Below are 230,686 nucleotides of genomic sequence, written 5' to 3' on the forward strand. Positions count from 1 at the left end.
CCCGGCCGCGCCGCGACCCACGTCACGCCACGGCCCGGGGAGGGTGGGCCGGGACCGGGGGACGGGGTCCGGCAGCGGACCGGGCCCGGGAACGCCGACGGCGGCGCCGGGGGCGACCGTCCCAGGTCACCTCCGGCGCCGCCGTCGGGCGCCACCGCACCGGCCCCGCGGGCCGGGCCGGCTCACACGCCGTAGTAGAGCTCGAACTCGTAGGGGTTCGGGCGGATGGACAGCGGGAGGATCTCGTTCTCGCGCTTGTACTCGATCCAGGTCTGGATGAGGTCCTCGGTGAAGACGTCCCCGGCGAGCAGGAACTCGTGGTCCTCCTCGAGGGCGCGCAGGGCCTCCTCGAGGGACGCCGGGGCCTTCTGGATGTTGGCGGCCTCCTCGGCGGGCAGCTCGTAGAGGTCCTTGTCGATCGGCTCGGCCGGCTCGATCCGGTTGCGGATGCCGTCCAGGCCGGCCATCAGCTGGGCGGCGAAGCCCAGGTACGGGTTGCCGGACGGGTCCGGGGCGCGGAACTCGAGGCGCTTGGCCTTCGGGTTGGACCCGGTGATCGGGATGCGGATGGCCGCGGAGCGGTTGCCCTGCGAGTACACCATGTTGATGGGGGCCTCGAAGTGCTTGACCAGGCGCTTGTAGGAGTTCACCGTCGGGTTGGTGAAGGCCAGGATCGCCGAGGCGTGCTTGAGCAGGCCGCCGATGTACCAGCGGGCGGTGTCGGAGAGGTTCGCGTAGCCCTTCTCGTCGTAGAACAGGGGCTCGCCGCCGTTCCACAGGGACTGGTGGCAGTGCATGCCCGAGCCGTTGTCGCCGAAGACCGGCTTCGGCATGAAGGTCGCGGTCTTGCCGAAGGCCTCGGCGGTGTTCTTCACCACGTACTTGAACTTCTGCAGGTCGTCCGCGGCGTGGGTCAGGGTGTTGAACCGGTAGTTGATCTCGGCCTGGCCGGGGGCGCCGACCTCGTGGTGGGAGCGCTCGACCACGAGGCCCACCTCGTCCAGGGCCACGCAGATCGCGTCGCGCAGGTCGGCCTGCTTGTCCACCGGGGAAACCGGGAAGTAGCCGCCCTTGACCCCCGTCTTGTGGCTGAGGTTGCCGCCCTCCTCCACGCGGTCGGTGTTCCACCAGGCCTCGTCGGAGTCCACGGAGTAGAAGCTGTGGTTGGGCGAGGACTTGAACCGGACGTCCTCGAAGATGAAGAACTCGGCCTCGGAGGCGAAGTTGGCGGTGTCCGCGATGCCGGTGGAGGCCAGGTAGGCCTCGGCGCGCTGGGCGACGCCGCGCGGGTCGCGGTGGTACGGCTCGCCGGTGCGCGGGTTGACGATGGAGAAGTTCATCACGAGGGTCTTCTCGACCCGGAAGGGGTCGATGAAGGCGGTCGCGACGTCCGGGATGAGCTGCATGTCCGACTCGGCGATGCCCTGGAACCCGCGGATGGAGGAACCGTCGAAGAGCTGGCCGTCCGTGAAGAAGTCCTCGTCCACGGCCTTGGCCGGGAGGTTGAAGTGCTGCTGGACACCGGGCAGGTCGGTGAAGCGGACATCGACGAAGACGACGTCCTCGTCCTGGATGAACTGCAGGACTTCCTGGGCGGTACTGAACATCAGGGTGCTCCTCGAGGGATCGTAGGTGGTGACCTCCACCCTATCGGGGTGCCGTGACCCCACCGTGTCGGTCGTGTTTCGGGCGTGTAACGCCGTCCGCCGGCTCCCGGGGGAACGGTGCGCCGGGCGGCCCGGCCGGCGGGCGCCCGGGGGTCGCCCCGCTGCCCTGCGGCGGCGGGCGGCTCGGTAGAGTGGAGCGGTGGCACGATCGCACCAGAAGAAGTCCTCCGCCCGGCGCCGGCACGCGCCGCAGGCGCCCTCCGGCCGGGCACCGTCCCCGGACGACGCCCCCGCCGCGCCGCGGCCCGAGGGAACCGGGGAGGGCGGCTCCCGGGGGTCCGCCCGGCCGGGCCCGGGGCCGCTGGTCACGCGGCGGGACATGGCCGGCTGGATCGGCGGCGCACCGCGCGGGGACCGTGCCGGGCGCTGGGACGGGGAGCGGCTGGGCCTGGCGCGCTCGGGTCCGGCCTCGATGGCCGGCTGGGGGCGTCGCGGGCTGGCCCTCGTCATCGACTGGTTCATCGCGGCGATCGTCTCGGCCGCGTGGTTCCAGGGGGACAGCCTGGTCACCCTGGGCCTGTTCGCGCTGATGCACGTGCTGCTCGTGGGCCTGCTCGGCACGACGATCGGCAAGCGCGTGGCCGGCATCCGCGTGGTGCGGGTCGGCGGCGCGGCCACGGGACTGCCCCGGGCGCTGCTGCGCACCGTGCTGCTGTGCCTCGTGGTGCCGCCGCTCATGCGGGACGCGGACGGCCGGGGGCTGCACGACCGAGCGGCCGGGACCGTCCAGATCCGGATGTGACCGGGCGGCCGCCGGCCCGCGGGGCGAGGGGCCTAGCGGCCGCGCATCGCCTTGCGGTCCGGGCGGGCGCGGTACGGGTCCACGCCCTTCGGGATCGGCATGCGGCTGGCTCCCAGCGAGGCCAGGCGCTTGTCCACGGCCTGGACCTCCTGCTTGGTGAGCGTCTTCTTCATCCGCCGCAGGGTCTTGGCGAGGTCGTGCAGCTCCACCTGGCCCTCGCCGTGGCCGGTCGCCACCACCTGGATGGGGACGTTCGGCAGGAAGCGCTGCATGTTGCGCCGCTCCTTGTCCACCAGCGGGCGGACCCGGTTCGTGGGGCCCTCGGTGATGAGCACGACGCCCGGCCGGCCGACGGCCCGGAAGACGGCGTCCTGCGTCTTGGGGCTCACGGCCACCGGCTGCTCGGGGACGATCCAGCCGCGGCGCAGCGTGGACAGCGCCGCGCCGGCGGCACCGGGGCGGCCGTCGATCCGCGCGAACGCGGCCCGCTCCGCCATCCGGTTCATGATCACCACGGCGGCCAGCACCCCGAACGGGATGGCGATGAGCAGCCAGGTGATCCAGTTGCCCACGAGCAGCCCGATCACCAGGCCGAGGACGAGCACGCCCACGAAGGCCAGCGCCATCCACAGCACGACCTTCGGGTCGTGGGCCCGCGTCATGGAGAAGACCTCGCGCAGCTGCTTGAAGATGCCCGGCTTCCGCGTCGCCTTCTTGCGGGTGCGGCTGCCGGCCTTGTCCTCGCGGGCGCGGAGCCGCTCCTGCTGGCGACGCTCGCGCTGGGCGGCCTTGACGGCCTTCAGGGCGTCGCGGGTGGACGGGGAGGACGCTGCGGAATCTGTGCTCTTGGCCATAGTGGCCCCAGTCTACCGGGACGCCAGTAGCGTGGCCGCCTCCTGGCGGGTCGTGCCGTTGTCCTCGATGTGGGCGAGGTGCTCGGGCATCTCGCGGCCGAGCTTGCGCATGGCCGAGGCGTACAGCCGGCCGGCGCGGTAGGACGAGCGCACGAGCGGCCCGGCCATGACGCCGGCGAAGCCGATCTCCTCGGCCCGGTCGGACCAGTGCACGAACTCCTCGGGCTTGACCCACCGGTCGATCGGGTGGTGCAGCTTCGAGGGGCGGACGTACTGCGTGATGGTGATGATGTCGCAGCCGGCCTCGTGCAGGTCCAGGAGCGCCTGGTCGATCTCGTGGTCCTGCTCGCCCATGCCCAGGATGAGGTTGGACTTGGTGACCAGGCCGTCGGCCTTGGCCATGGTGAGCACGCGCAGGGACTTCTCGTAGGTGAAGGCCGGCCGGATGCTCTTGAAGATCCGCGGCACGGTCTCCAGGTTGTGGGCGAAGACCTCCGGGCGGGCGTCGAAGACGACCTGCACGAGCTCCGGGTCGGCCCCGAAGTCCGGGGGCAGGATCTCCACGCCGGTGTTCGGGTTCAGCTCGTGGACCTTGCGGATGGTCTCGGCGTACAGCCAGGCCGCCCCGTCCTTCTGGTCGTCCCGGGCCACGCCGGTCACGGTGGTGTAGCGCAGGTTCATCTCGCGGATGTTCTCGGCCACGCGCCGGGGCTCGTCCAGGTCCAGGGGGTTGGGCTTGCCCGTGGCGATGTCGCAGAAGTCGCAGCGCCGCGTGCAGACGTCGCCGCCGATGAGGAAGGTCGCCTCGCGGTCCTCCCAGCACTCGTAGATGTTGGGGCAGCCGGCCTCCTCGCACACCGTGTGCAGCCCGGAGGACTTGACCTTGTTCTTGAGCTGGATGAACTCCGGCCCGATCTCGACCTTGGCCTTGATCCAGTCCGGCTTGCGTTCCACGGGGACCTCGGCGTTGCGGGCCTCGACGCGCAGCAGGCGGCGGCCGTCGGGGGATGCGCTCACTTGGCTGTTCCTTCCAGCAGGGGGGTACGGTCCGCCTCGCCGTCGACCCGGGCGACGTGTCCCGGGGCCAGGGCGGTGAAGTGCTCCTGGACGGCGGCCAGGACGTCGGCGGGGGAGACCGCCCGTCCCGTCTCGGCGGAGATGGTGGTGGAGCCGGCGTCGGTGATGCCGCAGGCGATGATGTGGTCGTAGGCCGACAGGTCGTTGTCGCAGTTCAGGGCGAAGCCGTGCATGGACACGCCGTGGTTCACGCGCAGGCCGATGGCCGCGATCTTGCGGTCCGGCACCGGGTGTCCCTGGGCGTCGGTGCCGCCGAGGATCCATACCCCGGAGCGGCCGTCCACGCGTTCGCCGCGCAGGCCGTAGCCGGCGAGGGTGCGGATGATGACCTCCTCGAGGAACCACACGTACTCGCGGACGGCGGACTTGTCCGCCAGGCGGATCACTGGGTAGCAGACCAGCTGGCCGGGGCCGTGCCAGGTCAGCTTGCCGCCGCGGTCCACGTGCACGACGGCGGAGCCGTCGTCCGGCAGGTCCTGCGGCTCGGTGCGCTTGCCCGCGGTGTACACCGACGTGTGCTCGAGGAGCAGGACGGCACCGGGGGAGCTGCCCTCCACGACCTGGGCGTGCAGCGACTGCTGCAGGTCCCACGCCTCCTGGTAGTCGACGGTGTCCGGGGACAGTCCCAGGACACGGAACGGCGGATAGGTCGGAAGGGACATGGGTCCACTCTATCGCCCCGGTGTGGACCTGTGGACAACGCCCGCGGGAACCGCGCCGCCACGGCACGATGGATGACGACAGATGACGGGCACCGCCGGCCGGGCCGGCGGGAGGGGGGTGGGGACCATGGACGCGTCGGACGACGTCCCGGAGGTGCCGGGGTGGCACGTGGTGCGGGAACTGGGCCGCGGCGGCGGCTCGGCGGTGTGGCTCGTGGCGGACGACGGCGGCCGGCGGGCGGCGCTGAAGGTGCCGGACCGGCGGGTGGTGGACCCGGCCGGGCTGCTCGAGGCCGAGGTGCGCGCGGTCGGCGAGCTCGTCCACGACCACGTGGTGCGGCCCCTGGGCGTGGTGGAGACCGACCGTGGCCCCGGCCTGCTCAGTGAGTACCACGCGGGCGGTTCCCTGGGCGCGCTCGTGCGGGCGGCCGGCCCGCTGCCCGTGGGCCAGGTGGTCACGGTGCTCGTCCCCCTCGCCCAGGCCCTGCAGGTGCTGCACGAGCGCGGCGTCGTCCACGGCGACGTGTCCCCGGGCAACGTGCTGTTCACCGTCGAGGGCCGGCCGGCCCTGGCCGACCTGGGATCCTCGCGGTTGCTGGGCGGACCCGCGGCGCGCACGGGCACGGCGGGCTTCACGGCGCCGGAGCTGGAGGCGCCGCGCGGGGGCCCGTCCGGCGCGGTTCCGGCGGACGGGCCGGACGGGCGGGACCGGGAGGACGGGGCCAACGCCGGACTGTGCCCGGCCGCCGACGTCTACTCGCTGGCCGCCGTCGGCTGGTACGCCCTGGCCGGCCGGGCCCCCGCGCGCACGGCCTCCCGGGCGCCGCTGCCGCTCATCGTGCCGGACATCCCGGCGGAGGCGGTGGCCCTGCTCGAGGCCGCCCTGGACGAAGACCCGGTGCGCCGGCCGCGGGCGGACCGGTTCGCGCAGGCCTGCTACCGGTGGGCGCGGGCGGAACCGGTGGACCTGCACCCCTCGGCCAGCGCGGAGGTCGCCCGGGAACTGCCCACCCGCCGCCGCGCCGGACCGGCCCGGCCGCCGCGGCGGCGGCCCGTCGTGCTGGCGGCCGGGGCCGCCGCCCTGCTCGCCCTGGTCGGCGGCGGGGCCGTCCTCGCGGGGGGCGGCCCCCGGCCCGGACCCGCCGCTCCCGCGCCGGTGGCCGCGTCGGCACCGGCACCCGCGGCGCCGAGGGGCCCCGTCGGGGCTGCGGAGCCCTCGCCCGGGGCCGGCACGGGAGTCTCCGCCCCGGCGCCGGGCGCCCCGGCCCGCTCCGTGGCCGGCGGGGCGCCAGGGCGGACGGAGGCTACGGGTGCGGCGGCGGGCCTGCGGGCGGCCGACCCCCGGGTGGCCGCCGTGGCCCTGGGCCGCGCGAGGACGAGGGCGCTGGCCTCGCTGGACCGCCGCGCCGTGGACGACTACACGCTCCCGGGGTCCCCGGCTCGGCGGGCGGACCTGGACCTCGTCGACGACCTGCGCGGCCGGGGCCTGCGCTACCGGGGGCTCTCGTTGGAGACCTCCGTCGTCGGGCCGGTGGAGCGGTCCGGCGCGCGGCGGGCGCGGGTGCCGCTCGAGCTGGCGATCGGGCCGTACCGGACCGTGACGGCGGCGGGGGAGCCGGTGGCGGAGACGCGGCGGACCTCCGCCGAGCGGTTCACGGCCGGGATGGTCCGGACCGCCGAGGGTTGGCGGGTCGAGCGCATCCTGCCGTCCGCTGGCCCTGCGGCTGACCCGTCCTCCGAGCCGGCCCCCGCCCCCGACGCCGAAGGGCGCCCGGCCGGTGGACCGGCCGGGCGCCCTTCGGGGACCGCGGGTGTGGGCTCAGGGCACGGGGGTCAGGAGTAGTCCTGCCACAGCACGGCCACCAGGATGTTGACGAGCCCGAGCCCGCCCACGGCGTGGGCGAGACCGGTGGGCACCGGCTCGCCCTTGTTCTCCCGGCGCCGCCCGAGCAGGGCGGCGACCAGGACGGCCAGGCCGATGACCAGCTTGACGGTGAGCTTGACCCGGTTGACCGGGCCGTCGCCCATCTCGGCGAGCCCGAACAGCAGCAGCCCCGAGACGATCATGCCCAGCGAGCCCCACCACTGGGACACGGTGACGGTCGGGTTCCGGAAGTGGGCCAGCCACCCGCCGACGATCGCCGCCGCGGAGATGATGTGGATGGCCACGAGGATGGCCTTGACGACCTCCATCCGCTACAGCCCCAGCTCGTGGGAGAACTCGCCCTCTTCGAGGCGGGCCTTGACGGTCTGGAGGAAGCGGCCGGCATCCGCCCCGTCGACCAGCCGGTGGTCGTAGGTCAGGGACAGGTACATCATGTGACGCACGGCGATCACGTCGTTGCCGTCCTGGTCGGTGATGACCATGGGCCGCTTGACGATGGTGCCGACGCCCAGGATGGCGACGTTCGGCTGGTTGATGATCGGGGTGTCGAACAGCGCGCCCACCGAACCGAAGTTGGTGATGGAGAACGTCCCGCCGGACAGCTCGTCCGGGGAGATCTTGTTGCTCCGCGTGCGCTCGGCCAGGTCGGCGATCTTGCCGGCGATCCCCGACAGGTTCAGCGAGCCGGCGTCGGAGATCACCGGGACGAACAGGCCCTTCTCGGTGTCCACGGCGATCGCGATGTCCTCGGAGTCGTGGTACGTGATCTCCGAGGTCTCGGCGTTGTACTCGGCGTTGAGCTTCGGGTGCTGCTTGAGCGCCTCGGCCACGGCCTGGGTGATGAACGGCAGGAAGGTGAGCTTCACGCCGTTCTTCTGCTGGAACCCGCCCTTGGCGCGGTTGCGCAGGGCCGCGATCCGGGTCATGTCCACCTCGTGCACCTGGGTGAGCTGGGCGGAGACGTCCAGGGACTCGCGCATGCGCTTGGCGATGGTCTGGCGGATGCGCGGGGCCTTCTCCGTGGTCCCCCGCTTGGCCGGGTCCACGCTGCTGGCCGCGGCGGCCGAGGGGGCGGGCGCGGCGGCCGGGGCGCCGGCGCCGGCCTGCGGACGGGAGCCCGCCTTGGCGGCCTCGGCCGCCACGAGCACGTCCTGCTTGCGGATGCGGCCGCCCACTCCGGTGCCCACGACCGCGGACAGGTCGACGCCGTTCTGCTGCGCCAGGCGGCGCACGAGCGGGGTCACGTAGCCGCCGCCCGGGGCGGAGGCCTGGCCGGCGGACGGGGCGGAGGTGCCGCCCTGCACCTCGGCCGGCTCGGCACCGGTCGGCTGCTCGGTCGGGGCCGGGGCGGGCTGCTCGGCGGGGGTCGGCGTCACCTCGGACTCCGGCGCGGCGGCCTCGGCCGGCTTCTCCGCGGGCTTCTCGGCAGCCTTCTCGGCGGGCTGGTCCTCGGCGGCCGGGGCCTGCTGCTCGCCGGAGTCCTTCGCCGCGGGGGCGGACCCGCCGGCGGCACCGGAGCCCACGAGGGCCAGGACGGCGCCGACCTCGACGGTCTCGTCCTCCTGGACCTTGATCTCCACCAGCGTGCCGGCCACGGGGGAGGGGATCTCGGTGTCGACCTTGTCGGTCGAGACCTCGAGCAGCGGCTCGTCCACCGCGACGTCGTCGCCGACCTCCTTGAGCCAGCGCGTGACGGTGCCCTCGGTCACGGACTCGCCGAGCGCGGGCAGCGTGACCTCGGTGGCCTCCCCGGAGCCGCTCTCCTCGGCGGCCTCGGCGGCGACCTGCTCGGAGGACAGCTCCTGGCCTCCGGTGTCGGCGTCGCCCGCCTCCTCGGCGTCCGGCCCGGCGGTGCCCGCAGCGGGCTCCTCGGCCTGCGGCTCGGCCGCCTCCCGGGCGCCGGAGCCGGAGTCGGCGGACCCGCCGCCGGAACCGTCACCGATGCGCGCGAGCGGGGCGTTGACCTCGACGGTCTCGTCCTCCTGGACGAGGATCTCCTCGAGCACGCCGGCCACGGGGGAGGGGATCTCGGTGTCGACCTTGTCGGTCGAGACCTCGACCAAGGGCTCGTCGACGGCCACCTCGTCGCCGACCTCCTTCAGCCAGCGGGTGACGGTGCCCTCGGTGACGGACTCACCCAGGGCCGGCAGGTTCACGGTTTCAGACATGTCGTCCCGTTTCTCCTCAAGTGCGTGCCGGCTGCCTGCCGGCCTGACGATGGTTGGCGGCCCGCCGTGCGGGGCGGGCCGGGGGTGGTTCTGGTGCCGGGTGCCTCAGCCGTGCAGCGGGTGGCCGTTGAGGGCCATCGCGGCCTCGCCGAGCGACTCGTTCTGGGTCGGGTGGGCGTGGACGAAGGCCGCCACGTCCTCCGGGTAGGCCTCCCAGTTCACGATGAGCTGGGCCTCGCCGATCTGCTCGCTGATGCGCTTGCCCACGCCGTGCACGCCCACCACGGGGCCGTTCTTCTGCCGGACCATCTTGATGACGCCGCCGGTGCCGAGGATGGAGGACTTGCCGTTGCCGGCCAGGTTGTACTCGACGGTCTCCACGTTGTCCTCGCCGAACTTCTCCTTGGCCTTGGGCTCGGAGTAGCCCACGGACATGATCTCCGGGTCGGTGAAGGTGACCTTCGGGATGTTGATGTCCTCGACGATCAGCGGGTTGTTGCCGGCGATCTCCTCGGCCACGAAGTGGCCCTGCTGGTAGCCGCGGTGGGCCAGCTGCAGGCCGGGGACGATGTCGCCGATCGCGTAGATGTTGCCCACCCCGGTGTGCAGCCGCTCGTTGGTGATGACGAAGCCGCGGTCCAGGGTGATGCCCTGCTCCTCGTAGCCCAGGCCGGCGGTGACCGGTCCGCGCCCGACCGCCACGAGGCACACCTCGGCGGTGAACTCCTTGCCGTCGGCCAGGGTGACCTTGACGCCGTCACCGGTGTCCTCGACCTTCTCGAAGAAGGTGCCCAGGCTCGTCTTGATCTTCTTCTTCTTGAACTCGCGCTCGACCACCTTGATGATCGCGGGGTCCTCGTTGGCGACCAGGTGGTCCAGGCCCTCGATGATGGTGACGTCCACGCCGAAGGAGTTCCACGCCGAGGCGAACTCGGAGCCGATCACGCCGCCGCCGAGGACGATGGCGGACTTCGGGGTGTAGTCCAGCTCGAGCGCCTCGGTGGAGGTCATGATCCGCCCGCCGATCGGCAGGCCGAAGGTCTTGGCCTCGGAGCCGGAGGCCAGGATGATGTTCTTGCCCGAGTAGCGGGTGCCGTCCACCTCGATCTCGTTCTGGGAGACCAGCTTGCCGGCGCCCTGGATGACGGTGATCTTCTTCTGCTTCAGCAGGCCGGTCAGGCCCTTGAACTTGCCGGCGACGATGCCGTCCTTGTAGCCGCGCACCGCGGCCATGTCGATCGACTCGAGCGTGGTGTTGATGCCGTACTTGGAGCTCGTGCGCGCCTCATCGGCCAGCTCGGCCGCGTGGAGGTAGGCCTTGGTGGGGATGCAGCCCCAGTGCAGGCAGGTGCCGCCGACCTTGTCCTTCTCGATCAGGCCCACGGTCATCCCGTACTGGACGGACCGCAGCGCCGCGGCATAGCCGGCGGAGCCACCGCCGAGGATGAGAACGTCGAATTCCTTGGCGGTTGCCTCTTCGGCCACGTGGAGCTCCTCACAATCGGACGGCGGGGTTTCCGGGCGTCCTTCGGGTTGGTCAGCGGTCCGGTCGGACCGTGGCGGGGTTGCCTCGGGTTCACCTTAGCCGGACGCGACCAGTCGTTCTACTCAACCGGCCGCGTCCGGCGGGGCTCAGGCGGAGCGGTCCTCGAGGAACCGGAGGAGGGTCCGGACCATGACGCCGGTCGCCTCCTTCGGGGTGTACCCGTACGCGCCGGACTCGTTGAACGAGGGGCCGGCGATGTCCAGGTGGGCCCACGGCGTGGGGGACCGCCGCGCCTCGGCCGGTTCCCGGCCGGCGTCGACGAAGTCCCGCAGGAACGCCGCGGCCGTGAGCATCCCGCCGAAGCGGTCGCCCACGTTGGAGATGTCCGCGACCGCGGAGTCCAGGGAGGCCCGCTGGTTCTCGGGGATGGGCATGGCCCAGGCGGCCTCGCCCGCGGCGCCGGCCGCGGCGACCACCTCGTCGCGCAGGGCCTCGGTGCCCATCACGCCCGTGGTCCGGGTGCCCAGGGCGATCATCTGGGCCCCCGTCAGGGTGGCGACGTCGATGACGGCGTCCGGCGTCTCGTTCGTGGCGGCGACCAGGCCGTCCGCCAGGACCAGGCGGCCCTCGGCGTCCGTGTTCATGACCTCCACCGTCCGCCCCCCGTGGATGGTGATGACGTCCGAGGGGCGCTGCGCCGTGGCGGAGGGCAGGTTCTCGGCCATGCACAGCCAGCCCGTGACGCGCACGGGAAGTCCCAGCTCGGCCGCGGCGGCGACCACGGAGGCCACGGTGGCGGCCCCGGCCATGTCCGACTTCATGGTCGTCATGGACGTCGGCGGCTTCAGGGACAGCCCCCCGGAGTCGAACGTGATGCCCTTGCCGACCAGCGCGACGTGCGTGGCGGCCCCGGCGGGGGCGTAGTCGAGGCGGACGAGCCGCGGCGGGCGCGCGGAGCCCTTGCCCACGTTGACGAGGCCGCCGAAGCCCTCCTCCTCCAGCCGGCGCTCGTCCCACACGGTGACCGTGACGGGCAGCCGCCGCACGGCCTCGGTGACCTCCTCGGCGAAGGACGCGGGGAACAGGTGGGACGGCGGGGTGTTGACGAGGTCCCGCGTGGCCCGCACGGCACGGGCGACGACGCCGGCCCGTTCCAGCACCCGCCCGGCCTCCCGCGGGTCCAGGGCGGTGACGACGGCGGCCTCGGCCACCGGGTCCTTCGCCTTCTCCCGTGCGGGGGCCGAGCGGAAGGCGGTGAAGGAGTAGGTGCCGAGGGCCGCGCCCTCGGCGACCGCCGCCAGCCGGCCGGGGGTGTCGGCCGGCAGGGCCAGGGCCACCGAGGCGGTGCCCGCCAGCTGCCGGACCGCCGCCCCGGCGGCGCGGCGCAGGGCCTCGTCGGGGACGCCGTCGGCGGCCGCGGATCCGTCCCCGGGGTCCTCCCCGGAGCCGCCCGCGGGACCCTCCGACACGGGGCCCACGCCGGTCAGCACGAGCAGCGGGAACGGCAGCGGGTCCAGCCCGGGGATGCGGACGACCTCGTCCGCGGCGCCCGTGACGCCCAGAGCCTCGAGCGAGTCGGCCAGGGCCCGGGCGCCGGCCTCGGGCAGGGGGTTCGGGAGGAGCACGGGGCCGTCGTCGGAGGAGGCGATCCCCAGCACGAGGGCGGAGGCGGTGCTCCCGGACAGGTCGGGTCCGATGGCGGTCAATACTGGGCTGAAGTCGTTGATCACGTGCACGCTTCCCGTTGTCGGCTCAGGTCGTCTGTACTGCGGGGCGGCCCGCTCCGGGCGGCCCGTCCCGATCCTATCCACGGAATACGCGGGGCCCGGCGGGCGTTGGACACGGCAGCACACCGTCCGTGCGCCGAGGCGCGCGGCAACCGCCCGGGACGACGGAAGGACCGACCATGCAGGACCCCACCACGCTGTTCACCCTGGAACCGGCCGGACGGGACCTGCTGTCCGGCGGCTTCGACGGTGCCTCCGCGCTGCGCGGGCTGGGCATGCTGGCCGTCTTCGGCGGTCACCTGGACGCGGGCCACCTGTCCGAGCAGGTCCGGCACACCCTCTTGGACTCGCTCGACCACAAGCTGCTGGCCAGCTTCGACGCGGACCAGCTGATCGACTACCGTGCCCGGCGCCCGCACATCAGCTTCGACGGGGACCGCTTCCTCGACTACCAGTCGCCGCGCCTCGAGCTCCACCTCGTCTCGGACGCCCTCGGCCGGCCGTTCCTGCTGCTGTCCGGGCCGGAGCCGGACTACCAGTGGGAGCGTTTCGTGGCCGCGGTCCTGTTCCTCGTGGACCGGCTGGACGTCAGGCTCGTGACCCTGGTGGACGCCGTGCCCATGCCCGTGCCGCACACCCGGCCGCTGGGCGTGACCACCCACGGCAACCGGGAGGAGGCCGTCGCCGGACTGTCCACGTGGAGTCCCCAGGCGCGGATGGTCTCGGGCGTGGCCCAGCTGCTGGAGCTGCGGCTGGACGAGCACCGCCGGGGGACCGCCGGCTACACGCTGCACGTCCCGCACTACCTCGCCGACGCGGCCTACCCCCAGGCGGCCGTCGCCGCCCTCGAGTACGTGGGCGCGGCCCTGGGGCTCATGCTGCCCACGGACGAGCTGCGGGAGCGCGGCCGGGAGGTGGACCGCGAGCTCGACCGCCAGACCGGCTCCTCGCGGGAGATCACGGCCATGGTGGAGGGTCTCGAGCGCAACTTCGACCAGCACTCCCCGGGCGCCGGGCGCTCCCTGCTCGTGGGGCCGGACGAGCAGGTCCCGGACGCCGAGGAGCTCGGCGCCGCCGTCGAGGAGTACCTGCAGAGCCAGCCGCGGCACGCCCTCGACGACGAGCCGCGCCCCGGCGCGGCCGCGGACGGCGGTCCGGAGGACACCGCCGGGCCGGGGGAGGCAGCGGGACCCGCGACCCAGCCGGACGCGGACTGACGAGCTCCTCCACAACCGCCGCGGCAGCGCCCGCCCCTCCCAGCGGAGCGGCGGGCGCTTCCGCGCCCGGGGCCGGCGCGGAAGCGTGGGGGCATGCAGACACCGCTCCCCGCTGACCGGCCGACCCCCGACCCCACCCCGCCCGGGGCCCGCGGCCTCCGGGCCGTGGATCCCGTCGACCTGCTGAGCTACGTCCAGCACGTGCTCGGGTACACCCCGCGCGACAGCCTCACCGCGATCGCGCTCGCGGGGCGGGACCTCGGTGCGGTCCTGCGCTGCGACTACGCGCCCGGGATCGCGGCCGACCTGCGCGTCCTGGACGACTACGTCCGCAGCGTGGCCGGTCACCTGGCGGCCGACGACCGGGCCGACGGCAGCCTCGTCTTCCTGTTCCGGGACACCCCCGACGTCGCCGACGCGGTGGCCTCCCAGCACGACCGGGCCCGGGACGGTTCCCGTGGCACCCGGGATGCCGGAGGCCGTCCCGCGGAGGACCGGGGGCCCGGAAAACCCGGCGTGGGGAGGGGCGACGCCCGGCTGGCGGCGGCCCTCGGGCGGGAACTGGCCGCGGCGGGCCTGCCGGTGGCGGAGACGTGGCTCGTGGCCGCCGGCCGCCTCTGGCACGTGGACTGCGCCGCCCCGTCCGCGTGCTCCTTCCACGGGGCGGACGTGCGCCGGACGCAGGCCAGCGCCGTCAACGCGGCGTTCATCGTCGCCGGCTCCGTGGTGCAGGACGAGCCGCGCGGCAGCGGCCTGCCCGCCGTGGCCCCCGCGGCCGGCCCCGAGCTCCTGCGGGCCCTGGAGGCCGTCCGTCCCGCGGCCGGGGTGGAGTGGACCGCCTATTGCGCGCGGTGGCTGGAGGACTGGGAGCGCGTGCTGGACGGGGCCGCGCTGCCGGTGGCGGCCGGGGACCGGGCCCGCCTGCTCGCCGGCCTGGCGAGCGAGACGCTGCGGGACGTGCTCGTGGCCGCCGCCAGCTTCTCGCTGGACCGGGCCCTGGGCGGGGCCGAATGGCTCGGCACCCTGCCGGAGGGCCTGGCCGGGACGCTCGGGGCCACGGCGCGCGAGGCGGACGCGGCGCTGTACTCCTCCGTCCTCATGGCGGCCTCGCTCCGCCGCCCGGACTGGGAACGCATCGCGCGGCTGCGCCGGGCCTGTGCCGGGTTGCTGCCGGAGGCGGCGGGAACGCCCGCCTCGGCGGCGCGCAGCCTGGTGGCGTGGGTGGACTGGGCCCGGGGCCGGGGGTCCTCCGCCGGGCGCATCCTGCAGGAGTGCCGGCGCGAGGACCCCGCGTACCCGCTCGCCCGGGTCCTCGAGGAGGTCGTCGACCGCGGCATGCTCGCCGGCTGGGCCGCCCGGCGGGAGACCTCGTGGTCGGCCAACGGCCGGGCCGGGCAGTGACCGGCTCGCGCCGCGGTCCGGGACACGGCCGCCGGCCCGGTCGCCGGGGATGCCTCCGGACCCGGGGCGCGTGGCATAATCGTCGGGCCGTCCCCGGCCCCTCCCGGGCCGCGCCCGCCGCCACCCCCTCACCACGACCGGTGGACGACTTCCGCGGAACCGGGAACAAATACGGGCCGGTGATCGTTGAGCATGTCCAGACCCTGCTTCTGCGCGGGTCCGGACCCCGTGGCCACGGCGCGCGGACGTTCCGGATGCCATCACCGCGGACTTGACAGGGTCATAGTGGTGTTGACCGTCAGGGGCCCTCCGGGACGCCCGTACGAAAGGTATTGAGTGACTACTTCTTCCCAGAAGACCGAGAGCCAGGGCGGCGCGGCCGCCGAGGACGCGGTGGCCCAGGGCCAGGGCGGCGCGGCCGCCGGCGCGTCCACTCGGAAGTCCACGTCCTCCTCGCGGGCCACGAAGACGGCTGCCGCCGGCACTCGCAAGACCACCAAGAAGTCCGCCGCCAAGTCGGCGGGCGCCAAGTCCGCCGCCGGCAAGTCCGGGGCCACGTCCGCGGACGACGCCGTGGAGCCGGACGAGGAGCCCACGGACGTCCCCGCGAACGCCGCCGAGGAGGAGCCCGAGGAGGAGACCTCCGCGGGCGGCTTCGTCGTGTCCGACGCGGACGACGACGCCCCCGTGCAGCAGGTCGTCTCCGCCGGTGCCACGGCCGACCCGGTCAAGGACTACCTCAAGCAGATCGGCAAGGTCGCGCTCCTGAACGCCGAGCAGGAGGTGGACCTGGCGCTGCGCATCGAGGCCGGCCTGTACGCCGAGCACAAGATGAAGGAGCAGCCCATCAAGGACGCCCGCCTGCGGCGGGACATGGAGCTGATCATCGCTGACGGCCGGCGGGCGAAGAACCACCTGCTGGAGGCCAACCTGCGCCTCGTCGTGTCGCTGGCCAAGCGCTACACGGGGCGCGGCATGCTCTTCCTGGACCTCATCCAGGAGGGCAACCTCGGCCTGATCCGCGCGGTGGAGAAGTTCGACTACACCAAGGGCTTCAAGTTCTCCACCTATGCCACCTGGTGGATCCGCCAGGCGATCACGCGGGCCATGGCCGACCAGGCCCGCACCATCCGCATCCCCGTGCACATGGTCGAGGTCATCAACAAGCTGGCCCGCGTCCAGCGCCAGATGCTCCAGGACCTGGGCCGCGAGCCCACCCCGGAGGAGCTGGCCAAGGAGCTCGACATGACCCCCGAGAAGGTCGTCGAGGTCCAGAAGTACGGCCGCGAGCCCATCTCCCTGCACACCCCGCTCGGCGAGGACGGCGACTCCGAGTTCGGCGACCTCATCGAGGACTCCGAGGCCGTCGTGCCCGCCGACGCCGTGAGCTTCACGCTGCTGCAGGAGCAGCTGCACTCCGTGCTGGACACCCTCGCCGAGCGCGAGGCCGGCGTGGTGGCCATGCGCTACGGGTTGACGGACGGGCAGCCGAAGACCCTGGACGAGATCGGCAAGGTCTACGGCGTCACGCGCGAGCGCATCCGCCAGATCGAGTCCAAGACCATGTCCAAGCTGCGCCACCCCTCCCGGTCCCAGGTGCTGCGCGACTACCTGGACTGATCCGCGCGCCGTCCGGGGACACCCCTCGTCCCCGGGCGGCCCGGCCGTCCCGGACCGCCCCGCCCCTGCCGGACGGCACGAAGGCCCGCCACCCTCGGGGTGGCGGGCCTTCGTCGTGTCCGGGCTCCGCGCGTCGGCGCGGGCGGGGCCTACTCGGCGCTCACCGGCTCCTTCTCGTGGAGCTTGCTGGTCTCGTCCTGCCAGACGGTGGTCTGGGGGCGGAGGGTCCCCTCGACGGCGCGGGCGTGGTGGCCGCAGAACAGCAGCTCGCCCCCGCTCGCCAGGACGGCCCGGACGTAGGCCTGGGCCCCGCAACGGTCACAGCGGTCCGCGCCCGTCAACACCGGCGGGTCCATCGTCGTGGCGGTCGTGGTGGTCATGATGGCCTCCTCATCTGGTGCCCCTGCACCCCGGGTGCGGTCCGTGCGGTCCGCGGGGATTCGGTACTGCGTACACCTATGGAACCACCTTCCGTTGACTTTTGTTCGTGCGCCGGTCGGTTCCGGGCCCCGTTTCGCTGATCGCGGACGCGCGGGCGTCCGGATCGCGCCCGCGGCCGGGTTCCGGCCGAACCACGGGCCGGGCCGATACCCTGAAGGATGTCCATCCGCCCGGAGGGCCCCCGCCGGGGCCGAGGAGGCACACCGACCCCGTGAGGCAGGCCCATGTCCCGCAGCAGTGAGTACAACGCCCGGCACCTGTCCGTGCTCGAGGGCCTCGAGGCCGTGCGCAAGCGGCCCGGCATGTACATCGGCTCCACCGACTCCCGGGGCCTGATGCACTGCCTGTGGGAGATCATCGACAACTCGGTGGACGAGGCGCTGGCCGGCTTCGGCCAGTCGATCGCCATCACGCTGCACGCCTCCGGGGCCGTGGAGGTCGAGGACAACGGGCGCGGCATCCCCGTGGACATCGAACCGCGCACGGGCCTGTCCGGCGTGGAGGTGGTGTTCACCAAGCTGCACGCCGGCGGCAAGTTCGGCGGCGGCTCCTACGGCGCCTCCGGCGGCCTGCACGGCGTGGGCGCCTCCGTGGTCAACGCCCTGTCCTCCCGGCTGGACGTCCAGGTCTTCCGCGGCGGGAAGGTCCACCAGCTGTCCTTCCGCCGCGGTGAGCCGGGCCAGTTCCGGGACACCGGCACCGTCCACCGCCCCGACGCCCCGTTCACGCCCTCGGCCGACCAGTCGCCCATGGAGGTCGTCGGCAAGGCCAAGCGGGGGCAGACCGGCACCCGCGTGCGGTACTGGGCCGACGAGCAGATCTTCACCCCCGACGCGAGGTTCTCCTACGAGGACCTGCAGCAACGGGCCCGGCAGACCGCCTACCTCGTCCCCGGCCTGAAGATCACCCTGCGCGACGAGCGGCGCCTGCCGGGCACGCCGGGGGAGACCGGCCCGGTCGAGGAGGTCTTCCACTACGACGGCGGCATCTCCGAGTTCGTGGACCACCTGTCCTCCGCGAGCCCCGTGACGGACGTGTGGCGCCTGCAGGGCTCCGGCACGTTCTCCGAGCGCGTCCCCGTCCTGGGCGAGGACGGCCGGTCGGCGATGCAGGACGTCGAGCGGCTGTGCGAGGTGGACCTCGCGCTGCGCTGGGACGTCGGCTACGACACGACCTTCCGCTCCTTCGTCAACATCATCGCCACCCCCAAGGGCGGCACGCACCAGTCGGGCTTCGAACAGGCCCTGCTGAAGACCTTCCGCAAGACCGTGGAGGCGAACGCCCGCAAGCTCAAGGCCGGCAACGACAAGCTCGAGAAGGACGACGTGCTCGCCGGCCTGACGGCCGTGCTGACGGTGCGGTTGGCCGAGCCGCAGTTCGAGGGCCAGACCAAGGAGGTCCTGGGGACCCCGGCCGTGCGCCAGATCGTCGCCAAGGTGGTGGAGCAGGAGCTCACGGCCATCCTGAGGTCCACGCGCAAGCACGAGAAGAACCAGGTCGCCGTGCTGCTCGAGAAGGTCGTCGCCGAGATGAAGTCGCGCATCTCGGCCCGCACCCACAAGGAGAACCAGCGGCGCAAGAACGCGCTGGAGACCTCCTCCATGCCGGCCAAGCTCGCGGACTGCCGCACCACGGACGTGCAGTCCTCCGAGCTGTTCATCGTCGAGGGCGACTCGGCCCTGGGCACCGCCAAGCTGGCGCGCTCCTCCGACTTCCAGGCCCTGTTCCCGATCCGCGGCAAGATCCTCAACGTGCAGAAGGCCTCGGTGGGGGACATGCTCTCCAACGCCGAGTGCGCGGCCCTGATCCAGGTCGTCGGCGGCGGGGCCGGGCGCAGCTTCGACCTGGCCGCCGCGCGCTACGGCAAGGTCATCCTCATGACGGACGCCGACGTGGACGGCGCCCACATCCGGACCCTGCTGCTCACGCTGTTCTTCCGCTACATGCGTCCCATGGTCGAGGAGGGCCGGGTGTACGCCGCCGTGCCCCCGCTGCACCGCGTGGAGGTCATCCACCCGGGAGCCAAGGCCAACGAGGTGGTCTACACCTACTCGGAGAACGAGCTGCACCGCCTGCTGGCCTCCCTCGAGAAGGACGGGCGGAACTACAAGGAGCCCATCCAGCGCTACAAGGGCCTGGGCGAGATGGACGCGGACCAGCTCGCGGACACCACCATGGACCCCCGCCAGCGCATGCTGCGCCGCGTCACCATCCCCGAGGCGGAGGAGGCCCTGCAGCGGGCCGAGCACGTCTTCGACCTGCTGATGGGCTCCAACGTGGCGCCCCGCAAGGACTTCATCATCTCTGGGGCGGACGAGCTGGACCGTGAGCGCATCGACGCCTGATCATGGGTCGATGGACGACCGGGGCCCGACAGCGCCGGACCCGGTGGAGCCGGCCCCCGGCGTGAGCGGCCCGACGGCGGCCGGGCCGGACCCCGCCTTCGCGGCGGCCCCGCCGGGCCAGCCGGGCTACGACGAGCTCGCGGAGCTCTACGACCGCACGTTCCCGGGCCCCTGGCAGCGCCCCCTCGACCGGCACTGCCTCGATGCCTTCGCCGACGCCCTGCCGCGCGGGGGGACCGTGCTGGACGTGGGGTGCGGGACGGGCCACGTCACGGTGGAGCTGGCGTTCCGCGGGTTCAACACGATCGGGGTGGACCCCTCGGCCAAGATGCTCGAGATCGCCCGCAAGCGCTACCCGAGCCAGCCGTGGATCGAGGGCGACGCCCGGTACCCGGCGGACTCGGAGGTGGTGCGCTCGGCCGCCCCGGTCGTGGGCATCCTCGCCCGCTTCAGCCTGATCCACGTGCCGCCCGCGGAGCTCCCCGCCGTCCTGGAGTCCTGGGCCCGCCACACCGGGACGGGCTGCCAGGTGCTCGTGGTGTTCCAGTGCCTGCTCGACTCCGAGCAGGACACCGAGGAGTTCGCCCACGCCGTGGCCCCGGCCTGGCGGTGGAACCCGTCGTCCCTGGCGCGGCTGCTCGAGGCCGCGGGCTTCTCCGAGCGCTGGCGCGTCATCGTGTGCCCGGACGAGGAGCACCCCTACCCGGAGTGCCACCTGGTGGCCGTCCGCCGCTGACCGGACCGGTGCGCCCTCAGCGCGCGCGGTAGTGGTCGGCCAGCAACCGCAGCCCCTCGTCGACCGAGACCGCCGGTTCCCAGTCCAGCACCTGCCGGGTGCGCCGCTGGTCGAACCAGTGCGCCGTGGAGAGCTGCTCGGCCAGGAACGCGGTCAGGGGCGGCTCCTCGCCGTCGCCGCCGAGCCCCGCGGCGTCCCAGACGCGCTCGATGACCGCCCCGGCCGCGCGGGCCAGGCCCGCCGGCACGCGCAGCCGGGGCTCGGCGGCGCCGCCGGCCACGGCCAGGGCCCGGACCAGCTCGCCGACCGGGCGCGGCTCGCCGTTGGTCACCACGAGGGCCTCGCCGTGCACGCGGTCCACCGCCGCCACGGCGGCGACCAGCGCGTCCACCGCGTTCGTGGTGTAGAGGGTGTCCACGAGGGCCGCGGCCGGTCCCAGCAGCGGCATCCGCCCGGCGCGGGCGCGCTGCACGACGCGCTCCGTCAGCTGCTCGTCGCCCGGCCCCCACATCAGGTGGGGGCGCAGCGCGAGCACCCGGAAGTCCGGGGCGTCCGCGGCCAGGGCGATGAGCTCGCCGGCGGCCTTGGTGCGGGCGTAGTGCCCGCGGGCCCGGACGGGGTCGGCCGGCCCGGCCCCCGCCCCCACGATCGAGGACCCGGCGTGGGCCACGGACGGGGAGGAGACGTGCACGAACCGGCGCACGCCGGCGGCCCGGGCCGCCCGCACCACGGTGCGGGTGCCGTGCACGTTGACGGCCTCGTACTGCGCGGCGGGCCCGGAGACCGAGACCTTGGCGGCCACGTGGACCACGGTGTCCCGGCCGGCCACGGCCCGGGCCACGGCGGCGGGATCCGTCACGGACCCGGCCACGTCGCGGGCGCCGGGCACCCCGGAGGGGCGGCGCTGCAGGGTCACCACGTCGTCGCCCGCCGCGGCGAGCCGGCGCGCCACCCCGGACCCCAGCAGCCCGGAGGCGCCGGTGACGAGGACGCGGCGGCTCACGGGCGGCCCACCCGGCCCCCGGCGAGCACGCCCGCGGCCCACCGGGCGAGCCGGGAGCGGTCGATCTTCGAGTTGTGCCGGATGTCCACGGGCACGCGGTCCGTCACCAGGACCGCGGCGACCGGGACGGGGGCGGCGGCGGAGCGCACGGCCGCGGCGAGGGCCGTGGGCGCCAGGCCCGGCCGGGCGCGCACGCCGGGGGCGGTCTCCACGACGGCGACGACGGCCTGGGTGCCCCGCGGGCCCACGCCGACGACGGCGGAGCGCGAGACCTGGCCGAGGGCGTCGATCCGGGCCTCGGGACCGCCGGGGGCCACGGGGCCGCGGTCGGTGACGACCACGTGCTGCAGCCGCCCCTCGATCCACAGCCGGCCGGCGTCGTCCAGGTGCCCGACGTCCTGGGTGCGGTGCCACTGCAGGCCGTCGAGGTGGTCGCGCCGGCTCGTCGCGTCGGTGAGCCACAACCGGTCGTAGGCAGCCTTCTGGTGGGGGGCGGAGACCACGACCTCGCCGAGGACGCCGGCGGCCTCCGGGCCCTCGAGCAGGGCCTCCGCCGCGGTGCCGTCCGCCCCGAGCGGGGCGATGGCGATCCGCACCGGGCCCACGGGCCGTCCCACGCAGACGCCGTCCTCGGCGCTGCCTGCGGTGGCCGCCCGCGTGAGCCCCTCGCGGTCGATGTCCGCCAGCAGCAGGGCCTCCGTCATGCCGTAGGGCGAGTGCAGGTCGGCGGCCGGGAAGACGCGGCCGACCTGCTCCACGAGCCGCGGGTGGACGGGCGCCCCGGCGGAGAGCACGAGGGTGATCCGTCCCAGCGCGGCACGCTGGGCGTGCGTGAGGGCGTCCGCCGTGGCCACCACGTTGCGCAGGGCGGCCGGGGAGGCGAAGAGCATGGTGGCGTGCCCGGCGGCGGCGGCCTCGGCGACGGCCGTGGCGGTGAGGGTGGCCGGGCGGGTGACGGACATGTCCGGGGTGATGGACGTGGCCCCGATGGCCGGGCCGAGCAGGGCGAACGGGGCGAAGCCGGCCAGCAGGGAGGACCCGGGGCGCACGTCGAACACGTCGCGCAGCAGCCCGGCCAGGGCCGCCAGCCGGCCGTGCGTGTAGAGCACGCCCTTGGCCGGGCCGGTCGAGCCGGACGTGTAGAGGATCGCGGCTGGGTCCCCGGGGCCGGGGCCGGGCTCCGGGCAGCGCTCCCCGGCGTGCCGGGCGGCCATCGCGTGCAGGCCGTCCTCGACGCCCAGGGCGGCGGCCAGGGGGCGGGGCAGGGTCTCCACGGAGAGCCGGCGGCCGGGCCACCGCTGGGTGCGTGCGACCGCCAGGCCCGCCGGCCGGCCGATGATCCAGTCGGGCCGGGCCGCGCGGACGGCGCGGGTCATCCCGGCGACGCCGAGGCCGGCGTCGGCCACCACCACCACGGCCCCGATGCGCAGGCTCGCGTAGAGCGCCGCCGTCAGGTCCAGGCCGGGGGTGACCAGCAGGGAGATCCGGTCGCCGGGCCGCACCCCGTGGCGGAGCAGGCCGACGGCCACGGCGTCCACGACGCCGGCCAGCCGGTCCCAGCCCACGGGCGGCCGGTCCGCCCCGGCCAGGTCGACGAGCGCGGTGTCCGGGCGGTCGCGCCACTCGTCGAGGAAGGCCCACAGCGGCCGGTGGTCCCCCGGCGCGGTGCCGGTGTCCCCGGTGGCGCCGGGGTTCCCCGGGGCCACGGCGTCCGGCGCCGGGAGCGACCCCGGACGGTCCGGGGCCGCCGGCGCACCGGCGGGCACCCGGGCGAGCAGCCGCCCGGCCCAGCGCAGCACGGGGGCGGCGAGGTCGATCTCCTCGGCCAGCAGGTGCCCGGCGGTCTCGGCGCGGTGCAGGTCCGCGTGCGGGAGGCGCTCCAGCAGGTCCGCCAGGTGGCGGTCCAGGAACACGGGGTCCCGCGGGCCCCACAGGAGGAGCACCGGCTTGCGGAAGGCGGCCACGTCGGCGGCGACCCGCCGCAGCTCGGCGTGCGAGGCGTGCCCGGGGCCGACCGGGATGTCCGCGACGAAGCCGCCGATGCCCCCGCGCCGCTCCGCCCGGCGGTAGGGGCCGTGGTAGGCCGCGCGCACCGCGGGGTCCAGCGACGGGCGGGCCAGGGAGGTGGTGACCCGCAGGAAGGCGTCGGTCAGGACGGTGGAGCCGGGCAGCAGGGGACCGGCCAGGGCCGCCCGCAGGGGCGCGGGCAGCGGCTCGTCCGCGTCCTGGTGGACGGCGGTGTTCAGGGTCATGGCCCCCGTGACGAGGTCCTGGTTCCGCCCGGCCCAGCCGAGCGAGACCACCCCGCCCCAGTCGTGGCCGAGGGTCAGCAGCGGGTGCCCCTCCCGGGCCGCGGTGTCCAGCCCCAGCGTGCGGACGAGGGCGTCGAGGTCCGCGATCCGCCCGGCCAGGGTGCGGTAGCCGGCGCCGTCGGAGGCGGGGGAGGGGCCGCCGCCGGGACCGGCCGCCGCGGGCCGCGGCAGCGCCGGGTGGGCCAGCCGCTCGGAGTAGCCCATGTCCAGCTGGTCGGGCGCGACGACGCGCCACGCCGGGCCCTCCCCGCGGCGGGCGGCCTCCACCGTGGCGGCGGCCAGGGACCGCCACAGGTAGGACCACGTGGGGTTGCCGTGGACGGCCAGGATGGTGCCCTCCGGCTCCCGGCCGGCTGCCGCCAGCACCGGGCCGGTGTCGAGCACGTGCAGCGACCGGTCGCCGTCGGGGGCCGGGACGGTGACGATCCGGCTCCAGGCCGGGTCCCAGCCCGGCAGGGCGGGCGCGGTCCCGGCGGCGGGCGCGCCGTGGGGGTTGACGGGCAGGACGGCGGGGGAGGCGGGGATCCTCACCAGGCGATCTCCAGCATGGCCGTGTTCAGGCCCGAGCCGACGCCCATGCACAGCACCCGGTCGCCGGCGGCCAGCGAGGCCGCCTCGCGGGCCAGGGTGATCGGCAGCGAGGCCGGTCCCACGTTGCCCAGCGCGGGGAAGGTCACCGGGAACCGCTCGGGGTCCAGCCCGGCGGCCTCGGTCATCGAGTCGGTGTGCAGGCGGGAGACCTGGTGCGTGACGTAGCGGTCCATCGAGGCCCAGCCCCAGTCCGCGGGGACCTCGTTCCAGGCGTCCATGACGAGCTCGAGCCCGTCCTTGAGCAGGGCGGTGGAGTCGGTGAACATGCCCTTGTGGTCGCCCACGCACAGGTCGTGGTGGTCGGTGCCGGCCCGCGTGATGCCGCGGACGATGCGGTGCCCCTCCGGGTGCAGGTCGGTGCGTCCCACGACGGCGGCCGCCGCCCCGGAGCCCAGCGTCAGGGACGCGAACTGCTCCATGAAGCTGGAGCGGTCCACCGCCTCGTCCTTGAGGTTCTGCAGGGTGGCCTGCTGGACCTTCCCGGAGTCCTCCCCGGCGACGACCACGGCGTAGTCCACCTGGCCGGCGTCGATGAGCGAGGCGGCCAGGGACAGCCCGTTGACGAAGCCCAGGCAGGCGTTGGTGATGTCGAAGTTCGTGGCCGAGGTGGGCAGGCCCAGCTCGTGGTGGATCCGCACGGCCACGGAGGGCTCGAGCGTCTCGCGGGTGACCGAGGTGTTGACCATGAGCCCCACCTGCCCGGGCCGCACGCCGGCCTGCTCGAGCGCGAGCCGGCCGGCCTGCGCGGCCCCGTCCTGGAAGTGCCCCGGCTGCAGCCAGTTGCGCCGCTCGTTGACGCCGGCGACGCGCTGCAGCAGCCCGCGCGGCAGCCGCAGCCGGCGCAGCACCGGGGCGAGCTCCTCGTCGATCTGCTCGCTCGTCACGGTCACGGGGGCCAGCACTTCCGTCACGGACAGGAGGGAAGCGTTGGAGTGACGGAAGATCGCGTTGCCTTGCACTATGGGCCTGGTCCGTTCGTGGTCTGGGTTCGGGGGCGGGGCGCCGCGGCACCACCGACGACCCAGCTTATCGAACGCCGGGCCGGGGCGTGCGTCGCCGCGGGCGGGCCCGCCGGCCGGCCCGCCGGCGGGCTCAGGTGAGCGCCAGCAGCACCACGGGCAGCGCGGCCAGCGCCAGGGCCAGCACCACCACGGCGGCGCGCGCGGCCAGCGGCAGCGGCGGCACGGGGTCCAGCAGCCGGTACAGGCGCAGGGTCAGCGGCACGGACCCGTCCCCCTGGACGTTGGGCAGGGGCCGGCCCCCGGCGGCCTCGCGGGGGTCCCGGGCGGCCGGGCGCGCGGGGACGGCCGGCTCGGCGGGGGTGCGGGCGGCGCCCTCGCCCTCGCCCGTCAGGACGATGGCCCGGACCAGGTCGGCCCGGTCGTGCGTGCGCAGGGCGGCGTCGTCGGCCAGCATCTCGGTCAGTCCCGCGACGGCCTGGCGGGCGGTCGCCGTGGTGGGCAGCCAGGCCACGGCGCGGTGCCACGCCTCGAAGGCGAGCCGGAGCAGGTCGTGCCGCTGGCGCAGGTGCGCCCGCTCGTGGGCGACGACGGCCCCCACCTCGCGCGCGGAGAGCTGGTCCAGCAGGCCCTGGGAGAGCACGGTGAGCGAGCCGGTGAGCCCGGGCAGGCAGTAGGCCAGCGGCACGTCGTGCGGCAGCACGCGCGTGCCGGGGGCGTCGGCACCGGGGCGGGTGCCGGGCGGGGAGGCCAGCAGCTCGACCATCTGCCGGTGCCGCCGCCGGTGCGCCACCGTGCGCCACGCGGTCACGGCCAGGGTGAGCACCAGGTGGCCGGTGAGCAGCAGGGAGCCGGTCACGGCGGCGATGCGGGCCGGCAGCAGCGGGTCGAGCACGAGCCGGTCGACCCACGAGCCGTCGGCCAGGCCGGTGGCGAAGGCGGCCAGGGACTGGCCGAGGTGACCGCCGAGGGGGGCCAGTCCCCACGCCAGGGGGGTGCCGACCAGGGCCAGGCCACCGGCGAGGGCGACGGCCTGCCACAGCACCATGGCGGCCGCGGGGGCGCGCCGCACCCAGCGGGCGCGGCCGAGCAGGACGGGCACCGGCCAGGCCAGCGCCACGGCCAGGGCGGCGAGCAGCAGGACGGACACTAGGGAAGTCTAGGCGCCCGCCGGCGTCCCCCGCGGCGGCGGACGCCGGCGGGGAACCCGGCCCCGGGAGCGGGGGCTCAGGACTCCAGGAGGCGGCGGACGGCGGCGGCCTCGTCGGGGCCGATCCCGCCGAGGAAGCGGGCCAGGACGGCCTGGCGGTCCGGCACGGAGCCGAGGACCTCGTTGAGCAGCCCGACGGTGTGGTCCTCGCGGGTGGAGGCCGCGGCGTAGCGGTGCGGGCGCCGGCCGCCGTCGCGGCGCACCAGCCCCTTCTTCTCCAGGCGGGAGAGCACGGTCAGCACGGTGGTGACCGCCAGCTCGCCGGCGAGGGCGTCGCGCACCTCGTTGGCCGTGTGCGCACCCGGCCGGTCCCACAGCAGGTCCATCACGGACCGTTCCAGATCGCCCAGTGCCACCGGTGCCTCCCTCTGTCTCGTCCTCGTGCCGGTGCCGGCCTCGTGCGGTCCGCCCGTGCGGTGACGTCCGCCACGGCCCGGGGCGGGCCACGCCACTATTCTACAGTACGTAGAAGTTCGGGCTAGACTCGTTTTCTACAGGCTGTAGAAGTCCCGGCCTGCCGACATCGTCGCCCCGACAGCAGGCGGCCCGGTGACCCCCCGCCGCGGCCGCCGGGAGAGGCCCGCCCATGGATCCGCTGGACATCGCCCGCTGGCAATTCGGCATCACCACCGTCTACCACTTCATGATGGTCCCGCTCACGATCGGGCTGGGGCTGGTCGTGGCCCTGCTGCAGACCCGCTGGCACCGCACGGGCCGCGAGGAGTACCTGCGGATGACCAAGTTCTGGGGCAAGCTCTTCCTGATCAACTTCATCATGGGCGTGGCCACCGGCATCGTCCAGGAGTTCCAGTTCGGCATGGCGTGGTCCGAGTACTCCCGCTTCGTCGGTGACGTCTTCGGCGCCCCGCTGGCCCTGGAGGCGCTCATCGCGTTCTTCCTGGAGTCCGTGTTCCTGGGCCTGTGGATCTTCGGCTGGAAGCGGCTGGACCCCCGGATCCACCTCGGCGCCATCTGGGCCGCGGTGATCGGCTCGGTGTTCTCCGCCTACTTCATCCTGGCCGCCAACGCCTGGATGCAGCACCCCGTGGGCGTGGAGATGGTGGACGGCCGGCCGGTGATGAACGACCTCTGGGCCGTGCTGACCAACAACACCCTGCTGGTGCACTTCCCGCACACGCTCTTCGGGGCGGTCTCCGTGGCCGGCGCCTTCCTGCTCGGGATCTCCTGGTACCACCTGTGGAAGCGCCGCCGCGACGGGATCGACACCGTCGCCGCGGACGGGTCCGTCGTCGTCGGGAGCACGGGCTCGCGCGGCCGGGACGAGACCGACCACCGGGTCTGGTTCTCCTCCCTGCGCTGGGGCGCCTGGATCGCCGTCGTCGGCTTCCTCGGCACCGCCTTCTCCGGCCACGCGCAGGCCCAGCTGATGATCGAGCAACAGCCGCTGAAGATGGCCGCCGCCGAGGCCGCCTGCCACGACGGCACCGGCTTCTCCGTGCTCTCCGTGGCGGACCTGCGCAACACCGACGGGGCCACGAACTGCGACGACATCGTCGGGGTGATCGAGATCCCCGGCCTGCTGTCCTTCCTCGCGCACAACGACTTCACCACGGACGTGGCCGGCGTCAACACGCTGATCCCGCAGTACCAGGAGCGGTACGGCACCCACCTGCCGGACGACCCGCTCTACGGCGAGCGCGCCGGCCAGGAGATCGACTACCTGCCGGTCATGGAGGTCACCTACTGGGGCTTCCGGATCATGATCACGTTCGGCGGGCTCGCCGCGCTCGCGGCCGCCGTGGCGCTGTGGGTGACCCGCCGGGGGACCGTGCCGCGGTCCACCGCGCTGATGCGCCTGGCGGTGGTGGGCATCCTCGCCCCCTTCGGGGCCAACGCGGCCGGCTGGATCTTCACGGAGATGGGCCGCCAGCCCTTCGTGGTGGTCCCCAACCCGGACCCCACCGGCATCGACCAGGTGTGGATGTACACGGCCGCCGCGGTCTCGCCCGGCGTCTCGGCCGGGGAGCTGCTGTTCTCGCTGGTCCTGCTGACGGTCGTCTACGCGGTGCTGATGGTGGTCGAGGTCGTCCTGCTCACCCGCTACGTCAAGGGCGGCGTGCCGGCAGGGATGCCCGAGCTCACCGCCGACGAGCACGAGGACGGCGACGGCGACGCGGGCCCCGGGGGCTCCCGTCCGGCGGACACCGACGTGCTCGCCTTCGCCTACTGAGCCTGCGGCGGCCCCGCGACAATCCCGCCCCGCCCTCCTTCCGCCCCCGCCCCCACCCCAGCCTCCGACCCCCCGAAAGGCAGGCCCCCATGGACGTCCTCCCCGTCCTCTGGTTCGCCCTCATCGCCGTGCTGTGGACCGGCTACCTCATCCTCGACGGCTTCGACCTGGGCGTGGGCATGCTCATGCGGGCCTGGGGGCGCAACGAGAGCCAGCGGCGCGTGCTGCTCAACACCATCGGCCCCGTCTGGGACGGCAACGAGGTGTGGCTGATCACCGCCGCCGGGGCCATGTTCGCGGCCTTCCCGCACTGGTACGCCTCGCTGTTCGCCGGCCTCTACCTGCCGTTGACCGTCACCCTGCTGGCGCTGATCCTGCGGGCCGTGTCCATCGAGTACCGGGGCAAGGCCCGCACCGCCGCGACGAGGGCGGCGTGGGACTGGTGCCTGGCCGGGGGGTCCGCCGTGGCGGCCTTCAGCATCGGGCTGCTGCTGGCCGTGACCACCACGGGCCTGCCGCTGGACGCCCACGGCGACCGGGTCGGCGGGCCGTTCGCGTGGCTGTCCTGGGAGGGCCTCGTGGGCGGCACGGCCGCCGTCGGCTTCGCCCTGGCCATGGGCTGGGCCTACCTGGGCCTGAAGACCGAGGGCAGCCCCCGCCGGGCCGCCCACCGGCACCTGTCCCGGTACCTGCCGCTGTACCTGCTGCCCTCCGCCGCCTGGGGCGTCATCGTGGTGGGCCGGGACCCCGGCGTGGTGCCGTGGGCCCTGCTGGCCGCCGCCGCGCTCGCCGCCGGCGCGGCCTGGACCGCAGCCCGGGCCCGCCGGGAGGGCTGGGCCTTCACCGCGCTCGCGGCGTCCATGGCCGCCGGCGCGGCCGGCGTGGTCCTCGCGGTGTACCCCGTGGTCCTGCCCTCCACCCTGGACCCCGCCCACGACCTGACCGTCTCCGGGGCGGCCTCCGCCGAGTACACCCTGACGGTGATGTCCTGGGCGGCCCTCGTCATGGTGCCGGTCGTGCTCGCCTACTCGGCGTACGTGTACTGGGTGTTCCGCCGCCGGCTGCACGAGACGCACATCCCCGAGTCGCACGTGGTGACGCCGGTCTGAGACCCGAACTCCCCACCTCCCGCTCCGGCCGCCGGGCGCTCGCCGGCCTGGCCGCCCTGGCCGTGCTCCGGGCGGCCGGCTGGATCCTGCTGGCCGTCGCCCTGGCCCGCGGCCTCGCCCAGCTCGCCGCGCTGCTGCCCGCCCCCGAGAGCGGGAACCTCCTCGGCCTGCTGCTGCGCCCGGACCCGGCCTCGTACGACCCCGCCGCCGTCGGACTCACGGACCTCACCGGCTCGGCGGCCTTCGCCGCCACGTGCGCGCTGGGGCTCGGCGGCGTGCTCGCCCGCGCCGCGGCCACGTGGGGCCAGCAGGTGCTCGCCCGCCGCGCCGCCCTCGGGGCGAAGGAGGAACTGCGCCACGCCCTCGTGCGCCACCGGCTCGCGGCCGCCGGCGCCGAGGCGGACCGCGCCGGCGAGGACGCCGTGCTCGCCGCCACGGGGTTGGACGGGCTCGACGCGTACTTCACCCAGTACCTGCCCGCGCTGCTCTCCGCGGCCGTGGTGCCCCTCGCCCTGGGGGCGTGGATCCTCGCGCACGACCTCGTCTCCGCGCTCGTGCTCGCGCTCACCCTGCCGCTGGTCCCGCTGTTCATGGTGCTCATCGGGCGGTACACCGAGGACCGGGTCCAGCAGGCCGCCGCGGGGCTGGACCGGCTCTCGCACCACCTGCTGGAGCTCGCCCGCGGCCTGCCCGTGCTCGTGGGCCTGCGGCGGGCCGGCACGCAGCGCCAGGCCCTCGCCGGGGTCTCGGAGCGGTACCGGTCCACCACCCTGACCACGCTGCGCACCGCGTTCCTGTCCGGGTTTGCCCTGGAGCTCATCAGCACGCTCTCCGTCGCGGTCGTCGCCGTGGTCATCGGGGTCCGGCTCGTCGACGGACAGGTGGACCTGTACACGGGGCTGCTGGTGCTGACGCTCGCCCCCGAGGTCTACCTGCCCTTCCGGGACATCGGGGCCGCGCACCACGCCTCCGAGGACGGGGTGGAGGCCCTGCGGCGGGCCCGCGCCGAGACCGCGCGGCCCGTGCCGGCGTCCCTCGCCGACCGCGAGGCGCTCGCGGACGGGCCCGACGGCAGCGCGGGGACCGAGACGGACGACGCCGACCGCGTGCGGGTCCGGGGCCTGTCCCTCGCCCACCGGGGCCCCGACGGCGCACCGGGCCCCGCCGTCGTCGAGGGACTGGACCTCGACCTCGAGCCCGGGCGCACCACGGTGCTCGCGGGCTCGAGCGGCACGGGCAAGACGACCGTGCTGTCCGCCCTGGCCGGCGTGCAGCGCGCCGGACGCCTGCACGCGCGCGGGACGACGAGAGGACTGGCCGGCCGGCCCGTCGCCTGGCTCGGCCAGCACCCGCAGGCCAGCGAGCCCACGGTGCGGGCCGAGCTCGCGCTGCACGCCGCGGCCGGGGCGACGGTCGACGGCACGGTCGACGACGCCCTGACGGGGGCCGCGCTGGCCGCGTGCGGGCTCGCGGGCACCGAGGACCGCGACCCGGCCGAGATGAGCCCGGGGGAGCGGCGGCGGCTGGGGATGGCCCGCGTCCTCGCCCGCCTCATGGCCGCCGCCGGCGCCACGGCCGGCGCCGGCGACGAACGGGCCTGGCTCGTCGTGCTCGACGAGCCCACCGCCCACCTCGACCCGGCCGGCGCCGAGCGGATCCGGTCGGTGATCGGCGAGCTCGCGGCCGGGCGGCTGCCCGGGGGCCGGCGGACGCGCGCGATCGTGCTCGTGGCCTCCCACGACCGCGCCCTGCACCGCCGGGCGGACGTCGTGCACGGCCCGGCGCCGGACCCCGGGGGCCCCGGCGCCGCGTCCCGGCCGGACTCGGTGGCGGTGGCGACGGGGACCACGGTGAGCGCCGACCGGCCGGTGGGCCTGACCGGGGCCGCGGGGGAGGCGGTGGGCCAGGACGCTGCCCCGGCCGACCCGGGGACCGCGGCCGGCCCGGTGTCCGCAGACGCCGCCGCGACCGGCGGGCTCCCCGCCGGGGCGCCCCGCGGCGACGGACCCGGGTGGCGCGCGTGGCTGCGGCTGCTGCCCCTCACCGAGCGTCGCTTCCTCGCCGGGGTGGCGTGGGCGGTGGCGGCCACCCTGGCGGCGGCCCTGCTCTCGGGACTGTCCGGCTGGCTCATCGTCCAGGCCGCCTACCAGCCGCCCGTGCTCTACCTGCTCTCCGTGATCGTCATGGTCCGGTTCCTCGGCATCGGCCGGGCCCTGGCCCGGTACCTCGAGCGCCTCCGCACCCACGACGCGGTCCTGGACTGGGCGGGCCGCCTGCGCCTGCGGCTGTGGGACCGGCTCGGCTCGCACGCCGGCCAGTGGGGCCGGCTCACCCGCTCCGGCGGGGCCCTGTCCGTCCTGGTGGCGGACGTGGACGAACTGCGCGATGCCGTCCCGCGCGTCATCGTGCCGATCCCCGCGGCGGTCCTCAGCTGGGCGGCGACCGTGCTGGTCGTCGCCCTGATGGCCCCGGCCGCGTGGTGGCCGCCCGTCGTGGCCGGCGCGGCGGGGCTGGTCCTCGTCCCGCTGGTCGTCGGCGCCGCCGACCGCCGCGCCACGCGCGCCCTCGCCGACCACCGGACGGGGCTGCTGCGCCGGACCACCGCCCTGTTCACCGCCGCGGCGGACCTGGGCGGCAACGGCGCCGCCGCCCTGGCGGCCGAGCGGTTCGCCGCGGCCGACCGCGCCGCGGACCGGCCGCTGCAGCGGGCCGCGGCCGCCGCCGGCCTGGGCCAGGCCCTCGCGGTGCTGCTCTCCGGCTGGGCGGCCGTGCAGGCCATGGTGCTGTGTCTGGCGCATGGGGTCACCGCCCCGGTCGCCGCGCTGGTCGTGTTCCTCCTGCTGGCCCTCGCCGAACCGCTGGGGCTGTACGCCACGGCGTGGCAGGAGGCGGCCGTCCTGCGGCGGCAGCTGGCCAAGACCGCCCCGCTGCTGGCGGGCCCCGCACCGGACGGCGCGGCGTCCGACGGGAGGGCATTCGACGGGACGGCCCCGGACGGGCCGGGCGCCCCGGTCGTCGAGGCCGGGCCCGTCGATCCTGCCGGTGCCGCCGGCCCGCACCGGCCCGGGACCGCCCGCGTCACCGGCCTGCGGCTCGAGGGCGTCGCCGCCCGCTATCCCGGGACGGGCCGCGACGTGCTCACGGGCGTGGACCTGGCCGCGTCCCGGGACGGCCTGGCGGTCATCACGGGGCCCTCGGGATCGGGCAAGTCGACGCTGCTGGCCGTGCTGCTGGGCTTCCTGCCCCCGCACGCCGGCCGCTACGTGCTGCAGTCCTCGGCGCCCGCGGCGCCCGCGCAGGCCCTGCGCCGCGTCGCCTGGTGCCCGCAGGACGCCCACCTCTTCGACTCCACGCTGCGCGCCAACCTGGCGCTGGCCCGGGATCCGGGCGACCGGCCCTCCGAGGCCGAGATGCGCGCCGCCCTGGCCCTCGTGGGGCTCGGGGGCTGGCTCGGCACGAGGCCCGCGGGCCTCGACACGCGGCTGGGCCCGGCCGGGCACCACCTCTCCGGGGGCCAGCGCCAGCGGGTGGCGGTGGCGCGCGCGCTGCTGGCCCGGGCCGACGTCGTGCTGCTGGACGAGCCGACCGCCCACCTGGGCGCGGACGAGGCGGCCGCCCTCGTCGCGGACCTGCGGCACGCGCTGCGCGGCCGGACGGCGGTCATGGTGACCCACGACGAGCGGTTCGCCGCGGCCGGCACCACGGGACTGCGCCTGGGCGCCGGCCGCCCGTGAGCCCCGCCGGGGCCCCGGGTCAGGGGCGCCGGGTCACGGGCCCCGGCCGGCTCAGTCGCCGGTGGTGACGCCCGAGTCGTCGTCGAAGGGCCGGGCGTCCTCGCGCGGCTGCACGGCCGGCCGGGCCGGGGCGGGGGCCGCGGCGACCGGTGCGGGCGAGGCCCCCGCGCCGATCGCCTCGATCGACTGGTCCATGGCCAGGCCCGAGCCGTCGCGCGCGCCGTCCTCGGCCGGCAGGGACCGGGCGACGCCCGTGGCCGAGGCCGCGAGGGCCGGTCCCGGCCCCACCCACGCCAGGGCCAGGGCCGTCTCGCCCTTGAGCAGCCGGTGGGCGCGCACGCCGCCCGTGCCGCGGCCCTTGGCCGGGTACTCGCGCAGCGGGGTCCGCTTGACCGAGCCGGACGCCGAGCCGGGCAGGGCCGGCTCCCCGCGCGTCACGGTCACGACGACGGCGCGGCCGGCCTCCGGGGCGTCCTCGCCCGCCGCGGCGGCCGGGACGGCGGCGAAGGACAGGACCTCGTCGTCGGCGCCGAGCTTGATGCCGGCCATGCCCCCGGCCGTGCGCCCCTGCGGGCGGACCAGCCCGGCGGCGAAGTGCAGCAGCTGCCCGGCCCGGGTGACGAACACCAGCTCGTCCGCGTCCTCCGGGGCCGGCCCGGCGCCGAGCACCTCGTCGCCGTCCTTGAGGGTGATGGCCTCGAAGTCGTCGCGGTTCAGCGGCCAGTCCGGGTTGACCCGCTTGACCACGCCGCGGCGCGTGCCGATGGCCAGCACCGTGTCCAGGGGCACGAGCGCCACGAGCGACTCGCCGCGCTGCAGGGTCAGGAAGTCCTTGACCTTCACCCCGGCCGCCAGGTTGGGCGTGGGGGAGGGGTCCGCCAGGGCGGGGATGTCCACCACCTGCACGCGCTGGACGCGGCCCGAGGAGGTCAGGGCGCCGATCTCCCCCCGCGCGGAGGTCGCCACCACGGAGCGGTAGGCGTCGTGGCGCTGCCGGCGGCCGGCGGGGGCCAGCGGCGTGTCGTCGGCGGTGCGGGCCAGCTGCCCCGAGGTGCTCAGCACCACGAGGCAGGGGGTGTCGGCGACCATGAGCGGGTCGCCGGCCGGCGTGCCGGGCAGGGCCGCCTGCGCCGCCGCGCCCCGCGTGGCCCCGGCCGTGGGGGAGGGGGCGGCGAGGTTCTCGGACTCCAGCAGCACGGTGCGGCGGTCGTCCCCGTACTCGTCGGCGACCTCCTGCAGCTCGGCCGAGACGAGCTCGCGCAGCCGCTGGTCCGAGCCCAGGATCGCCTCGAGCTCCTCGATCGCCCGGCGCAGCTCGTCCTGCTCGGCCTCGAGCTCGATGCGCGAGAACTTCGTCAGCTGGCGCAGGCGCAGCTCCAGGATGTGGTTGGCCTGGATCTCGGTGAGGTCGAAGACGCCCCTCAGCCGCGAGCGCGCGGCCGCCGTGTCGTCCGAGGTCCGGATGATCTGGATGACCTCGTCGATGTCCACGAGGGCCAGCAGCAGGCCCTCGACCAGGTGCAGGCGGTCCCTCCTGCGCCCCAGCCGGTGGGTGGTCCGCCGCCGCACCACGTCCAGGCGGTGGTCCACGTAGACCTGGAGCAGCTCGCGCAGCCCGAGCGTGCGCGGCTGGCCGTCCACCAGCGCCACGTTGTTGATCCCGAAGGACTCCTCCAGCGGGGTGGCCTTGTACAGCTGGGCGAGCACGCCCTGCGGGTTGAACCCGGACTTGACCTCGATGACGAGCCGCAGCCCGTTCTTCCGGTCGGTCAGGTCCAACACGTCCGCGATGCCCGTGAGCTTGCGGGCGTTGACGGCGTCCTTGATCTTCTCGATCACCTTCTCCGGGCCGACGCCGTAGGGCAGCTCGGTGACCACGAGCCCGGTCTTGCGGGCGGAGACCTGCTCGACCGCCACCTGGGCGCGCATCCGGAAGGAGCCGCGGCCGGTGGCGTAGGCGTCCCGGACGCCGTCGAGGCCCACGATGCGCCCGCCCGAGGGCAGGTCCGGCCCGGGCACGTGCCGCATGAGCTCCTCGAGCCCGGCCTCCGGGTGCGCGATGAGGTGCCGGGCGGCGGCCACGACCTCGCGCAGGTTGTGCGGGGCCATGTTGGTGGCCATGCCGACGGCGATGCCCGAGGCCCCGTTGACCAGCAGGTTCGGGAAGGCGGCCGGCAGCACGGCCGGCTGGGTGAACTGGTTGTCGTAGTTCGGGATGAAGTCCACGACGTCCTCGTCGAGCGACCCCGTCATGGCCAGGGCGGCCGGGGCCAGCCGGGCCTCGGTGTACCGGGGCGCGGCGGGGCCGTCGTCGAGCGAGCCGAAGTTGCCGTGGCCGTCCACGAGCGGCAGGCGCAGGGCGAACGGCTGGGCCAGGCGGACCATGGCGTCGTAGATGGCCGAGTCCCCGTGCGGGTGCAGCTTGCCCATCACCTCGCCCACCACGCGGGCGGACTTCACGTGCCCGCGGTCCGGGCGCAGGCCCATCTGGCTCATCATGAACAGGATCCGCCGCTGCACGGGCTTGAGCCCGTCGCGCGCGTCCGGCAGGGCCCGGGAGTAGATCACCGAGTACGCGTACTCGAGGAACGAGGTCTCCATCTCCGCGGAGACATCGATGTCCACGATGTTCTCCTGCTCCAGGGGGATGGCCGCGGAGGCCGGTGCGGAGGTCTTCTTGGGGTTTCGGGCCATGGGGTCTGGGGGTGTCCTCGTCGGGGGGAAGGGCCCGGACCGAGCGGGCCGGGCGGGAATTGTCTACTGTGATCCTATGGGCGAGACGCCGAGAACCCCCGAATATCCGGCCCACTGGGAAGCCGATGTCGTCCTGCGGGACGGCACGACGGCGCACCTGCGGCCCGTGGGACCCGAGGACGCCTCCGGCCTGGCGCGCATGCACGAGGCCCAGTCCCCGGACTCGATCTACCTGCGGTTCTTCACCTTCAAGTCCCGGCTCTCGCAGAAGGAGCTCGACCGGTTCACCCACGTGGACTACCGCGACCGGGTGGGGCTCGTGGTGCTGCGCGGCGGGGAGATCCTGGGCGTGGGGCGCTACGACCGCCTCGACGACCCGGAGGAGGCCGAGGTGGCCTTCAACATCTCGGACGCCAGCCAGGGCAAGGGCATCGGCTCGATCCTCATGGAGCACCTGGCCGTGGCCGCCCGGGAGAACGGGATCCGCCGGTTCACCGCGGAGGTGCTGCCGGAGAACCGCAAGATGCTCTCCGTCTTCCAGGACTCCGGGTTCGACATCTCCCGGCGGTTCGACGACGGCGTGGTCGCCGTCGAGTTCTCGATCGACCCGACCGCCAAGGTGCGGGCCGTCATGGAGTCGCGCGAGCACCGCGCCGAGGCCCGGTCGCTCGCCGAGCTGCTCGCCCCCGAGGCCGTGGCCGTCATCGGCGCCAGCCGGCACCCCGGTTCCGTGGGCTTCGCACTGCTGCGCAACATCATCGAGGGCGGCTACACGGGCCCGGTGTACGGCATCAACCCGGAGGCCCTCGAGCTGGCCGGGATGATCTCCCGCGCCACGCTGGCCGAGGTGCCCGGCCCGGTGGACCTCGCCGTGGTGGCCGTCCCGGTCCCCGAGGTGCCGGCCGTCGTGGAGGACTGCGCCCGCCACGGCGTCAAGGGCCTGCTCGTGGTCACCTCCGGCTACGCGGACACCGGTCAGGAGGGCCTGGCCCGCCAGCGGGAGCTGGTGCGGCAGGCCCGGGCCAACGGGATGCGCGTGATCGGCCCGGCCTCGGCGGGCATCATCAACACCGCCCCGGCCGTGTCCCTCAACGCCTCCGTGGCCCCCTTCCTGCCGGTGCGCGGCTCCGTGGGGCTGTTCTCCCAGTCCGCGGCCATCGGGGCCACCCTCTTCGCCGCCGCCCACCGCCGGGGCATCGGGCTGTCCTCCGTGGTCTCGGCCGGGAACCGGGCGGACGTCTCCGGCAACGACGCCATGCAGTACTTCGAGGACGACCCGGCCACGGCCGCCGTCGGGGCCTACCTCGAGTCCTTTGGCAACCCCCGCAAGTTCTCCCGCATCGTCCGGCGGCTGTCCCGGTCCAAGCCCGTGGTGGTGGCCCGCTCGGACGTCATGGGCCGCCGGCTGCCCCCGGGGCACGAGACGCGCACCACGCAGGCCCCGGCCGGGGCGGTGGACTCGATGCTCGAGCAGACGGGCGTCATCCCGGTGGACAACCACGACGACCTGATGGACCTGCTGCAGGCCATGGCGTGCCAGCCGCTGCCGGCCGGGCCCCGCGTGGGCGTGGTGGGCAACTCGCTGGCCCTGAACCGCGTGGTGACGGACGCCGTCGAGCGCCACGGGCTGACCGTGACCACCACCGTGGACGTGCCCGGGCTGGATGCCGAGCACCGCGTGGAGGACGCCGCCCGGACCATCGGGCGGGCCGTGCGCGGGGCCGCGGAGTCCGGCGCGGTGGACTCGCTGCTGGTGGTCACCCAGGCCGGCATGCACCAGGGCCCCGGCGACGCCGACGTGCTGGCCGCCGCGGTCGAGGAGGGCGCCCGCGGCTCCGGCGTCGCGGTGCTCGCCTCCTTCACCGGCGTGCTGGACCCCGACTACCAGGCGGCCACGGTGCGCAGCTCCGCCCCGGCCGCGGAGGACGGCGGGCTGCAGCGGGGCCTGCCCCTGTTCTCCTCCCCGGACCAGGCCGCGCGCGTGCTCTCGCGGCTCGTGCGCTACCGCGAGTGGCGCCGCGCCGAGGCGGGGGTGCCCGTGGAGCCCGCCGGCGTGGACCGCGAGCGGGCCGAGGACCTGCTCGAGGCCTGGACGGCCCGCGCCACGGGCACGGACCTCGTGCGGCTGTCCGCGGCGGAGGCGTGCGAGCTGCTGGACTGCTACGGGATCGCGGTCCTGCCCTCGGAGCGCTTCCGCACCGCGGACGAGGCCGTGGCCGCCGCGGAGCGGCTGGGGTGGCCGGTCGCCCTCAAGGCGGTGGACTCCTACCTGCGCCACCGCCTGGACCTGGGCGGGGTGCGGCTGAACATCGTGGACGCGGACTCGCTGCGGCGCAACGTGGCGCAGATGCGCAGCATCCTGGAGCCCTACGGCAGCCCCAGCCTCGAGGTGCAGTCCATGGCCCCGGCCGGCCAGGCCTGCACCATCTCCGCGCTCGAGGACCCCCTGATGGGTCCGGTGGTGTCCTTCGGGATCGCCGGGGACGCCGTCGACCTGCTCGACGACTGGGTCCACCTCGTGCCCCCGCTGACCGACCAGGACCTGGGCCGGATGGTCCGGGCGCCGCGGGCCGCGGCCAAGCTGTTCGGCCACGGCGGGCTGCCGCCCGTGGACACGGCCGCCCTCGAGGACCTGCTCGCGCGCACCGCCGCCCTGAAGGACGACCACCCGCAGGTGGCGCGCATCCGGTTCAACCCGGTCCTGGCCTCGGACCGCGGCATGACGGTCCTCTCGGCCGAGGTGGACGTGGCCAACGCGGCCCAGCGCACCGACTCGGCCCGCCGGGCGATGCGCGGCTGATCGCCGGGACGGCCGCGGGCCGGACGCGCGCGGGCCGATAGCATGGACGGCATGACCCCACTGCGCAGGAATCCCGGCTCCGGGCAGCATCCCTCCGGGCACCACTCCCCGGGACCGGCGGACGGCACCACCCCGCCGACCCCGCCGCCCGCCGCGGCCCACCGCGCGCCGGACGGGGACACCGGCGCCCCGAGCCTCGGGGCGGACCTCGAACGCGCCGGGTTCTACCCCGCGCTCGTGGCGGACGCGCTGGACTCCGTGCTCGACGGCCGGCCGGTCACGAGCCACCTCGTCCACGTGGACACGCACTTCGACTACGACGAGATCCACCGGCACATCACGGTGCTGGCCCTCGCCGGCGACGTCCTGGCCGCCCTGCACCTGGACGACCACGCCCTGGACGAGGCCGGCGAGCAGGTGATGGCCCAGGTGTCCACCGAGGTGGTGCCGCTGCGCCGCATCGACTCGGTGGTGGCGACCACCGTGCACCCCCAGCCGCAGGACTACCGGCGCGGCGATCCCGTCGCCGAGGTCACGCTGTCCGTGACGTGGGCCGGCGGCCAGCGCATCGACCTGGCGCCCGCCACGTGCGGGGACCCCGAGTGCGAGGTGGACCACGGGTACTCGGGAACGTCCGCGCGCGAGGACCTCGTGCTGCGGGTCGCCGCCGAGGCGGAGGGGCAGCGTGCCGTGGACTCGGCCCTGGCCTTCTCGCGCGCCCTGCGCCGCGCCACGCTCGAGGCGGAGCCGGCCGCGCGGTGACGTCCGCGCCTCCCGTCCCCGCCGGTCCGCCCTATGCCGGCCGCTCGCTGGCCACCGTCCTGACCTCCGCCGCCGCGGCCCTCGGCGCCCCCGGCTTCGCGAACGCGCTGCAGCTGCCGCGCACCCGCCGGGTGCTCGTCGTCATGGTGGACGGCCTCGGCAAGGCGGTCCTGAAGCGCCACGCCGGCCACGCGCCGTACCTGCGCTCCGTGCTGGACCGGGACGCCGTGACCCTGCAGTCGGCGTTCCCCACGACCACCGCCGCCTCGCTCTCCAGCCTCGGCACGGGGCTCGAGCCGGGACGGCACGGCCTCGTGGGCTACGACGTGCTCGACCCCGAGCGCGGCGTGGTCGTCAACCAGCTCGGCGGCTGGGACCCGGCCACGGACCCCGGGCGCTGGCAGCCGCACCCGACGGTCTTCGAGCGGCTGGAGGGCACCGGCGTGGACGCCGTGACGGTCTCGCTGCCGGCCTTCGCGGACTCGGCCCTGACCCGGGCCTCGCTGCGCGGCTCCCGGTTCGAGGGGGCCACCACGCTGCACGCCCGCTTCCAGCGGGCCCGCGAGGAACTGCACCGGGCCACGGGGCCCGTGCTCGTGTACCTCTACCTCAACGAGCTGGACAAGGCCGGGCACCAGCAGGGCACCGGGTCGGAGAAGTGGCTGCACGCCCTCGAGGAGATCGACGGCGCCGCCCGCCGGCTGGCCCAGGCCGTGCCGCCGGACACCGTGGTGGTGCTCACGGGCGACCACGGGATGGTCGACGTGCCGGAGTCGCGGCGGATCGACTACGCCACGATGCCGGCCCTGGTGGACGGCGTGGAGCACACCGCGGGGGAGCCGCGGCTCGTCCAGCTGTACTTCGCCGCGGATGCCGGCGACGCCGCGCGCCACGGGACGCTGTCCGCATGGCGGGCGGCCTTCGGCGACCACGCGTGGGTCCTCACGCGCGAGCAGGCCCTGGAGGCGGGCTGGTTCGGGGCCACGGACGAGCGGGTGCGCCCGCGCATCGGTGACCTGCTCGTCGCCGCCCACGGGCCGCTGGCGCTCTACGACGGCCGGCGCGTGCCCGGGTCCGCGTTCGAGATGGTGGGGCACCACGGCTCGCCCACCCGGGCCGAGCGCGAGGTGCCGCTGCTCGTGCTGCACCGGCCCCTGCGGTAGGGCGCCCGGCCCCGGGCGGTCCCGACGGCGGGGCGGGCCGGCCGCCGGGACGGCTCAGTCGTTCTTGCGGCCGAAGACGATCTCGTCCCAGCTCGGGACGGAGGGCCGGCGCGCCCGGCCCTGCTTGGCGGAGCGCGACGGCTTCGCGCCCTGGGCCGGGGCGGCCGGACCGCCGGTCGCCGCGGCTGCGCCCGGCTGGCGCTCGTCGGCCCGCCGCTCCTCGGGCTCCCGCTCCGCCGCCGCGGTGGCCTCCGGGGCTCCGTCCGCCCCCGCGTCCGCGTCCGCGTCCGGGCCCGTGGCCGGCTCCCCGCCCGTGGCGGTCGCGCCGTCGTCGTCGGCCTCCCCGGACGGGTCCGCCGAGCCCGGCCCGCCGTCCGCGCCGGGCTCGTCGTCCTCGTCCCAGTCCTCGATCCAGCCGTCGACGTCGGACGGGTCCGGCTCGCCGGGGCCGGCCGCCGGGCCGGAGGCGACCGTCAGGTGCGGCCGCGCCGCGGCGGGGCGCGGCTGCTCGTCGCGCGTGAGCATCAGGGCCAACTCGTCGTCGCCCTCCTCGTCCACGCCGAGGCGCTGGCCGCGCCGGGCGCGCAGGACGTCCAGCAGCTCGTCCTGGGACTCCTGGTCCACGGCCGGCCGGGGGCCGCGCGGGGTGGGGGCCTCGGGCTCGGCGGGGGCGTCCTCCTCGACGTTGAACGGCCGGTCCCCCACGGCGGCGAGCCGGCGCGAGCCGAACGGGCCGTCCAGGGGGTCCAGCTCGGAGAGCACCTGGGCCCACCGGTTCTGGTTGTCCACGTGGCGGCTGCCCGGCCGGAAGGTCCACAGGGCCGGCGGCCGGTCCCCGATGCCGGTGTCGGCGCCCTCGGCGGAGAAGTCCAGGCTCACGGTCCACGAGCCGTCCTCCTGCCGCCAGGCGTCCCACCGGGAGGTGGCGGGATCCACGCCCAGCACCGCGAGGCGGTGCCGGACCATGTCCCCGAGGGCGGCGGGCTCCTCGCCGAAGGTGCCGCGGTAGAGGTCGTGTCCCGGCGCGGGGGCGGCGACCTCGACCTGGCGGGCCTGCTGGGCGATCCAGTCGCGCTCCGCCAGGACGGGCCCCTCGTACTTGCGGACGCGCTCCAGGTCCACCCCGGACTCCGCGGAGACCTGCTCGGCCGTGGCGCCGGCGCGGATGCGCGCCTGGATGTCCCGCGGGGTGACCACGCCCTCGGCGGCGTCGGCCGCGCGGGCCGAGGGCCGGCCGATGGGCCGGGTGGCCGCCGAGCGCAGGGCCTCCGTCACGGGGAGCGAGAACTCCTCGCCGTCCTCGTTGCTCAGCAGCAGGTGCCCGCCGTCCTCCTGGACACCCACGAGACGGAGTTCCTGCATGTTCGTCCTCCACGGTCGGCTACGGTCGGTCGGACGCACGACGGCCCGGCCGGTCCTCCGGCGGGCGCTGGTCCTCCCCTGACTTTGCCACGATTCGGGTGCCCGTGCACCACGTCCGCCCCGGTGTGGCGCGGATCGGGCGGGAGCGCCCCGTCCTGTCCGCTCACAGCGATTTTGATTTCGGCCGGGGGTGGGGAACAATCTCCACGACGTGCGGACCGGACGGGGCCCCGGAAGGGCCCAGGAGCCCCGGTTCCACGTGGCCGGTTCCCCGGTCGTCCCTGCCGGTTCCCAGCGGACGCAGGCATGGTTTTCGGACATCCCACCCACGGCCGGTCCCCGCCGGCCACACCAGCGGAGCGTGAACACACCCCTTATGGCCACCGACTACGACGCGCCACGCAAGAACGACGACGAGCTCAGCGAGAGCTCGATCGAGGAACTGAAGAACCGCCGCACGGACACCCAGTCCGCCGTGGTGGACGAGGACGAGGCCGAGGCCGCCGAGGGCTTCGAGCTGCCCGGCGCCGACCTCTCCGGTGAGGAGCTCATGGTCCGGGTGCTGCCCGCCCAGGCCGACGAGTTCACCTGCGCCTCCTGCTTCCTGGTCCGCCACCGGTCCCAGGTCGCCAAGGAGAAGAACGGCATGCTCTACTGCACCGACTGCGAGGGCTGACCGAGGCCACCACGGGGCCCGGCGAGGGCCCCGCACGCGAGAGGCCGGCCAGGAGTGATCCTGGCCGGCCTCTCGCGTCCCCGGCGCCACCGGGCCGGTGGGGCCGGGGCCCTCAGCGGGCGTCGTCCCGCGCGCCCTCGGCGTCCCGGGCCATGGTCCCGCCGAGCGCCGCCACCAGCTGCTCGGGGTGGCGCGTGCTGGTGAGCCAGTAGGGGGTCCGGTCCCGCTCGTCGGTGATCTGGATGCGCACCACGGGGTCGATCCAGCCGCGCAGGCACATGTAGGCGAGGCCGTGCAGGGCCGGGCCGCGCTGGTACGTGGCGTCCTCGCCCCGGTAGCCGGTGACCGCGCCCACGTACCGGCGGTCGATGCCCGCCCGGCCCACCCGCAGCGTGCGGTCCGTGACCACGATGGCCGGGGTGGAGACCCGCAGCAGCACGGCGATCACGAGGAAGACGACGACGGCGGCGCCGAGGCCCACCTCCAGCCCGATCGGCACGAACACGAGGACGGACAGCCCGGCGATCATCAGGGCCACGACCCAGATCCACCAGCCCGGGCGCAGGCGCTCCTCGTAGCGCACGGCGTCCTCGGCCGTGGGGGAGGAGCTGGCGTGCTGGCCGGTGGGGTCGGAGGGGGATGCATGCATGCCTCCTAGAATCCCACGGCCCCGGCCCCCGGGCGGAATCGGCCGGTCCGGTACAGTATCGGCGTGCCCCAGCCAGCCGATACCCTCCCCGAGCCCGCCGTCGAGCGTCCCGTCGTCTCCCTGACCCTGCTGGACGACGGCATCGAGCCGCCCGCCTACGCCCTGCCCGGGGACGCGGGGGCCGACCTGCGCACCACGGTGGACGTGGAACTGGGCCCCGGAGAGCGGGCGCTCGTGCCCACGGGCGTGGCCCTGGCGCTGCCCGAGGGCTTCGTCGGCCTCGTCCACCCCCGGTCCGGCCTGGCCGTGCGCCACGGCCTCAGCGTGGTCAACGCCCCGGGGACCATCGACGCCGGCTACCGCGGCGAGGTGAAGGTGGCGCTGCTGAACACGGACCTGCGCGAGCCGATCGTCCTGCGGCGCGGGGACCGCATCGCCCAGCTGCTCGTCCAGCGCGTGGCGCAGGCCCGGTTCGTCGTGGTGGACGAGCTGCCCCCCTCCGATCGCGGGGCGGCCGGCTTCGGCTCCACCGGCGGCTTCGCCGGACCGGCGGCGTGAGCGTTCGGCGCGGCCACGCCGCTGGCCTAAGCTGGACGCGGCGCGCGCCCGGGGCCCCGGGCCACGCCGACCGACGACCGATGCGAGACGCGGAGAGGCAGGCTGGGCGATGATCTTCGGCCGGAACCGCAACGTCAAGACCGAGACGGTGATCCTCCCGGAGGAGCTCCGGGACCCCCGCGACCTCGAGGCCCCGGCTCCCGCCCCGGGCCCGGACGCCGCCGCGGGGGCCGAGCCGGCCGCCGTCGCCGAGGGGGGCGACGCCGGCGAGGCGACCGCGACCCGGGCCGGCGGCCCCTACGACGTCGCCGAGCGGCCCGGCCTGGACGGCTACCTCGACCTCGGCTCGCTGCGCGTGCCCCTGGTGCAGGACCTCAAGGTGCGCCTGGACGTCGAGGACTCCACGAAGCGCATCATCGGCGCGACCCTCACCCTCGGCCAGTCCTCCCTGCAGGCCCAGGCGTTCGCGGCCCCGCGCTCGGGCGGCATCTGGGACGAGATCCGTGCCGAGATCCGCGCGTCCGTGGCGGCCACCGAGGGCGCCCAGGTGGGCGAGCGGGAGGGGCCGTTCGGCACCGAGGTGGTGGCCCGCATCCCGGCCGCCATGCCGGACGGCAGCCCCGGCTGGCGGGTGGCCCGGTTCCTCGGCGTGGACGGGCCCCGCTGGTTCCTGCGCGGCGTGGTGGGGGGCGAGGCCGCCTTCCGTGAGGATGCCGCCGGTCCGCTGGACGAGGTGTTCTCCCGCATCGTGGTCGCCCGCGGCCAGGACCCCCACCCGCCGCGGGACCTGCTGCCGCTGACCCCGCCGGAGAACCTCCGCCCCGTGCGCCGCGGCGCGCGGACGGAGGGCGCCGAGGGCGCGGAGGGGACGGCCGGCCCCGAGCGCCCCGGCCAGCAGCCGCCCGAGCGCGGCCCGGAGATCACGGAGGTGCGCTGATCCCCGCCCCGTCCCCGTCCGGCACGCCCCACGGCGCCCCCGTGCGCCGCGAGGGCATGGTCGCCGCCGTGCGCTTCGCCGCGCCCGACGGCCCCGCCCGCTTCACCGCCGACCTCGTGACGGAGCCCGCGGGGCCCGGCGAGCTCGCCGCGGGCGGCGAGCGGCTGCGCCTGGTCTGGATCGGCCAGCGCGCCGTGCCCGGCATCGAGGCCGGCCGGTGGCTGCACGTCGAGGGGTTCCGGGCCGACCACGACGGCGTCCCCACCGTCTTCAACCCCCGGTACCGACTCCTGGCAGGTGCTCACCATGACTGATCCCGGCGCCCCCGCACCGGACCCGCTCGACGCCGCCCTGCGCCGCGTCGGCTCCGCGGCCGCGACCACCGAGGACGGCTCGCTGGACGTCCTGGCCACGGTGGGCGGCTGGCGCGGGCTGCTCGAGTCGGTGCTGCCCTCGGCCGTGTTCCTCGTCGCCTTCATCGCCACCGGCCACCTGTGGGGGGCGGGCATCGCCGCCGTCGCGGCCGCCGGCGTGTTCAGTGTCGTGCGCCTGGCCCAGCGCCAGAGCCCGCTGCAGGCCCTCGCCGGGCTGGCCGCCGTCGCGCTGTGCGTGGTGGTGGCCCTGAACACCGGTGAGGCCCGGGACTACTACCTGTGGGGGTTCCTCACCAACGCCGCGTACATCGCGGCGCTGTCCCTCTCGGTGCTCGTGCGCTGGCCCCTGCTCGGCCTGCTGTTCGGCATGGTCCGCAACGAGGGCCTCGACTGGAGGCGGGACCCCCGGCGCCGCCGCCGCTACGCCCTGGCCACGTGGTTCCTCGTCGCCGCGCTGGGCCTGCGCCTCGTGGTGCAGGTCCCGCTGTACCTCGCCGAGCTGCTGACGGCCCTCGGCACCGCCCGGCTGGTGATGGGGCTGCCGCTCTACGCCCTCGCGCTGTGGCTGGGCTGGCTCGTGTCCGCCCCGGCCGGCCGCTCGCCGGCGGACGAGGAGCGCCTGGAGCACCCCGTCCACCCGGTCCGCCCGCCGCGGGCGGGGGAGGGCGGCGGGACGGGGTCCCCGCGCCACCGCGAGCCGGATCAGCCGGCGGCCTCCTCCGACTGAGGCGCCGCCGGGGACTGTTCCGCCTGGTCCCGGACCGCGTCGCGCCGCGTCCGGCGGGCCGCCCGGGCCTGGCGTTCCTCCTCCGGCACGAGGATGTCCCGCAGCCTGGCCTCCGCCTCCTCCGAGGCCAGGAAGAACAGCTCGTCCCCGACCTCCATCACGTCGTCGTCGCTCGGCGTGATCGGCCGGGTGTCCCGGATGACCGCCACCACCGCCACGTCCACGGGCCAGGACACCGAGCCGAGCCGGCGCCCCTCCGTCCAGTGGCCGGCGGGCACGGTGAACTCGACCAGCGTGGTGCGGCCCGAGCGCAGGGTCAGCAAGCGCACGAGGTCACCCGTCTCCACCGCCTCCTCCACGAGCGCCGTCATGATCCGCGGCGTGGACACCGCCACGTCCACGCCCCACGACTCGTCGAAGAGCCAGTCGTTCTTCGGGTTGTTGACGCGCGCCACGGTCCGGCCCACCCCGAACTCGGACTTGGCCAGCAGGGACACCACGAGGTTCGCCTTGTCGTCGCCGGTGGCGGCCACGAGCACGTCCACCGACTCCAGGTGCGCCTCCTTCAGCACGGCGAGCTCGCACGCGTCGCCGATGAGCCACTTCACGCCGCGCAGCCCGGAGCGGGTGACCACCTCCGGCTTGGTGTCCACCAGCAGCACCTCGTGGCCGTTGGCCAGCAGCTCCCGGCCGATGGAGGACCCGACGGCGCCGGCCCCGGCGATGACGACCTTCATGAGCGCTCCCCGTTCCCCTCGACCGCCGTGTCCTGTTCCGCCAGCCCGGCCCCGGCCTCGCCGGGCAGCCCCCCGGCGCCCTCCGGGCCCCGGGCCAGCACCCGCTCCGCCTCGTCCTGCTCGCCGACGGCCATGACGGCGTGGACCACGTCGCCCTGCTGGTACAGCGTGCCGGCGTCCGGCACGACGCCCTCGCCGAAGCGGGTGACGAAGGCGACCCGCACGCCGGCCGCGGCCTCGAGGGCGGACAGCGGACGGCCAATCCACCCGGGGGAGACCCGCACCTCCGCCATGAGGATGCGCCCGGAGGCGTCACGGAACTCCCCGGCGAGGTCGGAGTCGGGCAGGATCCGGCGCAGCACCTGGTCCGTGGACCAGCGCACGGCCGCCACGGTGGGGATGCCGAGGCGCTGGTAGATCTCCGCGCGGCCGGGGTCGTAGATGCGGGCCACCACGTGCTCCACCCCGAAGGTCTCGCGGGCCACGCGCGCGGCGATGATGTTCGAGTTGTCCCCCGAGGAGACGGCGGCGAAGGCGTAGGCGTCCTGGATCCGGGCGCGGGACAGGGCGTCGCGGTCGAAGCCGACGCCGGTCACCCGCTGCCCGCCGAAGTGCCGGCCCAGGCGCCGGAAGGCGTGCTCGTCCTGGTCCACCACGGCCACCGAGTGCCCGCGGCGCTCGAGCGTCAGGGCGAGGGACGCCCCCACCCGGCCGCAGCCCATGATCACGTAGTGGGCCATCCGGATCCTTCCTCCCGCCCCTCCCCGCCGGCTGCCGGCGGGGCCGCCCCGTCGGCGGCGCGTGTCCAGTGTGCCACGGCCCCGGCGCCGGGTGTCCGTCCCGCCGGGGCCCGCCGCCGCCCCCATCCGGATGTACCGTGGACGCGTGACAAGGGTCCTGGACACGGTGCGCCGCGTGCTGGTCGGCCGGCCGTACGACACGGAGCGGCTCGGCAGCCGCCCGCTGCGCCGCGGCGTGGCGCTGCCGGTGTTCTCCGCGAGCGCGCTCTCCTCGGTGGCCTATGCCCCGGACGAGATCCTGCTGACGCTGGCCCTCGGCGGCACCGCCGCCCTGGCCCTCGGTCCGGGCATCGGCCTGGTGGTCGTGGCCGTCATGCTGCTGATCGTGCTGTCCTACCGCGTGTCCATCCGCGCCTACCCGCGCGGCGGGGACTACGCCATCACCCGCGCCAACCTGGGCCCCTGGGCCGGCGTGACGGCCGGTGCGGCGATGATGCTGGACCTCGTGTTCGCCGTGGCCGTCTCGGTCGCGGCCATGGCCCACTACCTCGCCGCGGTCTTCCCCGCCCTCGCCGGCCGCGAGCCGTGGGTGGCCGTGGGCGGCGTCGTGCTCCTGGCCCTCGCGAACGTGCGCGGCACCGGCCGCGGACGCACCGTCCCGGCGGTGCTCGTGTACTCCTTCCTGGCGCTGCTGTTCGGCATGGTCGCCACCGGCCTCCTGCAGGACCTGGGCGGCGCCCTCGAGCCGGCCCGCTCGGCGGCCATGGAGCCGGTGCCGGACGAGGCCTTCGCGCAAGGCCTGGGCGGGGCGGCCGTGGCGGTCCTGGCCGTGCGGGCCTTCTCCTCCGGCTCGGCGCTGGCCACGGGGGTGGAGGTCCCCGCCTCGAACGTGGACGCGATGGCCGCCCCGCGCATCCGCACCGCGCGGTTCGTCATGCTCGCCATGGGCCTGCTGGCCGCCGCCTCCACGGCCGGGGTGATGTACCTGGCCGAGCGCACCGGGGTGGTGTTCGTCCTGGACCCGGCCACGGGCCTGCGCACCGCGGCGGGGGAGCCGGTCCCCGCCGACTACGTCCAGAACCCGGTGCTGGCCCAGCTGGCCAACGCGGTCTTCGGCCACGGCGCGCCCCTGGCCGGCGCCCTCATGCTCGCCGTCGCCGTGCTGCTCGTGCTCGCCGGGCACTCCGCCTTCAAGTCCTTCCCGGAGCTGACCTCCCGCCTGGCCCGGGACGGCTACCTGCCGCGCCAGCTGCTCACCCGCGGGGACCGGCTCGGCTACACCAACGGCATCGCCCTGCTCACCCTCGCCGCCCTCGTGCTGGTGGCCGGGTTCCGCGCCCAGACCGCCCTGCTCGTGCAGCTGTACGTGATCGGCGTGTTCCTGTCCTTCACGGTGAGCCAGCTGGGGATGGTGCGGCACTGGACGCGGGTGCTCGTCCAGACCCCCGGCACGCGCGCGCGGCAGGCCGTGCGGACCCGCCGGGCCGTGAACCTCATCGGCTTCGTCGTGGCCGCCCTCGTGGCGGTCGTGGTGCTCATCACCCGGTTCTCCCAGGGCGCGTGGGTCGCGCTGCTGGCCATCGCGGCCATGGTGTTCGTCATGTCCCGCATCCGCGCCCACTACGAGGCCGTGGCCGCCGAGCTCGACCTGACGCCGGCCGAGGACGCCCGGGCCCTGCCCTCCCGCGTGCACGCGATCGTGCTCGTCATGGGGGTGCAGCGCCCCACCCTGCGCGCCCTGGCCTACGCCCGGGCCTCCCGGCCCTCCAGCATCGAGGCGGTCGTGGTGGACCTGGACAAGGAGGCCACCCGGTCCCTGCTGGCGGAGTGGGACCGGCTGGAGCTGCCGGTGCCCGTCACGGTGCTCGCCTCCCCGTACCGCGAGATGGCCGAGCCGCTGATCCGGCACCTGCGGGCGTTGCGCCGCACCTCCCCGCGCGACCTCGTGGTGGTCTACATCCCGGAGTACGTGGTGGCCCGCGGCTGGCAGTCCCTGCTGCACAACCGGACGGCCGCCCGCATCAAGGACCGCCTGCACCGCGAGCCCGGCGTGATGATCGCCTCGGTGCCGTGGCAGCTCTCCGGACGCGAGCCGTCCGGGGCGGCGGTCGAGGCCGGGGCGAAGGCCCAGTAGAGTCAGGGTCCAGGGGGCCGGGCCGCCCGCCGCGACGGCGCGGGCCCCCGGACCCGCGGCCCACGAGCCAGCAGCACGAGCCAGCAGGAGGACGCCGAGGATGACCAGCATCCATGACCACCGGACCGCCGAGGCGGCCCGGGACCCGCTGCGCGAGCCCACCGGCGCCTCCGTCCCCGAGGTGCTGACCCTGGAGACGGGCCCGATGGCCCACGGGGGCCACTGCGTGGCCCGGCACGACGGCCGGGTCGTCTTCGTCCGGCACGCCATCCCCGGGGAGGTGGTCCGGGCCGTGGTGACCGAGGCCGGTGACGGGGCGCGGTTCTGGCGGGCCGACGTCGTGGAGGTGCTGCAGCCCTCGGAGTTCCGCCGCACGCACCAGTGGAAGCTGGCGGACTCCCTGCGGGCCCACACCGCCGGACGGCTGCCGGTGGGCGGGGCCGAGTACGGCCACATCGTGCTGCCCCACCAGCGCCGGCTCAAGGCCCAGGTCTTCCGGGACACGGTGGCGCGGATCGCCGGGCTGCAGCTGGACGTGCACGTCACGGGCGCCCCGGGGGACGACCCCTCGGGGCTGCACTGGCGCACGCGCAACGCCTTCGCGGTGACCCCCACGGGCCGGCTGGCCATGCACGCCCACCGCTCCACCGTGCTCGTCCCGGTGCGGAACATGCCCCTGGGCGTGCCGGAACTGGACGCCCTGAAGCTGTGGGAACTGGACCTGGCCGGGATCGAGCGCGTGGACGTGGCCACCCCGGCCGGCGGCGACTCTGCCCTCGTCCTGTTCACCCCGGCCGAGGGCGTGGATCCCGGCCCGCTCGCCGGCCGCATGCACCGGCAGACCGCCCGGCTGCCCGAGGGCACCTCCGTGGCCCTGCTGCTGCCCCCCGAGCGGCCGGAGGACCGGCCCGGGCTGCAGCGGCTGCGGGGCCGGACCTGGACCCAGGAGGTCGTCACCACGCGCGAGCACGGCACCCGGTCGTTCCGGATCACCGGCGACGGGTTCTGGCAGGTGCACCGCGCGGCGCCGTCCATGCTGGTCGAGGCCGTGATGGCCGCCGCCGACCCGCGGCCGGGGCAGGTCGTCGCCGACCTGTACGCCGGGGCCGGGCTGTTCTCCGCGTTCCTGGCGGACGCCGTCGGGCCCGAGGGCCTCGTGCTCTCCGTGGAGGCCTCCCCGGGGGCCAGCCGCGACGCGCGGCGCAACCTGCACGGCGTGGCGCAGGCGGCCGTGCTCAACGGGCTGACGGACCGGGTCCTGGGCGGGTGGCTCAAGCAGCGCACCGCCCCCGTGGCCGAGTGCGGCCTAGACGGCCGGCGCGTGGACACCGTGGTCCTCGACCCGCCGCGCGCGGGGGCGGGGAAGACCGCCGTGGAGCGGATCCACCGGCTGGCCCCCGACCGGATCGTCTACGTCTCGTGCGATCCGGCCTCCTTCGCCCGCGACCTCGGCCTGCTGACCCAGGCCGGCTGGACCGCGGAGTCCGTGGACGTCTACGACCTGTACCCGGACACCCACCACATGGAGTCGGTCGCCCTCCTCGTCCGGCGCTGAGCGGGGCCGGCCGGGATTCCTTGACGGGCTGTCAAGAAACGGCGTCTCGGCCCGTGCCACGACGCCGATCCGCGCGGACGTGGGGATAGGATGGTCGGCGAGCCCCCCGCGAAGACGTCGTCGTCGTCGCGGGACCGGCACCTGGCCGTGACCACCGGTCCGGGACCGCCCGCACGCGGTGCCGGAGCGCACCGGTGAGCGGCAATGGCACTCAAGACCGGCCAATCGCCCTGACCGCAGGGCGGGAAGAGGAGTCCTCCGTGACTACTGTTGACAGCTTCGGCTCCAAGGGCGTCCTGGACGTCCAGGGCGCCGAGTACGAGATTTTCCGGCTCAGCAAGGTGGAGGGTGCCGAGAAGCTGCCCTACTCCCTGAAGGTCCTGCTGGAGAACCTGCTCCGCACCGAGGACGGCGCCAACATCACCGCCGACCACGTCCGCGCCCTCGCCTCCTGGGACCCGAGCGCCCAGCCCAACACCGAGATCCAGTTCACGCCCGCCCGCGTGATCATGCAGGACTTCACCGGCGTGCCGTGCGTCGTGGACCTCGCCACCATGCGCGAGGCCATCAAGGACCTCGGCGGCGACCCGACCCGCGTGAACCCGCTGGCCCCGGCCGAGCTCGTCATCGACCACTCCGTGCAGATCGACTCCTTCGGCAATGACCAGGCGATCGAGCGCAACATGGAGATCGAGTACCAGCGCAACGGGGAGCGCTACCAGTTCCTGCGCTGGGGCCAGACCGCGTTCGACGACTTCAAGGTCGTCCCCCCGGGCATGGGCATCGTCCACCAGGTCAACATCGAGCACCTGGCCCGCACCGTCATGACCCGCGAGGTGGACGGCGTGCTGCGCGCCTACCCGGACTCCTGCGTCGGCACCGACTCGCACACCACCATGGTCAACGGCCTGGGCGTGCTCGGCTGGGGCGTCGGCGGCATCGAGGCCGAGGCCGCGATGCTCGGCCAGCCGGTCTCCATGCTGATCCCGCGCGTCGTGGGCTTCAAGCTCACCGGCTCCATCCCCTCGGGCGCCACCGCCACCGACGTGGTGCTGACCATCACCGAGATGCTGCGCCAGCACGGCGTGGTCGGCAAGTTCGTGGAGTTCTACGGCGAGGGCGTCGGCTCGGTGCCGCTGGCCAACCGCGCCACCATCGGCAACATGTCCCCGGAGTTCGGCTCCACCGCCGCCATGTTCCCGATCGACGACGTCACCCTGGACTACCTGCGCCTGACCGGCCGCTCCGAGGAGAACATCGCCCTCGTCGAGGCCTACACCAAGGAGCAGGGCCTGTGGCACGACCCGTCCTCCGAGGTCCAGTACTCGGAGTACCTCGAGCTGGACCTGGGCACGGTCGTGCCGTCCATCTCCGGCCCGAAGCGCCCGCAGGACCGCATCGAGCTCACGGACGCCAAGGAGCAGTTCCGCAAGGACATCCACAACTACGCCTCCGCGGACGAGGCCGGCGAGGGCCGCCCGTCCAAGACGGTGCCGGTGTCCATGCAGGACGGCCGCCAGTTCGAGCTGGACCACGGCGCGGTGTCGATCGCCTCGATCACCTCCTGCACCAACACCTCCAACCCCTCCGTGATGATGGCCGCCGCCGTGCTGGCCCGCAACGCCGTGGAGAAGGGCCTGGCCTCCAAGCCGTGGGTCAAGACCTCCGTGGCCCCGGGCTCGAAGGTCGTCACCGACTACTACGAGAAGTCGGGCCTGATCCCGTCCCTGGAGGCCCTGGGCTTCCACATCGTCGGCTACGGCTGCACCACGTGCATCGGCAACTCCGGCCCGCTGGAGTCCGAGATCTCCCAGGCCATCCAGGACAACGACCTGTCCGTGACCTCGGTGCTGTCCGGCAACCGCAACTTCGAGGGCCGGATCAACCCGGACGTGAAGATGAACTACCTGGCCTCCCCGCCGCTGGTGGTCGCCTACGCCCTGGCCGGCACGATGGACTTCGACTTCGAGAACGACCCGCTGGGCCAGGACTCCGAGGGCAAGGACGTCTACCTCAAGGACATCTGGCCGGACCCGGCCGAGGTGCAGCAGATCATCGACGCGTCGATCGACACGGAGATGTTCACCAAGGAGTACGGCACCATCTTCGACGGCGACGAGCGCTGGCAGGCGCTGGAGACCCCGGAGGGCGACACCTTCGCCTGGGATCCCCAGTCCACCTACGTCCGCAAGCCCCCGTACTTCGAGGGCATGCAGGCCGCCCCGGCGCCGGTCCAGGACATCGAGGGCGCGCGCGTGCTGCTCAAGCTCGGCGACTCCGTGACCACGGACCACATCTCCCCGGCCGGCTCCTTCAAGTCGGACACCCCGGCGGGCCGCTACCTGCTGGAGAACGGCGTGGAGCGCAAGGACTTCAACTCCTACGGCTCCCGCCGCGGCAACCACGAGGTGATGATCCGCGGCACGTTCGCGAACATCCGCATCAAGAACCAGCTCCTGGACGGCGTCGAGGGCGGCTTCACCCGCGACTTCACCCAGGACGGCGCCCCGCAGGCCTATGTCTACGACGCCGCGCAGAACTACCAGGCCGCCGGCACCCCGCTGGTCGTCCTGGCCGGCAAGGAGTACGGCTCCGGCTCCTCCCGTGACTGGGCCGCCAAGGGCACCGCACTGCTGGGCGTCAAGGCCGTCATCACCGAGTCCTTCGAGCGCATCCACCGCTCGAACCTCATCGGCATGGGCGTGCTGCCGCTGCAGTTCCCCGAGGGCCAGTCCGCGGACAGCCTGGGCCTGACCGGCACGGAGACCTTCGCGATCTCCGGGATCACCGCCCTCAACGAGGGCACGACCCCGAAGACCGTCAAGGTCACCGCCACCGCCGAGGACGGCTCGGTCACCGAGTTCGACGCGGTCGTGCGCATCGACACCCCCGGCGAGGCGGACTACTTCCGCAACGGCGGCATCCTGCAGTACGTGCTGCGCCAGATCGCCGCGAAGTGATCACCCGCTGACCGGCCCCCGGGCCGCGTCGGCACCGGCCGGCGGGCCGGGACCCCACGGGGTCCCGGCCCGCCGCGCTATTCTGGGGGGACGCCGGCCGCACGCCGGCCGACCCGCCCCGACCCCTCCGCCGTCCGCCTCCGCCCGAAAGGACCGCCCGCCCGTGGGCCTTCTCGACACCATCCGCTCCCCGCAGGACCTCGGCCGGCTCACGCCCGCCCAGGTGCGCCGGCTGGCGGAGGAGATCCGGACCTTCCTCATCGCCAACGTCTCGCGCACCGGCGGCCACCTCGGCCCCAACCTGGGCGTGGTGGAGCTGACCCTGGCCATCCACCGCACGTTCGACTCGCCGCGGGACGCCGTCGTCTTCGACACCGGCCACCAGTCCTACGTGCACAAGCTCGTCACGGGCCGCCAGGACTTCTCCACGCTGCGCCAGCAGGGCGGCCTGTCCGGCTACGGGGACCGCGGCGAGTCGGTGCACGACGTCGTGGAGTCCTCCCACGCCTCCTCCTCGCTGTCCTGGGCGGACGGCATCTCCCGCGCGTGGACGCTGCGCGGGGAGGGCGACCGCTACGTCGTCGCGGTGATCGGCGACGGCGCGCTGACGGGCGGCATGGCCTGGGAGGCCATCAACAACATCGCCGCGGACCGGGACCGCCGGGTCGTGATCGTCGTCAACGACAACGGCCGGTCGTACGCGCCCACCGTCGGGGGCCTGGCCAACCAGCTCTCGGGGCTGCGCCGGGCGTTCCTGGACAAGCTGCGCACCCACCGCCGCTACGAGGACACCCTCGGCTTCTGGAAGGACCGGCTGCAGGAGTCGGGCCCGGCCGGGCGCTTCGTGTACCGCTCGCTGCACGCCACGAAGAAGGGCGTGAAGGACTGGTGGGCCCCGCAGGGGCTCTTCGAGGACCTGGGGATGAAGTACATCGGCCCGATCAACGGGCACGACCAGGCCGAGCTGGAGGAGGCCCTCGCGGACGCGCGGAACTACGCCGGTCCCGTCATCGTGCACGCCATGACCGAGAAGGGGCACGGCTACGCGCCCGCCGTGGCGCACCAGGACGACCAGTTCCACGCGATCGGGCGGATCGACCCGGAGACCGGCGAGCCGGTGGCCTCCAGCTCCGGCCCGTCCTGGACCTCGGTGTTCGGGGACGAGATGGTGCGCCTGGCCGACGAGCGCGAGGACATCGTGGCCATCACGGCGGCCATGAAGATCCCCGTCGGCCTCGGCGCCATGGCCGAGCGGCACCCCCGGCGCGTCTACGACGTCGGCATCGCCGAGCAGCACGCGGTCACCTCCGCGGCCGGCATGGCCTTCGGCGGTCTGCACCCCGTGGTGGCGGTCTACGCGACGTTCCTGAACCGGGCCTACGACCAGGTCCTCATGGACGTCGGACTGCACCGCGCCGGCGTCACCTTCGTGCTGGACCGCGCCGGGGTGACCGGGCCGGACGGGCCCAGCCACCACGGCATGTGGGACCTGGCCCTGCTGCAGTCCGTGCCGTCGCTGCGGATCGCCGCCCCGCGGGACGCCGAGCGCCTGCGCGAGGAGCTGCGCGAGGCCGTCGCCGTGGAGGACGCGCCCACCGTCGTCCGCTTCTCCAAGGGCTCGGTGGGCCCCGAGATCGCCGCGCTGGAGCGCCTCGAGGACGGGGTGGACGTCCTGCTGCGCCTGGGCGCGGCCTCCACCGAGCCCGGCGCCACGCGCGACGTGCTCATCGTGGCGGTCGGCTCGCTCGCCGAGCTCGGGCTGGACGTGGCGGCCCGCCTCGACGGCCAGGGCATCTCCGCCACCGTCATCGACCCCCGCTGGGTCCTGCCGGTGCACCCCTCGGTGATCCGCCTCGCCGCGCAGCACCGCATCGTCGTGTGCCTCGAGGACGGCGTGCGCGCCGGCGGCGTGGGCTCGCGCATCCGGCAGGAGATGCGCGCGGCCGGCGTGGACACCGCGCTCAACGAGGTGGGGCTGCCGGTCGAGTTCCTGGCGCACGGCACGCGCGAGCAGGTGCTCGAGCGCACCGGGCTGACCGCCCGCCAGGTCGCGCAGGACACGGTGGCCCAGGTGCTCGGCACCAAGGTCCCCTTCGCCCGCCCCCTGACCGGCCAGATCCGCACCGTGGCCGACCACGCCCGCCCCGGCGGCGGGGACGGCACCGGTTCCATCCCGACGACGGAGGCCCAGCAGTGAGCATCGTCCGCACCTACCGCCGCTCCGAGGCCGAGGGGCAGCAGCGCCTCGAGTACCGCGAGGCCTGGTTCGCCCCCGGCAGTGGGGAGGTGGTCGTCCACCACGGGCGCGTGGGCAGCACCGGCACGACGTCGGCCGAGGCGGTCGCGGACGACGCCGCGGGCGAGGAGCTGCTCGCCGGCTTCGCCGCGCAGTGCGCCGCGGACGGCTTCGCCGAGCTGCGGACCGAGCAGCTGGACCGGCTGGAGATCGCCTACCGGCTCAAGGGCCCCGAGCCCTCCGCGGTGGAGCGGACCCTCGCGGTGAGGCTGCGCGGGGAGATCACCAACCAGCTGGCCTGGCGCGGCCTCGGCGAGGTGGTGGGGGAGCGGGTCGAGTCCGGCCAGGTCGTCTTCGACGTCGCCACCCCGCACCGGCGCAAGGCCGCCGCGGAGGTCCCGGCCGCGGCCCGGCAGGCCGGGGTGCAGGCCTCCCGCGTGACCACCTCCGCCTGAACCGCCCGGACCACCCCTCGACCGCAGCCGGCCGCCCCGGCCGCCGCCCGCCGGAAGGACCCCCGCCCCATGGAACACCGCCGCCTCGGCCGCTCCGGCCTCGTCGTCTCGGTCGTCGGCCTGGGCTGCAACAACCTCGGCCGCCCGGGGACCGCGACCCTCGAGCAGGACGGCACGGACGCCGTCGTGCACGCCGCCCTGGACGCCGGGATCACCCTGTTCGACGTGGCGGACACCTACGGGGCCACGCCGGGGCTGAGCGAGGAGCGGCTCGGGGCCGCCCTCGGCGCGCGCCGCGACGAGGTGGTGCTGGCGACCAAGTTCGGGATGGACGCCGGCGGGGCGAACGGCCCGGACCGCGGGGCCCGCGGCTCGCGGTCGTACATCGTCCGCTCGGTCGAGGCCTCGCTGCGCCGGCTGGGCACGGACTGGATCGACCTCTACCAGTTCCACACCCCGGACGAGGGCACCCCCATCGAGGAGACGCTCTCCGCCCTGGACGACCTCGTGCGCTCCGGCAAGGTGCGCTACCTCGGGCACTCGAACCGCGCGGGCTGGCAGGTCGCCGAGGCCGAGTTCGTCGCCCGCGAGCTGGGCACCGAGCGGTTCGTCTCCGCGCAGAACCACTACAACCTGCTGGACCGCCGCGCCGAGCTCGAGGTGCTGCCGGCCGCGCGGGCCTACGGGCTGGGCGTGCTGCCGTACTTCCCGCTCGCCAACGGCATGCTCACCGGCAAGTACTCGGCGGGCACGGCGCCGGAGGGCTCCCGGCTGTCCCACACGCGCACGCACCTGGTCCGGGACGCGGACCTGGCGCAGCTGCGCGCCTTCGGCGAGTTCGCCCGCGCGCGGGGGCTCGGCGAGGTCGAGCTGGCCTTCTCCTGGCTCGCCGCCCAGGAGCCGGTCTCCTCGGTCATCGCGGGGGCCACCCGGCCCGAGCAGGTCCGGCAGAACGCCGCCGCGGTCCGCTGGGTCCCCACCGCGCAGGAGCGCGACGAGCTGGACGCGATCTTCCCGCCCGCGCCGAAGGTCGCCCTGTTCTGATGCCGGACGCCACCGCCGCCGTGCTCGACCCCGCCGTGCTCGACCCCGCCGCCCTCCCCGGGCCCGCCGTCCTGGCGGCCTCCGCCCCGGCGGGCCAGCCCGCCGTGGACGCGCTGATGTGGGCCGTGGCCCTCGTGGTGCTGGGCGTGCTGGTGGCCGCGCTCGTCTCCCTGTCCCGCTCGCCCCTGGAGCCGGCCCGCCGGATCCCCTGGGCGTTCGCCGTCTTCCTGCTCCCGGTGATCGGCCCCTCGGTCTGGCTGTGGTGGCGCTTCGCCTACTACCCGCGGCGCAAGGCGGAGCAGCCGCACTGGGACCCCAACAGCCGCGAGGTCATCGTCAACCCGCCGCGGCGCCCCGGCACCGGACGCCCCGGCGCCTGACGCCGGGGGACCCGGTGCCCCCGGGACCCGGCCCCGGGGCGGCCCGCGCCTACAGGGTGACGGTCACCCAGTCGCCGTCCACGGCGGCCGTGAACGCGGTCAGCGGCCGCCGGGCCGGGCCGCCGAACGGCACGCCGGTGTCCACGGCGAAGTGCGAGCCGTGGCAGGGGCAGGCGAACACGTCCCGGCCGGCCTCCGTGGCCGGGGCCACGGTGCAGCCCTGGTGGGTGCACACCGCGGAGAAGGCGTGCACCGTGCCGGCGGACTCCCGGCGCAACAGCAGCGTGCGGCCCTCCACCTCGACGGACGCCGAGGTGCCGGCCGGCAGGTCCGCCGCCGGCAGCACGCGGGTCGGGGTGCCGCCCACGTGCCGGGACGGCGCGCTCTGCTGGTTCCGCAGCTGGTCGGTGCAGCCGGCCAGGGCGACGGCAGCCAGGCCCGCGCCGCCCAGCACGGCGCCGCGCCCCAGGACGGCCCGGCGAGAGGGGCCACATCCTCCGCAGGGGGTGCCGCCGTCGGGACCGGCGTCCGGGGACGGGGAACGGTGGGCGGCGTCGCCGGGGACCGGCGGGGGAGTGGACGTCATCCGTCCATTATCCGCCCGAGGGCCCCGCGGGGTGGAAGCGCCGGCCGTTGACCCGCTCGGAGGCCCCGCAGTCATCGAGGTACGGGGTGATCCCGCCCAGGTGCAGCGGCCAGCCGGCGCCCAGGACCATGCACAGGTCCACGTCCTCCGGGCCGGCCACCACGCCCTCGGCGAGCAGCAGGCCGATCTCCTCGGCGAGGGCGTCCTGGACCCGCACGAGCAGCTCCCCGGCCGACTGCGGCGAGTCGCCCGTGCCCAGCAGGGCCGCGGTGTCCGGCGGGATCGTCTCCCCGGTGGCGCCGCCGGACTCGGCGGAGACCCGGTCCCCGGCGAGGTCCTTGGCCCAGATCGCGGTCCGCCCGGCGTCGACGAGCCGCTGCAGGGCGGCGGAGACCGGGAACCGCTCGTCCCCGAAGGCGGCGTTGAGGGACTCGGTGACGTGCTGGGCCACCGGCAGCCCGACCATGGCCAGCAGCGTGAACGGGGTCATCGGGAGGGCCAGCGGGTCCAGGGCGTGGTCGGCCACCGCGGCCGGGGTGCCGGCGTCGAGCGAGGCCTGGACCTCGCCCATGAGGCGGAGCAGCACGCGGTTGACCACGAAGGCGGGAGCGTCCCGGACGAGCACGGCGGTCTTGCCCAGGCCACGGGCGGTGGCGAAGGCGGTGGCGACCGCCTCGTCCGTGGTGTCGGGGGCGCGGACCACCTCCACGAGCGGCATGGCCGCGACCGGGTTGAAGACGTGGAAGCCGATGAGCCGCCCGGGGTGGCGCATGCCCTCGGCCATGCCGGCCACGGAGAGCGAGGAGGTATTGGTCGCCAGCACGCACCCCGGGGAGACGATGTCCTCGAGCTCGGCCAGCACGGCCCGCTTCACCCCCATCTCCTCGAACACGGCCTCGATCACCAGGTCCGCCCCCGCGTACACGTCCTTCGACACCGAGCCGGTGACGAGCCCGGCCAGCTCGGCCCCGCGTTCCGGGGTGAGCCGGCCCCGGGAGACGAGGACGTCCACCTGGCCGCGCACGGCGGCCAGCCCGCGGTCCACGCGGGCCTGGTCCACGTCGGTCATGACCACCGGCACGCGCAGCCGCCGGGCGAAGAGCAGGGCCAGCTGTCCGGCCATCAGCCCGGCGCCCACCACGCCGACGCGGCGGACGGGCCGGGCCAGCTCCGCCGGCGGCGCCCCGGCGGGGGCCTTGGAACGGCGCTGCACCACGTCCAGGAACGCGTAGACGGTGCGGCCGAACTCGGGGGTGCGCATCAGCTCGGCCAGCGCCCGGCACTCGGCGGCCGCCGACTCCCGGCGCGTGCGGTGCCGTCCCGCGGCGAACAGTTCCAGCACCCGCGCGGGGGCGGGCACGTGGCCGCGGGTCCTCGCGGCCACGATCCGCCGGCCCTCGGCCACGGCCTCCTCCCACGCGGCGTCGGAGCGGTCTCGCTCGCGCTGGGCCCCGAGCGCGGCGAGCGTGGCCGGCTCGCCGGCCACCACGCGCCCGGCCCACTCCAGGGACGCCGCGACGAAGGCGGCGCTCCCGGACGGGTCGTCGCCGGGCGCGATACCGCCGGACCCGGTGGCCGCGGCGCCGTCCGCCGGGTCGAGGAGCACGTCGGCCAGGCCCATCGCGTGGGCGGCCCGGCCGTCGAGGGTCCGGTTGCCGGCGAGCGGGTTCGCGATCATCAGACGCACGGCCTCCCGGGGCCCGGTGATGCGGGGGACCCGCCACACCCCGCCCCAGCCGGGGACCAGTCCCAGGTGCGCCTCGGGCAGGCCGATCGCGGCGGCGCGGGTGGACACGGTCCGGTACCGGGCGGCCAGCGCGATCTCCAGCCCGCCGCCCAGGGCCACGCCGTTGACGAAGGCGAACGACGGCACGGGGAACTCGGCCAGCACGTCGAAGGCGGCGTGCCCGAGCTCCGCGAGCAGCGCGCCGTCGGACTCGGCGCTGAGCCGCCTGACCGAGCCGAGGTCGGCGCCCGCCACGAGGAAGCCGGGCTTGCCGGTGAGGGCGACGGCGGCGATCGCCCCGGCCCGGGCCCGCTCGGCCTGGGCCTCGAGCGCGCGGCCGATCCCGATGAGCGAGGCGGGTCCCAGGGTGGTGGGGCGCCGCGGCCCCGCGTGGTTGTCCAGGGTGAGCAGGGCGAGCGTCCCGGCCCCGCCGGGCAGGGCGTGGTCGCTCACGGCGGCGTGCGTGACGACCTCGTCCGGGAACCGCTCGGCGAGGCCGGCGAAGCGGGCGAAGCGGTCCCCGGGGCGGGGGCCGGGCGGCGGTGCGTCGGTGCGGGACATGCTGCTCCTGGGGTCGGCGGACGCTCGACCTCAGGTTACCGACCGGTAACTTTCGCGGCAAGGGCCGCGGGCGCTCAGTCCGCCGGGTCCGGGTCCAGCAGGGCCACGGTGAGGATCGGCGCGGTGAGGCGCACCTGCCACGGCCGCGCGCCCAGGTCCGCGAGGGCGGCCGCCACGGAGTCCGGGTCGATCGGCTCCGGCGGGCTCCAGCACACCCGGCGCAGCGTGTCCGGGGTGAGCAGGTTCTCCGTGGGCAGCTCGAGCTCCTCGGCCTTGGCGGCCACCCACGACTTGGCGGTCTTCAGCCGCCGGTCCGCCAGCGGGTTGCGGTCCCGCCAGGCCCGCGGCGGGGGCGGGCCGTCGTTCGGCAGGTGCAGCGGCGGCAGGCCGCCGGGGGTCCGGGCCGCCTCCTGGCCGGCCTGGATGGCCCGGAGCCAGCGCGGGGCCTCCCGGGCGGCGGCGCGGCCGTGGAACCCGGGCGTCTTCAGCAGCGCGGGGACCGTGCCCGGCTGGGCCGCGGCGGCCGAGACGATGGCCGAGTCCGGGATGAGCCGGCCGGGGGCGACGTCGCGGTTCCGCGCCAGGGCCTCGCGGGCCTCCCACAGCTCCCGCGCGACGGCGAGCTGCTGGGGCTTGCGCAGCTTGTGCACCCCGGAGGTCCGGCGCCACGGGTCGGTGCGCGGGCCCGGGGGCGGGGTGGACCGGATGGCCTCGAACTCCTCCTGCGCCCACTCGAGCTTGCCGGACTCCTCCAGCAGGGCCACCATGGCCTCGCGCAGCTCCACGAGCAGCTCGACGTCCAGGGCGGCGTACCGCAGCCAGTCCTCGGGCAGGGGGCGCCTGGACCAGTCGGCGGCGGAGTGCTCCTTGGCCAGGGTGACCCCCAGGAGCCGTTCGAGCACCGAGGCGAGCCCGACGCGCGGCAGGCCCAGCAGCCGGCCGGCCAGCTCGGTGTCGAACAGCCGGTCCGGCCACAGGCCGAGCTCCGAGAGGCACGGGAGGTCCTGCGTGGCCGCGTGCAGGATCCACTCGACCCCGGACAGGGCCTCCTGGATGATGCCGAGGTCCTCGAAGGCCTCGGGGTCGATCAGCCAGGTGCCCGCGCCCTCGCGCTTGAGCTGGACCAGGAAGGCCCGCTGGCCGTAGCGGAAGCCCGAGGCGCGCTCGGCGTCGATGGCGACCGGTCCCGTGCCCTCGGCCAGCAGGCGCGCGCAGCGCTCGAGTTCCTGGCGCGAGATGGTGACGAACGGGATGCCGCCGGCGGGCTCGGTGATGAGCCGCGGCGCCGGGGCGTCCTCGGCTCCGGGTTCCGGGGAGGCCCCGCCCGGGTGGCTGGTGTCTGCGGTGATGTCAGTTCCTCCTGATGCGCGGCAGGGGCGTGACCCCGTCCGGGACCGGCGGCAGGCCGGCGAAGGCGCAGACCATGTCGGCCCAGGCCTCGAGGTGCTCGGTGGTGTCGGGTCCCTCGGGCGTCCAGGACGCGCGCAGTTCGATGTCGATGGTGTCGGGGCGGGTGGCCAGCCCCCCGAAGCTCTCGGAGAGCACGCGGGTGGCGGTCCCGCCGGCCTCGGTGTAGCGGGCGCGGTGGACCTCCAGGGCCTCCACGAGCCACGTCCAGGCCACGGCCCCGACCATGGGGTCGTTGCCCACGTCCGCCTCGAGCGAGGCGCGGATGTAGGTCACCACGCGGAAGGTGCCGTTCCACACCGGGGACCCGGCGGGGTCGTGGAGCAGGACGAAGCGCCCGGTGGCCAGTTCCGCGGGCCGTCCCGCGGCGTCGCGGTCGGCCGGGTCGTGGACCTCGGCGGCGAGGGCCACCGCGAAGGGGGCCAGTCTCCCGGGGGCCGGGATCTCGTCCAGCGTCACCTCGTGGCGGTGCCGCGCGCGGCGCAGTCCGGCCAGTGCCTCGCGGAACTGGGCGGGCAGTCGTCGCGCCGCTGCGGGATGATGGCCAAGGGCAGTCACGGGGTCAACGTTAAAGCCCTGCCTGAAGGATCGCCCGGCGGCGCGCCGTGCGTCCCGTGCGCCCGGTCACCGGTCGGCGCCCGCCGGCGACCGGTCCCGGGCGGCCAGCTCCGCGCGCAGGGCGGCCAGGAAGCCGTCCACGTCCTCCTCGGTCGTGTCCCACGAGGTCATCCACCGCACCTCGTGGCGGGCCGCGTCCCAGTCGTAGAACGCGTACCGGGCCCGCACGGCGTCGGCGACCGCCGGGTCCAGCACCGCCAGGACCTGGTTGGCCGCGGGCTCCTGGGTGAGCGTGACCCCCTCCAGGTCCCGGACCCCGTCCGCCAGGCGGGCGGCCATCGCGTTCGCGTGCGCCGCCGAGCGCAGCCACAGCCCGTCCGTGAGCAGGGCGACCAGCTGGGCGGAGACGAACCGCATCTTGGACGCCAGCTGCATCGAGGACTTGCGCAGGTACTCGACGGCCTTGCCGGGGCCCTCCGCGCCGGACCGGACCGCGTCCGGGTCCAACACCACCACGGCCTCCGCGCCCAGCGCCCCGTTCTTGGTGCCGCCGAGGGAGACGACGTCCACGCCGGCGTCGGTGGTGAAGGACCGCAGCGGCACGCCCAGGGCGGCGGCGGCGTTCGCGAGCCGGGCGCCGTCCATGTAGACGGCCATCCCGAGGGCGTGCGCGTGGTCCGCGAGCTCGCGGACCTGGGCGGGGGTGTACACGGTGCCCAGCTCGGTGACCTGGGCGATCTCGACGACGGCCGGCTGGGCCCGGTGCACGAAGCCGAGGCCGTGGGCCTGCCGGTCCACGAGCTCGGGCGTGAGCCGGCCGTCGGGGGTCGGCACCGGGTACAGCTTGGTGTGCGCGACCCGCTCGGGGGCCCCGCCCTCGTCGTGGTGGATGTGGGCGCTCTCGGCGCAGACCACGGCACCCCACGGCGGCAGCAGGGCCTGCAGGGCGACCACGTTCGCGCCGGTGCCGTTGAACACGGGGAACGCCTGCGCCCGGTCGCCGAACTCGGCCCGCACCAGCCCCTGGAGCCGGGCGGTCCACTCGTCGTCCCCGTAGGCGGGCTGGTGGCCGGTGTTCGCGGCGGCGAGCGCGGCGAGCACCTCGGGGTGGGCGCCGGCGTAGTTGTCCGAGGCGAAGCCGCGCCGGGCGGCCGCGGGGACCTCCCGGTCGCCGGGCCCGCTCACGCGCCGGCCCGGGGCTGCAGGCTCAGGGACACGGAGTTCATGCAGTACCGCAGGTCCGTGGGGGTGCCGAAGCCCTCGCCCTGGAACACGTGGCCCAGGTGGGAGCCGCAGTTCGCGCAGCGGACCTCGATCCGCTCCATGCCCAGGGACCCGTCACGCAGGTACTCCACGCGGTCCTCGGCCAGCGGGGCGAAGAACGAGGGCCAGCCGCAGTGGGCGTCGAACTTCGCCTCGGAGCGGAACAGCTCGGCGCCGCAGGCGCGGCAGGCGTAGACGCCCTCGGTCTCGGTGTCCCAGTACTCGCCGGTGAAGGGCCGCTCCGTGCCGGCCTGCCGCAGCACGGCGAACTCGGCGGGGGTCAGCCGGCGGCGCCACTCCTCCTCCGAGCGGTCACGGGCACCGGGCTCGCCCGCGCCGGCCGGGGACGGTGCGGCGGGTCCCCCGGAGGCCGGCGGCTGCCCGGCGGGGGTGGTCTCGGGGGACGCGTCAGGGGCTGTGGGATCGGTCATGACTCCCATAACACCACGGGCGGGCCAGGTGTTCCGCCGCCGTCGCGCTGGAAAACCGCGCGGCGGGACGGACAGAATGGGGGCATGACCCCGCGCTCGAGACCCCCTCGTCCCACCGTCCCCGACTGGCTCTCCGGGCGGGGCCGGCGGATCCGGCGGGGCCTGGGCGAGGCCGAGCCGGTGATGCGCTGGTCCTCCCTGGCCGCCGGGGCGGGGGTCGTGGTGGGCTCCGTGGCCGCCGGCACGATCTCGGGGCTGGCGGGGATGTTCGCCCGCACGGTGGTGACGCCGGTGAAGACCCCCGCCGAGGACCTCGAGGTGCTCGCCGTCGTGCGGGGGGAGTCCGGGCTCGAGGTCATCCTGCCGGTGACCGAGGAGACCACGGTGCCCGGGACCTACTCCCTCGTCTTCGACGGCGGCGCCGGCGTGGCGCGCATCGGGGCCGTGACGTCCTTCGACCCGCGGGACGGGACGGTCCAGCGCCGGGTCGAGGAGGTCTACAGCGGCGACCTGTCCGCCGCCGTGCGCGGCCGGTGGACCGGCTTCGTCTACCCGGACCCCCGCGCGGTCGGCTACGAGACCGAGGACGTGCGCATCGCCGTCGAGAACGGCTCTGCGCCGGCGTGGCTGGTCCGCCCGCCCGGGGGGACCGGGGCCGGCGGGCACGGGACGGTGTCCTCCGGACCGGAACAGGGGCCCGCCGGGGGCGCCCCCCGTCGCGTTCTGCCCGGCGACGGCGTGTGGGCGGTCATGGTGCACGGCCGCGGGGCCAAGCGCGCCGAGGGCATCCGGGCGATCGGCTCGGCGCGGGCGCTGGGCATGACCTCCCTGCTGATCTCCTACCGCAACGACGGCGACGCCCCGGCGGCCGGGGACGGCCGGTACGGGCTGGGCACCACGGAGTGGCGCGACGTGGAGGCGGCGGTCGCCTACGCCCTGGAGCACGGCGCGCGCGAGGTGGTGCTGTTCGGCTGGTCCATGGGCGCCGCCGTCTGCCTGCAGATGGCCGACCGCTCGGAGCTGGCCCCCTCGGTGACGGCCATGGTGCTGGACGGGCCGGTCATCAACTGGATCGACGTGCTGGCCCACCAGGCCCGGCTCAACCGGCTGCCGGAGGCCTCGGGCCGCCTCGGCCAGTGGCTCATGAGCAACTCCGCCGGGCGGTGGGCCACCGGCCTGGCCGCCCCCGTGGACCTCAAGGCCCTGAACTGGGTGGCCCGGGCCGACCAGGTCCGGGTGCCCACCCTGATCCTGCACTCCGAGGACGACGACTTCGTGCCCGTGGGGCCGTCCATGGACCTGGCGGCCAAGAACCCGCGCATGGTCACGTTCGTGCGCTTCACCCTCGCCCGCCACACGCGCGAGTGGAACGTGGACCCGGAGAAGTGGGACCGCACGGTCCGGCGGTGGCTGCGCTCCGTGCTGACCTCGCCCCGCCCCGGGGTGCAGCCGGTGGCCGCGGGGGCCGGGGTCCCCTGAGCCTCAGCCGGCCAGGCCCCGGCGCCGCAGCAGGTGCGCCGGGTCCGGGTCGGCCCCGCGGAAGGCCCGGTAGGACTCCATCGGGTCGCGCGTGTTGCCGCGCCCCAGGAACTCCGCCCGGAAGTGCTCGCCGTTCTCGCGCGTGGGCCCGCCGTGCGCGCGGAACCACTCCACGGCGTCCGCGTCCAGCACCTCGGCCCACAGGTAGGAGTAGTAGCCCGCGGCGTAGCCGCCCGCGAAGACGTGCCTGAAGTAGCCCGTGCGGTACCGCGGCGGCACGAGCGCCGGGTCCAGCCCCGCGGCGAGCAGCCGCTCGGCCTCGAAGGCCTCGGGGTCCGCCACGGTCTCGCCCGGGGACAACGAGTGCCACGCCAGGTCCAGCATCGTGGCCCCGAGGTACTCGGTGGTCCGGAACCCCTCGCCCTCCCGGGCCGCCCCCTCCAGGGCGGTGCGCACCGCCGCCGGCAGGGGCTCGCCCGTCTCCACGTGCCGGGCGTACCGCTCCACCACCGACGGCCAGTCCTTCCACGCCTCGTTGACCTGGGAGGGGAACTCCACCACGTCCCGAGGCACCGCGGTCCCGGACAGGGACGCGTAGCGCGCCGTGGACAGCAGCCCGTGCAGGGCGTGGCCGAACTCGTGGAACAGCGTGGTGACCTCGTCCGGCGTGAGCAGGGCGGGCCGCCCGGCCGGCGGGCGCGGGACGTTGAGCGCGGTGGTGACCACCGGGCGCTCCCCGAGCAGGGACGAGGCCACCCGGAACGAGTCCATCCAGGCCCCGCCGGACTTCGTGGGGCGCGCGTGGAAGTCGCCCACGTACAGGCCGATCCCCGCGCCGTCCTCGGCCAGGACCTCCCACGTGCGCACGTCCGGGTGGTACCCCGGCAGGTCGGGGCGCTCGCGGAAGGACAGGCCGTACATCGCCCCGGCGGCGGCGAAGACGCCCTCCGTGAGCACCCGGTCCAGCTCCAGGTACGGCCGGAGGGCGGCCACGTCCACGCGGCGGCGCTCGCGGGCCGCCCGGGCCGCGTAGTAGGGCCAGTCCCACGGCTCGACCGGGTGCCCCGCCAGCTCCTCCAGCTCGGCCCGCTCGCGGCGCGCATTGGCCACGGCGGGCGGGATGACCGACTCCAGCAGCCGGCGCACGGCGTCCAGGTCCGGTGCGCTGCGGTCCTGCAGGGCGTACTCGGCCCAGCTGGAGAAGCCCAGCAGCCCGGCCTTCTCCGCGCGCAGCGCGGCCAGCTCGGCCGCCAGCTCCAGGGTCCCGTGCTCGCCGGGACCGCGGCCGCGGGACCACGCCGCCTCGAAGACGCGGCGGCGGGTCCCGCGGTCCTCGAGCACCTCGAGCCACGGCTGGGAGGTGAACAGGGACAGCGCCAGGAGGTGGCCGCCGTCGTGCCCCGCCGCCCGCGCCGCCGCGGCGGCCGCCGCCACGTCCTGCTCCGGCAGCCCCGCCAGCTCCACCGCGTCCCGCACGTACACGGCCGCCGCGGCAGTGCCGGCCACGAGGCGCCGCTCGTACCGGGCGGAGAGGACGGCGAGGCGCTCGTTGAGCGCCGCCAGCCGCTCCTGGGCGGCCGGGGCGAGGTCCGCCCCACGCAGCCGGAAGTCGCGCAGCACCTGCTCGGCCAGCCGCCGCTCCTCCCCGGCCAGGGCGGAGACGTCCACGGCGGCCAGCCGGCGGTACAGCCGCCCGTCGAGGTGGACGGCGTCCCAGTGGGCGGCCAGTTCCGGCTCCACCTGCTCGAGGATCGCCAGCCGGGCCTCGGTGCCGTCGGCCGGCCGGACCACGCCGAAGGCCATGGCCACGCGGCGCAGGTCCTGCCCGGCGCGCTCGAGGGCCTCCACGGTGTCCTCGAAGGTCGCCGGGCCGGTGCCGGCGGCGATCGCCTCGAGCTCGCGCCGGTGCGAGGCCATGGCCGCGCGGAAGGCGGGCAGGTAGTGCTCGTCGCGGATGGCGCGGAAGTCCGGCAGCCCGTAGGGGAGCGTGGACGGGGCGAGCAGGGGGTTGGCGGGGGCGGGCCGGATGGTCATGGTCAGCCACTGTTCCACGTCCGCGCCGGGCCGGACAGGGCCGGGTCCGTGCCGACCGCTAGAATCGTGAGCCAGACCATCACCGAGAGCCGAGGCCGGCCGGGCGAGCACGCGACCGGCGCGGGGAGGAGTACACGTGGCAGGGCATTCCAAGTGGGCCACCACCAAGCACAAGAAGGCCGTGATCGACGCGCGGCGGGCCAAGGCCTTCGCCAAGTACATCAAGAACATCGAGGTGGCCGCGCGGGCCGGCGGCGCCGACCTCGCGGGCAACCCCGCGCTGGACCTGGCGGTCACCAAGGCCAAGAAGCAGTCCGTGCCCAACGACAACATCGACCGCGCCATCAAGCGCGGCGCGGGCCTGACCGGCGAGGTCATCGACTACGCCGAGATCACCTACGAGGTCCGCGGCCCGCAGGGCTCGGCCCTCATGGTCGAGTGCCTCACGGACAACAAGAACCGCGCCGCGGCCGAGGTGCGCACCGCCGTCACCCGCAACGGCGGCACGATGGCCGACGTCGGCTCCGTCGCCTTCCTCTTCAACCGCACCGGCCTGGTCCGGCTCCCGGCCGAGGGACGCACCGAGGACGACGTCCTCCTGGCCGTCCTGGACGCCGGCGCGGAGGAGGTCGTCCAGTCCGGGGACTCCTTCGAGGTGCTGTGCGACCCCTCCGACCTGCGCGCCGTGGCGACCGCGCTGGACGAGGCCGGGATCGAGTACGACACGGACGAGATGGAGTTCGTGGCCACGATGAAGGTCGAGCTGGACGCCAAGGGCGCCAAGACCTTCCTCCAGCTCGTCGACGCCCTCGAGGACCTGGACGACGTGCAGAGCGTCTACTCCAACGTGGAGATCGCCCCCGAGGTCCTCGCCCAGCTCGAGGAGGACTGAGCCCGCCGTGGCCGCCACCGCGCCCGCCCGGTCCCCGCAGGGCCTGCGGGTGCTCGGCGTCGACCCGGGGCTCACCCGGTGCGGCATCGCGGTCGTGGACGTCGCGCCCAACCGCACGGCCACCCTCGTGGGGGTGACGGTCGTGGGCACCGCCGCGGAGGCCTCCCTGGACCGGCGCCTGCTGGCCATCGACGAGGCGATCGAGGAGTGGCTGGACCGGCACGCCCCGGACCACGTGGCCGTGGAGCGCATGTTCGCCCAGAACAACACGCCCACCGTGATGGGCACGGCCCAGGCCTCCGGCGTGGTGATCGCCGCGGCGGCCCGGCGCGGGCTGCCGGTCGCCCTGCACACCCCCTCCGAGGTCAAGGCGGCGGTGACGGGCAACGGCACGGCCGGCAAGGAGCAGATCACCGCCATGGTGACGCGCATCCTGCGGCTCGGGGCGCCGCCGCGCCCGGCGGACGCCGCGGACGCGATCGCCCTGGCCATCACCCACGCCTGGCGCGGCGGCCTGCGCGGCCGCGGCCTGGACACCGGCAACCTCACCAGCCCCCGGCGGGAGTCCCGGTTCCCGACGGCGGCCGGTGCCGCCCGCGCGCCGGGCGCGGCCCGCGGGGGCGGCACCGCGGCGCAGCGGGCCTGGCTCGAGGCCGAGCGCCGCTCGCGGGGCACCTCCGGCTGGGGGAGCGGCTCGCGCGTCTGAGGGGGACCGGCCCCCACTCCCCACCGGCCCTGCGGGCGGCCGCGGCGAGGTGCCCGGGGCGGGCGGGGCGTGTCAGGGGTGGCGCTGTCCCGCCCAGCCGCTAGGCTGTTCGTAGATACGTTCGAATGCCGCCGAGCCGGGACGCCCCGGCGTGGCGCGGAAGGTGGGTGGCTGCAGCATGATCTCGTCCCTGGCCGGCACGGTGGAGTCCGTGGGCCTGAACCAGGCCGTCATCGCCGTCTCGGGGTTCGGCATGCAGTTCAGCGCCACCCCGCAGACCCTGGCGGGGCTGCGCACCGGTGAGCCGGGGCGGGTGCTGACGACGCTCGTGGTGCGCGAGGACTCGATGACCCTGTTCGGCTTCGCCACGCCGGACGAGAAGGAGGTCTTCGAGGTGCTGCTCGGCGTCTCCGGGGTGGGCCCCCGGCTCGCCCTGGCCGTGCTCGCGGTGCACGACCCGGAGACCGTGCGCATCGCGGCCCACGCGGGGGACGACAAGGCGTTCACGAAGGTCCCCGGCATCGGCCCCAAGGGCGCGCGGCGGATCGTGCTGGAGCTCGCGGACAAGCTCGTGCCCACGGGGGCCCCGGTGCCCGCCCCGGCGGACGGCGGGGACGCGGCGGACGCGCAGCCGTGGCTGGACCCGGTGCTGGAGGCCCTCACCGGGCTCGGCTGGACGGAGAGGGACGCGGACAAGGCCGTGCGGGACACCGTGGCCCACGAGCCGGAGCTCGAGGAGTCGGGGGACGTCGCGAGCGTGCTGCGGGCCACCCTGCGTCACCTCGGCCAGGGCCAGTCGGCCCGCTCGGGACGGTCCTGAGGATGACGACTGCGACGGTGGCGACGGACGGAGGCAGGGCAGATGGCTGAGGCGTTCACCCCGGGACCGGGGGACGGCGGGCGGATGGTCGGCGGCGGGGCCGAGGGCGAGGAGCGCGAGCTCGAGGCCGCCCTGCGCCCGAAGACCCTCGACGACTTCGTGGGCCAGCACCGCGTGCGCCGCCAGCTCTCCCTCGTCCTCGAGGCCGCCCGGATGCGCGGGCGCAGCGCCGACCACGTGCTGCTGTCCGGACCGCCCGGGCTCGGCAAGACGACCCTGGCCATGATCATCGCGGCCGAGATGAACGCCCCGCTGCGCATCTCCTCCGGCCCGGCGATCCAGCACGCGGGGGACCTCGCCGCGATCCTGTCCTCGCTCACCGAGGGCGAGGTGCTCTTCCTCGACGAGATCCACCGCATGTCCCGGCCGGCCGAGGAGATGCTCTACATGGCCATGGAGGACTTCCGGGTCGACATCGTGGTCGGCAAGGGGGCCGGGGCCACCTCGATCCCCCTGGAGATCCCCCCGTTCACGCTCGTGGGGGCCACCACGCGGGCCGGGCTGCTGCCCGGTCCGCTGCGGGACCGGTTCGGCTTCACCGGGCACCTGGAGTTCTACGGCACCGACGAGCTCGAGCTCGTGCTGCGCCGCTCCGCGCTGCTGCTGGACATGAAGGTGAACTCCGCCGGCTTCACCCAGATCGCCTCGCGGTCCCGGGGCACCCCCCGCATCGCCAACCGGCTGCTGCGGCGCGTGCGCGACTGGGCGCTCGTCGGCGGACTGGAGCAGGTCGACGCGCGGGCGGCGTCGGCGGCGCTGGACATGTACGAGGTGGACGCCCTCGGCCTGGACCGGCTGGACCGCTCGGTGCTCGAGGCCCTGTGCACCAAGTTCGGCGGGGGGCCCGTGGGGTTGTCCACGCTGGCCATCGCGGTCGGCGAGGAGACGGAGACGGTCGAGACGGTCGCCGAGCCCTTCCTGGTCCGCGAGGGCCTCCTCGGCCGCACCCCGCGGGGACGCATCGCCATGCCCGCCGCGTGGGAGCACCTCGGGCTCACCCCGCCGCCCGAGGCGCCGGGGGCCGCGTTCTGGACCGCCGCGAGGCCCGGGACGGCGCCGGCCGGCGCGGGACCCGTGGGGGACCCCGACGCCCTGTTCGACGCCTGAGCCGCCCGGGGCCGGGGCGGGTCCCGCCCCGCCGGGTCGCCGCACGCCGTAGACTGGCCGGGTTGTCCCGTGCCCCGACCCCGGAATGTGGTGCCCCGAAGTGACCCAGTTGACTGCCCTGCCCGCCGCCGCGATCGTCGCCCAGGGAGCCCCGGCCAGCCCGGCGCTCCCGTTCGACCCCTTCCTGCTCATCATGCTGGTCGTCTTCGGCTTCCTGATCTTCAGCATGTTCCGCCGGAGCAAGAAGGCCCAGCAGCAGCAGCAGGAGCTGCGCAGCACGCTCGCCCCGGGCGTGGAGGTCATGACCACGATGGGCCTGTTCGGCACCATCGTCTCGGTGGACCGCGAGGAGAACAAGGCCGTCATCGAGCTGTCCCCGGGCACCACGGCCACCGTCCACCTGCAGGCGATCGGCAAGGCCATCGACCCGGCCGCCGGCGCCGCTGCCGCCGGGACCGGCTCCACCGCGGCCCCGGCCACCGGTGACGCGCTCGGCGAGACCGTCCCGGACTCCCCGGCCGGCCTGGAGGACCTCTCCCGTCCCGGCGATGCCCGCGCCCACGACGCCGGCGCCCCCGACCCGCGTGCCCAGGACCTCCGCGGCCAAGACCCCCGCGGCCCCGAGGGCCCGCAGGACGGCCCGGAGGGCCCGCGTCCCGAGGGAGACCGGCCCACCGCCTGACCGCCCGCTGCCGGCCGGCGGGTCCTCCCGCCCGGCCGGCGCGCGCCCGGCCGGCCGCCGTCGCCCGTCCCACCCATCGTGAACCGAAAGCCATAGCCTCCCATGTCAGACAAGACTCCCCGAGGACGTGCCCGGCGCACCCTCTGGTGGCTCACCGCCCTGGTCGCCCTCCTCGCGGCGATCCTCGGCGTCGGCATCGCCACCGGCCAGGCGCACTGGGCCCCCAAGCTTGCCCTCGACCTGGAGGGCGGCACCCAGATGGTGCTCGCCCCGGAGGTCTCCGGCGACCAGCAGGTCACCCCGGACCAGCTCGACCAGGCCGTGGAGATCATCCGCCAGCGCGTGGACGGCTCCGGGGTGGCGGAGGCGGAGATCGCCACCCAGGGCGGCCGCAACGTCGTGGTGTCCCTGCCCGGCGTCCCCGACCCCGCGACGCGCGACCTCATCCAGGCCTCGGCGAACATGGAGTTCCGGCCGGTCATCACGGCCGGGCCGTACGAGGCGGTCCCGAAGGACCAGCGCACCCCGACGAAGGACTTCCCGAAGCCCACGGCCGAACCCGAGAACGGCTCCGACCCCAACTGGATCACCCCCCAGCTGGCGGCCGAGTTCGAGGCCTACGACTGCGCGGCCCAGGCACGGGAGCAGGACCGGGAGGACCTGCCCGCCGACAAGCCGGCCATCGCCTGCCAGCCCGGCGACGAGGAGACCGGCCAGCCGGGTGTGAAGTACATCCTCGGCCCGGTGGAGGTGCAGGGCACGGACATCGCCGGCGCCGACTACGGCCTGGTCAACACCGCCACCGGCGTCTCCACCAACCAGTGGGCCGTCAACCTCACCTTCAACGGCCAGGGCTCGGACGCCTTCCGCGAGGTCACGCAGCGGCTCACCCCGTTCCCGGAGGGGGACCCGCGCAAGCAGTTCGCCATCGTCCTGGACGGCACCGTGGTCTCGGCGCCGCAGTCCAACGCCGTCATCACCGACGGCCGGGCGCAGATCACCGGCAACTTCTCCGAGCAGTCGGCGGCGGCGCTGGCCGAGCAGCTCAAGTACGGCGCCCTGCCGATCAGCTTCTCGATCGAGTCCGAGCAGCAGATCTCCGCGACCCTCGGTGCCGACCAGCTGCGCCTGGGCCTCGTCGCCGGCCTCATCGGCCTGGGCCTGGTGGCCGTCTACTCGTTCTTCCAGTACCGCCTGCTGGGCCTCGTCACCATCGCCTCGCTCGTGGTGGCGGGCGCGCTGACCTACCTGGCGATCGTGCTGCTGGGCTGGTCGGACAACTACCGGCTCTCCCTGGCCGGCATCGCCGGCCTGATCGTGGCCATCGGCCTGACCGCGGACTCGTTCATCGTCTACTTCGAGCGCATCAAGGACGAGCTGCGCCACGGCCGCACGCTGCCCGAGGCCGTGGAGTACGGCTGGGCCCGCGCCAAGCGCACCGTGACCGCCTCGAAGGCGGTCAACCTGCTGGCCGCCGTCGTGCTGTACTTCGTGGCGGTCGGCAACGTGCGCGGCTTCGCGTTCACGCTGGGGCTCACGGCGATCGCCGACCTCGTGGTGGTGTTCCTCTTCACCCATCCGGTGATGCAGCTGCTCGCCCACACCCGGTTCTTCGGCGGCGGCCACCGGCTCTCCGGGCTGGACCCGTCCCTGCTCGGCCGCGAACCCCTGTACCAGGGCGCCGGGCGGATCCGGGAGTTCCGGCCGGCCGCAGCCCGGACCGCCGCGGCCCCGGCGCCGCGCCGGGCGCAGCGCTCGGCCAAGGAGGCCGCCCGCCGCCAGACCATCGCCGAGCGACGGCGCGCCGAGCGGCTGGCCGCCGTGGGCACCCCCACGGACCCCGGGACGCCCCCGGCCGACACCACGGAGGAGCAGAAGTGAGCGCACTGGCCACCTGGGGCAACGAGCTCTACACCGGCAAGAGGTCCTACCCGTTCACCCAGAAGTGGCGGACCTGGTTCACCGTGGCCGCGGTGCTCCTGGTCGCCGTGGTCGGGCTGACGCTGGCCCGTGGCGGGTTCAACCTCGGCATCGAGTTCCGCGGGGGCTCGGAGTTCACCGTGTCCTCGGTCGGCTCCACCGAGACCGCCCCGGGCGAGGAGGCGGTGGCGCAAGCGGTGCCCGACGCCGAGGCGACCGTCACGAACATCGCCCCCGGCACCATGCGGGTCCAGACGGACCGCCTCACGGACGACCAGACCCTCGCGGTGGCCCAGAACCTGCAGGGCGCGTACGGCGTGGGCCAAGACTCGGTGACCTCCACCTTCGTCGGCCCCACGTGGGGCGCGGACGTCTCCCAGCAGGCACTGATCGGGCTCGTGGTGTTCATCGTCCTCGTGGCCCTGCTGATGGCGCTGTACTTCCGCACGTGGAAGATGTCCCTGGCGGCGGTGATCGGGCTGGCCTACGTGGTCGCCGTCACCGCCGGGATCTACGGGGCCACGGGGTTCGAGGTCACCCCGAGCGCGATCATCGGCTTCCTGACGATCCTCAGCTACGCGCTGTACGACACGGTGGTGGTCTTCGACAAGATCCGGGAGAACACCGAGCACAACCTGGAGGAGACCACGCGCACGTTCGGTGAGAACGTGAACCTGGCCATCAACCAGACGCTCGTGCGCTCGATCAACACCTCGGTGGTCGCGATCCTGCCCGTGGGCTCCATCCTGTTCATCGGCGCGCTGCTCCTGGGCGCCGGCACACTGCGGGACATCTCGCTGGCCATCTTCGTGGGCATCATCGTGGGCACGCTGGCCACGATCTTCATCCAGGCCCCGCTCTACGCCCTGCTGCGCCGGGGCGAGGACCGGATCCGCGCCAACGACGCCCGGGTCCTGGCCCGGCGCGGCGCGGGCGAGGGGACGCCCGAGGGGACCGAGACCGTCCCGGCATGACGGGCACGTTCTAGACTGGAGCATCCCCGGCAGGGGACTGGACACCGGTGCGGTGCCGGCGCCGCGAGGCGCGGCCCCGCGGGAAGGATGGCAACTGTGGGTGCAGACTCCACGCGACCGCGTCCGCCGGGGCGCGACGCCGGGACGGCGACGTCCGGGCCGCGGCCCACGTCGGCGTCCTACACGTCCGCGACGCCGACGTCCCAGCCGGCCGACGTGTCCCCGGCCGAGCTCGAGACGCGCCCTGCCGGCGGCGGGACCCCGGCCTCCCCGGCGCCCGCCGTGCCCGCGCCGCCGTCGTCCCCCGCGGGCCTGCCCGCCCCGGCCGCCCCCGCCCCGGGGACGATCGTCTCCCGGCGCCCGCGCAGCCGCCTCGCCCGGCTGACCGGCCGGATGGCCAACGACTACTCGCCGATCCTCGAACCGCTGATCCGCACCCTGAAGGTCCGCAACCCCAAGGAGGACCTGGACCTGATCATCCGCGCCTTCGAGGTGGCGGAGAAGTGCCACGCCGGCCAGCGGCGCAAGAGCGGGGACCCCTACATCACCCACCCCGTGGCCGTGGCCACGATCCTGGCCGAGCTCGGCATGACCGGCACGACCCTGGCCGGGGCCCTGCTGCACGACACGGTGGAGGACACGAGCTACTCCCTCGAGCAGCTGCGGCGCGACTTCGGCGACGAGGTGGCCCGCCTGGTGGACGGCGTCACCAAGCTGGACAAGGTCAAGTTCGGCGACGCGGCCCAGGCCGAGACCGTGCGCAAGATGGTGCTGGCCATGGCCGACGACGTGCGCGTGCTGGTCATCAAGCTCGCCGACCGGCTGCACAACGCCCGCACGTGGCGGTACGTGGCGCCCGAGTCGAGCGCGCGCAAGGCCAAGGAGACGCTGGAGATCTACGCCCCGCTGGCCCACCGGCTCGGCATGAACACCATCAAGTGGGAGCTGGAGGACCTGTCCTTCGCCGCGCTCTACCCGAAGGTGTACGCCGAGATCGTCCGGCTGGTGGGGGAGCGGACCCCCGAGCGGGAGAAGAACCTCGCCGCCCTGCGCAGCCAGATCGAGCGGGACCTGCGGGACGCGCGGATCCGCGCCACCGTCACCGGCCGGCCCAAGCACTTCTACTCGATCTACCAGAAGATGATCGTGCGCGGGAAGGACTTCGACGAGATCCACGACCTGATGGGCGTGCGCGTGCTCGTGGACTCGGTGCGGGACTGCTACGGCGCCCTCGGGGTGCTGCACTCGAAGTGGAGCCCGCTGCCGGGCCGCTTCAAGGACTACATCGCGATGCCCAAGCTCAACATGTATCAGTCCCTGCACACCACGGTGATCGGCCCGGGCGGCAAGCCGGTGGAGATCCAGCTGCGCACCCACGAGATGCACCGCCGCGCGGAGTACGGCGTGGCCGCGCACTGGAAGTACAAGGACCAGTCCGCCGCGGGCGCGGCGGGCGCGGGGGACCAGACGCCAGCGTGGCTGCGCTCGGTCATGGACTGGCAGAAGGACACGACGGACCCGAACGAGTTCCTCGAGTCCCTGCGGGCGGAGATCGACGCCGCCGAGGTGTTCGTCTTCACCCCCAAGGGCGAGGTCATGGCCCTGCCGGCGGGGTCCACGCCGGTGGACTTCGCCTACGCCGTGCACACCGAGGTGGGCCACCGCACGATCGGGGCGCGCGTCAACGGCAAGCTCGTACCGCTGAACTCCGAGCTGCACCACGGTGACTGGGTGGAGATCTTCACCTCCCGCACCGAGGGGGCCGGCCCCAGCCAGGACTGGCTGGGCTTCGTGCGCAGTCCCCGGGCCCGGAACAAGATCCGGCACTGGTTCTCGAAGGAGCGCCGCGAGGAGTCCATCGAGAAGGGCAAGGAGCAGCTCACCCGCCAGCTGCGCAAGATGAACCTGCCGCTGCACCAGCTCATGGGCGCGGAGTCCCTCGCCGAGGTGGCGGCCGAGCTGAACCTGCCGGACATCTCCGCGCTGTACGCCGCGATCGGGGACAGCAACGTCTCGGTGCAGAACGTCATCGAGCACCTGGAGAAGCGCCACGCCGTCCCGGAGCCCGAGGAATCCCTCGAGACCGCGCCGATCACGCGCATCACGGCCCCCACCCGGCACCCCGACTCGGGCGTCATGGTCCAGGGCTCCGGGGACGTGCTGGCCAAGCTGGCCCGCTGCTGCACGCCCGTCCCGCCGGACGAGATCATCGGGTTCGTCACGCGCGGGTCCGGCGTCTCGGTGCACCGCGCGGACTGCCGCAACATCGACCAGCTGCGCGCCGAGCCGGACCGCATCGTGGACGTGTCCTGGGCGCCCACCCAGTCCTCGGTCTTCCTCGTGGAGATCCAGGTGGAGGCCCTGGACCGCAAGTCCCTGCTCTCGGACGTCACGCGCGTGCTGGCCGAGCACCACGTGAACATCCTCTCGGCCTCGGTGAGCACCTCCCGCAGCCGGGTGGCTACCAGCCGCTTCGTCTTCGAGATGGGCGATCCCAAGTTCCTGAGCCACGTGCTGTCCTCGGTGCGCCGGATCGACGGCGTGTACGACGTCTACCGCACCTCCGGGCGGCAGCGCGAGGACACCGCGGACCGCTGAGCACGCGGGCGGCCCCGGCCTCACCCCGGGCGCCCCGGCCGGTCGAGCAGCACCTCCAGGGCCCGCCGCGCGTCCGCCATCCCGGCCCGCCGGCGCCGGGCCTCGAACCGGTCCCGGAGCCGCTGCGGGTCGCACCGGGGCACCAGCCGGGCCGCGGCCCGCAGCGCCGCCGGCCCCGTGCCGGTGCGCAGCAGGTCCTCCACGGTCCGCGGCACCGTGGTGCAGCACAGGCCGTGGAGGACCACCACGTCCGCCTCGGCCCCCGGGCCGGGCGCGGGGCGGCCGAGGGCGAGGGCGGACTGCTCGAGGCGCAGGGTGACGGCCCCCGGGTGCAGGGGCCGCCGGTGGTACCGCGTGACGGAGGCCTCGAGCACGCCGGGCGCCTCGCCGCCGGCGTGCACCCACGCCGCCGTCAGCCCCATCGCCGCCCACGGCCCCGCCAGCACGGGCCCGGCCAGGCGCCGTACGGCCGCCGCCCGCCAGCGCACCCCCGCGTCCGCCCCCGCACCTGCCTCCCGACCCGTCGGCCGTCCGTCCGGGGCGCGCGGGTACCGGTCGGCGGGGGCGTAGAGGTCGCCGACGACGTGCACGACCAGGCCCGAGCGCTCCATGGCACGCAGCTCGGCGGCCGTGAACGGCATGCCGGGGACGAGGAAGGGCGGGGGCTCGGCCTGCGCGGTGCTCATCGCCCCAGCGTGCCACCACGACCGAGGGCCCGGCGGATGCCGGGCCCTCGGTGTGGATGACTCACCGCCGCCGCTGCGGCGGTGCGGGAGCGCTCAGCGCAGTCCCTGCGCCGACTTCTGCAGCGTCTCGAGCCACATCCGCCGGGCGTCGAGGGCCTCCTGGGCCTTCGCGATCGCGCGGGCGTCGCCCTTGGACTGCGCTCGGGCCAGGTCCTCCTCGAGCTCGGCGACCTTGTCCTCGAGCTGGCTCAGCGCGGAGTTCGTGCGGGCCTTCGTCTCGGGGTTGGTCTTGCGCCAGTGCTCGTCCTCGGCGGACCTCAGGCCCTCCTCGAGACGGCGGAAGGCCGCCTCCATCCGGGAGACGTCCTTGCGCGGCACGCGGCCGGCCTCCTCCCAGCGGCCCCGCAGCTCGTTGAGCGCCCGGCGCGCGGCCTTGACGTCCTTGACGGGCAGCAGCTTCTGGCCCTCGGCGAGGATCTGCTCCTTGACCTTGAGGTTCTCGCCGTACTCGCGGTCGACCTCGTCGTTGGCCGCCTTGCGGGCGTTGAAGAAGACGTCCTGGGCGGCCCGGAACCGGGCCCACAGGGCGTCGTCCTCCTTGCGGGAGGCCCGCGGGGCCGCCTTCCACTCGTCCATCAGGTCCCGGTAGGCCCCGGCGGTCGCGCCCCAGTCCGTGGAGGTGGACAGGGCCTCGGCGCGCGCGATGAGCTTCTCCTTGGCCGCCTTGGCCTGCGCGTTGGTCGAGTCCAGCTGCGAGAAGAACGCGCGGCGGTGCTTGTCCAGGGTGGTGCGGGCCGTGCGGAACCGCTTCCACAGGGCGTCCTCGACGGACTTGCCGAGGCGCGGGCCGGCCTTCTGGGCCGTCTTCCACTCCTCGAACAGCTCGGCCATGCGGGCGCTGGTGTGCTTCCACTGCACCTGGGCCGGGTCCTTGGCGGCCATGGCCTCGGCCTCGGCCACGATCGCCTCGCGCGTGGCGAGCTGCTCGGCCTGCGCCTTCTCCAGGGCGATCCGCTCGGCGACCTTGAGGTCGTCCAGCCGGGTCTGCAGGGCCTCCACGCGGGCGCGCAGCGCCGGCATGTCACCGATCATGCCGCGCTCGGCGATGGTCTGGCGCAGGTGACCCAGGGTCTTCTGGATCTCCCCGGCCGGCGCGCCGGTGGCCACGCGCTGCTCCAGCAGCATCAGCTGCGAGACGACCTCGTCGTACTTGCGCGCGAAGTAGGCGATGGCCTCCTCGGCCGTGCCGTCGGGGAACTGCCCCACGGGGTGCTGCTCCTCGCCGTCGACCAGCGTGACGTGGCCGTCCTCGCTCACCGTGGCGAAGCGCGCGGCCTCCTCCAGCGGGGTGGAGTACGTCGGCGCCGGCAGCGGGGCGGCCGGCGCGGCCGGGCCCTTGGCCGGGCGCGCCGTGGCCGGCTTCGGCACCCCGGACGGCTTGGGCGCCCCCGGGCGGCCGGGTCGCGGTCCCGGGGTGCCCGACGCCGGCCCGGGCGCGGGGGTGCCGTCGGCCGCGGGGGTCTCAGCGGCGTCCGGGGCGGCGTCCGCGCCCTCGGTGCCGGTGGTCCCGGAGCCGGGGACCTCGTCGCCGTCCGGGGCGGGCGTGGCGTCCGCGGACTCGCCGTACGCCTTCACGGAGGCCACGACGGCCTCGGTCTCGGCGTCGGCCGCCGAGGGCCGGGGGGCCGTGGCCTGGTCGGGCTGGTCGTCCTGGGTGGCAGGGACCTCCGGGGCGTGCTCCGGGGCGGACTGCCCCACGGGCTGCGGGGCGGCCTCCTCGGGGGCCTGCGGGGTGGTCTGCTGGTCGTCGGGTTGCTGACTGGTGGTCACCGCTGGAACTCTCTGCTGGTGCCCTGCACCGGCTGGCGGCCGCAGGGATTCGTGGACACGGTCACGTCCAGCGTACCGGCTGGACCTAGAATGGGACGCCGACCCCCTCAACACTCCCTAGCAGAAGGCGGCCCATGTCCCGCAAGGCATCCCTGTCCGGTTTCCACGAATGGCTTCCCGCGGAGCGGATCGTGGAGCAGCACGTCCTGGACACCCTGCGGCGCACCTTCGAGCTGCACGGCTTCTCCTCGATCGAGACGCGGGCCGTGGAGACCCTCGGCCAGCTGCTGCGCAAGGGGGAGATCGACAAGGAGGTCTACGCGGTCTCCCGGCTGCAGGCCGATCCCGGCGACCGCGCCGAGGCGCCCGACGACCCGAACCGGCTGGCGCTGCACTTCGACCTGACGGTGCCGTTCGCCCGCTACGTGGTGGAGAACGCCGGGCACCTGTCCTTCCCGTTCCGCCGCTACCAGATCCAGAAGGTGTGGCGCGGCGAGCGCCCCCAGGAGGGGCGGGCCCGCGAGTTCACGCAGGCGGACATCGACGTGGTGGGCGACGGCTCCCTGCCGTTCCGCTACGACGTGGACGTCGCGCTGGTCATGGCCGAGGCGCTGGGCTCGCTGCCGATCGGCGACTTCACCATCCGGATCAACAACCGGAAGCTCGCCGAGGGCTTCTACCGCGGCCTGGGCCTGGAGGACACCGCCGGGGTGCTGCGCAACATCGACAAGCTCGAGAAGGTCGGGGCCGAGGAGGTCTCCCGGCTGCTGCAGGCCGAGCTCGGGGCCACGCCGGAGCAGGCCGCGCAGGCCCTGGCCCTGGCCGCCATCCGCACCCCGGACACCTCCTTCGTGGAGCAGGTCCGCGCCCTCGGGGTGGACCACGAGCTGCTGGAGGAGGGGCTCGACGAGCTGGCCGCCGTCGTCGGGGAGCTGCACCGCCGCGCCCCGGGCCGCGCCGTGGCGGACCTCTCGATCGCCCGGGGCCTGGACTACTACACGGGCACCGTGTACGAGACGGTGCTGGCCGGCCACGAGCAGCTCGGCTCGATCTGCTCCGGCGGGCGCTACGACGCCCTCGCGGCCAAGGGCAACCGCACGTTCCCCGGCGTCGGGCTGTCGATCGGCGTGACCCGGCTGCTGATGCGCATGTTCTCCCGGCAGATGGCCACGGCCTCCCGCCCGGTGCCGACCGCCGTGTACGTCGCCCTGACCCACGACGACGACTGGTCGGCCGCACAGGACACCGCCGGCGCGCTGCGCTCGCGCGGCATCGCCGCCGAGGTGGCCGTCTCGGCCGAGAAGTTCGGCAAGCAGATCAAGTACGCGGACCGCCGCGGCATCCCGTTCGTCTGGTTCACCCGGACCGACGAGGCGGGCCGCACCGTCCACGAGGTCAAGGACATCCGCTCGGGCGAGCAGGTCGAGGCCGATCCGCAGTGCTGGATGCCGCCGGCCGAGGACCTGCGCCCGCGGGTCATCGGCGCCTGAGCCGGCGCCGGGCGAGCACGAGGGCCCGCCCGGCGATCCCGGCGGCGAAGACGGCGAGCATCGCCAGCACCGAGGCCGGCGGCAGGGTGGCCGCCAGCACCGCGCACGCCGCGGCCCCCGCGAGGTTGAGCCACCGCGGGCCCGGCACCACGCGCTCGGCGAGCGTGGCGGCGGCGAGGTTGGCGACCGCGTAGTACACGAGCACCCCGAAGGACGAGAGTCCCACCACGGTCAGGACGTCCGTGGTGAGCAGCAGCACCACCACGACGCCGGCCGCGGCCAGCTGTGCCACCCACGGCACCGAGGTGCGCGCCGAGATGCGGGCCAGGGGGCGGGGCAGGTCGCCCTCGCGCGCCATCGCCAGCCCGGTGCGGGAGATCCCGGCGACGAGGTTCAGCATCGAGCCCAGGCAGGCCAGGGCGGCGCCGAGCACGGCGATCCACGCCCACGGCGGCCCGAACAGCACCACGACGGCGTCCCGCACGGCGGTCGGCGAGCCGGCCAGCCGGTCCGGGCCGAGCACGGCCAGCAGGGACACGGTGAGCAGGCCGTAGAGCGCGAGCGTGGCCGCCAGCGCGCCGAGGACGGCCCGGGGGATGGTGCGGCGCGGCGAGCGCACCTCCTCGCCCAGCGTGGCGATCCGCGCGTAGCCGGCGAACGCGAAGAACAGCAGGCCGGCGCCCTGCAGGACCCCCAGCGGTCCGGGGCCGGCGCCGGGCAGGACCGCGCCGCCGTCGGGACCGGGGCCCGGGGCGCGCACCCCGGCCAGGCCGGCGACGATCACCACGGCGAGCACGAGCAGCACGGGGACCAGGATCGCGACCGTGGCCTGCACGGTGCGGGTGATCCCGGCGAGGTTCACCGCCGTCACCCCCACGACGGCGGCGATCGCCACCGCCCGGGCGGCCCCGTCCCCGGCGCCGGACGCGACGGGCACGAGGTACAGGGCGAGCGTGTAGGCCATCGCGGCGATCGAGGCGGACTTGCCGGTGACGAAGCCCCAGCCGGCCACGAACCCCGCCCAGGGCCCGAGCTGGCGGCGGCCGTACACGTAGGCCCCGCCCGAGGTGGGGTGCACCGCCGCGAGCTGGGCCGTGGAGGTGGCGTTGAGCCACGCGGTGGCCCCGGCGAGCAGCAGCGCCAGCGGCACGAGGGTCCCGGCGGCCGCGGCCGCCAGGCCGATGGAGGTGAACACGCCGGCCCCGACCATCGAGCCCACGCCGACGACGATCGCCCCGGGCAGCCCGAGGCGCCGGGCGAGGGCCGCGGGCGGCGGCGTCGGGGCGGGGGACGGGGGGACGGTCACGGTGGCTCCTGGGGGACGGGCGGCGAGGACTGCGCCGCGGGGTCGGGTGGGGACGGCCGGTGGGGCGCCGCGCGGGGACGGCGGGCCCCGGCCACCGACTAGACTCGTCCGGGGCCGGTCGGCGCCGAGGCCCCGCCGGGGTCCCGGCCGCGGACGGCTGAAGACCTACCACACCAGAGAACACACCAGATGAACATCCCGGGGACCCGGGACCGGAAGGACCTCCGTGCTGCGCACCCATCAGCTGGGCGAACTGAACTCCTCGCTCATCAGCCAGACCGTCACCGTCACCGGCTGGGTGGCCCGCCGTCGCGACCACGGCGGCGTGGCCTTCGTGGACCTGCGGGACGCGTCCGGGGTCGCCCAGGTCGTGGTGCGGGACGAGGCCGACTTCGACCCGCTGCGCAACGAGTTCGTCCTGCAGGTCACCGGCACCGTGGAGCGCCGGCCCGAGGGCAACGAGAACCCGCACCTGCCCACGGGCGAGGTGGAGCTGATCGCGGACACGGTGACCGTGCTCAACACCGCCGCCCCGCTGCCGTTCCAGGTGGACGAGCACGTGGAGGTCGGCGAGGAGGCCCGGCTGCGCCACCGCTACCTGGACCTGCGCCGCCCCGGCCCGGCCCGCATCATGCGCCTGCGCTCCGAGGTGAACCGCACGGCCCGCGAGCTGCTGCACTCCGAGGGGTTCATCGAGGTCGAGACCCCCACCCTGACCCGCTCGACGCCGGAGGGCGCGCGGGACTTCCTCGTGCCGGCCCGGCTCTCGCCCGGCTCGTGGTACGCCCTGCCGCAGTCCCCGCAGCTGTTCAAGCAGCTCCTGCAGGTCGGCGGCATCGAGAAGTACTTCCAGATCGCCCGCTGCTACCGGGACGAGGACTTCCGCGCGGACCGCCAGCCCGAGTTCACCCAGCTGGACATCGAGGCCTCCTTCGTCGAGCAGGACGACGTCATCGCCCTCGGCGAGCGGATCGTCAAGGCCGTGTGGTCCCTCGTGGGCGTGGACGTGCCCACCCCCATCCGCCGGATGACCTACCGCGAGGCGATGGAGAAGTACGGCTCGGACAAGCCGGACCTGCGCTTCGGCCTGGAGCTGACCGACCTCACCGCGTACTTCGCCGACACCCCCTTCCGCGTCTTCCAGGCGCCGTACGTGGGCGCGGTCGTCATGCCGGGCGGGGCCTCCCAGCCGCGCCGGACGCTGGACGCCTGGCAGGAGTGGGCCAAGCAGCGCGGCGCGAAGGGCCTGGCCTACGTGCTCGTGCAGGAGGACGGCTCGCTCACCGGCCCGGTGTCCAAGAACATCTCGGACGAGGAGAAGGCCGGGCTGGCCGCGGCCACCGGCGCGAACCCGGGGGACTGCGTGTTCTTCGCCGCGGGCGATCCCAAGGCCTCCCGCGCCCTGCTCGGTGCCGCCCGCGTGGAGATCGGCCACCGGGTGGGCCTGGTGCGGGACGCCGGCCCGGACCTGCCCGCGGCCGAGGCCGACTGGAGCTTCGTGTGGGTCGTGGACGCCCCCATGTTCGAGCCCGCCGCGGACGCGGAGGCCTCCGGGGACGTGGCCGTCGGCTCGGGCGCGTGGACCGCCGTGCACCACGCCTTCACCTCCCCGCGCCCGGAGTACCTGGACACCTTCGACACCGACCCGGAGAACGCGCTGTCCTACGCCTACGACATCGTGGTCAACGGCAACGAGGTCGGCGGCGGCTCCATCCGCATCCACCAGCGCGAGGTCCAGGAGCGGGTGTTCCGGCTGATGGGCCTGGACCGCGAGTCGGCACAGTCCAAGTTCGGGTTCCTGCTGGAGGGCTTCAAGTACGGCGCCCCGCCGCACGGCGGCATCGCCTTCGGCTGGGACCGCATCGTGGCCCTGCTCGCGGGCACGGACTCCATCCGCGAGGTCATCGCCTTCCCGAAGACGGGCAACGGCTACGACCCGCTCACCGCCGCCCCCGCGCCGATCACCCCGCAGCAGCGCAAGGAGGCCGGGGTGGACGCCAGGCCGGAGCCGAAGGGGGACCACAAGGGCGAGCAGAAGGCCGCGCCGACGGCGGCGCCCGCGGCCGGCCAGGGGTCCGCGGCCGGTGCCTGATCCGGTCCGCAGCCCCGCGCCCGGGCCGCGCGGCCCGGGCGCCGGCCGGCCGCCGACCTGGGCCGGCACGCTCCCGGTGGTCGTGGCGGCCTTCGCCACCCACATGGTCGTCGACCTCGCCACGGACTGGCCGGCACTGGTGCGCTGGGGGCTCGCCCTGGGGGCGGGCCTGGTGGCCGGTGCCATCGGCGTCTCGGCGTGGACGGCCGCGCAGCGCCGCCGCGGGGACGCCGCGGACCGCGGCCGCTGAGCCGCGCCGGGCTCAGCCCCGGCGCGGCGCCGCCAGGTCGTCGGTGTCCACCCACACGGTGAACGGGCCCGAGTTCACGAGCGCGACCTCCATGTGGGCGCCGAAGGCGCCGCGGTGGACCTCCACCCCCTCCGCCGCGAGGCGGTCCGCGAACCGCTCGTAGAGCGGCTCCGCCCGCTCGCCCCGCGCCGCCCGGGACCAGGACGGCCGGCGCCCCCGGCGGACCTCCCCGTACAGGGTGAACTGGCTGACCACGAGCGCCGGGGCGTCCGCGTCCAAGAGCGAGCGCTCGTCCTCGAGCACGCGCAGCTGCGCCACCTTGCGGGCCAGCAGGTCCGCCTCCTCGGCGGTGTCCTCGCCGCACACCCCGAGGAGCACCACGAGCCCGGCCCGGTCCAGCCGGGACACCACCTGCCCGTCGACCGCGACGGAGGCGGACGTGGCACGCTGCAGCAGGGCTCTCATGGTTCCATGGTCGCCCATGGCCGGGCCGGCGCGCCCAGGGCCGGTGGCCGCGCCCCGGCCGGGCGCCGGCGGGCGGTGGCTAGGCTGGAGCGGTGAGTGATCTGTTCAGTGCCCTGGGCGCCGGCGAGCCGGACGAGGCCGGCGACGAGCCCGGCCGCTCCCGTCCCGGCGCCCCCCTGGCGGTGCGGATGCGCCCGCGCACCGTGGACGAGGTGGTCGGCCAGCGCCACCTGCTGCACCCCGGCTCGCCCCTGCGCACGCTCGCCGAGGGCGCGACCGGCGCCGGCCGGGGCGCGGGGCCGTCGTCGCTGATCCTCTACGGCCCGCCCGGCACGGGCAAGACGACCCTCGCCCACGTCATCGCCCGCGGCCCCGGGCGGACCTTCGTGGAGCTGTCCGCCATCAGCTCCGGGGTCAAGGACGTGCGGGCGGTCATGGACCAGGCCCTCACCGACCGCGACCTCTACGGGCGGACCACCGTCCTGTTCCTCGACGAGATCCACCGCTTCAACAAGGCCCAGCAGGACGCGCTGCTGCCGGGCGTGGAGAACCGCTGGGTCGTGCTCGTCGCCGCCACCACCGAGAACCCCTCCTTCTCCGTCGTCGCGCCCCTGCTCTCCCGGTCCCTGGTGCTCACGCTCAAGCCGCTCACGGACGCGGACATCGGCGGGCTGCTGGACCGGGCGGTGGCGGACGAGCGCGGGCTGGGCGGCACCGTCTCGCTCTCGGCCGAGGCGCGCGAGTACCTCGTCCGGATGGCCCAGGGCGACGCGCGGCGCGCCCTGACCACCCTCGAGGCCAGCGCCGGCGTGGCCCTGGACCGGTCCGCCCCCGCGGCGGACGGGGCGGGCGGGGACGGCGTCCCCGAGGTCACCGTGGAGGACGCCGCCCAGGCGATGGACCGCGCGGTGCTGCGCTACGACAAGGCCGGCGACCAGCACTACGACGTCATCAGCGCCTTCATCAAGTCGATCCGCGGCTCGGACGTGGACGCCGCCCTGCACTACCTGGCGCGCATGCTGGAGGCGGGGGAGGACCCGCGGTTCATCGCCCGCCGGCTGATCATCTCGGCCTCCGAGGACATCGGCATGGCCGACCCCACGGCCCTGCAGACGGCGGTGGCCGCGGCCCAGGCCGTGCAGCTCATCGGGATGCCCGAGGGTCGGCTGGTGCTCGCCGAGGCCGTGGTGCACCTGGCCACGGCACCCAAGTCCAACGCCTCGTACACGGCCATCAACGAGGCGGTCGCGGACGTGCGCGCCGGCCGCTCCGGGGAGGTGCCGCCGCACCTGCGGGACGCGCACTATCCCGGGGCCGCGGCGCTCGGCCACGGCCGGGGCTACGTGTACTCCCACGACGCCCCGCACGGCGTGGCCCGCCAGCAGTACGCCCCGGACCCCCTGGTGGGCCGGGACTACTACCGGCCCACGCGCAACGGGGTGGAGCGCACCCTGGGCGACCGCGTCCAGGGGCTGCGCTCGATCATCCGCGGCACCCCGCCGCCCGCGCGCCCCGCCCCCGCGTCCGGGGCCGGGGCTTCGCCGTCCGCGGACACCGCCACGGACGCGGCCGCGGGGGACGCCGGCCGGGACTAGGGTGAGGGTGTCCGTACCCGCCCAGACCGCGGCCGGACCCCGGGGGCGGACCCCACCGGTCCCCACCGCACCCGTGCCGCGGAGATCGGAGACTGCGCCCATGTCCACTCCTGCCCACGACCCCGCCCGCCGCCTCGTGCCGAACACGGCCGAGGTCGACTACCGGATCCTGCGGACCGTCGCCACGTACGACGAGGCCCAGGAGCTGGTCGACCGGCTCTCGGACGGTGGCTTCCCGGTGGAGAAGGCCCGGATCGTCGGCACGGGGCTGCGGTCCGTCGAGCAGGTCACCGGCCGCCTGACCACGGGCCGCGCCGCCGCGCGGGGCGCGCTGAGCGGCCTGTGGTTCGGCCTGATGATCGGCATCCTGTTCCTCCTCCTCGCCCCGAGCGCCGGCTGGGCCACGATCCTGCTGATGACGCTCGGCTTCGGCGCGGTGTGGGGCGCGATCTTCGGGGCGCTCGGCCACGCGGCCACGCGCGGGCGCCGCGACTTCTCCTCCGTGCAGGTCATGGAGGCGGAGTCCTACGACGTCCTCGTGGAGGCCAGCCACGTGGCCCAGGCCGCCCAGGTGGCCGACGGCCGGCCGATGCCGGAGGCCCCGCAGGCATAGCCGCTGCGCGGGGCGGCGCGTCCGGCACGGTGCCCCGCGGCTGGTAGACTGTCCTGCTGTCTGGCAAGCGCCGCCAGTCCCCCCGCACCGCCCCCGGCCCCGCCGGAGGGCCGCGGGGACCCGTTCCCGCCCGGCGGCGCTGCAGCGATGACGGGCAGCGGCATGCCCCTCAGCTCTCCCGGGAACCGACGGGGAGGCCAGGTTCCGGTCCACCCTTGTCACCCCGCGGGTCCTCCCGTGTCGTGCGGGCCGGAGACAAACCAGAACCCTGCCGCCTGACAGGAAAGGACCCTCGTGGCTTCCAACCTCCGTACCCGCCGCACCGTGCGCCACTCGCGCGCGCTCGGCATCGCCCTGACCCCCAAGGCCGAGAAGTACATGGAGCGCCGTCCGTACGGCCCCGGCCAGCACGGCCGTGCCCGTCGCAAGGCCGACTCCGACTACTCGGTGCGCCTCAAGGAGAAGCAGCGCCTGCGCGCGCAGTACAACATCCGCGAGGCGCAGATGCGCCGCTACTTCGAGGAGGCCAAGCGCACCTCCGGCCTGACCGGTGAGAACCTGGTCGAGCTGCTCGAGATGCGCCTGGACGCCCTCGTGCTGCGCGCCGGCTTCGCCCGCACCATCGCGCAGGCCCGCCAGATGGTCGTGCACCGCCACATCATGGTGGACGGCGCCCGCGTGGACCGCCCGTCCTTCCGCGTGAAGGAGGGCCAGCTGATCCACGTGCACTCCCGCTCCGAGAAGATGGTGCCGTTCCAGATCTCCGCCACCGGCGCCCACCAGGAGGTGCTGCCGGCCGTCCCGGGCTACCTGGACGTCGAGATCGAGAAGCTGCAGGCCAAGCTGGTCCGCCGCCCGAAGCGCTCCGAGGTCCCCGTGACCTGCGAGGAGCAGCTCGTGGTGGAGTACTACGCACGCTGATCCCGCCGCGGATCCGCAGTGCCGCGGCCCCCGGGCCGCACGACCGTGAACCCGGCCTCCCGCGTGGAGGCCGGGTTCCGGCGTTAAGGCCGGTCCCGGCACCGGCCCCCGGGCCGGGCGCGCGGTTCCACCCCCGCGCCCCGGCACCGGTAAGGTGGACCAGTCACTCCCGGAAAGGATGTGCAGTGATCAAGCGCGTATTGCTCGTGGGCGTCGGCGCGGCGGCCGGCTGGCTCGGCCACTCGATGCTCGGGCGCGGCCGCGACGCGGCCGCCGTCAAGGCGGAGGAGACCCTCCGGAACACCCTCAACCCCGAGTACCTCGGCCGCAACGCGGGCCAGGCCGCCGCCACGGCCCTGGCCGCCAGCGCCCGCTCCTTCGCGGCCCAGCTGCGCGATGAGGTCCCCGCCTGGCGCACCGTCCAGCCGCCGGCGGCCGTGACCGATCCGGCCCGCGCCACCATCGCGGGCACCGCCGCCGACACCCCCCGATCCACCGACGCACGAAAGCAGTCATGAAGTCCCAGGAAATCGCCAGCCGCTGGCTGTCCTTCTTCGAGAAGAAGGACCACACCGTCGTCCCCTCGGCCTCGTTGGTCTCCCCGGACCCGTCCCTGCTGTTCACGATCGCCGGCATGGTCCCGTTCATCCCGTACTTCCTCGGCCAGGAGACCCCGCCGTACCGCCGCGCCACCACGGTGCAGAAGTGCATCCGCACCGCGGACATCGAGGAGGTCGGCAAGACCGTCCGCCACGGCACCTTCTTCCAGATGTGCGGCAACTTCTCCTTCGGCGACTACTTCAAGGAACAGGCCATCCCGTTCGCGTGGGAGCTGCTGACCACGCCGCTGGACCAGGGCGGCTACGGCCTCGACCCCGAGCGTCTGTGGGTCACCGTGTACGAGGAGGACGACGAGGCCGAGCGCATCTGGCGCGAGGAGGTCGGCGTGCCCGCCGAGCGGATCCAGCGCCTGGGCAAGAAGGACAACTACTGGCACACGGGCCAGCCCGGCCCGGGCGGCCCCGACTCCGAGATCTTCTACGACCGCGGCCCGCAGTACGGGGCCGAGGGCGGTCCCGCGGCGGACGACAACCGCTACATGGAGATCTGGAACCTCGTCTTCATGCAGTACCAGCTGTCCGCCGTCCGCTCCGGCACGGACTTCGACGTGGCCGGGGAGCTCGAGAACAAGAACATCGACACGGGCCTGGGCCTGGAGCGCCTGGCCATGATCCTGCAGGGCGTGGAGAACATGTACGAGACGGACCAGGTCCGTCCCGTGCTGGACCGCGCCGCCGCGCTGGCCGGCCGCGAGTACACCTCCACCGAGGACCCGCAGGACCCGCACTACGCCGACGACGTGCGGCTGCGCATGATCGCCGACCACGTCCGCTCCGCGCTGATGCTCATCACCGACGGCGTGGTCCCGGGCAACGAGGCGGGGGGCTACGTGCTGCGCCGGCTGATCCGCCGGGCCGTGCGCGCCATGCGCCTGATGGGCGTCACCGACCCGGTGCTGCCCGAGCTGCTGCCGGTCTCGCGCGACGCCATGGTGGGCACCTACCCCGAGATCGGCCGCGACTTCGAGCGGATCTCCCGGATCGCGTACAACGAGGAGAAGGCGTTCCTGCGCACCATCACCGCGGGCACCGCGCGGCTGGACGGCGCGGTCGCCGCCGCCCGCGCCCAGGACGCCGAGCGCCCGGGGATCTCCGGGGCGGACGCCTTCGAGCTGCACGACACCTACGGCTTCCCGATCGACCTGACCCTGGAGATGGCCGCCGAGGCCGGCGTCTCCGTGGACGAGGCCGGCTTCCGCGCGCTCATGACCGAGCAGCGCGACCGGGCCCGCCAGGACGCCAAGGCGAAGAAGTCCGGGCACGTGGACTCCTCGGCCTACCGGGTGCTCCACGCCGAGGGGGACACCGTCTTCACCGGCTACACCGAGCACACCACCGAGTCCCGCATCCGCGGACTGCTGGCCGAGGGCCAGCCCGTGCGGTCGGCGTCCGCCGGCCAGGAGCTGGAGCTCGTGCTGGATGCCACGCCGTTCTACGCCGAGTCCGGCGGCCAGGCCGCCGACACCGGGCTGATCACCGGGAACGGCTTCGTCGTCGAGGTCCTGGACGTCCAGGCCCCCGTGAAGGGGCTCAGCGTCCACCGCGTGCGGGTGCGCCAGGGCGAGGTGCCCGCCGGCGCCACCGCCGTCGGGGCCATCGACCTGCAGCGCCGCCTGGACGCGCAGAAGGCGCACACCGGCACGCACCTCGTGCACGCGGCGCTGCACCAGGTCCTCGGCCCGGAGGCCACCCAGTCCGGCTCCTTCAACAAGGAGGGCTACCTGCGGTTCGACTTCCGCTGGGGCGAGGCGATGTCCGAGATGGCCCGGACCGAGGTCGAGGACGTCTCCAACATCGCCATCCGGGACAACTACCCCGTGATCACCCGCGAGATGTCCCTGGCGGACGCCCGCGAGCTCGGCGCCATGAGCCTGTTCGGGGAGAAGTACGGGGACCGGGTGCGCGTCGTCGAGGTCAACGGCGCCTGGTCCCGCGAGCTGTGCGGCGGCACCCACGTCGGGGCCACCGCGGAGATCGGGACCCTGGCGCTGCTCGGCGAGCAGTCCGTCGGCTCCGGCAACCGTCGCGTCGAGGCCCTCGTGGGGCTGGACGCCTTCCGGCACCTGGCCACCGAGCGCACGCTCGTCAACGAGCTGACCAGCATGCTCAAGGTCCCGGCCGAGCAGGTGCGGGACCGCATCGAGGGCACGCTCGCCCGCCTCAAGGAGGTCGAGAAGCAGCTGGCCGCGCTGCGCGCGAGCCAGCTGCAGGCCGAGGCGGGCCGGCTCGCCGACCAGGCCGTCGAGGTCTCCGGCGTGACCGTCCTGGCCCACGACGCCGGCCCCGTCGGCTCCGGCGACGAGCTGCGGACCCTCGCCCTGGACCTGCGCTCCCGGCTCGAGAACGCCCGCGGCACCGCGGCGGGGACCCCCGTCGTCGTGGCCCTGGCCGGCGTGGCCAAGGACCGCCCGCTCGTGGTCGTGGCGACGAGCCCGGCCGCCCGCGAGGCCGGCCTGCGGGCCGGCGCGCTCGTCAAGACGGCGTGCGGCGTGCTCGGCGGCGGCGGCGGCGGCAAGGACGACGTGGCGCAGGGCGGCGGCCAGGACGTCACGCGGATCGCGGACGCCCTCGCCGCGGTCCGCCAGGCCGTGTCCTCGGCGGCCGCGGTCGCGTGAGCGGAGCCGTGACCGGACCGTTCGTCCGGGGCGTGCGCCTGGGGGTGGACGTGGGCCGCGCCCGCGTCGGCCTCGCCGCGTCCGACCCGGACGGCATCCTGGCCACGCCCGTGCGCACGCTGCGGCGTGACGCCCGCCGCGGCTCCGACCGGCGCCAGGTGGTGCGGGAGGCCCTCGAGCGGGACGCGGTGGTCGTGTACGTGGGCCACCCCGTGAACCTGCAGGGCCGCCCCACGGCGTCCACCGAGGACGCGGTAGGGTATGCCGAGGACCTCGCCGCGGAGCTGGCGCGCGCCGGCAGCCGTGCCGTCGTCCGCCTCGTCGACGAGCGGCTGAGCACCGTCACGGCCCACCGGCAGCTCCACGAGGCCGGGCGGGCGGGCCGGTCCCACCGCGAGGTGGTGGACCAGGTGGCCGCGGTGCAGATCCTGGAGCAGGCACTTGACATGCAACAATCGCTCCAGCGGGACGCGGGCCGTCCCGTCGTCGTGCCTGGAGACGACGCGAGCGACGGAGAGGACGTGACGCGTGGCCGATCGGAGTCCTGAGGACCCCCGGGACGGGCAGTCGCCCCTGCCGGACGACCGGGCCGCCCACGGGGGACCCGACGAGACGCAGGACGAGGCGCCGCGGGACTGGGCGGCCCCCGGTGCCGGGTCCCCCGACGGGCCGGTGCTGGAGGAGGACCGCCGCGAGTACCCCGTGCCGTCCGGCTCGCACGCCGCGACGGGCGGCGAGCTCGGGACGGTCATCGTCCGTCCCGCCGGCCGCAAGGGCTACCAGACCGTCACCCTCAACCCGGACCGGGCACGCGACTCCGCCAAGCGGGAGGCCCGCCGTCGCCGGCGCCGCCGCCGCACCATCGCCCTGGCCTCGGCCTTCGGCGTGTTCGTCCTGCTCCTGGCCGGCCTGTCGCTGGCCGTGAAGGGGCTGCTGCCGCAATTGAACCCGGAGGACTACCCCGGCCCCGGCGGCGAGGAGGTGACCTTCACCGTCAATGCCGGCGAGGGGCCCCTGGCCATCGGCGGCCGGCTCGAGGACGAGGACATCGTCGCCAGCCGGGAGGCGTTCATCGAGGCCGTCAACCAGTCTCGCTCGGAGAACTCCATCCAGCCGGGGGAGTACCCGCTGAAGCGGCAGATGAAGGCCGCGGACGCGGCCTCCGTGCTGCTGCGCGAGGGCGTGGGCCAGGTGCACTACGTGGCCATCAACCGCGGCATGAGGATCACCGAGGCGTTCGAGGCGATCTCCTCGTCCACGGGGCTCCCCGTGGACGAGCTCGAGGAGGCCGCCGAGGACCCGACCGCCTTCGGCCTGCCGGAGGGGGCGCCGAGCCTCGAGGGGTACCTGCACCCGGGGGAGTACCGGTTCCCCGTGGACGCCGGGGCCGAGGAGGTGCTCACGCTGCTCACCGAGCCGACCTTCGCCGCCCTCGAGGAGCGCGGCGTCACGGACGAGGAGGCGCAGTTCCGCGCGGTGACCATCGCCTCGATCCTCGAGGCCGAGGCACTGCCGAAGGACTACGCCACGGTCGCGGGCATCATCGAGAACCGCCTGCACCCGGACAACCCGGAGACCGGCGGGTACCTGCAGATCGACGCGACCGTCATCTACGGCCTGGGCACCCGCCAGCTCCAGTTCTCCGAGGAGGAGAAGCGGGACGCGGGCAACGAGTACAACACGTACGTGCACCGCGGGCTGCCGCCGGGACCGATCGGCGCCCCGTCCACGGCCGCGCTCGACGCCGCCGCCGACCCCCAGCAGAACGACTACTACTACTGGGTCACGACCAACATCGAGACGGGCGAGACGAAGTTCTCCCGGGACTACGCCCAGCACCGGCAGTACCAGGAGGAGTACCGGCGGTACTGCGCCGAGAACGCCGAGGTCTGCGGTGGCTGACCCGGCCGGGCTGCGGGCGGGGGTGCTCGGCCACCCGATCGGGCACTCCCGCTCCCCGGTGCTGCACGCCGCGGCCTACGCGACGCTGGGCCTGGACATCGACTACCGCGCCCACGACGTCACGCCCGGGCAGCTGGCCGGGTTCATGGGCTCGCTGGGGGACGCGGACGGGCCGGCGCCCGGGGAGTGGCTCGGGCTGTCCGTGACCATGCCGCTCAAGGGCGAGATGGTCCGGTTCATGCACCGGCTCTCGCCGCGCGTGGAGCGGCTCGGCGTGCTCAACACGGTCGTGCGGGACGCGGACGGGACGCTCACGGGACACAACACGGACGTGGACGGCATCGTCGAGGCCCTCGGTTTCGCCGGGTTCCGCCGGGACCCGGCCGGCGGGCGCCTGGGCGTCCTCGGCGGCGGCGGGACCGCCGCGGCGGCCATCGCCGCCGCGGACCGGATGGGCCTGGACGGCGTGGACCTCTTCGTGCGCACCCCCGCCCGCGCCGCCGGGCAGGCGGACCTGGCGCGCGCGCTGGACCTGGACGCCGCCATCCGGCCCCTCGCCGAGTTCCCGACGGCGGCCCCGGGGTTCCGAGCCGTCGTCGCCACCCTGCCCCCGCGCGCCGCCGACCCGGTGGCCGGGGCGCTCGAGGGGGCCTCGGCCTCCGGGCCGGCGGGTGCCGACGCGCTGCCCCCGCTGCTGGACGCGGCCTACGACCCCTGGCCCTCCGCGCTGGCCACGGCGTGGCGGCACCGCGGCGGCCAGGTGGTGAGCGGACTGGAGATGCTGCTGTACCAGGCGGTCGAGCAGGTGCGGCTGTTCACCGAGCGCCTGCGGACGGACGGCACCGGGGCCGATTGGCCGGCCGTCACCGACGCGATGGCGCGCTCCGTGGGCCTGCCCGCCCGCTAGGGAGGCCGGGGCCCGTCGCGCGGCCCCGGGCCGGCACTCCGTCCCCGCCCGTCACACCGCCGGGACGGCGCCGCCCCCGTGAGAGAATCGAATCCATGGTGCGCTGGTTGACAGCGGGCGAATCACATGGGCCCGCACTCGTTGGAATCATCGAAGGGCTGCCCGCGGGCATCCCCCTGACGACCGCCATGGTCCAGGACGCCCTCGCGCGCCGCCGCCTCGGCTACGGCCGCGGGGCCCGGATGAAGTTCGAGAAGGACCAGGTCACCCTGCTCGGTGGCGTGCGGCACGGTTCCACCCTGGGCTCGCCCGTCGCCATCGAGATCGGCAACACGGAGTGGCCGAAGTGGGACAAGGTCATGTCGGCCGACCCCGTGGACGCCGACGAGCTCGAGGGCCTGGCCCGCAACGCGGCCCTCACCCGCCCCCGGCCCGGCCACGCCGACCTCGCCGGGATGCAGAAGTACGGCTTCGACGAGGCCCGCCCGCTGCTCGAGCGCGCCTCCGCGCGCGAGACCGCGGCCCGCGTGGCCCTGGGCACCGTCGCCTCCTCCTTCCTGGCCCAGTTGGGCATCCGCACCGTCTCGCACACCACCGCCGTGGGCACGGTCTCCGTGCCGGAGGAGGCGGCGCTGCCGACCCCGGACGACGTGGTCGCGCTGGACGCCGACCCGCTGCGCTGCTTCGACGAGCCCACCTCCGAGGCGATGGTCGCCGAGGTGGACGCGGCCCACAAGGAGGGCGAGACCCTCGGCGGCGTGGTGGAGGTGCTCGCCTACGGCGTGCCCGTGGGGCTCGGCAGCCACGTGCACTGGGACCGGCGGCTGGACTCGCGGCTCTCCGGCGCGCTCATGGGCATCCAGGCCATCAAGGGCGTCGAGGTCGGCGACGGCTTCACGACCGCCGCCCGCCGCGGCACCGCCGCCCACGACGAGATCCTGCGCGGCGAGGACGGCCACCCGCGGCGCGCCACGAACCGCGCCGGCGGCATCGAGGGCGGCATGAGCACCGGGGGAGTGGTCCGCGTGCGCGCCGGCATGAAGCCCATCGCCACGGTGCCGCGTGCCCTGCGCACCGTGGACACCGCCACCGGCCAGGACACCCGAGCCCACCACCAGCGCTCGGACGTGTGCGCCGTGCCCGCGGCCGGCGTGGTGGCCGAGGCCATGGTGGCCCTCGTGCTGGCCCAGGCCGTGCTCGAGAAGTTCGGCGGCGACTCCGTGGCCGAGACCCGGCGCAACCTGGACGCGTTCACGGCCGGCCTCGCGCCGCTGCCCACGCCCGCGGCCGGTGTGGCCGCCGACGAGCCCATGGGCGACCCGCTGCAGTGACGCCCGGACGCGCCGTCGGCTGGTCCCCGCGCCGGCCGATCGTGCTCGTCGGGCCCATGGGGTCCGGCAAGTCCACGGTCGGTGCCGCCCTGGGCCGCGCCCTGGGCCTGGAGCGGCTGGACGCGGACGAGCTGTTCGAGGCCGACCACGGGCCCATCCCCGAGTACTTCACCGCCCACGGCGAGCCGGCGTTCCGCCGGGCGGAGGAGCAGGTCATCGACGAGGCCCTGCGCCGGCCCGGCCCCCGGGTGCTGTCCCTCGGGGGCGGGGCCGTGCTGAGCGCCCTCACGCGGTCCCGGCTCGCCGCCTGCCACGTGGTGTTCCTCACGGTCGACGAGGAGGTGGCACTGCGCCGCCTGGGCGGCGGGGAGGGGCGCCCCGTGCTCGCGGGGGACCCCGGCCGGACGTGGCGGCGCATCCTCGCCGAGCGCGAGGGGCTGTACCGTGAGGTGTCCGACTGGACGGTCGACACCACCGGCCGCACGGCCCACCAGCTGGCCGAGACCATCACCCGCCTCGTGCGCGAGGCGGAGACCGCATCACCCACCCCAGGAGCTGTCCATCCATGACTGAACCGATCGATCCGACGCCGGCGACCGACGACGCCACCGTCATCCCCGTCTCCGGCGGGTCCGCCGCGGCGGCCGCGGGCGGGTACGACGTCGTCGTGGGCAAGGGCCTGCTCGGCCGGCTGCCGGAGATGCTCGGCCCGGCCGTGCGCCGCGTCCTGGTGATCCACCCCCGTGCCCTGCGCGCCACCGGGGACGTGGTCAAGGCCGACCTGGAGACCGCCGGGTTCACGGCCCTGACCGCCGAGATCCCGGACGCCGAGGAGGGCAAGCACATCCAGGTGGCCGCGTTCTGCTGGCAGGTGCTGGGCCAGAACGACTTCACCCGCTCGGACGCGATCGTCGCCGTGGGCGGCGGCTCCGTGACGGACGTGGCCGGCTTCGTGGCCGCCACGTGGCTGCGCGGGGTGCGCGTGGTCCACCTGCCCACCACCCTGCTCGGCATGGTGGACGCCGCCGTGGGCGGCAAGACCGGCATCAACACCGCCGAGGGCAAGAACCTGGTGGGCGCGTTCCACCCGCCGGCCGGCGTCCTGGCCGACCTGGACACCCTGCTCACCCTGCCGCCCAACGAGCTGGTCTCCGGGCTGGCCGAGGTGGTCAAGTGCGGGTTCATCGCCGACCCCGCGATCCTGGACCTCATCGAGTCCTCGCCCGAGCAGGCCCAGAACCCCCACTCGGCCCAGCTGCGGGAGCTGATCGAGCGCTCGATCGCCGTGAAGGCCCGGGTCGTCTCCGAGGACCTGCGCGAGTCCGGGCTGCGCGAGATGCTCAACTACGGCCACACCCTGGGCCACGCGATCGAGCTCGCCGAGCGCTACCAGTGGCGCCACGGCGCCGCGGTCTCGGTCGGCATGGTGTTCGCCGCCGAGCTCTCCCGCTCGGTGGGCCGGCTCGACGACGCCACCGCGGACCGCCACCGGAGCATCCTCGAGTCGCTCGGGCTGCCCACCTCCTACGCCGCGGGGCGCTGGGAGACCCTGCTGGACGGGATCCGGCGCGACAAGAAGAACCGCGGCGACCAGCTGCGCTTCGTCCTGCTGGACGGCCTGGCCCGCCCCACCACCTACGACGTCCCGGACGCCTCGCTGCTGTTCGCGACCTACCAGGAGATCGCCGAGTAGGGTCCCCGGCCCGGGGCCGGGCCGGGGATCCCCTAGAATGGTCGACTGGACTTCCCACGGGACCCCGCCGGCACCGCCCGCCCGGGGCGTCCCCCCCACGGATACAGACGGAGAGCACTGTGGCAACCAGCAACGACATCAAGAACGGCACCGTCCTGAAGATGGACGGCCACCTGTGGAACGTGATCGAGTTCCAGCACGTGAAGCCGGGCAAGGGCGGCGCCTTCGTGCGCACCAAGATGAAGAACATCACCACGGGCAAGCTCGTGGACAAGACCTTCAACGCCGGCGCCAAGGTCGAGACCGCCACCGTGGACCGCTCGGACTACGAGTACCTGTACCAGGACGGCGAGGACTTCGTGTTCATGGACCTGGACACCTACGACCAGATCACCGTCTCCCCGGCCGTGGTCGGCGACGCCGCCCACTTCATGCTGGAGAACCAGAAGGTGACCATCGCCATGAACGAGGGCACCCCGCTGTACCTGGACATGCCGCCGTCGGTGGTCCTGGAGATCACCTACACCGAGCCGGGCCTGCAGGGCGATCGCTCCTCCGCCGGCACCAAGCCGGCCACCGTGGAGACCGGCTACGAGATCCAGGTGCCGCTCTTCGTGGAGCAGGGCACCAAGGTCAAGGTGGACACCCGCACGGGTGACTACCTCGGCCGCGTGAACGACTGATCCGCCGGTGAGCGCACGAGGAAAGGCGCGACGGCGCGCCCTCGAGATCCTCTTCGAGGCCGGCCAGCGCGGGACGGACCCCCAGGAGGGGATCTCCGCCCGCCGGTCGGCCACGGAGCAGGTGATCAACCCCTACACCGTGGAGATCATCCAGGGCGTGCTGGCCGAGCAGGAGCGGATCGACGAGATCCTGTCCTCCTACGCCCAGGGCTGGACGCTGGACCGGATGCCCGCCGTGGACCGGTCCATCCTGCGGATCGGCGCGTGGGAGCTGCTGTTCAACGACGACGTCCCGGACGGCGTGGCCGTGGCCGAGGCCGTCTCGATGGCCAAGGAGCTCTCCACGGACGCCTCGCCCGAGTTCGTCAACGGGCTGCTGGGGCGCATCCAGCAGCTCAAGCCCACCCTGCTCGACTGAGCGGGCCCGGCCGGCGGACCGCCGGGTGCCCGGCGTCCGGCCCCGGTGTGGCGCATCGCACCGTCGCGGTCCGCCGCCGACCGGCCCGTCCGGGCGGCCGGCGGCGGCCGCGGTGGTAGGCTGGTCGGCGGACCAGACACACCCCGACCGGGGTTGCGTTTCCTTTAAGTTCCGTCCTGTGAGGCGGGGAAGGAGGCCGGTGTTGGCACTGTCACCGGGACCCCACGGGTCCCCACAGGCTGAACCCCGAGCTGCGCGGACCGTGATGACGGCCGCGGACATCGACCGGGCACTGACCCGGATCGCCCACGAGATCCTCGAGGCCAATCGCGGCCCGTCCGGGCTCGTGCTGCTGGGCGTCCCGCGCCGGGGCGTCCCGCTGGCCGCACGCCTCGCGGCGAAGCTGGAGCGGATCGAGCCGGGCTTCGCGGCCGCCGCGTCCACCGGCCAGCTCGACGTCACGCTCTACCGCGACGACCTGCGCCGCTCCACCTCCCGCACCCCGGCCCCCACCCACCTGCCGGACTCCGGCATCGACGGCGCCACGGTGATCCTCGTGGACGACGTCCTCTACTCCGGGCGCACCATCCGGGCCGCCCTCGACGCCCTGAACGACTTCGGCCGTCCCGCCGCCGTCCGGCTCGCCGTCCTGGTGGACCGGGGCCACCGCGAGCTGCCGATCCGGGCCGACTTCGTGGGCAAGAACCTGCCGACCTCCACCGCCGAGCGCGTGCAGGTGCGCCTCGTCGAGGTGGACGGACCGGACGGCACGGGCGAGGTGACGGCGGACGCCGTGGCGATCGTCGACGTGCCGCGCCCGGCGGGCGGTGCCGCGTGAGGCACCTGCTCTCCACCCAGGACCTGTCCCGGGCCGACGCGCTGCGGATCCTGGACACCGCCGAGGAGATGTCCGCCGTCTCCGGGCGCGAGGTCAAGAAGCTGCCGGCCCTGCGCGGGCGCACCGTGGTCAACCTCTTCCTGGAGGACTCGACCCGCACCCGGATCTCCTTCGAGGCCGCCGCCAAGCGCCTCAGCGCGGACGTGATCAACTTCTCCGGCAAGGGCTCCTCGGTGTCCAAGGGGGAGTCGCTCAAGGACACCGTGCAGACGCTCGAGGCGATCGGCGCCGACGCGATCGTCATGCGGCACTGGGGCTCGGGCGCCGCCGCCCAGCTGGCCGCCTCGGGCTGGATCAGCTCGGCGGTGGTGAACGCCGGGGACGGCACCCACGAGCACCCCACCCAGGCGCTGCTGGACGCGCTGACGCTGCGCCGCCACCTGGCCCGGCGCCACGGGGTGGCCCCGCACGGCACGGACCTGGCCGGGATGCGGGTCGTCATCGTGGGGGACATCCTGCACTCCCGCGTGGCCCGGTCGAACCTGTGGCTGCTGACCACCCTCGGCGCCGAGGTCACCCTCGCGGCCCCGCCCACCCTCGTGCCCGTGGGCACCGAGGACTGGCCGTGCACCGTGACGTACTCGCTCGACGAGGCCCTCGCCTCCGGGCCGGACGCCGTGATGATGCTGCGCGTGCAGTCCGAGCGCATGCACGCCGCCTTCTTCCCCTCGGCCGCCGAGTACACCCGCTCGTGGGGCCTGACCGACGACCGGCTCGCCCTGCTGGAGTCCGCCGGCCCGGGCGACGCCCTCATCATGCACCCCGGCCCCATGAACCGGGGCCTGGAGATCTCCGCCGCCGCCGCGGACTCGGCGCGCAACACCGCCCTGGAGCAGGTGGCCAACGGCGTCTCCGTGCGCATGGCCGTGCTCTACCTCGTGCTCTCCGGCGGTGCCGGCGGGCCCGTGCCCACCCCCGTCCCGACCCGCCGCCAGGAGGCCACCGCGTGAGCGCCACCGCCCGATACCTCATCACCGGCGGGACCCTGCCGGACGGCACCACCGGGGACGTCCTCGTCGAGGACGGCCTGCTGGCCGCCGTCGGGACGGACGCCCGGGACCGGGCCGCCGCCGCGGGGCCCGACGCCGGCCCGCTCGAGACGCTGGATGCCACCGGCCGCGTGGTGCTGCCCGGGCTGGTGGACCTGCACACCCACCTGCGCGAGCCGGGCCGGGAGGACGCCGAGACCGTCGAGACCGGCACGCGCGCGGCCGCCATGGGCGGGTTCACCTCGGTGCACGCGATGGCCAACTCGACGCCGGTGGCGGACTCCGCGGGCGTCGTCGAGCAGGTCTGGCAGCTGGGCCGCGAGGCCGGCTGGTGCGACGTGCACCCCGTGGGCGCCGTGACCGTGGGCCTGGCGGGGGAGCGGCTCGCCGAGCTCGGCGCGATGGCCGCCTCGCGCGCCGAGGTGCGCGTGTTCTCCGACGACGGGATGTGCGTGGCCGACCCCGTGCTGATGCGCCGGGCCCTGGAGTACGTCAAGGCCTTCGACGGCGTGATCGCCCAGCACGCGCAGGAGCCGCGGCTGACCGAGGGCGCGCAGATGAACGAGGGCGCCCTGTCCTCCGTGCTCGGCCTGGCCGGCTGGCCGGCCGTGGCCGAGGAGGCGATCATCGCCCGCGACGTGCTGCTGGCCCAGCACGTGGGCTCGCGGCTGCACGTCTGCCACGTGTCCACGGCCGGCTCCGTGGAGATCATCCGCTGGGCCAAGGAGCGCGGGATCGAGGTCACGGCCGAGGCGACCCCCCACCACCTGTTGCTCACCGAGGAGCTCGTGCGCAGCTACGACCCGGTGTACAAGGTCAACCCGCCGTTGCGCCGGGAGGCCGACGTCATGGCGCTGCGCGAGGGGCTGGCGGACGGGACGATCGACACGATCGGCACCGACCACGCGCCGCACACCGCGGAGACCAAGGAGTGCGAGTGGACGGTCGCCGCGATGGGCATGACCGGACTCGAGACCGCCCTGCCCGTGGTGCAGCACGCCCTCGTGGACACCGGCCTGATGGACTGGGCCGGGATCTCGCGGGTGCTCAGCTCCACGCCGGCGCGCATCGCCCGGCTCGGCGACCAGGGCAGGATCTCGCCCGAGGGCGTGTTCGAGCTCGGCGCCCCCGCCAACCTCACCGTCTACGACCCGGCGGTCACCCGCACGATCGACCCGGACACCCACGCCACGCGCTCCCGGAACAGCCCGTACCGCGGCATGTCCCTGCCCGGCCAGGTGACGGACGTGTTCAACCACGGCCACCCCGTGGTGCGCGACCGCGCCCTGGCCACGCCCCGCACGTACTAGACCCCCGCCCCGGGAAGGAAGCCCCACCGTCGTGAACGACTACAGCGCCCAGTACACCCTCATCGCGATCCTCACCGCCGTGGCGCTGGCCGCCGTCGCGTTCCTGATGTGGTGGGGCTGGCGCAACCGGAAGCGACGCCAGCGGGACCTCGCCGCCCCCGCCCCCGTGCCGGCGCGGCTGCTCGAGGCCGAGCCGGTCGCGGCGGCCGAGGGCATGTACGTCAGCACCGTCCGCGGCCGGGACCACCTGGACCGCGTGGCCGTGCACGGCCTCGGCCTGCGGACCAACGCCCGCCTCGAGGTGCACCCCGAGGGCGTCGCGGTCCTGCGCCAGGGTGCCGCCAACCACCTCATCCCCGCCGCCGACCTCGTCGCGGTGGAGCTCGGGGCCGGCATGAGCGGCAAGTTCGTCGAGCGCGGCGGACTGCTCGTGGTGACCTGGCGCCTCGGCGGCCAGGAGGTCTCCACCGGCTTCCGGACCCGCTTCGCCGCCGAGCGCGACCCGCTGCGCGCCGCCGTCGAGGCCCTCCTGCGCGACCACCACGGCCCGGCCCACGCCGCGGCCTGACTGACCCCCACCGACCACCCCCAGCAGATGGAGTAGCTCACGTGAGCCTGTTGAACACCGAACCGGCCGGCCCGGCCCTCCTCGTCCTGGCCGACGGCACCGTCCACCGCGGCCAGGCGTACGGCGCCACCGGCGCCACGCTCGGCGAGGCCGTCTTCACCACCGGCATGACCGGGTACCAGGAGACCCTCACCGACCCGTCCTACGCGGGCCAGATCATCGTCCAGACCGCCCCGCACATCGGCAACACCGGCGTGAACGACGAGGACGCCGAGTCCCGGGACATCTTCGCGGCCGGCTACGTGGTGCGCGACGCGGCCCGCCGCCCGTCCAACTGGCGCTCGCGCCGCAGCCTCGACGAGGAGCTCGCCGCGCGCGGCGTCGTCGGCATCCGGGGCGTGGACACCCGGGCGATCACCCGCCACCTGCGCACCGAGGGCTCCATGAAGGCCGGCATCTTCTCCGGCGAGGCCGCCGCCCGCCCGGAGGCCGAGCTCGTGGCCGAGGTCAACGCCCAGCCCTCGATGGCCGGGTCCCGCCTGGCCGAGCAGGTCACCACGGACGCCCCCTACGTGGTGGAGCCGGCCGACCACGGCTGGACCGGCGAGCCCCTGCACGAGATCGCCGCGATCGACCTCGGCCTGAAGTCCGCGACGCCGCGGCACCTGGCCTCCCGCGGCGTGCGCCTGCACGTGCTGCCGGCCACCGCGACCTTCGAGGACATCACCGCCCTGTCCCCGGACGGCGTGTTCCTGTCCAACGGCCCCGGCGACCCGGCCACGGCCGACGAGCAGGTGGCGCTGCTGCGCCGCGTCCTGGACGCCGGCATCCCGTTCTTCGGCATCTGCTTCGGCAACCAGGTCTTCGGCCGCGCCCTCGGCTTCGGCACCTACAAGCTGCCGTTCGGCCACCGCGGCCCCAACCAGCCGGTGATGCACAAGGCCACCGGCCGGGTGGAGATCACCTCGCAGAACCACGGCTTCGCCGTGGACGCACCGCTCGGCGAGCCCGTCGAGGCCCCCGAGTCCCGCTACGGCCGCGTGGAGGTCTCCCACTGGTCCCTCAACGACCAGGTGGTCGAGGGCCTGCGCCTGCTGGACCGCCCGGCCTTCTCCGTCCAGTTCCACCCCGAGTCCGCCGCCGGGCCGAACGACTCCGTCGACCTGTTCGACCGGTTCGTCACCCTGATGGACGAGCACTCCCCGCGCGCGGCCGGCCGCGCCGCCGCCCCCACCACCGACCTCACCGAAGGAGCCTGAGCCCACGATGCCCAAGCGCACCGATCTGCAGTCCGTCCTGGTCATCGGCTCCGGCCCGATCGTCATCGGCCAGGCCGCCGAGTTCGACTACTCCGGCACCCAGGCCATCCGGGTCCTCAAGGAGGAGGGCCTGCGCGTCGTGCTGGTCAACTCCAACCCGGCCACGATCATGACCGATCCTGAGCTGGCGGACGCCACCTACGTGGAGCCCATCACCCCCGAGGTGGTGGAGAAGATCATCGCCGCCGAGCGGCCCGACGCGGTCCTGCCGACGCTGGGCGGCCAGACCGCCCTGAACACGGCGATCGCCCTCGACAAGAACGGCGTGCTGGAGAAGTACGGCGTCGAGCTGATCGGCGCCAACATCGAGGCGATCGAGCTCGGGGAGAACCGCGAGCTGTTCAAGGGCGTCGTGGAGCGCTGCGGCGCCGAGTCGGCCCGCTCGGAGATCGTCCACTCCATGGACGAGGCCCTCGCCGCCGCCGAGAAGCTCGGCTACCCCATGGTCGTGCGCCCCTCGTTCACGATGGGCGGGCTCGGATCCGGGCTGGCCTACGACGAGGAGGACCTGCGCCGGATCGCCGGCGCCGGCATCCAGTACAGCCCCACCTCCGAGGTCCTGCTCGAGGAGTCCATCCTCGGGTGGAAGGAGTACGAGCTGGAGATGATGCGCGACCGCAACGACAACGTCGTGGTGGTCTGCTCGATCGAGAACTTCGACCCGGTGGGCGTGCACACCGGCGACTCCATCACCGTGGCCCCGGCCATGACGCTGACCGACCGCGAGTACCAGCGGATGCGGGACATCGCGATCGCCGTCATCCGCGAGGTGGGCGTGGACACCGGCGGCTGCAACATCCAGTTCGCCGTGAACCCGGAGAACGGGCGCATCATCGTCATCGAGATGAACCCGCGCGTGTCCCGGTCCTCCGCCCTGGCCTCCAAGGCCACCGGCTTCGCGATCGCCAAGATCGCCACCAAGCTCTCGCTCGGCTACACCCTGGACGAGATCCCGAACGACATCACGCGCAAGACCCCGGCGTCCTTCGAGCCGGTGCTGGACTACGTGGTCGTGAAGGTCCCGCGCTTCGCCTTCGAGAAGTTCCCGGCCGCGGACCCCACGCTGACCACCACCATGAAGTCCGTCGGCGAGGCGATGGCCATCGGCCGCAACTTCACGGAAGCCCTGCAGAAGGCCCTTCGCTCCCTCGAGCAGAAGGGCGCGGAGCTGACCTTCGACCGGCCGGACGCGGACGAGGTGGCCGCGCTCGTGGAGCGGGCGAAGACCCCGACGACGGACCGGCTCGCCCAGGTGCAGCGCGCCCTGCTCGGCGGGGCCACCGTGGAGCAGCTGTTCGAGGCCACGGGGATCGACCCGTGGTTCCTGGACCAGCTCGTGCTCGTCAACGAGGTCGCGGACGAGGTGGCCGCGGCCCCCGAGCTCACCGAGCCGGTGCTGCGCCTGGCCAAGCGCCACGGCTTCTCCGACGCCCAGGTCGGTGCCCTGCGGCACATGGACCCGGACGTCGTGCGCGGGGTCCGCCACGCGCTGGGCATCCGCCCGGTCTACAAGACCGTGGACACGTGCGCGGCCGAGTTCGAGGCCTACACCCCGTACCGCTACTCCAGCTACGACCTCGAGGACGAGGTCACGGCCCACGCCAAGCCCTCCGTCATCATCCTCGGCTCCGGGCCGAACCGGATCGGCCAGGGCATCGAGTTCGACTACTCGTGCGTGCACGCCACGATGGCCCTGCGGGCGGCCGGGCACGAGACCGTCATGGTCAACTGCAACCCGGAGACCGTCTCCACCGACTACGACATCTCCGACCGGCTGTACTTCGAGCCGCTGACCCTCGAGGACGTCCTCGAGGTCATCGCCGCCGAGGAGCGCAGCGGCGGGGTGCTCGGCGTGTTCGTCCAGCTCGGCGGCCAGACCCCGCTCAAGCTGGCCCAGCAGCTCGCGGACGCCGGCGTGCCGATCCTCGGCACCTCGCCGGCGGCGATCGACCTGGCCGAGCACCGCGGCGAGTTCGCGCGGGTGCTCGACGAGGCGGGGCTGGTCTCGCCGAAGAACGGGACCGCGGTGTCCTTCGCCGACGCCAAGCGGGTCGCGGACGAGATCGGCTACCCGGTGCTCGTGCGCCCGTCCTACGTGCTCGGCGGGCGCGGCATGGAGATCGTCTACGACGAGGACTCCCTCTCGCGCTACATCGAGAACGCCACGGAGATCACCGCCGACCACCCGGTGCTCGTGGACCGGTTCCTCGAGGACGCCACCGAGATCGACGTCGACGCGCTGTACGACGGCACCGACCTGTACATCGGCGGGATCATGGAGCACATCGAGGAGGCCGGGATCCACTCCGGCGACTCCGCCTGCGTGCTGCCGCCGACCAACCTGGGCCCGGACACGCTGGCCCGCGTGCGCGAGGCCACCCGGGGCATCGCGGCGGGCGTGGGCGTGCGCGGACTGATCAACATCCAGTTCGCGCTCGCCTCGGACGTGCTGTACGTCATCGAGGCCAACCCGCGCGCCTCGCGCACCGTGCCGTTCGTCTCCAAGGCCACCGGCGTCCAGCTGGCCAAGGCCGCCGCCCTGATCGGCACCGGCAGCTCGATCGCCGACCTGCGCGCGGCGGGCATGCTGCCGTCCTCCCACGACGGCTCCACGCTGCCGCTCGACGCCCCGGTGGCCGTCAAGGAGGCGGTCCTGCCGTTCGCGCGCTTCCGGACCCCCGAGGGCCGGGTCGTGGACTCCCTGCTCGGCCCGGAGATGCGCTCCACGGGCGAGGTCATGGGCATCGACAAGTACTTCGACACCGCCTTCGCCAAGAGCCAGGCCGCCGCGAACAACCCGCTGCCGACCGCCGGACGCGTGTTCGTCTCGGTGGCCAACCGGGACAAGCGGGGGATCGTCATGCCCGTCAAGCGGCTGATCGACCTGGGCTTCACGATCGTCTCCACCGGTGGCACCGCCGAGGTGCTGCGGCGCAACGGCGTGGTGGCGGACGTGGTGACCAAGATCGCGGACGCCGAGGCCGCCGACGGCGCCGGGACCATCCTGGACCAGCTCCAGGACGGCCAGATCGCCCTCGTGCTCAACACCCCCTCGGGCGGCGAGTCGCGCGGGGACGGCTACGAGATCCGGGCCGCCGCCACCTCCATCGGCGTGCCGGTCATCACCACGCTCGCCGAGTTCGGCGCCGCGGTGCAGGCCATCGAGGCCCAGCGCGAGTACGCGTGGGACGTCACCTCCCTCCAGGAGCACGACCTGCGCCTGGCCGCGGCGATCGAGCGCGCCGCGACCCGCGCATGAGCCAGCTGGACACCGGCCGGGTCCCCTTCGGGACCCGGCTGGCGGCGGCCATGGACGCCTCGGGACCGCTCTGCCTGGGGATCGACCCGCACCCGCAGCTGCTGGCCGACTGGGACCTGCCGGACACTCCCGTGGCGCTCGAGCGGTTCTCCCGCACGGCGCTCGAGGCGGCCGCCGGCGCGGGGGCGCGTCCCCTCGTGGCGGCCCTCAAGCCGCAGGTGGCCCTCTACGAGCGGCACGGCTCCGCGGGGCTGGCCGTGCTCGAGCGGCTGCTCGCGGCCGCCCGGGAGGCCGGCGTGCTGACGATCGCCGACGCCAAGCGGGGGGACATCGGCTCCACGATGGCCGGCTACGCCCAGGCGTGGCTCGCGGACGGCTCGCCCCTGGCCGCGGACGCCGTCACGCTCAGCCCCTACCTGGGCTACGGCTCGCTGGCCCCGGCCATCGAGCTGGCCGGGGCGACGGGCCGCGGCGTCTTCGTGCTGGCGCTGACCTCCAACCCGGAGGGGGCGTCCGTCCAGCACGTGGGCGGGCCGGAGGCCTCCGTCGCGCGCTCCATCACGGAGTCCGCGGCCGCGGACAACGCGCGCGCGCTGGCCGGTGCGGCCGGGATCCCGGGAGCCGCCGGACCGGACGGGTCCGACGGCGGCCGGGCGCCCTTCGGGCCGGTCGGCCTCGTGGTCGGGGCGACCGTCGCCGACCGGGCGGCCGCGCTCGGCATCGACCTGGCGGGGGTGCGCGGGGCGCTGCTGGCGCCCGGCTTCGGCGCGCAGGGGGCCTCGGGCCCCGGGATGCGCGCGGGCTTCGGTGCCGCCTGGCCGGCCGTGCTGGCCACGTCGAGCCGCGCGATCCTGCGGCAGGGGCCCAGCGTGGCCGGGCTCCGGCGGGGGATCGAGGAGGCGCGGGCGGACCTGTCCGCCTGAGCGGTGCCCGGCGCGCTGACGAGGCCCGACGGCGGGCTCGTTACCCGATCGTTATCATCAGCACCCGCGGGGCGCCTCTGGCGCCCCGCAGTCACCGTTGGGTAAAGTTCGCCCCCTGCGCGGTCCCGGCCCGGGACGCGGCGGGGGGCGCGCTGGTACCTTACCTCCAAGTCATGGCGTCCTCGCCGTGGCTCGGAAACCTAACCCCCGAGGTGGATCAGCATGGCACTCAAGGAATTGACGGCCGCGGAGCGGGAGGCGGCCCGGAGCAAGGCGCTGCAGGCCCGCACGGCGCGGGCCGAGCTCAAGGAGTCGTTCCGGACGGGGAAGACCACGCTGCAGTCCGTCTTCGAGGCCGCGGACGTGGACGACGCGATCGGCAGGATGCGCACGGTGGACCTCCTCCAGACCCTGCAGGGGGTCGGCGAGGTGCGGGCCGCCAAGATCATGGAGTCCTGCGGGATCTCCCCGAACCGCCGCCTGCGCGGGCTGGGGCGCAGGCAGCGGGAGGCGCTCATCGCCTATATTGGCCGGTAGCCCGTTTCCGGGCCGGCACGGTGGGACCGGGCGCGGCCCGCCCCACCAGGAGGTTCCGTGACCCAGTCGACCCCCAGCGAAGCCGCGCACCTCCGGGGGCTCGACGCCCCGCCCGTCCCCGGCACCCGGCCGGTGCAGCTGCGGCCGGAGCACCGGGTCGGCCCCGACGGCCGGCGGCCGCGCATCACCGTGCTCGCCGGCCCGACCGCCGTCGGGAAGGGGACCGTCTCGCAGTACATCCGCGAGCACTACCCCCAGGTCTGGCTCTCCGTCTCCGCCACCACCCGGCCGCCCCGGCCGGGGGAGGAGGACGGGCGCCACTACTTCTTCGTCTCGCCGGAGCGCTTCGACGAGCTCGTCGCGGGCGACCAGATGCTGGAGTGGGCGGTGGTCCACGGGGTCAACCGCTACGGCACCCGGCGCGACACCGTGGAGCAGGCGCTGGCCGAGGGCCAGCACGTGCTGCTCGAGATCGACCTGCAGGGTGCGCGGCAGGTCCGCCGGTCCCTGCCCGAGGCCACGTTCGTGTTCCTGTCCCCGCCGAACTGGGACGAATTGGTGCACCGGCTCGTCGGCCGGGGCACCGAGTCCCCGGACGAACAGCGCCGCCGGCTGGAAACGGCTAGAATGGAACTCGCTGCCGAGCCGGAGTTCGACGCCGTCGTGGTCAACGACACCGTCGAGCGCGCCGCCCAGGAGCTGGTCCGCATCATGGGACTGGACCCTGACGACCACCGCTGAGACGCGGTCCCGGCCGGACGGACAGGTCCCGGGGACCGTCCGCCGGCAGCCGCACAGACTGAGCCGCTGGCCGCAGCGGACAACCCAGAGACAACCCGTGGAGATCTTGTGACCGAACAGTACGAAGGCATCGTCAACCCGCCCATCGACACCCTGCTGGAGAAGGTTGACTCGAAGTACGCCCTGGTGCTCTTCGCCGCCAAGCGCGCCCGGCAGATCAACGCCTACTACTCCCAGCTCCACGAGGGCCTGTTCGAGTACGTCGGCCCGCTGGTGGACACCAAGCTCAACGAGAAGCCGCTGTCCATCGCCATGCGCGAGATCGAGGAGGACCTGCTCGAGGCCACCCCGATGACCGAGGAGCAGATCAACGGCGAGGCCTCCGGCGACTTCGGCGGCTTCGAGCTGTCCGGCGACTCCGGTGCCGAGTTCTCCGACGACGCCTTCTCCGGCGAGGGCTTCCTGACCGACACCGAGGTCCCGGACGCCACGACCGACCCCGGCCTGGCCACGGACGAGTCCCCGGTCGCCGAGGAGGCCGTGTCCACCGACCTGGACGGCACCCCGACCGAGGGCACCGACGACGAGGCCGACCACCAGTCCTGATCGCCCGATGAGGATCGTCCTGGGGGTCACCGGCGGGATCGCCGCGTACAAGGCCGCCCTGCTGCTGCGGCTGATGACCGAGTCCGGCCACCAGGTGGACGTGGTGCCCACGCCGGCCGCCCTCCGCTTCGTGGGGAAGGCGACGTGGGAGGCCCTGTCCGGCCGCCCGGTCCGCACGGACACGTTCGAGGCCGTGGAGACGGTCAACCACGTGCGCCTGGGTCGCGAGGCCGAGCTCGTCGTCGTCGCCCCCGCGACCGCGGACGCGCTGGCCCGCACCGCCGCGGGGCTCGCCCCGGACCTGCTGGGCAACGTCCTGCTCACCGCGACCTGCCCCGTGCTGGTGGCCCCGGCGATGCACACCGAGATGTGGCAGCACCCGGCCACCGTCGCGAACGTGGCCACGCTGCGCTCCCGCGGGATCACGGTCCTGGACCCGGACTCCGGACGCCTCACCGGCCGGGACACGGGCCCCGGGCGGTTCCCCGAGCCCGAGCGCATCTGGGCCGAGGCCCGGCGCCTGGCGGGCCTCGGGGACGACGCCGGGACCGGTGCCGCGGCCGGGCCGGGCACCCCGGCGGACGGGCCGCTGGCCGGCCGCACCGTCGTCGTGACCGCCGGCGGCACCCGCGAGGCCCTGGACCCGGTCCGCTACCTCGGCAACCGCTCCTCCGGGAAGCAGGGCGTGGCCCTGGCCGAGGCCGCCCTGGCCGCCGGGGCCGCCGTGCGCTTCATCGGCGGGTCCATGTCCGTGGAGCCGCCCGCCGGCGCCGAGGTCACCCGCGTGGAGTCCACCGCGGAGCTGCACGCGGCCGTGATGGACCGGGCCGCGGGCGCGGACGCGCTCATCATGGCCGCCGCCGTGGCGGACTTCCGCCCCGCCGAGTACGCCGAGGCCAAGATCAAGAAGTCCGAGGACGGCTCCAGCCCCGTCATCCGCCTCGAGCGCACCCCGGACATCCTCGCGGAGACCGTGCGCGCGCGGGCCGCGGGGGAGCCGATGCCGGGCGTCATCGTCGGCTTCGGGGCCGAGACGGGCGATGCCGAGGCCTCGGTACTCGAGTACGGGGCCGCCAAGCTGGCGCGCAAGGGCTGCGAGATGCTCGTGGTCAACCAGGTCGGCGGGGGCCGTGGCTTCGGCCAGGACGACAACGAGGTCACCATGCTGTTCGCCGACGGCCGGGACCCCGTCGAGGTCGCCGGGTCCAAGGCCGAGGTGGCGCGCGCCGTCGTCGGCCAGCTCGGGGCCCTGCTCGGTCCCTGACGCGGGGAGGCCCCGGCCCCGCCGTGTCCGCGTCCGTGGCTAGGATGGTCGGGTGACTGACGCAGAGAACACCGCACACGGCACCCCGACCAGCGGCGCCGCCGGCTTCGAGTCCTACGCGGGCGTCGGGGGCGGCGGGCTGCGGCTGTTCACCTCCGAGTCCGTGACGAACGGGCACCCGGACAAGATCTGTGACCAGATCTCGGACGCGATCCTGGACGCCATCCTGGCGCAGGACCCCACCGCGAAGGTCGCCGTCGAGACGCTGACGACCACGGGCCTCGTCCAGGTGGCCGGGGAGGTCAACACCTCCGCCTACGTGGAGATCCCGCGGATCGTCCGGGACACCATCCTGGGGATCGGCTACAACTCCTCCGCCAACGGCTTCGACGGCGCGGGCTGCGGCGTGAACATCTCGATCGGCCAGCAGTCCTCGGACATCCACGCGGGCGTCTCCAACTCGCTCGAGGCCCGCGGCGGCTCCGTGGACGCCGTGGACCTGCAGGGCGCCGGCGACCAGGGCATCATGTTCGGCTACGCCTCCAACGAGACGCCCACCTACATGCCCACCCCGGTCTTCCTGGCCCACCGGCTCTCCGAGCGGCTGACCGCGGTGCGCAACCAGGAGTCCTCGCCCATGCCGTACCTGCTGCCGGACGGCAAGACCCAGGTGACGATCGGCTACGGCGCGGACGGGCTGCCCAAGACCATCGAGACCGTGGTGGTCTCCGCCCAGCACCTGGCGGACGTGACCCAGGACCGCGTGCGCGCCGACGTGGAGCGCCACGTCATCCGCCCCGTGTTGGACCGCTCCGGCCTGGACTACTCCGGGGCGGACCTCATCATCAACCCGGGCGGGCCGTTCGTCATCGGCGGTCCGGTGGGCGACGCCGGACTGACCGGCCGGAAGATCATCGTGGACACCTACGGGGGCATGGCCCGCCACGGCGGCGGCGCGTTCTCCGGCAAGGACCCGTCCAAGGTGGACCGCTCCGCGGCCTACGCGATGCGCTGGGTGGCCAAGAACGTGGTCGCCGCCGGACTGGCCGACCGGGCCGAGTTCCAGGTGGCCTACGCGATCGGCAAGGCGCGGCCGGTGGGGCTGTACGTGGACACCTTCGGCACGGAGAAGGTGGACCAGGGCCAGATCATCCGCGCCGTCAACGAGGTCTTCGACCTGCGCCCGCTGGCGATCATCCGGGACCTGAACCTGCTGCGGCCGATCTACCAGAAGACCGCCGCCAACGGGCACTTCGGCCGGGAGGACCCGGACTTCACCTGGGAGCGACTGGACCGGGTCGACGCCCTGCGCGCCGCCGTGGGCTGGTGACCGAGGAACCCCTCTTCCACATCCCCGTGCCCGCCCCCGTGGTGGGGCTGCCCGAGGTGGCCGGCGGCTGGCCGGAGGACCCCGTGGCGCGGGTGCTGCTGGACTCCGGGGTGCCCCACCTGGACCGGGAGTTCGACTACCTGGTGCCCCGGGAGCTCGACGACGACGCGCGCCCCGGCGTGCGCGTCCGGGTCCGCTTCGGCCACCAGGACGTCCTCGGCTGGCTCATCTCGCGCGGCGCGGAGCCGGCCACCGGCGCCAAGCTGCTGCCCCTGCGCGCCGTGGTCTCGCCCGAGCGGGTGCTCACCGGCGAGGTGCTCGAGCTCGCCCGGTCGGTGGCCGCGCGCTACGCCGGCACCGTGGCCGACGTGCTGCGCGTGGCGGTCCCGCCGCGCGTGGCCCGCGTGGAGAAGCAGCTGGATGCGGAGGCCGAGGCGCCCGAGGCGACCGGTACGGGTGCGCCGGACGCCGGGGCGGAGGACGAGGCCGCCGCTGACGTCGCTGCCGAGCGGCCGGCCTTCCGGCCCGGTCCCGCGAGCCGCTTCGACTGGTCCCGGCTGTCCGGGGCGTCCGCCTTCTTCCACCAGGTCACCGCCGGCGAGGGCCCCCGGGCGGCCCTGGCCGTGCCGAGCGCGCACGGGTCCTGGGACGCCTCCGCGATGCTGGCGGACGCCGCCGCCCGGACGGCCGAGGCCGGCCGCGCCGCCGTCGTGGTGGTCCCGGACCAGCGGGACCTCGACCGGCTCTGCCGGGCGCTGGACCGGCGGGTGGGGACCGCCGGCTACGCCCGGCTGACCGCCGACGACGGCCCCACCCCCCGGTACCGCTCCTTCCTCCAGCTGCTGCGGGGCCAGCGGCGCATCGCGGTGGGCACCCGCTCGGCCGTCTGGGCACCCGTCCGGGACCTGGGCCTCGTGGCCGTCTGGAACGACGACGACGGCCTGCACGCCGAGCCGCGCGCCCCCTACCAGCACGTGCGGGAGGTCGCCCTGCTGCGCTCCGAGCAGGCCGGTGCGGGGCTGCTGCTGGCCTCCACGGCGCGCACGCCGGAGGTGCAGCGGCTCGTGGAGTCCGGCTGGCTCGGGGAGCTCGCCGCGGACCGGGAGACGGTGCACGGGGCCACCCCGCGCGTGGTCGCCACGGCCGACTCGTGGGAGAGCGAGCGGGACCCGGTGCTCTCCCGGGCGCGGTTGCCGCAGGCCGCCTGGCGGGCCGCCCGCGAGGGGCTCGAGGGCGGGCACGCGGTGCCCGGGCCCGTGCTCGTGCAGGTCGGCCGCAGCGGGTTCATCCCCGCGCTGGCCTGCCAGGACTGCGGCACGCCCGCGCGCTGCCGGCACTGCACGGGGCCGCTGGGCTACCCGGACCGGCAGGCCTCGGCGCGCAACGAGGTGGCGTGCCGGTGGTGCGGCCGGCGCGAGCGGCGGTACGCCTGTCCGGAGTGCGGCGGCCACCGCCTGCGCGCCGGGTCGCGCGGCGTGGACCGCACGGCCGAGGAGCTGGGGCGGGCGTTCCCCGGGGTGCCGGTGCTGTCCTCCTCGGGGGACCACATCCTCGCCACCGTGGACGCCACCCCCGCGCTCGTCGTGGCCACGACCGGGGCCGAGCCCGTCGCCGAGGGCGGCTACGCCGCGGCGCTGCTGCTGGACGGCGACTCGCAGCTGCTGCGCGAGGGCCTGCGCACCCCCGGGCAGGTGCTCGCGCGCTGGTTCGCCGCGGCGGCGCTCGTGCGGCCCCGGCAGGACGGGGGAGTGGTGGTGGTGACCGCCTCCCAGGAGGACGTGGTGGGCGCGCTGGTGCGCATGGACCCCGCCGGGTTCGCCTCCCGGCAGCTCGCGGAGCGCCGGGAGCTGGGACTGCCGCCGGCGGTGCGGATGGCCGAGGTCTCCGGCTCGGCCGCGGCGGTGGCCGGCTTCTTGGAGCTGGTCGGCTCGGTGGCGGCCGGTGACGGGACGGCTGGCGGTGGTGCGGGTGCCGCGCACACCGGGGCTGCCGCGGGCGCCGCGGCTGCCGCGGGCGCCGAGCTCCCGTGGATCGGGCCGGTCCCCGTCGAGGAGGGGTTCGCGGGGGGGCCGCCGCCCCATGCCGTGGGCGCGGACGAGCCGCGCCATCGTGCGCTGCTGTTCTTCCCGTACTCGGCCGCCCGCCGCGTGGTGGGCGCCCTGCGTTCGGCCCGCTCGGCCGCCAGCGCGCGACGGCTCGATCCGGTGCGCGTCCGGATCGACCCCGTGGACCTGCCGTAGGGCTCCGGTGGTCCGGGGCCGGGGCTCTCCTCCGCCGAACCGCGCAGGGGCCCTATCGTGTCCGGGGTCACGCCTAGCGTGGGGGTATGGTCACGGGACACGGAGCATCGCGAGCGGAGGACCCCCTCGCCGAGGGGCATCGTGCCGCGCCCGACCGTCCGGATCCGGACGCCGTGGTCCCAGCCGGTGTCGGCTCCGCCGAAGCGCTGGCCGCCCTCGTCGCGGCGCTGGCCGGCGTGCCGACCGCGGACTCCGAGACCGAGGCCATCGACCGCATCCGCGTCCTCGAGGAACTCAAGGCGGCGTGCGCCGCCGCCCAGGTGCGCGAGACCGAGGCCCTGTACTCACGGCGCTGTGCCGACGAGGCCGCCCGGGGCATCCCCGCCAGGGACCGCGGACGCGGCGTCGCCGCGGAGGTGGCGCTCGCCCGGCGTGAGTCCCCGAGCGGGGGATCACGCTCCCTCGGCCTGGCACGCACCCTCGTCGGGGACATGCCCCACACCATGGCGGCGCTGGCGGACGGGACGATCTCCGAGTTCAAGGCCACCGTCATGGTGCGCGAGACCGTGTGGCTGCCCGCCGAGGCCCGGCGCGAGGTCGACGCGCTGATGGCCGACCGGCTGGACTCGCTGGGCATCCGGCGCCTCGGCGGCGAGGCCCGCTCCCACGCCCAGCGCCTGGATCCCGCGGCGGCGGTGAGGCACCTTGACCGTGCCGTCACCGAGCGGCGGGTGTCGGTGCGCCCGGCCCCGGGCGGCATGGCCTACCTCACGGCCCTCCTGCCGATGGGCCGTGCCGTCGCCTGCCTGGCCGCCCTGCGCCGGTCTGCCGCCACCGCCACCGGCACGGGGGAGGCGGCAGCGCGGACCCAGGACCAGGTCATGGCGGACCTGCTGGTGGAGCGGGTCACGGGTCAGGCACGGGCACAGGACGTCCCGGTGGAGATCCATCTGGTCATGTCGGAGGCCGCCCTGTTGCGGGGCGAGGAGACCCCGGCATGGATCGCCGGGCACGGGCCCCTGCCGGCGGGCACGGCCCGGTCGATGATCGGGAGCACGGACGGCGAGGTCTTCCTGCGGCGCCTGTACACCGCCCCGGAGTCGGGGCACCTGGTGGGCATGGACTCGAGGCGGCGGGAGTTCGGTGGCCTGCTGCGGCGACTGGTCCTGCTGCGAGACGACACCTGCCGCACCCCGTGGTGCGACGCGCCCATCCGTCATGTCGACCACGCCACGCCGCACCGTGACGGTGGCCCGACCAGCCTCGACAACGCCTCCGGTCTGTGTGCCCGGTGCAACTACACGAAGGAGAACGCCGGATGGGTCCACGCGGCCGATCCGGGAGGGCTGGCCGTGACCACGCCGACCGGTCACCGGTATGAACGCGCCACCGCCGCGCTCCTGCCGGCTGCTCCCGGCGACCCGCCGACGGGGATGGGACCTCCGCGCCGACAGTTGCCGGGCTACGAGATGGTGTTCGGCCGTGGCGGCCTCTACGGGAAGGTCATCCCGGTGGAGGCGGCGCAGCTCCCCGCGCCCCGGGGGTCGGGCGTGTTTGGCGTCAGCGTGGGAGAGGCCCAGTGGGCGCAGTACCTGGCGTCCCCGCCAGGCTGTCCGTGAAGCGCCGGACCAGGCGGGCTGCCTCGGGCGCCCGTTCGTAGTGGATGAGGTGCCCGACGCCGTCGAGGACCTCCAGCGTCACCTCGGGCGAGGCCCCGCCGATGCGGGCGGCGAGCCGCTCCTGTCCGGCGACGGAGCCCAGTTCGTCCTGGGCGCCGGCGATCAACAGGACGGGTAGCGCCAGCCCGTCGGCGTGGTCCAGGACCGATGAGGTGATCGAGGCACGATACGCCTCCACCAGGGTCCTGCGGCCGTCGAACGCGGAGAAGTACGACTGGTGCTGGTCGTGCAGGTACGCGAGTGCCTGGAGGTCCTGTGTCTTGGTCAGGAGCGTCCCGGTGAACCACACGACGGCGGGGGAGGACAGCAGCGCCTGCCCGGCCCGGAGCGGGAGGGCGGCCGCGGCCTCGTAGTACGCCTGGGTCAACCGGGTCAGCGCGCGTTCCACCGGTGATCCCTCGGCGGCCAGGGTGGGCTCGCAGATGGGGTTGACGAGGACCAGGCCCGCCCAGGGCGTGGGGTCCGCGGAAGCCAGTCGCGAGGCCACCACGGATCCGAAGGAGTGCCCGAGCAGGACCGGACGGGCCGACCCCTCCGGAGGGACGGCGGAAGGGCGTTCGCCCGCCGCGACGGGGACGAGGCCCAGGGAGCGCAGGGCGCTGCCGACGGCGGCGGCGTAGTGGTCCACGGTATGGGTTGCGTCCGGGAAGGCCGGGGAGTGGCCGAAGCCCGGGAGCTCGGGCAGGTAGATCTCGCGCTCCGGCAGGCAGTCGGCCAGCAGGGCCAAGCCGTGGTGGTCACCGCGGAAGCCATGGACCATGACGATCGGCGGCAGGGGACGACCGGGGTCCCCCGTCGTGGCCGGGTAGTGCCAGACGGCGAGCGGGGTCGAGCGCCCGGAGCGCGGGTCCGGGACGTCGACGAGCAGCCGTTCCGGGGTCCGCGCCGGGTGACCGGTGATGACGGCTGTGTTCCGGGGAGCCGGCGGGACGAACACACGGTCACGGAGGCGAATGGGGCGGGGGTGCCGTCCATCAGGGGTGCTCTCGAGGTCCACCCCGTCAGACTACCGACGACCGGGGCGGTCACGGGGCGTCAGCGGACCTGGTCGCCGCCCGCAGTCCTCACTGGTCGACGAAGGGATCCCCGCAGGCCCAGCCGGTGGGGTTCTCGGCACAGTCGTCGGCGACGTTCTTGGCCTCGGAGCGCCAGATGTCGGCCTCGACCGGCGTGCTCGGCACGCTCGCGGTGCCGGGGATGGCGATCCACGGGCCACCGTTGACGGAGAACTGGCCGCGGTAGGCGGTGGTGACACTCACTGGGTAGGTCCCGGTGTCCTGGTAGGCGTGGCTCGTCGGGGTCTCCTCGTTGAACTCCCGTTGCGGACCACCGGGCGCGGAGGTGGTGCGCGGGGAACTGCCGTCGCCGTAGTTCCACGTCCACTGGACGGGAATGGCCTGGATCGCCACGTCCTGGTCGAGCATGGTGGTGTTCAGCGTCTGGACCTCCTCCGTGGCGTAGAAGTTCGTGTGGGCCCGGATCAACCCGAAGCCACCCGTGTCCGACTCGATCGTCGACGGCCGGATGTCCAGACGCCGGAAGTCAGCGAGGGTCACCACGGGCATGGGCGGTGCTTCGGGGGCTGGGTCAGATATAGGCGGTTCAGTGGGGTTTGAACAGAAGGGAGCCCCAATGCGCTCGATGGCGTTCACGTTGTTCGCGGGGTAGCTGGCACGGATAATCAGCTGACTACCCGGACTGGTACACCGTCCTCTTTCGGCCTCGAAGCATCTCAGCTGTCCGACTCCATCGAGCGTGAAGCAGTAGACCTGCGTAATAGTGATTGTTCGACTTGGATCCAGCGAAGCGGGCGCTTTTCGTTTCGTCCCGGACTCGACTTGAGGCCCGACAACCGCAGAAGATGGCGGCCTATATGTCAGTGAGCGTCTCCCGGCAACATTTACAGCATCATCTTCCGTGTCAATACCACCGCAAATATGGGCCGGACAATCAGTCGTACTAGCCCATGCAATGTTTGGCGCACCTACCGCTGCAACTGGCGGGAAAAGCAGAAGAGCGAGTAAGGCGCCTGAGAATCGATGTACACGCTCCACGATCAATCAGTCCTGAGTCCGAATGTCATCTACTCGCCAATAGCCGTCAGAATTATCAAAGGTGACGGACGCAGCCCATGGACGTTCATGGGAACCGTCGCTCGAAGCTTCTTCCACGCGCCTGCCACTTGCCATATAGAGCTCGCCTGGAGCCTCAGTGACTCTGAACAGAGAAGTACCTGAGGATCGATTTGTCTCAACGTCCGACAAATCGAAGGTGATGATTGCGGGCTTGGTAACCACCCAGGCTTCATCTTGATAGACCCTGGGCCAGCGCTCCAGTTGGCTTTGACAGACTCCGCAGCTGTCCATCGATACGGAGTCGAGGGGTCGGGGATCACCCGTCGACTTCAGGAAATAGTTGGCCTCCCACCAATACTCCAGTGCCGCCTCGAGGCCCTCCTCGGTCTGCTCCCGGGCCTCGGCCGGCATCTCGGGCACGGGCACGTTCTGCGCCGGCCCTTCCGAAGACGCCGGGACGAACTCGTCGGAGGCCGACGGCGACGCGGCGCTCGCAGCGGCACTCCGGGTGGCGCTCGCGGTCCCACTTGCCGATGACTCCACCGCCATGGTGGCCTCGCTGGCCGGGGTCGATCCGTTCGCGCCGGAGGGGGACTGCGTACCGGCCAGCGAGCCGCTCTCGGCGACCTGGCCGCCGCCGCTGCATCCGGCGAGTGCCAGGGCCAGCACGGCCACCGCCACGCCGGTCCGGGCGGGCCGTCGTCGGGAAGCTGGGGCGGGGGCCGGCGCGGAGGGCCCGGCGGGCCCCGGGGGAGTGTCAAGGAGCTGGCGCGGCAGTGCAGTCAAGGAGGAACCCTCCGTCAGGGCCACGAGGCCGGACGCCGTGCGGGAGCGGACCCCCTCGGCCTGCCATCCCCATAGCAGTTCAACCGGACAGTGGCCTCTCATCCCGTGATTCCGGCCACATCGCCCATTCAAGCACAGCGCCACGGACCACGACCGGCCTTGTCCACAGCCGGTATCCTGCCGCCATGCCACCCAGCGCCGTGATGAGCATCGACCAGGGCACCACCTCGACCCGCGTCGTCGTGATGGACCAGTCGGGGGCCATCGTCGCGAGCGCCCAGCGGGAGCACCGCCAGCACTTCCCTCGCCCCGGCTGGGTCGAGCACGATCCGGTGGAGATCTGGGAGAACACCCGCGAGCTCTCCGGCCTGGCGCTCACGCGCGCCCGGATGCGCCCGGCGGACATCGCCGCCGTCGGGATCACCAACCAGCGGGAGACCACCGTCCTGTGGGATGCGGACACCGGCCGGCCGGTCCACCGCGCCATCGTCTGGCAGGACGCGCGCACGGACGACACCATGGCCAGGCTGCGCGCCGCCGGGCACGAGGACGCGGTGCGCGCCCGCACGGGGCTGCCCCTGGCCTCCTACTTCGCCGCGGGCAAGATCGCCTGGATCCTCGAGCACGTCCCGGAGGCCGCCGCGCTGGCCGGCACGGGCCGCCTGCGTGCCGGCACCATCGACTCGTGGCTGCTGTGGAACCTCACGGGCGGCCCGCACGGCGGTGTCCACGCCACCGACGTCACCAACGCCTCGCGCACGCTGCTCATGGACCTGGAGACGCTCGACTGGGACGAGGGCCTGGCCGCCGTGTTCGGCATCGACCCGGACCTGGCCGCGGCCATGCTCCCGCGCATCCACCCGTCCGTGGGCCAGCTCGGCACCATCGTCGGCGCCGAGGCCCTCAACGGCGTGCCCGTCAGCGGCATCCTCGGCGACCAGCAGGCCGCCACCTTCGGCCAGGCCGCGTTCGGCCCCGGGGACGTGAAGAACACGTACGGCACCGGGTGCTTCCTGCTGCAGAACACGGGCACGACGCCGCAGGCCTCCTCCCACGGCCTCGTCACCACGGTGGCCTACCAGGTGGAGGACGCCCCGGCCGCCTACGCGCTCGAGGGCTCGGTCGCCGTGGCCGGCTCCCTGGTCCAGTGGCTGCGTGACAACCTCGGCATCATCCGCGACTCGGCCGAGGTCGAGGCGCTCGCGGGCACGGTGGAGGACAACGGCGGGGTCTACTTCGTGCCCGCCTTCTCCGGGCTGTACGCGCCTTACTGGCGGCCGGACGCCCGGGGCCTCATCGCCGGGCTGACCGGCTACGCCACCGCGGGCCACCTCGCGCGCGCCGCGCTCGAGGCCACGGCCTACCAGTCCCGGGACGTGCTGGAGGCGGTCGTCGCGGACACGGGCCAGCGGCCGGACGTGCTGCGCGTGGACGGGGGCATGACCGTCAACGACGACCTCATGCAGTTCCAGGCGGACATCCTCGGCGTCCCGGTAGAGCGCCCTGAGCAGGTGGAGACGACGGCGGTCGGCGCCGCGCACGCCGCCGGGCTCGCGGCGGGCGTCTGGTCGGGACTGGGGGAACTGGCCGGGCTGTGGCGCCCGGACCGCCGCTGGGAGCCCCGCATGGACCGGCAGCACCGCGAGGACCTGCTGGAGCACTGGGACCGGGCGGTGCGGCGGTCGATGGACTGGGTGCCGGGCCCGCCGGAGTAGGATGGACGGGCGCGTCGTGCGCCCGGGACCGGGGCCGACGTCGCGATCCCTCCCCGGCAATCTCTAGGACAGGACGAGCGTGAGCCAGCCAGCGCAAGGTACTCCACAGGACCCCGTGACCGGGCAGGCCGCCGAGGCGGCGCCCGAGGAGTATTCGTTCCGGGCCCTCGAGGACCGCTGGGGCGGGTACTGGGTCGAGCACGGCACCTTCACGCCGCTCGACGACGGCTCGGCCGAGCGCCGCTACGTCCTGGACATGTTCCCGTACCCCTCCGGCGACCTCCACATGGGCCACGCCGAGGCGTTCGCCATGGGCGACGTCGTCGCCCGCTACTGGACGCAGCTGGGCTACGACGTCATGCACCCCATCGGCTGGGACTCCTTCGGCCTGCCCGCCGAGAACGCCGCCATCAAGCGCGACGCGCACCCGGCGGAGTGGACCTACCGGAACATCGAGACGCAGAAGTCCTCGTTCCAGCGCTACGCCATCTCCACCGACTGGTCGCGCGAGCTGCACACCTCCGACCCGGAGTACTACCGCTGGACCCAGTGGCTGTTCCAGCAGTTCCACGCCAAGGGCCTGGCCTACCGCAAGGACTCCCCGGTCAACTGGTGCCCCAAGGACCAGACCGTGCTGGCCAACGAGCAGGTCGTCAACGGCGCCTGCGAGCGCTGCGGCACCCCGGTGACGAAGAAGTCGCTGAACCAGTGGTACTTCCGCATCACCGACTACGCGGACCGCCTGCTGGACGACATGGCGGAGCTGGAGGGCCACTGGCCCGAGCGGGTGCTGGCGATGCAGCGCAACTGGATCGGCCGCTCCGAGGGCGCCCACGTCGACTTCCAGGTCGAGGCCACGGCGGACCGGCCGGGGCAGTCCATCACCGTGTTCACCACCCGCCCGGACACGCTGTACGGCTCCACGTTCATGGTGGTCGCCGCGGACGCCGACCTGGCCCTGGAGCTCGTGGACCCCGAGCACCGCCAGGCCCTCGAGGAGTACCGCGAGGCCCTGAAGAACGTCTCGGAGATCGAGCGCCAGGCCACCGACCGGACGAAGACGGGCGTCTTCCTGGGCCGCCACGCCCTGAACCCGCTCACCGGCGAGCGGCTGCCGGTGTGGGCCTCGGACTACGTCCTGGCGGACTACGGCACGGGCGCCATCATGGCCGTGCCCGCGCACGACCAGCGCGACCTCGACTTCGCCCGCGCCATGGACCTGGACGTCCGCATGGTCGTGGACACCGGCCAGGAGGACCCGGCCGTGTCCGGCGTCGCCACGGTCGGCGACGGAACGCTGGTGAACTCCGGCGAGCTGGACGGGCTGGACAAGGACGCGGCCATCGGCCGGGCCATCGACATCCTCGACGAGCGCGGGACCGGCCGCGGCACCGTGAACTACCAGCTGCGCGACTGGCTGCTGTCCCGCCAGCGCTTCTGGGGCGCGCCCATCCCGATCGTGCACTGCCCGGACTGCGGCGAGGTGCCCGTGCCGGAGGACCAGCTGCCCGTGCTGCTGCCCTCGGACGTGTCCGGGGAGCAGCTCGCCCCGAAGGGCAAGTCCCCGCTGGCCGGGATCGAGGAGTGGGTCAACACCACGTGCCCGTCCTGCGGCGGCGCAGCCCTGCGGGACACCGACACGATGGACACGTTCGTGGACTCGTCCTGGTACTATATCCGCTACGCCTCCCCGAACGACGACGGCCGCGCGTTCGACCGCGAGGCCGTGGACCGCTGGCTGCCGGTGGACCAGTACGTCGGTGGCGTGGAGCACGCCATCCTGCACCTGCTCTACTCGCGGTTCTTCACCAAGGCGCTGTACGACATGGGCCTGGTGTCCTTCACCGAGCCGTTCAAGGCGCTGCTGAACCAGGGCCAGGTGCTCAACGGCGGCAAGGCGATGTCCAAGTCCCTCGGCAACGGCGTGGACCTGGGCGAGCAGCTGGACACCTTCGGCGTGGACGCCGTGCGCCTGACCATGGTCTTCGCCTCCCCGCCGGAGGACGACGTGGACTGGGCGGACGTCTCGCCCTCGGGCTCGGCCAAGTTCCTGGCCCGCGCGTGGCGCCTGGCCCAGGACGTGCAGTCCGGCGGCGCGGCGCCGGGCACGGATCCCGACGGCGGCGTGAGGTCCCTGCGCCAGGTCACCCACCGCACGGTGGCGGACGCGGCCCGGCTGCTGGACGAGCACAAGTTCAACGTGGTCGTCGCCCGCACCATGGAGCTCGTCAACGCGGTGCGCAAGGAGATCGACTCCGGCGCCGGGGCGGCGGACCCGGCCGTGCGGGAGGCGGTCGAGGCCGTGGCGATCCTGCTGAGCCTGTTCGCCCCGTACACCGCCGAGGACATGTGGGCCCGGCTGGGCCACGAGCCCTCCGTGGCGCGGGCCGGCTGGCCGACCGTGGACGAGGCCCTGCTGGTGCAGGACACCACCACGGCCGTGGTCCAGGTCAAGGGCAAGGTCCGCGACCGCCTGGAGGTCTCGGTGGACATCTCCGCCGCCGACCTGGAGGCGCTGGCGCTGGCCTCGGAGGCCGTGCAGCGCACCCTCGACGGGGCACCTGTGCGCAAGGTGATCGTGCGCGAGCCGAAGCTCGTCAACATCGTCGTCTGATCGGTCGTCTGATCCGTCGTCCGGACGGTGGTCCGGACCGTCGGCCGCGTCGTCCTGTGGGCGCGGGATAGGGCGACCCGGGGCATCGCTGTCCCGGGTCGCCTAGGTTGGGGGCCGGGACACCGCCGGGGCACGGCGACCGAGGGCACAGCGAGAGGAGCGGCCGTGGCAGAGATCGCCGAGTGGCAGTCCGCCGTGCTCGCCCGGATCCGCCAGCTGCGGGCCGCGCAGACCGGCCGCGCGCGGCTCGGGCTGCGCCCCCGCAAGGGCCGCACGGCGATCGTGACGGACTCCTCGGCCTCGATCCCGCCCGAGGTGCTCGGGCACCCGCTGGCGCGCGGCCTGCGGCAGGTGCCGATGCCCGTCATGATCGGCGAGCAGATCTACACGGACGGCACGCCGGACCTGGTACGGGAGCTGCCCCTGGCCCTGGCCGCGGGGACCCCCGTGAAGACGTCCCGGCCGGCGCCGGGGACGTTCAGCGCGGTCTACCAGGAGCTCGCGGAGTCCGGCTACGAGCGGGTCGTCTCCGTGCACCTGTCCGGTCAGCTCTCCGGGACCGTGGAGGCGGCCCGGCTGGCCGCGCGCGAGTCCCTCATCCCGGTGAGCGTCGTCGACTCGCAGACCGCCGGCTTCGCCCTGGGCACCGCCGTGATCGACGCGGTGATCGATGCCGGGTTCGGCATGCCCCCGGACCAGCTGCTGGCCTCCATCGACGCCGCGACGCAGGAGACCGGCGTGTTCTTCACCGTGCCGAACCTCGAGCAGCTGCGCCGTGGCGGACGCATCGGCACCCTGGCCGGGCTGCTCGGCTCCCTGCTGCACGTCAAGCCCGTGCTCACGCTCGAGGACGGTGCGGTGTCCCTCGTGGACCGGCCCCGCACCACGGCCCGGGCCACCGAGCGGCTCGTCGAGCTCGTGCGGGAGGCCACCTGCCGGGACGCCGGGCCGGCGGAGCCCGCGCCGGGCGGCGGGGACCGGATCGCCGTCCACGGCTTCGGCAACGACCAGGCCGCCCACGAACTCGCCGGGCGCCTCCAGGGCCTGTCCGTCATGCCCGTGCCGGTGATCCGGCTGCCCGCCGTCCTGGCCGCCCACCTCGGGCTCGGCGCCCTCGCGGTCACCCTGAACCCCCTGCCCACTCCACAGCGCGCCGGCTGACGGCGCGGCGCCCCTCGGACCGGTGCCGACCCAGGGATGGGAGGCGGGTCCCGGGCACAGTTGGGGGCATGGGACGACACAGCGACGACGACCCCTCCCTCCCCGCGCCCCTCCCCCCGGACCGTCCCGCGGAACCCGTGGACTGGGAGGCGCCCCCGCCGGTGGCCCCCGTGTGGCGCACGCGCATCGTCACCTCGGCCGTGCTGCTGCTGGCCGTGGTGGCCGGCACGTGGTGGGTCGTGAGCTGGCTGACCTCGCCGGCCGGCCCGGGCGGGCCCGGCAGTCCGGCGGCGGCAACCCTGCCCGCGGCGGGGACGACGGCCCGCGCCGCCGCGGGGGACGATCCCGGCGCGGAGAGTCCCTCGGCGCCGGAGGACCGGACGGCCACCACCGCGTCCGGCGCCGCGTCCCCGTCGGCCCCTGGCGGACCGGCTGCGGAGGACCCCTCCGGGCGCGTCCCCCTGACCGTCCACGTCGCCGGGGAGGTCCGTGACCCCGGGCTGGTGCAGCTGTCCGCCGGGGCCAGGGTGGCGGACGCGCTGGTCGCCGCGGGTGGCCCCACCGACGAGGCCCTGCTGGACCGGCTGAACCTCGCGGCCCCCGCAGTCGACGCCAGCCAGATCCTCGTGCCGGGCCCCGACACTGTCGGCCCGTCCGGCCCGTCCGGGGCGCCCGGTGCGGTGCCCGCGGCCGGCGGCGGGTCCTCGCCCGACCCGGCGACGGACGCCGGGGGCGCGGGGGGCGCCGTCGACCTCAACACCGCCGACGCCGCCACGCTGGAAGGGCTGCCGGGCATCGGCCCGGCGCTGGCCGGCAGGATCGTCGCACACCGGGAGGAGGTCGGCCCCTTCGGCTCCCTGGAGGACCTCGACGCCGTGTCCGGGATCGGCCCGGCCATGATGGAACGGCTCGACGGGCTCGTCAGCTGGTGACGCCCCGGCTGACCCCGGCCGTCACCTGCCGGGGCACCGCCCGACGGGTCGATGGACCCTTGCCCCGCCGCCCGTCGGTCGGCACCGTGGTGGCGGCGGATCGTGGCCGTGCCGGACGGGGAGGTGACGGGGAGGTGATGACAACCGAGGCGTTGATCGGCCCGGTGGGGCCCCCGGGCCTGCACCTGATGACGTACAACATCCGCCGACGCCTGCCGACCGCGGGCCACCGCAGCCCCGATGGGTGGCCGCGCCGCAGGGAGCTGCTGCGGCGCCTGGTCGCCGCCGAGGCCCCGGCCGTGCTCTGCCTCCAGGAGGCGTTGCCGGACCAGGTGGACTGGGTCCTGGCGTGCCTCGGTCCCGGACACCGCCCGGTGGGGCGGGGGCGCCGGGCCGGGGGCGGGGGCGAGGGCACCCCCGTCCTGTACGACGACCACCGGCTGCGGCTCACCGACTGGTGCCAGCAGGCCCTCTCCGACACCCCTGATCTCCCGGGCTCCCGTGGCTGGGGAGCCCTCATCCCGCGCATCGTCGTCCGCGCCACCTTCCGCGACCTGGCGACCGGAGCGCGGTTCCGCGTGCTCAACACGCACCTGGACGCCCTCTCGGCACGTGCCCGGCTGCAGTCGGCCCGGATGCTGCGCCGGCTCGTCGAGGCGGACCCGGTGCCCACCGTCCTGGCCGGCGACGCCAATGCCGTGCCCCGGTCCCGTCCGTACCGCGAGCTCACCGCCGGGGGACTGCTGCGCGACGCCTGGACGGCGGCGGACCGGCGGGTCACGAAGGAATGGGGCACCTTCTCGGGGTACGGCCCCCCGCGGCGGGGCCGGCGCATCGACTGGCTGATGGTGGGCCCGGGGATCGACGTGCGGACCGTGGGGATCAACGCGGCCCGCTACGACGGCGCGGCGCCCTCCGACCACGAGCCGGTGCAGGCCGTGCTCGAGATCGCCCGGTGAGCCGGTGGGGTCGGCGCGTCAGGCGGGCTCCACCAGGGACAGCAGGACCTCGTTGTGCCGGAGGAACCACGGCGTGGTCGGTGGATCGAACCGCGCGAACCGGGGCTCACCGACCGGCGTGAGTCCCTCCTCCCGCACGGCCGTCTCCAGCCGCTGCAGCTGCGTGCGGACACGGTGGCGCGTCCACCGGCCGCGGAACCGCCTCGCCGCGACCAGGCCGGGAGGCACGGAGCGCAGGGACACGCGCGGATCGGTGGGCCGTGGGGCGTCCGCCAGGGTGAGGCCCTCCGGCAGGACGAAGGCGACCCGGAACCCGGAGGCCCGGCCCTCCCCGGCGACCGCGCTCGCGGGCTCCTGCAGGACGGGGGCCGTCATGGCGAGCGGGACGGCCGCCGGCTCCTGGACCACCGGCGCGGTCATCGCCACCCGGGCGCCGGGGACGTTGCGTCCGCCGAGGTAGCCGAACAGCAGGCGGAACGCCCGGCTGCCCGCCCGTTCGAACGTATCTTCGATCACCACCTCGGCGAGGACGTGGCCCGGGTAGCGGCGCAGCTCGAACGTCCCGTGGTCCCGCACCGTCTCGTAGGGCTGCTGCGCGGTCATGCCCGAACGCTACGCCGCCGGGTCCCCGGGACCACCGGCGGCCGCGGACCCGCCCGGACCCGTCCTGCACAGCGAACGCCTGCACGCCCGTCGTCCTGCCGCCCGGGCGCGGACGCGCGGCTGACCGCGGGACGCGGCGACAGTGGACGCATGGACCACCACCAGGACGGCCCGCCGGACGGGGCCGGGAGCCCGCCGGTGCCCGCCCGGGCCCGCCGGCCGGCCCACGGCGGCGTGCGGTGACGGTGCGTGCCAGCGCCGGGAGGGCGCCGGGCCCGGTGGACGTGCGGCTCGTCCCGGCCCTCGCGGCGACCTACGCCGTGTGCCTCGCCGTGCCGGTCCTGCCGTACGACGTCGCCCTCGTCCTGCCCTGGGCGGTGCTGGGCCTGGCGATCGCCGCCTCCACCGTCCTGGTGGCCACCGCCCGCACCGGGCGCCGGGCCGCGGCCACCCTGGCCGCGCTCGCCGCCTGCGCGCTGTGGATCGCCGCCGTCGCCGCCGTGCAGGCGTCCGGGGACCGCGTCCCGGTGCGGGCCTCCGGATGGGAGGGCGTCGTGGACGCGGGCCGGCCGGTCCGCCTGGCGGGGCAGGCCAGCGGCACGCCCACGCGCTCGGGGGGTCCCTTCGGGGAGAGCTGGCACCTCGTCGTCGCGGTGGAGCGGTTTGGCCACCCGGGGCGGGACGCCCCCGCCGGCACGGAGGTGATCGTCTCCGGCTCCGGGGACTGGCGCCACGTGCGGGCCGGGCAGCCCGTGTGCCTCACCGCCGTGCCGGAGGCCGACGCCACGGCCGTGTTCGCCCGCGCGCGCACCGGCCCGGACGCGGGATCCTGCCCCACCCCGGGGGCGGGCGCGGACGACGGGCGCGGAGTGCCCGGGACCACCGGGCGCGAGGTGGTGCGGGCCGCGGTCCGCGACACGGCGGCCGGCAGCGTCGGCACTGCGCCCCAGCTCCTGCCGGGGCTGGTGCTGGGGGACCGCTCCCTGCAGGAGCCCGAGTTGGACGAGGCCATGAAGACCGCCGGCCTGAGCCACCTGAGCGCCGTCAGCGGGGACAACTTTGTCAAGGGGTATGGCAGGGGAAGTGCTGTAGTCAGAGCTAGGCGGGGAGGAATCACGCCACCCTTGGCGGTCGGCCCATGGGGGATACGACTGATGTCGGCGATTCATGGTGGGCGGGCCGGATCGTAAACGGCGTGAGAGCGCGTTCTTAGGCGTCGGTCACAGCCTCGCCACAACGTGTCGGGTGCCAGTCGCGGGCAGGCCCCCAGTCCCTTGCCTTATGGTCTTGGCGCGATAAGCAGGCCGGTGTCCTGATCGTTCTCCGGGCGTTCCCTGACTGGGCGGCAGGGGGGTAGTACATGCTCCTATGGGCACAGATCAACGGTCGACGGGTCGGTGGTATGAGAGGTCGTGGGTGGGGGCTGTCGGTCAGGTGGTCCTGACTGTGGCCGGCGTCGTCCTGGCGATCGTCTTGGCGCCGTTCACGCCTTGGTTTGACCAGGCCTTGAGCCGCTGGCATTACGTGGAACCTTCGTGTGAGGACCCGAGGGGGCTAGAGAAGCTGGACGTCATGACCATGGTTGCCGATGAGCGGGCCGTCATCACTGCCACCTCGGAGGTGGATGCGGACAGTTCCACGTCCCTGCACGCCTTTGATGGGAGGCCGGGTTCGGGATGGGTACCCAGCACGATCTCTGCGCGTGGTGATGAGGCGGCGAAGGCGCTCCGTGACCGTCCTCCGGATTCCCTGTCCATCACGTTGACCGAAGAACAACCCGTCGAGCTGCTGTGCGTGGTGAACGGCAACGCGGCCGACCCAATGTCCTACGCCCGGGCGGACCGTGTTCGCACCGCCAGGGTGATGCTCCACCAGACCACGGGAGAAAAGGTCACTCGCTTAGCGCCCTTGCGCAGCCTCCCTGAGAACGAGATACAGAATCGCCAGGACCTGGGAGTGCGTCCTCAGGCTGGGCGGTGGTCGGTGGCGGAGTTCACGGAGGTGTCCTTCACGGTGGTGGACCGGTATCTGGGCTTTCCCGTTGATGACCCGCGCACAACGGCTGTCGTTGATGAGCCCACGGGACGGCTCATGGTCGCTGAACTCGAACTGTGGGTCAGGGCTGGCTGAGGCGCAGCGTACTTGGTCCTTCATCCGTGGCGTCCGTTAGTACCTCCGACGAGGCAGGACTATCCGGCGCCCCGACAACCGGGGCTTACCCGAACGGCCGAGATCATCCCGGCCGGGTTGCCCGGGCTTTCCCACGCGGGATGGGTCCAGCAGGCCCTGGAGCGGGCCGAGGCGATCCGACGCGGCGTGGCCGTGGAGGGGCGCACCGCCAGCGAGCGGGTCATCCACGCCTCCGCGGACTGCCCCCAGGCGGCCGGACGCCGGGTCGCACCTGGGTTCGGGCTGATCCGGGCGGCCCGCCACGCGCTGGCCACCGCCCTCGCCCGTGAGGACGACGCCCGCGAACTCAATCACTAACCGTCCGAGCGCTACTGCGCATGCATTGGACAACCGACCCTGCCCGGGCACGTGCCACACTCATGAGCCCGCATGTTAATGCACCCGTCGACTCTCTCCGGCTCAGCTCGTGAACCAAGTGTCGTCATAGTCCTCGAAGGCGCGGGGGTAGGGATAGGCGGTGAGCGCGTCGGTGATGACGTGCCGGAGCCATTCGACCGGCGGGGACGGTGCCACCCGTCGCAGGGTGTGTAGACCGACATGCCCGGGCTCGAGGTGGAAGGGAAGGATGAACTTCCGCACCGGGCTGCGCTTGATGAACATGTCGCCCAGGAATAGCGGGACCACTCCGTAGTTCTCGGTAGCTGCCAGCGTTTCGTCTAGAACGGAGTAACTCGGCAGGCTGATGGCAGGATCGCGGTGGCCGTGCAACTCTGCCAATGCCTGTTCGACGTGCTGATGGCCCAACGCCTCGGAGACGTGGATGCGTTGCTCCTCGGCGAGGGCTTCCCGGGATGGCGCTGCGGATAGCCGGGGGTGCGAGGTGGAACAGACTCCTACGTAGGGCATATCCATTAAGTGATCGCGGACCACGGTGTCAGGTGAGAACGTGGGCACGGCGATGGCGGCGTCGATCTCGTTGCGTCGCAGCCTGTCCTCCAGCTGCGCGACGTCCAGCAGGGTCACTTCGATGCGGGCTTGGGGGGCAAGGTTCTCAATGGCCTGGACGATGTAGGAGAAGAGGGCCATCAGGGCAAGATCGGTCATCATCAGCCGGAACGTGCGGGTGGTCTGGCCGGCATCGAATTCCGTGGCGTTCTGGACGACCGAGTCCATCATCCGGATGGCCTCGACCATCTGGGGATAGACGGCCTCGGCGACGGCGGTGGGCTCCAACCCGGCGCGGTTCCGCAGGAACAAGGGGTCGGCGAAGATCTTGCGCAGCTTGGCCAAGGCGTAGCTGACCGAGGGCTGACTGACGAAGAGGATGTTCGCAGCTTCAGTCACGCTGCGGGTCTCGTAGACGACCACGAAGCTGCGCATCAGGTTCATGTCGTACTTCGGAGTGGGGGTGGCCATGACACCGCTCCTGCCGTATAGACGGAGTAGATGATTCTATCCAGTCTTTCTATTGGATTGATAGATCGTGGCGCCCCTAGTCTTGACTTCAGAGTGCTCTAAATCACATTCCAAGCGGCCGGATCCCACCCGGGCGCGACTATGACGAGGTGACTTCATGGGTGCTCTTCAGCGTGTACTGACGCGTTCGACGGTGGCGACGACGGCGGTCCTGGCCATGGCCCTGACCGCCTGCGGCGGGGGAGGAGAGCCGTCCGGCTCGGCTCCGGCGAACGGATCCCAAGACACTGGCACGGCGGGTACGGCATCCGAAGAGCTGCGACAGGTCACCGTGGGAGTGATGCCCTTGGTGGACCTGGCCCCGCTGCATCTTGGGATGGACCAGGGCTTCTTCGAAGACCATGGGCTGGAACTGGAGCTGGAGTCCGCGCAGGGGGGTGCGGCCATCATTCCGGCCGTGACCAGCGGGCAGTTCGAGTTCGGTTTCTCCAACCCGACCTCGGTGCTCATTGCCGCGTCCCGAGGGCTGGACATCAAGGTGATCGCTCCGGGGGGATCGAGCACGGGGGACGCGGAGACCGACTACGGGGCCACCGTGGTGCTGCCGGGCAGTGACATCGACTCGGCGGCCGACCTGGAAGGCCATTCCGTGGCCGTGAACACGCTCAACAACATCTCCGACTCCACGGTCAAGGAGGCCGTGCGTCAGGACGGCGGGGACCCCTCGAAGGTCGATTTCGTGGAGATGCCCTTCCCGAACATGGTGGCCGCGGTGGAGCAGGGCACCGTTGACGCGGCCTTCCTGGTGGAGCCCTTCCTGACGGCGGGACTCAACCAGGACATGGAGCCCGTGTTCTGGAACTGGATGGAAGTGTCCCCGGATCTGATGGCCTCCACCTACTTCACCACCGGTGAGCTCGCCGAGCAGGATCCCGAACTGGTGGCCGACTTCCAGGCCGCGATAGCCCAGTCCGCGGACTACGCGCAGGCTCATCCCGACGAGACCCGCGAGATCCTGACCGAGTACACCTCCATCCCGGAGGAGGCCGCGGCCTCACTGCGGCTGCCGCGCTGGAGCGATGAGGTCAACGTGGACTCCCTGCAGCGGCTGATCGAGATCAGCTCGGAGGATGGCCTGCTGGAAGGTGACCTGAGCGTTGACGACGTCGTCCTCGCCGACCAGCAGTGACACCCGCACACGCTCCCCGTTTACGGGTCCGAGACGACATCCGACCCGAGCAGCACTGACCCATTGACCCCATCGACCAAAGGAGTGAACACCATGGCCTTCACCGTGCAAGACATGCGCAAGGGACCCGAGGGGTACGCCTGGAGCCGCTTCGGCCAGCCGGAGTACACCGATTGGCTGGACGAGAGCCTGTCGTGGAAGGAAAACTGCTACATCGGCGACTGGTCCTTCCTCTGGCAGCACCGTTTCACCGGACCCGACGCGCTGCGACTGATCGCCGATTTCACCGTGAACAGCTTCGAGACCTTCGAGGTCGGCCAATCCAAGCACGCCATTCACACGAACAAGGACGGCAAGGTCATCCACGAGGGCATCCTGACCAAGTTCGGCGAACAGAACTTCATGCTCCACGGCCGCGGAGGATTCTGGCTGTCCTTCAACCTCGAACGCGGCCAGTACGACGCCCAGGTCAGGCGCGAGGACTGGTTCATGTTCCAGGTCTCCGGCCCCAAGGCCATCAAGGTGCTCGAGTCCCTCACCGATGCCGACACTCTCCTCGGGACGAAGTTCATGCACGCCACGCCGGTGACCATCGCCGGGCACGAGATCTACGCGCTGCGTCAGGGGATGGCCGGGGAACTCGGCTTCGAGCTGCAAGGCCCCCGAGAGTTCAGCGACGAGATCTACCAGGCGGTCCTCGACGCCGGACGGGAATATGGGATCCGCAAGATGGGCGGCCGGATCGCCATGATCAACCACCTCGAGGCGGCCTACCCGACCATCGCCACCGACTACATCCCCGCCATCTTCGACGAGGACATGGCCGACTACATGGACTACTTCCTGTCCTCCATGCCGGCCTTCGCCCAGCCGGCCTACATCGCCGGCAGCTTCGAGGGCCAGGAGCCCAAGGACTACTACCGCAGCCCCATCGAACTGGGCTGGGCCAAGGTGGTCACCACCAAGCGCTCGGACTACCTCGGGGCGGCGGCCCTGGCCGAGGAGAAAGCCCACCCGCGCAGGGTGCTGCGCACCCTGGAATGGAACGCCGACGATGTCGCCGACGTGCAGAACTCGCTACTGCGCGAGGGCGAGCACTACGACTACATGGAGATGCCCCGGGACCAACGCGGCTACATGTGGGCCGACCGCGTCGAACTCAACGGCCAACTGGTCGGCATCACCACCTCCCGCGGATACAGCTACTACTTCCGCAAGATGCTCTCGCTGGCCACGATGGACCAGGACCACGCGGAGATCGGTACCGAGGTCACTGTCATCTGGGGAGCACCCGGGCACCGTCAGAAGCCCATCCGCGCCGTGGTGCAAGCAGCTCCGTACAAGCCGGACCGGTCCCGCGGTGACCTTCGCGAGGCCGCTCTCAGTACCTCCTGACGAGTCTTCCCCCGGGATGCTCCTGGACGGTTGAGGGCCTTGCCGCCGACTGAGCCGGCGGCAAGGCCCTCGGTGCGTGCAGACCGCCTCCGACCCAGTCAGGCCAGGCCACCTCATCCTCGCCGGGCAGAACCGGGGACATCGTGCGCAACAACGAATTATCGGGGAGGGCCGCTGGCATTGGGCGGCCGCCGGTCACTCGGGGCCGTGGTGCTTCTCGGTCAGGGCACGGCGGAGTTCGGTGATCTCGGCGCTGAGGCGTTCGATGTGGGCCGCGGTGGCAGCGGTGCTCTTGTCCTCCTCGGCGGCGACCTGCTGGATGATCCAGGACGCCAGGGTGGCCGTGACCACCCCGAGCAGCGCGATGCCGTAGATCATCAACCCGACGGCGATCAGCCGGCCGGGCAGCGTCACCGGGTACAGATCCCCGTAGCCGACGGTGGTGACGCTGACGACGGCCCACCACAGGGCGTCCCCGAAGTCGCCGATCAGGGCCTCCGGGTGTCCCGCCTCCGCGTCGTACATGGCCAGCGCGGCAAGGTAGACCAGCAGGACCGACCCGCCGGTGACGTAGATGATCACCTTGCCTCGCAGGGCGGTGCCGGCGACCTTGTGGAGGATGTTCACCGCGGTCAACAAGCGCAGCAACCGGAGGGGCCGCAGCATCGGCAGGACCACGATCACCAGCTCGTGCAGGTGACGCAGGAACCACGAGCCGCGGGCCGGGGCCAGGGCCAGGCTGACCGCATAGTGGAGGGCGAACAGCGCCCAGATGCCCTGCATCACCATGGACGCCAGACCACCGGGCCACGCCGATGGGGCGAGGACGTCCACGCTGTACACGGCCAGGTAGGCCACCGCCAGCACCATCAGGGGCCATTCTGTGAGGGTGCGCCACCGATCCAAGGTCATGGGCACCAGTCAACCCCTCCACGACCAACCGCGGAGCCACCGGCAGGAGCAGGTAGGGCCAATGGCCGTGGCGCCAACTGCCCCGCCCGCCCCCGCCGCGGGTTCTACTCGCAGTTGATGCCGTCGCTGTCGCCGTCGCGGTACCAGTGGTACTCGGGGTCGGTGCCGGCCACGTACGGGCCGTAGCCGGCGGCCTTGGCCTTGGCGCAGCTGCTGAACCGCGGGTCCGTGCCAGCCGCCTCGGCGGCCTGGGTGGTGGGTGCCGGGGCGGGCGTGTAGGCCTTGGTCGGGGCCGGCGTGTACGTCTTCGCCGGGGCGGGGGCCACGGTCGTGGGTGCCGGCGCCGGGGCGGGGGATTGGGTGGAGCGGGTCGTGATCGAGTAGGGCTGGGTCGCGGTGGCGTCGGTGGGCAGCACCTGGTCGGGGCAGTCAGAGAGCACGCGGGTCATGGCGTCCTTCTCCGCGGTGGTGACCCACAGGGCGTACTCGGCCTTGACCGCGATCTGCCGGGCGACGAACTCGCAGCGGAAGGACTTGTTGGCCGGCAGCCAGGAGGCGGCGTCGGCGTCGGACTTCTGCGCGTTGGCCGGCCCGTCCACGGCCAGCAGGTTCAGCGGGTCGTTGGCGAACGTGGTCCGCTCGGTGGCGGTGAGCTGCTGGGCGCCCTTCTGCCAGGCGTCGGACAGGGAGACCACGTGGTCGATCTGCACGTCGTTGGAGGTGTCCTGGCCGCGGACGAAATGGATCTCGGTGGCCGTGTACGGGTCGTCCAGCACCCCGGTGAGCACCACGCAGTCGCGGGTGCCGGGCTTGAAGGTCTCGCCGGCGAGGTCGCGGGCGAGGATGTCGTTGCGGGTGTCGCAGCCGTTGCGGTCGGTGTCGGCCCAGGCCGGGCCGAACTGGTCCCGGTCGTACCCGGTCTTCGGGGCCCGGCCCTTCACGGCAAGGTCCTCCAAAGTGGCCAGGGCGGTGCCGGCCGGCGCCTTCGTCGTCTCCTGGGCCGACGGCGTGGCAGTGGCCGCCGGGGAGGCCGCCGCCTTGGGGGTGGCCGTGCGGGCCGGGGTGGCCGAGGCCGAGGCTGAGGCCAACGCGGTTTGGCTGGCGGTGCCGGTGGGGGAGGAGGACGCCACGGCCGCCGTGGTTGACGAGGTGCTCGGCGCTGCGGCCGTCGTGGAGGCGGCGGTGGTGGCGGTCGTGGCAGTCGACGTGCCGGTGTCGGTCCCGGTGCAGCCGGTGGCGGCCAGCGCCAGAGTGAGGGCCGCGGCCGGGATGGTGATCGAACGGATGAGCCTCATGGTGATGTCCCCTCAGTGCTGCCCGGGGGTCAACGGTCCCGACGCCGCCCACCCCGGGCACGGGCGGCAGCCGGCACAGCCCCATCCCGGCTCGGGCGTCAGCGCGGGGTGCGCCGCACCGAACCTGAGCCCTTCCGATCGCGATCTACTCCCGGCGGACTAGTGATGATGGCTGTCCGGCCATGGTAGGTGGGCCGCCGGACAGCGTTAGCTGGCAGCGAGCCGCTGCGAGGCCCCACCCGGGGTTCTCCACAGCTGGCCACGCCATCACGAGCGCCGGTCGCTCACCCCGGTAGCCTCTGGCGGGTGGGCAGGAGACCGTGGGCGCATCCGGAGTGGGTGATGATGGCCGACGCGGGGGTGCCGTTCCCGGTCATCGCCCGGCTGAATGACACCGACGCCAAGTACGTGCGTGATTACGTGCGCCACCGCGGGGAGGCGATCCGCGGCGGGCCGGCCCCAGTGCCCCTGTGGGTGCATGACCGGCCGGTGCCCCGGCCGGCCGGGTACGCGGACACGGACCGGCGGTGGCGGGCCCGGCTGGCCCAGCTCGAGGCGTTCCTGGCCGAGCATCACCGCCGCCCGCACTCACCCCGGAACGAGACCCACCGGGGACCGGGGTCGGAGTGGGCGCTGGCCCACTGGCTCACCACCCAGCGCTCCAAGCACCGCGCAGGGAGGTTACTGGCCCACCGGGTGAACGCCCTGGACCGGGTCTTGCCGTCCTGGCGGATCGACGACCGGACCATCGAGAACGAGGCGAAGTGGCGGCTCACCCTCGTCGAGGTGCTGCGCTTCCACCAGGAGCACGGTCGGCTCCCTGTCGTCACCCGGGGAGCGGAGCCCCGTGAGCAGATCCTCGCGGCCTGGCTGCGTAACCAGCGCGTGGACTACCAGGCCGGGCAGCTCCCCGCGGAGCGGGCCCACTGGCTGGACGGCCAGCTGCCAGGATGGCGACAGCCCGGCAGTTGAACGTGCCCGTTCCGCAGGAACCAGGAGGCGGAGGATCACTTGGCGCACACCGGTCCTCCGGGCGTCTGTGACCGCCAGACCCCGGCCGTCATCGCCGGAGCGAGTACCGGTGATGAGACAGGACGAAACGGGACCTCGGAGTTCACCAAATGCACTCATGAACATAGCCCGGCATGAAACGATGCCCAGTAACGAGGCCGATTAACCCACTCCGGTGCCACCCGAGGGGGAGGCCCTCCAGTTCCGAGAGGACGCCCCTTGAACGGCCCCCGGTGAAGTGCGGGCGAAGCCCGGTCGGGGTGACTGCGGCGTGGGCCTACGAATTCGCGGCCTGGTCAACCCCTCGGTGAGGGCCCCGGCCGTGACCGGGACGCCCATGGTCTCGCCGCCGGATGACTTCGGAACCGCCGAAGTCTTTGAAGAAGCGGGTGCAGCAGGCCTAGACGACGGCACGTCATGGGGCCACCACCGAGCGGATCCGCCCCTACTGCTCGGTCGGGGTTGAGATCCGGGCCTGGCAGAACCGGCAGTGGCGGTGCACCGGCTGGCGGAGGCCCTGCGGGGGAGTTCCCGCAGATAAGAGGCCTGTCTCGCAGCAACCCGTACTATGCGCGGGCCCTCGCCGCTGGCTGGCCGGAGCCAGTTGTCCAACAGCCTGTTGGACAACTGGCTTGGGGCTACATCACGGTCCTCTTGGAAAAGCTCACCATGAGTCAGGCGCGGGACTGGCACGCGGAGGTGCGCCGGGAGCGCCTGGCGCTGTTCTTCGGGTAAGTCGTGAAATGAGGCTAACTGCACCTGAGACGTTCGCACCGACTGATTCCAATGGACTTCCGGCTGCCACGTCGGCGGAAACCGAACAGCCGATAACCCGAAGTGAGGGATTCATGGCCCGGAAGTCGGAAGTAGTCCCGATCGATGATCTGGACAGATCGCCGGCCCAAGAGACCCTCGGGTTCGGCCTTGACGGTCGGCACTAGGAGATCGACCTGTCCGCGGGCGACGTCAAGCAGCAGCGCGGTGACCTAAAAGCCTACGCCCGTGCTGCCCGCGCCACGGCGCGGCCAGCGCAACGCCAGCAGGCTGAGCGATGCGGTAGTGGGCCAAGGACGATGGCTATGAGGTCCCCTCCTGGGGCCCCATTCACCAGAACATCATCGAGGCGTACAACAAGGCCGAGAGGTTACCGCCTGCCAGGACCTCCCACCCTCAGCTCAGAGGTAGTCGGGCGAAGCCGGCAATGGCCACCATCGAGGCGCACAGAAGAAATTGGCGTCCGGCTCGGTCGTCAATCCGCCGGACCCCCTATGCGATGGGACGTAGTAACGCCGACAAGTCTCGTCGGCATTTCCCGAGCTTTCAGCGCGGACTAGCACCACATCCGCGTAGCTACCGTCAAAGCGACCCCGCGTTCCGACGACTTCCTCAAGTACGGTGAGAGGGTGAAGGCGGTCATCTACACGCGTGTCAGCCGGGACCGGGCGGGCACTGAGCGCTCCGTGACAGAGCAGGAGCAGGCATGTCGGGAGTTCTGCGACGTGCAGGGTTGGGATGTAGCTGCGGTATACACGGATAACGACCTCTCAGCATCCAGGTACACGCGTAAGGTGCGCCCCCAGTTCGAGGTCCTCATGGCGAATCTCTCCAAGTATGGTGCGCTGGTGACGTGGGAGGCTTCGCGCGCCACGCGAGATCTTGATGTGTATGCCAAATTGCGCAAGGTATGCAGAGAACACGATGTTCTCTGGGCTTATAGCGGCCGGGTCTACGATCTCACGCGAGGAGATGACGCGTTTAGTACCGGCTTGGAAATGCTGCTGTCTGAACGGTCCTCAGATGATACTTCCAGCCGCATACGACGCACCGTGAACGCCCAAGCCGTTGCGGGGAAGCCTCATGGACGGGTTCCCTTTGGTTACCGGCGGGTGTATGACCCGGACACTGGAAAGCTGCTTCGACAGGTTCCTGACGAAACTGAAGCGCCCATAATCCGGGAAGCGGCCACTCGAATACTTGAGGGCGAATCGATCTATGCGATCTGTCATGATTTCAAGGCTAGGGGCATCCGAGGCATCTCAAATGGAGATTGGACTACGGCTCGGGTAAAACGAGTGCTGACGAATCCCACGTACATGGGTAAGCGAGTTCTTCGTGGAGAAGTCATTGGAGATGCCGACTGGGAACCGCTCTTGCCTGCCGAAACGTTCGAAGCCCTGGCTGGAGTCTTTGCCAGCGACAAACACATGCCCAAGTATCACGGGACCGGGCCGCGTCATCTGCTGACCGGTATAGCAAAGTGCGGGGTGTGCGGTTCTCCGGTCAGCCGATTACCCGATAGGAAGGGCGGCAAAGAGTCCTACATTTGTCGAAACAACTGGCACGTGGCCCGGCGTAAGGACTGGGTTGACGAGCTGGTGACTTCAGTGGTCTTGGCGAGATTGCGTCAGCCGGATGCCTTACAGGCGGTGAATCGTGCCGCTGGACCAGAAGCAGGCGAGCTTGCGGACCAACTTCGCACCCTAGAGCAGCGCTTAGATGGTTTCTATGCACAAGCTGCGCAGGGCGCCCTGTCGGCGCCGGGATTAGCCCGGGTTGAGGAACGGATCAGTCGCGAGATGGCCGAAACCCGGCAGCTGCTCCGCAAAGTGGTAACACCAAATGCCCTCACGATCCCAGACCCTGCCCAGCTAGCTGATTCGTGGGAGCAACAGTCGCTGCTTCATCGTCGCGAGATAATCGACGCACTCATGACTGTTGAAATTCTGCCGACCAAACCGGGTACCCACACATTCATTCCTGAGTCCATCAGGGTCACTTGGCGCTTATCCTGAGGTCGAATCGGAAGACTGTGTTCGCCTTCGTCGCCTCCCGAATGGACTGAATGGGGAGACACGATGATCAAGCCGGGGAATGAGTTTCTACACCGATACCCGCGGTGCTGCTCCGGTTGCGGCCTTCATTGCTTCTGAGAGCGCCAGAGCTCTGTGCCGCACCCCTCGTCTTTCCACAACCTCCTGGCGACGTTCCTTTATCCACAGATGGGTCCGGTGAGGGTGCCCCCTCAGTTTGGGCGTGGAGAGACTCAACGTGACAGCAGGCGTCCGGCGCAAATCTAAACCCGGTCGTAGCGGCCCAGAAGGTGAACTGCCGAGTCCGGCAAGCACCTAACGGTCTGACTTCATCGGAAGTGTCCATACACCGGGGGGAAGGTTCGAGCACTCAGAATGGCGCATTCGGAGAGGGTGGTAAGTGAGTCCCGCTACTTACTTCCGCGACAGCTCGCAGAGAAAACTGGAGTTCACGTTTCTACCATCTATCGATTCGTCAAGCGTGGCGCCTTCAAGACTCAAGTGTCCGGAAAGTCTCTCTACATCGGCGTCGACGAAGCGATCGACGTCCTAAAGGCGGCTGGGTATCCCACTCGCGTCAACGCTTACGTGGACCGCGTAGTTGCTGAAGCTCCGCCCCTTAGCTCAGCACAGCTCACTCGCGTCGCTTCCGTTCTTGAGGCGCGCCGTAGCTCAAGCTGCTACACCACGAAGCCGTACGCTCGATAGCCCGTCCGTGGAAGGCACCAGTGTGGCTCCCGGCACATCGAGCAATGGGGGGACACTATGATCTGGCTGTACATCACCGTTGTCGGCGGCACACTCGCCATCTTTATCGCGTTCGCCACGAGACCTATTGGTGCTGTGCTGGTGCTCGTCCAAGCCACCGCTTTCGTAGTTCTCGCCCTTGGACTCTTAGGTTGGTTTGTCGTTTTGCAGGAGCCAGTATTTCTGTGTTTCATTGGCGCAGGCGGAATCACCTGGCTTCTCACGTTGGTACTGCGCGGGTCACACTCTCGTTGATCGTCCTTATCGTCCTGGGGCCACCGTCTGGAGGCACCAGGCGCAACGTTCAACTCAGGACCGAAACGAGAAGCGCGGCGGATCCGTCTCGCTATGCCCGCCTAGCTCGGAGATCGAGTAGAGCGGTCAAGGTTTACGGGGCCTTCGAAGTGGTCATTCCTGCGCTGACTTCACCGCAGGAGCAAAATCTGATCGGAATGACGCTTGCGCGTCCTATTCCGACACACGATCTGGTCAGTCCCTTCGAACTGGAGGCATCCGATAAAAGGACGCCCCATGGCAATCGCGACAAAGCTCCTCGTCCAGTTCAAGTGCGGTCACGCCGAGGCCAAGGACCTCGAGTCCACGCCCCCCGGCAAGCGCAAGGCCAAGGCTTTCGGGCTGGGGAAGAACTTCGTCTGTTCCCGGTGCTTCAAGGCCTTGCGGCGCGATGAGTTAGACAGGCACAACCGAGACCTGCTGGTCCAGGCGCAGGGATTCGAGGAGGACCACGGCCTGCCGGAACTGAGCGGTTCGGAGGGGCAGGTGCCGTGGGCGACGCGCCTGCGCTACCAGGTGCTCACGGACCTCATCGAGGCGGCCGACTCGCACCGGCCGGTCTTCGACCCCGGCCAGGTCATCGAGGTCGCCAAATCGCTGGTCCGGGCCGGCTGGTGGATCGACAACACCCGAGACCCGGACCTGACCGTCGATGACCTCCTGACCCTGATCACCACCGCCATCGACGAGGACGACCTCGTCGCCACCGAGAACCCGTTCTGAGGACCCCATGACCCTGCAGCAATCGACGACCATCCAGCCAGCCCTGTTCCCCGCGGAGGACCCCATGATCACCGTCAACGGCACCCAGGACTGCGTGCAGTGCACGCGGGCCACCGTCCTGCTGGACCGGGAACACGTCCCGTACGAGTACGTCGACTTGGCGCCGGAGGAGAACCAGCCCAAGCTGGCCGCGCTGCGCGCGGCCGGGTGCCAGCAGATGCCCGTCATCGAGACCCCGACCGAGCGCTTCAGCGGATTCGACCTCGATCGGATCAAGAAGGCCGCGGTCGAGGTCCGGGCGTCCTTGGCCTCTGCGACCCCCGACCTGAACTCACCATCCCTCGCTGCACGGTGAGGGCGCGCGGATAGCGCCGCCGAAAGTGAGAACGGCCAGCGGCCACCGGATTCCGGGGACCGCTGGCCGTTCTCGTGTGACACACACCCGTGTCCGGCCCCACGAACTCTTGGCGACAGCCCACCCCCGTCCGTGAAGGAGAAACCCATGGTCCCCACCGGCACCCTCTGGCTGAACGCGAAGGTCACCTTGGTCGACCGCACCGGCACCCGCGTCCAGACTGATTCCCTGGAGGCCGCCACGGCGAAGATCACTGAACACTCCCACCAGTCCGTGCCGCTGCTCGCCCTGGCCGAGACCCATGCCACCGACCCCGGGTTCACCTCCGGGACGTGGCAACTGGTCCAGGGCCAACTCACCCCCGTATCCGAGGCGGGCGTGCCGGACTACCAGCTGGAGTACAGCGACTTCCATCTCACCGACGCTGACGGCCAGCGGCTCTCTGCCGTGACCATGAGTACCCTGAGCGAGCTGGGCCAAGGCATGGCCACCAAGACCGGCCACCAGATCACGATCGACAGCCGCCTGCCCGGGGCGCGCAGGCTCCGCTACGTGCCGGCGGCCCCCGCCCCGGTGAGCACCGGCCCGGTTGAGCCGAACGCCTCCGCGATGCACTCGGGCCCCGGGACTGGGGCCACCGACCGTCCCCTGCCTTCCTCGGCCGCCGGCGAGCCCGCCGCGCCGGTGTCCACCGCCCAGGCCTTCGCCACCCGCCCCCAGAGCCGTCGCCAGTCCCTGGCCCCGGCCCACACCGGATGGCGGGGGGCGCTGAACAGCACCTTGGGTCTACGACTGGCTCCCAGCGCCGGGGAACGACGGACCCGGGCGCTGCACGCCACCGTGCAGAAGGGCCTACCCGGACACCGCACGGCCGTGGTGGTGAACATCAAGGGCGGGGCCTCCAAGACCACCGCCACCTACCTGCTGGCCGCCACCCTCGGCCGGGTCCGCGGGGGGATGGTGCTGGCCTGGGACAACAACGAGAACGCCGGGAACCTGGGCGACCGGGCCATCGGCGCCGACCACTCCCACACCGCCCTGGACCTGTTGGAGCACATCGACGACTTCACTACCCCGGAGCACGCCGACAAGCTGGCCGGGTACCTCCGCCCGCAGGGCGAGAACCGGTTCCACGTACTGGCCTCCCAGAACGAGGCCGGGACCGAGGAAGTCATCGACGCCACCGCCTTCCGCCGGATGCACGCCGCCCTGCGCCAGTTCTACCAACTGGCCATCGTGGACACCGGCAACGCCTCCACCGCCCCGACCTGGCAGGCCGCCGTCGACGTGGCCGACGTGCTGGTGGTGGCCATCTCCAACAAGGAAGACGCCGCCCGCCGGGCCTTCACCACCATCGACGCCCTGCGGGCCGAAGGGTACGGGGAGAAGCTGGCCAACGGCGTCGCGATCATCACCCAACCCCGCACCGCCTCCACCCACCGCCTGGCCGAGATCCAGAACGGGCTAACCGGGATCGTCCGGGCCGTCTTGGTGGTCCCGTACGACCGGACCCTGGACGACGGCGGGGAGATCATCTGGGAGGCCCTGGCCCCGGCCACCCGCGCGGCCTACCTGCGGGCCACGGCCGCCGTCGTTCAGGGCATGTGAGCCGATGCTGACCAAGTCCGCCGCCGGGCTGGGCTGCCTGGGCACCGCACTGCTCGGGCTGATCCTGAGCGCGGTCCTGCTGTTACTCACCCTGGCCGTGTTCGACGGGGCCGCCGCTGAAGGCGGGGTCTGCCGCCCCGAGGCCGGGATCGGGACGGCGCCCTCCGAATACCAGCAGGACCTCGCCGAAGCCGCAGAACACTCGGGTATCCCCGTGGGCATCCTCGCCGCCCAGATCGACCAGGAATCCCGGTGGGACCCCCGCGCGGTCTCCCCGGTCGGGGCCCAAGGCCTGACCCAGTTCATGCCCGCCACCTGGGCCCAATGGGGCAACGGGGCCGACCCCTTCGACCCTCGTGCGGCCATCACCGCCCAAGGCCGGTACATGAAGCACCTCCGGGCCCAGGTCGCCCCGCTGGCCCAGAACGAGAACGAGGCCATCCGCCTGACCCTGGCCGCCTACAACGCCGGCCCCGGCGCCGTCCGGCAGCACCAGGGCATCCCCCCGTTCCAGGAGACCCAGCAGTACGTCCAGAAGATCACCACCGCCGCCGGCGGGACCGGCGGCGCCGGCCTGTGCGACTCCCTGGGCCAGCTCACCGTCGCCAGCGTCGGCGGGGACGACTACCCCTACCGGGAGCCGGTCGGAGTCGACGGGTGGGGCCACGCCCGCAGCATCTTCGGGCACACCCAGCGCCAGTGCACCGACTTCGTGATGTGGCGCATCAACCAGTCCCTGGGCTGGAGCGAGGACCAGGGGGACCCGCCGTTCACCTTCGCCGCCCTGGGCGTCGGCTACGGCCCCGGCCAGAATGGGGCCGGGTCCTGGAAGGACATCCTCACCCAAGCCGAGGGCGTCAGCTTCCACACCTCCGACCCACGGCCCGGTGACATCGCCTGGTGGGGCTACGACGACATCGGCGGCGGCTACGGCCACGTCGGGTTCGTTGCCGCCGTGGACGGGGACACCGCCATCATCGAGCACTACAACCTCGCCACCCCCAACACCTACTCGGTCACCCGCACACCGGCCCACGAGGTGCCCGGCTACATCCGCCTGCCCGCCACCACCCAGGAATAGCCCACATGCGCTCCACCCGATTCATCCTCGTCCTCACCGGCCTCGTCGCCGTCATCGCCCTGCTCACCACCGGCATCGTCTACGCCGTCAACCGGACCACCGCGCCAACGGCCACCGATGCCCCGCCGAGCCCGGCGCACACCACCCCCTCCCCGGCGGCCGCGCCCACCGACGCCACCACCGACCGGGCATGGGAGACCACCGCGCCGACCACCCCGACCGCCAGTGCCCCCGCTCCGCCCACTGGCACGCTCACCCGCAAGGGCATGAGCGCCGACGAACTCGTCACCACCGCCGCGCAGGTGATGACCACCTGGGACACCACCCGGGACGTCTCACCCACCGACGGCTACCGCCGGGCCCTGCCGCTGTTCGTGGCCGAGTACCGGGACATCTTCGTCACCCCCACCAAGCCGGTCCTGCCCAAGGATTGGTGGGAGGCCGCCGAACACGAGGCCACCAGCACCCCTCGAGTCCAGATCACCGACACCTACGCCCACGGCGACACCACGACCTACTACGTCGTCGCCTCCTGGACCTGGCGCTCCGAGGACGGCTGGACCCTCAACCCCGACCCCGCACACATGACCTTCCAGGTCGCCAAGGACAAGACCGGATACATCATCCGCAACTGGACCGACCAGCAACTCCAGTGACGCCACCGCCCGGCACCAGTCAAGCCAAAGCCTTGGCGAATCATCGTTGGACCTGAACACCGCCAGCAAAGGCCTGTCCTGCAAGTTCAGCGGAGCCACGGCATTGTGGGAGCGACGACTGGCTTCGACCGGGTCAGAGTAACCCTTTCTTTCCGAACCTTGGCGGCGCGCTGACGAGACCGCGCCCGGTGAAGTTGACCGGAAGGACCAATTCGACCTAGCCGACCGCCTAGTTGTAGATCTTCTGCCGTGCCCCATGCACCGCTCAGGAGCGCAACCGCTTTGGGCCTCATCCCAGGGTCCGTCGCTTACGCGGCACATCCCGCCACGAAGCCACGCTCCGCCGATTCAACGGAAGCGCCTCGACCGCCTTCCGGTGACTGCGCCAAAGCCGTCCTCAGCTGATCGTGGCAGCAGCTGTTCGATCTGCCCCTGCGCCTTGTCCGTCAAATCTCCACGGCCAACCATCCAGCCGGGACACCCACGTCGACCGACGCCCGCCGGCGCAGTGCCGAACACTTTCACGTTCTCGGCGGTCTCCGGCTCCGCACAGCGCGTCCGCACCAACAAGCGAGATCCACCACCCAGTGCCGCTACCGCCCACGACACCGTTTCGCTCGACGAGCGAAACGGTCAATCAGTCATCACACCTCTGGCACCAAGGTTCACTCTCGGACATCATGTCCGGGTTTCTGACATACGCCGGTGCCCGGCGGTGGCGAACTTGGTGCATGGAAACGCTTGTGCGCCGGTGCCAGAACTGTGCCCAGCCGCTGCCCGCGGAGGCCCGGGCGAACCGCCGGTACTGCGATAAGCAGTGCCGTCGGCAGGCCTACGCCTTGCCGACTGTTTCGGCCGGGCGGCGGTGCCAGGCCTGCGGGAAGCTGCTGCCGGAGGGCAGCCGGGCGAACCGGCGGTTCTGTGATGCGGCGTGCCAGAAAGCCGAGGCCCGCCGCCGCACCGGCGCCGGCGGGTCCAACCGCACGGTGTCCGCCCGGGACCGGTTGACCGTGGTGTCCGGGCAGCTGGCCCAGGCCGAGACGGCCCTGGGCCAGTGCCGTGGCCGGGTCGCGGACCGTGACCGGGAGATCGCCTGGTTGCGGGCCGAGCTGGCCGAGGTGCAGCGGTCAACGGCCAGGATCCTGATGGGCCAGGCCAACGACGCGGCTGGTGTCCGCGCCCGGTTGGCCACGGCCACCGGCCAGTTGTCCGAGTTGCGCCGGAACTGGTCGGCCACGGCCGAGAAGCTGGTGGCCACGGCCGAGGTGACCGGCCTGCGCGGCCAGCTGGTCGCCCTGCAGGACAGGCATGGCCAGCTGGCCGCGAAGTACCAGGAGCTGTCCGAGGCCGCCGAGCTGGCCGCGACCGAGCGCCAGCACCTGCAGGGGGTGGTCCGGCAGTGGGACACCCTGTGCAAGCGCCTGTACAAGGCCACCGGTGGCCAACCGGCCGCGGCCGTGGACCGGGACATCCTGGCCACGTGGACCCGGTTCCGGCAGGCCGTGGCCACCGGCACCGGCAACCGTGGCCGGGCCCCCGTGGCCGGACCGGCGGGCGGGCAGGGCGCCGGTCAGGAGGTGGCCCGGTGACCGTGTCGATCTCGAAGATGTCCATCGCCTACTACCTGGATTCCGTGGCCACCGGCGACGAACGCCACCACGGGCGGGCGGAGCTGACCGCCTACTACACCGAGGCCAAGGCCCCGGCCGGCCGGTGGGTCGGCGCCGGACTGGCCGGCACCTCCCTGACGCCCGGCCAAGAAGTCACCCGCGAGGCTGCGGTAGCGCTCTACGAGCAGGCCCGGGACCCGAAGACCGAGAACCTGTTGGGTCGGGCGCCGATGGCCAGCCAGACGGCTCCGACCGACGCGAAGACCCCCCTGGGTCGGGCGGCCAAGGCCACCCGCCAGGCGGTGGCCGGGTTTGACCTGACGTTCTCGGTGCCCAAGTCCGTGTCCGCCCTGTGGGCCGTGGCCGGGCCCTCGTTGCAGGGCCAGATCCAGCAGGCCCACGAACGGGCGATGAACGAGACCCTGGCCTGGGTCGAGGCCCACGTCCTGCAATCGAGGGCCGGGCACGGCGGGGTGGCGCACGTGCCGGTGACCGGGCTGGTGGCCAGCCAGTTCGACCACTGGGACTCCCGGGCCGGGGACCCGCAGCTGCACACCCACACGGTGATCTCCAACCGGGTCCAGCGGGTGCTGGACGGGCAGTGGGCCACCCTGGATTCCTACACGCTGCACCGGCACGTGGTGGCCATCTCCGAGACCTACAACTCCCTGCTGTTCGACCGGCTCCACCAGCAGATCGGGGCCCTGCCCGAGTCCCGCTCCGAGGACGGCCAGCAGCTGGCCGACGCCCTGGCCGTGGCCACCGCCGAGGACCTGTCCGCCCAGCCGGACACGACCGGCCACCGGGTGGAGCTGGCCGGGGTCCCGGACAGCCTGATCGCCGAGTTCTCCACGAGGTCCCGAGCCATCGAGGCCCGGACCGACGAACTGGTGGCCGAGTGGACCACGACCAACGGCCAGCGACCCCCGGCCGCCATGCTGCTGCAGCTGCGCCAGCAGGCCACGTTGGAGACCCGCACGCCCAAGGAGGAGTCGTCCCTGTCGCTGGCGGAGAAGATGGTCGGCTGGCGCGAACGCTCCCTGGCCACCGGCCACGACCCGGCCACCGTGGTGGCCGACGCCGTCGGCCACGCCGACACCACCATCACCCCCGACCAGCTCACCGACGACATCGTGGGCCAGTTGGCCCGGTGGACGCTGGCCGACGCCTCGACTCGGCGGGCCACGTTCACCCGGGCCAATGTGACCGCCTCAGCCGAACGCATCACCCGGCTGGTGCGCTACCGCACCGCCGCCGAACGTCACCAGGCCACCGACAAGCTCGTGGACACCGCCCTGGCCCAGGCCGTGCGACTGACCCCAACCCGCTCCATCGCCCCGGACACCGAGGACCCGGCCGTGGTTCACCACGGCCGGTCCGTGTTCGACCACCAGCGCACAGCCGGGCTGTGGACCACCCGGCAGGTGATCGACGACGAGGCCTACCTCATCAACCGGGCCACCGAAGAGACCGGACCGCACCTGGACCCGGACACCATCACCGCCCAGGTCGCGCAGGTGACCACCAGTGCCGGTCACCGGCTCAGCGCCGACCAGGCCCGGGCCAGTGCCGCCGTGCTGTCCTCACCGCGCGCGGTGGCCGCGATCATCGGTCCGGCCGGGACCGGCAAGACCACCACCATGGCCGCCGTCGCCCACCTGTGGTCCGCCGCCCACGGGGAGTCCTCCGTGGTCGGGCTGGCCCCGTCGGCGGTGGCCGCCGGGGTGCTCGGGGACGAGCTCGGGGTGGCCACCGAGAACACCACCAAGTGGCTGTATGAGTCGGTGGGGGACGGGGCGGCCCGCCGCGCCCAGCGCGTCCAGCAGCTCACGGCCCAGTTGCACGAGCTGCAGGCCCGGCCCCGCACGGACCGGACCGCCGCGAGCATTGAACGTCTGGCGGCGAAGCTGGCCGAGCAGCACGCCGCCCAGGCCCGCTACACCCTGGCCCAGGACCAGCTGCTGATCCTGGACGAGGCGTCCATGGTCTCCACCGCCCAGCTGGCCGAACTCACCCGGCAGGCCGAGGCCGCCGGGGCCAAGGTGCTGCTGGTGGGGGACCCGGCCCAGCTGGAGGCCGTGGACGCCTGCGGGTTCCTCGGGTGGATGGACCGCAAGGGGACCCCGGAGCGCCTGGACATGGTGTGGCGGTTCCGGAACGCGTGGGAACGGGAAGCCTCCCTGCGCCTACGCACGGGCGAGACGGACGTGCTGGGGGAGTACGCCGCGAACGGCCGGATCCACGGGGCCCCGGGGGAGGACGCCGCAGACTCTGCGTACTCGGCGTGGCTGGCGGACAAGCGGGCCGGGCTGTCCACGATCCTGATCGCCTCGGACAACACCACCGTGGCCGAGCTGAACACCCGCGCCCAAGCCGACCTGGTCGCCAGTGGTGACGTGGACGTGGAGCAGACCGTGACCCTGCGCGGACAGGCCACCGCCGGAGCCGGGGACCTGGTGTTGGCCCGGCGCAACGACCGGTCCCTGCGCGATGCCACCGGGGCGTTCATCGCCAACGGCACCCGGCTGACCCTGACCGGGATCAACCCCGACGGCTCCGCCGCGGCCCGGAACGAGGCCACCGGGGGAGCGGTGACCCTGGACCCTGACTACCTCGCGTCCTCCACCGAACTCGGGTACGCGACCACCGCGCACCGCTCCCAGGGCGTCACCGTGGACTCCGCCCACGCCGTGGCCACCGCCGGGCTGTCCCGGGAGCTGTTCTACGTGGCCATGACCCGCGGCCGCGAAGCGAACCACGCCTACGTGGACTTCGGCGTGGACCACGAGGCCCATTCCCCGGACGAGTGGGGACTGCTCACCCAGACCCCACCGGCCCAGGTGCCGGTGACCGTCCTCGAGGGCGTGCTCAAACGCGAGTCCGCCGAGCACACCGCCCACGAGGTGGCCGACGCCCAACGCGCCTGGGCCAACGACCTGGGCCGGATGGTCCAAGAACTCGACTACCTGGTCTGGGCCGCCCGCAGCGCCCGGACCCACCAGTGGGTGCAGGACACCTACGGCCACGACCCAGAGGCCCTGGCCCGGTTGAGTGAGGCCGCGACCTGGCCCCAACTGGTCAAGGCTGACCCCGCCCTCCACCACCACGGCGAAACCGAGGCCGAGGACACCGTGCCGGAGGTCCTGGCCTGCTGCACCCCACCCACCGAGGACGCCCCGCTCTCCATGCCGCAGCACCAGCCCGCCAGCCAGCGCGAGGTCACCACCGACCTACTGAATCGCATCCACGCCGAGCTCGACGGCCGGCTCAACCGGATCGAGGCCAACCCGCCCGCCTGGTACGACGAGCTCACCCAGCACCACCCCGACCCGGCCGCCCGCCGCGCCGCGGCCGCCGACGTGCTCATCTGGCGGGCCGTCTCCGGACAGGACGACGCCGACACCGCCCTGGGCAAGGCCCCCACCGAGAAGGACACCACCGCCCGCTACCACCACGCCGCCCACGCCGCCCTCAACCCCCACCCGGAAAACCGCCCGGTCGCCCGCGATGCCCGGCACGACGCCCTGGTGTCGGGGCTGTCCGACAACTGGATCAACCTCGAGCCCGCACCGCCTGATCCGGCGCCGGCTGAGGACCGGCTGGCGCGCAGTACGCCGGAACGGGAGCGGCAGGATGTGAGTTTGAACCGGTGAGCGCGCCGTGCTGGATAACCTGCTGACATGGAAGAAAAGCAGACCAGTGTGTTCGCCAACTACAGCGCGATGGTTGCCATCGGGGCTGTCCTGACCCTCGCCGGTTTCGTGCTGGGATTCGGCGCTGAAGGAGCAGTCAACGTCGTCATGGTGTTGGGCATGCTGCTCGTCATCGTCGGCTACCTCCGACGCATCGCCCGCGCCCTGGAACGGTGAAGGTGAGCCGCACCTGGGCGGTCGCCAGTGGTGGGATACGGTCGCTGTCGTGACACATGACCGCCGCCCCCGCGTCTGGAGGCCAGATCCCAGAGACGATGCCTTGCCGCCTGCGAGGGCAGCAGAAGCCGCTGCTTGGAAGCGCAAAGTCTATTCAGAGTTCGACTTGTCGTCCTTCGAGCGACGGCGCGAAAAGTTCTGGAAGTCAGTGTTTGCCGACCCCATCTTCGACTTGGACAAAGAGGTCGATCACGTACTTCGCGCTAGGCCCGACGGGCCCCTTCTCTTCCCGTTCAGTTGGGATGAGATTCCTGCGGGCACAGAACTGTGGCGGGCAAGAGAAATGGACGCGGACGCGATCAACGCGGGCATCACCGAGGGAGACCTTTGGGAGCCCCCCGCCGCTGTGGCCACTGCAGGCCGGTTCAATGAGGCGAATGAGCCACTGCTGTACACATGCATCGGCCTTCCGATCCAAACGCTTACCGAAGCCCGAGTACTCAACCCGAATGCCTCGTTCATCCTGATCGGTTACGAGCTCGTTGAGTCCCTGAATGCCAAGAGAGTTGGGGTCACCCAGGACACGACCCTGACAGCGAGACAGCAGAAGATCGAACACAAGATATCCGAGTTCCTCGCACAGGTCGTCTCAATCCCCGCCGAATCAATGGGCTCAACTACCTACGAGCACACTCAGCGCCTGCTGCGCGATTTTTACCGCCTGGAGGAAGGGTGGGAATCGGGATGGATTTACTGGTCCACCCTGGCGGATCCCGACGCCGAAGATCTCAACCTGGAACCTCTGAACCTTGCCATCGAGCCGACGGACGCACACTCCAAACTCACGGTTCGTTATGTCTTAGCCGGCACGCAGCAGGAGTACAAGGACGGTCAGCACCACATCGCCCTGCACGCATATGCCTCGGGACAATGTGACGGGGATGGGCGCTTGTCATTCAAGAGCTTTCCCCACGAACAACTCTCCTCGTTGCAGGACTACTTCGACCACTTGGACGCCGAATTCGAAGACTCTCCTATCGGGGCGCAGGCCATCGTCTAGCAGCGCGACCGTCGAACCGGTCTCGCAACCTAAGGGTTGCAAGATGTCTCATGTGCCCCTTCGGTGGTTCATGTCAAGTGTGCGGATTTCTGCGTCCTTGTCGACGCCCTTGATTCTCACAACCATGTATCGCAGTTTCGAAGACCGGATTCGTGTCTTCAATCTTGGTTGTGAGACATGCGGGGCGGTCGTGACGTTGCGGCGGGCAGGCCGAATCGACGAGGGGCGCCGGATGCCGTCATAGCCGGCGGGCTGGCTATTTTTGTCCGGCGGCGTTGTAGGCGGCGACGATGTCCTGATGGATGCGGCCACGGTCGGGAATTTCGTAGCCATTCTGCTTGGCCCACTGGCGGATGGCCGCGGCCTGTCGGCGCGGGGCCGGGGGTGCGATGGCCCGTCCGGCGCGGACGTAGGCCTTCAAGTCTTGGCGTAGCTGCTTGGCGTGGGCGGCGGACAGGTCGATCTCGTAGTGGCGGCCGTCCACTCCGAAGGTGATGGTCTCTCGGGCCGGGGTGCCGTCGAGGTCATCGATCAGGACTACTTCAGCCTTCTGGGCCATATGCTCCTCAATCCCTGTTCTCCGGGGGGCCGCTCGGCATCGCCCCATGTCGGTGTCGCATCGTGCCTCTGCCGATAGGCATGTTCCACGGCTAGTATGTCGGTTCTGCCTTGATTGAGACGGACCGGCTACCGAACCGCATGTTGGCGGACTATGGAAGGATCACACATGAACTCGCACGACACCCGGGACCCGGCCGAGGATGCCCGGCTACTGGCCATCCTGGCCACCGGTGATGACCAACTCGAGGACTGACGCGCGCCGCCGGGACGCGATCGAGAAGGCCGCCCTGGCCCTGGACGGGGTCCATCGCTCCTACGGCGGGCCCGTCCCGGATCTGACGGAATGCCGGTACCGGGCCAGCGTCGCGATCGCGGCCTACGAGGCGCACCTCGACGCCACGGCCGCCTCCGCCACGGACAGGTCGGTGAGAGCCAGCTACCCCGGCCGCGCCACACCCTCAACCGGCATAGCCCCGGCAACTCGGCCCCATCATTCTGGCCCGACTGAGCCAGGCTCCTGAGCCCAAGCCTCAGCGGTATCCGCCAGTCCCTGGCGCCAGTTGGAATGCTTCCCTCGTTGTTCATCTGGGACGCACGTGCTGCTCGTACCGGCAAGTCACCATGGGACGTCGATGCCCCATGTCCTGTCGCCACCCAGGAGCGCGCCCATGACCGGCCACTGCTTGCCCACCCTTGAGCCCGCCGCTCCCCACGGGCGGTCATGAGCAGGCGGATCCTCCTGGTGGAAGAGGAGGCATGCACCGGCCAACCGCTGGCGGGCCCGCTGGCCGCCGAGGGGTTCGGGGTGGTGGTCGCGGCCGACCGCGCCGGCCTGCGCGAGTGGCTGGCGCACCGGGACCCGGACCTGGTCCTGTTGGAATTGCTGTGCCCGGGGCGCGATGGTGCCGAGCTGTGCCGGTGGATCCGGGACCGCTCGGACGTGCCGGTCATCCTGGTCGCTGCCCAGGAGGATGAATCCGCCCTGATCCGCGCCCTGGTCGCGGGGGCGGATGACTACCTCACGATGCCGTTCTCCTTGCAGGAACTCACCGCGCGGATCCGGGCGGTGCTGCGGCGCAGCGCCCCGCCGGAGATCCTGTTGCCGGACACCATGGAGGCCGGGGACGTCCGGATCGACCTGACCCGCCATCGGCTCACGGTCCGCGGTCAGCCGGCGGCCCTGCCCCTGTTCCTGTTCACCCTGCTGGTCACGTTGATGCGCAACCGGGGACGGGTGGTCTCCCGCGAGGAACTACGCGACCAACTCGGCCTGAGCGACACCAGCAACAACCCCAGGACGATCAACACCTACATCCGCCGGATCCGCGCGGTGATCGAAGCCGACCCGGCCCGGCCCCGTCACGTCAAGACCATCCGCGGACGCGGCTACATCTTCGACCCCTGAGCCTGTCCATCCTCCATCCGGTCAGGGTGGGCCCCGTCGGCGCTTCCTGGTCCTCGAGCCTCCAGGGTTGGCCCGGGCGGCCACGTAGGAGGATCTCGCCGTTCCCGGCGCCGGAACGCGGAACCGGACCTTGCTGCTGCGGACCGGCAGCCGGAATTTTCGACGGAGCAGGTCATCACTTTCTGCCAGCACCTATCCGCAGCGGGGTCCGATTGATACGCTTTCCGGGCTCCGGTGAGACGGTGCACGGGGTTGCGTGGAGGAACCTGCTCGGGGGAATCGAGCCCCTCCGGCGTAGACCCCACGTGAGGTGGCGCCCTTGCGGGCGCCACCTCACGCCGTCATGCTCACTGCGAGCTTGGTCGCGGTCGGCCGTGGTGTCACCCGCCCGCCCCCTCCCGACGCGTTGGGCATATGTCAGTCCATGTCAGGTCCGTTTTCGCTCGGCATGAGTGCTAATGTTTCGGCGGTCGGCGGCGTCCCCTCAATCCGTCAGCTGACATGTCGGGACGGCCCAGAGCCGTTGCGACCGGGCCGCCCCGCTTGCTGATCTCCTATCCACCAACCGGGGCGGCCTTCCAACGCCGGGGCGGCGGGATGAACGTCTCGGACGTCCCCCTGCCTGCCCCCCGGCCACCCCGTGATGGCTGGCGGGGGAAGGCCAGCACGAGTCATAGCATCGTGAACTCGGGCCGGGCGCTGGCCCACCGTGACCATCGGTCGCCTCGTGAACCGGCTTCCTCGCCGATGGCGGGCGAGCAGGTGGTGGTCGGCCTGCGCGGCCCCGGACCAGCAGTCGGGTGGGCGGAGGCTGGGTGTGCCCTCACGGGTCGGATGTGGACTCCGGGGCCAGACCCTGGCGGGGTCTGCCTGCAGTGGCGTACCACCATAGGGCCCCGGGTGCCTCGGGCCCGGAGTTCGGGCCGCGGAGCATCCGGTAGCCCTGCCTTGTGTCCTGCCAGAGCTCAGCGCGCACCAGGCGGTCGATGGGGCCGAGCTTGCCCTCGGAGAGCTCCCGGGCGACCGGGTGGCGGATAAGCCCGGTACGGCCATGGGTGGCGGTCCAGCTGCCGGCGCGAATGAACAGGCCCAGGGCCTCCCGCCCCTGAGCTCCGCGGAGCTCGGCGAGCCGGTGCACGTCTGGATGCCAGTCGAAGCTCCCCATCCCTGAACGCTAGGGTCACCGACCTGAGGACACCATCGTTGGCGGCGCGGCACTCCAGACCCGGTTCCGGGACGCAGGCCGGCACTCGGTGCGGTGGCGTCTGAATTCACCGGAAACAGGTATGGGTGGATGTGATGAGTGCCACGTCCGGGCGTGGCGGTGTGGCTAGACTCGCGGGACAGGAACCGCCCTTCTGGGAAGGGCTGAACACGGAGGCGAGCAGCGGATGAGTGGAGCCGAAGACCAGCAGGTGTGGGCGGCCGTGGTGCAGTCCACGGGCTTGTCCATCCCCGAGGCCGGGCGGGAGCCGTTTCAGGCGCTGGCCGGGGACATCCAGGCGCTGATGGGCCAGCTGCGCGGCACCGGCCTGGGGGAGACCCCGCCGGGATTCGCCTTCCATGCCCTGTGACTCCCCCTGTTGAAAGGACCCCGCCGTGGAACCCTATGAGTTGACCCTTGCCCAGTCCTCGGCGGCGATCGCCGCCGGCGAGCTGTCCCCGGTGGAGCTGACCGGGTCCTGCCTGCAGCTCATAGACGCCGCCGAGCCGCACCTGAACGCCATGGTCACCCGCACCGCGGAGGCCGCCCTGGCCCAGGCCGAGGCCGCGCAGGAGCAGATCGCCCGGACCGGCCCGCGCGGTCCCCTGCACGGGATCCCGTATGGGGCCAAGGACCTGTACAACACCCAGGGGGTGCTGACCACCTCCAGCTCGGCGGTGCGGGCCGAGTTCGTGCCCGATCAGGACAGCGCGGCGGTGGCCGCGTTGAACGAGGCCGGGATGGTGCTGTTGGGCAAGACCCACACCCACGAGTTCGCCTTCGGGGGCATCACGCCCACCACCCGCAACCCCTGGGACACCACCCGGGTGCCCGGCGGGTCCAGTGGCGGGTCGGCCGCCGCGGTGGCCGCCGGGTACTTCCCGATCGCGCTGGGCACCGACACGGCCGGGTCGATCCGGATCCCGTCCTCCGTGTGTGGCACGGTCGGGATCAAGCCGACCTACGGGCGCACCTCCCGGTACGGGGTCGCGTCTCTGTCCTGGTCCCTGGACCACGTCGGGCCCATCACCCGAACCGTCGCCGACGCCGCCGTTGTGCTCGGCGCGCTGGCGGGGTACGACCCGCGGGACCCGGCCAGCGTGGACCGGACCGCCGAGGACTTCACGGTGGGGCTCGGCGCCGGGGTGGAGGGCCTGCGCATCGGGGTGCCGCAGAACTACTACACCGACGCGGTCGACCCCGATGTCGCCGCCGCCACCGCCCGGGCGGTAGAGGTGTTCCAGGACGCGGGGGCGATCATCGTCCCGGTCACCGTGCCCTTGAGCGAGCGGTACAAGGCCGCCGAGTGGGCGATCATGCTCGCCGAGGCCAGCGCCTACCACCGAGAGACGATGCGCTCTGACTACGAGCTCTACACCGAGGACGTGCGGGCGTTCCTCGAGGTCGGGGAGACCATCCTGGCCGCCGACTACATCGACGCCCACCGCCACCGTCAGCAGATCAAGACCGCCTGGCAGCAGCTGCTCACCGACGTGGACCTGGTCCTCGCCCCGACCACGCCCATGCCGGCCGTCCCGGCAGACCAGCTCATGTACGAATGGGCCGACGGGACCCGCGAGCACGCCACCGAGGGCTACACCCGGCTCTGCATCCCCGCCAACCTCACGGGCCTGCCGGCGATCTCCGTGCCCAGCGGCTTCACCGACACGGGCCTGCCCCTGGGGGTGCAGCTCATCGGCCGAGCCTTCGAGGAGGCCACCGTGCTGCGCGCGGCCCACCACTTCGAGACCGCAAACGACCACGTCGGGCGCCTCGCTCCCTTTCAGGACGCCACCGCAGGACGGGCCTGACCCACCCACCGCTCCAGGATCAGTGGGGGCCAAGCTCCACCAGTGGTGTCGCCCGCAGGAACACGTGGCTCGGTTCTCGCCGCAGTGTCTCGTGTTGTCGCCGCACGCTGGTCCCCGACAGTCGCGTCTGTACCCATGGTCGGGGCCGTCGTCGAGCGGCCACGGAGGGCCGCCGGTTGGCCATCAGCTCGGCACGTAGACACATGGTGCGTCGCCGCCGGCAGGTCACCTGCTCCGGCCTCCGGACACCGCTCCGGGGCACCCTGTCGAGCGTGGGTGTTGGACCGGAGGGGACCAGCAGTTGGCATCTGGCCAGCCGCTGGGCGACTGCGACGCCCCCGTCGTGAGGGGAGGCTCATCGGCCACGACCCTGGCCGGGCTGGGTGACGCCAGGGGCAGGAGCAAGTACGGGACCGGTGACCGAGGCCGGCGAGGATGAGAAGGCATCGGAAAGTGGACACGGCTGGGGAGGGGACGGGGTGTTAGGGTCGGTGCCGTCCACACGGGTGCCCCACTGCAGGGGCTGAGATCGGGCTGAGGCAGCCTGCGACCGTCGAACCTGTCCGGGTCATGCCGGCGAAGGAAGTAGGAACATTTCCCATGAGTGCATCAGATGCGCACGTCCTTTCGTATGTCCACGATGCCGCGCACGGGCTGGCCGTGCCGGTTACCGAGATCGCCCTGGGGGACTCTCCTGGCGGGGTGCCCAATCCGCCGCTGCGGGTGTACCGGACGGCCGGCCCGGGCAGTGACCCGGTGGTCGGGCTGCCCCCGACGCGTGGATCGTGGATCCGAGGCCGCGATGACGTTGAGGAGTACGCGGGGCGCGAGCGGAACTTGCTCGATGACGGCCGTTCCGCGATCCGGCGTGGCGAGGCCTCCCAGGAGTGGAAGGGCGCCCGCCCGGTGCCGCTGCGCGCCAAGGCCGGCCGGACCGTCACCCAGATGCACTACGCCCGGGGCGGGATCATCACCGAGGAGATGCGCTACGTGGCCCTGCGGGAGAACTGCGACGTCGAACTCGTGCGCTCGGAGGTCGCCGCCGGGCGGGCGATCATCCCGGCCAACATCAACCACCCCGAGTCTGAGCCGATGATCATCGGCAAGGCGTTCCTGGTGAAGATCAACGCGAACATCGGCAACTCCGCGGTCACCAGCTCCATCGCCGAGGAGGTGGACAAGATGCAGTGGGCTACCCGGTGGGGCGCGGACACCGTCATGGACCTGTCCACCGGGGACGACATCCACACCACCCGGGAGTGGATCATCCGCAACTCCCCGGTGCCGATCGGTACCGTGCCGATCTACCAGGCCCTGGAGAAGGTCAACGGTGAGGCCAACGCCTTGACCTGGGAGATCTACCGGGACACCGTGATCGAGCAGTGTGAGCAGGGCGTGGACTACATGACCGTCCACGCCGGGGTGCTGCTGCGCTACGTGCCGCTGACCGCGGACCGGGTCACCGGGATCGTCTCCCGCGGGGGGTCGATCATGGCCGGGTGGTGCCTGGCCCACCACGAGGAGAACTTCCTCTACACCCACTTCGACGAGTTGTGTGAGATCTTCGCCCGCTACGACGTCGCGTTCTCCCTGGGCGACGGGCTGCGCCCCGGCTCGATCGCCGACGCCAACGACGCCGCACAGTTCGCCGAACTCGACACCCTGGCCGAACTCACCGCCCGGGCGTGGGAACACGACGTCCAGGTGATGGTCGAGGGCCCCGGGCACATCCCCCTGCATCTGGTCCGGGAGAACGTGGAGCGCCAGCAGGCGTTGTGCCACGGCGCCCCGTTCTACACCCTGGGCCCCCTCGTGACGGACATCGCCCCGGGCTATGACCACATCACGAGTGCCATCGGGGCCACCGAGATCGCCCGGTACGGCACGGCGATGCTCTGCTACGTGACCCCGAAGGAGCACCTGGGACTGCCGAACAAGGACGACGTGAAGACCGGGGTCATCACCTACAAGATCGCCGCCCATGCCGCGGACCTGGCCAAGGGCCACCCGGGGGCGACCGCGCGGGACGATGCCCTGTCCCGGGCCCGGTTCGAGTTCCGGTGGCGGGACCAGTTCGCCCTGTCCCTGGACCCGGACACCGCTGAGGCCTTCCACGATGAGACGCTGCCGGCCGAACCGGCCAAGACGGCCCACTTCTGCTCCATGTGCGGGCCGAAGTTCTGCTCCATGCGCATCTCCCAAGACATCCGCGACCAGTACGGCAGCGCACAGGCCCAAGAGGCGATCGCCGGCATGCAGGCCAAGTCCGCGCAGTTCCGGGCCGCAGGATCCAAGGTCTACCTCGACGCCCCCGCCGTTCCCAGCGCCTGAGCAGCGCAGCCCCGGCGCCAGCCACGGAGCGAACGGCCCACTGCCGGAACCAGGCCGAACCCCTGGACTGTGCATCAGATGCAACCCACATGATCCGAAAGGGAATCGATGACCGGCTGTGGTCCCACCAGGTTGATGGGTGGGCGCCGCGCGGCCGACGGTGTCGTCGGTTGGTAAGTACACCAGAGGGGTCGGCGGGTGATGGCCGGCCCCTCTGGTGTCCTGCTCTGGATGGCGGTGTGCTATCGAGCGGTGAGGCCCATGTCCATCAGGTCCTGGTCCGCGCGCTGGCCGCGGTCGAGCTGGAGCCAGTCGACGCTCATGTAGTCGGGGTGGGTGAAGGACAGTTTGATCTGATGGGTGCCCTTGTCGAGCCTGTACTGACCGAGATCGGTGACGGTGAAGGCCCGGTTGTGCGTGGTGTTCGGCAGGGCCACCGGGTCGCCGGCACCCTCGCCGGTGTTCACGGTGACGGTCCCGCCGGGCTCGGTATCCGCCGAGTGGCGCAGGCTCAGGTCGTACATGCCCGGCTGGTCGACCTCCACCTCCAGGGTGAAGAACTCGCCCTCACGGACGTACTGGACGATATGCGCCCCGTCGAGGTCACACGCATCCACCGGGGACTCCGGGTTGCGGATGGCCTTGCCCGCAGCGCAGTCATTGCGGTCGTTGCTGTCCGCGTAGTGCGCGGGGTCATCCAGGTAGTCCTCGGCCTGGACCCGGATGCTGGAGGGCTTCATCCCCGCGCGGGTCACGTCGGTGCCCGCGCGCCAGGCGTTGATCATGCGCACGTCGTCGGTCTGGATGACATCGGCGCCCATGTCCACCAGGGCCTGCCAGCCCAGGTCGGGGTCCCGCAGAGAGGCCTCATCGGTGTAGCCGCCGCCGACGGAGTTCCACATGGAGTTCAGCCACAGGTCGGTCTGGGCCTCGATGGCGGCCAAGTACTCGGGCTGGGCCTGGGCGTCGTCCATCGTGTTGAACGCGACCTCGATGGCGTCGGGCATGTGGGTGGTGAACTTGGCGAAGTCGCCCACCTGGTTGTCGTTGATGATGTGCATGTATTGGGCCTGCGGGTAGGCGGCCATGAACGCGTTGGCCTCCTCGGCGTCGGGGGCACCCTTGAACAATCCGTAGTCGACCATGCCGGCGGCCCCGAGCTCGGCCATCAGCTGCTCGCGGTACTCCCAGCCCTTGTCGAGGTTGAGCAGGATGTTCTGGCCCTTCACGGCCTCCAGGGTCTCGGTGAAGGTGGGAACCTGCAGGTCGGTCACCGGGGCCGGGCCGTTGCCCTGACCTTGGCGCAGGCGCAGGTCCTTGACCTGGGCCAGGGTGAGGTCTTCGACGCGCCCGGTCCCGTTGGTGGTGCGATCGACGGTGGCGTCGTGCATCAACACCAGGTGCCCGTCCTGGGTGCGCTTGATGTCGATCTCGATCACCTCGGCGCCGTCCTCGGCGGCCTTCAGGATCCCGGGCAGCGAGTTCTCGGGGTAGTCACGCCACTGGCCCCGGTGGGCGGCAACCCACACCTGGGACTCGTCCTCCAAGGGCAGGGACAGGGATGCCGGCGTATCGGTGGACTGGTTCTGCCCCGGGGCGGGGGACCCGATCGCCGGCGCGGAGGCGCCAAGCGCGAGCGTGCTGATAGCGGTGCTGGTGAGGATGACTCGGCTCAATCTATGCATGCCGTGAACCGTGCCAGCAGCACCAGAATCACCGCCTCCTTGTCCAGAAATTCCACATGACGGGAACCTGAACACTGGCCATGTTGACAACAGGCGCGGGGCATCCAGGCAGTCGGCCCGGGTGGAGGCCAATCAGCTGGAGTGTCTCGTAGCCCATCCTCGTCCGGGCATGCACGTACAGGCCGATGACAGCGACCGCTGCCGCGGCTAAGCCTGCCAGACGTCAAGGCGTCGACTGTCTGCGCCGGAGGGTATCGACCTCGTGGTCTGCCACTCTTGAGGCCGTCAGGGCAGTGCCGCCTGCTCAGCGGTGGATGAGGTGCCCCCAATCCAATGCGCTGCTCAACGACCGGTCGCTGAAGCCGGGGTGCGACCGGCGCAGGCGGGCCATGTTCGATTCGTGTTCCCAGGAGCCGTACCCCATGCGGATGGCCTCGTCGATGAGGGCGTCACAGCGGTGCACGGCCTCGGTAACCTGTTCGCGCGAATACAGGTCCCCCAGGGCGTCTATGAGGTTGATCCGGCCGAGGCCGTATTCCCCGACGCGGTCGGAGAAGCGTCGATTGAAGTAGTGGATCGTGAACACCGCGTCGAGTGGATCGAGCTGGCGGGCCTCGGTGATCAGCTGCTCCCGGCGGGACATGACGCGCACCTGCTCCTCGTCGATCCGGGTCAGGGCGGCATCGAGCTCTGCCTCGTAGCGCTCCGGCGGGAATCCCGGGAGGTTGGCCTGCATCCGCTCGAGCACGGCCTCCCGGAAGTCCTTTCCTTCGACCACCCGGCCGCCGAAGTGCATGGCCATCGAGCGCAACCCGGACTCCCGATCCTCCCGTGTGCCGTCCGCTCGGTCCGCGTTGCCCATGGGGCTCCAATCTCTCTGGTGCGCCCGGTCCTGCCGCGCGTGAAGCTTCATGGTCCCGACATTACTGACCGGGGCGCACAGGACCCTCAGTCACGAAGCTGTCCGGGACAGAATGACCGTTTGCGTTCCGGAGAGGATCCCCCTACGGGTAAGAACCGTCGCACATGCAGCCGTCGGCAACTCCATCGAATGGGCACCGTAAGTCGTTCCTCTTGTGGACCGCGTTGGGGTGGCCTCTGGAGAATCGTGCAGCCCACTTATGAAGTTAGTGTCGTCGACTTTTGATAATCACAGCCACGTCTCCCCGACCGGCAGCTGCGCGAGGATGGTCGTAAGGTTCTCTCCCGGAAAGGACACACATGATCGGCTGGCTGGAACGGTGGCAAATCCCCCTATACCTGGCCGCCCTCGGGGTCGGCGCGGTGTTCGGGCTGGCCGCCCCGTCCACCGCCCCGGCCCTGGAGCTGGCGATCAACCCGGTACTGATGGTGCTGCTGTACGCCACGTTCCTGGGCGTGCCACTGACCCGGCTGGGCCGGGCCCTGCGCGATGGCCGCTTCCTGACCGGGTTGCTGGTGCTGAACTTCATCGTCGTCCCGGTCGTGGTCTACGCGCTCTCCAGGTTCGTCGCCGACGACCAGGCCCTGCTGCTGGGGGTGTTGCTGGTGCTGCTGACCCCGTGCATCGACTACGTCATCGTCTTCTCCGGCCTCGCCGGGGCCGCCCACGACCGGCTGCTGGCCGCGGCCCCGCTGCTGATGCTCGCGCAGATGCTGCTGCTGCCTGCCTACCTGGGCCTGTTCATGGGCCCAGGACTGTTCCAGGTTCTAGACGTCGCCCCGTTCCTCGAGGCCTTCCTGCTGTTGATCGTCGCCCCGCTGACCCTGGCCGCGATCACCCAGTACGTGGCCACCCGCTCCGCCGCCGCCCGGAAGGTCATGGAGGTGATGGAGGCGTTGATGGTGCCGCTGATGATGACCACCCTCGCCGTCGTGGTCGCCTCCCAGATCGCCGCCGTCCGGGCGGATCTGTCCTCGCTGCTGCGGGTCATCCCGCTCTACGTCGCCTTCCTGGTCGTGATGGTCCCGCTGGGGGTGCTCGCCGGTCGGGTCTTCGGCCAGGACGCGCCGGCGACCCGGGCGGTGGTGTTCTCCGGGGCCACCCGTAACTCCCTGGTCGTGCTGCCCCTGGCCCTGGCTCTGCCCGAGTCCCTGGCCCTGGCCGCGGTCGTCGTGGTCACCCAGACCCTCGTCGAGCTCGTCGGCATGGTTACCTACGTCCGGCTCATCCCACGCCTAGTTCCACACCCCGCGGTCCCCGCGCCGCACTGACCGCGCCCGGCGAAGGAATGACGGTGTTCTGCGATCGCTAGGCGGCGGCGCCGTCCATGGGCCCAGGCGTACCCGTTTGGGGATCCCTCGCTGGGACGGTGCCGGCTAACGCCTTCTTAGTTCCCCGCGGGACCGGTGGGGGTTCGTTTCCTGGGACAGGTTCTCGGGGCGCTCTCGTAGTGGACTTCGGGCTTTACTGGAGGGATGACCATGGAACGATGGCGGACGCTCACGGAATGGCCCCTCATGCTTTTGGCAGTGGCCTACCTGGCTGTGTACAGCTGGGAAGTCCTCTCGCCCCAGACGATCCCGGAAGGCCCGGCTTCGGCAGCTCTCCAAGCCATCTGGATTGCTTTCGCCGTCCACTACGCCGTCAGCCTCATCCTGGCGCCGGCCAAGCGCTCTTGGTTCCTCCGGAACCTGCATGAGCTAGCGATCGTTGCCCTGCCGATGCTGCGTCCCCTGCGTCTGCTTCGGCTGCTAGCCACCCTGAACGTGATCAACAAGATCGCCGGCACCGCCCTGCGTGGTCGGGTGCTCATCTACGTCACGGGCGGCTCGGCACTGCTGGTCTACATCGCTGCCCTGGCCATGTACGACGCCGAGGCGGGGCACCCGGATTCTCTGATCACCCGGTTCGGAGACGCCGTGTGGTGGGCCATCGTGAGTGTGACGACCGTGGGATATGGGGATCTCTACCCGGTGACACTCACCGGCCGCCTGATCGCTATAGGCCTGATGATCTACGGCATCGCCCTGCTCGGGGTGGTGACCGCGACCCTGGCCTCCTGGATCATCGAGCAGGTAGCGGCGGAGGAGGAGAAAAGCACCGCAGCGACCGAGGCCCACATCGACCGGCTCGGTGCCGAGATCGCAGAGCTCCGCCGCTTCCTGACAGACGGCACCCAGCGACCTTCATGACCCATCGTTGACGAGACGGTTTCAAGGGAAATCCCTGCCCCTCCTGCCCTCTCCGGGGTGCTGCCTGGGGTGTTCTTGGTCTCTTCCTCAGATCTTCCCCCGCGCCTCCGTTCCCCTGCTCAGCACCCGACTAGCGTCTCCCTCAGGTGCCCCCGTCCCTTCGCCTTCTCCAGGCGCATCCCCCTCCGGGGTGGGGGCACCTTCCTCGGGTAGGGGATGCCTCCGAATCGTTCGTCGGCCGCTACCGCACCGCAAAGGCATCGCGGCCTGTGCCTCGGCGGATGCCGGCCAAGAGCCCGTTCAACTGCCGGCCCAACCTAGCCGGTGATGGGAAACTCGCCCCGCTTCGCAGCATGCACTGTAAATCGCAAAGGTAACTGGCCGGTTCTCGCAAAGCTATCTGACCGTTAGCGCTCAGGCGGGCCTTAAGGTCTGGAGCGACTGGGGGCGGTTTCTCTCCAGTAGAACACGATGCCGGCGATGAAGAGCCCTATCGGCAGGAACGGCACCTGCAGGGTGATGGTAGTGATCGTGGCGGAGGCCAGGATTGCCAGCGCGATAAGGTGGCGCTTCGTGATTCGGTGGCTTATCCCGGTGGGCTGTCCGTGGGGGGCTGGAGTGCGCTCGGCCGAGAGTGTCCGCCGGTCGCGTTCGGGTTCCTCCGCGATCAGGTTCACGAGGGCCAGAGGCACCTGCGTCATGGAGGCGATGTCCTCCTCACGGTGACCGCGGGCCAGCAGATGCGGGACCAGCAGGGTGCGGATCCCGGCTTGGTCGTCTCGGTCGCGCTGACTCATGGGTGCCCCACCGTGGTGATCGTCTTAGCACTGAAACCAGTCCAGGCGCGGCCCCGGCTCAGCGAGCTCGGGGGCCGTACCAGCAGTATCCGTCGGGCAGGGCCTTGGGAACAAGGTGGGGGCCCGGGGTGGGATCGGGCCCCGAGACGCGGAGGAGGGTCAGATGTTGAGGATGGCGCGGGCGATCAGGAAGTAGACGATCAGGCCGGTGGCGTCCACGAAGGTCGTGATGAAGGGGTTGGAGAACACGGCCGGGTCGGCCCGGATTGCCTTTCCGATCAGCGGCATTATCCCGCCGACGGTCGCGGCCATCGTGCAGATGCTCAGCAGGGTCAGGCCGATGACCCCTCCGATCTGCACGTCGTACACCAGGGCGGCTATGGCGAATCCCACCGAGCCCAGCAGCAGGCCCAGCGAGGACCCTACCCGGACTTCGCGGGCCAGCACTTGCCCGATGTCGCGCGGGCGCACATCTCCCAGGGCCAGCGCCCTGGTCACCGTCGTGGCGGCCTGATTGCCCGTATTGCCCCCGATACCGATGAGCAGGGGGATGAACAAGGTGAGCACCACCATCTGCTCCAGGGTGTCCTCGAAGACGGAGAGGACCTGGACGGTCAGTGTGGCGCCGATGGCCAGCACCAGCAACCACACGATCCTGGAGCGGACGATATTCCTAACCGGTGTGGCCAGATACGGCCGCCGCAGCGGCTCACTACCGCTGATGCGGGCGGCGTCCTCGGACTCGGCGTCCTCCAGGATCCACAGGGCGTCATCGACGGTGAGGATCCCCACGAGCCGGGCCTCGTTGTCCACGACCGGAAGGGCCAGGATCCTCAGGTCGGCACAGCGCCGGGCGGCGCTCTCGGCGGTCACGGTGGCCTGGACGTATTCAGGTGCGTGCATCAGGGCCGAGACCGGCTCCTGCGGGTGCGCGCGCATCAGATCGCGCAGGCTCACCACGCCCACCACGCGCCGCTGCCCGTCCAGCACCGGCAGCGTGTAGATGGTCTCGGCGTCCTCGAGGCGCTCATGGATCCGGTCCAGGCTCTGCCCGGCCGTCAACTCCGGGTGGGTCACCACGTACTCCGGGCTCATCCGGCGCCCGATCGACCCCTGCGGATATCCCAGCACTTCTGCGGTGAGGTCCCGCTCCTCCGGTGGCAGGCCCAGCAACAGTCGCCGGGCCACGGTCGCCGGGAGTTCATCCAGCAATCCCACCCGGTCATCGGGATCGAGGTCGGCGAAGAGCAACGCCACCTCCTCATCCTTCAACCCCTGGACCAGCTCTCCCTGCAGGGTGGCATCGAGGCCTTCGAAGACCTCCAACGCCTGGCCCTTGGGCAATAACCGGAACACCACCGCCCGGTCCTTGACGTTCAAGCGTTCGGCCACGTCGATCACCTGGGACGCGGACAACTGGTGCACCACCGTGGACAGTTCCTGCAGGTCTTTGCCCCCGAGCGCGCGGTCCACGGCCTCGATGACCGCCTCTTCACTTGTCATCGTCTTCTCATCCATGCCCATGACCTCTTCCAACACTCTCAGCCCGCCCCGCGGTACGTGCAGGCGAGTTCTCAACGGTGGATCGGCGCTAGCGAACGGCCAGCCGCCCCACACCAGGCCAGATTCACGGCCTCGGTGGGACTGACTGGGTCACTGCATACCGGGTAGGCGCCCCAGGCCGCCCTGCTGGTGTTGAACCGGGAGGGCGGGCGGCGACACGGTTGGGCCGCGCTCGAGTTGGCCTCAGGAAGGTCGCAGGGCAGCGCGAGCGGCGGCGGTAGATCGATCAGGTCCCTCGTCCAAAGGGTCGCCACCTCCTTGACTGCAGGCGGCCGTCGTGGTCCTCGTCCCCGCCCTGACAGTGCGGGACCGGACCCATGAAAGGCCGCGTGTTCGGTTCAAGCGCCCCACGTAAGAGCTTCAGCACTGCGCAACGTATCCGGCCCGACGCCGGAAGCCACCTCGGATCACCCCTTAATCCGGGAAGATCTGTCCTAACCTTGGGCATCTCTCGATGTCGTCAGATCAGCGGCCTGTATTCACGCAGAAGCCTCGCCTAACGATGCGCTTCCCTGCCAGCATAAAACGTCCCTGGCCCCTCCCCAAACAGGACGGCGATCCACACCTGGACCCCGACGCGCGCCCTGCCCGCAGGGCCGCACGCCGCAGACAAGAATGCCCTCGCCCCAGCGCGACACCAGCAAACCAAAGTCTCGCGGGGCCACTGCCCCTGTCGCCGACGTTGACGCGTGGGCTCGGACGCCGAACGCCGCGAACAGCTCCACCCCAATTCCTAACGGTCAGACACTAGGATCGTCCGGCCACGCTGGTGCCGAAGACCAGGCCCATCAGGTAGGTGGCGGCCGTGGCACCGTAGCCGATCGCCTTTCGGGATTCGGGCGCCACCGTCTTACGGGTCGACACGTCCGTGGGCGTTCGCCCCTGCAGGGAGCCGTGTGCCTCGTCGGTGGATGCCAGCTGGGGCCTGCCTGACGTTCATGGTGGGCTGACCGCCCGGTGGACACAACGGGCGGTCGACCAGTGCCTGCGGTCGCGCACCGCCCTCTGGGCCCGGTGGAGAAATTGACCCCAGGGAGGAGCCGGCACTGACGCGCGACCCGGATGACTCACTCCCCAACGCCCTCTCGATGGGGTCATACACCCGAACCCACCGAAGCTATGCCGGCTAGGGGCCCGATCCTGGGACGTGGGCATGCCCGGGGAGCTTGTAGGTGCGGTGTCCTAGAGGCATGGGTGCGGATCGCATCGCTTATCACTGATACTTTGCCTGTACCTCGCGGCCCTGCAGCGTTGCCAACCACCAGCGCTTTGTTGTGCTTCTCCCTGCACATTCATGGATGAGCCAGCGCGGTCGTGGGACGACGGGTGGCTGTAACGCGTCGGTGTGCTGACCGTCCTTGGCTAGGGCTCCGTGGCGGTGTTCCGGCGTTCGAGTTGGCGGTGATATTGGTGCCAGGTGAGGATGACGACCAGGATGTCGAAGACGGTGAGGGTGATTAGGCCGGCCGTGGGCGAGACGGCTAGCTGGTAGAGCTGGTAGGCGATGAAGGCCACCAGGACGCTGATCGTCCAGGGGTAGGCCCAGAGCCGGTTGGCCAGCAGGGCGGTGACGAGCACGACCTTGACCGCCCCGTGGGCCAGTAGATAGAGGGCGGCGTAGTGCACACCGGCGCCGGTGAGGGTTCCGGAGGCGTGCAGCAGGTGAGTGGCGATGAAGTCCTGGGGGTCCTCGGCGAGTTCCGGCTGCGTCAGCCGGAGGACGAACCGGTGGACCAGTGCCGGGTCGCCGAGCATCAGCATCAGGCCGCCGATGAGTTCGGCCACGCCGTCGAGCCCCTTGAGGATGATGCCCGCCAGGAACATGCGGTCTCACCAGTCACCGGCCCGCAGGATCCTCACCGCAGTGCATCCCCTTCACATCGCATCCCTGTGATTGCGCTCAGGCTGCCAGCGGAGTCGTGGCTGCTTGCCCCCTTGGCAGTGGGCCGCGGTGTGCGCCCCCTCAGGCAGACGCGTTCGGGCATAGGGAATGGTGCCACCCGGTCCGAGGCCCGGACAAGGACCCGGTGTCAGCGCAATTGCCACCGGTCGTGGCCGCCCGGAGGGGGCTTATCTGGTGGGGTATCCGATATTCGCTGGGGGATATTTCTCGGGTGCATCTCGATACCGCTGAGTGGACGGTGGCGCCGGGTGCGGGGCGGTGACGGAGTGAGCTGTGTCTGGGATGCTGGGCCTGATCCCTGGCCTCGGGCGTGGGGGAACTGCCAGGGGGGTGGGGGTGCAGGGAGTGAAGCCGGTCGTGGTCGGGGTGGATGGGTCTGTGGCCTCGGTGGAGGCTTTGCGCCAGGCCCGGGTTCTGGCCGGGCTGATGGGGTGCCCGGTGCAGGCGCTCATGGCGTGGCAACGACCGGAAACGACGTGGGAGTACTTGCCTCCGGCTGGGTTCAGCTTCGAGGAGGATGCCCGGACCCGGTTGGCCGATGCGGTCGCGCAGGCTCTGGGCGATGAGATGGCCTCGGGGGTGGAGCAGGTGGTCCGGGAGGGTTCTGCTGCCCGGGTGCTGCGCGAGGCCAGCCGGGGGGCAAGGATGCTGGTGGTCGGCAACCGGGGTCACGGCGGGTTGGCGGGCTTGTTGTTGGGTTCGGTGAGTTCGGCCGTGGCGGCCCATGCCGCCTGCTCGGTGTTGGTGGTCCACCGTCCTGCAGCATAAGGCCGCATCAGCGGGGGAGTGTGGTGGTGACGGTAACCAGCGGTGTGGTTCGGCGATGAGCTCGGCTCGAGGTGAGGCCCGGTGTGGGGTGGCGCGTGCACGGGGAGCATCTGGCGGTCGGGGCCGGGCTGGGCTTAGGCTGGGGCGCATCACGGCGGTGGGGCTCGCCTTTAACCACGGCATTGGTGCCGTCAACGGTCCCTGGTTTCGTTCTGCGAGGCTGGTTGCTGCCGTGATTTCCCTGGACAGCTTCCTTTTGGCCCTTCGGGGTCGGGCCTCCTCGAGAAGTGGCGCCCCCCCTTTCGTGACGGGGGCCGGTGAGGAAGGTGGCGGGTATGGACTTGGTGGATGGCCGGTTCACGGTGGTGGGGCTGTCGGCCCTGGAGGTCCTGGACTCTCGGGGTCATCCGACCTTGCAGGTCCAGGTTCGTCTGGGCGATGGGACCACGGCGGTGGCGGGGGTGCCCGCGGGGGCATCGACCGGGTCCCGGGAGGCGGTCGAGGCCCGCGACGGCGACCCCGACCGGTACGGGGGCAAGGGCGTGTTGGGGGCGGTGGCCCATGTGGAGGGGGAACTGCGCGAGCTGGCCTGCTCCAGGCCGTGGAACTCGGTGGAGCAGCTCGATGCGGTGATGGTCGACGCCGACGGCACCGCCAACAAGTCGCGGTTCGGGGTGAACGCGATCGTGGGGGTCTCGATGGCGGTGGCCCGTGCTGCGGCCGGGGGCCAGGAGTTGTTCCAGGCCCTGCGACCGCCCGGGGTCTCGCCGCGTCTGCCGGTGCCGCATTTCAACGTCCTGAATGGGGGGGTGCACGCCGGCAATGCCCTGGACTTTCAGGAGTTCATGATTGCCCCGGTCGGGGCGCCGTCGTTCGCCGAGGCGGTTCGGGCCGGTGCGGGCGTCTACGCGGCGCTGGGCGGGTTGTTGCGCCGGGCCGGACACGACACCGGGCTCGGTGATGAGGGAGGATTCGCTCCGCAGCTCGAGCGTCCCGAGGAGGTGCTATCCCTGTTGGTGGGCGCGATCGAGGCGGCCGGTTATACGGCCGGCCGCGAAGGAGTGGCGATCGCCCTGGACCCGGCCGCTAGCGAGTTCTACCGGGACGGGGCCTACCACGTGGCCGGGCAGGTGCTCTCCAGTGCGGAGATGATCGAGCGCTACGCCCAGATTGTGGTGGACTTCCCGGTGTGGTCGATCGAGGATGGCTTGGCCGAGGACGACTGGGGTGGGTGGGCCAAGCTCACCGAACGCCTCGGGGATACCACTCAGATCGTGGGCGATGACCTGTTCGTGACCGATCCGAGGATCATCGCCGAGGCCATCGACCGGGGGGTGGGCAATGCGGCGTTGATCAAGCCCAACCAGATCGGCACCGTGACCGAGACCCTGGAGGCCATGCGGACCTGCCGGACCGCGGGCTACGCGCAGATGGTGTCCCACCGTTCCGGGGAGACCTGCGACAGTTTCATCGCGGACCTGGCGGTGGGCACCGGGTGCGGTCAGCTCAAGTCCGGGGCTCCGGCTCGAGGCGAGCGGGTCGCCAAGTACAACCGGTTGTTGGGCATCGCTGCCGATCACCCGTCCCTGGCGTACGGACTGCCGGAAGGGGTGCGGTGATGAGCTTGATCCCGGCCCGCCCCTGGCACGGGGACCCCACCGGCACGATCGTGGTCTTCGGGGTGCTGCCCGACCAGGACCCGGCGGTCATCCACGCTGCGGCGGCGTTCACGGCCCGGATGGGCGGGTCCTTTGTGTGCGTGTGGGCCGACCGGACCCATGTCACCGTCCAACGCCACCTGGACGGAACGATGGATATCACCCCGTTGGATCCCGACGGGGTGGACGACCCGGACCACCCCGGCCGCGAGGCCCAGCTCTACGCCGACCTGCTGAGCATCCTGGGCCAGGCCCCGGCCCCCTGGCGGTTCCGCTATGCCACCGGCGCCCCGGCCCGGGCCCTGCACGAGATCGCCGAAGAACTCGACGCGGTGGCGATCGCCCTGGGCACTCGGGAGAAGGGGTTCGCCGCGTGGGCGGCCGAGCACATCGACGGGCCGGTGGCCGTGCGCCTGGCCCAGCACCAGCACCGCCCGGTGATCCTGATCCCGCACCCGGACACCACCGCCACGGAGACCCACCCGTGAGCCGGCCCGCCCACCTGAATCCGGTGCTGATCCTGGTGGTTGCCGCCGGCGGGGCGGTCGGCACCCTGGCCCGCTACGGGTTGAGCACCGCGATTCCCTCCCGGGGTGGGTGGCCGCTGTCGACCCTGGTGGAGAACCTGGTCGGGGCGTTCCTGCTCGGGCTGCTGCTCGAGGCCCTGGTCCGGGCCGGGGATGAGACCCCGCGGCGGCGCCTGGTCCGGCTCGGCGCCGGAACCGGGGTGCTGGGCGGGTTCACCACCTTCTCCACCTTCGCCCTGGAGGTCGAACACCTACTGGCCACCGGGGCCTCCGGCGCGGCCCTGGGTTACTTCGCCGCCTCCCTCATCGGGGGGTTCCTCACCTGTCTGGCCGGCATCACCCTGGCCGCCGGCCGTCACCGGCGGCGCACCCAAGCCGTGCCCATCGACCCGAACCAGGACCCCGGCCAAGACACCGGCCAGGACACCGGCCAGGACACCGGCAAGGACTCAGACCAGGGTGCGACGTCGGTGCGCCGGCGGGACGGTGAGCGGTCATGATCCTGGTCCTGATCGCCGCCTTCGGCGGGGCCGGGGCGGCAACACGGTTCGTCGTGGACGGGCTGATCCGCACCCGGTACGCCACCACGTTCCCGGCCGCGACCGTGTTCATCAACATCACCGGCTCCCTGGCCCTGGGACTGCTCACCGCCGCCGCCATCGCCGGGGCCCTGGGCCAGCCGTGGGTGGTCGCGGCCTCGATCGGGTTCTGCGGCGGGTACACCACCTTCTCCACTGCCATGGTCGAGACCGTGCGCCTGGTCCAGGCCGGAGACCACACCCGGGCCGTGCTCAACGTCCTGGGCACCGGGGTGGCCACCGTCGCCGCGGCGGCCGCCGGCCTGGGCCTGGGCCACCTGATCTGGTGAACCTCCAGGGACGCCCGACTGCGGTGAGGGCGCCCCGGATCAGTCCGTGGCGTTTCGTGGTCACCTTCGGGGTCGTCAGCCTGCTGGCCGATCTGGTCTACGAGGGCGCCCGCTCGGTCACCGGACCGCTCCTGGCCTCGCTGGGAGCCACTGCCGTGGTCGTCGGGGTCGTGACCGGGGTCGGTGAGGCCGCCGCCCTGCTGCTGCGACTGGTCTCGGGCCCGTTGGCCGACCGCAGCCAGCGGTTCTGGGCCTGGACCCTAGCCGGTTACGCACTGACCGTGATCAGCGTGCCGGCCCTGGGCATGGCCGGGACCCTGGGGGTGGCCGCGGCCTTGGTGATTACCGAACGAGTGGGCAAGGCGATCCGCTCCCCGGCCAAGGACGCGATGCTCTCCTTCGCCACCTCCGCCACCGGTCGCGGTCGTGGCTTCGCCGTCCACGAGGCCCTGGACCAGTGTGGTGCCGTGATCGGGCCCCTGGCCGTCGCCGCCGTCCTGGCCGCAACCGGTAACCACTACGGCCCGTCTTTGGCCGTGTTGGCCCTGCCCGGGGTCCTGGCCCTGGCACTGCTGGTGTGGTTGCGCTCCCGCGCCCGCGACCCGCAGGAGTTCGAACCCCACCCCCACGGTGCCTCGACACCGGCCACGGGGACATCCCCGTCCCCCGGTGTCCGGGGGCTGCCCCCGGTCTTCTGGCGTTATGCCGCCTTCACCGCCATCACCATGACGGGGTTCACCACCTTCGGCGTGCTCTCATTCCACCTGGTCACCACCGAGGTTTTGCTCCCGGCCGCGGTCCCTGTGCTCTACGCGGGGGTGATGGTGGTGGACGCCGTGGCCGCCCTGGCCACCGGGTGGGCCTACGACCATCTCGGCGCACCAGTGCTGGCCGTACTGCCGGTGGTCGCGGCCTTGATTCCGGTGCTGTCCTTCACCACCAGCCTGCCCCTGGTAATCACCGGAGCATTGCTGTGGGGTATCGGCTTGGGCATCCAGGAATCCACCCTGCGCGCCACCATCGCCGACCTGGTGCCCACCCACCGGCGCGGCACCGCCTACGGGATCTTCGCCGCGATCCTGGGCGTGGCCACCGCCGCCGGAGGAGCCCTCAGCGGTGCCCTCTACCAAACCTCGCTGGCGCTACTGATCGGACTCACCATCGCCCTGCAACTGCTCGCCCTGATCGCGCTGACCCTCACCCGGGCCGGCCACCGAGTCCACGACTGACACCTCCGCACAGACCGGCCGGCAACCCCCACCAACACGACCGACCTACACCACCATCCCCTCTAATGGACACGCGAGCTCATGATCGAAGCCGCCACCAAACGATCACAGAAGACCGCCAATCAGCGATCAAATCCACAAGGGACCAAGAAGGCATTCGCCAGCACCGTCCCAGCGGGGGATCCCCAACGGACACGCCTGAGCCCGGGAGGGCAGTCATTCGCGTTGCTCCGGTCCCCACCTGGCGCTCAGCCAGTCATCAGTCTCGGCCGTTAGTGTCAGAAGCACCTCATCAGGGACTGTAAGAAAAACGGTGTGTGAGGGTCCGGCCTGATCCGAAAGGAGACGGCCGTGACTGACACGACCGAGGCAACAGAGGCGATGATCGATCCCGTGACCGGAGAGATCATCGATCAGAAACAACTCGCCGAACAACTGCTCGCCCAGGCCAAGGAGCAAGGCGTGAGCCTGGTCGGCCCCGGCGGGCTGCTCAACCAGCTGACGAAGAACGTGCTGGAAACGGCGCTCGAGGCGGAGCTGACTGAGCACCTCGGCCACGAGCATGGTGAGGTGCCGATCGCGGAGAATATGCGCAACGGCACGAGATCGAAGACGGTGTTGACCGAGATCGGCCCCGTGCAGATCGAGGTGCCGCGGGATCGGGAGGGGTCCTTCGAGCCGGTGATCGTGCCCAAGCGCAAACGGCGCCTGGACGGGATCGACCAGATCGTGCTGTCCCTCTCGGCTCGGGGTTTGACGACCGGGGAGATCGCCGCGCACTTCGAGGAGGTCTACGGAGCCACCGTCTCCAAGGACACCATCTCCAGGATCACCGAGAAGGTCGCCGGGGAACTCGCGGAGTGGTCCGCCCGGCCGCTGGACTCGCTCTACCCGGTGATCTTCGTCGACGCCATTGTGGTCAAGGTCCGGGACGGTCAGGTGCGCAACACCCCGTTCTACGTGGTCATGGGCGTCACCACCAATGGAGAACGCGACATCCTCGGGATCTGGGCCGGTGACGGCGCCGAGGGCGCCCGGTTCTGGCTGCAGGTCTTCTCCGAACTGAAGAACCGGGGCGTGGAGGATGTGCTCATCGCCGTGTGCGATGGGCTCAAGGGCCTGCCGGAGGCGATCACGACCACCTGGGAGCGGACGGTGGTCCAGCAGTGCATCGTGCATCTGATCCGCAACAGCTTCCGCTACGCCGGCCGACAGCACCGCGACGGGATCGTCAAGGCCCTCAAGCCGGTCTACACCGCCCCGAGCGAGCAAGCGGCGAAGGACCGCTTCGCCGAGTTCAGGGACGAGTGGGGTCAGCGGTATCCGGCGATCGTGCAGCTCTGGGAGTCCTCGTGGGCGGAGTTCGTGCCGTTCCTGGAGTACGACGTGGAGATCCGCCGGGTGATCTGCACGACCAACGCGATCGAGTCGATCAACGCCCGCTACCGCCGGGCGGTCCGCGCCCGGGGCCACTTCCCGAACGAGGCAGCCGCCCTGAAGTGTCTGTATCTCGTCACCCGGTCCCTTGATCCCACCGGCGGCGGGAGGGCACGCTGGGTGATGAGGTGGAAGCCGGCGCTCAACGCCTTCGCGATCACCTTCGCCGGACGGTTCGAGAGAACCACTCACTGATGAAAACCGCCGGACCCCACACACCCTTTATCGGACAGTCCCCCTCATCAAGGTGTGAGTGATGAAGGTGCGAGTGATGACACAGAAGGCCCCAGCCATCCCTTCGGCTGGGGCCTTCGTCGCGCCCAGGGCCTACCGGGGGCCAGAGCGGGCGGTGGTACTCCGGTTCGACAGGCCCAGGCCGGGGTCTTAGACCGCCTGGCGGTAGGCCTCGATCACCTCGCGGTGAATGCGGCCGCGGGGTGAGATGATCCGCCCCGGGTTCGGTGGAGGCTCGGTTATCTGGTTCCGGCGGTGACTTCGGCCGGTGCGGTGGGAGCGTAGTGCGCCCAGTGCTGGTGCTCGAGCTCGGCGGGTGGGACGAGCCCGATCTCTCCGTGCAGGCGTCGGTGGTTGAACCAGTCGACGTACTCGGCGACGGCGATCTCCACGTCGGTGACACACTTCCAGCCCCCGCGTGGGCGCATCGCGGGGTTGCGGATGCACTCGGTCTTGAACAGCGCGTTGAACGCCTCGGCGAGGGCGTTGTCATACGAATCGCCCTTGGACCCGACCGACGCGACGGCGCCGGCCTCGGCGAGCCGCTCGGTGTAGCGAATTGCTCGGTACTGGACTCCGCGATCGCTGTGATGGGTCAGGCCGGTGACGTCCTGCCCGGCGCGCAGCCGTGACCACAGGCCCATGTCCAGGGCGTCCAGTGCCAGGTCGGTGCGCAGGGAGGTGGAGACCTGCCAGCCCACGACCATCCGGGAGAACACGTCGATGACGAACGCCGCGTAGGTCCACCCGGCGTGGGTGCGCACGTAGGTCAGGTCCGCGACCCACAGCTGGTTCGGCGCGTCGGCGACGAACTCCCGGTCCACCAGGTCCGCCGGCCGGGGGGTCTGCGCGCCGTCGCTGGTGGTGGTGCGCCGGGTCTTCTCCCGGCTGATCCCGCGCAGCCCCTGCGCCCGCATGAGCCGTTCGACCGTGCAGCGGGCCACGGTCGTGCCGGTTCGGTTCAGCTCGGCCCAGGTCTTCTTGGCCCCGTAGACGCACAAGTTGTCCTCGTAGGTCTTGCGGATCAACGCCACCAGCTCCTCGTCGCGGACCGCGCGCGCCGACGGCGCCCGGGTCTTGGTCGCGTAGTACGTGCTCGGAGCGATCTGCGCCGCGGTGCCGGTGAGCACCGCGCAGATCGGCTCGACCCCGAGCTCGCGCCCCTCCACGACCTCGTGGCGGTGAGCGTCGATGTAGTCGACTACCTGCCGGACGGGCGGTCGAGCTCCGCCGCAAAGAAAGCCGAGGCCGTCTTCAAGATGTGGTTCGCCCGGCGCAGCTCCCTGACCTCACGCTCCAGCTCGACGATCCGGGCAGCGTCCTGGCTCGTCGTCCCCGGCCGCTGCCCACCATCGACCTCCGCCCGCTTGACCCACGTGCGCAACGCCTCCGGATGCACGTCCAACTGGCCCGCGATCCGACGGATCACCACCATCCGCTGATCACCGGCCGCGATCGCGTCCAACGCCATCCTCGTGGCCCGCTCACGCAGCTCCTCGCTGTACTTCTTCGGTGCCGGCATGACTCTCATCCTCCTGGGTTGAGAGCCTCCACCGAACCCGGGGCGGATCAAGTTCGGCTCGTCCTACGGCCAGCGCACTCCAGTCTTGAACCGTCAGGCGGGTGCCCGCCTCCACGTCGGCCAGCCGGGCGCGAAGCCAGACCGGGTCCTGGAGACCTCGCTCAAGCGCGAGGTTGCCTAGCCCGCTGTGCGGGGCGCGGCCCGCGACGTAGATCGTCAGGCGGCCGCGGAGGCCCTTGCCGCTGCGTTCACCGGCGCGGCCGACGTAGACCAGCGCAGACCCCTGACGGAAGAGGTAGACCCCAGGCGTGGTCGGCGACGTGCGAACGGCATCTGCGGTGAAGGGCAGCCAGTCCGACCAGGCGGCCAGCCGCGCGACGTCCCCCGGAAGAACTTCTCCACCAACAGCTGCCATGACGTCGACGGTAAGGCCTGTGTCGGCGCTGGCCTCAGCCTCGGGCCAGGTAGCCCTTTGGCGCGAGCACCGAGTCGGCCGAGGCTGGATCCTGCAGGTAGGCGACGAACCACCGGTGATCGGTTTCGGGATCAAGGTCCAGCCGGGCGAGCTCGCCGGTCGCACGCCGAGCCGGGCGGTCCGAGACCAGCGGCTCCCGGTCTGCCGCGACGGTGAACCCCAGATCCTCCCAGAAGGGCACGGACGCCCGGACGCTGAGGCCGTAGATGAGCGCGACGCCGATCGCGCGGGCACGCTCCACCGCAGTGAGGACCAGTGCGCGGCCATGACCGGCACGCCGATAGGCAGGTGCGACGGCGACGGCGTTGATGCACCACCACGGCTCGATGACGCCGTAGTCGACCGCCATCGCCGCGTCTACCCAGATGAAGCCGACGAGGGGGCCGTCCTCGCCCCCATCGCGGACCGCGATCAGGTAGTTGTCTCGCGGGTGGAGGCCGCTCCCGAATCGGTACGAGGTTCGCCAGCCCTCAGGGTCGTGGAGAGCTGGGAAGGAAGGGAGTGCCTCTCGGGCGAGGGCGGCGAGGTCAGACACATCGTGACGACAGGCTGGCGCCGCGTAGAAGTGGTCCACCGACTCGGTCATGGTCACCAACCTACGAGCCGAGCTGGTTGACCGTGCGCAGAGCTGCGACCACCGCTGCTGCGGCAGGGGAGGGGCGGCGGTCGGCGTCCGTTTGGGGATCGGCGGATTCTGGCGGTCATTGCAACAGCAGCGGTTCGATGTCTTCGATCGGTTTGCGGAACTCTAGTCGTTTGCGGGGTCGGCCGTTGAGCTCGGCGGCGACCGCGTCGAGGTCTGCTTCGCTGTGCACCGACAGGTCGCTGCCCTTGGGGAAGTACTGCCGCAGCAGTCCATTGGTGTTCTCGTTGACCGGGCGTTGCCACGGTGAGTGCGGGTCGGCGAAGTAGACCTCGATGTCGGTGGCGAGCTGGATCTGCTTCCAGTCGCGCATCTCCGTCCCGTGGTCCCAGGTCAGCGAGGTGCGCAGCGCCTTCGGGAGGGTCTGGATCTTCCGTGCCAGTGCCTGGCGCATCAGTTCGGGGGTGTACCCGTGGGGCAAGTGGACCAGCATGGTGTAGTTGGTGGTCCGCTCGACCAGCGTGCCGATCGCCGAGGCGTTGCGGCGCCCCAGGATCAAATCTCCTTCCCAATGCCCGGGCACTGCGCGGTCATCGGCCTCGGGGGCCCGCTCGGTGATGCTGACTGGGTCCGGGATGCGGTTCTTGCGCTGACCGGCCTTGCGGCCCGGCTTGCGCACGCCGCGCCCGGTGCGCAACCGCCTGGTCAGCGCGCGCCTCAGCGCCCCGCGGGACTGAAGGTAGAGCGCTTGGTAGATCGTCTCGTGGTGCACCTGCATCTCCGGGTCGTCGGGGAACTCGCGCCGCAGCCGGCCGGCGATCTGCTCCGGGGAGTACCTCTGGTCCAGGTCGGACTCCACCCGCTCGCGCAGGGCCTGGTTGGCGACCAGCTTGGACTCCTTTGGGCGGCTGGCCCGTTCGTAGGCGGCCGCGTGCGCGGTGCTGGCCCGGTAGCCCCCGCCGCGGTCAGCGTTGCGGCGCAGTTCCCGGCTGATCGTCGAGGGCGGCCGGCCCACCGCCGCGGCGATCTGCCGCACGCCCTGGCGCTGGGCCCGCAGCAGGGCGATCTCCTCTCGTTCGGCGAACGTCAAGCACCGTCCCTTCAGGTTCCGGCCCCGCCGGGGGCGGACCCCACCACAAGCAACAAGCCACCGGGCCCCCTGCTTGCGGTAGCTGCCCGCGCCCTGCGCCGCGTCGGTGATGAACTCACCGCGGGCCATCGCCTCCCAGAACTTCTGATGCACCTCGGCAACCATGTAGCCACCAAATCGCATCTCCAACACCTCGTCTCGCATCTCGCCTGCACCGGGGTGTTGCGATCACCGTTAGAACCCAAGGATCGCTCAACGGGACACCCGTGACGTCTGGCTCGTCGACGACAGCGCTGTGACTTTCAGAGATCGCCGGCGGGGCCCTGCGGATTCTGAGTGGCGGCCTCGGCCGCCTGGGTCGCAATCGCCGCAGCCCGCTGACACCGGCGGGCACGGGCCGGTGATCACGACGACATAGTTGTCTTGGGCGTTGGACGGCTCGACCGGTCGTCTGTTTCAGCGGCGCTGAGCGGTGATGAGACGTAGGAAGTCTCCGACGGGAACTCGGGCTTCGAGTGGGTGGCGGAAGGGCTGATCTCCGTTGACCGTGTAGCTGTTGCGTCGGCCGACGCGTTCCTTGAGGACGTAGCCGGCGTCTTCGAGGTTGCGCAGGATGCCTTGGACGGCTCGTTCGGTGATCCCCACTCGAGCGGCGATGTCGCGCAGGCGGGACTGTGGGTCGAGTGCGAGGCAGACGAGCACGTGGCCATGGTTGGACAGGAAGGTCCACTCAGGCAGGTTCTCGGGGCTTGGCTGGGCGGACACTCGTAGAGAGTACTGCGCAGACATGATCGGCAACTCGCGCATCGCCGTGCTGGTGTGGAGGGACGAGGTTTCGGCTTGGGTGGTCACGGCGCCTCGACCTGGCTCTCCGTGGGGCGGCGTGCAAGCACCGGCTCGTGACTCGCGAGGCTTGCGTCGGGGCCGACGATGAGGACGGGGAACGGCGCCTTGCGCGCGAGCTCCTCGGCGACGCTGCCGAGGATTCGTACAGACAGTCCGCGGCCTTTCCTGCCGATCGCGACGAGGTCGGCGTGGTGGCGTCGGGCGCAGCGCAGCAGCGCCGGCCCGGGTCGCCCAGCGAGCACCTCACAAGTGACGGCCCGGTCGCCGACGGTGCGGCGGGCAGCAGCCAGGAGCTCGTGGGCGGCGTGCTGGCGGCCGCGCCAGTCGATGTCGGCCGCATCGAAATCCACCACCGTCGCGAGCACGATGACTATCGCGGACTTCTCGTCGAACAGGCGCAGGACCGCATGCAGGGCCGCGTGGGACTCTAGGGATTCGTCGATGCCGACGAGGACCCGGGTGCTGTCGGTGGGGAAGTCGTCGGCCTGGTCCGCGTGTACGAGCCTGGGTGTGCGCTCGATGCGCTCGGCGGCCATGAGGGCAAGGAAGGGGCCGAACACCACGGCCATCAGGAGCCACAGTGGGTCGCGGTGACCGCGGCGCGCCATCCACAGGATCGTTGCTAGTCCCGCCGCGAGCCACACCGCACCCGCCACGGCGCCGACCTGAATCCCAGTCATCGTCACCGCCTCCCTCGCGCCTGTCTCCGGGTGCCACCGACTCGGGAAGCGGCGGTGGCGGCTGTGCCCGATGTCGACAGTGTAATCCTAATGCGGGAAACATAGTGCGTCTATTGTCACCGAGGTCGGGGTGACGTGGCCAAGGCCGAGATCACCCCGACGCGTCGTGTCGGCACGCGTGCCCACGTAGCCAGGTCGTTCGCGCCGCGCAGGAACAACTCGCCTCCGACGGCCGCGAGCCCGACGCCCGGGATAAAGGCCAAGGCGCCGGGCGTCACGGTCGGCCGGCTCAGCCGGCTCAGCCGGTGCGGCCGGTGAGCCTGCGCGCGAGCTTGATGAGCTCTTCGACGAGGAGCACGGTGGCCGCGACGGCGGCGCAGGTGGCCCACTGGGCACCGGTCAGGGCGGTGGTGTCGAAGATCGAGTTGAGCAGGGGGAGCTGGACGGCGAGCACCTGCAGCAGGACGACGACGGCGAAGGAGCCCCACAGCCACCGGTTGGTGAACAGGTGGCGGGTGAAGACGCTCTCCCGCTCGGCACGGGCGTTGAGGGCGTTGAAGAACTGAAAGAGCACGAAGGTCGTGAAGGCCATCGTGGCGGCCACGGCGGCGCCGTACTGGTCGCCGGCGAAGGCGAGCACGCCCAGGGTGCCGGCGGCCATGACCGCCCCGGCGCGGAACATCTTCAACAGCCGGGCGCGCCCGAGGATCCGGGAGCGCCGGTCGCGAGGCGGCTCCTGCATCAGCCCGGGCCGCGCGGGGTCCACTCCCAGGGCCATGGCCGGCGGCCCGTCCATGATGATGTTGACCCAGAGCACCTGAATAGCGGTGAGTGGGGCGGGGAGCCCGGCGATGGTCGCGCCGAGGAAGGTCAGGATCGCGCCGATGTTCGTGGAGAGTTGGAACCGGACGAACTTGACGACGTTGTCGAAGATCCCTCGACCCTCGCGAACGGCCCTGACGATGGTCGCGAAGTTGTCGTCGGTCAGGATCATCGTGCCGGCTTCCTTGGTCACCTCGGTGCCGGTGATGCCCATCGCGACGCCGATGTGCGCGGCGCGCAGCGCGGCGGCGTCGTTGACGCCGTCGCCGGTCATCGCTGCGACGTGGCCGCGGTCGGTCAAGGCCTTGACGATGGCGACCTTGTGCTCCGGGGCGACCCGGGCGAAAACGCCGATGTCCTCGATGCGCTCGGTGAGCTCGGCGGGGCTCATGCGGTCCAGGTCCGCACCGGTGACGACGTCACCGGAGATGCCGAGCTCGCGTGCGATGGCAGCTGCGGTGTCGCGGTGGTCGCCGGTGATCATCTTGACCTGGATCCCGGCGCGGTGGCACAGGGCGATCGCCTCACGGGCCTCGGCTCGGGGCGGGTCGGCGATTCCGACCAGGCCCAGGAAGGTCACGCCGGTGAGCCGGTCGGCAAGGGAGGCGGGGTCTCTGAGGTCGTCGAGCAGTGTGGTGGCGACTCCGATGACTCGCAGCCCCTGGGATGCCAGGCGGCTGATCTCGGCGTGGACGCGGGCCAGGGCGTCCGGGCCCAAGGGCTTGACCCCGTTAGCGGTGGCGATGAACGCGCTGCGCCCGAGCAGCACGTCCGGGGCTCCCTTGAGGTAGGCGCGGGCTCGAGTGCCTTCGGCGTGGACGGTGGCCATGTACTTGTGCGCGGCGTCGAACGGCACCTCGCCGATGCGGGGGTGCTCGGCACGCAGCGCCGTGACGTCGATGCCGGTCTTGGCGGCGAGGACGACGAGGGCGCCTTCGGTGGGGTCGCCGACGATCGCCGGTGCACCGTCGCGGGTGGTCAGGACGGCGTCGCTGGCCAGCGCGGCCGCCCGCACCAGCGGATCGAGGTCGCTCGGAAGTGGGGCGCCGTCGGTCGCCCGCAGCTCGCCAGCCGGGACGTAGCCCTCGCCGGCGACGGTCACATCGCGACCGGCGACGACGACAGCTCGGGCGGTCATCTGGTTCAGGGTCAAGGTTCCGGTCTTGTCGCTGCAGACCACGGTCGCCGCGCCCAGGGTCTCCACCGAGGCCAGGCGCTTGACGATGGCCCCTCGGCGGGCCATCCGCTGCACACCCAGGGCCAGGGTCAGGGCCAGGACGGCGGGCAGGCCCTCGGGAACGGTCGCGACAGCCAGGGCGACTGCGCTGAGCGCGAGCTCGGCCAGGGGCTCGCCGCGCAGCAGCGCGAGCAGGGCGTAGGCGCCGACCGCGGTTCCACCGATCACGGCGATGCGCTTGCCGACGGCGTCCAGCTCGACCTGCAGTGGGCTCTTGGGCTCGGTGCCGGTGCGCAGCATTCCCGCGATCGCGCCGACCTCGGTGGCCATCCCCGTGGCGGTCACCACGAGCTCTGCGCGGCCGCGGGTCAGGGCGGTGTTCATGTACGCCATGCCGGTGCGGTCGGCGAGCGGGACCTTCGCGCCGTCACCGGTGAGGGCGGTCGGTGCGGTGGTCTTGGCGACCGGCTGGGACTCCCCGGTGAGCGCGGACTCGTCGATCTCGACACTCTCGGCGACGAGCAGGCGCCCGTCGGCCGGCACCCGGTCGCCAGCCTCCAGGAGCACGATGTCGCCAGGCGCGAGGTCGCCGGCGTCGATGACGTCGACCTGCTCGCCGCGGCGCACACGGGCGGCGGGGGTGAGCATCTTGCGCAGTGCCTCCAGGCTGCGCTCGGCTCGGTTCTCCTGGACAAACCCGATCGTGGCGTTGATCAGCAGCACGATGGTGATCACCACGGTGTCCTTGACGTCCCCGATGAGGCCGGCCAGGACCGCCGCGGCGATCAGGATCAGGATGAGCAGGCTGCGGAACTGGTCCAGGAACCGCCGCCACGCCGCCCGGCGAACCGGCTCGGCAAGCCGGTTTGGCCCGACCGCACTCAATCGCCGGCTGACCTCCGCTTCGTCGAGGCCCCGGCCGGGGTCGACTCCCAGGGCTTCGGTGACTTGCGATGCAGGGATCAGATGCGCATCCGGCACGGTCAGTGCGCTCCCGGGTGGGACGGCACTGGAGGTGCGCCCCTCGGCGGAGGCGGGATGGGCGAGGACTGGCTGCGGGTCGTTCGTGCGTCGGGCCGTGGGCACAGCGGGCTCCTGAAGGTTGGGAGGGACACGGGCACCGGCCCGGGCCGCTAGGGGGTCAGCGGCCCGAGCCGGGCGAGGTGGTCTCTCCCGCCCCCGCAGGGGCCGGCGGCCCGGGCCTTTCGGCCGAGATGACGAGACGCCGTGAGGGGGTACTCGCCAACCTTGCGATCCACGATGCCGGAACTTGACTTCGATTGTCAACAGGTCCGGCTGATCCCGTGGCCAGCGGAGCCGCAGCGCGAGGCGCCAGAGCTCGTCGGAGCCTTAAGGTTGTCCCGGATACGCGAATCGTGCTTCACTCGTTCCGCACGGACGAAGGGGAGTATCCCTGAGCGATGCGTCGTCATGACGGTTCCTGGGTGGGACCCGGCGCCTCGGGCCGATGGGCCGGGAGAGACCTTCGGTTGGACCGAGAACCGACCGAGGAGCACCCCATGACCGACCTGACCCACGAGCCCGTCGCCTTCAGCCGGTGGAGCGGTCCACGACACGTGATGTCGCCCCCACCGGCCGAGCTCGTCGTCGAGCTCCAGGCCCCGACCACCTTCCCCGCCATCACCCTGCTCCTTCCCACCACGGCCGGGAGTGTGATGACGCCGGAGGACCGCGTGGCCCTGCGAGGGCTGCTGGACCAGGCGCGGCAGCGGCTATACGCCGGACGCGTCCCCGCGGCCGACGACGTCCTAACCGAGCTGGCCCGGGTGGCTGAGGAGGCGATGACACTGTCGACCGCGTCCGGGCTGGCGGTCCTGACCTCGCGCGACGGCATCCGGGCCAGCATCCGCCTGCCCGTGGCGGTGGTGCCGCGCGTCGTCGTGGACGCATCCTTCGCGACGCGTGACCTTGTCCGCGCCCTGCACCGCACCCCCCGCCATGCCGTTCTCGCCCTGGGCTCGCGCCAGGCGCGACTGTTCGAGGGCGCTGGTGACGAGCTGCGCCCGGTGACCGGGCGTTTCCCGATCACCGCGGCGCGCGAGCAACGCCGTGACCCCGACCGGCCCGGTCTGGCGCGGTCCGACGCCGCCGCGTTCTATCGCGACGTCGACGCGGCGCTGGGAGCGCACCTGCGCCTGCACCCCTCGCCGATCGTGCTCGCCGGCTCACCGCGCGCCGTCGCCGGATTCAGGGCGGTCTCGCGTCATCTCGCCCGACTGGCCGGAACGGTCGAAGCTGACGTGGTCCGCGAGCCCCTCCCCTCGCTGGCTCGCCGGGTGCGACCGGTCCTCGAGCAGTACCTGCGATCCCGTCAGGAGGAGGCGTTCGGCCTCCTCGAACGTCGGATGGGATCCCAGGCTGCGGTCAGCGGCGTGGCCGCGGCGTGGCTCGCCGCACGCCACGAACGCCCCGAGATGCTCGTGGTCGACGAGTCCCTGGTCATGCCGGCCCGCCTCAGCCCAGACGGCGACTTCCTCGAGCCGGCGGAGGACCCGGAGGCCCTGGACGTCGTGGACGACATCATCGACGAGCTGATCGAGCTCGTGCTGCGCCGCGGCGGATGGATCGCCCTGGCCGAACCTGGCCGGCTGACCGCCCACGACGGAGTTGCCCTCACCCTGCGGACCAAGGCCGCGCAATGACTGCGCGTCAGAACGCGGCATCGCCGGTAACGGGCGCGAAGCGAGCAGCCCGCCGAACCCAGCTGGCTGCCGCCGCGGCTGGCGTTCGGGTGCTGCCCGAGCGCGCGCGAGGACTACGCCGGGCGAACCTGGCTGCCTGCGCGCTGCACGCCGTCAGTGCGGCCGCGGTGCTTGCACTGGCGGACGAATTCACTTTGCCGGTGACCGGCACTTACCTCGTGGGACCACCGGGCACCGACGGGCAGAGCGTCACCGTGCTCGACCTGTCCGTCGCTGGCGCTGTCGGCGCCTTCCTGATCCTGTCGGCGCTGTTCCACCTGCTGGTCAGCGCCCCATTCGTGTTCAAGCGCTACCTCACCGGATTGACCCAGCACCGCAATGTGTTCCGCTGGGTGGAGTACTCCCTGTCGAGCTCACTGATGATCGTCGTGATCGCCCAACTCTGTGGGATCACCGACGTCGCGGCGCTGATCGCCATCGCCGGCGTGAACGCCTCGATGATCTTCTTCGGGTGGCTGCAGGAGAAGTACCACGAGCCCGGCGACGGCGGGTTCCTGCCGTTCGCTCTCGGCTGCGTCGCCGGCGTCGTACCGTGGCTCGCGATCCTGGTCTACGTCCTGGCGCCCGGGTCGACGTCCGGGGCCGAACCACCTGCCTTCGTCTACGCGATCGTCATCTCGCTCTTCGCGTTCTTCAACGTGTTCGCCCTTGTGCAGTGGCTGCAGTACCGGCCCGTCGGGCGCTTCCGCGACTACCTCGTCGGGGAGCGCACGTACATCGCACTGAGCTTCATCGCCAAGTCCGCCCTTGCATGGCAAGTCTTCGCTGGAACACTCACCGCATGATCCCCCCGCCCTCACGCCACGGCACGGGCTCCTGATACCCACCCACAGCTCAAGCCCGGCGCTCTTGCCGCATCCTGTGTGGCGTCAAGCCTGCGTGCTCTGAGGCGCGATGACAGACCGGCGCCTCCACAGCGGATGTGCGCGTCGGACTGGGTGGGACGAGCCGATCGCCTTGCTTACGTGCTCACGCGCGCGAGGCGGCTCGGGGGTCAACGCCAGCGGGCGAAGACGACCAAGAGGGTTCCGACGGCCACGATGGCAGCCGCGTAGGACAACAGATGGTCACCCGGTGGCCTGCGGACGAGCTCTTCGAGGAAGCGCACTGCGAGGACCAGGACCAAGGTCGCGGCGACTTTCGACTTCAGTGCGTCGAAGCCCTCGGTCGTCAGCGCCGGGGGGAGGTCGAGGTCGCTAATGCAGAGTTCCCACATGCCCAGGCCGACTTGGAGCAGCACCGTGCCGACCAGGATCGTGTCGATGCTCTCGAAGAGCAGGACCAGGGCTTCCTCGCTGGTGCCGGTACCGATCGCCCTGATGAACAGGACCGCCTTCACCAACGCCCAAACGAACGCCGTGGCACACAGCAGCAGGGACGTGATGGCGCTGAGCGCGCCGAGCCAGCGCGCCGACTCCAGCGCGCGACCGAGCCTGGACACAGTGCTCTGACGCGGCTCATCGCGCCCGGGTGCAGGATCCAACGAGACGCCCCTCCAATGCTCTTGACCAACACCGCCTATGAATCGCCCCGGGATCGGTGGAGACTCGGTTAGTTGGTTTAGGCCTCGTTGAGGACCTTCTCCTCACGGTAGTGGGTGGTGGGGTGTCGGGACCAGTAGTTGGTCTCGAACTCGACGGGCGGGACGTGGCCAAGCTCGCCGTGGAGGCGGCGGTGGTTGTACCAGTCGATGTACTCGGCCACGGCGATCTCGACGTCGCCGACGTGCTTCCATCCGCCTGTGGGTCGCATCGCGGGGTTGCGGATGCACTCGGCCTTGAACAGCGAGTTCAGCGCCTCGGCCATCGCATTATCGTAGGAGTCGCCCTTGCTGCCGACGGACGCGACCGCCTCGGCGTCGGCGAGTCGCTGGGTGTAGCGAATGGCTCGATATTGGACTCCGCGGTCGCTGTGATGGACCAAACCGGTCAGATCGGCGCCGCGGCGTCGGCGTGCCCACAGCGCCATGTCGAGGGCGTCGAGGGCGAGGTCGGTGCGCAGCGAGGTGGAGACCTGCCAGCCCAGCACGATCCGGGAGAACACGTCCAGGACGAACGCGACGTAGACCCAGCCGGCGTGGGTGCGGACGTAGGTCAGGTCCGCCACCCAGAGCTGGTTGGGTGCCTGCGCGACGAACGCGCGCTCGACCAGATCCGCGGGTCGAGGCGTTTCCGCGCCATCGGAGCGGGTGGTGAAGGCGTGCTTGGCCCGTGGGATGCCGCGCAGTCCTTCGGCCCGCATCAGCCGTTCCACCGTGCAGCGAGCCACTTGATGGCCGGTCCGGACAAGCTCGGCGTGGACCTTCCGCGCGCCGTAGACGCCCAGATTCTTGGTGTGCACGGTTCGGATCTCCTTCGTCAGTTCCTGGTCGCGGAGCGCGCGGGCGGAAGGGGTGTGCTGTTTCGCTGCGTAGTAGGTGCTCGGAGCGATCTGCACGCCAGCGTCCCGCAGGACGCGGCAGATCGGCTCGACTCCGAGTGCACGGCCCTCGACGATCCGATCGCGGTGGGTGTCGATGTAGTCAACGACCACCGCGACCGGCACCTCCCGAGTGGCTACCTGATCTTGCGGTCGAGCTCCGCGGCCGCGAAAAAAGCCGCGCTCGTCTTCAGGATCTCGTTCGCGCGTCGCAGCTCGCGGACCTCGCGTTCCAGCTCGGTGATCCGGGCCTGGTCATCCGTGCTCAACCCGGGACGGATCCCGCCGTCGACCTCCGCCTGCCGGACCCAGTTCCGCAACGCCTCAGGGTGGACCCCCAACTGGTCGGCGACCCGTTTGATCGCCCCACGACTCGTCTCGGGATCCTTCCTCGCATCCAACGCCATCCGCGTCGCCCGCTGCTGGAGCTCGACGCTGTACTTCCTCGGTGCTGACATGACTCTCATCCTTCACTGGTTTGAGAGCCTCCACCAGACCCGGGGCGATTCAGAGACGTCGTATCCGTTTTCCTTGGCCCAGGCCCGGATCCGGGCCGCTTCCTGTGCCGGCTTCGGGGGCGCCACCGGGCGGGCAGAGCGCACATAGGTCTTCAACTCGGTCCGCAGCTGCTTGGCGTTGTCCTTGGTCAGGTCGAGCTCGTAGTGCCGGCCGTCGACACCGAATTGGACGGTTTCGGTGGCCGGTTCACCGTTGAGGTCATCGACCAGCACTGTTTTCACTTTCTGTGCCATCACTCTCCCTGCCGCGGGTCTGCGCGGCCCACTAGGACTAATACTCAACAGCTATCAGAATCGCAGAGCGAGATTCGGGGTGACGAATCCACGCGGAATCCGCCGCGGTACGACCCGACGGCTGTTCCTCCGAAAGATCACCATGCGTCCAGGATGGTGGCGCGGTTCTCAGGATCCTCGGACGCTCGCGTAGTGGGGTTGCCAGTGATCGGTGTAGGTGTGGGCACCGCCGGGGGTGGTGACGGTCAGGGTCTGCACGTCGTCGTCGTGATGGGCCATGCGCAGGGCCATGTTCGAGGCGACGTATTCCAGGGTGAAGACCTGCTCGGGGTCGTACTCGCCGCCTCCCCAGGACTCGGGGGTGATGGTCACCAACAACTCCCCGGGGGCCGGGGACTCGACGGCGGAGACGTAGGCGAAGGGCTCGAACGGGGCGCAGGCCCGCAGCCCTGCCGGGGTACTGGCATCCCCGCAGTCGCCTGAGTATGTCTCGCCGGTGGTGTCCAGGAACTGGTCATACTTCTCACCGGCCCAGATGCCGATGACCATCGGATCCACGTTGCCCTGAGGTCTAAGCAGGGGAGCCGCGGCCACCGGGCTGCTGGAACGCGTGGTGCTCGCCCCGCTGGGGTCGGGTGCAGTGTTCACCGTACACCCGGTCAGGACAGCCGCCGAGCACGCCAGGCCCGCGACCACACGGATTGTTGATTTCACGAGAGCCCCTCTGACCTGCGACGACAGTGTCGAGGTTACGGGATCGACGACGAGTAATGGACACAGTTCCGTTGGTTTTCAGAACGTGTTCCGGTTACGCTCACCTTGGACACAAAAGAGGCGGTGGCGTCAGCCACCGCCTCCCTACAGATCTTCTGTTGATGGGCCCGTATCCCCCCGGGCTTGATCCATCTGACGATCCGCTGCACCGTCTCACTGGGCCCCTTCACCGTAGTGAAGGGGCCCGCGGTGTCGGTAGTGGCCTTTTGTCTACGTATCTTCGCCAGTCAGGACACTGTCCTGGGGTCGCGCGCTCGTCCGGGCTCGTAATGTGGGCTCTCGAGACCTGCACCCACGGGTGACGACAATGGAGTGCGATGATGAACGATCCCAAGGCCGTGGACACCCTGCTGGAGGGCCAGCCCGAGCTGCTCACCACCGATGAGATCTGCACGCTCATGCGCGTGAGCCAGGGGACCGTGCTGCGGTGGATGAAGGACCAGGACCTGCCGGTCATCTCCGTCGGGCCGAGGCTGCGCCGCGTGCAGCTGGCCCGCTTCCGGGAGTGGCTGCTCCAGGCAGACGAGATCAAGGACTGATTGAGGCGGGCGGGCCCTGTGACGGCAGCGCTGCTAGGCGAAGCGGCCACAGAACCCGCTGGGCCGGCATTCTCCGACAGGTCGGCCCCCGTCCCACTAACGCGATGACAGCACGGTGATATCTCCTCACTATCGTCGAGATAGCGTTCTTCCGCACTGCTCCGGTCCTCATGCCAGGCCCGGCGAGGCGCTGGTAACGGTCGGCATGGCGTGCAGTTGGTAGGCCAGAGCCGGGTCCAGTTGCCGTGACTGGGGTGCTGGTTCCGGTGTGGGCTCGGGGGAGGGGGTCGTGGCGCGTTGGTAGACGTCTCCGGTGACGGTGGTCCCGGCCGGGACCGTTGAAACCGCGGAGGTTTCCGGGGTGGCTTCGGGGACCGGGGCCAGGCGCAGCTCGGCCAGGCTGACCGGTTTGTCGGTGAGGGTGGCGTGCCCGCCGGCCCGGGAGGGTACCCGGACGGTGGTCCCGTCGGCGGTCTCGACTACCAACTGGTGCACGGTGATTCGCCGTCCCATGGCCCCGGTGTGGTGTTCCTGCTCCACGCCGGTCAGCCGGCCCGGGACCAGGCCCCCGGCCATCTCGCCGTGGGTGGGCACGTCCAGCAGGACGTGCTGGCCGGCCGGCTCCTGCTGGGCCAGCTCGCGCAGTCCGACCCGGGGCGGCAGCTCGGTGTCGGGGCGGGCGAGGGTGAGCAGTTCGTGGCCGGTGAGCGCCCCGTGGGTGCGGTCCAGGACGGTGACCTCGGATTCGGCGCGCTTTTTGCCCTCCCCGGTGACCTGGTCGTTTTTGTATCGGAGGTTGACGGTGGTGTCGCCACTGATGCCGGTGATGGTGACCGGTTCGCGGGTTTGAGCGTGGTTGTCGATGTCGGTGGCGGCCACCACGTCCCCGGGGCGCAGGTCCTCCACCGGCACCGTGAACCGAGGCCCACCGTAGAGGGCGGTCTTCTGGTCCTCGGTGAGTCGCAGTGGGGGAGTGGTGGTCCATTCACGGGACTCCACCCGCCAGGGGGTGGACTCGCGGCTGCGCCCGGTGTCCGGGCTGACCGCGACCTGCCGGAAGCTGCCGTACCCGTACTGCTCCAACCGGACCACGTCCCCGGCGTAGCCGAAGTGCTCGACGTCCTCGCCCAGCACCTCGCCGGGCAGGAAATCGTGGGCGGTGCGCTGCTTGGCCCGTTGGGCGGCCGCCGCCTGCTCGGCGGCAATCTGCTCGGGACTGGTGGCATCCACCAGGATGATGCCCGGTCCGGTGTCCAGGTCCTGGACCCGGATCCGCTCACCGGTGTCCGTGGTGAGGGTCTGCCGGTCGGCCAGGGCGCCCTCGACGACGGACCCATCCAGGCGCTGCGTCCGGACCCGCGCCTCGGCGGGCACCTGCCAGAGACGGTCCACCCGCCGGTGCCGGGTGGTATCCAGGTCGAGCATCTCCTCCTCCAGCGGTTTGAGCGCATCGGACATCCGGGCGATCAGCTTGCCCGAGCGCAGCACGGAGAACGCCGGGGTCGCCGTCGCCAGATCGGTGGGCGCCTCTTCTTCGGCGGGCCAGCACACCGCATGCGACCCGCCGGAGCGCTCATCCGCGTGAAGGCCAACGCGCCAGTACGCCCGGCCCACGTTCCACACGTCCCCTTCGCGGTGGTCCGTGTGCTCCAGGTCCCCGAGCTTGACCAGCTGGTCGCCGGTGAGCTCCACCGGAGTCTCGTCGGTGCCCTCGGTGGTCGGGGCCATCTCCTCGGCCAGTTCGGCGGCCTCGCGCTTGAGGGTCTCGAGCTCGTCGGCGTGCTCGAACGGCTGGGTGAGGGCCTGCTCCACCGCCGGAATCGACTCCTGCAGCGTTCCCAGCTCGGTGCGGCGGCGGGTCAGTTCTCCGCTCAGGCCGGTGACAAAGGCCTCGGCGGACTGGATGGCCGACCGGGGTCCCATGTCCTCTCCAAGGAGCTTGGTTACCGGCCAGGACTTGTGCACCGAGGGCAACCCCAGCGGCACCAGCTGGACGGTGTTCCCGGACCGGACCACGCCGAGCTGGACCCCGCCGAGGGTGCCGACCGGTTCCGGGGCAGTGGGCTCACCCAGGTTGGGTAGGCCGGTGCGGACCGCCTCGCGGCGCAGCGCGGCGGCGAGGACCTGTCCGGCGGCCATCCGGTCCGAGGTGCCCGCCCCGTCGGGACGGGTGAAGCGGAACTTGTCCCCCTCCGTGGAGGTGGCCTTCTCGGTGACGGTCTCCAGTCGCGGGAGCATCTGTTCCAGGTGCTGGACGCGGGTTTGGTTCATCCGCAGTTCGGCGCGGGTGGTCGAGCGTTGGTTGCGCCAGGAGGCTTCCAGACTGGTGAGCTGTTCGATGCGCATCTGCATGGTGGCTAGCTGCTCGATGCGGGGGTCGCCGGAGAGTTCGGCGGCGGCCTTGGAGGCACTGAACTCCAGGTCCGCCACCGCGTCCTCGACCTCGCGGCCTTGCAGGTCGCCGCGTTTCATCTGGCCGATGAACCTGGCCTTGCGGGCGATCATGTCCCAGCTGGCCACGTCGAAGGTCTTCTCGGTGGCATAGGAGTAGATCTCCACTTGCTGGTTCTGGTTGCCCTGGCGGATGATCCGGCCCTCGCGCTGCTCCAAATCGGCCGGCCGCCACGGGCAGTCCACGTGATGCAATGCCACCGCCCGGCGCTGGATGTTGGTGCCGGTGCCCATCTTCGCCGTGGACCCGATGATCACGCTGAGCTGTCCCTCCCGGGCTTTCGTGAACATCTCCTGACGGGCCTCGTCGGTGTCGGCGTCGTGGATGAACGCGATCCGCTCCGGCGCCATGCCCCGGGCCACGAATTGGTCGCGGAGCTCGTGGTAGATGTTCCACTGGTCCTCCCGGGGCGTGGACTGGTCGCAGAACACGATCTGCAACCCGCCGCGCACCTCGGAGACCTCCCCGGTGGCGGTGCGGTAGGCCCGGTCGTGGGTGCGTTCGTGGACCTCCATGACCTGTTCTGCCACGGCCACGGCCCGGCCGCCGTCCTCATCGGGGTCCAGGCCGACGAGCCGGCCGTCGAGGGCGACCTTGCGCCCATCGCCCATGATCTTGAGCATGTTGTCCGCCCCCGGCTCGGGAAACCCGGAGAGCTGGTCGATCCGGTCGGCGAGGTCGGTGATGTACTCGCGGACCTGCTCGGAGGGTTCCCGGCGCAGCAGAATCCGATCCCCACCGAGCACGGTGGGCAGGGTGGCCTCCAGTTGGTCGCGTTGGACGGTGTCGGTGAAGGTCCGGTTCAGGCCCATCAGCTCGGGCATGTTCACGTACCGCCCGATCTTGGTGACTTGGTCGAACCCGTCCCCGGTCATCTTCGGCTTCAGGGTGGTCTGGGACTTGGTGAACTGCTGACCCCACGCCGTGACCGTGTCCACGGCGGCCGCTTCCAGCAGATCCGGGCGCAGGTAGTGCTGCATCACCCACATCTCCGACATCGAGTTGGACACCGGGGTGCCGGTGGCGAACGTCGCCACCGCCGGCAGATAGGTGGACGTGGCGACCCCGGCCCGTTCGGCGGAGAGGGTCTTGCGCTCCCGCAGGGCGCGGAGCTTGAAGTCCAGGTCGGTGGCCCGGTTCGAGCCCTGGCAGGCCAGCTCGCCCAGGTCCGAGGTGCGGGCGAGGTTCTTGTAGTGGTGGGCCTCGTCCACGAACAGGTAGTCGATGCCGGTCTCCTCGAAGGTGATGCCCGGGTCGGTGATCCTCGTGGCCTTCTCGTAGGCCGCCTGCACCCGCTTCTTGGCGGCCTCGACCCGCTTGACCGACATGCCCGCCTCGGAGTCCCGGATCAGTTCGTCGAGTTCGGTGAGTTGTTCGGCGAGCCATTCGGCGCGTTTGGCCGGGTCGATCTCGACGCGTTCGAACACGGTCTGGGGCATGATGATCGCGTCCCAGTCCCCGGCGGCGGCCATCGCCATCCAGTCTCGGCGCTGGGCCGGGTTCAGCCCGGTCGGCACGGCCAGGACGTTGGCGTCCGGGTACCACTCCACGAACTCGCGGTTGATCTGCTCCACCAGGTGATTCGGGACCACCATCGCCGGGCGGTGGGCGATGCCGGTGCGGCGCAGCTCCATGGCGGCCATGACCATGGTGCCGGTCTTGCCGGCCCCGACCACGTGGTCCAGCAGCACGGCCGGTTCGTTCACCGCCCGGGCCACGGCCGAGCGCTGGTAGGAATACGGAATCCGGTCGGCTTCCAGCCCGGGCAGTTCCAGCCGTTGGCCCATCTGGTCGTAGTCCGGGGCGACCATCGAGTTGAACGCCTCGTTGTACAGGGCTTGCAACCGGGCCGCGCGGGCCGGGTCTTCGGTGACCCAGGCGTTGAACCGCTCGCGCAGGGCCTCGACCTTCTCCCGGGCCGCGGTGGTCGCGGCCTCGTCCTTGCGGTAGGTGCCGTCGGCGTCCTTCTCCCGGACCACCACGGACTTATAGTTCATGGTCGCGGCCAGCAGGGCCGCGGGGGTGCGCTTGTTCGTGCCCCACTGGTATCGCACCGAGGGGGAGAATCCGCCCTTGGGGGAGGCGATTTCCCAGGCCTCGACGGCCGGGTTGAACTTGACCTCGGTGGCGACCTCGAAGGTGTCGCGGACGAAGTCCTCGTAAATGTCCTGCGGAACCCAGTGCACGCCGGGGTTGACCACCACATCGCGGATGTCCACGTCCTCGGGCAGCACCGCCTCCAGGGCGGCCACATTCACCGCGTAGTCTCCACCGTTCTGAACCGCCTGGCGCGCTGCGGCCAGCTTGGTGCGGACGTTGCCGGAGAGGTAGGCGACTTTCGGGGTCAGCACCCCGGATTCGGGGTCGGTGAACACGTGCCCGGCCATCATCGTCTCGGCCTCGTCGGCGTCCACCCCGAGCAGCCCGGCGACCCGGTCCACGTCCACAGTGCGTGTCTCGTCCAGGCTGATCGCGATGGCGTCTTCCACCGTCTCGGCCTTCTCGGGGCGGGGCCGGTACTCGATGACGTCCCGGGTCAACAGCGCCGCTGGCTCGGCGGTCTGCTCCTGCTCATCGAACACCTCACAGGCGCGCAGCAGGCCCAGCTTGGGGTCCCCGGCCAGGAACTCCAGGTGGGGCTGGCGGCGGTGACTGAACTCGGGTTCGGCGGCCTCGGCGGCCCACTGGGTGGCCAGCTCGTCCGGGACGGGGACCTCGGAGCGGTCCATCTCCCCGTCCTCGGGCAGGGTCGCCCGCCACTGCGCCTCCAACTCGCGTACCTTCTGCGCCTGCTCCTGAGCTCTCGGGGTCTTCCAGATGTCCTCGGAGCGGTTGATCGGCCCATAGGCGTTCACGTAGTCCTGCCAGCCGGTGCGCAACTTCTCCCGCGCGGCCTCGGCGACGTCCTGGCCCCGTCCCTCGGACTGAGCACGCATGACCTGCACCGCCTGGTCGCGCAGCACCAGCAGGGCCCGGGCCTCCACGGCCCGGGCGCGGGGGACCTTGACCGGCTCCCACTGAAGCTGCGCCCCGTACCGGGTGAAGCCCTGGCTGGCTGGGTCGAAGCGGACATGGCCGACGGCGGCCTCGGCCACCGGCGGGAAGTGCAGCCCCGGACGGTGCTCAACGGGCAGTGGGTCGGGGGAGTAGCCCAGCCCCTGATCTTTGGCGGCATCGACCACCGCGCCGAGACGTTCCTCAAGCAGCGCGGTGAGGTCCTCGGTGGGTGGGTCGACGCGGTAGGACATCCCACCCCAGGGGTCGCTGGCCGCACGGAGGGTGCCGAGCACGTTCTCCGGATGATCCCGGAAGTACCGCGACGCGGGCACCTGGTGGGTCTCCCCGTCCCGGTCGGGAGCTTCGATCAGGCTCGGTTCGACCCAGGCGGCGACGGCGTCCTGGTCGATCTTCGCCCCGGGGTCGCGGCGCCGGAAAACAAGCACGTCGGTCTTCACATCCGTGCCCGCGCTGTCCTGCATCGCCCCGTTCGGCAGCCGCACCGCGCCGACCAGGTCGGCGTACCGGGCGAACTCCCGGCGGGCCGAGGCCCGCTGGGCGTCCATCGTCCAGGTGGAGGTCATCACCGCCACGTACCCGCCCGGGGCCGTCAGCCGCAGGGACTTGGCAATGAAGTAATTGTGGATCGACAGGTTCTGCCCGTTGTACCGGGCATCGGCCACCGGGAACGAGCCGAAGGGGACGTTGCCGACCACCGCGTGGAAGCTGTCCTCGCCCAGGCGGACCTGTTCGAACCCGGCCGCGTGGACCTCGTGGGAGGGGTGCAGGTGGGCGGCGATGCGCGCGGTCGTGGCATCGAGCTCCACCCCGACCATCTGTGTCCCCGTGGGGGCCTGGCCGATGAACTCCCCGGACCCGCACCCCGGCTCCAACACCCGGCCCCCGTCGAACCCCGCCCGGGACAGCGCACCCCAGATCGCGGCGGTGTGGGCGGGGTCGGTGTAGTGGGCGTTCAGGGTGGTGGCCTTGGCCTGCTCCCACCCTTCCGGACCCAGCAGGTTCCGGACCAGGGCTCGGTCCTCGGGGGAGAAGGTGTCGGCGGTGTCGTCGAAGACCTCCGGCAGGGCCCCCCAGCTGGACCAGCGGGAGAGCGCGTCCTGGTCCAGAGGCGTGGCGTAGCGTCCGGCGTCCTCGAGTTCGGCCAGGGTTTGCAGGGCTGCCACATTGGCCAGGAACCGGCGGGTGGCCGTGGCCGGACGTTGGGTGCCCCCGGTCCAGTCGACCGGGGACCCTGTCAGCTGTTCTGAATCCGCTTCCGGTCCGCTGCGGTCACCAGCGGCGGCAGGGTCGTGGCCCCCGGCACCGGGTCCATCCCCTGCGCCCGCATCCAGTCGAACACCTGACTCGCCAGCACCGTCAACTGGTCGAACACCCGCAGCTGCGCCCGCTTCGGCAGCTTCAACAGGGCCTCGGCCTCCACCGGCTCCACCCGATCCGGAGCCAGCTGCATCGCCCTGGACTGCACCATCGCGATCAGATACTCCTCGAACTCCTCCGTTGCCTCCTGGTACTGGTCCAGCCCCAGCATCAGGTCGATCACCGTCACTTCCCCGTCCAGATGCGCCGCTTCGTAGGTCTGCACCAGCGAGTCCCCGTACGGGGTCGGGGCGTGCGGGTGCTGCCACACCGTCGGGTCCTTCTCCCACCGGTCCTGCTCCCAGCCCAACAGGTCGCTGGTCGTGTCCTGCCGCGGGTCCTCGATCGGATCGGGCATCGTCCCGTCCTGCATCCTGTCCTCCGATCTCGTCCCGTTCTGCACTGTCCCGTTCTGCATTCTGGGTTCCTTCCATATCGGCCAGCAGGTCGAACACGGAGATCTGACCGGCCACCTGATTGCTTCGCTTCGCCACGCTAGGGCTCCTGTCTGACATAACTGCACGACGGCCGGGAGGCGGTCAAGCCCCCGGCCGTCGAGCGACGGTGAGTGAACGGTGCGGTTACCGGACGAGCCCGGCGCTCTGGTCCTGGTGCGGGACCAACGGCGGTTGCCCGGCCGACCACTCCGCGAACGCCTCCGGTGTCAGCTCCTCCGGGCGCAGGCCCTGGTCCACCGACTGGTCCCTGGACTGTTCGGGGGAGGAGGCCACAGAGGCCCCGTCCCGATGGGATTCCCGGGGCAGGACCGCGACCGGGTTGAACTGCATCGACGCGGCCACGTCCTCGGCCCAAATCCGGTGATTCAGTCCCGGCTTGCCGGTGCTCGTGGCATACGCCCCGACCCGGTAGTCCCCGGTCACCGTGACCCGGTCGCCCTTGCGCAGCGAGGCCGCCACGTTCTCGCGCAGCTGGGGCCGGTCCATCGCCACGTCGTAGAACTTCGCCTCGGTGTCCTCCCACGCCTGGGTGTCCTCGTTGAACCGGCGGCGATTCTCCGCCACCGTCATCACCACCAGCTCCTGCCCGGCCTTGGTCCGTACCGGCCGGGGATCACCCGTCAGGTTGCCCTGCACCGTCTTCTTGCCCACGCTCTCCATGACCCGCTCGCTTTCCTGGTGTTGGTGCCGTTGGTCGTCGTCTGTGCCTCAGCGGCCGCCGGTCCGGTGCCGACGTCCTGCCCCCAGTTCGCCCCGACCCTGATCCACCGGCCCTGACACACATCGCCGGGGTGATCCAATCGGTCCGTGCCTGCCGGTGTCCGGGTGGGCGCTCAGGGCTGGGGCCGGTCCTGGGTGTCCTCGTCCCCGGCGTCCATCGGGGCCCAGGTGGTCCCGTCGGCCGATTCCTCCCACACCACGGTCAGGTTCTCGGGGCCGCCGGCGATGTTCACCGTGACCCCGGCCTGGCCGGGGGTGGTGGAGGTGTATGCCAGGGCCACGGACCCGAGCCCGGCCACGGACCGGGCCTGCAGGCCCAGCGGGTCCGAGGCCCCGTGCTCGGTGCCGTCGGCGTCGACGGCGCGGGCGCGCACGTACTTCACGCCGGTGGTGGGGCGGTCGATGACCTTCTCGGTGCGGATGGTCGAGGCCACGGTGATCCAGTCGTCCTCGTCGTAGTCCAGCTCGTAGGCCCCCACGGCGCCGGAGTAGGCGACCGGCTCCTTGTGCTTACCCGCCTGCACGCACCCGGCCTCGTGGGTCATCTCCTTCAGCCGGGACCGCAGCTGGGCCACATTCGGGTGCCACATCATCATCGGCGCCAGCCCGGGGGCCTGTTCCTCCCAGACCTTGTACTCCATGCACATCGCCGCATACAGCTCCGCGGTCAGGTCCGGGTGCCGGTACCAGCAGGCGGGCACATCCGAGGTGGTCAGCCGGTACTCCCGGATGAACCAGTCCACCCACCGGCGCAACCCGTTCCACGCATCCCACTGCTGGCCGGGCTCGATCTGGCGCCACCGGGTGCCCAGCCACTCCGGGGGGCCCTCGGCGGCCAGGGCGGCCTCCACCTCGGGGTCCAGGTACGTCAACGGGGACCCCGGTGCCCCACCGTCCGCCGGCCCGGGGCTGGGGGCCTGGTTCAGCCAGGTGTCATCGTCCTCGTCGTCCACCCACGGATTGCCTGCCATCGGCCTGGACCTCCTGCTCATGAACACTGTCGGCTCCGGCAGGCCGGTCGGCCTGCTCGCAGACAGTTCGGGGCGGGGGGCAGCGGTGTATGTCGCGGCGGTGTGGATCAGCAGGTCCGCGACGGGTGTGGCCTAGCCCCAGGAGGCGCCGGGTGCGGTGTACTGGCCGGTGCGGGCGCCGTCGGGGTGCAGGTGCCAGCCCATGCGCTTGGCGATCGAGGCGATGATGACGCTCTCGCGGATCTCCAGGGTGGGCAGCTGGCGGGAGGCGGCTTGCTCCACGGTCATGATGTCCGCGGCCGAGCGCAGCCACATCATGAACGTGAAGTTCGTCCGCCCCGTGGTGGAGGCGCACAGCCGCAGCGCCCCGAGCGGGGCCAGGGCGGCCGCGGCGGCGTCGTGGTCGGCGGCGGGCAGTCGCGCGAACCACTGGCAGATCACCGGGTAGCCGGCCGCGTGGTGGGACACGTCGCAGCGGAAGGCCAGCATGCGGCTGTCGAGGACCTTCTGGAGCCGGCGGCGGGCGGTGGCCGGGTGCAGCCCGGTCTCCTCGGCGATCTGGGCGGCGGTCACCCGGGCGTTCTGGCCCAGGGCGCGCACGATCGGCCCGAACGAGGGCGGCGGGGCCACGTAGCGGGCGGTCTCCTGCCGGGGACCGGCCGCGGCGCGCAGGGCGGTGCGTTGGTCGGGGGAGAGGGCGTCGAGGTGCCAGTCCCTGCCGGTGCGGTGCAGCCGCGTGCAGAACGCGGACTCGTACCGGGTGAGCCCGGGAACCCGGTCCAGCTGCGGGTACACCGAACCGGTGAGCTCGGTGGGGTCCGGGGCGATGACGGTGAGCATCAGGTCCCGCTCCCGGTGGCACTCCTCGATGGTGAACACGTCCGGGATGGCCATGATCGCCTCGGCCACCTCGCGCCGGAGGCCCGGGGCGCACTGGACGTCGTGGAAGGACAGGGCCATCTGGTCCGGCTGGCCCACGGGGTGGGCGGTGATCCACGCCAGGCCGCTGTCCTCCAGGCGGCGCCAGCGCTCGGCCAGGGAGGTGGGGTGTACGCCGAGGACCTCCCCGAGGGTCGACCAGGGCAGCCGGGGCCCGATCTGCAGGGCGTGCACGAGTTGGAGGTCTTCCTCCGTCAGGGAGGCGAGGGTGGACATGGTCTCTTTCCTACACGGCTTCGGGTGCCGGTCCAGGCCAAGGGAGCAACTACCTCCAGGGCCGTGCCGGTGCCCCCGTCGGGCGGCCCTGTCCCCGGCGGGCCCTTACACCGTGGACGACCCGGTGCTCCAGAGGGCCGCGGCCTAGGAATCGGCGGGGTCGCGGCGCTGGCGCCGGTATTTCCGGGGGGTGCCGTCGATGAGGCTCAGCAGGCGTTGGACCATCTCGTCCACGGCGGCCTGGGAGGAGCCGGGGCCGGGGTGTTCGGCCATCCACCGGTGGACGCCTTCTTCGCAGATCGAGCACAGCCACATCCCGTCCCCGCGGGTGCGGCGGCAGGCGGCCCGGTCGAGCACGTCACTGCCGGTGGCGTGGAAGGCGAGCACGGAGACCCGCTGGCACAGCTCGCAGTTCAGCGGCTCGGCGGAGCCGGGGACGGGGGTGCTCATGCGGGCCTCTTTCGGTGGCGGCGGATCATGCGGGCGACGATGAGCACGGTGGCCCGTCGCCGGTCCCAGCCAAGGTACTCCTTGCGGGCATCGAGGCTGGCGTGGAGTTGTTCGTGGTGGGCCCGGCACATCGGCATCAGGTCCTCGTCGGACTCCCTCGCCTTCCACGCCCCGGTGACCGGGTCCTGGTGGACCCCGTCGTAGTGCAGGTGGTGCAGGTCCAGGGTGCCCGCCTCAGCCAGCGTCACCCCGCACACCGGGCAGGCCGGTTCGGCCCCGGCCGCCCGGGTGTCCCGGAACCAGCGCACCCGCCGGAACCCCCAGGCGGCCGAGCGCAGGTAGTCCCGGTAGTCGGCGGAGCCGGTGCGGGTCAGGGACAGCCGGGCCACGGGCTCACCGCACCGGCACGGAGGTGGCCAGCCCGGTGCCGGGGGTGGCGGTGTCCGCGCCGGTGGGGGTGGAGGGCAGCGTCTCGGCCCCGCCGGTGAGCTCGGCGGCCAGTTCGGCGTTGTACGCCTTGGCGGCCGCGGCGATCTGCTTGCCGTCCTTGCGCTTCTTCCACCGGGTCATCTTCATGAGGATGGGCCGGCCGTTGCGGTTCAGCAGCAGCCCCCACCCGAAGGGCAGGCGGCGCAGCTCGGCGACAGAGAGCACCTCGGTGTCGTGCAGCTGCTCGGAGGTCGAGTGCGCGTCCTTGCCGCGGGAGGTGGAGGTGCGGGTGATCTGGCGCTGCCCGGCCAGCCGGGAGAACAGCTCCAGGTCGGTCACGTTGGAGGCCCCGCCGAGCTGGATCTTCACGGTGGCCGCGTCGAACAGGGCGGTGGCGGGCTGCTCGCCCCATTCGTTGCGGGCCTGGGCCAGGGACTGGAACACGGCGAAGGCGCTGATGCCCACCCCGCCGCCGTCGGCCATCAGCTGGGTCAGCCCCGGCCAGGCCCCGGCGATGTTCGCGATCTCATCGAGCACCAGCGTCAGCGGGGCGTCCAGCCGGTTGCCCGGGGACTTGGCGGCGATCTCGCGGGCGCGTTCGGTGATGGCGTCCATCATGGCGATCAGGAACGGCCCGGCCGAGGACCCGCCGGTCTTGGTGCCCACGATGTACAAGGTCCCGTTCTCTTTGAGGAACCGGTCGATGTCCAGGGTCTCCTCGACTTTGGTGGGCTTGAGGACCTCGCGGACTTCGGGCACGGACAGGCCCTTGACCGCGCCCTCGACGCCGAACCACTTGTTCTGCAGCAGCTTGGGTTCGCCGTCGATGATGCCCTGCAGCACCAGGTTCCAGTTCGAGGCCGCGCCCGGGTGCTCGGCGAGGATCTTTACGGCTTCCTTGGCTTCGGCGGGGTTGTTGCCCCAGCGCATCAGGTCATCCACGGTGCGCCCGCCGAGGGCGGCGGCGTGCAGCAGGCATTCCATGATGGTCACCGCCGGGGCCTGCCATTCGGCGTTCGTCGAGGACGCCCCCAGCCCCGACGAGCTGATCAGCGAGGTGGCGCGCTGGTTGGCGACGCGGGGGATTTCGCACCCGGTGATGGGGGACCACTTCAGGGTGGTGGGCTGGCCGGTGAGGCCCTGTGGGTCGAACAGGGCCACCGGGCCCTTCTGGCCGCGCAGGGTGGCGGTGGCGGCGAGGTTGTCGGCCCTGGAGCTGGTGGTGATGATCGGGCCGGGGGCGTCGAGGATGGCCCCGATGAGCAGGTGCAGGCCCTTGCCCGAGCGGGGCGGGCCGATGAGCACCACGGATTCCTCCAGCGAGCTCCACACTTCGGAACCTTCGGCGGTGCCCAGCAGCAGGGCCCCGTCGGCGGCCTGGGGGCGCTTGAGGGACGGGCGGACCTTGCGGGTCTTGCGCCGGGCGGCGGCGGTGCCGACGGCGCGGCGGATCTCCGGGGCCCGGGCCATGCCCTCGCGCCAGCGGATGGACCGGAGGAACGCCGTATCGGACTGGCGGTACCGGCCCCAGGCGTACACCCCGGCCCCGGCGAGGGCCAGCGCGAGCACGGCGAGGGCGGCGTAGACGCCGATGAGCAGTCCGGTGTCGGCGGCGCACCCGGTGGTGGTGCCGAAGGCGGCCGGGTCCCCGGTGGTGAGGAACCTGAGGGGGTCCACGATGGTTCCGGGCAGGGTCAGGGTCCCGCAGGCGGCGCGGTTGGTCAGCACGCCCACGGCCACGTAGGTGGCGTACAGGCCGATCAGCCCGAGCAGGGCCAGGGGCAGGGCGTTCTCGGAGCCGGTGGTGGACTGGCGGTCGTGCCCGGTCATGCCCGTGCCTCCCGTGCACTGGTGGTGGCGGTGGTGGTGGTGAGGCGTTGGTCGGTGTTGAACAGGCCGAGTTCGACTCGGTCGAGGTCGTTCTTGACCTGGAAGCTGGACCCGCCCAGGCGCCATAGGCCGACGCCTTCGTCGAGGTATTTGAGTAGGGATCGTTCCCGGTCGGAGAGTTCGAGTTCGTCGGTGGTGACGCGCAGGGCGGAGGCGTCCTGGCGGTAGATGACCTTCACGTCGGCGTCGGCCAGCAGGGACTTGGCCATGGCGGCCATCTTCGAGCCCCGGTCGCCGGCCATGTCCAGGTCGGAGACCTTGTGCAGGATCAGCACGTTGAAGATGCCGTAGGCCCGGGCCAGTTTCCATCCCTCGACCATGCGGCGCAGGTCGGCCTCGGAGGAGATGTTGTCCCAGCCCTCTTCGTAGATCACCAGGCGCTGGCCGCCGTCAGAAGTGGTGACCATGGCCTCGGTCCAGGCCCCGGAGCAGGCGTTGACGACGCGGATGGCCTCCGGGCTGGCCCCCTGCAGGGCGGAGGTGTCGATGGAGGTGGCCGGGGCGTCGGCGGCGAAGTGGGCGGTGGTTTCCCCGTCGAACATCCCGGCCAGGTCCCCGGTGGTCATCCGGTGCAGGGTCATGGCCATCACCGAGCACGCCTCGGCCACCAGCCGGTCCGGGTGGGTCTTATCGGCCTCCAGGGCGGCGATGACGTCGGGGATGACCACGGTGCCGGCCCGGGTGGTGGCGCCGTCGACGCCGGTGTCCAGGGCCAGGGAGAGCACGTGGTGCTCGGCCGGGGACAGTTCGCGGTTGGTGAGGATCTTGGCCAGGGTGACCAGGATCGCCATCCGCCGGGTGCGGACCATCAGCGCCCACCCCTCGTCGGTGAGGGGCTCGCCCTGGGCGGTGCGGGCCGGCCGGGTGCCCGGGTCCAGCGGGTTGATCCTGGTTCCCATGCCCGGGCCGACCTGGATGACGGACCCGCCCAGGGCGCGGACGACCTTGGTCCACTCGCCCTTGCGGTCCGAGGCGACCGAGAGCTTGCGCCCGGCCAGCACCAGGCGCACCGCCAGGGACTTGGCCAGGGAGGACTTGCCCATCCCGACCTGTCCGAACAGGATCATCGACATCCCGGAGATCACCCCGCGCTCGTACAGCTGCCACGGGTCGAAGCAGAACGCGCCCCCGCCGTTGAGGTCCCGGCCGATGTACAGCCCGTCGGCGCCCAGCGAGGTCCCGGCCACGTACGGGTAGGCCGTCGCCCCGGTGTGCGCGGTGGTCGGCACCCCGCGCGTGCGCAGCATTCCCGTGCCGTGCAGGGACTTCGGCCGGCGTTCCCCACCCGGCCCCCAGGCCCGCTTCGGGAACTCGGTGGGCGCCTGGGTGCTCTGGTGCTGGGCGGCCTTGAGGTCCTTGAGGACCTGCCGCACGGAGGTGATCGCGGCCCGCCGTCCGGCCCGGTTGGCCTCGTAGAAGTCGAAGACCTCGACCCGGTGCCGGTGCTGGTTTCGCAGGTTCATCACATCTCCACCATTCCGAAGGGCAGGGCGCCGGCGAGCATGGCCGTGTCCTGCTCGAGGTACACCACGCGCAGTTCGCAGCTGGCGTTGACGGCCCGGGCCAGCAGGTCGGCGCAGTTGGCCTCCAGTTCCATCTCGTCGGCCCCGGTTACGGTGACCAGCACGGCCAGATCCAGCCGGGCGTGCCCGTCGACGAGTTCGGCCTCCTCCCGGGTGATGTCTTCGAGTTCTCGGTCGTGTTCCAGGGTGTGGGGTCGGTCCAGCTTGTCCAGCAGCCGGGTGGTGGTGCGCCAGTCGGCCTTGCGCCGCTGCAGGTGGTTCAGCGCCCCGCGGGCGTCGCGGGGGACCCAGATCACGGAGACGGTGTGCCGGAAGTCCCCGGCGAAGACCAGCGGTTCCAGGAACCCGAGCCTCGCCTGGGACTGGGGGAATTCGGAGACCTTGTAGGTGCGGTGCAGGTACCCGTCGGTGCGTACGTGGTCGGTGAAGACCTCCATGGCCACCGGTCCGGCGGAGTCCGGGGCGACCCCGACCCAGTCCCCGGAGCGTTCGGAGATGACCACGGAGGCCTGCGGGTCGAACGCGGAGCGGACCAGGGCGGCCAGCGAGCGGGGGGAGTGCCAGGCCTGCACGGTGGTCCCGGAGGCCGGCAGGGTGCCCTCGATGGTGGTCATCACCGAGCTGGCGACCTCCATGAATCCGGGCAGGCCCCCGCCGAGGGACTTGATGCGCTTGGCGACCTTGTCCTTGGACAGCACGATCGTCATCCACGTCTCGTGCACGGGCATGTCCTGGGCCTCGGCCATCAGTTCCACGAAGGCCGCGTGCAGGAACGGGTTGATGTCCTCCCCGGCGGGCCGTCCGGCCGCGGCGGCCTCGGCGCCGCGCTGGTGGTAGAACTCCATGACCTTGGACCCGGAGATCAGGGTGGTCTGGTCCGCGTGCTGGACCCGGGCGACCCCGGGCATCCGGGCGATGGCGCTGATGGACTCGCGCCAGTTCGCGGTGCGGTCCTCCTGGGCGTCGAAGGACTCCAGGGTGAAGGCCTTGGAGGTGTTGATCTTCGCGCACACGATGCCCTCGCCCCGGCGGGGGTCGTAGACGAATCCGGCGCCGGTGGGCAGGGTGTAGACGCGCAGCTCGTTGGCCTCCCCGGGCAGCCGGAACCGGGCTCCGGCCCCGGGGATGATCCGCCCGGCCTTGTCCCGGACGGCGCTGGTGTCCCCCGGGGACAGGGCCGGGGCGGCCGGCACGGCGGGGGCGTCATCGACGGTGGTGGCCTCCCGGCGGACGAAGGTCAGCTGGTTGCGGGCCCCGCGCACCAGGTAGCGCAGCCACAGTCCGGCCCAGCCGATCAGCGGCCGCCCGGCCACCCGGGGCACGATGACCCCGGCCGCGGCGGCCCCGAGGACCAGGGCGGTGAAGAACCCGCGGGGGAACCCGCCGGTGAACACCATCAGCAGCATCAGGCCCAGGGTGGCACCGAGGGCGGTCACCTGGGACCAGCTCAGGCCCAGCATGACCCCGGTGGTGCGTTCCCGGGCGAACCGGGCCCCGTCCCACGGGGAGTCCAGCTGCGGTTCGAGCATCTGATTGACCATCTGTTCGCGTCCTTGTCTTGCGGTCTGCTGCGGTCTGGTGCGGTGTGCTGGGGGTGGTTATCGGCGGGCCAGGGACTGCACCGGGCGGGAGAGCCGTCCGGCCTTGCGTGCCCCGCCCCGGGCCAGGGCGGTGGACTGGCGCATGGCGTGGGACCCGCTGGCCACGGCGGAGCGTTCCATGGACTCGGAGGCCCCGCCGGTGAGGAAGGAGATCATGGTGATCGTCAGTACCGGCATGGCCGCGCCGAGCACGACCAGGCCCACGCCGGTGACCAGCTGGATCCAGTCGGTGCCGATCGAGGCCAGCACCATGCCGACCTTCACGACCAGGGCTGCGGCCGGTTTGGCCAGGATCAGGGCCAGCACCACGGACAGCCACCGGGAGAACACCGCCTTGGCCGGTTCCAGGCTCAGGGAGAACACGGCGGCGGGCATCATCACGGTCAGCAGGACGATCACGGCCAGGCGGAAGACCATCATCAGCATCAGCAGGAAGCAGGCCCCGGCGATGCACAGGGCGACCGCGAACGGCACGATCGCCATGCCCGGGTTCTCAGTGTTGGTGGCCATCTGCCACTGGGCGTAGTTCTCGTCCATGAGCACCTGCCCGGTGTTCGGGTCATAGGTCAGCCCGAACAGGTGCAGGATCGAACCCAGGGCCGCCTCTTGGCCGCCGCGTTCTCCGGCCTGCAGGATCCACAGGCTCATCTGGTCCACCGCGCCGAGCACCACGAACATCAGCCCGGCCACCACGTACACCGCCGGCACGGAGGCCACCGCCACGGTCAGGGCCCGGATGACCCCGGCGGTGGAGCCCCGGAACAGCGACCAGATCACCTGCACGGCCACGAAGATCAGCAGGAAGGGGATCAGCGCCAGCACCATGACGTTGAGCATCCCGGGGTGTTCGATCGTGGTGGCGGCCTGGCCGTCCATTCTCACCACGACGGTGCCCCCCACGATGCTCATCCACCACTCCGGGGTCATCGACCCGGCGGCGAAGGAGTCCCGGATGAACGCCCACGCCGCCGTGGCGAACCCCAGGATCCCGTCGCGCAGGAACGCCTGCATCGGTTCCAGTAGGTTCACGCCGCCGCCTTCCTGCCGTCCTCGTCCGCCACGCTCAGGCGAACAGCGGGATGCCGGTGGCCCAGGCGATGATCCCGCCGATGGACCCGATGACGGCCGCGGCCACCACGCCCCACAGCAGGATGCTCAGCCCCGTCTCCTGGGCCCGGCCCCCGGCGCCGAGCTTGCCGGCCACCCACATCAGCAGCCCGGCCACGACCACGATGCCCAGCACCACGATCGCAGTGGCCACGACCATCCCGCCCACGCTCTGCACCGTGGGCAGCCACGGGGCATTGAAGTTCGGGCTGATCCCCGGGTTGTAGCCTCCGGCCAGCGTCACAGCAGTCAGTACGTTCATGATCGGTTTCCCTTCATCCCGCCCCCCTCGGGGCTCATCCCCCCATGCCCCTGGCGGGCACGGGAACCTGTGGTGTTTCTCGGTGGCCGTCAGTCGACGGTGTGCTTGCGGACCTGTTCATCGGAGCCGCCGACCGCGGCGGTGTCGTAGACGCGCAACTCGACCTCGGTGCCCGAGGCGGCCTCGGTGTTATCGGCCGAGCAGTCCGTGCCGGTCGGGTACCACTTCAGGGTCATGACCTGCTCCCCGACCCCGACCTTCAGTGCGCCCTCGGAGACCTCCTGGACCACGGCGACGCGCTCGGCGTGGGTGAGCATCGGGTCCTCGTCGTCGAAGTCGCGCACCGCCTGGGCGGTGCAGGTCGTCTTCGGGGGCTTCTTGTCGATCACGACCTGCCCCGGCCGGGCGGCCTCGGGCATCAGTGAGGCCGTCCCCAGGGAGGACCCCCACTCGATGGCCCCGCCGATCGAGCCCAGCACCGCAGCACCCAGCACGCCCGCGCTGAGCATGCCCAGGCCCTTGCGGGCATTGTCCGAGCTGCCGATGGCCTTGCCGCTGGCCCACCGGACGACGCCGACGGCAACGCCGACGCCCAGCAGGACCAGGGCCGCGCCCAGGAACGTGGCCGCGACCTGGTTCAGTCCGTCCGGTCCGGTCAGTCCCCAGGGATCAATTCCGTCGAGCATGATGTCCTCCTTGAATGGGTTCTCGAGGACAGTTCGCCTGTCCCCGTCGTGGTGTGTGTCAGTTCAGGGACCCGGCGATGACCAGGAACACCAGCGCCCAGGCCAGCAACGCGACCACGGCCGCCGCCCCGAGCAGGACCCGGCCGCGGGCAGTCGCGGCCCACCCGGGGACCCGGGCCTGGAGGTGGTCGGGCAGCCCGGCGTCCATCGTCGTGGCGACCCACACCGCACGGGCCCGTGCCTGCCGGTCCCGCCGCACCTCTCGGCGGCGGGACCGCCGGTCGCGACGGGATTCTCTGCGCAGGACCGTGGCCTGCCCTGCTCGGGTCGGGTCCGGGTCGGTGGGCGGGGTCGGGACGGTCATCTCAGTGCCTCGTCTTTCGCTCTTCGGTCAGCACGGTCATGGCCACCTGCAACAGGTGACGGGTCTGGGCCAGGTACTGCCGGGCCGTGTTGTGGCTGAACCCGGTCACGTCCATCACGTGGGCCACCGTCACGGCCTCGAACCGGCCCCCGGCCTGGGCGCAGGCCAACGCCATCTGCCGGGCCCAGTCCCCGGACTCTCCATCGGCCGGCAGGCACTCGATCAGCGTGCGCATCGTCACCGGCGCCCCGGCCGCGGCGGCGTCCTGGGCGCGGGTGACGACCTGACAGCACCGGATCAGCTCCCGCCGGGACTGGCGCAGCACCTCGGCCGAGACACCCAGCCCGCGGGCCGCCAGGGCCACGTCGTCACCGAACACCAGCACCAGGGCCAGGGCCCGGGAGGTGGCCTCCCGGTTCTGCATCACCTGCTCGACCACCCCCAGCACCCGGCGCACCCGCTGCTGGGCTGCCAGGGCATCCACCGTGGCCTCGGCATGGTCCGGGGCCGTCAGCGTCACCGCCGACTGCACCCGGGCCTCGGCGGCGTGTTCGGCCTGCCCCTGCAGCACGGTGTCGCGCTGCTGGGCGCGGACCCGGTCGATCGCCCGCCGCCGGGCGATCGTCACCACCCAGGAGTGCAGCGACCCCTTGCTCGGATCGAACCGATGCCGCGCGTTCCACGCCGACTCCCACGTCGCCTGGGCCACGTCCTCCACATCACCCGGCGAGCCCATGTCACCCAGCTGCTTCACGATCACCGGACGCACTCGGGCCACCGCCATTGCCAATTCGTCGCCGCCTAATACGTCCGTTGCTTTCTCGATCGGGTCCGTCATCCTTCACCCCTCCAGGAGCGTGATCTTTGGTGACGCAACCGTCTGGTTACGCGCCGATTCGTCGTCGCAAGGACACGGGCAGTCCTTCGATCTGTTCCGCCGTGAGCTCGGCAGGTTGCGCCTCGGGGGCCGGATGGGCGATCCGGCTTTCAAGCCGGCATTGTGGGCAGTCCGCCGGGTTGTACATCCCGTCGTGATCCGGATTGGTGCATGGGATCGCGGGGAGCCCCGGTGCCTTCGGTGTCGCGTGCGCTGTCCCAAGTGCCGCCCCGTGCGGCCCCATCTCGGGCGCCAAGGAGTGGACAGGCCACCGCGCGGCGGCGGAGTCGAGAATGCCCTCGAAGTCCGCTCGTAGCGCCGCGGCCACGTATCGGGTGGGGGTCGCCACCCGCCGGGTGGCTCGGTCCAGCACCACGTCCACCAATGCGGGCACGTACTCCGGCTCGATCTGGTCTAGCCCCGAGACCAGTTCGCCGAGCTGGCCCAGGTCAACGCCCCGGTGGATCCGGAGGTCATCATCGTCGTCGACCTGGTCCGATCCGCCGACATTCGGCACGGTCGACGGCCCCTTCCCGGGAGGATGAGGATTCCGATGAGGGTTAATCCGCGCGCGTTCCCCTATGTGCGCCGCTCCCGAATTTGCGTCTGAGTCGTGCGTGGAGTTGCGGCTGACTGGATCAGGCGCAGAATCTGCCTCTCGCGTGATAGCGGGGTTTGTGGAGTCAGCCGCAAGATTTGCGCCTCGCGTTAATCCGCGGGAGGCAGGAGTTTCATTTCGCTTGTCCGTGCGACGTGCAAGAGCTGCGTCTGAGTCGTCCCCGGCACGGCCTCTCAGTCCAATGAGGGCGTCTTCGTGAAGGTAGTAGCGCACGCCAATGCGGCCCCGTCCCTGTCCGTAGCGGTTCTCCACGCTGATCAGTCCGAGCTGACGAAGCCGACCGATCTGAGTAGTGACGGTGCGCTTTGACTGGTTCGAGTCCTTCGCGAGCTTTTGCTGCGAGGGATGGCATGACCATCCCTCGTCGGCATGATCGGCCAGCATCCACAGCAAGAGCACCTCTGCGGGGCGCAGGACGCCTTGCGCGCCAACCTGGCGAGCCCAGTTCAATGCCTGAATGCTCATGGCTGCTCCCTACCCAGCTCATCTGCCGCTGGGAAGAACGCCTCGGGGCGGTCGTCCCGGAGTTGTTGAAGTCGTCGACGACCAGTGCGTTCCGAGATGCGAAACTGCTCAGCCAGCATCGCCGCGCTGACCTTGACGCCCTCGGCGGCTTTGGCGGCGACGAACTCGGCCACTTCGTCTAGGGCTGACCCTGACTTACGGTTGGTGACCGACGAGCCGGACCGTCCGGACTCCACTACAGGCGAGTGGCGCTGCTTCGGCGTTTCCGGTGGTGGCGCCTCTAGGCTTGGCCGGTTCGTTGAGATCCCCGGCTGCGATACGCCGGGGGAGTGCGGGGTACTTAGCGGCTGGATGCTTTGTTGAACCTCACGATCACGGTCGGCTTGGAGCTTGGCCACGGCTGTCCGATGTCTTTCCTGGTCCAGCTCGGCCGCCTGTTGGGCCATCGCGCGCGCCCGGGATACTTCGCGTGCTTGCTGCTCACGGGCGAACTCCAGGTGCGCCAATTGCCGTTCGTGCTCAGCGCGGTCCTGCTCCATCCGAGCTGACTTCCGCAGATCGTTTCGTCGGGACTCAGGGTTCTCGACCGCTACCCGTGATAGCTGCTCCGTGGCCACAAAGATCGCTACGGGAACCATCCCGGCGACGACTGCGCCCACAACGCCTTGCCAGCGCTGGTCGTGGTTTTGGGCATATGACCATGCATGGGCCGCATTAGCGAAAACCGATAGCGCTGTGAATGTACCCAGTGCCGCCCAGGACGCCAGCGTCCGTTCTCCTCGAGCCTTGTGCACCAGCACCGACGCGGCGTACACCAATATGGCCAGATCAATGAAGACCGGGACCGCCCACCACATGGACGGAGGCAACCCCAGCCAGCTAGCGACCTCGTACAGCGCCGTGAACGAGATCGCGAACGCCACCACCCCGGCCAGCACAACCCCACCCACGACTAGGCGGATAAAACGACCGTCATCTGGATCAATCCGACGGGAACCACGACGCCTGCGGTCACAACCTTGCCTATGAGCATGAGTCTCTGGGGTGTGGACATCAGACGCCCCTTCTACGTGACCATCGGACACAGACTCGGCATGTCGGGCTCCATCCCCCTGCGCACCTGGGCATGTCGTGCCCCTCAAGATCTCGGCTCCGTCCGTGACTTCGTTCCTCACGACGCGTCCATCTGGTGCAACACGCGTTCCAGTTCGTCCCGGGCGTCTTGAAGATTGGCCTTGATCGCAGCCTCTGATCTTCCGCAGGAGATCCACTTACGTAGGGTCATGGCTACATGGCATAGAGTGCGCACCCCGCGGGACACGTCGTAAGTGAGGTCGTGCAACCGCTCGTCGGGCACCCTTGACTTGCCTGTTAGCGGAGACACCAAGCCGGCCACCTGCGAGGCCAGCTTGATAGTCATTGGCAAGGCGGCCGATCCAGAGCCATGAAACTCCCGTAGAACACGCGCCGCCCTCTCGTTGCGTTGACCCGCACGTCCGGTCAAATTCAAGGGCTCAACACCGGCTTCTGAGGCTGGCCTATCTAAGGCGTCATAGATCTGCATGTGGTCCCTTGCCTGGTTGTTCGCCACGGCCCGCCCCGTCTCTTTCGGACTGGTACGGGGCTGGTCCGCTCGATCCAGACCTGTATCCGCTGCAGATAAATCGGTAGACTGAGACACGCGTTCACTCCTGCTTAGTGGATGCCAAGCCCCGGGATGTTGCCGCATCGCCGGGGTTTTTTCGTGCTATACCCCTAATAAAAGTTGAGCGGGGCCAACTGCACGTTGCTCGCGGGGGCGGTGACCATGGCCCTGCGCTCCCTGCGGGTCCGCCGCCCCGTGGTCCTGGGGGCGGTCCTCGGCGTGCTGCTGGTGTTCGTGGTCGTCGTGGGGCCGGAGCCGTCCGTGGTCCGGGCCGCCGTCATGGGCGGCATCGGCGCCTGGGCCGTGTTCTTCGGCCGGGGACGCCACGCCCTGCCCCTGCTGTGCGTGGCGGGGTGCGCCCTGCTCGCCTGGGAACCGGCCCTCGCCGCCGAGCCGGCGTTCCAGCTCTCCCTCGCCGCGACGGCCGGGATCGTGCTCGCGGCCCGTCCGGCGGAACAGTGGCTGGGCGCCGCGCTGGCCCGGTGGCTCCCCGCCCCGGTCGCCGGGACGATCGCCACTGCGCTCGCCGTCACGGTGTGTGCCCAGGTCGCGTGCCAGCCGCTCCTCGTGGGCCTGTCCGGCGGCGTGAGCCCGTACGCGGTGCCCGCGAACCTGCTGGCGGCGCCGCTCGTCCCGCTCATCACCGTCCCCGGCACGGCGGCGGCCCTGCTGGCGGTGCCGCTGCCCGCGCTGGCCGGCGCCGCCTACTGGGTCATCGGCTGGCCGGCGGCGGGGATCGGCTGGATCGCCACGGTCACCTCCCGGCTGCCCGGCGCCGCCCGCCCCTGGCCGGAGGGCGCCGTCGGCGCGGCCCTCGTGGTGCTGCACGTGCTCGCCGCCCTGTCCCTGCTCTGGCTGCTGCTGCGCTGGGAGCGGACCCGCCCGGCCCGCGTCCGCCGCCTGCCGGTGGACCGGGCGCGCCGGCGGCCGCCGGGGCGGCCCGCCCTGCGCTGGACGTTCGCGGCGGCCTGGACGCTGATCTGCGCCGCCGTCGGCAGCCAGCTGGCCCTGGTGGTGTCCCCGCCCGCCGGGCCGGTCCCGGCCGACTGGTCCCTCGCGGCCTGCGACGTGGGGCAGGGGGACATGCTCGTGCTCCGCAGCGGCCGGCGCGCCGCCGTCGTGGTGGACACCGGACCCGAGCCGGCGGCGGCCACGGACTGCCTGGGGCACCTCGGGGTGGACACGGTCGAGCTGCTCGTCCTCTCGCACCTGCACCGGGACCACGCCGGGGCCGCCGGAGCGGTGGTCGGCTGCTGCGCGCCGCGCGAGATCCTGTACTCCTCGGCCGGGCCGGGGCGCCCCGGCGGCGGCCCCGGCGGCGGCCCCGGTGGTGACCCCGACGGTGGCCCCGACGGCGATGAGGGCGGATCGGCGGAACTGCCCGCCGCGGCCCGGCGGGCGGAGGCGGGGGAGTCGGGCTCGGCGGGCGCGCCCGGCTCGGCGTGGGGCGTCGACTGGACGGTGCTCGCGGCGGACCCCGCGGCGGGCAGCGAGAACGATGCGTCGCTGCAGCTGCTGGCCTCCGTCGGCACCCCGGACGGCCGGTACACCGTGCTGCTCACCGGGGACCAGGAGCAGGAGTCCACGGCCGCCCTGCTGCGCCGCGGGGCCTACCCGGACCGGGTGGACGTGCTCAAGGTGGCCCACCACGGTGCGCGCAACGGCGGCACGGAGATCATCCGGGCGGTGGAGCCGGCCGTCGGGGTCGTGTCCGTGGGACGGGACAACGGCTACGGCCACCCGCACCCCTCCGTGGTGCAGGAGCTCGCCCGGCACGCGACCGTGGTCCGCACGGACCTGCACGGCACCACGGTGCTGTCCCTGCGGGCCGGGGAGCTGGTCCCCACCCTCACCGGCCGGTCGGTCGCGGACGTGCCGGCCCCGATAGGATGAGGTCCATGCCCGCTCCCAGCCGATCCCGTCGCCCGAAGAGTCCCGGGGCGGACTGGCGCACCGTCGAGCCGGCCCCGCTCATGCTGCTGAGGGGGCCCGAGGACTTCATCGCCGCACGGGTCACCGACCGCGTCCGGACCATGCTGCGCGAGCGCGACCCCGGGCTCGAGGTGCACCGGATCGGGGCGGCGGACTACCCGGCGGGCCAGCTGGCGATGCTGGCCAGCCCCTCGCTCTTCGGCGAGGCGAAGATCGTCCTGGCCGAGGGCCTGCAGGACATGAACGAGGCCTTCCTGGCGGACTGCCTCGAGTACGTGGCCGCCCCGGCCGAGGACGTCACCCTGCTGTTGCGCCACACCGGCGGCAACCGCGGCAAGAAGCTGCTCGACGCCGTCGTCGCGGCGGGCGTCCAGGTGGAGTGCCAGCCCATCAAGTCGGACGCCGAGAAGGCGGAGTTCGTCGCCGGGGAGTTCCGCTCCCGCCGGCGCTCGATCGACCCCGAGGCGGTCCGCGCGCTCATCGACGCCACGGGCGGTTCGCTCACCGACCTCGCCGCTGCGTGCCAGCAGCTCCTCTCGGACACGGAGGGCACGGTCACCGCCGAGGTCGTGGACCGGTACTACGGCGGGCGCGTGGAGGCCACCGCGTTCAAGGTGGCCGACGCCGCGATCGAGGGCCGGGCCGGACAGGCCGCCGCCCTGCTGCGCCACGCCCTCGCCACGGGGGTCTCCGCCCCGGCCATCACCGGCGCCCTCGCGATGAAGACCCGGCAGGTGGCGCGCATCGTGGACGCCCGGATCTCCCAGGGGCAGGTCGCCCAGACGCTGGGGATGGCGCCGTGGCAGGCCAAGCGGGTGGCCGAGACCGTCCGGTTCTGGAATCCGGCCACGATCGCCGCGGCCATCGAGTGGGTGGCCCAGGCCGACGCCGAGGCCAAGGGCCTGGCCAAGGACGCCGACTACGCCGTCGAGCGCGTCGTGACGCGCATCGCCCTCACCGCCCGCCGCTGAGCCGGCGGCCGTCCCGACCTGCCAGATCGGCCGGGGCGGGGCGGTGCCGCCCGGACCGGCCGGGGCCTCCCTGACGACGACGAGGCCCCCGTCCTGCTGGACGGGGGCCTCGGTCCCGATGCTCCGATCGGGGGGACCGGCGCGGCGGTGGCCGGCTCGGTCAGGGTCGACCGGTCGCTCAGGCGCCGATCTTGTTGACGCGCTTGGCGATGCCGGACTTGCGGTTGGCAGCCTGGTTCTTGTGGATGACGCCCTTGCTGACGGCCTTGTCCAGCTTCTTGCTGGCCAGGGCGACGGCGGAGGTGGCGGCGGCCTGGTCGCCGGCGGCGACGGCCTTGTCCACGGCGCGGATCACGGTGCGCAGCTCGGACTTCACGGCGACGTTGCGCTGGCGAGCCTTCTCGTTGGTGAGGATGCGCTTCTTCTGGGACTTGATGTTGGCCACGTAGGAGTCTTTCTGTTGCTGCTGACTTTGGTCGGTGAGGGAATTTCCCGGATCCGGCGACTGAGCGGCGTGGGGATACCGTGGTAAGCCGTTCCGGGAGTGCCCGTCGACCTGCGCGGACACACAGCTGGTTAGTCTATCACGCCCAGCCGTGGCGGTCCCGGAGCGCGCGGCGCACCCGGTCGAACGTGCCGGGTGCGAGCACGGCGCCCTCGCGGCGCACGTCCCGGGGGTCGACCCGGACGACCCGGTCCAGCCGCACCTCGGAGGCACGGCCGCGAGCGTCCCACGCGCCGGTGCCCACGTCGAGGTACTCCTCGTCCCGCCGCCCGCCGCCGTGGTGGTCGCGGCTGGTGAGCTGCAGGGCGAGCAGGTGACGGCCGTCGCGGCCGACCACGAGCACCGGCCGGTCCTTGCCGCGGCCGTCGAGCTCCTCGAAGGGCACCCACGTCCAGACGACCTCACCCGGTCCGGCCTCGGGTCCGGGCACCGGGTCGTACTCCACGCGGGCCCGCCCGTGGAAGTCGCCCGGGTAGGGGGCGGCCGTCCCGCTCCCGGGAGGGCGGCCGGGACGCCGGGCCGGGGCGGCCCCGTCCCGGCCGCGGGAGCCGGGGGAGGGCGCGCGCCGCAGCTCCCGGACGAGCCCGGCGACCCGGCGGGCGGCGGCGAGCAGTCGGTGCAGGTCCATGGCCATGGGGCGAACCTACCAACGCGGGGGGACCGCGGCGCGACCGCGGCGGTAAGCCGCGGGGGAAACGTGGAAGAATGGAGCACCAGTCCTCCCGGGCGCCGTCCATGCTGCCCGGATCCCACCAGTCGAAGGAAGATGCCCGTGCCGCCCATGGCGATCAACGCCCCGGCGCCCGCCGCCACCGATCCCGCCGTGATCCGCAACTTCTGCATCATCGCTCACATCGACCACGGCAAGTCGACGCTGGCCGACCGCATGCTGCAGTCCACCGGCGTGGTCCAGCCGCGGGACATGAAGGCCCAGTACCTCGACCGGATGGACATCGAGCGCGAGCGCGGGATCACCATCAAGTCGCAGGCCGTGCGCATGCCGTGGAACGTGGCCGGCACCGACTACGCGCTGAACATGATCGACACCCCGGGGCACGTGGACTTCACCTACGAGGTCTCCCGCTCCCTCGCCGCCTGCGAGGGCGCGATCCTGCTGGTGGACGCCGCGCAGGGCATCGAGGCGCAGACCCTGGCCAACCTGTACCTGGCCATGGAGAACGACCTGACGATCATCCCGGCGCTGAACAAGATCGACCTGCCCTCGGCGGACCCGGACCGGTACGCCGCGGAGATCGCCGGGCTGATCGGCTGCGAGCCCGAGGACATCCTCCGGGTCTCCGGCAAGACGGGCGTCGGCGTGGAGGACCTGCTGGACCGGGTCGTGGAGTCGATCCCCGCGCCCGTGGGCGTCGCCGACGCCCCCGCCCGCGCCATGATCTTCGACTCCGTCTACGACACCTACCGCGGCGTCGTGACCTACGTGCGCGTGGTGGACGGCAAGCTCTCCCCGCGCGAGAAGATCACCATGATGTCCACCGGCGCCACGCACGAGCTGCTGGAGATCGGCGTGTCCTCCCCGGAGCCGATCCCCTCCAAGGGCCTGTCCGTGGGCGAGGTGGGCTACCTGATCACGGGCGTGAAGGACGTGCGCCAGTCCAAGGTGGGCGACACCGTGACGGGGGCGGCCAACCCGGCCACCGAGCAGATCGGCGGCTACGAGGACCCCAAGCCGATGGTGTTCTCCGGGCTGTACCCGATCGACGGCTCGGACTACCCCGTGCTGCGCGACGCCCTGGACAAGCTCAAGCTCAACGACGCCGCGCTCGTGTACGAGCCGGAGACCTCCGTGGCGCTGGGCTTCGGGTTCCGCGTGGGCTTCCTGGGCCTGCTGCACCTGGAGATCATCCGCGAGCGGCTCGAGCGCGAGTTCAACCTGGACCTGATCTCGACCGCCCCGAACGTGGTCTACGAGGTCACCCGCGAGGACGGCACGCAGGTCACGGTGACCAACCCGTCCGAGTTCCCCGAGGGCAAGATCCGCGAGGTCCGGGAGCCGATGGCCTCGGCGACCATCATCGTGCCGGCGGAGTTCATCGGCGCCGTCATGGAGCTGTGCCAGGGCAAGCGCGGCCAGCTCAAGGGCATGGACTACCTCTCGGAGGAGCGCGTGGAGATCCGCTACTGGATCCCGCTGGCCGAGATCGTCTTCGACTTCTTCGACCTGCTCAAGTCCCGCACCAAGGGCTACGCCTCCCTGGACTGGAAGGCCGACGGCGACCAGGTCGCCGACCTGGTCAAGGTGGACATCCTGTTGCAGGGCGAGACGGTGGACGCGTTCAGCTCCATCACGCACAAGGACAACGCCTACTCCTACGGCGTCATGATGACCTCCAAGCTCAAGGAGCTCATCCCGCGCCAGCAGTACGAGGTGCCGATCCAGGCCGCGATCGGCTCGCGCGTGATCGCCCGCGAGAACATCCGGGCGATCCGCAAGGACGTGCTCTCCAAGTGCTACGGCGGCGACATCTCCCGCAAGCGCAAGCTGCTCGAGAAGCAGAAGGAGGGCAAGAAGCGCATGAAGATGGTCGGCCGGGTGGAGGTCCCGCAGGAGGCCTTCATCGCCGCGCTGTCCTCGGACGGTGCCGGCTCCGAGTCCGGCGCCAAGAAGTAGCGCCGGGACCGGCCCGCGTGCCCTCCGTCCTCCCCCTCGGGGACCCCGCGCCCGACGACGGCCGGCTGCCCGGCCACGCCGCCCGCCTCGTGCGCGAGGCGGCGGCCGCCGGCGCCCCGCGGACGTTCAGCCTCTACGTCCACGTGCCGTTCTGCGACGTGCGCTGCGGCTACTGCGACTTCAACACCTACACCGCCCAGGACCTGGGACCGGGGGCGTCGCGGTCCAGCTATGCGGCCACCGTGGCCGGTGAGCTGGACTTCGCCGCCGGTGCGCTGGCGGCCTCCGGCCTGCCGCCCCGCCGCCTGGAGACGGTGTTCTTCGGCGGCGGCACGCCCACGCTGCTGCCGGCCGCCGACCTCGTGGGCATCCTGGCCCGCGCGCGGGAGCTGTTCGGGATCGCGCCCGGCGCCGAGGTGACCACGGAGGCCAACCCGGACTCCGTCACCGCGGACTCGCTCGCGGAGCTGGCCGCCGGGGGGTTCACGCGGGTGTCCTTCGGGATGCAGTCCGCCGTGCCGCACGTGCTGGCCACGCTGGACCGGACGCACCGCCCGGAGAACGTCCCGGCCGCCGTCGGCTGGGCCCGGGACGCGGGGCTGGAGGTCTCCCTGGACCTCATCTACGGCACGCCGGGGGAGTCGCTGGAGGACTGGCGCACCACGGTGGAGGCCGCGCTGGCGCTGCGCCCGGACCACGTCTCGGCGTACTCGCTCATCGTCGAGGAGGGCACCCGCTTCGGGGCCTCGGTCAAGCGCGGCGTGCAGCCGGACGTGGACCCGGACGACCAGGCGGACAAGTACCTGCTCGCCGAGGAGCTGCTCTCCGCGGCCGGCTACCGCTGGTACGAGATCTCCAACTGGGCCCTGGACCCGGAGGGCACGGGCGTCCACCGGGCCCGGCACAACATGGCCTACTGGCGGGACCAGGATTGGTGGGGCGCCGGCCCGGGGGCACACTCGCACGTGGGCGGCGTGCGCTTCTGGAACGCCAAGCACCCCGCCGCCTACGCCCAGCGCCTGGCGACCGGCGTCTCCCCGTCCGTGGGCCGGGAGGAGCCCGACGCCGAGGCGCGGTTCCTCGAGCGGGTCATGCTGGGCGTGCGGCTGGCCGAGGGGCTGGAGGCGTCCGTGCTGGACACGGCCCCGGACGGCGGGGCGGCGGCGCGTCGGGAGATCGCGGCGATGATCGCCGAAGGGCTGCTGGACGGGAGGGCGGCGCTGGCCGGGCGGGTGGTGCCCACGCTGCGCGGCCGCCTGCTGGACGACGCGATCGTGCGGCGGCTGGCCGGGTTCTGAGCCCCCGGGCGCCCGGCCCCGCACGGACCGCGGCGCCTACTGGATGAGGCGCAGGTTCAGTGGGTAGCGGTACGGCCGGCCCTTGTTGCAGTGGATGCCGGCGGCCACGCCGGAGATCGTCATGAACAGCCAGATGAGCATCGCGATGATGCCGAAGATGCCGCCGACCACGGGGATCAGCGCCAGCAGGTTCGCCACGATCGCCAGCACCGTGGGCGGCAGCGTGAAGTTCAGCGCCTCCTTGGCCTCCTGGGCGGTGAACGGGCCGCGGTGGCGGAAGACGAGGTAGATCGCCAGCGAGGGCACGAAGCCGAGGATGCCGCCGAAGTGGGCCAGGGTGGCCCACTGCCGGTCCTCGGCGGGCGTCAGCGGCTCGGCCTGGGCCGGGGAGCCCTGCAGCTGCTGGTCGCGCCGGGGCGCGGCGCTCGGGCGCGGGCCGCGCGGTCCGCTGGGCTGCTGCTGTGACACGTCCTGCTGCCTCTCGGTCTCGGTACTGCCGGGGTACTGCACGGGGCGCTGCTCGCTGCTCCGTCCGCCAGTCTACGCGGACCTACGCCCCGGGCGCCGTCAGGAAGTCGATGACCTCCTCGACGCGCCCCAGCAGGGACGGCTCCAGGTCGGCGTAGCTCCGCACGTGGGAGAGCAGGCGCTTCCACCCCAGCCCCACGTCCTCCGTGGTCCGGTGGGGCCAGCCGAGCCCCTCGAGGATGCCGGTCTTCCAGTCCCGTCCGCGCGGCACCACGGGCCAGGCGCCGATGCCGAGCACCGAGGGCTTGATGACCTGCCACACGTCCACGTACGGGTGCCCGACGATCAGCACGTTGCCGCGGGCGCCGGGCACGCGCAGGGCCTCGTCGGCGATCCGCTGCTCCTTGGAGCCGGGCACCAGGTGGTCCACGAGGACGCCCAGGCGGCGCTGCGGGCCCGGGGAGAACTCCCGGATGGCCGCGGCGAGGTCGTCGACCCCGTGCAGCGGCTCCACCACGATGCCCTCCAGGCGCAGGTCCTCGCCCCACACCTTCTCCACGAGCTCGGCGTCGTGCACGCCCTCCACCCAGATGCGCGAGGCGCGCGCGGTGCGGGCGCGGGCGTTCTCCACCCGGATCGAGCCCGAGGCGGTCCGCGCGGGCAGGGCCCGGCCCGTCACCCCGACGGCGGCCGGCCGGGACGGCGCCGGCGGCACCACGTGCACGGGCTCGCCATCGACGAGGAAACCGTGGCCCAGGGGGAAGGAGCGCGTCCGGCCCCGGCGGTCCTCCAGCACCACGAGGTGCACGCCGCCGGAGCGCTCGACCCGCAGGACCGCGCCCGTGAACCCGGTCCCGGCGTCCTCCAGCACGGTGCCCCGGTCCGCGGGCACGTCCGGCACGGCACGGGCGGCGGGGCGGAAGCCGCCGTCGAGGGTGCCCGGTCCCCAGCTGTTCCATTCCATGGGCCCCGACGCTAGCAAGCCCGTCGGGCGATCCGGGGGAGCGGCTCGCGCCCTGCCGCCCCGGCGCGCGCGGGCGGTGGGTGACTGGACAGAGGCGGTAGACTTGGCACTTGAACTGACCGAGTGCTAACCAGTCGTGACGGGAGGGTGGAATGAGCGAGCATCCGCGCCGCATGCAGGTGCTGCAGGCGATCGTCGAGGACTACGTGGCCTCCCGGGAGCCGGTGGGATCCAAGGCGCTCGTGGAGCGCCACCGGCTCGGGGTGTCCTCGGCGACGGTCCGCAACGACATGGCGGCCCTCGAGGAGGAGGGGTTGATCGTGGCCCCGCACACCTCCGCCGGCCGGATCCCCACGGACAAGGGCTACCGCGTCTTCGTGGACCAGATCTCGGAGGTCAAGCCCCTCTCGGCCGCCGAGCGCCGCGCCGTGCAGGCGCTGCTGGAGTCCACGGACGACGTCAACGAGATGATGGCGCGCACCGTGCGGCTGCTGGCCCAGCTGACCAACCAGGTCGCCGTGGTCCAGTACCCGCACCTGGACGCCTCCACGATCCGCCAGCTCGAGGTCGTCTCCCTGGCCCCGCGCCGGGTGCTCGTGGTGGTCATCCTCTCCTCGGGGCAGGTGGACCAGCGCCTCTTCGCCACCGAGCAGGACGCCGCGGAGACCTCCCTCGAGGTGCTCAAGCAGCTGTTCCGCCGGCACCTCGACGGGCTGACCCCCGCCCAGGCGGTGGACGGGCTGCGCGCGGCGCTGGCCTCCGTGCCGGCGGCCGACCGCGAGCTGGCGACCACGATGGCCGAGCAGCTCGACCAGCTGCTCGCCGCCCGCCGGGAGGACCGCATCCTGCTCGCGGGCACCGCCAACCTGGCCCGGTCCCCGGGGGACTTCCCGTACTCGATCGGGCCGATCCTGGAGGCGCTCGAGGAGCAGGTGGTGCTGCTGCGCCTGCTCGCCGAGATGGAGGCGGACGTGCGCGGCCTCAGCGTGCGCATCGGTTCCGAGAACACCGGCTCGCTCGCCGAGACCTCCGTGATCGCCGCCGGCTACGGGCCCGGCGCGGAGGCCAAGCTCGGCGTCGTGGGCCCCACCCGCATGGACTACCCCGGGACCATGACGGCCGTGCGCGCGATCGCCCGGTACCTGTCCAGGATCCTGTCCCAGTAACCTCGGTCCCCGACGACCGCACCGAACCACTCCCGTCCGGAAGGAACACCCCCCACCGTGGCAGACCACTACGAGGTCCTCGGCGTCAGCCGGGACGCCTCCGCCGAGGAGATCAAGCGCGCCTACCGCAAGCTGGCCCGCAAGCTCCATCCCGACGTCAACCCCGCCCCGGAGGCCGCCGACCAGTTCAAGGAGGTCACGCGCGCCTACGAGGTGCTCTCGGACGAGGGCAAGCGGCGCAACTACGACGCCACGGGCCACGAGAACGGCACCGGCGGCATGGGCGGCTTCGGCGGGGGCGACTTCGGCGGCTTCCAGGACATCTTCGAGACCTTCTTCGGCGGCGGCGCCGGCCCGGGCGGGATGGGCGGGCGCGGCCCGGCCAGCAGATCCCGGCGGGGCCAGGACGCGCTCATCACCGCGCGGATCGACCTGCGCGACGCGGTGTTCGGGACGGACAAGACCCTCGAGGTGGACACCGCCGTGGTCTGCCCCACGTGCGAGGGCAGCTGCTGCCAGCCGGGCACCCAGCCCGAGACCTGCACCATCTGCCACGGCCAGGGCGCCGTCAGGCGCCCGGTCCGCTCCATCCTCGGCACCGTCATGGCCGCCGAGACCTGCTCGGCCTGCCAGGGCTACGGCACCGTCATCCCCGACCCGTGCCGCGAGTGCGCCGGCCAGGGCCGGGTGCGCCAGCGGACCTCCCTGACCGTCAAGATCCCCGCCGGCGTGGCCACCGGCACCCGCATCCAGCTCGCCGGTCGCGGCGAGGCCGGCCCCGGGGGCGGCCCCAACGGCGACCTGTACGTGGAGATCGACGTACGCCCGCACGAGGTGTTCACGCGCGACGGGGACCACCTGCTGGCCACCATGTCGGTGCCCATGACCGCCGCCGCCCTCGGCACCACGATCGTGCTGGACACCTTCGACGGCGAGCAGGAGGTGCCCGTGCACGCCGGCACGCAGTCCGGCGAGGTGCAGGTCCTCAAGGGGCTGGGCGTCGGCCGGCTGCGCGGCGCGGGCCGCGGCGACCTGCGGGTCACGCTGCGGGTGGAGACCCCCACGCGGCTCGACGACGAGCAGCGGCGCCTGCTCGAGGAGCTGGCGGTCGCGCGCGGCGAGGACACCGTGCACGGCACGACCGAGCACCGCGGGCTGTTCTCGAAGCTGCGCGACAACTTCAAGCACCTGTGAGCTGAGCGATGAGCCACCCGCTGTTCTACGCCGGTCCCGGGGCGCTGACCGGCACGCGGCCGGGCGACGCCGTGGTGCTCACGGGCGCCGAGGCGCGGCACGCGGCGCAGTCCATGCGGCTGGGCGTCGGCGAGCACCTCGACGTCGCCGACGGCTCCGGCCGCCGCGTCACGGCCACGGTGCGCTCCGCCGACGCCGACCGCCTCGAGGCGACCGCCGAGCAGGTCACCGACGAGCCGGCCCCGCGGCCGGAGCTCGTCCTCGTCCAGGCCCTGGCCAAGGGCGACCGGGACCTCATGGGCGTCCAGGCCGCCACCGAGCTCGGCGTGGACGCCGTCCACCCGTGGCAGGCGGAGCGCTCCATCGTGCGCTGGACCGGCGGAGGCGGCAAGGCGGCCAAGACGGCCAAGGCCCTGGCCAAGTGGGAGGCCGCCCTGCTGGCCGCCGCCAAGCAGGCCCGCCGCACCCGGGTGCCGGCCGCCCGGGAGCTGCTCGACGGCGTCGGGGTCGCCTCCGTGTGCGGGCCGGGCACCCTCGTGCTGATGCTGCACGAGGACGCGACCGAGCCCCTCGGCGACGTGCTCGCGGCCGCCGGTGCGGACGCGGAGCGGATCGTCATGGTCGTCGGGCCGGAGGGCGGGATCAGCCCGGCCGAGGCCCGGGCCCTGGCCGGGGCCGGCGCCCGTCCCGTGCTGCTGGGCCGCAACGTGCTGCGGTCCTCGACCGCCGGCCCCGCCGCCACCGCCGTCGTCCAGCAGCTGCTGGGACGATTCGGCGCCCGGCCGTAGACTTCCCCCAGGACACCCACCACAGCAGGAGCTGAGCCACCCGCCTTGAGTCTTCCGACCGACTCCACCGAACCCGCCGGCACCGACCGGGACCAGGTCACCATCACCTTCGCCTCCGCGGAGGACATGGTGCGCACCCTCGGCACGCAGGACCTGCTGCTGCGCATCCTCGAGGGCATCTACCCGGGGCTCGCGCTGTCCGTGCGCGGCCACGACCTGGACGTGGACGGCGCCGCGGCCGACGTGGGCCAGGCCCGCCAGATCGTCGAGGACCTGCACGTGCTGGCCCGCCGCGGCACCTCCATCACCCCCGAGGTCGTCGAGCAGGTGACCACGCTCGTGCGCGGCGGCTCCGGGGCCCGGGCCTCCGGGCTGCTCTCGGCGTCCATCCTCTCCAGCCGCGGCCGGAAGATCCGGCCCAAGACCGTGAACCAGCAGCGCTACGTCGAGTGCATCGACCAGCACACGGTGGTCTTCGGCCTCGGGCCCGCCGGCACCGGCAAGACCTACCTGGCGATGGCCAAGGCCGTGCAGGCGCTGCAGGCCAAGGAGGTCAACCGGATCATCCTGACGCGCCCGGCCGTGGAGGCGGGGGAGCGGCTCGGCTACCTGCCCGGGACGCTGTCCGAGAAGATCGACCCCTACCTGCGCCCGCTCTACGACGCCCTGCACGACATGGTGGAGCCGGAGTCCATCCCGCGGCTGATGGCGGACGGCACGATCGAGGTCGCCCCGCTGGCCTACATGCGCGGGCGCACGCTCAACGACGCGTTCATCATCCTCGACGAGGCGCAGAACACCACGGGGGAGCAGATGAAGATGTTCCTGACCCGCCTGGGCTTCGGCTCGCACATGGTGGTCACGGGGGACACCAGCCAGGTCGACCTGCCGCGCGGCACCGACTCGGGACTGGCGCAGGCCGTGTCCGTGCTCGAGGGCCTCGAGGACATCGCCGTGGTGCGGCTGCAGTCCTCGGACGTGGTGCGCCACCGCCTCGTGAGCCGGATCGTCGACGCGTACGAGGGGCAGCACCATGGCCGTTGAGGTCGTCAACGAGTCCGGCGTCCCGGTGGACGAGGACGCCCTGCTGGACCTGGCCCGCTCCGTCCTGGCCGCGCTCCACGTGCACCCCGGGGCCGAGCTGTCGGTCGTGTGCGTGGACGAGGCCGCCATGGAGCAGCTGCACCTGGAGTGGATGGACCTGCCCGGCGCCACGGACGTCATGAGCTTCCCCCTGGACGAGCTGCGCCCCGGCACCCCGGAGGCGCCCTCGGCCGAGGGACTGCTCGGGGACGTGGTCATCTGCCCGCAGGTGGCCGCCGTCCAGGCCGCGCGCGGCGGCCACTCCGCCGAGGACGAGGTCCTGCTGCTGCTGACCCACGGCATCCTGCACCTGCTGGGCTTCGACCACGAGGAGCCGGAGGACCGCGAGGAGATGTTCGCGCTCCAGGCCGAGCTGCTCGGGCAGTACCTCGGCCGGCCGGCCCCGGACCCCACCGAGGACTGAGCCGGTGCTGACCTCCCCCCTGCTGGCCGCGCTGCTGGCGCTGCTGCTCGTGCTCACGTGGGTCCTGGCCGTCGCGGAGACCTCGCTCGGCTACCTCTCCCGCAAGGAGGCCGAGGGCATCGCCCTGCGCCGGCCGCGCAGCCCCATCCTGACCGTCATGGCCCGCCTGCCGGAGCACCTGCACGCCCTGCGGTTCTGGCGGCTGTTCGCCGAGACCACGGCCGCCGTGGCCGGCACGCTGTTCATCCACTCCCTCATCGGGGTCATCTGGATCACGGCCCTCGTCTCCGTGGTGCTCATGGGGCTCGTGGCCCTGGCGCTCGTGGTGCTGTCCCCGCGCCAGGTCGGCACGCGCCACGACGTGGCGGCGGCCCAGCGCACCGCCGGGCTCGTGCATCTCCTCACCGCCCTGCTCGGGCCGCTGCCGGCCCGGTTCGCCGCCCCGGGGCCCCGCTCCGAGGACGAGGAGGAGGAGGCCGCCGAGATCGAGGAGCGGCACTTCCGCGAGTTCGTGGCCCGCGCCAACGACGCCGACGTGCTCGAGGACGCCGAGGCCGAGCTCATCCAGTCCGTCTTCGACATGGGCGACACGCTCGTGCGGGCGGTCATGGTGCCGCGCACCGACGTGGTCACGGTCGAGACCGGGACCTCCCTCGAGGACGCCCTGAGCCTGTTCCTGCGCTCGGGCTGCTCGCGCATCCCGCTCATCGGGGACAACGCGGACGAGGTGTTCGGCATGGTCTACCTCAAGGACGTCGCCCGGGCCCTGCACCGCGGCGGGCCGGAGGGGCCGGTGGACGGCGGCGCCCCCGTGGACGTCGTGGCCCGCGAGGTGCGCTTCGTCCCGGAGTCCAAGCCGGTGTCCGCCCTGCTGCAGGAGCTGCAGCGCGAGTCCACCCACGTGGCGATCGTGGTGGACGAGTACGGCGGGACCGCCGGCCTCGTCACGCTCGAGGACCTCATCGAGGAGATCGTCGGCGAGATCTCGGACGAGTACGACCGCCAGGACCGGCCCGAGGTCGAGCCGCTCGGAAACGGCGCGTTCCGGGTGGACGCCCGGATGGGCATCGACGACTTCGCCGAGATGTTCGGCGTGGACCTGGACGACGAGGACGACGTGGACACGGTCGGCGGCCTGCTCGCCAAGACCCTCGGCCGGGTGCCGATCCAGGGCTCGCACGTGACGTTCCAGGGACTGGAGCTGACCGCCGAGTCCCTCGAGGGCCGCCGCAACCGCGTCGCCCGGCTCCTCGTGCGGGACACCGGCGCCCGACGCCGGCCCGGCGCCGAGGCGGGAGCACCCGCCGACGCCGAGCCCGAGACCACCGAAGCCCACGCACCCCGGGAGGCGCGATGACCGACCTGCTCGATCCGACGAACGTACCGGAGGGGTTCCGCGCCGGCTTCGTCTCGCTCGTCGGCCGGCCCAACGCCGGCAAGTCCACGCTGACGAACGCCCTCGTGGGGGAGAAGGTGGCCATCACCTCCTCCAAGCCGCAGACCACGCGCCACACCATCCGCGGGATCGTGCACCGGGAGGACTTCCAGCTGGTGCTGGTGGACACGCCCGGGCTGCACCGGCCCCGGACGCTGCTGGGCCAGCGGCTCAACGACCTCGTGGCCGAGACGCTCGGGGAGGTCGACGCCGTCGGGTTCTGCATCCCGGCGGACGAGCGCATCGGCCCGGGGGACCGCTTCATCGCCGGCCAGCTGGCCCTGCTCAACCGCCGGCCCGTGGTCGCGCTGGTGACCAAGACGGACAAGGTGGGACCCGAGCAGGTCGCCGAGCAGCTGCTGGCCGTCACCGCCCTGGGCGACGAGGTGCTGGGGCCGGAGAACGGCGGGGCCGGCTTCGCCGCGGTCGTGCCCGTCTCCGCCGTCAAGGGCCACCAGGTCGAGGACGTCGCGCGCGTGCTCGCGGAGCGGCTGCCGGTCTCCCCGCCGCTGTACCCGGGCGGCGAGCTCACCGACGAGCCCGAGGCCGTCATGGTCGCGGAGCTGATCCGCGAGGCCGCCCTCGAGGGGGTCCGCGACGAGCTGCCGCACTCGGTGGCCGTGGTGGTCGAGGAGATGAACCCGCGGGAGGGCCGGCCCGAGGACCGTCCCCTGCTGGACGTGCACGCCAACGTGTTCGTCGAGCGGCCCAGCCAGAAGGCCATCATCATCGGCAAGGGCGGCTCCCGGCTCAAGGCCATCGGCTCCCAGGCGCGCAGCTCGATCGAGCGGCTGCTCGGCACCCCCGTCTACCTGGACCTGCGGGTCAAGGTGGCCAAGGAGTGGCAGCGGGACCCGAAGCAGCTGGGCCGGCTCGGGTTCTGAGCCGGTCCGGGGACCCGCTCCCGGCGGTGCTACGCTGAATCCATGCGTGACCGACGAGGACTGGCCGGGATGACCCCGGACGCCGTGGCGGGACGGCTACTAGGCCGCCGCAACGGGGCTGAGCCGTCGGTCGTGGTGCCCGCCACGCGCTGACGCGCCGGGAGTCCGTCGTACCCGGCAGGGCCGGTACCCCGTTGCGGAGCAGACACCACGGCCCTCCGACGACGTCAGAGACCTCCGGTGCACGCCGGATCCACGAAAGGCACGCTGAAGAGCACCATGCGCAACCTGCAGAAGTCCTCCGGGATGAAGTTCCACAAGTACACCCCCTTCCAGGACCAGATCCAGGTCCACCTGCCGGACCGGACCTGGCCGGACCAGGTCATCACCCAGGCCCCGCGCTGGTGCGCGGTCGACCTGCGGGACGGGAACCAGGCCCTCATCGACCCGATGGGGCCCGAGCGCAAGCTGCGCATGTTCGAGCTGCTCGTCTCCATGGGCTACAAGGAGATCGAGGTGGGCTTCCCCTCGGCCTCCCAGACCGACTTCGACTTCGTGCGCCAGCTCATCGAGCAGGACCGCATCCCCGAGGACGTCACCATCCAGGTCCTCACCCAGTCCCGCGAGCACCTGATCGAGCGCACGTACGAGGCTCTCGAGGGCTGCCACCGCGCGATCGTGCACCTGTACAACTCCACCTCCGTCCTGCAGCGCCGCGTCGTCTTCCGCGAGGACCAGGACGGGATCGTGGACATCGCCACCACCGGCGCGCGGTTGTGCCGCAAGTACGAGGAGCAGCTGCGCGGCACCGAGATCGTCTACGAGTACTCCCCGGAGTCCTTCACCGGCACCGAGCTCGAGTTCGCCGCGCGGATCTCCAACGAGGTCGCCGAGGTGCTGGAGGCCTCCAGCGACCGCCAGATGATCCTCAACCTGCCGGCCACCGTGGAGATGGCCACGCCGAACGTCTACGCGGACTCCATCGAGTGGATGCACCGCAACCTCGCGAACCGGGACGCCATCATCCTCTCCCTGCACCCGCACAACGACCGGGGGACCGGCGTGGCGGCGGCCGAGCTGGGCTACATGGCCGGCGCGGACCGCATCGAGGGCTGCCTGTTCGGCAACGGTGAGCGCACCGGCAACGTGGACCTGGTCACCCTGGGCATGAACCTCTACAGCCAGGGCATCGACCCGATGATCGACTTCTCCGACATGGACGAGATCCGCCGCACGGTCGAGTACTGCAACCAGCTCAAGGTCGCCGAGCGCGTGCCCTACGGCGGGGACCTCGTCTTCACCGCCTTCTCCGGCTCCCACCAGGACGCCATCAAGAAGGGCTTCGAGGCCATGGACGCGGACGCGGCCGCCGCCGGCACGGACCGGGACGGCATCCCGTGGGGCGTGCCGTACCTGCCGATCGACCCGCAGGACATCGGCCGGTCCTACGAGGCCGTGATCCGGGTGAACTCGCAGTCCGGCAAGGGTGGCGTGGCCTACCTGCTCAAGAGCGAGCACCACCTGGACCTGCCGCGCCGGGCCCAGATCGAGTTCTCGCACGTCATCCAGCGGATGGCGGACAGCCAAGGCGGCGAGGTCACCGGTGACCAGCTGTGGCAGGTGTTCCAGGACGAGTACCTGCCGGCGGAGGAGGGCCAGCCGCGCTGGGGCCACTACCGCCTGGGCGCGGTGCACTCGGACACCGCCGAGGACGGGACCTTCACGATGACGGCCGAGGCCGACGTCGCCGGCGTCCGGCACCAGCGCACCGCCACGGCCAACGGGCCGATCGCGGCCCTGCTGGAGATCCTCGCCGAGGACGGGCTGGACATCCGCGTGCTCGACTACTCCGAGCACGCCCTGTCCGAGGGAGGCTCGGCCATGGCCGCGGCGTACGTGGAGTGCGCCGTGGGCGAGCGGGTCCTGTGGGGCGTCGGCCTGGACTACAACACCACCATGGCGTCCCTGAAGGCCGTCGTCTCCGCCGTCAACCGCGCCCTGCGGGACGACCGCGAGCTGCTCGAGGCGACCGGCGGGGCCGGCACCGGGCGTCCCTGACGGGGCCGGCCGATGGCGTCCCGGGGCGGCGGCTACGCCGCCAACAGCTACCGCACGGACGCCCTCGTGCTGCGCACCTACAAGCTCGGCGAGGCGGACCGCATCATCGTGCTGCTCACCCCCGGCCACGGCCAGGTGCGGGCCGTGGCCAAGGGGGTCCGGCGGACGACCTCGAGGTTCGGGGCCACGCTCGAGCCGTTCATGCTCTCCCGGCTGCAGCTGGTGCACGGGCGGAGCCTGGACATCGTCACCCAGGCGCAGTCCGTCACCCCCTACGGGGAGGCCATCGCCGCGGACTACGACGCCTATGCCGCCGCCTCGGCGATGGTGGAGACGGCCGAGCGCCTCACCGCCGCCGAGGTCGGCGAGCACGGCGGCGGCGTGGAGGCCCCGAGCCAGTACCGCCTGCTGCACGGTGCCCTCGCCGCGCTGGCCCGCCACGCCCACCCGCCGCGGCTCGTGCTGGACTCCTACCTGCTCCGGGCCCTGGCCACGGCCGGCTGGGCGCCGAGCTTCACCGACTGCGCCCGGTGCGGCGCCCCGGGCCCGCACCGCTCCGTCAACGTCACGCTCGGCGGCAGCGTGTGCGACGACTGCCGGCCCCCGGGGTCCGCGACGCCGGCCCCCGGGACGATCGCGCTGCTCGCGGCCCTGCTCTCCGGGGACTGGGCCGTGGCCGACGCCGCGCCGGAGCAGGCGCGGCGGGAGGCGGCCGGTATCGTGGCGGGATACCTCCAGTTCCACCTGGAGCGCCACCTGAAGTCCCTGTCCGTGATGGACCAGAACCCCTGAGCACCCCCGAGGACCCGATGCCCGCACGCCCCGCCCGTGGCCGCCGCCCCGTCCAGGATCCCTTCCCGCACCCGGGCGGCGCCCGGCCGCCGGTGATGGACCCGCGGTTCGTGCCACGGCACGTGGCGATCGTCATGGACGGCAACGGCCGGTGGGCGAACCAGCGGGGCCTGCCGCGCACCGAGGGCCACCGCGCGGGGGAGGCGGCCCTGCTGGACGTCATGGCCGGTGCGGTGGAGCTGGGGATCGAGTACGTCACCGTCTACGCCTTCTCCACCGAGAACTGGAAGCGGTCCCCGGACGAGGTGCGCTTCCTCATGGGCTTCTCCCGGGACGTGCTGCGCCGCCAGCGGGACGTCCTGGACTCGTGGGGCGTGCGGATCCGCTGGAACGGGCGGCGGCCGCGCCTGTGGAAGTCGGTCGTGGACGAGCTGGTGGTGGCCGAGGAGCAGACCCGGGACAACACCCGGTGCCACCTGACGATGTGCGTGAACTACGGCTCGCGCACGGAGATCACCGAGGCGGTGCGGGACATCGCCCGGGAGGTGGAGGCCGGACGGCTCTCGGCCGCGGGGATC

General features: G+C 72.5%; 191 protein-coding genes and 2 riboswitches (1 of these 193 cut by a window edge). Of the genes, 116 read left to right on the plus strand and 75 right to left on the minus strand.

The window, feature by feature from the left end:
• Positions 1-182: 182 nt before the first annotated feature.
• Positions 183-1,607, minus strand: a complete 1,425-nt coding sequence (gene glnA, locus E7744_RS06370) for a type I glutamate--ammonia ligase (protein WP_137773392.1) — start codon at positions 1,605-1,607, stop codon at positions 183-185.
• A 199-nt stretch (positions 1,608-1,806) separates the two neighbouring features.
• On the opposite strand from glnA, the gene E7744_RS06375 reads away from it, so the two are divergent.
• Positions 1,807-2,409, plus strand: coding sequence for an RDD family protein (locus tag E7744_RS06375; protein WP_371415384.1), 603 nt, complete (start codon positions 1,807-1,809; stop codon positions 2,407-2,409).
• 32 nt (positions 2,410-2,441) lie between these two features.
• Here E7744_RS06375 and E7744_RS06380 read toward each other — a convergent pair whose 3' ends face one another.
• From E7744_RS06380 to lipB, 3 genes are read right to left on the minus strand one after another with little or no spacing between them, the layout of a single operon-like run.
• Positions 2,442-3,263 (minus strand): DUF4191 domain-containing protein, encoded by an 822-nt coding sequence (locus E7744_RS06380; protein WP_137773393.1) that lies wholly within the window; start codon positions 3,261-3,263, stop codon positions 2,442-2,444.
• A 12-nt stretch (positions 3,264-3,275) separates the two neighbouring features.
• Positions 3,276-4,280 carry a lipoyl synthase gene (gene lipA / locus E7744_RS06385; protein ID WP_137773394.1) on the minus strand — a complete coding sequence of 335 codons (1,005 nt, stop codon included), beginning with the start codon at positions 4,278-4,280 and terminating at the stop codon, positions 3,276-3,278.
• Positions 4,277-5,002, minus strand: a complete 726-nt coding sequence (gene lipB / locus E7744_RS06390; RefSeq protein ID WP_137773395.1) for a lipoyl(octanoyl) transferase LipB — start codon at positions 5,000-5,002, stop codon at positions 4,277-4,279. The genes lipA and lipB overlap by 4 nt, the downstream gene beginning before the upstream one ends.
• Before the next feature lie 82 nt (positions 5,003-5,084).
• Between lipB and E7744_RS06395 the strand changes: the two genes are divergently transcribed.
• Positions 5,085-6,845 (plus strand): serine/threonine-protein kinase, encoded by a 1,761-nt coding sequence (locus E7744_RS06395; protein ID WP_137773396.1) that lies wholly within the window; start codon positions 5,085-5,087, stop codon positions 6,843-6,845.
• Here E7744_RS06395 and E7744_RS06400 read toward each other — a convergent pair.
• The 4 genes from E7744_RS06400 to E7744_RS06415 all read right to left on the minus strand — a co-directional run bounded on the left by E7744_RS06400 (position 6,836) and on the right by E7744_RS06415 (position 12,271).
• Positions 6,836-7,195 (minus strand): hypothetical protein, encoded by a 360-nt coding sequence (locus E7744_RS06400; RefSeq protein ID WP_137773397.1) that lies wholly within the window; start codon positions 7,193-7,195, stop codon positions 6,836-6,838. The genes E7744_RS06395 and E7744_RS06400 overlap by 10 nt on opposite strands.
• Positions 7,196-7,198: 3 nt before the next feature.
• Positions 7,199-9,055 (minus strand): 2-oxoglutarate dehydrogenase, E2 component, dihydrolipoamide succinyltransferase, encoded by a 1,857-nt coding sequence (gene sucB, locus E7744_RS06405; protein WP_137773398.1) that lies wholly within the window; start codon positions 9,053-9,055, stop codon positions 7,199-7,201.
• A 105-nt stretch (positions 9,056-9,160) separates the two neighbouring features.
• Complete coding sequence (gene lpdA, locus E7744_RS06410; RefSeq protein ID WP_137773399.1) at positions 9,161-10,540, minus strand: dihydrolipoyl dehydrogenase; 1,380 nt, start codon at positions 10,538-10,540, stop codon at positions 9,161-9,163.
• Between the two features lie 147 nt (positions 10,541-10,687).
• Positions 10,688-12,271: a leucyl aminopeptidase gene (locus E7744_RS06415; RefSeq protein ID WP_168199848.1), complete on the minus strand. Its 1,584-nt coding sequence runs from the start codon at positions 12,269-12,271 to the stop codon at positions 10,688-10,690.
• A gap of 176 nt (positions 12,272-12,447) precedes the next feature.
• Here E7744_RS06415 and E7744_RS06420 point away from each other — a divergent pair, with 176 nt between their 5' ends.
• The 3 genes from E7744_RS06420 to E7744_RS06430 all read left to right on the plus strand — a co-directional run bounded on the left by E7744_RS06420 (position 12,448) and on the right by E7744_RS06430 (position 16,506).
• Positions 12,448-13,485 (plus strand): PAC2 family protein, encoded by a 1,038-nt coding sequence (locus tag E7744_RS06420; RefSeq protein WP_246858582.1) that lies wholly within the window; start codon positions 12,448-12,450, stop codon positions 13,483-13,485.
• Between the two features lie 93 nt (positions 13,486-13,578).
• Positions 13,579-14,886, plus strand: a complete 1,308-nt coding sequence (locus E7744_RS06425) for a DUF4192 family protein (protein WP_137773400.1) — start codon at positions 13,579-13,581, stop codon at positions 14,884-14,886.
• A 336-nt stretch (positions 14,887-15,222) separates the two neighbouring features.
• Positions 15,223-16,506, plus strand: a complete 1,284-nt coding sequence (locus E7744_RS06430) for an RNA polymerase sigma factor (protein ID WP_137773401.1) — start codon at positions 15,223-15,225, stop codon at positions 16,504-16,506.
• 149 nt (positions 16,507-16,655) lie between these two features.
• On the opposite strand, the gene E7744_RS06435 is transcribed toward E7744_RS06430, so the two are convergent.
• Positions 16,656-16,886, minus strand: a complete 231-nt coding sequence (locus E7744_RS06435; RefSeq protein WP_210417167.1) for a hypothetical protein — start codon at positions 16,884-16,886, stop codon at positions 16,656-16,658.
• 285 nt (positions 16,887-17,171) lie between these two features.
• Here E7744_RS06435 and E7744_RS06440 point away from each other — a divergent pair, with 285 nt between their 5' ends.
• Both E7744_RS06440 and E7744_RS06445 read left to right on the plus strand, forming a co-directional pair.
• Entirely contained in the window at positions 17,172-19,292 is a 2,121-nt protein-coding gene (locus tag E7744_RS06440; RefSeq protein ID WP_137773402.1) for a type IIA DNA topoisomerase subunit B, read from the plus strand.
• Between the two features lie 61 nt (positions 19,293-19,353).
• On the plus strand, positions 19,354-20,028 hold the full coding sequence (locus tag E7744_RS06445) for a class I SAM-dependent methyltransferase (protein ID WP_210417168.1): 675 nt from the start codon (positions 19,354-19,356) through the stop codon (positions 20,026-20,028).
• Between the two features lie 16 nt (positions 20,029-20,044).
• On the opposite strand, the gene E7744_RS06450 is transcribed toward E7744_RS06445, so the two are convergent.
• The 5 genes from E7744_RS06450 to E7744_RS06470 form a co-directional block, all read right to left on the minus strand.
• Complete coding sequence (locus E7744_RS06450; RefSeq protein WP_137773404.1) at positions 20,045-21,031, minus strand: NAD(P)-dependent oxidoreductase; 987 nt, start codon at positions 21,029-21,031, stop codon at positions 20,045-20,047.
• Complete coding sequence (locus tag E7744_RS06455; RefSeq protein ID WP_137773405.1) at positions 21,028-23,874, minus strand: alpha/beta fold hydrolase; 2,847 nt, start codon at positions 23,872-23,874, stop codon at positions 21,028-21,030. The genes E7744_RS06450 and E7744_RS06455 overlap by 4 nt, the downstream gene beginning before the upstream one ends.
• Positions 23,871-24,893, minus strand: a complete 1,023-nt coding sequence (locus tag E7744_RS06460; protein WP_210417169.1) for a 3-oxoacyl-ACP synthase III — start codon at positions 24,891-24,893, stop codon at positions 23,871-23,873. The genes E7744_RS06455 and E7744_RS06460 overlap by 4 nt, the downstream gene beginning before the upstream one ends.
• Before the next feature lie 133 nt (positions 24,894-25,026).
• Positions 25,027-26,043, minus strand: coding sequence for a M56 family metallopeptidase (locus E7744_RS06465; protein ID WP_137773407.1), 1,017 nt, complete (start codon positions 26,041-26,043; stop codon positions 25,027-25,029).
• A 77-nt stretch (positions 26,044-26,120) separates the two neighbouring features.
• A complete protein-coding gene (locus E7744_RS06470; protein ID WP_137773408.1) occupies positions 26,121-26,459 on the minus strand; it encodes a BlaI/MecI/CopY family transcriptional regulator in 339 nt (112 codons plus the stop codon).
• Between the two features lie 230 nt (positions 26,460-26,689).
• Here E7744_RS06470 and E7744_RS06475 point away from each other — a divergent pair, with 230 nt between their 5' ends.
• The 3 genes from E7744_RS06475 (at position 26,690) to cydC (ending at position 33,137) form a co-directional block, all read left to right on the plus strand.
• Complete coding sequence (locus E7744_RS06475) at positions 26,690-28,294, plus strand: cytochrome ubiquinol oxidase subunit I (protein WP_137773409.1); 1,605 nt, start codon at positions 26,690-26,692, stop codon at positions 28,292-28,294.
• A gap of 89 nt (positions 28,295-28,383) precedes the next feature.
• Positions 28,384-29,403, plus strand: coding sequence for a cytochrome d ubiquinol oxidase subunit II (cydB, locus tag E7744_RS06480; protein ID WP_137773410.1), 1,020 nt, complete (start codon positions 28,384-28,386; stop codon positions 29,401-29,403).
• A 62-nt stretch (positions 29,404-29,465) separates the two neighbouring features.
• Positions 29,466-33,137, plus strand: a complete 3,672-nt coding sequence (gene cydC / locus E7744_RS06485) for a thiol reductant ABC exporter subunit CydC (protein WP_168199772.1) — start codon at positions 29,466-29,468, stop codon at positions 33,135-33,137.
• Between the two features lie 51 nt (positions 33,138-33,188).
• Here the strand turns inward: cydC and E7744_RS06490 are convergent, their stop codons facing one another.
• Positions 33,189-35,831, minus strand: coding sequence for a DNA topoisomerase (ATP-hydrolyzing) subunit A (locus tag E7744_RS06490; protein WP_137773412.1), 2,643 nt, complete (start codon positions 35,829-35,831; stop codon positions 33,189-33,191).
• 76 nt (positions 35,832-35,907) lie between these two features.
• Between E7744_RS06490 and E7744_RS06495 the strand changes: the two genes are divergently transcribed.
• The 3 genes from E7744_RS06495 to E7744_RS06505 are packed head-to-tail and all read left to right on the plus strand — an operon-like array spanning position 35,908 to position 40,556.
• On the plus strand, positions 35,908-38,631 hold the full coding sequence (locus E7744_RS06495; protein WP_137773413.1) for a GNAT family N-acetyltransferase: 2,724 nt from the start codon (positions 35,908-35,910) through the stop codon (positions 38,629-38,631).
• A 51-nt stretch (positions 38,632-38,682) separates the two neighbouring features.
• Positions 38,683-39,393, plus strand: coding sequence for a DUF5998 family protein (locus E7744_RS06500; RefSeq protein WP_137773414.1), 711 nt, complete (start codon positions 38,683-38,685; stop codon positions 39,391-39,393).
• Positions 39,390-40,556 (plus strand): alkaline phosphatase family protein, encoded by a 1,167-nt coding sequence (locus E7744_RS06505; RefSeq protein ID WP_137773415.1) that lies wholly within the window; start codon positions 39,390-39,392, stop codon positions 40,554-40,556. Before E7744_RS06500 ends, E7744_RS06505 begins: the two co-directional genes overlap by 4 nt.
• Before the next feature lie 54 nt (positions 40,557-40,610).
• On the opposite strand, the gene sepH is transcribed toward E7744_RS06505, so the two are convergent.
• Positions 40,611-41,918: a septation protein SepH gene (sepH, locus tag E7744_RS06510; RefSeq protein ID WP_137773416.1), complete on the minus strand. Its 1,308-nt coding sequence runs from the start codon at positions 41,916-41,918 to the stop codon at positions 40,611-40,613.
• Between the two features lie 376 nt (positions 41,919-42,294).
• Between sepH and E7744_RS06515 the strand changes: the two genes are divergently transcribed.
• Entirely contained in the window at positions 42,295-42,594 is a 300-nt protein-coding gene (locus tag E7744_RS06515) for a DUF4193 domain-containing protein (RefSeq protein ID WP_137774899.1), read from the plus strand.
• A gap of 112 nt (positions 42,595-42,706) precedes the next feature.
• On the opposite strand, the gene E7744_RS06520 is transcribed toward E7744_RS06515, so the two are convergent.
• Positions 42,707-43,243 carry a DUF3093 domain-containing protein gene (locus tag E7744_RS06520; RefSeq protein ID WP_137773417.1) on the minus strand — a complete coding sequence of 179 codons (537 nt, stop codon included), beginning with the start codon at positions 43,241-43,243 and terminating at the stop codon, positions 42,707-42,709.
• Between the two features lie 63 nt (positions 43,244-43,306).
• Here E7744_RS06520 and dut point away from each other — a divergent pair, with 63 nt between their 5' ends.
• The 4 genes from dut (at position 43,307) to E7744_RS06540 (ending at position 45,839) form a co-directional block, all read left to right on the plus strand.
• Positions 43,307-43,801, plus strand: a complete 495-nt coding sequence (dut, locus tag E7744_RS06525; RefSeq protein ID WP_210417170.1) for a dUTP diphosphatase — start codon at positions 43,307-43,309, stop codon at positions 43,799-43,801.
• Between the two features lie 109 nt (positions 43,802-43,910).
• Positions 43,911-44,738 carry a DUF3710 domain-containing protein gene (locus E7744_RS06530; protein ID WP_137773418.1) on the plus strand — a complete coding sequence of 276 codons (828 nt, stop codon included), beginning with the start codon at positions 43,911-43,913 and terminating at the stop codon, positions 44,736-44,738.
• Between the two features lie 41 nt (positions 44,739-44,779).
• Complete coding sequence (locus E7744_RS06535; protein WP_137773419.1) at positions 44,780-45,052, plus strand: hypothetical protein; 273 nt, start codon at positions 44,780-44,782, stop codon at positions 45,050-45,052.
• On the plus strand, positions 45,045-45,839 hold the full coding sequence (locus E7744_RS06540; protein ID WP_137773420.1) for a DUF3159 domain-containing protein: 795 nt from the start codon (positions 45,045-45,047) through the stop codon (positions 45,837-45,839). The genes E7744_RS06535 and E7744_RS06540 overlap by 8 nt, the downstream gene beginning before the upstream one ends.
• Here the strand turns inward: E7744_RS06540 and E7744_RS06545 are convergent.
• Together E7744_RS06545 and E7744_RS06550 are read right to left on the minus strand one after the other, a co-directional pair.
• Positions 45,815-46,576, minus strand: a complete 762-nt coding sequence (locus tag E7744_RS06545; protein ID WP_137773421.1) for a TrkA family potassium uptake protein — start codon at positions 46,574-46,576, stop codon at positions 45,815-45,817. The two genes, E7744_RS06540 and E7744_RS06545, sit on opposite strands and share 25 nt — an antisense overlap.
• On the minus strand, positions 46,573-47,316 hold the full coding sequence (locus E7744_RS06550) for a TrkA family potassium uptake protein (protein ID WP_137773422.1): 744 nt from the start codon (positions 47,314-47,316) through the stop codon (positions 46,573-46,575). The genes E7744_RS06545 and E7744_RS06550 overlap by 4 nt, the downstream gene beginning before the upstream one ends.
• A gap of 145 nt (positions 47,317-47,461) precedes the next feature.
• Between E7744_RS06550 and E7744_RS06555 the strand changes: the two genes are divergently transcribed.
• From E7744_RS06555 to E7744_RS06585, 7 genes are all read left to right on the plus strand, one after another.
• Entirely contained in the window at positions 47,462-49,450 is a 1,989-nt protein-coding gene (locus tag E7744_RS06555; protein ID WP_137773423.1) for an APC family permease, read from the plus strand.
• Positions 49,451-49,550: 100 nt separating this feature from the next.
• Positions 49,551-51,005: a class I SAM-dependent RNA methyltransferase gene (locus E7744_RS06560; RefSeq protein WP_137773424.1), complete on the plus strand. Its 1,455-nt coding sequence runs from the start codon at positions 49,551-49,553 to the stop codon at positions 51,003-51,005.
• A 260-nt stretch (positions 51,006-51,265) separates the two neighbouring features.
• Positions 51,266-53,965 carry an aconitate hydratase AcnA gene (acnA, locus tag E7744_RS06565; RefSeq protein ID WP_137773425.1) on the plus strand — a complete coding sequence of 900 codons (2,700 nt, stop codon included), beginning with the start codon at positions 51,266-51,268 and terminating at the stop codon, positions 53,963-53,965.
• 163 nt (positions 53,966-54,128) lie between these two features.
• Positions 54,129-56,162: a 1-deoxy-D-xylulose-5-phosphate synthase gene (gene dxs, locus E7744_RS06570; protein ID WP_137773426.1), complete on the plus strand. Its 2,034-nt coding sequence runs from the start codon at positions 54,129-54,131 to the stop codon at positions 56,160-56,162.
• Entirely contained in the window at positions 56,159-56,656 is a 498-nt protein-coding gene (locus E7744_RS06575; RefSeq protein WP_137773427.1) for a hypothetical protein, read from the plus strand. The genes dxs and E7744_RS06575 overlap by 4 nt, the downstream gene beginning before the upstream one ends.
• Before the next feature lie 69 nt (positions 56,657-56,725).
• Entirely contained in the window at positions 56,726-57,700 is a 975-nt protein-coding gene (locus E7744_RS06580; protein ID WP_137773428.1) for an aldo/keto reductase, read from the plus strand.
• A complete protein-coding gene (locus E7744_RS06585) occupies positions 57,700-58,080 on the plus strand; it encodes a PLD nuclease N-terminal domain-containing protein (protein WP_137773429.1) in 381 nt (126 codons plus the stop codon). Before E7744_RS06580 ends, E7744_RS06585 begins: the two co-directional genes overlap by 1 nt.
• Before the next feature lie 49 nt (positions 58,081-58,129).
• Here E7744_RS06585 and E7744_RS06590 read toward each other — a convergent pair whose 3' ends face one another.
• From E7744_RS06590 to msrB, 6 genes are all read right to left on the minus strand, one after another.
• The gene (locus E7744_RS06590) at positions 58,130-58,534 is read right to left on the minus strand and encodes a ubiquinol-cytochrome c reductase iron-sulfur subunit (protein ID WP_137773430.1); all 405 of its coding nucleotides are present in this window, start codon (positions 58,532-58,534) and stop codon (positions 58,130-58,132) included.
• Between the two features lie 139 nt (positions 58,535-58,673).
• Positions 58,674-60,953: a 3-hydroxyacyl-CoA dehydrogenase NAD-binding domain-containing protein gene (locus E7744_RS06595; RefSeq protein ID WP_137773431.1), complete on the minus strand. Its 2,280-nt coding sequence runs from the start codon at positions 60,951-60,953 to the stop codon at positions 58,674-58,676.
• 74 nt (positions 60,954-61,027) lie between these two features.
• A complete protein-coding gene (locus tag E7744_RS06600; protein WP_137773432.1) occupies positions 61,028-62,302 on the minus strand; it encodes a ribonuclease D in 1,275 nt (424 codons plus the stop codon).
• 1 nt (position 62,303) lies between these two features.
• Positions 62,304-62,918, minus strand: a complete 615-nt coding sequence (locus tag E7744_RS06605) for a DUF3000 domain-containing protein (RefSeq protein ID WP_137773433.1) — start codon at positions 62,916-62,918, stop codon at positions 62,304-62,306.
• Positions 62,919-62,984: 66 nt separating this feature from the next.
• Complete coding sequence (locus E7744_RS06610) at positions 62,985-64,103, minus strand: low specificity L-threonine aldolase (protein ID WP_210417171.1); 1,119 nt, start codon at positions 64,101-64,103, stop codon at positions 62,985-62,987.
• Complete coding sequence (gene msrB, locus E7744_RS06615) at positions 64,100-64,612, minus strand: peptide-methionine (R)-S-oxide reductase MsrB (protein ID WP_137773435.1); 513 nt, start codon at positions 64,610-64,612, stop codon at positions 64,100-64,102. The genes E7744_RS06610 and msrB overlap by 4 nt, the downstream gene beginning before the upstream one ends.
• Before the next feature lie 84 nt (positions 64,613-64,696).
• Here msrB and E7744_RS06620 point away from each other — a divergent pair, with 84 nt between their 5' ends.
• A complete protein-coding gene (locus E7744_RS06620; RefSeq protein WP_137773436.1) occupies positions 64,697-66,091 on the plus strand; it encodes a S9 family peptidase in 1,395 nt (464 codons plus the stop codon).
• A 3-nt stretch (positions 66,092-66,094) separates the two neighbouring features.
• On the opposite strand, the gene E7744_RS06625 is transcribed toward E7744_RS06620, so the two are convergent.
• A complete protein-coding gene (locus E7744_RS06625) occupies positions 66,095-68,125 on the minus strand; it encodes a M3 family metallopeptidase (RefSeq protein ID WP_137773437.1) in 2,031 nt (676 codons plus the stop codon).
• Between the two features lie 136 nt (positions 68,126-68,261).
• Here E7744_RS06625 and E7744_RS06630 point away from each other — a divergent pair, with 136 nt between their 5' ends.
• The 8 genes from E7744_RS06630 (at position 68,262) to E7744_RS06665 (ending at position 77,884) form a co-directional block, all read left to right on the plus strand.
• Positions 68,262-69,017: a YebC/PmpR family DNA-binding transcriptional regulator gene (locus tag E7744_RS06630; protein WP_137773438.1), complete on the plus strand. Its 756-nt coding sequence runs from the start codon at positions 68,262-68,264 to the stop codon at positions 69,015-69,017.
• A 7-nt stretch (positions 69,018-69,024) separates the two neighbouring features.
• The gene (gene ruvC / locus E7744_RS06635) at positions 69,025-69,723 is read left to right on the plus strand and encodes a crossover junction endodeoxyribonuclease RuvC (RefSeq protein WP_246858583.1); all 699 of its coding nucleotides are present in this window, start codon (positions 69,025-69,027) and stop codon (positions 69,721-69,723) included.
• A gap of 178 nt (positions 69,724-69,901) precedes the next feature.
• On the plus strand, positions 69,902-70,543 hold the full coding sequence (gene ruvA, locus E7744_RS06640; protein WP_137773439.1) for a Holliday junction branch migration protein RuvA: 642 nt from the start codon (positions 69,902-69,904) through the stop codon (positions 70,541-70,543).
• Between the two features lie 84 nt (positions 70,544-70,627).
• On the plus strand, positions 70,628-71,710 hold the full coding sequence (gene ruvB / locus E7744_RS06645; RefSeq protein WP_246858629.1) for a Holliday junction branch migration DNA helicase RuvB: 1,083 nt from the start codon (positions 70,628-70,630) through the stop codon (positions 71,708-71,710).
• Positions 71,711-71,810: 100 nt separating this feature from the next.
• On the plus strand, positions 71,811-72,392 hold the full coding sequence (gene yajC / locus E7744_RS06650; protein ID WP_246858584.1) for a preprotein translocase subunit YajC: 582 nt from the start codon (positions 71,811-71,813) through the stop codon (positions 72,390-72,392).
• Positions 72,393-72,494: 102 nt separating this feature from the next.
• Positions 72,495-74,273 (plus strand): protein translocase subunit SecD, encoded by a 1,779-nt coding sequence (secD, locus tag E7744_RS06655; RefSeq protein ID WP_137773441.1) that lies wholly within the window; start codon positions 72,495-72,497, stop codon positions 74,271-74,273.
• Positions 74,270-75,286, plus strand: coding sequence for a protein translocase subunit SecF (gene secF, locus E7744_RS06660; RefSeq protein WP_137773442.1), 1,017 nt, complete (start codon positions 74,270-74,272; stop codon positions 75,284-75,286). Before secD ends, secF begins: the two co-directional genes overlap by 4 nt.
• A 393-nt stretch (positions 75,287-75,679) precedes the next feature.
• Entirely contained in the window at positions 75,680-77,884 is a 2,205-nt protein-coding gene (locus tag E7744_RS06665; RefSeq protein ID WP_137774902.1) for a bifunctional (p)ppGpp synthetase/guanosine-3',5'-bis(diphosphate) 3'-pyrophosphohydrolase, read from the plus strand.
• A 20-nt stretch (positions 77,885-77,904) separates the two neighbouring features.
• Here E7744_RS06665 and E7744_RS06670 read toward each other — a convergent pair whose 3' ends face one another.
• Together E7744_RS06670 and E7744_RS06675 are read right to left on the minus strand one after the other, a co-directional pair.
• Positions 77,905-78,570 carry a hypothetical protein gene (locus E7744_RS06670; protein ID WP_137773443.1) on the minus strand — a complete coding sequence of 222 codons (666 nt, stop codon included), beginning with the start codon at positions 78,568-78,570 and terminating at the stop codon, positions 77,905-77,907.
• Between the two features lie 93 nt (positions 78,571-78,663).
• Entirely contained in the window at positions 78,664-80,400 is a 1,737-nt protein-coding gene (locus tag E7744_RS06675) for a DUF349 domain-containing protein (protein WP_246858585.1), read from the minus strand.
• Positions 80,401-80,534: 134 nt separating this feature from the next.
• On the opposite strand from E7744_RS06675, the gene hisS reads away from it, so the two are divergent.
• Positions 80,535-81,890, plus strand: coding sequence for a histidine--tRNA ligase (hisS, locus tag E7744_RS06680; protein ID WP_137773444.1), 1,356 nt, complete (start codon positions 80,535-80,537; stop codon positions 81,888-81,890).
• Here hisS and E7744_RS06685 read toward each other — a convergent pair.
• The gene (locus E7744_RS06685; protein ID WP_305764214.1) at positions 81,877-83,196 is read right to left on the minus strand and encodes an APC family permease; all 1,320 of its coding nucleotides are present in this window, start codon (positions 83,194-83,196) and stop codon (positions 81,877-81,879) included. The genes hisS and E7744_RS06685 overlap by 14 nt on opposite strands.
• A 226-nt stretch (positions 83,197-83,422) precedes the next feature.
• Between E7744_RS06685 and aspS the strand changes: the two genes are divergently transcribed.
• Both aspS and E7744_RS06695 read left to right on the plus strand, forming a co-directional pair.
• Positions 83,423-85,288 carry an aspartate--tRNA ligase gene (aspS, locus tag E7744_RS06690; protein WP_137773445.1) on the plus strand — a complete coding sequence of 622 codons (1,866 nt, stop codon included), beginning with the start codon at positions 83,423-83,425 and terminating at the stop codon, positions 85,286-85,288.
• Positions 85,281-85,538, plus strand: a complete 258-nt coding sequence (locus E7744_RS06695; RefSeq protein ID WP_137773446.1) for a hypothetical protein — start codon at positions 85,281-85,283, stop codon at positions 85,536-85,538. The genes aspS and E7744_RS06695 overlap by 8 nt, the downstream gene beginning before the upstream one ends.
• Positions 85,539-85,550: 12 nt before the next feature.
• On the opposite strand, the gene dtd is transcribed toward E7744_RS06695, so the two are convergent.
• On the minus strand, positions 85,551-86,003 hold the full coding sequence (gene dtd / locus E7744_RS06700; RefSeq protein WP_137773447.1) for a D-aminoacyl-tRNA deacylase: 453 nt from the start codon (positions 86,001-86,003) through the stop codon (positions 85,551-85,553).
• A 92-nt stretch (positions 86,004-86,095) separates the two neighbouring features.
• Between dtd and E7744_RS06705 the strand changes: the two genes are divergently transcribed.
• The 27 genes from E7744_RS06705 to E7744_RS06835 all read left to right on the plus strand — a co-directional run bounded on the left by E7744_RS06705 (position 86,096) and on the right by E7744_RS06835 (position 116,904).
• Positions 86,096-87,598, plus strand: coding sequence for a replication-associated recombination protein A (locus E7744_RS06705; protein ID WP_246858586.1), 1,503 nt, complete (start codon positions 86,096-86,098; stop codon positions 87,596-87,598).
• Positions 87,599-87,698: 100 nt separating this feature from the next.
• Entirely contained in the window at positions 87,699-88,211 is a 513-nt protein-coding gene (locus E7744_RS06710) for a general stress protein (RefSeq protein WP_137773448.1), read from the plus strand.
• A 294-nt stretch (positions 88,212-88,505) separates the two neighbouring features.
• Positions 88,506-89,132 carry a 30S ribosomal protein S4 gene (gene rpsD / locus E7744_RS06715; RefSeq protein WP_137773449.1) on the plus strand — a complete coding sequence of 209 codons (627 nt, stop codon included), beginning with the start codon at positions 88,506-88,508 and terminating at the stop codon, positions 89,130-89,132.
• 185 nt (positions 89,133-89,317) lie between these two features.
• Positions 89,318-89,650 carry a hypothetical protein gene (locus E7744_RS06720; RefSeq protein WP_137773450.1) on the plus strand — a complete coding sequence of 111 codons (333 nt, stop codon included), beginning with the start codon at positions 89,318-89,320 and terminating at the stop codon, positions 89,648-89,650.
• Positions 89,647-92,367 (plus strand): alanine--tRNA ligase, encoded by a 2,721-nt coding sequence (gene alaS, locus E7744_RS06725; RefSeq protein WP_137773451.1) that lies wholly within the window; start codon positions 89,647-89,649, stop codon positions 92,365-92,367. Before E7744_RS06720 ends, alaS begins: the two co-directional genes overlap by 4 nt.
• 8 nt (positions 92,368-92,375) lie before the next feature.
• Positions 92,376-92,915, plus strand: a complete 540-nt coding sequence (ruvX, locus tag E7744_RS06730) for a Holliday junction resolvase RuvX (protein WP_168199773.1) — start codon at positions 92,376-92,378, stop codon at positions 92,913-92,915.
• Entirely contained in the window at positions 92,896-94,269 is a 1,374-nt protein-coding gene (gene mltG, locus E7744_RS06735) for an endolytic transglycosylase MltG (protein ID WP_137773453.1), read from the plus strand. Before ruvX ends, mltG begins: the two co-directional genes overlap by 20 nt.
• Positions 94,262-95,176, plus strand: coding sequence for a shikimate dehydrogenase (locus E7744_RS06740; protein ID WP_210417172.1), 915 nt, complete (start codon positions 94,262-94,264; stop codon positions 95,174-95,176). The genes mltG and E7744_RS06740 overlap by 8 nt, the downstream gene beginning before the upstream one ends.
• Before the next feature lie 95 nt (positions 95,177-95,271).
• The gene (gene aroC / locus E7744_RS06745) at positions 95,272-96,507 is read left to right on the plus strand and encodes a chorismate synthase (protein WP_137773454.1); all 1,236 of its coding nucleotides are present in this window, start codon (positions 95,272-95,274) and stop codon (positions 96,505-96,507) included.
• A complete protein-coding gene (locus tag E7744_RS06750; RefSeq protein ID WP_246858587.1) occupies positions 96,504-97,076 on the plus strand; it encodes a shikimate kinase in 573 nt (190 codons plus the stop codon). The genes aroC and E7744_RS06750 overlap by 4 nt, the downstream gene beginning before the upstream one ends.
• On the plus strand, positions 97,073-98,200 hold the full coding sequence (gene aroB, locus E7744_RS06755; RefSeq protein WP_137773455.1) for a 3-dehydroquinate synthase: 1,128 nt from the start codon (positions 97,073-97,075) through the stop codon (positions 98,198-98,200). Before E7744_RS06750 ends, aroB begins: the two co-directional genes overlap by 4 nt.
• Positions 98,201-98,319: 119 nt before the next feature.
• Entirely contained in the window at positions 98,320-98,883 is a 564-nt protein-coding gene (gene efp / locus E7744_RS06760; protein WP_137773456.1) for an elongation factor P, read from the plus strand.
• A 7-nt stretch (positions 98,884-98,890) separates the two neighbouring features.
• Positions 98,891-99,301, plus strand: coding sequence for a transcription antitermination factor NusB (gene nusB, locus E7744_RS06765; RefSeq protein ID WP_137773457.1), 411 nt, complete (start codon positions 98,891-98,893; stop codon positions 99,299-99,301).
• A 208-nt stretch (positions 99,302-99,509) separates the two neighbouring features.
• Positions 99,510-100,139 carry a bifunctional pyr operon transcriptional regulator/uracil phosphoribosyltransferase PyrR gene (gene pyrR / locus E7744_RS06770; protein WP_256376033.1) on the plus strand — a complete coding sequence of 210 codons (630 nt, stop codon included), beginning with the start codon at positions 99,510-99,512 and terminating at the stop codon, positions 100,137-100,139.
• Positions 100,136-101,149 carry an aspartate carbamoyltransferase catalytic subunit gene (locus tag E7744_RS06775; RefSeq protein ID WP_137773459.1) on the plus strand — a complete coding sequence of 338 codons (1,014 nt, stop codon included), beginning with the start codon at positions 100,136-100,138 and terminating at the stop codon, positions 101,147-101,149. Before pyrR ends, E7744_RS06775 begins: the two co-directional genes overlap by 4 nt.
• Entirely contained in the window at positions 101,146-102,498 is a 1,353-nt protein-coding gene (locus E7744_RS06780) for a dihydroorotase (RefSeq protein WP_137773460.1), read from the plus strand. Before E7744_RS06775 ends, E7744_RS06780 begins: the two co-directional genes overlap by 4 nt.
• 31 nt (positions 102,499-102,529) lie before the next feature.
• Positions 102,530-103,066 (plus strand): hypothetical protein, encoded by a 537-nt coding sequence (locus E7744_RS06785; RefSeq protein ID WP_246858588.1) that lies wholly within the window; start codon positions 102,530-102,532, stop codon positions 103,064-103,066.
• Positions 103,067-103,107: 41 nt separating this feature from the next.
• Complete coding sequence (gene carA, locus E7744_RS06790) at positions 103,108-104,325, plus strand: glutamine-hydrolyzing carbamoyl-phosphate synthase small subunit (protein WP_210417173.1); 1,218 nt, start codon at positions 103,108-103,110, stop codon at positions 104,323-104,325.
• Positions 104,326-104,332: 7 nt separating this feature from the next.
• Positions 104,333-107,644: a carbamoyl-phosphate synthase large subunit gene (gene carB, locus E7744_RS06795; RefSeq protein ID WP_137773461.1), complete on the plus strand. Its 3,312-nt coding sequence runs from the start codon at positions 104,333-104,335 to the stop codon at positions 107,642-107,644.
• Positions 107,641-108,567 (plus strand): orotidine-5'-phosphate decarboxylase, encoded by a 927-nt coding sequence (gene pyrF, locus E7744_RS06800; protein WP_137773462.1) that lies wholly within the window; start codon positions 107,641-107,643, stop codon positions 108,565-108,567. The genes carB and pyrF overlap by 4 nt, the downstream gene beginning before the upstream one ends.
• Positions 108,568-108,789: 222 nt before the next feature.
• Positions 108,790-109,104, plus strand: coding sequence for an integration host factor, actinobacterial type (gene mihF, locus E7744_RS06805; RefSeq protein WP_137773463.1), 315 nt, complete (start codon positions 108,790-108,792; stop codon positions 109,102-109,104).
• Between the two features lie 138 nt (positions 109,105-109,242).
• The gene (gene gmk / locus E7744_RS06810) at positions 109,243-109,845 is read left to right on the plus strand and encodes a guanylate kinase (RefSeq protein WP_137774909.1); all 603 of its coding nucleotides are present in this window, start codon (positions 109,243-109,245) and stop codon (positions 109,843-109,845) included.
• A gap of 108 nt (positions 109,846-109,953) precedes the next feature.
• On the plus strand, positions 109,954-110,451 hold the full coding sequence (rpoZ, locus tag E7744_RS16495) for a DNA-directed RNA polymerase subunit omega (RefSeq protein WP_137773464.1): 498 nt from the start codon (positions 109,954-109,956) through the stop codon (positions 110,449-110,451).
• Between the two features lie 7 nt (positions 110,452-110,458).
• A complete protein-coding gene (coaBC, locus tag E7744_RS06820; RefSeq protein ID WP_137773465.1) occupies positions 110,459-111,715 on the plus strand; it encodes a bifunctional phosphopantothenoylcysteine decarboxylase/phosphopantothenate--cysteine ligase CoaBC in 1,257 nt (418 codons plus the stop codon).
• 139 nt (positions 111,716-111,854) lie between these two features.
• A complete protein-coding gene (metK, locus tag E7744_RS06825) occupies positions 111,855-113,045 on the plus strand; it encodes a methionine adenosyltransferase (RefSeq protein WP_137774910.1) in 1,191 nt (396 codons plus the stop codon).
• Positions 113,042-115,285, plus strand: a complete 2,244-nt coding sequence (locus E7744_RS15805; RefSeq protein WP_168199775.1) for a primosomal protein N' — start codon at positions 113,042-113,044, stop codon at positions 115,283-115,285. Before metK ends, E7744_RS15805 begins: the two co-directional genes overlap by 4 nt.
• A gap of 86 nt (positions 115,286-115,371) precedes the next feature.
• Entirely contained in the window at positions 115,372-116,904 is a 1,533-nt protein-coding gene (locus E7744_RS06835; RefSeq protein WP_210417174.1) for an HNH endonuclease signature motif containing protein, read from the plus strand.
• Here the strand turns inward: E7744_RS06835 and E7744_RS06840 are convergent.
• The 3 genes from E7744_RS06840 to E7744_RS06850 all read right to left on the minus strand — a co-directional run bounded on the left by E7744_RS06840 (position 116,846) and on the right by E7744_RS06850 (position 119,708).
• Positions 116,846-117,901 (minus strand): alpha/beta fold hydrolase, encoded by a 1,056-nt coding sequence (locus E7744_RS06840; protein ID WP_246858589.1) that lies wholly within the window; start codon positions 117,899-117,901, stop codon positions 116,846-116,848. The genes E7744_RS06835 and E7744_RS06840 overlap by 59 nt on opposite strands.
• 127 nt (positions 117,902-118,028) lie before the next feature.
• Entirely contained in the window at positions 118,029-118,529 is a 501-nt protein-coding gene (locus E7744_RS06845; RefSeq protein WP_137773467.1) for a PKD domain-containing protein, read from the minus strand.
• 495 nt (positions 118,530-119,024) lie between these two features.
• The gene (locus E7744_RS06850; RefSeq protein ID WP_137773468.1) at positions 119,025-119,708 is read right to left on the minus strand and encodes a DUF6318 family protein; all 684 of its coding nucleotides are present in this window, start codon (positions 119,706-119,708) and stop codon (positions 119,025-119,027) included.
• Between the two features lie 302 nt (positions 119,709-120,010).
• Between E7744_RS06850 and glpK the strand changes: the two genes are divergently transcribed.
• From glpK to E7744_RS06875, 5 genes are all read left to right on the plus strand, one after another.
• Positions 120,011-121,540 (plus strand): glycerol kinase GlpK, encoded by a 1,530-nt coding sequence (gene glpK / locus E7744_RS06855; protein WP_137773469.1) that lies wholly within the window; start codon positions 120,011-120,013, stop codon positions 121,538-121,540.
• A gap of 115 nt (positions 121,541-121,655) precedes the next feature.
• A complete protein-coding gene (leuS, locus tag E7744_RS06860; RefSeq protein ID WP_137773470.1) occupies positions 121,656-124,154 on the plus strand; it encodes a leucine--tRNA ligase in 2,499 nt (832 codons plus the stop codon).
• Between the two features lie 165 nt (positions 124,155-124,319).
• A complete protein-coding gene (locus E7744_RS06865; protein ID WP_137773471.1) occupies positions 124,320-125,315 on the plus strand; it encodes a DegV family protein in 996 nt (331 codons plus the stop codon).
• A 68-nt stretch (positions 125,316-125,383) separates the two neighbouring features.
• Positions 125,384-126,247, plus strand: coding sequence for a ComEA family DNA-binding protein (locus tag E7744_RS06870; RefSeq protein WP_137773472.1), 864 nt, complete (start codon positions 125,384-125,386; stop codon positions 126,245-126,247).
• Positions 126,248-126,384: 137 nt separating this feature from the next.
• Complete coding sequence (locus tag E7744_RS06875; protein ID WP_137774912.1) at positions 126,385-127,206, plus strand: endonuclease/exonuclease/phosphatase family protein; 822 nt, start codon at positions 126,385-126,387, stop codon at positions 127,204-127,206.
• 18 nt (positions 127,207-127,224) lie between these two features.
• Here the strand turns inward: E7744_RS06875 and E7744_RS06880 are convergent, their stop codons facing one another.
• Complete coding sequence (locus tag E7744_RS06880) at positions 127,225-127,809, minus strand: heme-binding protein (RefSeq protein ID WP_137773473.1); 585 nt, start codon at positions 127,807-127,809, stop codon at positions 127,225-127,227.
• A 239-nt stretch (positions 127,810-128,048) separates the two neighbouring features.
• On the opposite strand from E7744_RS06880, the gene E7744_RS16395 reads away from it, so the two are divergent.
• The 3 genes from E7744_RS16395 (at position 128,049) to E7744_RS06895 (ending at position 130,296) form a co-directional block, all read left to right on the plus strand.
• Positions 128,049-128,999 (plus strand): hypothetical protein, encoded by a 951-nt coding sequence (locus tag E7744_RS16395; RefSeq protein ID WP_210417175.1) that lies wholly within the window; start codon positions 128,049-128,051, stop codon positions 128,997-128,999.
• Between the two features lie 256 nt (positions 129,000-129,255).
• Positions 129,256-129,939, plus strand: coding sequence for a hypothetical protein (locus E7744_RS06890; RefSeq protein ID WP_137773475.1), 684 nt, complete (start codon positions 129,256-129,258; stop codon positions 129,937-129,939).
• Positions 129,940-130,056: 117 nt separating this feature from the next.
• The gene (locus tag E7744_RS06895; RefSeq protein ID WP_137773476.1) at positions 130,057-130,296 is read left to right on the plus strand and encodes a hypothetical protein; all 240 of its coding nucleotides are present in this window, start codon (positions 130,057-130,059) and stop codon (positions 130,294-130,296) included.
• Positions 130,297-130,398: 102 nt separating this feature from the next.
• On the opposite strand, the gene E7744_RS06900 is transcribed toward E7744_RS06895, so the two are convergent.
• On the minus strand, positions 130,399-131,355 hold the full coding sequence (locus tag E7744_RS06900) for a LysR family transcriptional regulator (protein ID WP_137773477.1): 957 nt from the start codon (positions 131,353-131,355) through the stop codon (positions 130,399-130,401).
• Positions 131,356-131,572: 217 nt separating this feature from the next.
• Between E7744_RS06900 and E7744_RS06905 the strand changes: the two genes are divergently transcribed.
• Positions 131,573-132,544, plus strand: a complete 972-nt coding sequence (locus tag E7744_RS06905; RefSeq protein ID WP_256376034.1) for an ABC transporter substrate-binding protein — start codon at positions 131,573-131,575, stop codon at positions 132,542-132,544.
• Positions 132,545-132,637: 93 nt separating this feature from the next.
• Complete coding sequence (locus E7744_RS06910; RefSeq protein WP_210417176.1) at positions 132,638-133,939, plus strand: aminomethyltransferase family protein; 1,302 nt, start codon at positions 132,638-132,640, stop codon at positions 133,937-133,939.
• A gap of 195 nt (positions 133,940-134,134) precedes the next feature.
• Here the strand turns inward: E7744_RS06910 and E7744_RS06915 are convergent, their stop codons facing one another.
• Positions 134,135-134,851 (minus strand): potassium channel family protein, encoded by a 717-nt coding sequence (locus tag E7744_RS06915; RefSeq protein ID WP_137773479.1) that lies wholly within the window; start codon positions 134,849-134,851, stop codon positions 134,135-134,137.
• 104 nt (positions 134,852-134,955) lie between these two features.
• A complete protein-coding gene (locus E7744_RS06920) occupies positions 134,956-136,146 on the minus strand; it encodes a DUF1524 domain-containing protein (protein WP_137773480.1) in 1,191 nt (396 codons plus the stop codon).
• Between the two features lie 306 nt (positions 136,147-136,452).
• On the opposite strand from E7744_RS06920, the gene E7744_RS06925 reads away from it, so the two are divergent.
• The 12 genes from E7744_RS06925 (at position 136,453) to E7744_RS06980 (ending at position 151,970) form a co-directional block, all read left to right on the plus strand.
• Entirely contained in the window at positions 136,453-137,118 is a 666-nt protein-coding gene (locus E7744_RS06925) for a helicase associated domain-containing protein (protein ID WP_137773481.1), read from the plus strand.
• Between the two features lie 1,442 nt (positions 137,119-138,560).
• Entirely contained in the window at positions 138,561-139,949 is a 1,389-nt protein-coding gene (locus E7744_RS06930) for a recombinase family protein (protein WP_168199777.1), read from the plus strand.
• A gap of 783 nt (positions 139,950-140,732) precedes the next feature.
• On the plus strand, positions 140,733-140,969 hold the full coding sequence (locus E7744_RS06935; protein WP_137773483.1) for a hypothetical protein: 237 nt from the start codon (positions 140,733-140,735) through the stop codon (positions 140,967-140,969).
• A gap of 276 nt (positions 140,970-141,245) precedes the next feature.
• Positions 141,246-141,731 (plus strand): hypothetical protein, encoded by a 486-nt coding sequence (locus E7744_RS06940; protein ID WP_137773484.1) that lies wholly within the window; start codon positions 141,246-141,248, stop codon positions 141,729-141,731.
• Between the two features lie 7 nt (positions 141,732-141,738).
• On the plus strand, positions 141,739-142,086 hold the full coding sequence (locus E7744_RS06945; protein WP_137773485.1) for a glutaredoxin family protein: 348 nt from the start codon (positions 141,739-141,741) through the stop codon (positions 142,084-142,086).
• Between the two features lie 147 nt (positions 142,087-142,233).
• Positions 142,234-143,694, plus strand: coding sequence for a hypothetical protein (locus E7744_RS06950; protein ID WP_137773486.1), 1,461 nt, complete (start codon positions 142,234-142,236; stop codon positions 143,692-143,694).
• A 4-nt stretch (positions 143,695-143,698) separates the two neighbouring features.
• Positions 143,699-144,775 carry a transglycosylase SLT domain-containing protein gene (locus E7744_RS06955; protein ID WP_137773487.1) on the plus strand — a complete coding sequence of 359 codons (1,077 nt, stop codon included), beginning with the start codon at positions 143,699-143,701 and terminating at the stop codon, positions 144,773-144,775.
• 5 nt (positions 144,776-144,780) lie between these two features.
• Entirely contained in the window at positions 144,781-145,431 is a 651-nt protein-coding gene (locus tag E7744_RS06960; RefSeq protein WP_137773488.1) for a hypothetical protein, read from the plus strand.
• Between the two features lie 731 nt (positions 145,432-146,162).
• Positions 146,163-147,020 carry a hypothetical protein gene (locus E7744_RS06965; protein ID WP_137773489.1) on the plus strand — a complete coding sequence of 286 codons (858 nt, stop codon included), beginning with the start codon at positions 146,163-146,165 and terminating at the stop codon, positions 147,018-147,020.
• Positions 147,017-150,694, plus strand: coding sequence for a MobF family relaxase (gene mobF, locus E7744_RS06970; protein WP_137773490.1), 3,678 nt, complete (start codon positions 147,017-147,019; stop codon positions 150,692-150,694). The genes E7744_RS06965 and mobF overlap by 4 nt, the downstream gene beginning before the upstream one ends.
• A gap of 27 nt (positions 150,695-150,721) precedes the next feature.
• Positions 150,722-150,910 (plus strand): hypothetical protein, encoded by a 189-nt coding sequence (locus E7744_RS06975; protein ID WP_137773491.1) that lies wholly within the window; start codon positions 150,722-150,724, stop codon positions 150,908-150,910.
• Between the two features lie 166 nt (positions 150,911-151,076).
• Complete coding sequence (locus tag E7744_RS06980; protein ID WP_137773492.1) at positions 151,077-151,970, plus strand: hypothetical protein; 894 nt, start codon at positions 151,077-151,079, stop codon at positions 151,968-151,970.
• A gap of 256 nt (positions 151,971-152,226) precedes the next feature.
• On the opposite strand, the gene E7744_RS06985 is transcribed toward E7744_RS06980, so the two are convergent.
• Positions 152,227-152,529 (minus strand): Lsr2 family protein, encoded by a 303-nt coding sequence (locus E7744_RS06985; protein WP_137773493.1) that lies wholly within the window; start codon positions 152,527-152,529, stop codon positions 152,227-152,229.
• Positions 152,530-153,273: 744 nt separating this feature from the next.
• Here E7744_RS06985 and E7744_RS06990 point away from each other — a divergent pair.
• From E7744_RS06990 to thiC, 4 genes are all read left to right on the plus strand, one after another.
• On the plus strand, positions 153,274-153,936 hold the full coding sequence (locus E7744_RS06990) for a winged helix-turn-helix domain-containing protein (RefSeq protein WP_168199778.1): 663 nt from the start codon (positions 153,274-153,276) through the stop codon (positions 153,934-153,936).
• A 1,391-nt stretch (positions 153,937-155,327) separates the two neighbouring features.
• Positions 155,328-155,510: a hypothetical protein gene (locus tag E7744_RS06995; RefSeq protein ID WP_137773495.1), complete on the plus strand. Its 183-nt coding sequence runs from the start codon at positions 155,328-155,330 to the stop codon at positions 155,508-155,510.
• A gap of 25 nt (positions 155,511-155,535) precedes the next feature.
• Positions 155,536-156,951 (plus strand): amidase, encoded by a 1,416-nt coding sequence (locus E7744_RS07000; protein ID WP_137773496.1) that lies wholly within the window; start codon positions 155,536-155,538, stop codon positions 156,949-156,951.
• Between the two features lie 492 nt (positions 156,952-157,443).
• Positions 157,444-157,553, plus strand: a riboswitch (TPP riboswitch).
• Positions 157,552-159,282 carry a phosphomethylpyrimidine synthase ThiC gene (gene thiC / locus E7744_RS07005; protein ID WP_137773497.1) on the plus strand — a complete coding sequence of 577 codons (1,731 nt, stop codon included), beginning with the start codon at positions 157,552-157,554 and terminating at the stop codon, positions 159,280-159,282. (Overlaps the previous riboswitch by 2 nt.)
• Before the next feature lie 242 nt (positions 159,283-159,524).
• On the opposite strand, the gene E7744_RS07010 is transcribed toward thiC, so the two are convergent.
• Positions 159,525-160,958 (minus strand): glycerophosphodiester phosphodiesterase family protein, encoded by a 1,434-nt coding sequence (locus E7744_RS07010; RefSeq protein ID WP_168199779.1) that lies wholly within the window; start codon positions 160,956-160,958, stop codon positions 159,525-159,527.
• A 313-nt stretch (positions 160,959-161,271) separates the two neighbouring features.
• Positions 161,272-161,829: a hypothetical protein gene (locus tag E7744_RS07015; RefSeq protein WP_137773499.1), complete on the minus strand. Its 558-nt coding sequence runs from the start codon at positions 161,827-161,829 to the stop codon at positions 161,272-161,274.
• Between the two features lie 359 nt (positions 161,830-162,188).
• Between E7744_RS07015 and E7744_RS07020 the strand changes: the two genes are divergently transcribed.
• Together E7744_RS07020 and E7744_RS07025 are read left to right on the plus strand one after the other, a co-directional pair.
• Positions 162,189-163,160 (plus strand): arsenic resistance protein, encoded by a 972-nt coding sequence (locus E7744_RS07020; protein ID WP_137773500.1) that lies wholly within the window; start codon positions 162,189-162,191, stop codon positions 163,158-163,160.
• A gap of 204 nt (positions 163,161-163,364) precedes the next feature.
• The gene (locus tag E7744_RS07025; RefSeq protein ID WP_137773501.1) at positions 163,365-164,081 is read left to right on the plus strand and encodes a potassium channel family protein; all 717 of its coding nucleotides are present in this window, start codon (positions 163,365-163,367) and stop codon (positions 164,079-164,081) included.
• 425 nt (positions 164,082-164,506) lie between these two features.
• On the opposite strand, the gene E7744_RS07030 is transcribed toward E7744_RS07025, so the two are convergent.
• The 3 genes from E7744_RS07030 to E7744_RS07040 all read right to left on the minus strand — a co-directional run bounded on the left by E7744_RS07030 (position 164,507) and on the right by E7744_RS07040 (position 168,265).
• The gene (locus E7744_RS07030) at positions 164,507-164,878 is read right to left on the minus strand and encodes a hypothetical protein (protein ID WP_137773502.1); all 372 of its coding nucleotides are present in this window, start codon (positions 164,876-164,878) and stop codon (positions 164,507-164,509) included.
• A gap of 159 nt (positions 164,879-165,037) precedes the next feature.
• Positions 165,038-166,396 (minus strand): magnesium transporter, encoded by a 1,359-nt coding sequence (mgtE, locus tag E7744_RS07035; protein ID WP_137773503.1) that lies wholly within the window; start codon positions 166,394-166,396, stop codon positions 165,038-165,040.
• Positions 166,397-166,778: 382 nt separating this feature from the next.
• Positions 166,779-166,952: riboswitch (M-box (ykoK) riboswitch) on the minus strand.
• A gap of 851 nt (positions 166,953-167,803) precedes the next feature.
• Positions 167,804-168,265, minus strand: a complete 462-nt coding sequence (locus tag E7744_RS07040; RefSeq protein ID WP_137773504.1) for a DUF2127 domain-containing protein — start codon at positions 168,263-168,265, stop codon at positions 167,804-167,806.
• A 361-nt stretch (positions 168,266-168,626) separates the two neighbouring features.
• On the opposite strand from E7744_RS07040, the gene E7744_RS07045 reads away from it, so the two are divergent.
• The 7 genes from E7744_RS07045 to E7744_RS07075 all read left to right on the plus strand — a co-directional run bounded on the left by E7744_RS07045 (position 168,627) and on the right by E7744_RS07075 (position 175,026).
• The gene (locus E7744_RS07045; protein ID WP_137773505.1) at positions 168,627-169,112 is read left to right on the plus strand and encodes a universal stress protein; all 486 of its coding nucleotides are present in this window, start codon (positions 168,627-168,629) and stop codon (positions 169,110-169,112) included.
• 335 nt (positions 169,113-169,447) lie between these two features.
• A complete protein-coding gene (gene eno / locus E7744_RS07050) occupies positions 169,448-170,731 on the plus strand; it encodes a phosphopyruvate hydratase (RefSeq protein ID WP_137773506.1) in 1,284 nt (427 codons plus the stop codon).
• The gene (locus tag E7744_RS07055; protein WP_137773507.1) at positions 170,731-171,258 is read left to right on the plus strand and encodes a universal stress protein; all 528 of its coding nucleotides are present in this window, start codon (positions 170,731-170,733) and stop codon (positions 171,256-171,258) included. The genes eno and E7744_RS07055 overlap by 1 nt, the downstream gene beginning before the upstream one ends.
• Entirely contained in the window at positions 171,255-171,797 is a 543-nt protein-coding gene (locus tag E7744_RS07060) for a CrcB family protein (RefSeq protein ID WP_137773508.1), read from the plus strand. The genes E7744_RS07055 and E7744_RS07060 overlap by 4 nt, the downstream gene beginning before the upstream one ends.
• Positions 171,794-172,165, plus strand: coding sequence for a CrcB family protein (locus tag E7744_RS07065; protein WP_137773509.1), 372 nt, complete (start codon positions 171,794-171,796; stop codon positions 172,163-172,165). The genes E7744_RS07060 and E7744_RS07065 overlap by 4 nt, the downstream gene beginning before the upstream one ends.
• 56 nt (positions 172,166-172,221) lie before the next feature.
• Positions 172,222-173,394, plus strand: a complete 1,173-nt coding sequence (locus E7744_RS07070; protein ID WP_246858593.1) for an MFS transporter — start codon at positions 172,222-172,224, stop codon at positions 173,392-173,394.
• A gap of 381 nt (positions 173,395-173,775) precedes the next feature.
• Complete coding sequence (locus E7744_RS07075; protein WP_137774762.1) at positions 173,776-175,026, plus strand: IS256 family transposase; 1,251 nt, start codon at positions 173,776-173,778, stop codon at positions 175,024-175,026.
• Positions 175,027-175,304: 278 nt separating this feature from the next.
• Here E7744_RS07075 and E7744_RS07080 read toward each other — a convergent pair.
• The 7 genes from E7744_RS07080 to E7744_RS07110 all read right to left on the minus strand — a co-directional run bounded on the left by E7744_RS07080 (position 175,305) and on the right by E7744_RS07110 (position 183,346).
• Positions 175,305-176,587, minus strand: a protein-coding gene (locus E7744_RS07080) for an IS3 family transposase (RefSeq protein ID WP_246858594.1) whose coding sequence is annotated in 2 segments (ribosomal slippage) — positions 175,305-176,299 and positions 176,299-176,587 — 1,284 coding nt in all. Because the reading frame shifts where the segments join, the coding sequence is not laid out codon by codon here.
• Positions 176,550-177,002: a hypothetical protein gene (locus E7744_RS07085; RefSeq protein ID WP_137773511.1), complete on the minus strand. Its 453-nt coding sequence runs from the start codon at positions 177,000-177,002 to the stop codon at positions 176,550-176,552. The genes E7744_RS07080 and E7744_RS07085 overlap by 38 nt, the downstream gene beginning before the upstream one ends.
• Positions 177,003-177,036: 34 nt before the next feature.
• Positions 177,037-177,648 (minus strand): GNAT family N-acetyltransferase, encoded by a 612-nt coding sequence (locus tag E7744_RS07090; protein WP_137773512.1) that lies wholly within the window; start codon positions 177,646-177,648, stop codon positions 177,037-177,039.
• 115 nt (positions 177,649-177,763) lie between these two features.
• Positions 177,764-178,918 (minus strand): IS30 family transposase, encoded by a 1,155-nt coding sequence (locus E7744_RS07095; protein ID WP_371415385.1) that lies wholly within the window; start codon positions 178,916-178,918, stop codon positions 177,764-177,766.
• Positions 178,919-179,191: 273 nt separating this feature from the next.
• Positions 179,192-179,587, minus strand: coding sequence for a winged helix-turn-helix domain-containing protein (locus E7744_RS07100; RefSeq protein ID WP_246858596.1), 396 nt, complete (start codon positions 179,585-179,587; stop codon positions 179,192-179,194).
• Entirely contained in the window at positions 179,584-180,261 is a 678-nt protein-coding gene (locus E7744_RS07105; protein ID WP_137773513.1) for a universal stress protein, read from the minus strand. The genes E7744_RS07100 and E7744_RS07105 overlap by 4 nt, the downstream gene beginning before the upstream one ends.
• Positions 180,262-180,559: 298 nt before the next feature.
• Positions 180,560-183,346, minus strand: a complete 2,787-nt coding sequence (locus tag E7744_RS07110; protein ID WP_371415386.1) for a cation-translocating P-type ATPase — start codon at positions 183,344-183,346, stop codon at positions 180,560-180,562.
• A gap of 434 nt (positions 183,347-183,780) precedes the next feature.
• Between E7744_RS07110 and E7744_RS07115 the strand changes: the two genes are divergently transcribed.
• The gene (locus E7744_RS07115; protein WP_137773515.1) at positions 183,781-184,923 is read left to right on the plus strand and encodes a hypothetical protein; all 1,143 of its coding nucleotides are present in this window, start codon (positions 183,781-183,783) and stop codon (positions 184,921-184,923) included.
• A complete protein-coding gene (gene heR, locus E7744_RS07120) occupies positions 184,920-185,768 on the plus strand; it encodes a heliorhodopsin HeR (RefSeq protein WP_168199780.1) in 849 nt (282 codons plus the stop codon). The genes E7744_RS07115 and heR overlap by 4 nt, the downstream gene beginning before the upstream one ends.
• Before the next feature lie 209 nt (positions 185,769-185,977).
• Here the strand turns inward: heR and E7744_RS07125 are convergent, their stop codons facing one another.
• The 4 genes from E7744_RS07125 to E7744_RS07140 form a co-directional block, all read right to left on the minus strand.
• Positions 185,978-186,466: a YqhA family protein gene (locus tag E7744_RS07125; protein ID WP_168199781.1), complete on the minus strand. Its 489-nt coding sequence runs from the start codon at positions 186,464-186,466 to the stop codon at positions 185,978-185,980.
• A 77-nt stretch (positions 186,467-186,543) separates the two neighbouring features.
• Positions 186,544-187,859, minus strand: a protein-coding gene (locus E7744_RS07130; protein ID WP_246858597.1) for an IS3 family transposase whose coding sequence is annotated in 2 segments (ribosomal slippage) — positions 186,544-187,565 and positions 187,565-187,859 — 1,317 coding nt in all. Because the reading frame shifts where the segments join, the coding sequence is not laid out codon by codon here.
• Positions 187,860-187,871: 12 nt separating this feature from the next.
• Positions 187,872-188,153, minus strand: a complete 282-nt coding sequence (locus tag E7744_RS07135; protein ID WP_137773517.1) for an Lsr2 family protein — start codon at positions 188,151-188,153, stop codon at positions 187,872-187,874.
• A gap of 168 nt (positions 188,154-188,321) precedes the next feature.
• Entirely contained in the window at positions 188,322-188,702 is a 381-nt protein-coding gene (locus tag E7744_RS07140; protein WP_137773518.1) for a hypothetical protein, read from the minus strand.
• A gap of 545 nt (positions 188,703-189,247) precedes the next feature.
• Between E7744_RS07140 and E7744_RS07145 the strand changes: the two genes are divergently transcribed.
• Positions 189,248-189,466, plus strand: a complete 219-nt coding sequence (locus E7744_RS07145; RefSeq protein ID WP_210417178.1) for a helix-turn-helix domain-containing protein — start codon at positions 189,248-189,250, stop codon at positions 189,464-189,466.
• 168 nt (positions 189,467-189,634) lie between these two features.
• On the opposite strand, the gene E7744_RS07150 is transcribed toward E7744_RS07145, so the two are convergent.
• From E7744_RS07150 to E7744_RS07230, 17 genes are all read right to left on the minus strand, one after another.
• The gene (locus E7744_RS07150; RefSeq protein ID WP_137773520.1) at positions 189,635-196,099 is read right to left on the minus strand and encodes a helicase-related protein; all 6,465 of its coding nucleotides are present in this window, start codon (positions 196,097-196,099) and stop codon (positions 189,635-189,637) included.
• Between the two features lie 71 nt (positions 196,100-196,170).
• A complete protein-coding gene (locus tag E7744_RS07155) occupies positions 196,171-196,710 on the minus strand; it encodes a hypothetical protein (protein WP_137773521.1) in 540 nt (179 codons plus the stop codon).
• Between the two features lie 163 nt (positions 196,711-196,873).
• Positions 196,874-197,401 carry a single-stranded DNA-binding protein gene (locus tag E7744_RS07160; protein WP_210417179.1) on the minus strand — a complete coding sequence of 176 codons (528 nt, stop codon included), beginning with the start codon at positions 197,399-197,401 and terminating at the stop codon, positions 196,874-196,876.
• Between the two features lie 182 nt (positions 197,402-197,583).
• Positions 197,584-198,441 (minus strand): hypothetical protein, encoded by an 858-nt coding sequence (locus E7744_RS07165; RefSeq protein ID WP_137773523.1) that lies wholly within the window; start codon positions 198,439-198,441, stop codon positions 197,584-197,586.
• Between the two features lie 132 nt (positions 198,442-198,573).
• Positions 198,574-199,596, minus strand: coding sequence for an Lrp/AsnC family transcriptional regulator (locus tag E7744_RS07170; protein ID WP_137773524.1), 1,023 nt, complete (start codon positions 199,594-199,596; stop codon positions 198,574-198,576).
• Between the two features lie 144 nt (positions 199,597-199,740).
• Complete coding sequence (locus E7744_RS07175; protein WP_137773525.1) at positions 199,741-200,046, minus strand: hypothetical protein; 306 nt, start codon at positions 200,044-200,046, stop codon at positions 199,741-199,743.
• Complete coding sequence (locus tag E7744_RS07180) at positions 200,043-200,435, minus strand: hypothetical protein (protein WP_137773526.1); 393 nt, start codon at positions 200,433-200,435, stop codon at positions 200,043-200,045. Before E7744_RS07180 ends, E7744_RS07175 begins: the two co-directional genes overlap by 4 nt.
• 4 nt (positions 200,436-200,439) lie before the next feature.
• A complete protein-coding gene (locus tag E7744_RS07185; RefSeq protein ID WP_137773527.1) occupies positions 200,440-202,305 on the minus strand; it encodes a type IV secretory system conjugative DNA transfer family protein in 1,866 nt (621 codons plus the stop codon).
• On the minus strand, positions 202,302-203,828 hold the full coding sequence (locus E7744_RS07190) for a conjugal transfer protein TraC (RefSeq protein ID WP_246858598.1): 1,527 nt from the start codon (positions 203,826-203,828) through the stop codon (positions 202,302-202,304). The genes E7744_RS07185 and E7744_RS07190 overlap by 4 nt, the downstream gene beginning before the upstream one ends.
• Positions 203,828-205,429, minus strand: a complete 1,602-nt coding sequence (locus tag E7744_RS07195; protein WP_137773528.1) for an SCO6880 family protein — start codon at positions 205,427-205,429, stop codon at positions 203,828-203,830. The genes E7744_RS07190 and E7744_RS07195 overlap by 1 nt, the downstream gene beginning before the upstream one ends.
• A 57-nt stretch (positions 205,430-205,486) precedes the next feature.
• Complete coding sequence (locus E7744_RS07200) at positions 205,487-206,518, minus strand: hypothetical protein (RefSeq protein ID WP_137773529.1); 1,032 nt, start codon at positions 206,516-206,518, stop codon at positions 205,487-205,489.
• Between the two features lie 34 nt (positions 206,519-206,552).
• Positions 206,553-206,858 carry a hypothetical protein gene (locus E7744_RS07205; protein WP_137773530.1) on the minus strand — a complete coding sequence of 102 codons (306 nt, stop codon included), beginning with the start codon at positions 206,856-206,858 and terminating at the stop codon, positions 206,553-206,555.
• An 89-nt stretch (positions 206,859-206,947) separates the two neighbouring features.
• Complete coding sequence (locus E7744_RS07210) at positions 206,948-207,544, minus strand: hypothetical protein (RefSeq protein WP_137773531.1); 597 nt, start codon at positions 207,542-207,544, stop codon at positions 206,948-206,950.
• 58 nt (positions 207,545-207,602) lie between these two features.
• Positions 207,603-207,908, minus strand: coding sequence for a hypothetical protein (locus tag E7744_RS07215; protein ID WP_137773532.1), 306 nt, complete (start codon positions 207,906-207,908; stop codon positions 207,603-207,605).
• Position 207,909: 1 nt separating this feature from the next.
• Positions 207,910-208,746 carry an RNA polymerase sigma factor gene (locus E7744_RS07220; protein WP_137773533.1) on the minus strand — a complete coding sequence of 279 codons (837 nt, stop codon included), beginning with the start codon at positions 208,744-208,746 and terminating at the stop codon, positions 207,910-207,912.
• Between the two features lie 46 nt (positions 208,747-208,792).
• Positions 208,793-209,869 (minus strand): helix-turn-helix domain-containing protein, encoded by a 1,077-nt coding sequence (locus tag E7744_RS07225; protein WP_137773534.1) that lies wholly within the window; start codon positions 209,867-209,869, stop codon positions 208,793-208,795.
• On the minus strand, positions 209,866-210,819 hold the full coding sequence (locus E7744_RS07230; protein ID WP_246858600.1) for a DUF2637 domain-containing protein: 954 nt from the start codon (positions 210,817-210,819) through the stop codon (positions 209,866-209,868). Before E7744_RS07230 ends, E7744_RS07225 begins: the two co-directional genes overlap by 4 nt.
• An 815-nt stretch (positions 210,820-211,634) precedes the next feature.
• Here E7744_RS07230 and E7744_RS07240 point away from each other — a divergent pair.
• Both E7744_RS07240 and holA read left to right on the plus strand, forming a co-directional pair.
• Complete coding sequence (locus E7744_RS07240; RefSeq protein ID WP_137773537.1) at positions 211,635-213,407, plus strand: ComEC/Rec2 family competence protein; 1,773 nt, start codon at positions 211,635-211,637, stop codon at positions 213,405-213,407.
• Positions 213,404-214,417, plus strand: coding sequence for a DNA polymerase III subunit delta (holA, locus tag E7744_RS07245; RefSeq protein ID WP_371415387.1), 1,014 nt, complete (start codon positions 213,404-213,406; stop codon positions 214,415-214,417). Before E7744_RS07240 ends, holA begins: the two co-directional genes overlap by 4 nt.
• 178 nt (positions 214,418-214,595) lie before the next feature.
• On the opposite strand, the gene rpsT is transcribed toward holA, so the two are convergent.
• Together rpsT and E7744_RS07255 are read right to left on the minus strand one after the other, a co-directional pair.
• The gene (rpsT, locus tag E7744_RS07250) at positions 214,596-214,862 is read right to left on the minus strand and encodes a 30S ribosomal protein S20 (protein ID WP_137773539.1); all 267 of its coding nucleotides are present in this window, start codon (positions 214,860-214,862) and stop codon (positions 214,596-214,598) included.
• A gap of 139 nt (positions 214,863-215,001) precedes the next feature.
• Positions 215,002-215,556, minus strand: coding sequence for a type II toxin-antitoxin system PemK/MazF family toxin (locus E7744_RS07255; RefSeq protein WP_137773540.1), 555 nt, complete (start codon positions 215,554-215,556; stop codon positions 215,002-215,004).
• Between the two features lie 138 nt (positions 215,557-215,694).
• On the opposite strand from E7744_RS07255, the gene lepA reads away from it, so the two are divergent.
• Both lepA and hemW read left to right on the plus strand, forming a co-directional pair.
• Complete coding sequence (gene lepA / locus E7744_RS07260) at positions 215,695-217,554, plus strand: translation elongation factor 4 (protein ID WP_137774917.1); 1,860 nt, start codon at positions 215,695-215,697, stop codon at positions 217,552-217,554.
• 17 nt (positions 217,555-217,571) lie between these two features.
• Positions 217,572-218,852 carry a radical SAM family heme chaperone HemW gene (gene hemW / locus E7744_RS07265; protein WP_137773541.1) on the plus strand — a complete coding sequence of 427 codons (1,281 nt, stop codon included), beginning with the start codon at positions 217,572-217,574 and terminating at the stop codon, positions 218,850-218,852.
• Positions 218,853-218,888: 36 nt separating this feature from the next.
• Here hemW and E7744_RS07270 read toward each other — a convergent pair whose 3' ends face one another.
• Both E7744_RS07270 and E7744_RS07275 read right to left on the minus strand, forming a co-directional pair.
• Entirely contained in the window at positions 218,889-219,320 is a 432-nt protein-coding gene (locus tag E7744_RS07270) for a DUF4870 domain-containing protein (protein WP_210417180.1), read from the minus strand.
• 82 nt (positions 219,321-219,402) lie between these two features.
• Positions 219,403-220,284 (minus strand): DUF3097 family protein, encoded by an 882-nt coding sequence (locus E7744_RS07275; RefSeq protein ID WP_137773542.1) that lies wholly within the window; start codon positions 220,282-220,284, stop codon positions 219,403-219,405.
• Positions 220,285-220,436: 152 nt separating this feature from the next.
• Here E7744_RS07275 and hrcA point away from each other — a divergent pair, with 152 nt between their 5' ends.
• The 10 genes from hrcA to E7744_RS07325 form a co-directional block, all read left to right on the plus strand.
• Positions 220,437-221,450: a heat-inducible transcriptional repressor HrcA gene (hrcA, locus tag E7744_RS07280; protein ID WP_137773543.1), complete on the plus strand. Its 1,014-nt coding sequence runs from the start codon at positions 220,437-220,439 to the stop codon at positions 221,448-221,450.
• A gap of 57 nt (positions 221,451-221,507) precedes the next feature.
• A complete protein-coding gene (gene dnaJ / locus E7744_RS07285; protein ID WP_137773544.1) occupies positions 221,508-222,644 on the plus strand; it encodes a molecular chaperone DnaJ in 1,137 nt (378 codons plus the stop codon).
• A gap of 8 nt (positions 222,645-222,652) precedes the next feature.
• Positions 222,653-223,432, plus strand: coding sequence for a 16S rRNA (uracil(1498)-N(3))-methyltransferase (locus tag E7744_RS07290; protein ID WP_137773545.1), 780 nt, complete (start codon positions 222,653-222,655; stop codon positions 223,430-223,432).
• Between the two features lie 45 nt (positions 223,433-223,477).
• Positions 223,478-224,476, plus strand: a complete 999-nt coding sequence (locus tag E7744_RS07295) for a PhoH family protein (protein ID WP_137773546.1) — start codon at positions 223,478-223,480, stop codon at positions 224,474-224,476.
• The gene (gene ybeY / locus E7744_RS07300) at positions 224,466-224,939 is read left to right on the plus strand and encodes an rRNA maturation RNase YbeY (protein WP_137773547.1); all 474 of its coding nucleotides are present in this window, start codon (positions 224,466-224,468) and stop codon (positions 224,937-224,939) included. Before E7744_RS07295 ends, ybeY begins: the two co-directional genes overlap by 11 nt.
• 4 nt (positions 224,940-224,943) lie before the next feature.
• Complete coding sequence (locus E7744_RS07305) at positions 224,944-226,296, plus strand: hemolysin family protein (RefSeq protein WP_137773548.1); 1,353 nt, start codon at positions 224,944-224,946, stop codon at positions 226,294-226,296.
• Positions 226,293-227,258 (plus strand): GTPase Era, encoded by a 966-nt coding sequence (gene era, locus E7744_RS07310; protein ID WP_137773549.1) that lies wholly within the window; start codon positions 226,293-226,295, stop codon positions 227,256-227,258. The genes E7744_RS07305 and era overlap by 4 nt, the downstream gene beginning before the upstream one ends.
• A gap of 279 nt (positions 227,259-227,537) precedes the next feature.
• A complete protein-coding gene (leuA, locus tag E7744_RS07315) occupies positions 227,538-229,316 on the plus strand; it encodes a 2-isopropylmalate synthase (protein WP_137773550.1) in 1,779 nt (592 codons plus the stop codon).
• Between the two features lie 12 nt (positions 229,317-229,328).
• Positions 229,329-230,108, plus strand: coding sequence for a DNA repair protein RecO (recO, locus tag E7744_RS07320; RefSeq protein ID WP_137773551.1), 780 nt, complete (start codon positions 229,329-229,331; stop codon positions 230,106-230,108).
• Between the two features lie 17 nt (positions 230,109-230,125).
• Positions 230,126-230,686 carry the 5' portion of an isoprenyl transferase gene (locus tag E7744_RS07325; RefSeq protein ID WP_137773552.1) on the plus strand. Its footprint extends 297 nt past the window's final position, so the window shows 561 of its 858 coding nt (coding positions 1-561); its start codon is at positions 230,126-230,128; its stop codon lies beyond the right edge, outside the window.

It is taken from the genome of Citricoccus sp. SGAir0253, assembly GCF_005877055.1.
In the GTDB taxonomy this organism is placed as follows: Bacteria; Actinomycetota; Actinomycetes; order Actinomycetales; family Micrococcaceae; genus Citricoccus.

Bases quoted from the DNA above. Each gene is read 5' to 3' on its own strand.
- glnA (WP_137773392.1), bottom strand. From the start codon at position 1,607: ATGTTCAGTACCGCCCAGGAAGTCCTGCAGTTCATCCAGGACGAGGAC.
- E7744_RS06380 (WP_137773393.1), bottom strand. From the start codon at position 3,263: ATGGCCAAGAGCACAGATTCCGCAGCGTCCTCCCCGTCCACCCGCGAC.
- lipB (WP_137773395.1), bottom strand. From the start codon at position 5,002: ATGTCCCTTCCGACCTATCCGCCGTTCCGTGTCCTGGGACTGTCCCCG.
- E7744_RS06395 (WP_137773396.1), top strand. From the start codon at position 5,085: ATGACGGGCACCGCCGGCCGGGCCGGCGGGAGGGGGGTGGGGACCATG.
- E7744_RS06400 (WP_137773397.1), bottom strand. From the start codon at position 7,195: ATGGAGGTCGTCAAGGCCATCCTCGTGGCCATCCACATCATCTCCGCG.
- sucB (WP_137773398.1), bottom strand. From the start codon at position 9,055: ATGTCTGAAACCGTGAACCTGCCGGCCCTGGGTGAGTCCGTCACCGAG.
- E7744_RS06420 (WP_246858582.1), top strand. From the start codon at position 12,448: ATGCAGGACCCCACCACGCTGTTCACCCTGGAACCGGCCGGACGGGAC.
- E7744_RS06425 (WP_137773400.1), top strand. From the start codon at position 13,579: ATGCAGACACCGCTCCCCGCTGACCGGCCGACCCCCGACCCCACCCCG.
- E7744_RS06435 (WP_210417167.1), bottom strand. From the start codon at position 16,886: ATGACCACCACGACCGCCACGACGATGGACCCGCCGGTGTTGACGGGC.
- E7744_RS06440 (WP_137773402.1), top strand. From the start codon at position 17,172: ATGTCCCGCAGCAGTGAGTACAACGCCCGGCACCTGTCCGTGCTCGAG.
- E7744_RS06475 (WP_137773409.1), top strand. From the start codon at position 26,690: ATGGATCCGCTGGACATCGCCCGCTGGCAATTCGGCATCACCACCGTC.
- cydB (WP_137773410.1), top strand. From the start codon at position 28,384: ATGGACGTCCTCCCCGTCCTCTGGTTCGCCCTCATCGCCGTGCTGTGG.
- E7744_RS06490 (WP_137773412.1), bottom strand. From the start codon at position 35,831: ATGGCCCGAAACCCCAAGAAGACCTCCGCACCGGCCTCCGCGGCCATC.
- E7744_RS06495 (WP_137773413.1), top strand. From the start codon at position 35,908: ATGGGCGAGACGCCGAGAACCCCCGAATATCCGGCCCACTGGGAAGCC.
- E7744_RS06500 (WP_137773414.1), top strand. From the start codon at position 38,683: ATGACCCCACTGCGCAGGAATCCCGGCTCCGGGCAGCATCCCTCCGGG.
- sepH (WP_137773416.1), bottom strand. From the start codon at position 41,918: ATGCAGGAACTCCGTCTCGTGGGTGTCCAGGAGGACGGCGGGCACCTG.
- E7744_RS06515 (WP_137774899.1), top strand. From the start codon at position 42,295: ATGGCCACCGACTACGACGCGCCACGCAAGAACGACGACGAGCTCAGC.
- E7744_RS06520 (WP_137773417.1), bottom strand. From the start codon at position 43,243: ATGCATGCATCCCCCTCCGACCCCACCGGCCAGCACGCCAGCTCCTCC.
- E7744_RS06530 (WP_137773418.1), top strand. From the start codon at position 43,911: ATGATCTTCGGCCGGAACCGCAACGTCAAGACCGAGACGGTGATCCTC.
- E7744_RS06540 (WP_137773420.1), top strand. From the start codon at position 45,045: ATGACTGATCCCGGCGCCCCCGCACCGGACCCGCTCGACGCCGCCCTG.
- E7744_RS06545 (WP_137773421.1), bottom strand. From the start codon at position 46,576: ATGAAGGTCGTCATCGCCGGGGCCGGCGCCGTCGGGTCCTCCATCGGC.
- E7744_RS06550 (WP_137773422.1), bottom strand. From the start codon at position 47,316: ATGGCCCACTACGTGATCATGGGCTGCGGCCGGGTGGGGGCGTCCCTC.
- E7744_RS06560 (WP_137773424.1), top strand. From the start codon at position 49,551: ATGACCAGCATCCATGACCACCGGACCGCCGAGGCGGCCCGGGACCCG.
- E7744_RS06580 (WP_137773428.1), top strand. From the start codon at position 56,726: ATGGAACACCGCCGCCTCGGCCGCTCCGGCCTCGTCGTCTCGGTCGTC.
- E7744_RS06585 (WP_137773429.1), top strand. From the start codon at position 57,700: ATGCCGGACGCCACCGCCGCCGTGCTCGACCCCGCCGTGCTCGACCCC.
- E7744_RS06595 (WP_137773431.1), bottom strand. From the start codon at position 60,953: ATGTCCCGCACCGACGCACCGCCGCCCGGCCCCCGCCCCGGGGACCGC.
- msrB (WP_137773435.1), bottom strand. From the start codon at position 64,612: ATGACCGATCCCACAGCCCCTGACGCGTCCCCCGAGACCACCCCCGCC.
- E7744_RS06620 (WP_137773436.1), top strand. From the start codon at position 64,697: ATGACCCCGCGCTCGAGACCCCCTCGTCCCACCGTCCCCGACTGGCTC.
- E7744_RS06625 (WP_137773437.1), bottom strand. From the start codon at position 68,125: ATGACCATCCGGCCCGCCCCCGCCAACCCCCTGCTCGCCCCGTCCACG.
- ruvA (WP_137773439.1), top strand. From the start codon at position 69,902: ATGATCTCGTCCCTGGCCGGCACGGTGGAGTCCGTGGGCCTGAACCAG.
- ruvB (WP_246858629.1), top strand. From the start codon at position 70,628: ATGGTCGGCGGCGGGGCCGAGGGCGAGGAGCGCGAGCTCGAGGCCGCC.
- secD (WP_137773441.1), top strand. From the start codon at position 72,495: ATGTCAGACAAGACTCCCCGAGGACGTGCCCGGCGCACCCTCTGGTGG.
- E7744_RS06665 (WP_137774902.1), top strand. From the start codon at position 75,680: ATGGCCAACGACTACTCGCCGATCCTCGAACCGCTGATCCGCACCCTG.
- E7744_RS06670 (WP_137773443.1), bottom strand. From the start codon at position 78,570: ATGAGCACCGCGCAGGCCGAGCCCCCGCCCTTCCTCGTCCCCGGCATG.
- hisS (WP_137773444.1), top strand. From the start codon at position 80,535: ATGTCCCGCAAGGCATCCCTGTCCGGTTTCCACGAATGGCTTCCCGCG.
- dtd (WP_137773447.1), bottom strand. From the start codon at position 86,003: ATGAGAGCCCTGCTGCAGCGTGCCACGTCCGCCTCCGTCGCGGTCGAC.
- E7744_RS06710 (WP_137773448.1), top strand. From the start codon at position 87,699: ATGTCCACTCCTGCCCACGACCCCGCCCGCCGCCTCGTGCCGAACACG.
- alaS (WP_137773451.1), top strand. From the start codon at position 89,647: ATGAAGTCCCAGGAAATCGCCAGCCGCTGGCTGTCCTTCTTCGAGAAG.
- aroC (WP_137773454.1), top strand. From the start codon at position 95,272: ATGGTGCGCTGGTTGACAGCGGGCGAATCACATGGGCCCGCACTCGTT.
- aroB (WP_137773455.1), top strand. From the start codon at position 97,073: ATGACTGAACCGATCGATCCGACGCCGGCGACCGACGACGCCACCGTC.
- carB (WP_137773461.1), top strand. From the start codon at position 104,333: ATGCCCAAGCGCACCGATCTGCAGTCCGTCCTGGTCATCGGCTCCGGC.
- pyrF (WP_137773462.1), top strand. From the start codon at position 107,641: ATGAGCCAGCTGGACACCGGCCGGGTCCCCTTCGGGACCCGGCTGGCG.
- mihF (WP_137773463.1), top strand. From the start codon at position 108,790: ATGGCACTCAAGGAATTGACGGCCGCGGAGCGGGAGGCGGCCCGGAGC.
- coaBC (WP_137773465.1), top strand. From the start codon at position 110,459: ATGAGGATCGTCCTGGGGGTCACCGGCGGGATCGCCGCGTACAAGGCC.
- E7744_RS06835 (WP_210417174.1), top strand. From the start codon at position 115,372: ATGGTCACGGGACACGGAGCATCGCGAGCGGAGGACCCCCTCGCCGAG.
- E7744_RS06845 (WP_137773467.1), bottom strand. From the start codon at position 118,529: ATGCCCGTGGTGACCCTCGCTGACTTCCGGCGTCTGGACATCCGGCCG.
- glpK (WP_137773469.1), top strand. From the start codon at position 120,011: ATGCCACCCAGCGCCGTGATGAGCATCGACCAGGGCACCACCTCGACC.
- E7744_RS06870 (WP_137773472.1), top strand. From the start codon at position 125,384: ATGGGACGACACAGCGACGACGACCCCTCCCTCCCCGCGCCCCTCCCC.
- E7744_RS06875 (WP_137774912.1), top strand. From the start codon at position 126,385: ATGACAACCGAGGCGTTGATCGGCCCGGTGGGGCCCCCGGGCCTGCAC.
- E7744_RS06880 (WP_137773473.1), bottom strand. From the start codon at position 127,809: ATGACCGCGCAGCAGCCCTACGAGACGGTGCGGGACCACGGGACGTTC.
- E7744_RS06900 (WP_137773477.1), bottom strand. From the start codon at position 131,355: ATGGCCACCCCCACTCCGAAGTACGACATGAACCTGATGCGCAGCTTC.
- E7744_RS06905 (WP_256376034.1), top strand. From the start codon at position 131,573: ATGGCCCTGACCGCCTGCGGCGGGGGAGGAGAGCCGTCCGGCTCGGCT.
- E7744_RS06910 (WP_210417176.1), top strand. From the start codon at position 132,638: ATGGCCTTCACCGTGCAAGACATGCGCAAGGGACCCGAGGGGTACGCC.
- E7744_RS06915 (WP_137773479.1), bottom strand. From the start codon at position 134,851: ATGACCTTGGATCGGTGGCGCACCCTCACAGAATGGCCCCTGATGGTG.
- E7744_RS06920 (WP_137773480.1), bottom strand. From the start codon at position 136,146: ATGAGGCTCATCCGTTCGATCACCATCCCGGCCGCGGCCCTCACTCTG.
- E7744_RS06935 (WP_137773483.1), top strand. From the start codon at position 140,733: ATGATCTGGCTGTACATCACCGTTGTCGGCGGCACACTCGCCATCTTT.
- E7744_RS06940 (WP_137773484.1), top strand. From the start codon at position 141,246: ATGGCAATCGCGACAAAGCTCCTCGTCCAGTTCAAGTGCGGTCACGCC.
- E7744_RS06945 (WP_137773485.1), top strand. From the start codon at position 141,739: ATGACCCTGCAGCAATCGACGACCATCCAGCCAGCCCTGTTCCCCGCG.
- E7744_RS06950 (WP_137773486.1), top strand. From the start codon at position 142,234: ATGGTCCCCACCGGCACCCTCTGGCTGAACGCGAAGGTCACCTTGGTC.
- E7744_RS06955 (WP_137773487.1), top strand. From the start codon at position 143,699: ATGCTGACCAAGTCCGCCGCCGGGCTGGGCTGCCTGGGCACCGCACTG.
- E7744_RS06960 (WP_137773488.1), top strand. From the start codon at position 144,781: ATGCGCTCCACCCGATTCATCCTCGTCCTCACCGGCCTCGTCGCCGTC.
- E7744_RS06965 (WP_137773489.1), top strand. From the start codon at position 146,163: ATGGAAACGCTTGTGCGCCGGTGCCAGAACTGTGCCCAGCCGCTGCCC.
- E7744_RS06975 (WP_137773491.1), top strand. From the start codon at position 150,722: ATGGAAGAAAAGCAGACCAGTGTGTTCGCCAACTACAGCGCGATGGTT.
- E7744_RS06985 (WP_137773493.1), bottom strand. From the start codon at position 152,529: ATGGCCCAGAAGGCTGAAGTAGTCCTGATCGATGACCTCGACGGCACC.
- E7744_RS06995 (WP_137773495.1), top strand. From the start codon at position 155,328: ATGAGTGGAGCCGAAGACCAGCAGGTGTGGGCGGCCGTGGTGCAGTCC.
- thiC (WP_137773497.1), top strand. From the start codon at position 157,552: ATGAGTGCATCAGATGCGCACGTCCTTTCGTATGTCCACGATGCCGCG.
- E7744_RS07015 (WP_137773499.1), bottom strand. From the start codon at position 161,829: ATGGGCAACGCGGACCGAGCGGACGGCACACGGGAGGATCGGGAGTCC.
- E7744_RS07020 (WP_137773500.1), top strand. From the start codon at position 162,189: ATGATCGGCTGGCTGGAACGGTGGCAAATCCCCCTATACCTGGCCGCC.
- E7744_RS07025 (WP_137773501.1), top strand. From the start codon at position 163,365: ATGACCATGGAACGATGGCGGACGCTCACGGAATGGCCCCTCATGCTT.
- E7744_RS07030 (WP_137773502.1), bottom strand. From the start codon at position 164,878: ATGAGTCAGCGCGACCGAGACGACCAAGCCGGGATCCGCACCCTGCTG.
- mgtE (WP_137773503.1), bottom strand. From the start codon at position 166,396: ATGGATGAGAAGACGATGACAAGTGAAGAGGCGGTCATCGAGGCCGTG.
- E7744_RS07040 (WP_137773504.1), bottom strand. From the start codon at position 168,265: ATGTTCCTGGCGGGCATCATCCTCAAGGGGCTCGACGGCGTGGCCGAA.
- E7744_RS07045 (WP_137773505.1), top strand. From the start codon at position 168,627: ATGCTGGGCCTGATCCCTGGCCTCGGGCGTGGGGGAACTGCCAGGGGG.
- eno (WP_137773506.1), top strand. From the start codon at position 169,448: ATGGACTTGGTGGATGGCCGGTTCACGGTGGTGGGGCTGTCGGCCCTG.
- E7744_RS07055 (WP_137773507.1), top strand. From the start codon at position 170,731: ATGAGCTTGATCCCGGCCCGCCCCTGGCACGGGGACCCCACCGGCACG.
- E7744_RS07065 (WP_137773509.1), top strand. From the start codon at position 171,794: ATGATCCTGGTCCTGATCGCCGCCTTCGGCGGGGCCGGGGCGGCAACA.
- E7744_RS07075 (WP_137774762.1), top strand. From the start codon at position 173,776: ATGATCGATCCCGTGACCGGAGAGATCATCGATCAGAAACAACTCGCC.
- E7744_RS07085 (WP_137773511.1), bottom strand. From the start codon at position 177,002: ATGGCAGCTGTTGGTGGAGAAGTTCTTCCGGGGGACGTCGCGCGGCTG.
- E7744_RS07090 (WP_137773512.1), bottom strand. From the start codon at position 177,648: ATGACCGAGTCGGTGGACCACTTCTACGCGGCGCCAGCCTGTCGTCAC.
- E7744_RS07095 (WP_371415385.1), bottom strand. From the start codon at position 178,918: ATGCGATTTGGTGGCTACATGGTTGCCGAGGTGCATCAGAAGTTCTGG.
- E7744_RS07105 (WP_137773513.1), bottom strand. From the start codon at position 180,261: ATGACTGGGATTCAGGTCGGCGCCGTGGCGGGTGCGGTGTGGCTCGCG.
- E7744_RS07115 (WP_137773515.1), top strand. From the start codon at position 183,781: ATGACCGACCTGACCCACGAGCCCGTCGCCTTCAGCCGGTGGAGCGGT.
- heR (WP_168199780.1), top strand. From the start codon at position 184,920: ATGACTGCGCGTCAGAACGCGGCATCGCCGGTAACGGGCGCGAAGCGA.
- E7744_RS07135 (WP_137773517.1), bottom strand. From the start codon at position 188,153: ATGGCACAGAAAGTGAAAACAGTGCTGGTCGATGACCTCAACGGTGAA.
- E7744_RS07140 (WP_137773518.1), bottom strand. From the start codon at position 188,702: ATGGTCATCGGCATCTGGGCCGGTGAGAAGTATGACCAGTTCCTGGAC.
- E7744_RS07145 (WP_210417178.1), top strand. From the start codon at position 189,248: ATGAACGATCCCAAGGCCGTGGACACCCTGCTGGAGGGCCAGCCCGAG.
- E7744_RS07155 (WP_137773521.1), bottom strand. From the start codon at position 196,710: ATGCAGAACGGGACAGTGCAGAACGGGACGAGATCGGAGGACAGGATG.
- E7744_RS07165 (WP_137773523.1), bottom strand. From the start codon at position 198,441: ATGGCAGGCAATCCGTGGGTGGACGACGAGGACGATGACACCTGGCTG.
- E7744_RS07170 (WP_137773524.1), bottom strand. From the start codon at position 199,596: ATGTCCACCCTCGCCTCCCTGACGGAGGAAGACCTCCAACTCGTGCAC.
- E7744_RS07175 (WP_137773525.1), bottom strand. From the start codon at position 200,046: ATGAGCACCCCCGTCCCCGGCTCCGCCGAGCCGCTGAACTGCGAGCTG.
- E7744_RS07185 (WP_137773527.1), bottom strand. From the start codon at position 202,305: ATGACCGGGCACGACCGCCAGTCCACCACCGGCTCCGAGAACGCCCTG.
- E7744_RS07190 (WP_246858598.1), bottom strand. From the start codon at position 203,828: ATGAACCTGCGAAACCAGCACCGGCACCGGGTCGAGGTCTTCGACTTC.
- E7744_RS07195 (WP_137773528.1), bottom strand. From the start codon at position 205,429: ATGGTCAATCAGATGCTCGAACCGCAGCTGGACTCCCCGTGGGACGGG.
- E7744_RS07205 (WP_137773530.1), bottom strand. From the start codon at position 206,858: ATGAACGTACTGACTGCTGTGACGCTGGCCGGAGGCTACAACCCGGGG.
- E7744_RS07210 (WP_137773531.1), bottom strand. From the start codon at position 207,544: ATGCTCGACGGAATTGATCCCTGGGGACTGACCGGACCGGACGGACTG.
- E7744_RS07215 (WP_137773532.1), bottom strand. From the start codon at position 207,908: ATGACCGTCCCGACCCCGCCCACCGACCCGGACCCGACCCGAGCAGGG.
- E7744_RS07220 (WP_137773533.1), bottom strand. From the start codon at position 208,746: ATGACGGACCCGATCGAGAAAGCAACGGACGTATTAGGCGGCGACGAA.
- E7744_RS07225 (WP_137773534.1), bottom strand. From the start codon at position 209,869: ATGAGCATTCAGGCATTGAACTGGGCTCGCCAGGTTGGCGCGCAAGGC.
- holA (WP_371415387.1), top strand. From the start codon at position 213,404: ATGAGGTCCATGCCCGCTCCCAGCCGATCCCGTCGCCCGAAGAGTCCC.
- E7744_RS07255 (WP_137773540.1), bottom strand. From the start codon at position 215,556: ATGGCCATGGACCTGCACCGACTGCTCGCCGCCGCCCGCCGGGTCGCC.
- E7744_RS07275 (WP_137773542.1), bottom strand. From the start codon at position 220,284: ATGGAATGGAACAGCTGGGGACCGGGCACCCTCGACGGCGGCTTCCGC.
- hrcA (WP_137773543.1), top strand. From the start codon at position 220,437: ATGAGCGAGCATCCGCGCCGCATGCAGGTGCTGCAGGCGATCGTCGAG.
- E7744_RS07290 (WP_137773545.1), top strand. From the start codon at position 222,653: ATGAGCCACCCGCTGTTCTACGCCGGTCCCGGGGCGCTGACCGGCACG.
- ybeY (WP_137773547.1), top strand. From the start codon at position 224,466: ATGGCCGTTGAGGTCGTCAACGAGTCCGGCGTCCCGGTGGACGAGGAC.
- era (WP_137773549.1), top strand. From the start codon at position 226,293: ATGACCGACCTGCTCGATCCGACGAACGTACCGGAGGGGTTCCGCGCC.
- leuA (WP_137773550.1), top strand. From the start codon at position 227,538: ATGCGCAACCTGCAGAAGTCCTCCGGGATGAAGTTCCACAAGTACACC.
- recO (WP_137773551.1), top strand. From the start codon at position 229,329: ATGGCGTCCCGGGGCGGCGGCTACGCCGCCAACAGCTACCGCACGGAC.